The following is a 230,686-nucleotide window of genomic DNA, read 5'->3' as shown; positions in this document are numbered from 1 at the left end:
GCCTCGTCCCTGGTCGAGGCGCTGCCGTAGGACACCAGGGTGCCGCCGGGGGCCAGCAGCCGCCAGGAGTCCACGATGCCGGGGCCGCCGATGTGGTCGAACACCGCGTCGACGCCGGCCGGGGCGAGGGCGCGAACCCTCGCGTTGAGGTCGGGGTCGCGGTAGTCCACGGGTTCGGCGCCCAGCGCCCGTACCGCCTCGGCGTGCCGGGGTGAGCAGGTGCCGATGACCCGGACGCCGGCGTGCCGGGCGAGTTGGACCAGGGTGCTGCCCACGCCGCCGTTCGCCCCGTGCACCAGGATCGTCTGGCCGGGACGGATGGCGGCCCGGCGGTGCAGCATCGACCAGGCGGTGATGCCGTTCACCACCAGGGTCTCGGCCTCGGCCGGGTCGACGCCCTCGGGTACGGGCACCAGGTCGGCGGCGTCCAGCAGCAGGGCCTCGGTCCAGGCGCCGACCTTGGTCAGCGCGGCGACCCGGCGGCCGACCAGGGAGGGGTCCGCGCCCTCACCCACGGCGGCGACCACTCCCACGCAGTCGTAGCCGGGCACGAAGGGGAACGGCGGCTGGTCGAAGTACTTGCCCCGACGCATCTGTTGTTCGGCGAACGAGACGCCGCTGGCCTCCACGCGTACCAGCGCCTGCCCCGGTCCGGGCGGGCCGACCGTCCGTCGGCGGGTACGCAGGCCGGAGGGCTCCACCACTCCGGGCAGGACGATCTCGGTGGCCGTCACGTCAGCGGCGCGGCCGGCGCGGTCGAGCGAGGGGGTGTGGTTCCTCATGACGGATCTCCTTCGTAACTGACTGGTCAATCACTTGTCGGGGCCGAAGAGAACGGGCCCTGTCCGGGCCCGCTCGAAAGGGCTCCCACCCGGTGCGACCTCGACGCACCGGGGCGGTTCCTACGGCGCGGTGTCCTCCGGGTCCACCGGTTCCACGTGGCGTATGCCGGCGGTGAGCACCCCCACCCACGGCTCGTCCAGCCGCTCCAGACCGGTGGTGACGATCAGATGGCACAACTGGCCGGTGGCCATGAACCGTTGGACCTCGACGTCCTCGGCCCCCGACCTGCTCCGCACCGCCTCCACCATGCCGCCCAGCCCCCGCTGCACGGCCTGCCGAATCTCCGGCACCTCGCAGGCGCTCTGGGCGTGCACCTGGAGCATCATCAGGTCCCGGTCGGCGATGAGTTCGGCGTACGCCTGCCCCATCGCCGACAGCACCTCCTCGGGGGAGTCCCCCTCGGCGCGGTCGGCACCCTCCAGTACGGCCGTACGGACCCTCTCGTGGCAGTGCTCCAGGGCGGCGACGAACAGCCCCAACTTGTCGCGGAACAGCCGGAACACATAGGCCGGGGAGATGCCCGCCGCCGAGGCCACCTCGGTCACCGGAGTGGCGTGGTACCCGGTCCTCGCGAACGCGCCCACGGCCGCCCGCACCACCCGCGCCCGTTGCGCCTCCGCGGTCGAGCGCGCGCCCGACGTCTGCCTCACCTGGTCCGTACTCATGTGAGTGATTGAACACTCACAACCGTCGCCTGTCAACGCCAGACCCCGGAGACCTGAACCACCGGGGCCCCAACCACCCGCTCCACCAGGGAAGTCGAGCCCGTCCCGGCCGAGGGACAAGGCCGGGCGCCCCCACCTGGTGAGGGCTCCCTACATCGCGCCCCTGCCGGTGGAGGGAGCACGGGTGGACGGCGGGCCCTGCCGCCGAAGGGCGGGCCGTGGCGGGTACGGGGACGGTCACGCGCGGGAGGCGACCAGCCTGAGCGCGGCCTCCCGTGCCCGGTCGGCCGCCGCCGGCCCGCGTACCGGGTCCGGCGCCTCGGAGAGGAAGACCAGCGCCAGCATCAGGGCGGCGTCCAGCCGGGCCACCCACAGGCGGGGGTCACCCTCCGACGGCACCTCCGCCCACCGCCCGTAGCCCCTGCGGACCGCCTCCGGGTCGAGACCGTTCTCCGGGTGGCGGGCGTACTCGGCCAGCCGCCCGAACTCCAACGGGGCGGGCCCCAGCAGGGCGTTCGACCAGTCCAGCAGGGCGTCGACCCGCCCCTGCCGGGACCGGAGGTTGTCGGCGCGGACGTCGAGGTGGAGGAGGCCGCCCGCCGGGAGGTCGCCGAGGCGGCCGGCGACGAGGGACGCGTCCGGTGGGCCGGGCCAGTCGTCCACCCACCGGCCGACCTCGGCCCAACGGCGCCCGATACGCGCGGTGACCGCCCTCGCGGTGGACACCCCCTCCGCCGCGACGGGAACCAGGCGCGGCGGCGGCACCCGGTGGAGGCGCGCCAGCAGCTCCCCGAGCGCGACGGGGTCGGGGGGCGAACCGTCGTCGGGGACGTACTCGGACAGCAGCACGTCCGGGCCGACCCCCTCCGCCAGCACCAGTTCCCTCGGTCGGGCGACGGGCAGACCGTGGGCGGCCAGGTGTCGCGCGATCCGGTACTCCTGCGTCAGGAGCGCCCGGGTGTCGACGTGGGGGTCGTTGGCGTTCGCCTCGTACCGCCCCCGCGCGACCCGTACGGCGACGGGGCGACCGTCGCGCCCCCGGGCACGGTAGACGGAGAACTCCAGCCCCCTGCCCACCAGTTGCGGGTCACTCAGACCCCGCCGTTCGGCGAGGTCCTCCCATCCGGCGAAACACCCAGCGGTCACGCGCGCCCCCGAGGTCGTGTGGTCGTCGACACCACTCTGCCCGGCGCCGAGGAGAACGCGGGGTGACCTGTCCCGGCGAAAGCCGAACCACGAGAAGCGATCGACCCGGGTGGTGCGGACGGTGGGTGAGGGGACGGGTGGAGACGGCCAACGTCCGGCCCCTCCACCCGTCCGAGAGATCCACCGGGCAGCGTGCTCTGAGGGCATCACTGGCGGGGGCCGGGCCGGCACGCCGGGGTGGCCACCCCGCCCGGCCGCTTCCGCCGTACCCGCGCTCACGCGGTGGCGACGGTCGGCGGACGTCCTCGCAGTCCGGGAGCGAGCGCCAGGGTGACGGTGACGGAGGCGACGGCCATGGCCGTCATCGCGAGCGCGGGGGTGGTGAGTTCGGCGACGGCACCCGCGAGGAGGGCGCCGACTCCCTGAAGGGTGAGCATCCCGGAGGAGTGCAGGCCGAGGGCCTGGCCGCTCAGTTCGTCGGGCGTCAGCAGCATCAGGCGTTCCTGGAGCAGCAGGCTCGCCGCGAAGCCGACGGAGGACAGGGTGACAGCGGCCAACGCGAGGGGAAGCCCCGGTTCCGTGAAGAACAACAGATACGGCACGGCGAGCAGCAACCGCAGGGGGGCGCCGAGGCGTTCCCGCCAGCGCAGCGGGAGGAAACGCCCGGCGAGCACGTCGCCGACGAACATACCGAGCGCGGCACACGCGAAGAGCGTTCCCGCGTGTGCGGGGGCATAGGAGACGTAGAGGGATTCGCAGCCCACGACGAGTCCGTTGGGCACCCACAGCGCCAGGTAGACGTAGCGCCGGGGCACGGAGGACCACAGCCGTACGTTGACCCGCCAGGTGGCGGCGGCCGACGGGCGACCGACGGCCCGGGGCGGGCGGTCGGTGAGGCCGAGGCGGGCGACGGCCACGGCGGCCACGTACAGCGACGCGCCGACGAGCAGCGCGCCACGTGGCGACAGCCAGACGACGAGGACGCCGCCGAGGGCGTAGCCGGAGACCTGAAGGATGCCGGCGGCCATGTTGAACACCGAACGCCCCAGCAGGTAGCCGTCCCTGGTGAGGATTTCGTTGAGCAGTCCGTAGCGGAGCCCGCCTCCGACGGAGGCGATCAGCCCCTGGACCGCCAGGACCGCGAAGACCGCCCACACCGGCAGCCCCGGAACGGCCTGGACGGCGACGGCCACCGCGAAAGCCAGGGTGATCCTGGTCATCGCGGTGCGTGGGCGGAGCCGGTCGGCGGCCGACAGCAGGGTGGCCGCGCCGACGACCTGCGCGAGGGAGGGCCCGAACATGGCGAGGGCGGAGAGCAGTGGGGAGCCGGTGGTGGAGTGGACCAGGGTGCCGAGGGCCAGTCCGCTCACCGTGGAGGCGGCTACCGACAGTGCGCTGGTGGCGAAGAGCGGTACGAACTCCGGGGTGCGGAACAGTTCTCGGTAGGTGCGCATGACGGGGAGTGTCCGAGGGGTCGCCGGGGCGGGGTTAGTGTTTCGCGCGGAGGCGAAACGATGGGACTGTGGCTGCTGGACGCGGACACCCTGGCGCGCGGCCGGTTCGTGATCTCGCCCTTGTCCGAGACCGTGGCCGCCCTGATCGACCTGGAGGAGGCCGTCGCCTCCCACCCGGCGCGGCGGAAGTGGTTGGCGGCCCATCTGCCCGCCTACCGCGAGCGGTTGGCCCGCGACCCGGTCGCGGCGGCCGTGGTGCGAGCCGGGCTCCGGTACGGCTGGATCGCCGACTTCCTCACCCCGGTCCCGGTGGGCGACGGCGTACCGCACGTCGACGAGGAACTGCGGCGCGTGAGAACCACGCCGCCCGCGACCGCCCGCGCCGACCTGGTGACCGCGCTGGGGGGCGGCTCCCTCGCCGGCGCGCTGCGCCGCGACGACCTCCCCGAACGCTCAGCCGCCCTGCTGGAGTGGGTGTGGACCCGGACCGTGCTGCCCGACTGGGAGCGGCGCCGCCGCGTCCTGGAGGCCGATGTCGTCTCCCGCACCCGGCAGTTGAGCGACGGCGGCTGGGCCACGGCCCTCGACGGTCTACGCCCCCGCACCCGCTGGCTGGGCGAGGGCCGACTGCGGATCAACGCGCACGACCTCCCACCCCGCGACATCGCCGGCGCGCAGCTCCTGTTCGTCCCCGTCACCCCGAGCCGTGGCTGGGTGACCTGGGACGAGCCCCACCGGTACGCCCTGGTGTACCCCTGCTCGGGCGTACTGTCCGGGGAGGAGGACCGTTCGACGCCCCAGGCACTGGGCGCCCTGCTCGGGGCGGGGCGGGCGCGGATCCTCGCCCTCCTGGGCACACCGATGAGCACCACCCAGCTGGTGGCCCTGACCGGGCTGTCCCTGGGCTCGGTGGGACGGCATCTGAGGATCCTGCTGGACGCGGGCCTCCTCCGACGTCGCCGCGCGGGGCGGTCGGTGCTGTACTACCGGACCGAGGCGGGCGATGTGCTGGTCGAGACGGTCCGGCACGACCGGTCACCGCCCGATGGCGCGGCGCCCTCTCCCCAGCCACGGTCACCGTAGGCCCGTGACCTGGTGGTTCGGGCGGGCAACCCGGCCGGGCGCGGTCGCGGGTCGGCTGGGAACGGGGCCGCGCGGCGGGTCGGCCGAGGGCGGCCGGCACGCACGGCCGGGCCCCACTCCGTGACCTCAGACACTCCTGCAAGCGAAGCGCTTGCAATTGTTAGCAGGCGGGTGCACCCTTGCGGACATGGCCTCACTGAACGGACTGGGCGAGTTCCTGCGGGAGCAGCGGCGGACGGCGAAGTTGTCGTTGCGGCAACTCGCTGACGCCGCCGGGGTGTCCAATCCGTACCTGAGCCAGATCGAGCGGGGGCTGCGCAAGCCCAGCGCGGAGATCCTGCAACAGCTGGCGAAGGCGTTGCGGATCTCGGCCGAGACGCTCTATGTGCAGGCCGGGATTCTGGACGAACGGGAGCGGGAGGAACTCGCGGTGCCGGCGGCGGTGCTCGCCGACCCGACGATCACCGAGCAGCAGAAGCAGGCGCTGCTCCAGATCTACACCTCCTTCCGGGAGCAGAACGGCCACAACCCGGCGCAGCGGGAGGGGAGTTCGGCGAAGGCGGCGAACCCCGGGGAGCCCTCGGACGGCGACCTCGACCCGGCCGGCCCCTCGAACGGGAGTCGGGGCCCTGACAACGCCACGGGGACCGAGATGCGGCGCGAGGGCGGATGAGCGCGGTAGAACGCGTACATCGCCAACTCGGAACGTAAGCAAGCGAACACAGACAGACGTAGAGCCACAGGGAGGGTTCCCATGCCCATCGCCAACGACATCCGCAAGTCCCTCAGCGACCCGACCCCGCTGTACTTCGCGGCCGGGGTGATCGACAAGATCCGCGAGGAGGCTCCCGGGCGCATCGCCGCCGTGCGGGCCACCGACACCAAGGAACTCCAGGACAAGTTCAACCAGCAGGCCAAGGCCACCCAGGCGCGGGTCTCCGGGGTGCTGGACGACCTGGACGCGGACCTGAAGAAGCTGCGTGAGCAGGCGCAGACCCTCGCTCTGCAGAGCGTCGGGGTGGCGGCGGAGTACGCGGTGAAGGCCCGGGAGGCCTACGACGACCTGGCCCAGCGCGGCCGGGGCGCGGTGCGTACCTGGCGGGGCGAGGAGGAGGCCCCGTCGGTGACCGTGGAGCGTGAGCCGGTCACCGTGGTGGAGCCCCGGGTGGCCCAGGAGCCCACCGGTGCCGGCACCAAGAGCGGGAGCGCCACCGCCTCGGGTGCCACCAAGCCGGCGAACGGCACCAAGGCCGGGTCGACCACCGGTTCCAGTGGTGGGGCGACCACCCGGAAGGCCACCGCCAAGAAGGCCACCGGCACCCGGAAGACCACCCCGAAGTCGACCGGTACCACCAACAAGGCCGGTGCCACCGACAAGGCGACGACGGCCAAGGCCACCAAGAAGACCGGCGGTCAGAACACCTCCTCCTGACCCTCACCCACTGGTCCCCGTACCGGGACCGGTGGTGACGCCGGGCCGCCCCCGCACTCCGGTGCCGGGCGGTCCGGCGTCACCGTTTCCGGGCCGTTTCCGCGCCCCGTCCGCCGCCGCCTCCGTGCCGTGTTCGCGCCGTGTTCGCGCCGTGTTCGCGGTATGTCGGCGGTATGTCGGTGGCGGCCCCGGTACGGGCGGCGTGCCCGGCGGTCGGGGCGGGTACGGTGGCAGAAGCCAGATGGAGCCGGAGGTGCCTCGCACGATGGAAAGCCCGCTGATTCAGAACGTCTACAGCCTGTTCGGCTGGCTGGTGCTGGCCATGTTCCTGTTCGCCGTCTTCTGCTTCGTGGACGCGCTGATCCGGCGGGAGGACGCCTTCCGGGCCACGGACAAGCAGACCAAGGTCTTCTGGCTGATCATGCTGGGCGTGGTGATGGTGGTCCATCTGCTGCCCCTCGGGCTGTTCTTCCTCCAGATCGCCGGGTTGATCGCCAACATCGTCTACATGGTGGACGTACGTCCCGCCGTGCGGGAGGTCAGCCGGGGACGGGGCAGCGGCGGCTGGGGCCGGCGCGGCGGTTCCAGCAGTGACGGACCGTACGGGCCCTTCAACGGGCGCTGACCCGGGCCGGACGGCCCCTGGCGCGAGGCGCCCCGGCTTCCCGGAGGCCGCTTCAGCTCTCCAGCAGCAGGGCGGCCATGTCGTCGGTGAGTTCGCCCCCGTTCAGCTGGTGCACCTCCGACAGCACGGCGTCCAGCAGCCGTTCGCCCCTGGTGCCCTCGGCCATGGTGCCGGCCACCAGTTCCACCAGGCCCTCCTGCCCCAGTCGGGCGCGGCCCTCGCCGACGTGCCCCTCGATGAGGCCGTCGGTGTACATCAGCAGCGCCCAGTCGTGGTCCAGGGTGACCGGTTCGCAGGTCCACTCGTACGCCGGCAGCAGGCCCAGCGCCGGACCGCTGTTGCGGTAGCTCAGCGCGCGCACCCCGCCCCGGCCGTCGGCCAGCAGGGGTGAGGGGTGGCCGGCCAGGCAGACCTGGGCGGCGCCCTGGTCCGGGTCGATGTCCACGGTGCACAGGGTCGCGAAGATCTCCTCGCTGGACCGCTCGTGTTCCAGCACCTGCTGGAGGGTGCCGAGCAGGTGTTCCCCGCTGAGTCCGGCGAAGGTCAGGGTCCGCCAGGCGATGCGCAGTTCGACCCCGAGGGCGGCCTCGTCCGGGCCGTGGCCGCACACGTCACCGATCATGGCGTGCACGGTGCCGTCCGGGGTACGCACGGTGTCGTAGAAGTCGCCGCCGAGCAGGGCTCTCTCCCGCCCGGGGCGGTACCGGGAGGCGAACCTCAGCCGGGAGCCGTCCAGCAGGGGGGTGGGCAGCAGTCCCCGTTCCAGTCGGGCGTTCTCCTGGGCGTGCAGCCGTGACTCGGTCAGTTGCCGTTGGGCGAGGTCGGCCCGCTTGCGTTCCACCGCGTAGCGGATCACCCGGTTCAGCAGCCGGCCGTCCAACTCGTCGCGGAACAGGTAGTCCTGGGCGCCCACCCGTACGGCCTCGGCGGCCAGTTCGGCGTCGCTGCCGTCGGCGAGGGCCAGCACCGCGTGCCGGGGTGCCATCCGCAGCACCCTGCGCAGGGTCGCCAACTCGTCGGTGTCCGGCTCCTGTTGGGCGGCGGGCGCCTCGGCGGACTCGGGCGTACCGGCGGCCTGCGCCCCGTGTTCCGGCAGCGCCAGGTCCAGCAGGATGCAGTGCACGTCGTCGGTCAGCAGCCGCTCGACCTCGGTGAGGTTGCGGGCGGTACGGACACGGGCCGGCTTGCCGGTCGGGTCCAGCATCTCCGGCAGGTCGAGGGTGCGCTCCGGGTCGTCCTCCACCACCAGCAGGGTCAACGGTGAGGGGAGGGCGGACGGCGCGTGGGGCGCGGCCTCGGGATCGGTGGACTGCCGGGGTATGGCCCGTAGGGGCTTGGCCGTGGTCTCACCTCGCCGCACAGGCATACGCATCGCTCCGTTCCTCTTCCTTCCCCGAGCCCCTCCCCCGAGCGGCACCGTTCCGGTCGCCGTGCGTCGGTGGCGCGGCTCGTCCCTGGATCGGGGAAGCACAGGTGTGACGCGCACCGTCTTTCGCGGGTGACCATAACGGCACCGGGGCTTCGGAGGGAATGCCCCCTCACAGGCCGTGGGCATATGCCCCTGGTCAACGGGCAGTTGAGGCCCGAACATGACCAAGGTCACCTTCACCAAGCACCCACAGGGTGCCCACCGAACCTCTCACACCCCCCGATCGGTGACCGAGCCAGGGCACCGGCAACGAGGACCCCACGACTCCCCCACGAGGACGGGCCCGCGTCGCGGGGGAGGACCTCGGCGTACCGGCCCGGGCGTCAACCAGCCCTGGGGCGACCGGTTCAAAGTCCCCCTCGGAGGAGGGGAGTTGCTCGATGTGAGGGCCACACGAAGGGCGGCGTACGCGGGTTGACCGGCGTGAGAAGTGCGGCGGCGCGGTGGTTTCCGTGTTCATCGCGCCGGGTGGAGCTGCTGAACGGGGGCGCCGCGGTGTTGCATGAGGTCCCGGAGTTCGGAGAGCGGACGCCGCGCCGTGTAGGTGAACGGGCGGTGCGGCTCGCTTCCCGACGCTTCCGCCCACCCCCCCCCTGGGCCCGCCCCAGGGCGGATGTGCGGGGCGGCCCCAGCCCGGATCGGGACCGGAGTCGCGAGACCACACCGAACAGTTCCTGGAAGGCGCCATGAGCATGACCTTGAGGAGCCGTCCGCAGGCAACGGCTCCAGCGGCCCCCGTGAGTTCCGTGCGGCGGAGCCGAGGTGGTCGGCACACAGGCGGAAGGAGCGGCCCCGTCCGCACCGTGCACGGGCGGGTTCTCCCCTGGGACACGGGGGTGCTCCGCTCCGTGGTGTCCTCCTCACGTGGGTGGACGGTCGTACTGGCCGCGGTGCTCACGACGGTGGGCTGTTCGAGCTCCCCGGAGTACCGACCGCCGAAGTCCACCCCGACGCCGTCCAGTTCTCCGAGTGCCACCAAGGCCTCGGCTTTCTGCCTCGGCCTCTCCACCTACGAGGTGCACGTCGTCTTCTTCCGGGCCGAGGTGGCCAAAGCCCTCCACGGAAATCCGCTGGACATGAAGGACCTGCGGCGCAGGGCCACGATGATCTCTTACCTAGCCAAGCCGATGAAGGCCAGCACACCACCGGAGGTCGCCGACGACTTCCGTGTGGTGAACAAGGCGGTCGACACCACGGCGGGCAGGCTGAAGGCGGGTGCGCGGGTCAAGGACATCGTCGACCCGGTGTACAACGAGCGCGTCAAGGCCGCCACTGACGCGCTGAACCGGTACGAGTGCGAAGGACAGGCCCGTTGACGGCCAAGCACGGCCCCACCACCCCCGGACGCCGGGGCACCGACTGCGGAAGGGCGTGGCACTTGGCGGTGCCACCGGCGAACTTGACGTGCGCTGCTTGGACTTGGGATGAGACTCCGTGGGAGTCCGTACCGTCCGGGCGCGGGGCAGCGCGGCCGTCGCCGCGCTGGAGAACGGCAGCGCCAGCGCCGAGCGAGTCGCCGTCACGCGCGCCGAGTGGGAAGTCACTCACGGGCCGGCTCCCACCACAGCGCGGACAGCTCTTCGGCTGATGGTCGACACGGTCCGCCGGATGACCGCCGCCCTCCAGCACGTACAGGCGTCACCCGCGACGACTACGAACTCGCCACCGGGACGAGGTGCCGTGATGTCCCCGGACCGCCCTGACGGGCGCACACCGCCCGACGGCGGCTCGCGGTCCTGCCGTCTGGATCGGGCCCGGACGAGGGGCGGTGACGGTCAGCCCACCACCATCCACGTCGCCCGCACCGGTGGCGCGCACGTCACCGCGGCCGACGTCCGGTGGATGCACGACCGTCTCGACCCCCGGGAGGACCAGTGACCGGCATCGTCATCATCGCCTCCGTCGTCGCGGTCGCCGTCGGCTGGTCCCTGTGGAGAGTGGCAACGGACCCAACGCTGACCATCTGGCCCGTTGTCTTCGCCGAGCTCGGCTTCATCCAGATTCCCGTCAGCGGTGTGATCTGGCACGACCACCCAGCTCTGGCCGTGTTCACCTGGGCTATGGGCGTCTTCCACTGCGGGCTCTCCGTTCACCTCTACCGGCGTCCGCCTCCCAGCCCCCCAACAGACGACCAGACCCGATGAAGGGTCCCAGGGTGTGTCGTTCGGATGTTGGGAGATCAGGGAGCGCGTTCTGGTGTGGTGGGCCGTGGGGCACAGCAGGGCGGAGGAGGAGTCGATGCAGCGCATCGGCGGCAGCGGCCCACGGCGACCTACAGCGACAACGCGGCGAGGTGCGGCACGCTCGGTGACACCGCACGCGAGCCTCGCGGTGATCCGAACGACACACCCTAGTCCGGGCGTACCACGCCCAGGATCGGCAGCGAACCGGCTCCGGCGAGGGTGATCTGCCGGCCGGTGCGCGGGGCGTGGACCATGGAGCCCTTGCCCACGTACATCCCGACATGGCTGGCGTCGCTCTTGTAGATGATCAGGTCCCCGGGGCGCATCTCGGCGATCGGTACCCGTTCCAGCAGCCGCCACTGTTCCTGGGAGGTACGCGGAATCCGTACCCCGGCGGACTCCCAGGCGCGCAGCATCAGTCCCGAGCAGTCGTAGGTGAGCGGGCCCTCGGCGCCCCACTCGTAGTCCTTGCCGATCTGGTCGGTGGCGAAGCCGATGGCCTTGGCGCCCTTCTTGGACGCGCGGTCGCTGATCTCGTCCAGGATCCCGGACTCCAGCCACTTGGCCTGGCGGGCCTTGGCGGTCTTGTCCTCCAGCCGGAGCAGCTTCTTCAACTCGTCGGCGGCCAGCTGGGATTCCAGCTTCCTGGCCTCCTTGAGCCGGCTGTTGATCTTCTTCTTGGCGGACGCCTTCCGTTTGCGGTTGGCCTCCAGCTGCTTCCACTTGCCGCTGGCCTTCTTGGCGTTGGCGTCCAACTGCTTCTTGATGCCGCCGAGTTCGGTGATCACACCCCGGGTGGCGCGCTGTCCCTTGCGGAGCAGTCCGGCGTCCCGCAGGAAGGTGACCGGGTCGTCCTCCAGCATCAGCTGGGCCTCGGCCGGCATCCCGCCGTTGCGGTACTGGGCACGGGCCATGGCCCCGGCCGACAGGTTCAGGCGGGACAGTTCGCCCTCGGCCGTACGTACCTTCTTCCGCAGCCGGTCGTAGGCCTTCCGCTGCTTCTTGGCCTTCTCCTCGGCCTTGTTGTACGCCTCGGTGGCGGAGCCGGCCTCGTCGTGCAGCCGTTCCACCTGGGCGCGGATGCGCTCCAGGCGCTGCTCGCCGGGTGAGGGCTGAGGCTGCCCGCCGGGGGTCAGCCCCTCGGGGGACTCGGGGGACGGGCTGGGCGGGGGCTTCACGGGGGCGGCCTGGGCAGCCACCGGGGTGGCCAGCAGCAGACCCATGGCACAGGCGACCACCAGGGTCGTGTTCCGGCGACCGGCCCGATCCGCGCGCTGTCCCATCCGATCCGCCCCCTTCAGTTCCGACTCTCGCGGATATTGCCACGTTACGGCCGGCCATGACAGAGGCGTTGGGTGGTTCCGGGGCGTCAACTACCCCCACGAACGGGGAAGATGGGGACGGAACACCCCGACCGAGGGGTCCCGGACACCGCCTCGGCCCGACGCTCGTACGGTGCCGCCCCTCCCCCACGGGCGGGAACCAGCCAGCCCCGTCACCTCCGCCGCGAGGCCCCCCGGGGTACGGTCCGGGCGGCTCCGGGACCCCCCGGGGCAAGGCCAGGGGAGGCCGGGGGACACCCTCGGGCCGGGCACCAGGAGCCGGGCGTACCCGGGAGGCGGGGCGGCCGGGAGGGGCCCGGGAGCGGGGCGGTAACCGGACCGAGACCAGGGCCACGGGGTTGACGGTTGAGGTTCACCTCGCGTTCACCCGGCCCCGTTGGCCACTTCACTTGATCTGCTTAATTTCGGCAGCGTGAAGAGCGCGTCGCCCACCCGGGCACGCCACAGCCAGTGGGCTGGACCCAGCGGTCCGACCGCCACCCCGTCGAGGGGCCGGTGGGCCGAGGACAGCGCACGACCCGTGCACAACCCACCGTCCCCACGCCGACCTGGCCGGCGACCTGGAAGGAACTGAACGAAGTGAAGCTTCAGCGCACCAACCGGCTTCGCGGGATCGCCGTGGGCGCTCTCGCGGTCACCGGAGCCTTGGTACTCACCGCCTGCGGTTCGGACGACAACTCCGGCGGCGGCGAGAAGAGCCCGGCGGCCAGCAACATCAAGTGCGAGGGCAAGGGCAAGCTTCTGGCCTCGGGTTCCAGCGCCCAGAAGAACGCGGTGGACCTGTGGACCAAGAACTACATGGCCGCCTGCGGCGACACCCAGATCAACTACAAGGACATCGGTTCCGGCGGCGGAATCCAGGAGTGGCTCCAGGGCACCACCGCCTTCGCCGGCTCCGACTCCGCGCTGAAGCCGGACGAGGTGGCCAACTCCAAGAAGGTCTGCAAGACCGGTCAGGGCGTCAACATCCCGATGCTGGGCGGGCCCGTGGCCATCGCCTACAACCTGCCCGGCGTGAAGGACCTGGTGCTGGACGCTCCCACCATCGCCAAGATCTTCGACTCCAAGATCAAGAAGTGGGATGACGCGGCGATCAAGAAGCTCAACCCCGACGCCAAGCTCCCCTCCTCCGACATCCAGGCCTTCCACCGCTCGGACGAGTCCGGCACCACCCAGAACCTCGGCAAGTACCTGGGCACCACCGCCAAGTCCGACTGGGGCTACGAGGACGAGAAGTCCTGGCCCGCCAAGGGCGGCCAGTCCGCGTCCGGCTCCTCCGGTGTGGCCCAGCAGGTGAAGCAGACCGAGGGCGCCATCGGCTACTTCGAGCTGTCGTACGCCACCAGCAACAAGCTGAGCACCGTCAAGGTCGACACCGGTGCCGCCGACCCGGTGGAGGCCACCACCGACAACGCGTCCAAGGCCATCGCGGACGCCAAGGTCGTCGGCAAGGGCAAGGACCTGGCACTGGAGCTGAACTACGGCACCAAGGCCGACGGCGCGTACCCGATCATCCTGGTCACCTACGAGATCGCCTGCGACAAGGGCAACAAGAAGGAGACCCTGGACGCCACCAAGAGCTTCCTGACCTACACCGCCAGCGAGGACGGTCAGTCCACCCTCAGCGACAACGGCTACGCCCCGCTGCCGCCGGAGATCGCCGAGAAGGTGCGGAAGCTGATCCCGACCCTCTCCTGACCCAGCCCGCCGGGTCCGGCACACCACCGGACCCGGCGCAGGCGACCAGTCCGAGGCAGCGCCACGGACCCCGCGGCCTCCTCGCCGACGGCCCGCCGGCCCGGGCCGGTCGCCCCCCCCATCCGGTGCACCGCCTCCTCGGGGACGGAAGTCCCCACCCAGACCGGAGAAGAGATGGAAATCCCCTCCCCCAGCGCACCCCCCGAGACGGGGCGGGCGCCCGACTCGCCACAGCGCCCGGACGCGGACGCCAAGCCCCCGACCGACCAGCGACCCCCCTCGTCCGGCAGGTCCTCCATACGCGTGGGTGACCGGGTCTTCCGTGGACTGTCCCGAGGCTCCGGGATCGCCCTGCTGGTGATCATGGCGGCCATCGCCGTCTTCCTCGGCTACCGGGCCGCGATCGCCCTGTCCGACAACACCGTCAACTTCCTCACCGCCTTCGAGTGGAACCCGCAGGCCCCCGAACCGGCCTTCGGCATCGGGGTACTGGCCTTCGGCACCCTGGTCAGCTCACTGATCGCGATGATCGTCGCGGTTCCGGTCGCGGTGGGGATCGCCCTGTTCATCTCCCACTACGCGCCCCGCCGCGTCGCCGCGCCCCTGGCGTACGTGATCGACCTGCTGGCCGCCGTGCCCTCGATCATCTACGGGCTGTGGGGCGCCCTGTTCCTGGTGCCGTACCTGGACGGGCTGTGCCGCTGGCTGGACGAGTACTTCGGCTGGACCGTGCTGTTCGACATGGAGAACCCCGGCAGCCCGGCCCGGTCCATCTTCACCGTCGGCGTACTGCTGGCGATCATGATCCTGCCAATCATCACCAACGTCACCCGCGAGGTGTTCCTCCAGGCGCCGAAGATGATCGAGGAGGCCGCCCTGGCCCTGGGCGCCACCCGCTGGGAGGTCATCCGCATGTCGGTGCTGCCCTTCGGCCGCTCCGGCATCATCTCCGCCTCGATGCTCGGCCTGGGCCGCGCCCTGGGCGAGACCATGGCGGTGGCCACCGTGCTGTCGCCCAGCTTCCTGTTCTCCTGGCACCTGCTGGACCCCGGCAGCGGCACCTTCGCCCAGAACATCGCCGCCAAGTTCAACGAGGCCAACGACTTCGGCCGGGACGCGCTGATCGCCTCCGGCCTGGTCCTCTTCGTCATCACCCTGCTGGTCAACGGAGCCGCGCGCATGATCATCGCCCGCCGCAAGGAGTACTCGGGGGCCAACGCATGAGCCAGCTGACCGCGTCCACGCCCAGCCTCACCCGCCGCCGGGTGCCCCGCTGGGGCCCGGCCGCCCTGGCCGCCGTCGCCGTACTGCTCGGCGCGGCCCTCGGCCTGGGCCTCGGACTCGAAAGCCGCGTCCAGTGGGGCCTGATCGCCGGCCTGCTGTTCGTCGGCGGCACCTACCTGGTCACCTCGGTGCTGGAGAACTCCCGCCAGGCCAAGGACCGGGTCGCCACCAGCCTGGTGTGGCTGTGCTTCGTGATCGCCGTGGTGCCCCTGGTGTCCCTCGGGTGGACCACCGTCTCGCACGGCGCGAAGACCCTGGACGGCTACTTCCTCAGCCACTCCATGAACGGCATCCCCAGCATCCAGCCCGGCGGCGGCATCTACCACGCCCTGCTCGGCACCCTGGAGCAGGTCGCCCTCGCCACCCTGATCGCCGCCCCCATCGGACTGCTCACCGCCATCTACCTGGTGGAGTACGGGCGGGGCAAGCTCGCCCAGGCCGTCACCTTCTTCGTGGACGTGATGACCGGCATCCCCTCGATCGTGGCCGGACTGTTCGTGCTGTCCTTCTGGAACCTGGGCCTCGGCCTGGGCCCCTCCGGCTTCGCCGGCTCGCTGGCCCTGGCCATCCTGATGATGCCCATCGTGGTGCGCTCCACCGAGGAGATGCTCAAACTGGTGCCCAACGAGCTGCGGGAAGCCTCCCTCGCCCTCGGGGTACCGAAGTGGAAGACCATCCTCAAGGTGGTGCTGCCGACCTCGCTGGGCGGGATCACCACCGGCGTGATGCTGGCCGTGGCCCGCGTCACCGGGGAGACGGCGCCGGTGATGCTGCTGGTGTTCGGCAACCCGCAGATCAACCCCAACCCCTTCGAGGGTGCGCAGGAGTCACTCCCGCTGTACGTGTGGAACCAGTACAAGATCGGCAACGACGCGGCCATCGACCGTGCCTGGGCCGGAGCGCTGACGCTGATCATCTTCGTGATGGTGCTCAACCTGGCCGCCCGGGGCATCGCCCGCTGGAAGGCGCCCCAGCGCTGACCCCGCACCCGCCCTCAGGCCCCCGCCAGGGCCCCGACCGCCAGCTCACACCCGAAGCAGAAAAGACGTGATCCCATGGCCAAGCGCATCGACGTCAGCGGCCTCTCCGCCTACTACGGCAAGCACCGCGCCATCGACGACATCTCCATGACCGTGGAGCCCCGCTCGGTGACCGCCTTCATCGGCCCCTCCGGCTGCGGCAAGTCCACCTTCCTGCGCACCCTGAACCGGATGCACGAGGTCACCCCCGGCGGCCGGGTCGAGGGCAAGGTGCTGCTGGACGGCGAGGACCTGTACGGCGCGGACGTGGACCCGGTGGGGGTGCGCGCCACCATCGGCATGGTCTTCCAGCGCCCCAACCCCTTCCCCACCATGTCCATCTGGGAGAACGTGGCGGCCGGTCTGCGGCTGGCCGGGAAGTACCGCAAGGCCCAGCTGGACGAGGTCGTGGAGCGTTCACTGCGCGGCGCCAACCTGTGGGACGAGGTCAAGGACCGCCTCAACCGGCCGGGTTCGGGGCTCTCCGGCGGCCAGCAACAGCGGCTGTGCATCGCCCGGGCCATCGCCGTGGAGCCGCAGGTGCTGCTGATGGACGAGCCCTGCTCCGCCCTGGACCCGATCTCCACCCTGGCCATCGAGGACCTGGTCGGCGAGCTGAAGAACCAGTTCACCATCGTGATCGTCACCCACAACATGCAGCAGGCGGCGCGGGTGTCGGACCGTACCGCGTTCTTCAACCTGGCGGCGGTGGGCCAGCCGGGGAAGCTGATCGAGATCGACGAGACCGAACGGATCTTCTCCAACCCGTCCGTCCAGGCCACCGAGGACTACATCTCCGGCCGCTTCGGCTGATCCCACCACCCCACACAGGCTCTCCGCCGCCCCCGCTCACACCCGTGGCACGGGGAGCGCCGGAGTGGTCCGTCCCACGGAGCTGCATGGCGGTGCCTCCGTGGGACGGCGGGCCCGCCCCCGGGAGCCAGGGGGCGGGCCACCCCACGTCCGTACGGTGCCGCGCGGGCCGGTGCTCCGAGGGGCCCCCGCCCAACCCCTGAAGGGTTCCGGCCCGGGCCCGGTCAGCCCATGAACAGAGCCACGGCCGCGTAGCTGAGGGCGGCCATGCCGGCGGCGGCGGGCATGGTGATGAACCAGCCCATGATGATGTTCTTGGCCACGCCCCAACGGACCGCCGAGACCCGCTTGGTGGCGCCCACGCCCATGATCGCGGAGGTGATCACGTGGGTGGTGGAGATGGGCGCGTGGAACATGAACGACGCGGAGTACATCACCGAGGCCGCGGTGGTCTCGGCCGCGAACCCCTGCGGCGGGTCGAGTTCGATGATCCGCCGACCGAGGGTGCGCATGATGCGCCAGCCGCCGGCGTAGGTGCCCAGCGACAGCATCAGCGCACAGGCGATCTTGACCCACACCGGGATGCCCTGGCCCTGCTGGACGTCCGCGATGGTGAGGGCCATCACCACCACGCCCATGGTCTTCTGGGCGTCCTGGAGCCCGTGCCCCAGCGCCATCGCGGCGGCCGAGACGGTCTGGGCTATGCGGAAACCCCTCTTGGCCCGGTGGGGGTTGGCCCGACGGAAGATCCACATGATGATCAGCATCGCCACGTAGCCGAACAGCAGGCCCACGATGGGCGACAGGAACATCGGCAGCACGATCTTCTCGATCACGCCCGACCAGTAGACCCCGATGCCCCCGATCAGGGCGGCCCCGACCATCCCGCCGAACAGCGCGTGGCTGGAGGAGGAGGGCAGCCCGAAGTACCAGGTGATCAGGTTCCAGACGATGGCGCCCACCAGGGCGGCGAACAGGATCGCCATCCCCCGGGAGCCGGTCGGGGTCTCGATGAGCCCCTCGCTGACGGTCTTGGCGACCCCGCTGCCCAGGAAGGCCCCGGCCAGGTTCATCACCGCCGCCATCAGCAGGGCTGCCCTGGGGGTCAGCGCCCGGGTGGAGACGGAGGTGGCGATGGCGTTCGCCGAGTCATGGAATCCGTTGGTGTACGTGAAGAACAGCGCGACCCCGATGGTCACGACCAGCGCGAACGTTTCCACCGCGGCTCAGGACTCCTTGACCGCGATGGTCTCGACGGTGTTGGCCACATGCTCGAAGGCGTCCGCGGCCTCCTCCAGAACGTCCACGATCTGCTTGAGCTTCATGACCTCTATGGCGTCGTACTTGCCGTTGAACAGATGGGCGAGCAGCTTGCGGTGGATCTGGTCGGCCTGGTTCTCCAGCCGGTTCACCTCGATCCAGTACTCGGTGAGGTTGTCCATGGTCCGCAGGTGGGGCATGGCCTCGGCGGTGAGTACGGCGGCGCGGGAGAGCACCTCGATCTGCTGCTCGATGCCCTTGGGCAGTTCCTCGATCTGGTAGAGGACGACCAGGTCGACCGCCTCTTCCATGAAGTCCATGATGTCGTCGAGGGACGAGGCCAGCTTGTAGATGTCCTCGCGGTCGAACGGGGTGATGAAGGAGGAGTTGAGCTGGTGGAAGATGGCGTGGGTGGCGTCATCTCCGGCGTGCTCGGCCGCCCGCATCCGTTCGGCGATCTCGGCCCGCCCGGAGGACTCGGCCCCGAGCAGTTCCATCAGGAGCTTCGAACCGGTGACGATGTTGTCGGCGGAGGCCGCGAACATGTCGTAGAAGCTCGTCTCCCTGGGGGTCAGACGAAAGCGCACTGGGGATCCTCGGGTGCTTCGGCGTCGGTCTGGCTGTGCAGTGCAAGGACTGTCCCACAACCCTCGGCGGGATCACCGCAGATTACGGGTCGGCCCCAAGAGGCGTCTTCCGGCCACTGCGAACCGGCTGCACCAGTGTTACCCATGGCGGAGGAAGCCCGGCCACCACCCTCCGACCTGTTCGCCTAACCTATACGGGGCGGGGGTATATACCGGACGAACCGTATGCCGTAGAACCTGCCAGACAGCCATCCGTCCGGCCGCCCAAGTGGCCGTCGCCGCCCGCGACTTCGCGAATCCGACAGGGAGCACCGATGCCCACCGCCGACAGCCCAGCGAAAGGCTCCGCCGACCCCGTGGAGGCCACGGAGACCTCGGTCACGGAGACCGGGGCCGCCCGGCCGGAAGTGTGCTCGGCCCACGCCGCCACCGGCGAGCACGGCTACACCAAGGACAAGGACGCCCACCTGAAGCGGCTGCGCCGGATCGAGGGTCAGGTCAGGGGGCTCCAGCGAATGCTGGAGGAGGACGTCTACTGCATCGACGTACTCACCCAGGTGTCCGCCTCCACCAAGGCGCTCCAGTCCTTCGCCCTCCAACTGCTGGAGGAGCACCTGCGGCACTGCGTGGCGCACGCGGCCACCGAGGGGGGCGAGGAGATCGACGCCAAGGTGGCCGAGGCCACGGCCGCCATCGCCCGGCTGTTGCGCACCTGAGCCCCGACCCACGGGCCCGGGACGGCCACCCACGGCCCTCCGGTACGACGGTGAAGGCGGCCGACCCACGGGGCGGAGGACGGTAGGTCCGGTACGACTCCCCACCGAGCCCCGCGTCGGCTGACGGTCGGGCCCGGGCCCCCGTCGCCACCCCAGCCCGCACGGGCGAACCGGGGCCGCCCACCTCGGGAAGACCGTGAGGTCACGAGACCGTGAGGTCCGGGGCCGAAAAGCCGCGTATCGGCGGCCGGTTCAGGCCATGGCGACCCCACGCCGACTGGCCGAAAGTGGCGGGCCACCGGACCGGCCACGCCCACGCACCGGCCCCAGCCCGGAACCGGCACCCACCCGTCTCCCGCTCCCGACCTCACCAGGAGGCGGCCCTTCCGACACACGTCACACAGGCCGTACGGGCGCTGTCCACCGCCCCGGGAGCGGGAGCGGCAGAACGCCGGTACGGGCCGGCCCATCCCTTCGTGTGGTGGCTGATTCCTCCTCTGCTTCCGGCGGCGTCCCGGCCGGTACGGTGGCCGGGTGCACACCTCTTCGGCGCACCACTGCCGCACCACCATCCGCTGGGAGGAGCGCTCCGCCTCCCCCTGGGACGAGCCGGCCACCCAGGCGCTGGCCCGGCTGGGACGGTGGGTCCCCACCCCCGGTAGCGGACGTTCGGCACCCCGGGACAACGAGGCCGAACCCGGGGCGGAGGCACGGCCCCCACGGCGGGCGGCGCCGACCGAGGAGCGGCGCGAACCGGACCCCGACCAGCCGGACGAGGACGGGCACCACACCAGCACCCACGAGCAGGGGTCGTTCTCCCTGGCGCGCTGCACCTGTGGCTGGCACGGGCCGGCCCGCCGAGCACGCGACCGGGCCCGGGCGGACGCGTTGGAGCACCGGGCCAGCGCCTGAGGCGCGGCGCCCCCGAGAACCTCACCGCACACCCCCACAGGGCGCCCCGCCCCCAGCCCCCGCCGCCCGTACGGCCGTTGGGGCCGGCCGGCCACCCCGACAGTGAACGGCAGGGCTCCGGCCCCACCCCGTCACCCCGCGTCCTGTACGTGGGCCACTCCCCCCCCCAGCTCCGAGGCCGCCCCGACAGTGGCGGGAGCCCCGAAGGTCACGCCCAGCGGCCGGTGCCGGCGCGCAGGGGTGGGCGGCACGTGCACAGGTGCACGGGTGCACAGGTCACCGAACCACGAGGCCGGCGCCCAGGGCGCCCACCCACCGGGACCCGCACCCGCACCCGCCCGGCGTGAGGTTCGGCCCGGCGAACCCGCACCCGACCAGGACGACCCCAGGGCCAGGACGAGACCGGCCAGGGCGGCCCCTCAGGGCGAGCGCGGAGGTCACACCGGCAGCCGGGCCCGGGATGGCGGACCGCTCGGCTGCGGTGGGGAGTTGGCGGGCCGCCCAGGGGGCCGACCCGGGCACGGGAGGTCGCTCAGGCGGCCAGGTCGCGGTCGTAGGGGGGTGGCGGGGTGCTCCCACCGGTGGAGGCGAGCCCGGCCTGTTCGGCGCGGTCGGACTCGCTGGAGGGGGCCGGTGCGGGAACGGGCGCCGGCACCCCGGGCTCCGGCCGGGAGGAGGGGCCACGCTCCAGCCGGGCCACCACCGGAGTCAGCGCCCAGATACCCAGCGGGGCCAGCAGCAGGGTCACCGTGGCGCCGAGGGCCATGCCCCCCAACACGTCGGTGGGGTAGTGCACCCCGGCGTAGAGCCGGCAGAAGGCCTCGGCCAGGGCGAGCGCGAACCCGACCAGGCCCAGCCGGCGGTGAGCGAGCAGCAGAGCCACCGCGACCGCCATGGCCAGGGCGGTGTGGTCGCTGACGAACGAGTAGTCGGTGTGGCCGCCGCCCAGTACGGCCAGGTCGTGGTCCGTGAAGGGTCGGGGTCTCTCCACGAAGGCTCTTATCGGGACGTTGACCACCAGCGCGAGCAGCGCGGCGACGGGGGCCCACAGCACGGCGGCCCGGGCCGCCCGCACCCCCCGGTCGGAGGTCACCCGCCCCACCCGCCACCAGGTGAGGCCGCACAGCAGGACGAGGGCGGCCAGCAGGCCGTACTCACCCACGTGTTCCAGGGTGGTCCGCAGCCAGTCGGGGCTGTGCCGCGTCAGGCTGTTGACGCCCTTGAGCAGGTCGACGTCGGGGTTCTCCCAGCCATCCATCGAAGTGGCCTCACCCTTCTCCTCGGCCCCGTGCAGTCGGTTTCCCCGTGACGCCCTTCGGCGTCTCCGAACAGGAAACGCCCTGAAGTGGCCGGCCCGTTCCGCCCTCACCAGACGATCACCAGGACGTTATCGAAGGGTGATCACCCGGTGTCGTCATGAGGAAACTCGTCCGGCACATCGTTCAGTACCCCACGGAGGGGCTGTCTACTTCCGGCCAACCGCACCGATCCACCCGGGCGGCTCCCGCACGGTTGCCTCCGGGCGGGTTACTTGGCGGTGGGGCGGGAGGCGCCGATGTAGTCGGGGGTGTCGATCCGGTCGAAGCGGATCTTGGCTCCGGTGTACGGGGCGTTGATCATGAACCCTCCGCCGACGTAGATCCCCACGTGGTGGATGCTGCGCGGATCGTCCAGGTTGTGGGCGAAGAACACCAGGTCACCGGGGAGCAGTTCGTTCCTCTTGGGGTGGGGGCCGGAGTTCCACTGGTCGTTGGCCACCCGGGGCAGGGAGATCCCGACACTGGCGTAGGCGGCCTTGCTCAGCCCCGAGCAGTCGAAGCGCCCGCCGTCCTCGGGGGTGCCGTCACCGCCCCACAGGTAGGGGGTGCCCAGTTTCTTCTGGGCGTAGTGGATCGCGCCGGCGGACTGCCGGGAGGGCTCCACCCGCCCCTTGGTCTCGGCGAAGCTCTTCTCCATCTTGCGGATGGTGGCGACGTAGTTCTTGGTCTCGCGGTACGGGGGGACGCCGCCGTGCTTGATGACCGCGTAGGAGCCGGCGTTGTAGGCGGCCAGCATGTTGTCGGTGCTGCTGCCGGGGGCGTCCTTGACGTACTTGGCCAGGGTGCAGTCGTACTTGGCGGCCGAGGGGATGGCGTCCTGGGGGTCCCACACGTCCCGCTTGCCGTCCTTGTTGGCGTCGATGCCGTGGGCCGCCCAGGTGCCGGGCATGAACTGGGCGATGCCCTGGGCGTTGACCGGACTGGTGGCGCGGGGCTTCCAGCCGCTCTCCTGGTAGAGCTGGGCGGCCAGCAACGCGGGGTTGATCGCGTCGCACAGGTTGCCCCACTTCTGCACCAGGCTCTGGTACGCGGAGGGCACCGACCCCTTGGCCAGCCCGACGGTGCGCCCTCCGCTGACCCCGCCCATCTTGGCGGCCACCAGCATGGTCCCGATCAGCAGCAACACCAGGAAGCCGGAGGTCCCCGCGACTCCGGCTGCGGCTATCCACCACCACTTCCTGTTCCCGCCCACCCCCCAACCATGGCCCATCGGGGGCCTGTTGGGCACCCACACCGGCGAAAAGCCGTCACGGGTGGGTCGGTTGCGACACAGGTCACCGGCACGATGACCGAATCCGGCCAGCTTTCACCACCGATCACTGCCCGGCCATGACACAATCCGTAGAGTCAGCCAGCATCAACCACGTCCGTGGGGCGGTGAGTTCACCATGTTCCTGGCAGCCGAAAAGGGCGACATCACCACCATCATCGGCGGGATCGCCCCGGACTGGGGTCCGTTTGGTTCGCTGGGCCAGGAGGCCCGCGTGATGATCGAGGTCATCATGGCGGTGGCCATCCTGCTCTGCCTCGGCATCGCCGTGTGGGGCGCCGCCAAGCAGCGGATCGGCGCCACCGCGCTGCGCGACACCTTCAGCGCGGAGCAGGGCAAGGGCCTGATCGTCGCCGGGTTGACCGGCGTGTTCATCATCGGGTCGTTGGGCACCCTGTTCACCATCGTCTACGGCATGGCCGTCTGACGCGTTCCGTACGCCCGCGCCGGCCGCCCCGAGGGGCGCCGGCCCTGTGGCGTACCCCCGCATAATGGCGCGCATGGACATCATCGACCCGGCCGTCAGCGCCTACCTGCTGGAGCACTGCACCCCTCCCGACCCGATCCAGTCGGAGTTGCGCGAGGAGACCCTGAGCCGTACCGGCGACCGCTCCGGTATGCAGACCTCGCAGGACGAGGCGGAGTTGCTGGCGATGCTGGTGCGTCTGACCGGCGCCCGGTTCGTGGTCGAGGTGGGGGTGTTCACCGGGTACAGCTCGCTGGCGATGGCCCGCGCCCTGCCCGAGGGCGGCCGGCTGCTGGCCTGTGACGTGTCCGAGGAGTGGACCTCGATCGCCCGCCGCTACTGGGAGCGGGCCGGGGTGGCGGACCGTATCGACCTACGCGTCGCCCCGGCCGTGGAGACGCTGCGGACCCTGCCGTCGGAGCCCTCGGTGGACCTGGCGTTCATCGACGCGGACAAGACGGGCTACCCGGCGTACTGGGAGGAGATCGTGCCCCGCGTCCGCCCGGGAGGGCTGATCCTGCTGGACAACGTGCTGTGGTCCGGGCGGGTGACCGACCCCTCGAACCAGGAGGACAACACCCTGGCGATCCGTCAGGTCAACGACCTGGTCACCGCCGACGAGCGGGTGGACTCGCTCATCCTGCCGGTACGGGACGGGCTGACCCTGGCCCGCAAGCGCGGCTAGGTGCGGCGCGCGAGGTGACGCCGCACGCGAGCCTCACGGTGATCCGAACGACGCACCCCGGGACCGGTCCGTACGCGAGCCCCTCGGCGGGGTGGCGGGGCGGTCTCACGGTTCCGTGCCGGCCGGGTGGCCGCACCACCCGGCCCGGCTCGGGGCTCTGACTCCCCCGCGCCTCCGCCTGGTGCGCCCCGGCACGGCGTGGGCGCCCGATCGCCGGCGAACGGACGACGTCCCCGCCCCGGATGCGCGCGTCCGGGGCGGGGACGTGAGGTCCGACCACGGGAGACGGTCCCCTTCTCAGGGGGCTCCCGGTGACGGTACGGGTCAGGCGACCTCGGCGATCATCTCGCGGGCCTTGCCCTCGGACTGGTCGTACCGCTCGGGGTAGGCGGAGCGCTGCACGCTCTGGGCCAGCTCACCGGCGGTGTAGCCCGGGTTGTTGGCGTCGTTGGGGATGGCCTGGTCCAGGAACGCGTTGGTGGCGTGAACCGGGTCCATGCACTGCTCGGGGGTGCCCCAGCCCTGGCTGGGACGCTGCTGGAAGACGCCCAGGGAGTCACGGTCGCCACAGTTGAGGTTGTTCATGTGGGACTCGACCCAGCCGGCCTCGAAGGCGGCCAGCATGACCTTCTCGGTGACCCCGCGCTCGCTCGCGATCTGGTGGACGGTCTGGGTGATCGCGAGGTCACGGTCCGCCGGAACCGCACAGCGGCTGTCGAGGATCTCCGCGTTCGCGCGGTGGTTGCTTCCGCTCTCACCCGCGAAGGCGGCGGAGGCGGTGCCCGTGAGGAGAACACCGGCAGCCGCGACGGAAACGGCGATCTTACCGAAACGCTTGCTCGACCTGTATCTGGACATTGAGTTGGCTCCTTCCAGCCACTCGCCGCAATAACGGTCTATTACGGGAGTCCACAGTGGGGGTTGGGGTCGTGCGAATTTCAGCCGGGACGGTATAAGCGCTACAGATGCGCGTCAACGGTTACCCACTTGGGGCAGCGCGCGGGAGATTTCGACCAATCCCATGGAAGTCCCGGACATCTCAGACCGCGCGGTTTTGAAGGGCCGGGCGGGAACCAACCGCCGTCCCGCGCCGTCTGAACAGTACGGACGGGAGGGTCTGAAAAACGCTCCACTTGTCACACCACTGAAAAAAGCGATTCCCGGTGGCCCGGAAACTGATTCTTCGCAAATTCCGAGACCGGCTCCGAAATCCGACATGACGCTCCGAGTCGGACCGGGCCCGTTCCGTGGGTCGTCAACTCCCTCTCCACACCCCCGCGTTGACTATTCGGGGGCTGTCGGCGCGCCCTTTCGTGGACGTTTCGGCGCGTCCCGGGCCAACGGTGGCTCAGGAGCGAAGTCGGGCACGGTGGCCCGCCGGTGCGCGGCCTTGGGCGTACGGACCGAGGGGCGGGAGGCGGGCGCCGGAGAAGGGGCGGGGCCAGGACAGGGCCCGCGCCCGCGACCGGAACCGGGGTCAGCCGGCCTTGACCAGACGTGCCACGTAGAAGCCCTCGAACAGTTCCGAGGGCATGACCCGGGTGGTGTGGGCCAGCCGGCGGTCGTACCGCTCCCCCATCCAGGAGGTGAGCCCGGGCAGGAACTCCGGCTCCTGGAAGCCGAGTGGCTCCACGGTCAGGTCCGGGTACCGGCCGAGGACCTTGTTGACCGGGAACTCGTTCTCCTCGGGGCTGAGGGTGCAGGTGGAGTACACCATCGTGCCGCCGGGACGCAGCAGCTTGTACCCGCAGCTGAGCATCTTGGTCTGGAGGAACTTGTACTTGTTCAGGCGCTCCTCGGACCAGTGCCGCAGCGCGTCCGGGCGCCGCAGGTTCACCCGGCCCTCGCCGGAGCACTGGACGTCCAGCAGGACGCGGTCGAAGGACTCCGGGGGCAGCTCCTTGTCGATGTACTGGGCGTTGTGGGTGGTCAGTTCGGCGTACCGCACCCCGTACAGCTCGGCCAGTTCCGCCAGCTTGCGGGCCCGGGGCGGGGCCGAGTCGTTCAGCCACAGCCGCCCCTGGTTGCCGGTGCGGGCCGCCAGGTGGAAGGCCTTGCCCCCGGGGGCGGCGGCCACGTCCAGCACCGCGTCCCCGGGCTGGGGGTCCAGCGCCACCGGGGGGATCAGGCTGGCCGCGTTCTGCGCGTACACCCGGCCGGCGTGGGCCAGTTCCATCACCGGGTCGAACCCGTCCTGATCGGGCCAGAACCACCCGTGCTCGCACCAGTCGACCTCGGTCACACTGGGCGCGCGCTGCCGCAGCTGCTCCACGGTCTCGGCGTACCGCTGGTCGTCCAGGAGCCGGTTGACCCGCAGCGAGGTGGGGCGGGCGCCCTGGAAGACCTCGGCCACCCGGGTCGGGCGGATGTCCAGCACCTGGGCCATCCGCTTCTCGAACTGGCGGGTCTTCCGGTCACTGCCCACCGTTCGTACTCCCTTGGCTGTCGACCCCGGCGCACGGCGCCCCCGTGCCCGGGCCATTAAACACGCGGCCCTCGGTCTCCAACCAACCGCGCCGACCGGCCCCCGGACCAGGGTCGGCGGGTGCTCGGAAGGTACGGGTGGGACGGGGGCCCGCGCGGTCACCCGATCGGGGACCGTCCTCCACGGCTGGACCGCCCGGCCTCGTACGGGGGACCCGTCACGCCGTGGGCGGCGCCCGGGCCGGGCGGGCGACCACCAGCCGGAACACCGTGGACCGGGAACCGGGCGGTGTGGTGCGATGACGGGGGCCGTCCCCGTGGGGCGGGGCGGAGGAGAGGGAGCGATGAGTACGGTCTCAGCCGTCAGCGGCCACCCGGAGTACGCGTTCAGCAAGCCCACCCTGGACCAGGTGACCCTCGTCGAGGGGTGGGGCGTGGAGGGCGACGTCCACGGCGGGGTGACCGTGAGGCACCGCTCCCGGATGGCCCGCGACCCCCACCAACCCAACCTGCGCCAGGTGCACCTGATCCACCGCGAACTGTTCGAGGAACTGGCCGAGCAGGGCCACCGGGTGGCGCCCGGCGACCTCGGGGAGAACATCACCACCCGGGGCGTGGACCTGCTGGGGCTGCCGGAGGGCACCCTGCTGCGGCTCGGCGAGGAGGCGGTGGTGCGGGTGACCGGCCTGCGCAACCCCTGCCGGCAGATCGAGGACTTCCAACCGGGCCTGTTGAAGAGGGTGTTGCCGCGCGGGCCGGACGGTGAGGTGGTGCGTCTGGCGGGGGTGATGAGCGTGGTCCGGCGCGGAGGGGTGGTACGCCCCGGTGACCCCGTCGTGGTGGAGCCGCCCCGGGGCGCGCACCACCCGCTGCGGCCGGTGTGACCGGAGGTCGGCCGGGGCGGTGCGGTCCCCCGAGGGGCTCGCGTTTCGTGGTGCCGGGGCACGGTGCGCCCTTCACGCCGTGACCGTCCACCGTCGCCACCACGGCCACGGGCACGCCACACGACGCGCGGTTCACGCCACACGACGCGCGGTTCACGGCTCACGGCTCACGGCTCACGGCTCACGGCGCCGGAACGGGTTCACCGGCCCCTCGGGGTCCACACGACGCCCCCGGCTCAACCGGGGGCGGTGGTGGGTCAGTTGACGGGTTCCTCCCAGCCCTGTTCGGCCTCCCGCTGGTACTCCTCGGGAGTGAGGGCGGTGAGGTAGTCCGGGGTGGTGGTCCACTCCCGTCCGCCGCCCAGGGGCCGGATGAACGCCAGCCGGCGGGCGGTCGCGCCGATCCTGGACGGCTCGTGGTAGTCACAGATGGCCTGCAGCTCGCCCACCCGGCCGGTCGCCTCGTCGCGGACCAGACGGCGGTCCTTGCGCGGGAGTCGGTAGCTTCTGCTGCTCACTGGCTCGCCCTTTCCTGATGACTGTGATGGCTGGGGTGACCCGGGTCGACCGGAACGACCGGAGTGCCGCGAGCGCCGGGCCGCCCCGTGACGGCGAGGGCCGTGCGACCCGGTGGCCGCCGTGGTACGGGGCCGCGCCGGCGCCCTGACCAGGGCACTCGGCCGTGGTGGTGTCCGGGGTGACCGTACGCGATCTTGGACGGGGACGGCGGAACACGGGGCTGTGGTCGACCTTGGCTGGTTCACTTCCCTCGCTGCCCGCCCTGTCCGTGGGTTCGCCGTCCGTCCTCGTCCCACCGGCCGCCCGGGCGCCCCGGTCGACCGTTCTCCGCTGACACCGTGCGGCTCCGGTGTTCACGGTGGGTATCAATAACGTTGCCCTACGCGCGGGTTGGGGCAACATGCCCGTACGTGCCAATCGGTATCTGTCACAGGGGGAACCGTGGGCCGACGCAACGGAACGGCGGGCACGGCGGCCACCACCGCCTCGGTGTTCGGCGAGGTGGCGCGCCATCTGAGGGAGTCGGCGGGCCTCACCCAGGGGGAGTTGGCCGGCCGGCTGCACTGTGACCGCTCCTGGGTGGCCCGGATCGAGGCCGGCACCCGGGTGCCACAGAACGGGTTCGCCGAGGTCTGCGACCAACTCTTCGACACCGGCGGGCTGTTGACCCGGTTGTGGGAGCGCATCGACTGGTACGCGGAGGCCGGGCCGGCCGACCGGTTCCGCCGTCGGGCCGTGCTGGACGAGGAGGCGGTGGCGCTCCGGGAGTACCAGGCGCTGACGGTGCCCGGACTGTTGCAGACCGAGGAGTACGCCCGCGCCCTGCTGGGGCGGGACTTCTCCGGGGAGGAGCTGGAACAGCGGGTGCGCGCCCGCCTGGACCGGCAACGGCGGCTGCTGGGGCCGGGCGGGCCCCTGCTGTTGTGGGTGCTGGACGAGAGCGTGATCCGGGGCGTGGTCAGGGGCCCGGAGGTGATGCGGGACCAGTGTGACCGTCTGCTGTCCGTGGCCCGACGGGACGCCGTACGCCTCCAGTTGGCCCCGTTCGACGCCCGTGGCCTGACGCGTCCGCACACCTCGGTGACCCTGATCAGCCTGGCCGAGGGAGGGGGGTGGGTGTACTCGGAGTCCCTGGACCGGGGCCACTTCACCGACGACCCCACGGTGTTCGCCCGCCATCTGCGCACCCTCGACCTGTTGCGGGCGGACGCGCTCTCCCCCGAGGACACGGCCGCCGTGATCCGGGAGGCGAGGGCGGGCTACGCGCGGGACGGACGGCCACCGCACCGGCTGGGCCGACCGCCCGGCACGGCGACGGCACTTCGGGGCCGGCCCCGGACGCGGCACCCCCGGGTGCGGCACCCTCGGACACGGCGCCGGGACTGAGGCGCCGGACGGGGGCGTGGGACAGGGGTGTGGGCCGCCGGGGGGCGCGGAACACCGCTCACCCCCGAGGGGCGAAAAGCGCCTTCAGTGAACTCCGTACCGCTACACCCGATTTACTCTCCCGCTTTCCGCACGGGCCGGACACGGCGGGGATTTCACCGTTTCTTTCCCGCCTCTTTCAGCGGTGCGAACACCGCACCCCCTTCCCCAACTGGACCGTTCGCCCCTTCCGTACGCTTCGCCGGCCACGAGCTGGTCTCCACCACTGTTGTGGAACACCCCGCTGTCACGGTCATTCCAGGCCCCGGAATGGCAGTTAGGTGTCAATACACTCGCGTATCGACCGGGCGAATGGCTTCCTTTGACATGCTCCGGCCAGTGCGCCGCTGCGATCAGTCGGCGCCTCCCACGGCAAAGCGATACGCGGCCCGTACCCACGGCGCGCGAGCGTGTTTCACACACCCCCGATCCATGAAGTAGGTGACATGCGCAAGAGGGCACTCATAGGTGCGATCTCCTTGACCACGGTGATCGCGGGCGCAGGAGTCGGTGTCGCCACGGCGTCCGAGGACACCAAGGCGAACTGCGCGGAGAAGATGATTTTCGAGGTCGGCGGACACCGCGACCCCACGGGTAAGGCCTACGACAAGGGCAACGCCGCCCTCCCCGCCGGCGTGAGCTTCACCAAGGTCAAGTACCCGGCTGAGATCTCCCCGTTCCCCGGGGACAAGAAGACCCTCGACGAGTCCGTCGAGATCGGCCTCACCAACATCCGCAAGGCCGTCAAGGACTACCGCGCGAACTGCGCCAACAGCCACATCACCATTGCCGGTTACTCGGAAGGCGCCATCGTCGCCGGCGACTACCTGCTGGAGCTGTCGAAGGCCAACGAGGTCCCGCACAACCAGGTCAACGGTGTCCTCTACGGCGACCCCCGTCGTCCGGGCAACGGCGGCGCGGGCGGCATCATGGGCAACATCCCCTCCGTGCTGGAGGGTCTGACCATGAAGGGGCAGCGTCCCGACTTCGGCGACATCCCCGTCAAGGAGATCTGCAACAAGAACGACGGCATCTGCCACTCGGAGAACCCGATCACCAACCTGCTGGCCTTCGCCAACGGTGTGGCCGGCTACTTCCAGGGCGACCACGGCTACGACATCAAGCCGCACGCCGTCTCCGGCGACGGTGACCAGCTGATCGACCAGCCCCCGCGCGTGCAGTACGGCGCCCCGCTGCCGATCCCCTCGCCCACCCCGTACGAGCTGCTTGAGGGCAAGCTGCCGGCCGAGGTGAAGAAGGAAGTCACCAAGTTCGTCTACGCCATCAAGAACGTCCTGCCGCAGGAGGTCTGGGACAAGATCCGCGAGATCATCGACGCGATCCAGGGTCAGGGCGTCAAGTAAGCCGGCTCCCTCCCGGGCGCGGCCCCCGCATCGGCGGGGGCCGCGCCTCCCGCGTTCCCGACCCTCCCCACACCGGCGCTTGACCTCAAGCTCACTTGAACTTCTACCGTCGCTGACACCGCGCCACACCCGCGGCCGTCGACCAGGAGTCCCCACATGAGCATGGAAGTCACCGCGTGGAACGCCCTGTACAACAACGCCCACGCACGGCAGGACGAGCGCCCCTTCGATCCGGCGACCCTCCGACGCGTCCTGCGCTTCGCCCGGCCCCACCGACGACGACTGCTGGGCTTCGTCCTGGCCAGCGTCCTGACCGCCTTCCTCACCATCGCCACCCCGCTGCTGGCCGGACAGGTCGTCAACGCCATCAACCAGCACCGGCCCACCGAGGTGGTGGTCCACCTCGCGCTGCTGATCGCGCTGATCGCCCTGGCCGAGGCGGCCGTGGGGCTGGTCACCCGCTGGCTGTCCGCCCGGGTCGGCGAGGGCCTGATCCTCGACCTGCGGACCGCCGTGTACGACCACGTACAGCGGATGCCGGTGGCCTTCTTCACCCGCACCCGTACCGGAGCCCTGGTCAGCCGGCTGAACAACGACGTGATCGGCGCCCAGCGGGCGTTCAGCGACACCTTCTCCGGGGTGATCAGCAACCTGGTGACCGTCCTGCTGACCCTGGCCATGATGCTGCGGCTCTCCTGGCAGGTGACCGTGGTGGTGCTGGTGCTGCTCCCGCTGTTCGTGGTGCCGGCCCGGCGGATGGGCGGCCGGCTGGCGCGGCTGTCCCGGGAGGCGGCCAACCACAACGCGGTGATGTCGACCCAGATGACCGAGCGGTTCTCCGCCCCGGGCGCCACCCTGGTGAAGCTGTTCGGCCGGCCGGAAGCCGAGTCGGCCGCCTTCGCCGAACGGGCCGACCGGGTACGGGACATCGGGGTACGCCGGGCCATGGTCCAGCACGTGTTCGTCACCGCCCTGACCCTGTCCTCCTCGCTGGCCCTGGCCCTGGTGTACGGGGTGGGCGGCTGGATGGCGCTGCGCGGCTCCCTCGACGCCGGCGCCCTGGTGGCCCTGGCGCTGCTGCTGACCCGGCTGTACGCGCCGCTGACCTCGCTGGCCGGTGCCCGGGTGGAGGTGATGAGCGCGCTGGTCAGCTTCCAGCGGGTGTTCGAGGTGCTGGACCTCCAGCCCCTGATCCAGGAGAGCCCGCGAGCCCGGGACCTGCCCGAGGGCCCGCTGTCGGTGGAGTTCGAGGGCGTGGACTTCGGCTACCCGGCGCCGGACAAGGTGTCCCTGGCCTCCCTGGAGGAGGTCGCCACCCTGGACACCCGGGGCGGTGAACGGGTGCTGCACCAGGTGTCGTTCCACGCCGAACCGGGCCGGATGGTGGCCCTGGTCGGCTCCTCCGGCGCCGGCAAGTCCACGCTGGCCTCCCTGGTACCCCGGCTGTACGACGTGGACGCCGGAGCGGTACGGCTCGGCGGGGTGGACGTACGGGACCTCAGCGCGGCCTCCCTGCGGCGGGGCCTGGGGATGGTCACCCAGGACGGGCACCTGTTCCACGAGACGATCCGCGCCAACCTGCTGCTGGCCGCGCCCGAGGCCGAGGAGGAACAGCTGTGGGACGCCCTGCGCCGGGCCCGGCTGGAGGAACTCGTACGGTCGCTGCCGGACGGGCTGGACACCCTCGTCGGCGAACGGGGCTACCGGCTCTCGGGCGGTGAGCGGCAGCGGCTGACCATCGCCCGGCTGCTGCTGGCCCAGCCCCGGGTGGTGATCCTGGACGAGGCGACCGCCCACCTGGACTCCACCTCGGAGGCCGCCGTACAGGAGGCGCTGTCCGAGGCCCTGGCCGGCCGGACCTCGGTGGTGATCGCCCACCGGCTGTCGACCGTGCGGGAGGCCGACCTGATCCTGGTGGTGGAGGACGGCCGGGTGGTCGAGCGCGGTACCCACGAGGCGCTGCTGGCCGCCGGCGGACGCTACGAGGAGCTGTACCGCACCCAGTTCCAGCCGGTGGAGTCGCCCTGCCCCGCCCCGCTGGGCGCCGGGGTGTAGGGGCGAGGGCCCGGGCTCCGGCGCCGTACGTCGCGGAAGCTGACGCGGCGTCGGCGCCGGACGTACGCCGCCCGGACGCTCTCCCGCGCCCCGTGCTCCGGGCGGCGACCACGGGCGGAGCAGTCCGACGGGCGGCCGGCCGGTGACCGTAAGAACCTGAGGGAGGGTCGGCACCAGGACCGGCCCTCCACTCGTTCCCCAGGGGAGGAAGCCGCCGTGAGCCACGAGCCCCAGAGCCTCACCCAGGTCCGCCGTTGCAGTCTGGCCGTCGACCTGGGCGCCGCCCGTACCCGGGTGTACCTCAAGAGCGGAGGCCTGATCGTGGACGCCCCCTCGGTGGTGGCCGTCGACGCCCGTACCGGGGGCCTCATCGCGGCCGGTACCCGCGCCGCCCGGATGGAGGGCCGCACCCCCGACTACATCCGGGTACAGCACCCGGTGGTGGGCGGCACCGTCACCGACGTGGCGACCGCGCAGCGGATGCTGCGGGCGCTGATCGGCACCAAGCTGCGCCGTGCGTGGCACCGCCGCCCCCTGCTGCGGGCGGCGGTCTGCGTACCCAACGAGGCCGAGCCGGTGGCCCGCCGCGCGGCGGTGGACACCCTCGCCGGAATCGGAGCCCGGCACGTGGAGTTGGTGGAGACGCCGATCGCCGCCGGCGTGGGCTGCGGCCTCCCGGTGGAACAGCCGGAAGCGACCATGATCCTGGTCTGCGGGGCCACCAGCACCCAGGTCGCGGTGGTCGCCCTGGGCGCCGTGGTGGCCGCCGAGCGGGTGCCCATGGGCGGCGACACCGTGCACGCGGCGGTACGCCAACACCTTCGCAACCGCTACGAGTTGGTGCTGCCCAGCCAGTCGGTGATGCCGCTGGAGCTGTCCCTCTACGGGTCGGCCGGGGACCACCTCACCGACATGGAGATCGACGGCCGGGACGTGGTCACCGGACGGGTCCGCCGGGTGCGGGTGGACGCCGAGGAGATGCGCCAGGCCGCCCGGGCGCCACTGACCGCGCTGATGGACGCGGTGCGCGCGGTACTGCTGCGCTGCCCCCCGGACCTGGTGGCCGACCTGGCCGAGAGGGGCATGAACCTGGTCGGCGGCAGCGCCCAACTGGCCGGCCTGGAGAGCGGGTTGCGCCAGCACACCGGGATGCCGGTACGGGTGGCCGAGGAGCCCTCGCTGTGCCCGGTACGGGGACTGGCCGCCCTGATCGAGGGCCAGGTCCGCCCCATGGGCCTGGAACCGGTCCCCTCCTAGGAACGCCGGCAACTCCCGGGGACTCCGGCGATTCCCGGAGACCCAGTGAGGCGGAGGAGGGTCCGGCGCGGCACACGTCGGCACCCCGACCCCCGGACCGCTAAAAGCGACGGCGCCTGTGGCGGCGACAGGGGACGACGTACGGCGCCATGAGGCGCGGCGCGGTACGTCGCAGGGACACGGGCGGCGCGGAGGGCCTCGTGGTGAGGGCCGTACGGCGTGGCCCGGCACGGTTGGGGCCCGGGGAGAGTCGGCGAGCGCGTACCGGTGCCATGCGCCCGGGGACGCCGGCAACTCCCGGGGCCCGGCGAGGCGGAGGAGGGGTCCGGCGCGGCACACGTCGGCACCCCCGACCCCCGGACCGCTAAAAGCGACGGCGCCTGTGGCGGGGCCTCTGGCTGTCCCCCCGCAACAGCGCGGACGCGTGCGGCGCCAGAGCACCCGAGCCGTGCGGTGATCCGAGCCACGCGCCCCGGGGAAGGCGTGGGGGGCCGAGGAAGGCGGCGGAGCCCGACGCGGCGGGTCCGTGCCTGTGGCCGTGGCTCCGCCCGGCACAGCGACAGCGGGGGTACCGGTGGCCGTGCCCGCGTCAGCCCCCACGGCAGCGGGGCGCGGTCTTGGCGCGCGGACGGCCTCCCGGTGATCCGTACAGCGTCCTTACGGCGTGCTGTACGGCGTGGCCCGTACCCGGGGCCCTGCCGGGCGCGGTCCCCACCTGGCCGTTCCCCCCGGGGGTGAACCGCCGCCCGCCCTGGCTGGTTTCCCTCTTGACATGAGCGAGGGTCACCGCGCTCCCGGGGGAGCCCCCCGGGGCGTGGGTACCCGCCGGCCCGGGTCCCGCCGGCCGGTCAGCAGGCGTCGCCGTGGGCCGAGCGCATCCAGGCGATCACCGTGTCGACGGTGCCCTGGTCCAGAGTGGACAGCTGGCGCAGGGCGTGCAGGTCACCGGCCCGGGGCGGTACCGCGCAGGCGGTGAGCACCGCGTGCAGCTCCAACCGGTTGCGGTCCTCCCGTGCCTTGGGTTCCGCCCGGCGGGTCGAGCCCATCGGCGGGGCGAGCAGGTAGTCCTCGGCCCAGTTGGGCGTGCGATAGGTCGAGGGGGCGGGGGTGGGGTCCTGGCACAGCGACGTCGGCGGCATGGGCTCTCCCGGGGTGGGTTGGCTGGAACTCCTCCTCGGAGTGTGGACCAGTCAGGGCGCGGGTTCGGGGAGTGGCCCGCCCGACATGACGCGAACACTCGGACGAGGTCACGTCCCCGCGACAGTGCGGCTCCCACCCGTGACCTCCGCTCCCATCCCGGGTCCGCCCCGGGGACACGGACACGGTCAGGGCCCGCACCCCCGGGGTGGGAGCGGCGGGCCCTGACACGGTGCCGTCGGTGGCGAACCCTCAGACGTGGTCGACCAGTTCGGCGTGCCCCTGCTGGCGGGCGCAGTGCGCGCAGCAGAAGAAGCGGCCGTCGGACTGGAGACCGTGGCCGAGGATGCGGCACGAGCAGTTGTCACAGATCGGCGCCATCCGCTGGGCGGCGCACTCCAGGCTGTCGAAGACGTGGACCGCGCCGGCGGCCCGCACCTCGAAAGCCATGTCGTAGTCGTTGTTGCAGACCTCGCATACGGCCATGGTGGCTCTCTCCTCGCTGCGTGTGGCTGCCCGTGGGGCCGCCCTTCGCGGTGCGCCGCACGGGCCGCGGGTGCGGCACCCGACACGGACCCGCGCCGGGGTCCGCGTCAAGGGCGGTGTGGGGGGAACGTAAGCCAGGTCGGCGGCCCCGAGGCGGCGGGCACGGGCGGCGCCCGGGGGGAATCACTCAGCCGGGCGTCGGGGACGCCGGCTCCGCCGGACCCGGGTCGTGGCGTCTGACGGGTCGTCCGCCCCGGCGTCTCGTACCGCGTCTCCGTCCCGTCTCCCCGGGGCTTCCCCTGCGCGGTCCCGGTGCGTTCCCGGTGCTTCCCCGGCGCGTCCGGCCACGGCACCCGCGCCCCGCGCCACCGGGCGCCGGGCACCCCTCGGGTTCCCGTACCGCGCACCGGAGGCGGAGGCTACGTTGCCGGGATACGGCAGTGTGGACCGATCGTTGCTGTGCGAACATAGGTGGCGGCACACTCGGGGGAAGCGCCTCTCCGTCGGACACGACAGAGGTGTTCGGGGTCCTTCACCACGTCACGGCGTCCTCGCCGACGTCCAGGACCCAGGTCGTCCACGGACCGACGAACGGCGCGCCCCCGACGAGGACCAGATCGACGAACGGGGGAAGCCGATGGCCGAGTTCTTCGCTGCCACACTCGACTTCCCCGCCGTGCTGTTCACCTTCGCCCTGGTCGTGGTCATCGCCTACTGGCTGATCGTGATCTTCGGCGGGATCAGTTTCGACGAGCTCAGCGAGTCCTCCGACGCCGGCTCCGGCGCGGCCCTCGCCACCGCCCTGGGACTCCGTGGGGTCCCGTTGAGCGTGGTGCTCTCGTTGCTCATCCTCTTCTCCTGGTTCCTGTCGCTGGCCGGCAAGGCCCTTCTGCCGAAGGTCACCTGGCTCGACGGGCGGGTGGAGGACTACCGGGACTGGGCGCTGCTGGGCTGCGCGCTGGTCGGTGCCTGGATCCTGACCTGGGCGCTGGCCACCCCGTTGCGGAGGGCCTTCCCCGACGAGGTGCCGCCCTCGCGGCTGGACTTCGTCGGGCAGGTGTGTGTGATCCGTACCGGCCGGGTGGACGACCGGTTCGGGCAGGCGGAGGTCACCTCGCAGGACGGTTCGTCGGCGATCGTGCAGGTGCGCACTGACGAGACCGGGCTCACCGCCGGCAGTTCCGCGTTGATCTTCGACTACGACCCGGAGGGCGAGTTCTTCCGGGTCGGTGCCTTCGAGATTCCCCCTGATATGGGCTTGCCCCGGGTGTAACGCCCCTGCTGGGCCGCCCGGTTGGCGCGGCCTGGAGCCAAAACGGCTCCGCTGGCGTCTGTCAGTGCGGGCCACCACCATCGACCGAAGTGCGACCGCTCCACCGGTCCGTCCGCCGGCGGCGCACATATCCAGCTTTATCCAGCATCGAGGTGTTGTCATGGAAACCACCGCAACGGGGATCGGCGTGCTCATCGCCGTTCTACTGCTCGTCGGTCTGGGGTTGTTGTTCGTCCTCAGCCGAATGTTCCGCAAGGTCGAGCAGGGCAAGGCCCTGATCGTCTCCAAGGCCCGCAAGGTGGACGTCACCTTCACCGGCGCCGTGGTGCTGCCGGTGCTGCACAAGGCCGAGGTCATGGACATCTCGGTGAAGACCATCGACGTGGGCCGCACCGGTCACGACGGGCTGATCTGCCAGGACAACATCCGCGCCGACATCCGCATCACCTTCTTCGTACGGGTCAACAAGACCCGCGAGGACGTGGTGAAGGTGGCGCAGGCCATCGGCACCGCCCGGGCGAGCGACCCGGAGACCCTGCGGGAGCTGTTCGCGGCGAAGTTCTCCGAGGCGCTGAAGACCGTCGGCAAGCAGATGGACTTCCAGGACCTGTACACCAAGCGAGACGAGCTGCGGGACCGGATCATCGCCCTGATCGGCACCGACCTCAACGGCTACAGCCTGGAGGACGCGGCGATCGACTACCTGGAGCAGACGCCGCTCGCCCAGCTGGACAACAACAACATCCTCGACGCGCAGGGCATCCGCAAGATCACCGAGCTGACCGCCATCGAGCACGTGCGGACCAACGAGTACCAGCGCACCGAGGAGAAGGAGATCACCCGGCAGAACGTCGAGGCCCGGGAGGCGGTGCTGGAATTGGAGCGCCGCCAGGCCGACGCGGAGATCAAGCAGCACCGGGAGATCGAGACCGTACGCGCCAAGGAGGAGGCCGAGACCGCCCGGGTGCAGGCCGAGGAGCGGTTGCGGGCACAGGCCGCGCACCTGCGTACCGAGGAGTCCCTGGGCATCCAGGACGAGAACCGCGAGCGTGAGGTCGCCGTCGCCCGCAAGAACCGCGAGCGGGTCATCGCCATCGAGAACGAGCGGATCGAGAAGGACCGCCAGCTGGAGGTCATCGCCCGCGAGCGGGAGACCCAACTGACCCGGATCGCCGCCGACAAGGAGGTCGAGGCCGAGAAGCGGGAGATCGCGGACGTCATCCGGGAGCGGGTGGCCGTGGAGAAGACGGTCGCCGCCCAGGAGGAGGAGATCAAGAAGCTCCGTACGGTCGAGGAGGCCGAACGGGAGCGCCAGGCCCTGATCATCCGCGCCGAGGCGGAGGCCCAGGAGCGGCTGGTTAAGGACATCAAGGCCGCCGAGGCCAGCGAGCAGGCCGCCGAGCACGAGGCCGCCCGCGAGCTGACCATGGCCGAGGCCCGTCGCAAGGCGGCCGACCTGGACGCCCAGTCGGCGATCCGGCTGGCCGAGGGCCAGCGGGCGGAGGCCGCCGCCTCCGGTCTGGCCGAGGCCGAGGTGCAGGAGCGGATGGCGGACGCCATCGAGAAGTCCGGCCACGCCGAGGCGCTGGTGGTCAAGGAGAAGGAACTGGCCCGGGCCGAGGGGCTGAAGGTCAAGCTCAAGGCCGAGGCCGAGGGCCTGACCGACAAGGCCGCGGCGATGGCGGCGCTGGACGCGGCGAGCCGGGAGCACGAGGAGTACCGGCTGCGGCTGGAGGCCGAGAAGGACGTGCGGCTGGCCGGTATCGACGTGCAGCGGCAGGTCGCCGAGGCGCAGGCCGAGGTGCTATCCAAGGGGCTGGAGAACGCCAAGATCGACATCGTCGGCGGGGACGGGGTCTTCTTCGACAAGCTGGTCAACTCCATCGCCCTGGGCAAGGGCATCGACGCCACCGTCGGCCGCTCGGAGACGGTGCAGGCCCTGGCCGGCGACTGGCTGGACAAGGACAACTCCACGTTCACCCGGGACCTGGGCGCCCTGGCGTCCGGGCTGGGCGCCGGTGGGCTGCGGGACGTGACCCTGGCCGGGGCGCTGACCCGGCTGATCGCCTCCGGTGGGCCCCAGTCCGGTGCCCTGGAGGGGCTGTTGGAGACCGCGCGCTCCAAGGGGTTGGCCGACCTCCGGCTGGCGGACGGCGCGTTGCCGGCCCAGCTGAACGGCAAGGAGTGACCGGACGCCGCCTCCGGCGGCGGATGGACCGGCTGTGCGGGGCCGCTCGGGCCACCGCACGGCCGGAGGCCGTCGGCCCGGCGGCGCGGGGGGCGCGGCGGGCCGTCGGGCCGGTCAGGTCGGGAAGGCCGCGGATTCGCAGAGAGTTGAGGACCAGGTGAGCACCCAAGAGCACGACGAGGAACAGCGGCCGGCCCCCGGCGACGGCTCGCCGCAGGGCCTGGACGCCGGGACCTACGAGCTGCTGCGGGACCGACTGGCCGCCCGGTCCCGGGAGTTGGCGCGCCGTGCCGAGGCGCTGAACGAGCGGCGTACCGAGACCTTCGGCTCCACCCGGCTACGGCTGGCCGGCACCGCCCGGATGCACACCCCGCAGCCCTGTGTGCCGCGCGACGTGGCGGCGGTCGGCGGCCGGTTGCTGTTCGGCTACCAGACCCCGGCGGGGCTGACCGACGGCACCGGCGTGGGCGACGTGTTCGCCCTGCACGAGCTGCGCACCGAGGGCTCGGCGCCGGAGTTGGTGGCCGCCGAGGAGGGCACCCTGCCCTCGTTGTTGGAGGACTCGGCGTTCGTCCGGGAGTTCGGGGAGCTGCACCGGTACTTCGCCGGCACCACCCTGCTGAGGCTGCGCACCGTGGACGGCAGGCTGCTGGCGGTCTTCCGCACCGGGCAGCAGGCGCACGAACTGCGGGTGCTGCGCTGGCAGTTGACCACCGACGGCACCCCGCGCTACCTGGACGCCCGAGGCGAGCGGGACCACGTGTACCCGCCCTCGCAGCAGGTGGAGTGGACCGCCGCCACCCGGGACGACCACGTGCTGGGCCGGCACCCCCACGTGGCGGTCGGCGGGGAGCTGTACGTGTCCACCGTGGGGGGCGCGTTGACCGTCAAGACGGTCAACGACACCGAGACGGCCGAGGGCGTCCACAGCGAGCCGGTGGACGAGCCCCTCCAGTCCCTGGCCGACGCGGCCATCGAGCACTCCCGTATCGGGCCGCTGCTGTTGCTGCGGGTGCGCCCGTACAACGAGGAGCGTTGGCGGCACCTGGTGTTCCACACCCGTACCCGCCAGGTGCTGCGGCTGGACGGCATCGGGCAGGCGTGCCTGCGGCTGCCGGACGACCAGGGCATCCTCTTCCCCGGCGGCTACTGCCTGGCCAGCGGGGCGTCCAAGACCTTCGACGCCCCCGGCGAGGAGCTGGAGTTCGAGGGGATGGTGCGCTCGCCCAACGGCGAGGACCTGCTGTACGCCTTCCACGACCGGGCGCGCGGCGGCAGCGTGCTGCTGTCGTACAACGTGATCCGCAAGGACGTCGCCAACCCCATCAGCTGCCAGGGCTACGCGCTGTTCGAGGACGGCGCCCTGGTGGCGCTGCGCGCCACCCCGGACGGCGAGCCCAGCCGGGTGCACACCGCCCAGGTGTGGCAGACGCCGTACGTGTCGGACACCTACGCCGCCGCCCAGCCGCTGGGCACCGGCCCGCTGGAGCGGGTGGGCAACCAGGACCTGGTGCGCGGCATCTCCGACTGCCTGGCCGTCACCCGCACCGTGGTGGAGGCGCGGCCGGCCAGCGAGGTGTTCCAGGCACTCGTCGACTCCTGCGCCCGGATCACCGACCGTTTCCACTGGCTGTCGGACGCCGAACTGGGGGATCTGGCCGAGCCGTTGCACGGGGTGCGGGACACCGCCGCGCAGATGGTGGACGAGTTCACCGCCTACGCCGAGCTGACCCGGCAGGCCGCCGAGGCCCTGGAGACGGCGGATGCGGACCTGACCGCGCTGGTACGGCGCATCCGGGGCGAGTCCCCGCGCAGCGCCGACACCTGGGTGGCCCAGCTGACCGAACTGCGCCGGGCGCAGGGGCACCTGGTGACCCTGCGGGAGATGCGGCACGCGGACACCGACCGTATCGACGAGCTGGCCGAACGCGCCCAGGCGGACCTGGACTCCACCGCGCAGCGGGCGGTGGAGTTCCTCCAGCGGCCGGACGCGTTCCGCGACTACCACCGGGACGTGGAGCGACTGACCGGCCAGGCCGAGGAGTTGGGCACCGCCGTGGAGGCGGAGCCGCTGGCCGAGCGGCTGGACACCCACACCGAGGGCCTCCAGGTGCTGACCGAGATCGTCACCGGGCTGGACATCTCGGACGCCACGGTCCGTACCGCGATCCTGGAGCGGATCGCGGAGGTGTTGGGCGGGGTCAACCGGGCCCGGGCCACCCTGGCCGCCCGACGCCGCGAACTGCTGGACTCCGAGGGCCGGGCGGAGTTCACCGCCGAGATGGCGCTGCTGAGCCAGTCGGTGACCGGCGCCCTGGCGGCGGCCGACACCCCCGAGGCGTGCGAGGAGCGGCTGGCCCGGCTGCTGCTGCAACTGGAGTCACTGGAGTCGCGGTTCTCCGACTCGGACGAGTTCCTGGCCGAACTGGCCGACCAGCGGGCCGACATCCACGAGGCGTTCTCCTCGCGCCAGCAGACCCTGGAGGACGGGCGGGCCCGGCACGCGGAGCGGCTGGCCGCCTCGGCCGGGCGGGTGCTGGAGACCATCCACCGTCGGGCGGCCGGCCTGCCGGACGTGGACGCGGTGCACACCTACTTCGCCTCCGACCCCATGGTGGGCAAGGTCCGGCGTACCGCCGAGGAACTGCGGGGGCTCGGCGACACCGTACGGGCCGAGGAGCTGGAGGGGCGGATCAAGGCCGCCCGGCAGGAGGCCGGCCGGGCGCTGCGCGACCGGAGCGACCTGTACGGCGAGGGCGGCGCCACCCTGCGGCTGGGCCGGCACCGGTTCGCGGTCACCACCCAGTCGCTGGACCTGACCCTGGTGCCGTACGAGGACCGGCTGGCGTTCGCCCTGACCGGTACCGACTACCGCTCGCCGGTCGACGACCCGGAGTTCGAGGGCACCCGGGAGTACTGGGACCGTCACCTGCCCTCCGAGTCCCCGGCGGTGTACCGGGCCGAGCACCTGGCGGCCCGGCTGCTGGACGAGCACGGGGCGCGGGCGCTGCGCGAGGCCGACCTGCCGGAACTGGTGCGCCGAGCCGCCGAGGCCGCCTACGACGAGGGCTACGAGCGCGGGGTGCACGACCAGGACACCGTGGCCGTGCTGGAGGCGCTGCTGCGGCTGCACCAGGACGCCGGGCTGCTCCGGCACCCCCCGGCCGTACGGGCCGCCGCCCAGCTGCTGTGGTCCTACGGCGTACCGGAGGCGGAGCGGGACCACTGGGCCCGCCGGGCCCGTTCGCTCAGCCAGGCCGGGCGGGCCTTCGGGCACGGTCCGGCCCTGGACGGGCCACGGTCCGAACTGGCCGCGCTGGCCCGCGAGTTCGGCACGGATGCGGAGCTGGCGGACCCGGTGGCGGCCTATCTGGTGCGGGAACTGGCCGAGGAGCCGGAGGGCTTCGTGCTGTCGGCCGGGGCGCGCGGGCTGCTGGACAAGTTCCACCAGGCCGTGGCCGACACCGGCTACCGCGAGGACCTGGCGGCCACCGAGGGGCTGGCGGCCCGCCGTCAGCTGGCCGAGGGCTGGCTGGGCGCCTACCGGGAGGCCAGCGGCGAGCAGGGGCCCCCCGGTGACCTGGCGGAGGCGGTGGCGGTGGAGCTGTGCCCCGAGCTGCCCCGCTACGAGGTCGACGCCCCGCTGTCCACCACGGTCCGGGGGCTGCTGGGCACCCATCCCCGGGTGCGGGAGCGGCAGTTGACGGTACGGCTGGACGAGCTGCTGGCCCGCACCGAGCGGTTCCGGTCGGTCGAGGTGCCGGGGTTCCGGGCGTACCAGAAGCGGCGCAACGCGCTGGTGGCGGCGGAGCGGGACCGGCTGCGGCTGTCGGAGTACCGGCCCCGGGTGATGGGTTCCTTCGTCCGCAACCGGCTGCTGGACGAGGTGTACCTGCCGCTGGTGGGCGACAACCTGGCCAAGCAGCTGGGCGCCGCCGGGGACGGCAAGCGGGTGGACAGCAACGGCCTGCTGCTGCTGATCTCCCCGCCCGGCTACGGCAAGACCACGTTGATGGAGTACGTCGCCGACCGGCTGGGCCTGCTGTTCGTCAAGGTCAACGGCCCGGCGCTGGGCCACCAGGTCACCTCCCTGGACCCGGCCGAGGCGCCCAACGCCACGGCACGCCAGGAGGTGGAGAAGATCAACTTCGCCCTGGAGGCCGGCAACAACGTGCTGCTGCACCTGGACGACATCCAGCACACCTCCCCCGAGCTGCTCCAGCGCTTCATCTCGCTGTGCGACGCGCAGCGTCGGATGGAGGGGGTGTGGAACGGCCGTACCCGCACCTACGACCTGCGGGGCAAGCGGTTCGCGGTGTCCATGGGCGGCAACCCCTACACCGAGTCCGGGCAGCGCTTCCGCATCCCGGACATGCTGGCCAACCGTGCGGACGTGTGGAACCTGGGCGACGTGCTCACCGGCAAGGAGGACGCGTTCGCGCTGAGCTTCGTGGAGAACGCGCTGACCTCGCACCCGGTGCTCGCCCCCCTGGCGTCCCGGGAACGGGCGGACCTGGAGCTGCTGTTGCGGATGGCGGAGGGGGACGAGTCGGCCCGCTCCGAGGAGTTGTCGCACCCCTACGGTCAGGCGGAACTGGACAAGGTGCTGGCGGTGCTGCGGCACCTGCGGACCGCCCGGGACACCGTGCTGACCGTCAACCGCGCCTACATCGCCTCGGCCGCCCAGAGCGCCGGCAGCCGTACCGAGCCGCCGTTCCAACTCCAGGGCTCCTACCGGGACATGAACAAGATCACCGAGCGGATCTCGCCGGCCATGAACGAGGCCGAGCTGTCCGCCGCGATCGACGACCACTACACCAGCGAGGCCCAGACGCTGACCACCGGCGCCGAGGCCAACCTGCTGAAGCTGGCCGAACTGCGGGGCCGGCTGCACGGGGCGGACGCCGAACGCTGGGCGGAGGTCAAACGGGCGTACGTGCGCACCCAGACCCTGGGCGGCGCCGAGGACGACCCGGCCACCCGGGCGGTGGCGGCCCTGGGACTGCTGGCCGACCGGATCGCCGCGATCGAGACGGCCATCAACCGGGTCACCCGGACGCCGGCGCACGGCAACGGCCGGCACGCCTCACGGTCGGCGCCCGGAGGGGAACCCGAGCCGGACGGGCACCACGGTTCCTGGTCGAACTCCGCTGACCACCAGGGGAGTTGAGCCCCCGGGCTCCGCACACGAAGTGGTGGGCACCCACCCCCCTGAGGGGTGGGTGCCCACCACTTCGTGAGCCCGGTCCGTTCCGCCCCGTCAGGGGGCGAGCTGGTCCAGGATGGCGTAGAGGTCGTCGATGGACCCCAGGGACGCGGCCTTGTCCGGCGCGTACCTGGCGGTGGTGTCCCATCCGGTGCCGTAGCACCAGCTGAGGCTGTCATCGATGCACTCGGCCTTCACCTGGGGCGACTGCAGGGTGAAGCCCACCCCGTGGTTGCGCAGCAGCCACGAGTTGCGGAAGTCCCCGGTGGCGTTGGTGATCACCTCGTACCCGTCGGTGCCGGCCGGGTAGCCGGCGTAGCTGGCGGTGTGCTCCAGCACCTGTTGGGCGGTCTGCCCCGGGTAGAGGCGTTCGGCGACCTCCTCGACCCGGGCGTGGTCGTAGTTGGGTTCCTGGACGGCGGAGACCCCGACCTGCCAGCAGCACTGGGGCGCGCAGGAGGCCAGCGGGTCCAGCCTCTCGTTGTCGCAGTGCGAGTAGGAGTGCGGGTTCTCCAGTCCGAGCACGCCCTCCTTGAGCGTCCACCAGGTGACCCGGGCGGCGGCCGTCAGCCGGCTGTCCCGGTCACCCTCCAGCCGGGGCACCGTGTTGTCGGCGATCCAGCGGACGTTGGCCTCCTCGGTCTGGGTGAGCTGGTGGCCGTTGACCACCAGTCCCTCCCGGGGTGCGGCCGAGGCGGCCGGCGCCAGCGCGGTCAGCACCGCCAGTGCGGCGGCCACCACGGCGACCACCAGGGCGGCCAGCGGTCCGGCCGTGGGGCGGGTGCGCATCGTCATCCCTCCAACCCCGGTCACGGTCAGTCGCCGGGCGGGGAGACGTGCGCGTACACGTTCTCCGGCTCGTGGGTGGTGGCGTTGTCCGGGAAGTACGGGCCGACCCGGGTCACGGCGTCGCTGTAGTTGCCGTCGATGGACTCGACGCTGCCGTCCTCGTGCACGGCGACCACGATGCCCACGTGGCGGCCGGTGTCGGAGTTCTCCGGTCCGGTGCCGAACAGGATGCCGTCGCCGACCTTGATGTTGGAGCTGCCGTCCTGGGTGAGCCCGCGCTCCTTGCCCCAGTAGTAGAAGTCCCCGGTGAAGTGGGTGTCGTTCATGTCCTCGACACCGGCGTTACGCCAGACCCAGTTCACGAAGTACTGGCACCAGTCGTGGTCGACCGGGGCCCCGTACTTGCTCTTGTCGGTCAGCCCGACCTCGCCCTTGGCGATCTGGACGATCCGCTCCCGCATGGTGCCGTCCGGCGGCGGGGTGTCCTCGCACAGCGGCAGGTCGGGGTGGCGGCCGTCGTGGCCGGGGGTGGCCAGGTAGTAGTCGGAGGCGTAGCCCCCGTGGGCCGGGATGTAGTCCCAGTACTTGTTGCCCGACACGTCGTCGCTGGCGACCTGGCACTCGATCTGCACGCTGGTGCCCTCGGCCAACCGCTTGACCTCGGGGCCGGACTTGCCGGCCTTGCTGCGCACGATCAGGTTCTCGCCGCCGGTGTTGGCGACGGTGGCGGTCACGCTGGCCTTGGCCTTGGACGCGCTCGTGGAGGGGGCCTTGGTGGGGGTGGCGGCGTGGGCCGGGCTGGTGAGGCCCAGGGCGCAGGCCCCGGTCAGCAGCACGGTGACCGAGGCGGTGCCCAGCCGTCTCGCCCTGTTTTTCGCGTTCATGACAATCCCTTCGCCATGAGGGGCGCGTGAAGTGGCGCCTCGTTGGGGGGAGTTACGTTAAGGGATTATCCGAACTCGTATCAAGTACTGCGAGCTGGTACTATCCCAAACCGGCCAAGGGGAGGGTGAGAGTGCGCGAAGGGGACCAGGGCGAGGACACCGCCGGGGGCACCGCCAGGAGCACCGCCCCACACCAGCGAGCCACCCACACCGCCGACGACACCGACGAGTTGGTCCGCCACTGGTCCGAGGCGGTCCCCGAGATCGACCCCCGAGTGGAGCGCGTCGTGGACCGGCTGATGATCAGCGCCAAGTACCTGGAACAGCTCGCCGCCCGCCTGTCGGCGCCCCACGAACTCCAGTACGCCGACTACGAGATACTCGCCCGGCTCTACTGGATCGGCCCCCCGCACCGGCTGCGCCCCTCCCAACTGGCCGCCGGCACCCTGGCCCCGCCCACCAGCATCACCAGCCGGCTGGACCGGCTCCAGCGACGCGGAATGCTGCGACGGGTGTCCGACCCCAAGGACCGCCGGGTCCTGGCCGCCGAACTCACCGACGAGGGCCGCGCCCTCTTCGAGCGGATCGTCGCCGAACAGGCCACCGAGGAACGCGCCCTGTTCGAGCAGCTGGACGACGACCAACTCCACGCCCTGGACACCGGGTTGCGCGCCCTGATGGGCGTCCTCCACGAACGGCTGGGCCCCGCCCCGCGCCGCATCAACCTGGCGCTGTCCCAGACCAGCTCGCGCGAGAGCTGACCTCCGGGCTCCCACCCCCGCTCCCCCCTCCTCACCCGCCGCCCGGCCGGCCTCCCCACCTCGGGAAACCCGCCTCCGGGAAACCGCCGTGAACCCCCTCGCCGTCTCGTGCGGAGTACGGGGTGACCGGACGGCGATGAGCCGCCCGGCGGCGATGAGGAAACGGAGCCCGATGTGACAGCGCCCTCCCCGGCGGAGAGTCGACTGGAACCAGACCGGACACTGGTCCACGCGTCACTGACCGACCCGGAACGCTTCGCCGAGCTGTACGACCGCCACGCGTCCGACATCCACCGGTACATCGCCCGGCGGCTGGGAGCCGAGGTGGCCGACGACCTGGTGGCCGAGACCTTCCTGGCCGCCTTCCGCCGTCGGGACCGCTTCGACCCCCGCCGTGGGGAGGCCCGCCCGTGGCTGTACGGCATCGCCAGCAAGCTGGTCGCCGGCCACCGTCGCTTCGAGGTACGGCAGTACCGGCTCCTGGCCAGGACCGCCCACGACCCGGTCGCCGAGGACCACCGCGACCGTGCCGACGACCGGGTCGCCGCGGCGGCGGTCACCCGCCAACTGGCGGCGGCCCTGGCCCGGTTGTCCAAGGGAGACCGGGACGTACTGCTGCTGATCGCCTGGGAGTCCCTCACCTACGAGGAAGTGGCCCAGGCCCTGGACATCCCGGTGGGCACCGTGCGTTCACGACTGAACCGGGCACGCAAGAAGGTTCGGAAGGCGCTCGGTGGGGTCGACCCGACCGACGCGGGCGAGGAGTTGCCACGTGGATGAGATGGAACAGCTCGCACGGATGCGTTCCGGGGTGCCACGTCCCGGCGCCCAGCGTCTGGCCGCCGGCAGGGAACGGCTTCGGGCCGCGATCGACGAGGAGGGCGACCAGGCGACGACCTCGGCGTTCTCCCGCCAGACCCCGAAGGGAAACCCGATGTACCGCACCGACGACCCCACCCCCGAACGGCGCCCTGGACTGTTCGCCCGCCACCCGGCCCTGACCGTGGTGCTCGCCACGGCCGCCACCGTCGCGGTGGTCACCACCGGGGTGGTGGCCCTGGACCAGGGCGCCGGAGACGGGGACGGCAAGCGGAACGACCGCTCCCTCGGAGACGTCAGCCCCGAGAAGGTGCTCAACGAGGCCGCCCGCCAGGAACGCGAGGCGAACAGGACGGTGGCCCCCCGCAACGACCAGTTCATCTACACCCGCGAGTACATCAAGGAGATCGAGCGGGAAAGCGGGCGCGAGAAGGTCTACAAGGACGAGAACTGGATCTCGGTGGACGGGTCCCGGCGCTCCTGGGTGATGGAGATCGGCCACGGCTGGTGGGCGGGCCCCGACAAGGACAAGGAGAACGAGGAGTCCTGGCCCCCCAGGGACTGGCCCACCCTCAGGAAGCTCCCCACCGACCCGGAGAAACTGATCTTCGAGGTCCGCCTCCCCACCTCCCGCCCGGGCAAGAACGAGACCCTGAAGGACATCACCCGCCACGAGTGGTCGATGGTCTACTTCAAGCTGGCCGGCCTCCTCCACCGCGTCCCGGTACTGCCCGAGGGACTGCGGTCGGCGGCCTTCGAGGCCCTCAGCCTGGTCCCCGGCATCGCCCTGAAGAAGAACGTCAAGGACGCCAAGGGGCGGGCCGGCGTCGCCATCTCGAACCAGGCCAAGGGCACCTTCCAACGGAGCCAGTGGCTGATCTTCGACCGGAAGACCCACCGCTTCCTGGGCTTCCGCGACACCCGCACCTCCCTCAAGGGCAAGAAGACCTACACCCAACTGTCCTCCCTGGACAGTTACGCCGTGGTCGACGAGGCCAAGCAACGCCCCTCCTCGTCCTCCCCCTCGCCCACCACCACCTCCGACCCGGCGCCGCCGTCCCCCACCTCGAAGCGGTAGCCCCCCGGACCCGGCGGTGACCACAGCACACGGGGGCTGTGGTCACCGCCGTACCCTCCCACCCCCACGACCAGGGCCACGGCCAGCCACCCCGGCGCCCCCGAGAACCCCCACCCGAACCCCCCACCCCCACAGGGCGGTTACGGCAACGTCCCCGGGCCCCACAGGCGACTCCGCCCCGGGCCAGCTGGCGTTGACCATGAGCAGGCCCACCCCCACCCACCGACGTGACCCCCGACCCGGAGACGACCCACGCCAAGCCCCCTCCCCCGGCCCAACACATCCACCCGGCACCCGGCCCACCCCCACAACGGCATCAACTCCCCCACCCCACACGCGAGTCCGCCCCCGAACGGTCGCCGGACAGCGCCCGGACCGACGGGCCGCACAGCAACGCCACCCCCTGGGCGCCCGCCGCGCACCACAGCGCGCCCCACGGTGACCAGCCGCCCAACGGTCCACCCACGGCCACCCCCAGGGCGAACCCACTGACCTTCACACTGGCTCCGGTGGTGAAGATCTGACCCCGCAACCGTTCCGGCGCCTCCCGATGGCGTACCGCGAACAGCGCGGTCAACTGGGCCCCCTCGCCCACCCCCAGCAGCACCCCGGCACACCACAGCCCCGGCACCCACCCCATCGCCGCCAGCCCGCAGGCCAGGCCCATCAGAGCGGTACCCCGGCACAGCAACGCCTCGGGCCCCCACACCCCCGGCCAACGGGACAACGCCGCCCCCACCGCCAGGGCCCCCACCGAGGCGGCGACCAGCAGGAAGGGACCACGGTCCGCCCGGCCCCACACGGCCAACCCCAGCAGCGGCACCACACTCACCAGCACCCCCAGGCCCACATGGGAGACGGCCGTCATCACCGTCGCCCGCCACAGCGGACGGCTCCGCCCGATGGCCCGGAACCCCTCCCCCAACTCCCGCCGGAGCGACGGACGATGCGGTGCCCGGAGGGGCAGCGGCACCCCGACGCCCCCGCCGTCCCCCACACCGACCGACGGCACGGCGGACGGCAGGGACCACGCCAGCGGTACGGCCACCCCCAGCAGTACGACGGCCACCACCACCCCGGCCGAGGCACCCGCCACACCCGCCACCAGCCCCGCCAACCCCGGCCCCACCAGGGTGGCCAACTGGAAGGTCATCGCGTCCCAGGCGTTGGCCCGGGACAGCCAGCGCCCCGCCACCCGGGGCAGCTGGGAGGTCCAGCCCCCGGTGAGCGCCGGCCCCAGCAACCCCGCCACCACCGCGACCGCCACCACACAGGGCAGCGGCACCCGGGACAGCGACAGCAACACCACCACCAGCCCGCACCCGTAGAGGGCCAGCGCCACGGCCAACAGCCGCCCCGGGCGGGCGGACCGGTCCAACAGCGCGCCGAACAGCGGCCCCCCGACGGCCGCCGAGGCGGTCAGCCCCGCCAGCAAGGCCGACCCCGAGGCGGCCGAGCCCGTCCACGCCAGCCCGGTGAGCAGCAACGCCGGCCCGGACAGCTCGTCCCCGACCCGTGCGACGGCCGCGCCCGACAGATAGCGGGCCAGCCTTCCTCGTTCGCCCATCCCGGCACCGTAGAGAGGTAACCCAAAACCACGCCATGAGCGTTACAGTCGCCGCATGAGAGTCCCCCGTGGCCACGCCGAACTGTCCGTGGTCGCCATGGCACGCCGCACCGTCGACCTGCTCAACACCCTCCACCCCGGCGAACCGCCCGAACCCCCGGACACCGAGCGGCTGGAACGGGTGGTCGCGGTGCTCCGGGAGTACGGCGACCCCGACCCCGTCGACCTGGACCAGGCCGACCTGCGACGCCTCACCACGGTCGCCCCCACGGTCCGCCGGGTCTTCACCGCCACCGACCCCGACAGCGCCGCCGAGGCCGTCAACTCCCTGCTGGCCCAGGGCACCGGACCCCTGCGGCTCAGCTCCCACCACGGCCGCACCCCCTGGCACCCCCACCTGGACGGCGACGACGACGCCCCCTGGCACGAGTGGTTCCTCGCCTCCTCCGGGCTGGCCCTCGCCGTACTGCTGTGGGACCGGCAACGCCCACCGGGCGGCACCTGCTCCGCCCCCGGCTGCTCCCGGGTCTTCCTCGCCCAGGGCAGCGGGCCCACCCGCCGCTACTGCTCCCGACGCTGCGCCACCCGGGTACGGGTCGCCGCCCACCGGGCCCGGGCCCGCTGACCCCGCCCGGCTGGTCAGGCGGGTCCGCGACCAGCCCGCCGACCGGGGGCGGCCACATAGGGCTCCGACGCGGGGACCTGGCCGACGGTACGACGAGGGGCCCCGGTACGCGGATCTCGTACCGGGGCCCCTCGGTCGTCGTCACCCCGCCCGGCGGTCCCGGGTCGTGCCGGGCCGGTCAGGGGTGGGGGTTCAGCGGGCCATGATCAGGCTCATCGCCTCGGAACGGGTGGCCGCCCCCCTCAACTGCCCCCGTACGGCCGAGGTGAGGGTCTTGGCGCCCGGCTTCCGCACCCCGCGCATGGTCATGCACATGTGCTCGCACTCCACGACCACGATCACCCCGCGCGGTTCCAGTATCCGCATCAACGAGTCGGCGACCTGGGTGGTCAGCCGCTCCTGTACCTGCGGGCGACGGGCGTACACGTCCACCAGCCGGGCCAGCTTGGACAGTCCGGTGATCTTCCCACTGGAGGACGGGATGTAGCCGATGTGGGCCACCCCCACGAAGGGGACCAGGTGGTGTTCGCAGGAGGACATCACCTCGATGTCCTTCACCAGGACCATCTCGTCGTGTCCGAGGTCGAAGGTGGTGGTCAGTACGTCCTCGGGGCGTTGCCGCAGCCCGGCGAAGATCTCCCGGTAGGCACGGGCGACCCGGGCGGGCGTCTCGCGGAGGCCCTCCCGGTCCGGGTCCTCGCCGACGGCGATCAGGAGTTCCCGGATGGCGGACTCCGCCCGCTTCTCGTCGAACTCCCCCGGGGGTTCGGTGCCCTCCAGCGTTACCGGATCGATCATCAGTGCCTCGTTCCTCACCTGCGCGCTAGGCGCCCCTGCCCCTGCGCGCGGCGGTGGCGGCGGCCGGAGCCGGGGCTCGTGTCCGTGCGCACCCGGCCCCCGTGCCGGTGAGCTGCCGTCGCCGACCCGACGACGGGTGGTGCGCTGGGCAGGACGTACCGCCTGCCCATACGAAGGGGCCGTGCCCCACTGGCGAGTAAACCAGAGGGCCGCTGGCCGCATTCCGTGGGCCGGGGTGACGTTGGCCTCAACGCCTGGTCGCCGGTACCCGCCCCTTGCGGGGGGGGTACCGGCGACCAGGTGTGAGTCCGAACCGTTCCCGGCTGCTGTCGGTCAGCTCTCGGAGCGCGGCTCCTCGGGCAGCTGCACCGTCTCGGTCGGGCCGATCTCCTTGCCCGGGGCGGCCTCGACCGCCGGGGAGGACCCGTTGGTGAGGGTCAGCTCCTTGGGCGAGGAGACCGGGGGCCGGGTGGAGGGGGTGCGGCGGGCGGAGCCGGTCCAGGCGGGCCGGTTGGGGCGCTTGACGACGGGCCTGAAGACCTCGGCGATCTCCTCCTTGCCCAGCGTCTCCTTCTCCAGCAGGGCCAGCACCAGGTCGTCGAGGACGTCGCGGTTCTCCACCAGGATTTCCCAGGCTTCGTTGTGCGCCGTCTCGATCAGCTTCTTGACCTCCTCGTCCACCAGCCCGGCGACCTCCTCGGAGTAGTCGCGCTGGTGGCCCATCTCCTTGCCCAGGAAGGGCTCGGAGTTGTCGGAGCCGAACTTGATGGCACCCAGCCGCTCGGTCATGCCGTACTGGGTGACCATGGCCCGGGCGGTGGCGGTGGCCTTCTCGATGTCGTTGGCCGCGCCGGTGGTCGGGTCGTGGAAGACCAGTTCCTCCGCCGCGCGCCCGCCGAGCATGTAGGCGAGCTGGTCGAGCATCTCGTTGCGGGTGGTGGAGTACTTGTCCTCGTCCGGCAGCACCATGGTGTATCCGAGGGCGCGGCCCCGGGACAGGATGGTGATCTTGTGGACGGGGTCGGAGTTGGGTGAGGCCGCCGCGACCAGGGCGTGTCCGCCCTCGTGGTACGCGGTGATCTTCTTCTCCTTGTCGCTCATGATCCGGGTGCGCTTCTGCGGTCCGGCCACGACGCGGTCGATCGCCTCGTCCAGGAACTTGTTGTTGATCAGCTTCTCGTCGCTGCGGGCGGTGAGCAGGGCGGCCTCGTTGAGGACGTTGCTCAGGTCCGCGCCGGTGAAGCCGGGCGTACGGCGGGCCACCGCGCCGAGGTCGACGTCCGAGGCGACGGGCTTGCCCTTCTGGTGGACCTGGAGGATCTCCAGCCGGCCCTGCATGTCGGGGCGGTCGACGGCGATCTGCCGGTCGAAACGTCCCGGGCGCAGCAGCGCCGGGTCGAGGATGTCGGGGCGGTTGGTGGCGGCGATGAGGATGACGCCGCCCTTGACGTCGAAGCCGTCCATCTCGACCAGCAGCTGGTTCAGCGTCTGCTCGCGTTCGTCGTGGCCGCCGCCCATGCCGGCGCCACGGTGGCGGCCGACGGCGTCGATCTCGTCGACGAAGACGATGGCCGGGGCGTTGGCCTTGGCCTGCTCGAACAGGTCGCGCACCCGGCTGGCGCCGACACCGACGAACATCTCCACGAAGTCGGAACCGGAGATGGAGTAGAAGGGGACGCCGGCCTCGCCGGCCACCGCGCGGGCGAGCAGGGTCTTACCCGTACCGGGGGGGCCGTAGAGCAGGACGCCCTTGGGGATCTTGGCCCCGACCGCCTGGAACTTGGCGGGTTCCTGGAGGAACTCCTTGATCTCCTGGAGTTCCTCGACCGCCTCGTCGGAGCCGGCCACGTCGGTGAAGGTGGTCTTGGGGGTGTCCTTGGTGATGAGCTTGGCCTTGGACTTCCCGAAGTTCATCACTCGGGAGCCGCCGCCCTGCATCTGGTTCATCAGGAACAGGAACACCACGATGATCAGCAGGAACGGCAGCAGGGAGAGCAGCATCCCGACGAAGGGGTTCTGCTTCTGCGGCGCGACGGTGTACCCCTTGCTGATCTCCTTGGGGTACTTCTCCTGCAGCTTGTCGGCGAGCTTGGCGCCCTGGTTGCCGATGTAGCTGGCCTTGATCTTGTCGCTGTCCTCGACCTTGGCGCCGTCCTTGAGCTCGACCTTGATGGTCTGCTCGTCGCCGGTGGTCAGCTCCGCCGACTTGACCTTGTTCTGATCGATCGCCCTGATGACCTGACCGGTGTCCACCGTCTTGTAGCCGCCGGACTGACCGACGAACTGCATCAACACGACCACGGCGAGGACGGCCAGCATGATCCACATGACCGGCCCACGGAAGTATCGCTTCACGTCCATCCATACGGAGCGGTGTACGCCCCGTCCCTCCTGCCACAGTGAGGCACGTCAGCCGCCTTGCGGCCTCGGTGCGTAACGGTGTTCTTTCTCGGTCTTATCGAAGTCTGTCCGGGCTCCGCGCCCTCGGCGTCCCGAAGGAACACCCGCTCCCGGGGAGCGTGGTGTCCCGCTGTTCGGTCGGCCACGGCACGGCGGGAACCGCGCGCGGAACCCCTGACCTTCGGACGGTACCCCAGCATCGTTGCTCGGCGCGTACGAGGTCGAGGATCCGTTGCCACTCCCCCGCCCTTCGGTAGCACAACGCGAAGGCCACCCGATGCGTTCCCGGGCCCGGTGTGACGTCCCCCGGGCGGTGTGCTCCGTACGGGAACCGGGTGGGCCAGTGCGTCAGCCGCCGTAGACGTGGGGAGCGAGGGTACCGACGAAGGGGAGGTTGCGGTACTTCTCGGCGTAGTCCAGGCCGTAGCCCACGACGAACTCGTTGGGGATGTCGAAGCCGACCCAGGTGGTGTCGATGTCGACCTTGGCGGCGTCCGGCTTGCGCAGCAGGGTGCACACCTTCAGCGAGGCCGGGCCCCGGGAGCCGAGGTTCGACAGCAGCCAGGAGAGGGTGAGGCCGGAGTCGATGATGTCCTCGACGATCAGTACGTGCCGGTCCTGGATGTCGGTGTCCAGGTCCTTGAGGATGCGCACCACCCCGGAGGACTGGGTGCCCGCGCCGTAGGAGGAGACGGCCATCCAGTCCATGGTGACGGGGTTGGCCAGCACACGTGCCAGGTCGGCCATGACCATGACGGCGCCCTTGAGGACGCCGACCAGCAGCAGGTCCTGGCCCTCGTACTCGGCGTCGATCTTGGCGGCCAGCTCCGTGAGCCTCGCGTCGATCTGTTCCTTGGTGATGAGTACCGACGCGAGGTCGTTGCCCATGTCCTTCTCGTCCACCGGGAGCCGCTCTCTGTGGGGGGTCGGTCGGATGCGGTGCGGGTACCCACCGGCCGCGCCGAGGGGCGTGTTCAGGCCCGCCGGATGACCAGTCTGCCACCCCGCCGGCTGGCGGTGACCCGCCCGGGCAGGTTTAGCGGGCGCTGCCCGTGCCAGTGGGTGACCAGCCGGTCGACCTGCTGGATGTGGCGGGCGGACAGGGAACCGGCGGGGGCGCCGGCGTCGATGAGGGTGCGGCGCAGCACCCTGCGGCGTACCGCGCAGGGCAGGGAGGCGAGCCGTTCGATGTCGAGCTCCGGTGCGGGGGCCGGCTCGTCCCCGGCGGGGGCGTGGGTCGGGTCCGGGTCGAGGCGTGCGGTGGCGGCGGCCCGCCCCGCCCAGTCGTCGAGGGCGTCGGCGTCGTCGCGGGAGAGGTGCGCGGTACGGGCGAGGGCCTCGACCACGCCCTTGCCGAGGGCCTTCTCCAGGGCGGGCAGGGCCTCGTGGCGTACCCGGGAACGGGTGAAGCTGGGGTCCTGGTTGTGGGGGTCGTCCCAGATGGGGAGCGCCTGGGCGAGGCAGGCGGTGCGGGTGGTCTGCCGGTCGACGGTCAGGAAGGGGCGGCGGTAGCGGCCCGCAGCGCCGGAGACGGCGGCCATCCCGGACAGCGAGCGGATGCCGGAGCCCCGGGCCAGACCCAGGAGTACGGTCTCGGCCTGGTCGTCGCGGGTGTGGCCGAGGAGCACGGCGTCGGCGCCGAGGCGGGCGGCGGTGGCGTCGAGGGCGGCGTAGCGGGCGTCTCGGGCGGCGGCCTCGGGGCCTCCGGCCGCGCCGACGGTGACCGTGACGGATTCCACCGGGTCCAGGCCGAGCTGGCCGAGTCGGGTGACGACCTGGGCGGCGCGCTCGTCCGATCCGGCCTGGAGGCCGTGGTCGATGGTGACGCCGCCGGCGCGGACGCCGAGTCGGGGGGCTTCGAAGGCGAGGGCGGAGGCGAGGGCCATGGAGTCGGCCCCACCGGAGCAGGCCACCAGAACCAGCGGTCGGTGCCGCGTGGGGTGGTCTTGTGTGACGTCGTTGAGTGCGTGGCGTACCGCCAGGCGTATCGCCGCGACCGCGGGATGGGGACCCATGTCCGAACTCACTTCCTCGACAGGAGACTTGTCACGCAGGGTGCGTTGATGGTGACAGAGGCAGTGGGGGTTTCCCGAGCATCGCACGCGTATCGACGGTTCACGCTCCCTCAAAAGGGTGATTGCCGACGGGTTTGGTGGCGGCCACGCGGGGATGTGCCCTTGCCACTTTCAACGGCTGGCGGGCCCGTACGTCACTCCCCTCCTTCTCTCCCCTTCTTCCCCGCGCCTCCTCTTCTCCTGGTTCGCCTCCTCACCCGGCCCGGCGGTGTCCGCGCCCGGAGACCGGGTCAGCCGTGGACGCGGGCGATCCACTCCGACGGCTGGGCGATCTCCGCCTTGGTGGGGAGGGTGTTGGGCGAGGTCCACACCTTGTTGAAGCCCTCCATGCCCACCTCCTCGACCACGGCGCGGACGAAGCGCTCCCCGTCGCGGTACTGCCGCAGCTTGGCGTCCAGGCCCAGCAGCTTGCGCAGCGCCTGGTCCAGGCGACCGGCGCCACGGGCCCGGCGCTTCTGGAACTTCTCCCGGATCTCCTTGACCGACGGCACCACCTGGGGGCCGACACCGTCCATCACGTAGTCGGCGTGCCCCTCCAACAGGGACATCACCGCGGTCAACCGGGCGAGGATCTCCCGCTGGCCGGGGGTCTGCACCAGTTCGACCAGCCCCCCGGAGTCCCGCTCGGAGTCGGCGCCCTCCCCGGCACCCGCCTCGGGCTCCCCGGCTCCGTCGCCGTTGTGGGCGCCGTTGTGGGCGCCGTTGCTGCCGCCGAGGGTCTGGGCGGCCCGCCGCAGACGCTCCAGCAGGGCGGAGGGGTCCATGTCCGTCTCGTCGAGGAACGACTGGATCTCCCCGCGCAGGTGGTCCCGCAGCCAGGGAACAGCGGTGAACTGGGTCCGGTGGGTCTCCTCGTGCAGGCACACCCAGAGCCTGAAGTCGTGGGTGTTGACGTCCAGTTCACGTTCCACGTGGACGATGTTGGGCGCGACCAGCAGCAGCCGGCCCTGACCGTCGGCGGCCGGGAAGTCCCGGTCGCCCGGGGCGAAGGTCTCGAACTGGCCCAGCACCCGGGAGGCGAGGAAGGACAGCAACATGCCGACCTCGACCCCGGTCACCTTGCCCCCGACGGCGCCCAGCACGCTCCCCCCGGGACTGGAGGCACGGCGCTCACCCATCTTGATCAGCAGCGGGGACAGCAGCTCGCGGAAACCGGCCACGTTGGCCCGCACCCAGCCGATCCGGTCCACCACCAGCACCGGCGGCGGGGCCTTCTCGGGGTCGGACTCCAGGTGCGGCGGGTTCATCCCGGTGAAGGCCCGTACGTGCTCCTCGGAGACCCTGGCGTGCCGACGGAGTTCGGCGACCACCTCGCGGGCCTGCTCCCGGGTGACCTCCGGGCCGGGACGCATCAGCCGGGTCGCGGTTGATACGGCGAGATTCCAGTCGACCATGTCCACTCCACCGAGGCTCGTCATGGCTTCACGGTACGTGGCCCGGCTCGGGAGTGGGAACGCGTGGCCGGTTCGCCTCCTCAGTCGGTCGAGCCACCACCCTCGCGGCAGCCGCAGCCGGCCAGGGCGGACGCCGACCGGTCCAGGGCACTCTGGGCGGCCTGCGCGTCACGGGTGTCCTCGGCCATGAAGGCGAAGGTCAGCAGCCTGCCGTCGTCGTCGACCACGACGCCCGCGAGGGTGTTGACGCCGGTGAGGGTGCCGGTCTTGGCGCGTACCAGGCCGCGCCCCGGCTGGCCGTCGTAACGCTTGCCCAGGGTGCCGGTGAACCCGGCGACGGGCAGACCGGTGAGAACGGACCGCAGCTCGGGGTGACGGGGGTCCGCCGCCCGGGCCAGCAGGCGGGTCAGCAGTCCGGCGGACAGCCGGTCGTCACGGCTCAGCCCGCTGCCGTCGGCGAACCTGGCCTTCTCCAGGGGCAGTTGGAGTGCGGACAGCTGCGCCCTGGCGGCCTTGGAGGCGCCCTTGAAGCTGGCCTTCTCCCCTCGGGCGAGCGCGGTCTGCCGGGCCAGGGCCTCGGCGATGTCGTTGTCGCTGTGCGTCAGCATCCGTTCGACCAGTTCGGACAGGGGCGCGGAGTGGTGCGTGGCGAGGGTTCGGGCCTTGGCGGGCGCCGGCTTGTCCCGGGGCTCACCCTCGACCTTCGCCCCGTGCTTCTCCAACCGTTCGGCGAACTTCTCCGCCGCCTCCTTCGCCGGGTCCTCCGCGCGGGGCGCCGGCCCGTGCTCGCTGTCGTCCTGCCGGCCCTCGTTGACCATCAGCGGGGTGACCGGGGCGATGTTGTCGTTGAGGCCGATGGGGTGCCGCTCGGGCCCCCGGTAGAGGGAGGTGTCGTAGCGCAGCCGTACCTTCCCCGCGCCACGGTCGGCGGCACGACGGGCGAGGGCGTCCCACTGCCGGTCGGTGACGGTGGGGTCGCCGCCCCCGACCAGGGTGAGGGTGCGGCCCTCGTCGGCGCTCACCACCCGGGTGGCCAGCCGGTGTTGGGCACCGCGCGCCGACAGGGCGGCCAACGCGGTGGCCACCTTCACCGTGGAGGCGGGCGCCAGCATGGTGTCCGGGCGCTTGGCGTACAGCCGCTTCCCACTGGCGACGTCCACCACGGCCGCGGTGTGCCGTTTGGCCCCGCCCTCGTCGTCCAGGGCTTTCAGGGCGGGACGCAGGGCCTCGGCCACCGAGTCGCCGTCCGGCGGGGGCGCGTTGTCGTCCCCCTCACCGGCGCCGGACCGGTCGCCGAGTTCGGCCAGCACCCGGGGAGCCATCGGAACGTCAGGGTCCGTGTGCTTCTCGCCACTTCCGGCCCCCCACCGCGCCGCCCAACGTCGCTCGGCCGTACGCTGTCCGGCATCCCAGGGTCCGGTGGCGAGGACCAGTACCAGCGCGGTCAGCAGACCGAGGACCGAGGAACTGGTCGTCAGCCGCCACAGTTGGCGCCTGGACGGGGGAAGGGCACGCCAGTCCCGCACTCGTCGACGGCTCCAGCGGGCCACACGTGCCGACACCCGCCGGAAGAGGGGCGTGATCCTGCCACGCAGCCAGTCACCCCCACGTCCTCCCGCCCGACGGGCGGAGCGCAGGGCCCGCCTCAGCCAGAGCGGGACGTCCGACGCCTTGGACACTGGGACCAGCCCCTTTCGCGTGCACGGACCTGCGTGAGGGACACTTAACCACCACACACATGTGCTGATCACTCAAGGAGCCTCCCAGTGGAGTTCGACGTCGTCATCGAGATCCCGAAGGGTTCGCGCAACAAGTACGAGGTGGACCACGAGACCGGCCGGATCCGTCTGGACCGCCACCTGTTCACCTCGACCGTGTACCCGGCCGACTACGGCTTCGTTGACAACACCCTGGGCGAGGACGGCGACCCGCTGGACGCCCTGGTGCTGCTGGAGGAGCCGACCTTCCCCGGCTGCCTCATCAAGTGCCGCGCCATCGGCATGTTCCGCATGACGGACGAGGCCGGCGGTGACGACAAGCTGCTGTGCGTCCCCTCCTCCGACCCCCGGATGGAGCACCTGCGGGACATCCACCACGTCAGCGAGTTCGACCGGCTGGAGATCCAGCACTTCTTCGAGGTCTACAAGGACCTGGAGCCCGGCAAGTCCGTGGAGGGGGCCGACTGGGTCGGCCGCGTGGACGCCGAGGCCGAGGTCGAGGCCAGCATCAAGCGCCTGGAAGCCTCCGGGGGCAACCACTGAGCACCACCTGACGCTCACGACCGGGCGCGCACCCCCACGAGGGTGCGCGCCCGTCGCGTTTCGCGGGTCCGGCCCGCCCGGTCAGAAACCCCTGGTGCGCTTGGCGGCACGACGACCGGTGGGTGAGGTCTCCGTACCCGGGCTCTTGATCATCATCCGGGCCACCTCGCTCCCCAGGTTCACCCCGATGGCGATGGCCAGGGCCACCGCGGCGGCCGTGGTCAGATGCCCGGCACCGGTGTTGACGTGCCCCTGGGCGATGCCCAGCAGCCCGAAGTACGTGGAACTACCGGGAAGCAGCGGCCCGATCGCGGCCGTGATGTACGGCAGCGCGGAGGCGTACTGGTACCGGGCCGCCAACTGCCCGAACAGGCCCACCAGTCCGGCGGCACACACCGTCGCCATCACCGGCGACAGGTTCCCGGTGTGGGCCATCGCCCCGAAGATCAGCCAGGAGACGCCGCCGTTGAGCGTGGCCAACAGCAGGGTGCCACGCTCCTGCTGGAGCAGTACGCAGAAGGCCATCGACAACAGCATCGCCGCGCCCAGTTGCTCCAGGGGCCGGTTGATCCGCTCCAGCGCCTCCGGGTCGAGGGTGACGCCGAACTGCAACCCCACGTACAGCACCAGCAGCACGCCCAGCACGATCCCGACGATCAGGTAGCCGATCTCCAGCAGGCGGGCCGAGGCGGTGATGTAGTAACCGGTCAGCCCGTCCTGCACGCCGGCCACCAGGGCCCGCCCGGGGATCAGCGCGTACAGGCCACCGGTGATCACCGCCGCCGCCTGCAACTTGCCCTCGTCCTGCAGGTCCAGGGCGGCGATCAGCACACCTATCGCGGCCGGCGGTACGGCGGCGCCCACGAACTGGTAGAACTCCGGCAGTCCACGCCCCGCGCACAGCCAGGCCAGCCGGTCCCCGAGCATGGCGCCGAGCGCCGCCGCCAGGAACACCAGCCAGTTGCCGCCCACCAGCACCGAGGCCGCGCCCGACAGCAACCCACTGGCCAGGGTCAGCGCCCACCCCGGGTAGGGGTGACGGTTACGACGGATCTCCGCCAGCCGTCCGTACGCCTCCTCCAGACTGACCTCGTCGTGGTTGATGTCGGCGACCAGCCGGAACACCGCCGCCAGCCGGGTGTAGTCCGTACCCCTGCGACGCACCGTGCGGCTGAGCGTCACCGGGTCGTCCACCAGCGAGGGCTGGTGGGTGATGGACAGCAGGGTGAAGGTGACGGTGGGCTCGGTGCGGGCCAGGCCGTAGGCGTGGGCCACGCCCAACATGGCCGTCTCCACGTCCTCGGCCCCCTCACCCCCGGCCAACAGCAGTTCACCGATACGCAGGGTGAGGTCCAGTACGCGGGGAATGGCCGGCCCGGAGTCCTCAGCCGTCTCCGGCAGGACCCGCTCCGGCGGTGCCGGCCGCTCGGCCAACGGCATCCGCACCATGGTGCGCATCCGGTCCTGCCAGGGGGAGTTCGTCGAGGCCAGCGGCCCCACGGCGGGGACGCCGGCGGGCGGGGTGAAAGCGCTGCCCAGTTCGTACGGCCGCTTCTTCGACAGCCCCTTGGGCACCTCGAACTCGCTGGTGGGGTGCTCGTCCTCGGGAGGCGGCGGTACCTGGTACCCCCGGGGCGGGGTGAAGGCGCTACGTGCCTCGTCGGACTTCGGTTTACCGTCCTGAGGGCTGACGTCCTCCAGGTCCTCCGAGGGGGACAGGCGGGCGTTCCACGGAGACTCCCGGACCACTTTTTGCGACTCCCTTACCTGACGAATCCTTCCGTCTACGACGGTTGACCTGATAGAGCCACACCGGCTCCCTCAGCCATTGTCAGGCCCACAACCTCCCGCGACGCACGTCCACGGCCTTCGAACGGTGAGGCCTTCGTCTCACTTGACCATGGGAACGCATGAAGCGGCGAGCAACGGACAGGAGAAGGCCCCGCGAAGGCCTGGTGTACGCCCTTTCCGCCTCGAACAGGGCTCCCCTTCCGCTACCCCAACCCCCTTACCGGCCATGCCGGTTGAGACCACTTCCCTCTCCCGGTGGCGGCCGTGTGCCGACCTCGGGGGCGTGAGGGAGCGCACCACGGGGTCACGGCACCCCAGAGGGGGCGGTGGCGACAGCTCACGCCCCGCCGTGGTGGGGCGTGAGCCCGCTCAGAGAGGGGCTTGGGGGGCGGACGGGGAGAGGCCCCTGGGTCGGATGGGTGGGGTGGGGTGGGGTGGGGTGGGGGGCGAAGGGACGGGGGGGAGGGGGATGCGCGGGGAGAGGGGGATGCGCGGGTGCCGGTTGGGCGGCCGGAGGGGCGCGGGTTACCGGGGTGGGGTGGTGAGGGGCGACGCTGGGCGGGAGTCGGGGGGCGGGGGGCGGGTTCGGGAGGTTGGTGAGTGGGGTTCCGGTGGGGGGAACCGGGGGCTGGCGTGGGTGGGGTGCCGGTAGCTCCGCTACGGGTGGGCCGGCCACCGGAGGCGGGGCACTCCCGAGGTCAGGCCCCCAACCGCCGGAACCTGCGTACCGCCAACGGGAAGAACACCGCCAGCAGTACGGCCGGCCACAGCAGGGCGAGCAGCGAGGCGTGCTCGGTGGCCCAGCTGCCGTGTCCGCCCCAGGTGGGGTTGGCGAAGAGTTCCCGTACGGCCTGGGCGGTGGCGGACATGGGGTTCCACTCGGCGAGGGTGCCCATCCATCCGGGCATGGTGTCGGGTGAGGTGAAGGCGTTGGAGAGGAAGGCGACGGGCCAGACCAGGATCTGTACGGCCTGGACCATCTCGGGGCGGCCGGCGACCATGCCGAGGTAGATGCCGGCCCACAGCAGGGCGAACCGTAGCCACAGCAGGAGTCCGACGGCGGCCAGGGCGGGCAGGGGGCCCTCGTGCCAGCGCCAGCCCATGGCGAGGCCGGCGAGCAGCAGCACCAGGAGGCCGAGGGCGGATTCGAGCATGTCGACCAGGCTGCGTCCGACCAGTACGGCGGAGGGTGCCATGGGCAGGGAGCGGAGCCGGTCGACGAGGCCTCGGCCGAGGTCCCGGGTGAGCGCGACCATGGTGGCTTCCAGGCCGAAGGCCATGGTGAGGGCGAACATGCCGGGTACGAGGTACTCCCGGTAGTCGTCGACTCCCATGCCTCCGCCGAGGAAGTAGCCGAACATCACCAGCATCATCACCGGGAAGGCGAGTTGGACCAGGACCTGGAGGGGGTTGCGGGCCCAGTGGCGGAGTCCGCGCTGGGTGAGGGTCCAGGAGTCGGTGAGCAGGTAGCCGCTCATACGGTTGCCTCCGTGCCGTCCGGGGTGGGTGCGGTGGTGCTCGGGTGGTCGGTGAGGTGGAGGAAGACCTCGTCGAGGGTGGGTCGGCGTACCGAGATGTCCTCGACGGTGAGGTGGGCGTCCTCCAGTGCGCGGAGGGCGCGGGAGAGGGTGGCGATCCGGTCGGTGGTGGGGGCGCTGACCGTGCGGCGGTCGGGGTCGGTCTCGGTGGGGGCGTCGGCGGCCCGGGCGATCAGGGGTGCGGCCTCGTCCAGGCGGGAGGCGTCCCGGAGTACGACCTCGATCCGGTCCGCGCCCAGCCGGGACTTGAGTTGGTCGGGGGTGCCCTCGGCGGCGACCCGTCCGTGGGCCAACACCGCGATGTGGTCGGCGAGTTGGTCGGCCTCTTCGAGGTACTGGGTGGTGAGCAGCACGGTGGTGCCCTGGTGGACGAGGGAGCGTACGGCCTTCCAGACCTCGGCGCGGCCTCGGGGGTCGAGTCCGGTGGTGGGTTCGTCGAGGAACAGCACCTCAGGTGTCCGGTCATCGCCGCCGAGGAGGGAGGCGGCGAGGTCGAGGCGTCGGCGCATTCCTCCGCTGTACTGGGAGACGGGTTGGTGGCCGGTGTCGGCGAGGGCGAAGCGTTCCAGGAGTGCGGTGGCGCGGCGGGCGGCGTCGCGGCGGCCGAGGTGGTGGAGGCGGCCGAACATCTCCAGGTTCTGCCAGCCGCTCAACTCCTCGTCGACGGCGGCGTGTTGGCCGAGGAGGCCGATGCGGCGGCGTACCTGGGTGGGTTCTCGTACGACGTCGTGGCCGGCGACGAGTGCTCGGCCTCGGGTGGGGCGTAGCAGGGTGGTGAGGATGCGTACGGCGGTGGTCTTGCCGGCGCCGTTGGGGCCGAGGAGGCCGTGGACGGCGCCGTGGGGGACGGTGAGGTGGAGGCCGTTCAGGGCGTGGGTGGTTCGGTAGGTGCGGTAGAGGTCTTCGATCAGGATGGCTGGGGTGGGGTGCAAGGGGTCCTCCCAGGACAAGGTAGTCAAACTTGACTACACGTTTGCGAGGCTAGTTCGCGCGCCCATCATTGGTCAAACTTGAATAGCGACTACCCGGGCTTGCTCTCCTCCACCCGGGAAACCCCGCCGCGTTCCGCTCAGAGGCCCGGCGTCGAGGTGAACTCCCCTACTCCGCGTACGGGTTGACCTCTCCGTCGGCCAGTACGTCCCGGGGGCGCTCCCCCTCGCCGGCCATCACGTAGGCGCCCTTCTCCAGCCGTTCGATCAGTCCCCGGGCCCACTCGGCCCCGCTGACCGCGCTGTGCACCCACAGCCCCATGATCTCCCCGATGTGCCCCAGGTCCTGGGGGGTCGAGCCGTCCGGCACCCAGTGGCGGGTCACCTCACCCCGCCACTCCTCCAGGGCGTCCACCCGCTGACGGAGCAGGTCGATCGCCTCCTGACGGGGCAGGTCGACCACGAAGCCCACGCCCGAGGTGAGGACGTCGGGCTTCTCGTCGATGGCGGTCAGCGCGTGCCGCACCAGTCGGAGGAACTCCCTCTCGCCCTCCTCGGTCAGCTCGTACTCGGTACGCGGCGGACCGCCCACGGTGCTGGGGGCCGTCTCGTGGGCGACCAACAGGCCCTGTTTGGCGAGCTGTTTGAGCGCGTGGTAGATCGATCCCGGCTTGGCGTTGGACCACTCGTGGGCGCCCCAGAACTCCAGGTCGTGACGGACCTGGTAGCCGTGGGCGCGCCCGTGCTGGCGCACCGCGCCCAGCACCAGCAGCCGGATCGCCGACATCGCACCGTCTCCCCTCGCCTGTGCGATCAGCGTAGACGGGGCGCTCGACGGCTCGTTCCAAGGGGCGCTTCGGGGGCCGTTCCGTGGGCCGGCTCCCACCCCCTCGCGGTCAGGACTGTTGCAGCAGGGTCCAGTCGGGCTCGGGCAGCGCGCCGGACTCGATCTCCAGGTCGTGGGAGATCTTGCTGTCGATGGTCTCCCGGATCACGTCCGCGTGGCCGGCGTGCCGGGCGAACTCCTCCAGCAGGTGCAGCAGGCCCCAGCGCCAGGACCTCGGTCCGCCCTCGGGGTCCCAGGGCACGGCCGGGTTGTCGAAGGTGTCGTTGAGCGAGGGGACCGCGCGTACCGCCTCCTCGGTCTCCCTTCGCACCTCGTCCCAGAACTCCAGCACGGACGCGACCGTCTCGCCCTCTAGCAGGCGGAAGGAGTTCTCCCAGTCCTGCATCTGGTCCTGGAAGGAGCGCTGCCGCTCGCCCCTCATACGGACCACCCAGCCCTTCTCACCCCAGGCGGCGTGCTTGATGACTCCGGCGACCGACAGTTCGCTGGCGCTGGGGGTGCTGGTCGCCTGTTCCTCGGTGAGGCCGTGGGCCGCCAGCCTCAGCCCGGTGCGCTGGACCTCCAGGTACTCCAGGAGGGCCCACTTCTCGTCGCCGTGGGGTTCGGCCTTCGCGGGTACCGACATCGCGCTCACCTCTCGTCCGTTCGCTTCCTCGCCCGTGCTTCACGGACACGGGTGAGGGGTCGCCCCCGACTGCCCGGGGCTTCCATGACCAGTACGTTAGCCAGGCTCGCGGACAGTTTCGGTCCTCGTTGAGGGGACCGGATCCACGAGGGCGGAAAGAGGGTGGACGTACGCGTTCCGGTACCGTCACGGACGCGTGGGGCACTGGGGCCAACTCCCCTGCCCCGGGGGCACTTGGCCCCGTCGGGCTACCGGTTGCCGCCCCGGAAGCGGAGCACGAAGCGCCGTTGCCAGGGGGTCTCCACGGCCCGGGGGTGGTACTGGTTCCTCACGAAGGTCACCGCGTCCTCGGGGGGCACCCCGTCGAGGACGGCCATGCAGGCCAGGGCCGTGCCGGTGCGGCCTATCCCGCCGCCGCAGGCGATCTCCACCCGCTCACGGGCCGCGCGGGTGAGCGCCTCGCGCAGCAGGGCGCGGGCCTCCACGCGGTCACGGGGAATCCAGAAGTCCGGCCAGGGCAGCCAGCGGCTCTGCCACTCCACGGGCGGTGGCCGCCGACCCCGCAGGTAGACCCCGAAGGAGGGCAGAGGCCCCTCGGGCAGCGGGTGGCGCAACCCTCTGCCCCGTACGAGCACTCCTGAGGGGAACCGCAGAGTTCCCGGATCCGTTGGGCGCCAGCTCTCGGTCATTACGGCACCGTACCGGCCGTGCGCCGGGCGGGAACACGCTCGGGTACGCCCTGGTTCCGGGCTCCGGGGCCCGGGCGGGGCTTCCTGGTGGGCGACCGGCGGCCGGATCCACCGGCTCGGCGGCCCTCCAGAGTGGCCGGAAGTCGCCCTCCGGCCGGTCTGGATTGGCGCAGGTCAGACGGGTGGCGTGGAGGGGTGGGAGTTCAGAAGGGGAAGCCGCTGCGGCCGTACTGGATGGAGATCCACTTGGTGGTGGTGAAGGCGTCCACCATGGCGTCGCCGTTGAGACGACCGAGACCGGAACGTTTCTCGCCACCGAAGGCGACGATGGGTTCGTCGGCCACCGTGGAGTCGTTGACGTGCACCATGCCGCTGTCGATCTGCCGGGCCACCCGCACCCCCCGACCCAGGTCCCGGCTGTGCACGGCCCCGCTGAGGCCGTACGGGGAGTCGTTGGCGATACGTATCGCCTCCTCCTCGCCGTCGAAGGGCAGCAGCAGGACCACCGGCCCGAACAGTTCCTGGTGCAGGATGGGCGCGCCCTCGGGGATGTCGGTGAGGACCGTGGGGGACAGCAGGTTGCCGTTGGCCTCGCCGCGCAGCAGGGCGCGGGCGCCGTCCCGGAGGGTCTGGTCGACGAGGGTGAGCAGGGAGTCGGCGTGGCTGGAGTTGATCAGCGGGCCGATCTGGGTGGTGGGGTCCTTGGGGTCGCCGACCCGGAGTCCGGCGACCTTGGTGACGAACTTGTCGGTGAACTCCTCGCGCACCCGGTGGTCCACCAGTACGCGGTTGGCGGCCATGCAGACCTGGCCCTGGTCGATGAAGCGGCTGAAGACGGCGGCGTCCACCGCGTAGTCGACGTCGGCGTCGTCCAGGACGATCAGCGCGCTGTTGCCGCCGAGTTCGAGGATGGTGCGCTTGAAGTGGCCGGCGGCGACCGAGGCGACGTGGCGGCCGGTGCGGTCCGAGCCGGTGAAGGAGATGACCCGGGGCACGGGGTGTTCCAGGAGGGCGTCGCCGACCTCGGCGATGTCGGTGATGACGACGTTCAGCAGGCCGGGAGGGAGTCCGGCCTCCTCCATCAGCCAGGCGACCAGGGTGCCGCCGCAGACCGGGGCGGACTGGTGGGGCTTGAGGACGACGGCGTTGCCCAGGGCGAGGGCGGGGGCGGTCGGCTTCAGGGCGAGGAAGAAAGGGAAGTTGAACGGGGATATGACGCCGGCGACGCCGGCGGGCTCCCGGTAGACCCGGTTCTCCTTGGTCTCGGCCGGTGACGGAACGATACGCCCCTCGACGCGCATGGCCACGTGCATGGCCTCGCGGAGGAACTGCTTGGCGAGGTGGAGTTCGAAGGCGGCCTTGGCCCGGGTCCCGCCGAGTTCGGCGATGATCGCCTCGGTGAGTTCCTGCTCGCGGTCCTCGATGATGCGTACCGCGCGTTCGAAGACGAGTCTGCGGGTGTACGGGTTGGTGTTGGCCCACTCGCGCTGGGCGCGTTCGGCCGCGCGGTAGGCCTGGTCGATCTCGTCGACGGTGGCCACGGTGATGGCCGCGAGCTTCTCCCCGTCGTAGGGGTTGAAGTCGATGATGTCCCAGGAGCCACTGCCCGGGCGCCATTCGCCGTCGATGTACTGCAGCGCCAAGTCGGTGAAGAAGGACATGCCCGTTCCCGTCGCCTCGCAGAGCTACTAGGTCGTCATCGTACTGGGGTATTAGATCTTCCGCTTGAGTTCGCGGAGGAGATCCCGGGTGCTGGCGGCCGAGAGGCTGTGCTCGCGCAGTCGGTCCAACGCCCGCTGGTACTGGTCGACTTCGTCGGCCTTGTCGAGGTAGAGGGCGCTGGTGAGCTGTTCCAGGTAGACCACGTCGGACAGGTCGGGCTCGGGGAAGCGCAGCACGGTGAAGGGGCCGCTCTCCGCCGAGTGCCCGCCCAGGTCGAAGGGGGCCAGCTGCAGGGTGATCCGGGGGTGTTCGGACACCTGGATGAGGTGTTCCAGCTGGTCGCGCATCACCCGGGGGCCGCCGAAGGGGCGCCGCAGCGCCCCCTCCTCCAGTACGCACACCAGGTGGGTGCCGGATTCGGAGCCCGGGCCCTCGGTGTTCAGGACGCGTTGGCGTTGGAGGCGGAGGGCGACGCGGCGGTCCACCTCGTCGCGGGGCAGGTCGGTGCGGTGCCCGTGGGAGATGACGGCGCGGGCGTAGTCCTCGGTCTGGAGCAGGCCGTGGACGAACTGGACCTCGTAGGCACTGATACCGGAGGCGGCGCCCTCCAGTCCGACGTAGGTCTGGAACCAGCCGGGGAGTACGTCGCTGTAGCTGTGCCACCAGCCGGCGACGCTGGACTCCTTGGCGAGGCGGAGCAGGGGTTCGCGTTCGGACTCGTCGTTGACGCCGTAGAGGGTGAGGAGGTCGGCGACGTCCCGGGCCTTGAAGCTCACCCGCCCCAGTTCCATTCTGCTGATCTTGGATTCGGAGGCGCGGATCGAGTAGCCGGCCGCCTCCCTGGTGACACCGCGCGACTCGCGGAGTCTGCGAAGTTGGGAGCCCAGCAGGATCCGCCGCACCATCGATCCGCTGGATCCACCGGTCCCGCCGCTGCCTGTGCTCACCACGTCCCCCACGCCGCCCTGCCGATGTTGGTCGTCATCTCGTGTGGTCCTCCGCCGAGTTCGAAGAAGCAGTGTGCCACCTCCGGGTCTCGTTGCGTATGCGGGTGGTTACCCAGACGGGAAATTCCGCGTGCACGTGCATCTGCCCTTGCATCTGCCGTGAGCATTGGCAACCATGGGTGGGGCCCGAAGTGTGTTGCGGATCAAGGCACTTGGGGCGGATGTCATTCAAGGGAGCACCAACAGGGGCCTTCCGAGGCCGAACTGCCTACTCACGCCAGGAGTGGCTCACCATGGGGACCGAGGGATCGACCGTGCTTGAGCCGTTATGGCACAGCCTCCCCCCGCTCGGCCCCTTCTCCGTCTCCGGCTCCGCCTCGCGCGGACTGCCCGCTCGCTACGAGGCGGTCAAGTGCGCCCGGGACTTCACCAGACTGACCCTGTGCGACTGGAAGTTGGCGACCGAGTTCGACAGCGTCGCGCTGGTGGTGTCCGAACTGGTCACCAACGCGCTGCGGCACGGCCTCACCAGTGACGCCCGGGGAGACACCGAACCGGTGCGGCTGCACCTGATGCTGTGGGGCTCCCGCCTGGTGTGCGCGGTACGCGACCCCAGCGGCCAGGCGCCCCGCCTGGCCCCCGAGGTGGCGGACCCGGAGAACCCGTTCGACGTGATGACGGGGTTCGTGGACTTCGACGCCGAGTCGGGTCGGGGACTACAACTGGTCCGCTGCTTCGCCGACAGCTGGGGCTGGCAGCCGCTCCAGGGCTCGCACACCGGCAAAGTGGTGTGGGCCCTGTTCCACCTGCGGGACTGAGGCTCCCGCCAGCCGCCTCGCGGCTCCCCCTTGGACTTTCCGTACGGCCGTGTGATCGGGGGGACGGCCGTACGGAAAACCCTTTCCGCTCGGGCCCCGGCCGGCGGCCGGGCCCGGGCACTCAACCCCCCGCCCCCGCCGGGCGTCTGCCGGGGTGGGTCAGCCCACCAGGTGGTCGAACTCCCCGTCCTTGACGCCCAGCAGCAGGGCCTCGACCTCGGCCGGGGTGTACACCAGGGCCGGCCCGTCCGGGAATCTGCTGTTGCGTACGGCGACCTCGCCGCCGGGCAGCTTGGCGAACTCCACACAGGTGCCCTGCGAGTTGCTGTGGCGGCTCTTTTGCCATTTGACCCCGTGGAGGTCCCTGGCGGCCATGCCGTTGTACGTGTGAGGCACTGGAAACTCCCGGGAGCATGTTGGCGCTGAGTAGTCAACTGCCCGGGATCATAACGCCGTTGCACGACGAATGCATGTGCGGATGCACGTGCAAGACTGCGCGTTGTGACCTCATTACACCCGGTCAGGGCCCAGGTTGGCCCTCTTCGACGGGAGCCGGAACAACGCTTTGCACATACGCCCCAACAAAACCTGAAACAACGTCACCGTCGCACTACGTGACCTCGCGGCCTGAAGGAAGTCCACCACACCCCTCGCGCGGCAGCGGCTTCGGGGGTTGGACGCGAGCCGGCGCCCTTTGGATCCGCCGACCTTCGGGGGGCCGCCGTGACGTGGGGAGGAAAGCGGCGCCGGCTCCCCCCTCACGGCTCGCCGTCGCGGTGGCGAACCTCCGGACGGGCCCGATCCCCGGACGGGGGCGGGGCGGTCGGGGCGGCCGCGCAGGCGGGAGCGGGGCGGTCGGGGCTCGGCGGCGGCACCGCTCACGGTGGGAAGCCGGCGCCGGGTGGGGCCGGCGGGGACTCCGTACGAAAAGGGGCGGGACCGCTCTCCCGGCACCCGGACCCCCGGGCCAACTCGCGCCGACGGCGCGGGGGGCGGGGAGCTGGGCGCCCCGCCCCCCGGCAGGGGTTACTTGGAGGGGTAGGGCAGCAACGCCATCTCGCGGGCGTTCTTGATGGCACGGGTGACCTGTCGCTGCTGGGCGACGGTGACCCCGGTGAGCCGCCGCGCCCGGATCTTGCCCCGGTCGGACAGGAAACGGCGCAGCAGCGTCAGGTCCTTGTAGTCGATGGGCTCGTCCGGTCGCCGCGGTTCCTGGCCGTCCCGGGCCTCCAGCAGGGGGTTGCGGAGCCGTCGGGTGGGCTTGCGGGCGCGGGCGGGGGTGGTGGACACGGGGTTCGTCCTTCCGGTGTCGGGCCAGCGGCCGAACTCTTCGCCGGGGCTGGCGGGTGGGGTGGTGCGGGGATGGTGTGAGACGGGGTCAGGACACGTGGTCCAGCAGTACGTCGAAGGCGGGCGGCAGCCGTTTCCATGCGGTCGGGCCGCCCTCGTACTCCTCGTCGGTGAGCAGGCAGGCGTCCAGCAGCCCCCGCAGCCCGTCGACGTCCAGGTCGGGGGAGGTGAACACCAGGTGCTGGCCCCGGTCTCCGTGTTCCGGGTCCCAGTCGAGGGCGGCGGCGGCACGGCGTACCGGGGGCAGCAGGTCCCAGGCGGCGTCGGGCAGTGAGGCCAGCCAGGGGCCGGCGCCCTCCACGCAGAGGGCGCCGCCGGCGCAGTCCCAGGCCAGCAGGATGTCGGGGCGGTCCGCCAGCCAGAAGCGGCCCCGGCTGCGGATGGCCGCGCAGGCCAGCTCCTCCAGCGCGGCGTAGAGGCGGCCGGGGTGGAAGGGGCGCCGTCGTCGCCAGACCAGGGTGTGGACGCCGGACTGTTCCGCCTCCTGGGGCAGCAGGGCCAGCGCCGGGTGCTGTCGTTCGGCGGCGGCCTGGACGTCGAAGCCGGCGAGGGCGGCGCGGGCCAGCTCGGCGGAGTCCACCGGTACCTGGGTGGCGCCTGGGGTGAGTTGCCGCAGCAGGCTCTGGTCCTCCTGGTCGGCGGGGGTCTCCCCCTGGTGCACGCTGAGCACGGGGGCGTACTCCAGCTGCCGGGCGCAGGTGTCGGCGACGGTCCGCTGGTCGGAGCGGGCGGCGGCGAGGCCGGCCTCGGCCAGGTCGTCGCCGTTGGCGAGGGTGGGGATCAGCAGCGCGGGGTCCACGGCGGTGATGACCGAGGTCAGCTCCACCGTGTCGGCACCGCCCGAGGCGATCACCTCCGCCATGCCCCGGGGTTCCACCGAGTCCCACAGTTCCACCACGGCGAGGCGGTACAGCCCGCTGTCGGCCAGCCGTTCCAGTTCGGGCACCAGGTCCTCGCGGAGGGCGCAGCAGGCGCAGTCGTTGACCAGGGGGGTCTCGCCCTGGTCGGTGACCTCGGTGCGGTCGCGGCGGGTACGGCGGACGTGGCCGTCCGGGGCGGCGGCGAGGTCGTGGTGGAGGGCGACGCTGCCGGGGACGGTGGCCAACAGCTGGTCCACGGTGGCCCGTCGGGCCTCGCGGTGGAGTCCGGCGACCAGGGCCACGGGCAGTCGGGGGTGGCTGGGCGAGGTCACCGGGGGGCCTCCTCTCCGTCCGGTCCGGGGTGGGGGCGCCGGCCGTAGCGGCGCTCGAAGCGTTCGACGCGGCCGGCGGTGTCCATCACCCGGGCGGTGCCGGTGTAGAAGGGGTGGCTGGCCGAGGAGATCTCGACGTCGATCACCGGGTAGGTGGCGGTGCCGTTGCCGTCGTCCCACTCGATGGTGCGGTCACTGGTGGCGGTGGAGCGGGTGAGGAAGGCGAACCCACCGGCGCGGTCGCGGAAGACGACGGGCCGGTAGGGCGGGTGGATGCCGGGCTTCATGGACGGCAACTCCTTCGGGGTGGTGGGGCGTTGGGGTCAGCGCTGTTCGATGAAGATCACGTGTCGGCGTACCACCGGGTCGTACTTGCGCAGCTGGAGTCGGTCGGGGTGGTTCCGGCGGTTCTTGCGCGTCACATAGGTGAATCCGGTACCGGCGGTGGAGCGGAGTTTGATCACTGGGCGTATGTCGTCGCGTGCCATGGCGGGTACTATACAGAATTGGAAACCATTTTCATTAAGCGCGAGAAGGAGGACCATGTCCGCGCACTGCCAACTCACCGGCCGCCAGCCGACGTTCGGCAAGACCATCTCCCACTCCCACCGCCGCACCAGCCGCCGCTTCGACCCCAACATCCAGCGCCGGCGGTACTGGCTGCCCAGCGAGGGCCGCCACGTACGGCTGCGGCTGAGCACCAAGGGCCTGCGCACCGTCGACCGGATCGGCGTGGAGGCGGCCGTCGCCCGCATCCGCGCCCGGGGAGGCCGGGTCTGATGGCGAAGAAGAGCAAGATCGCGAAGAACGAGCAGCGCCGCGCCGTCGTCGCCCGCTACGCCGCCCGCAGAGGCGAACTCAAGGAGCTGATCCGCGACCCCGCCACCTCCGAGGAGCGCCGCGCGGAGGCGCAGCGGGAGCTGCGCCGTCAGCCCCGGGACGCCAGCCCCACCCGGGTACGGAACCGGGACAGCGTGGACGGACGGCCGCGCGGCCACCTGCGGGCCTTCGGCCTGTCCCGGATCAACCTGCGCCAGATGGCCCACGCCGGCCAACTACCCGGGGTCCGCAAGTCCAGTTGGTGACCCCGGCTCGGGGCCCGGGGGACTCCCGTCCCGGGCCCCGACCGTGCCCGCCGGGCCGGGCGCCCGGCGCACTGTCCCGGCGCCCGGCCCTCGCGGCCCTCCGAGGGGGGCGGCCCCGGGCAGGCGGTGGGTGGTCGACGCCGGTCGCCATGCTGGGGCCGGCCGGCGCGGTCGGGGCTCCGGCGAGTCAGCGTTGTCGGTGAGCCGGGATGGTCGGGGCACCCCTGGCGGGCCGCCTCCCCGCGCCGTCCACGCGGGCGCCCCTGCTGACGAAAGCCCAGCTCAGCCGCGACGTCCACGCGGGGCCAGGGCAGGTACGGCACGAGCCTGCCGACCACTCCGGGAAGGGCGCCGCCGGGCCGGCCGCGCTCAGCTGTCGCCGCCCTCGTCGATGAGCCTGCGCACCTCGCGGTCGATCAGCCCCAACCGGGCCTCCGCCACCAACGGCACCGCCCTGCGCTGCCGCCGGGCCTCGTGGACGTCGATGTCCACCGTCAGCAGCGCCGGCTCCCACTGGGGGGCCTGCGCGACGACGGTGCCCCGTGGGTCGATCACCCGGGAGCCGCCCCAGAAGGTGGCCCCGTGCTCGTTGCCGACCCGGTTGACGAAGACCACCCAGCACTGGAGCATCCGCGCGGTGTAGGACAGCAGGGTGTCCCAGTACAGGACGGTGTCCATGGACTCCGGGTCCAGACTGGCGGCGCTGTTGGTCGGTACGAAGATCACCTCCGCACCGTCCTGCACGGCGAGCCAGGGCAGCACCGGCTGCCAGGCGTCGTTGCAGATCAGGGTGGCGCCCCTGCCGCCGGTGGAACGTGGCAGCGGGTAGGCGCGCAGCGACTGGCCGGGGCTGACGTGCTTGCGTTCCTCCCAGGCCAGGTAGTTGGGGAGGTAGAGCTTGCGGTGGGCGTGGACGACCTCACCCTCCGTGCACAGCACCGCCGTGTTGTACGCCCGCATGGAGGTGTACTCGTGCAAACCCGCCAGCACCGAGGGTCCCTCCACGGACAGCGCCCGCAGCCGGGGGTCGGTACGTTCGATCGCGGTGTCCTGTTTCAGGGCGCCCAAGTGCTAGCCGTTCAGGCTCAGTTCGGGAAAGACCACCAGGTCGGCCCCTTGGTCGACCGACCGGTCCACCTGTTCCCGGGCGAGCGCCAGGTTGGCCTCGACCTCCCCCAGCGCGCAGTCCACCTGCGCCAGCGCCACCCGCATCCGGTCACCTCCGTCCGCCGGGTCCCGCCCTCTCATGCTGGCAGGGCCCACGGGGGCCGGCATGTGGACAGCGCGCCCACGGTCCCCCGTCGGGGGCGACCACCCGGGCCCGACGTACCGGTGGCCGGCCCAGGTGGTGCCCAACAGGGCGCGCAGGAAGGCCACTTGGGCCGGCCGGGCCGCTGACGCGACCTCCCCCACCGTGCCCCGCGCCCCCGCTCGCGGGCGTCGGCCCACGGTCCCGCCCCAGGTCACCCCCGAGGGGGAGACGCACCCCGCGCCTGGTCCGCCACGCGTACGGGACACCCCGGAGAAACCCCGGCCAGGACGCGGCCCACCGAGACCTCAGCGTCCCCCGGCCACCCGCAGTACCGCTCCGGTGGTGTACGAGGCGTCCGGGGACAGCAACCAGGACACCGCCGCGGCGACCTCGGCGGGCTGGCCGGCCCGACCCATCGGGATACCGGGCGCCTGCTTGGCCGGCCGTTCCGGGTCCGCGTGGAAACCGGTCCAGATCACCCCCGGGGCCACGCAGTTGACCCGGATCCCCTGGTCGGCGACCTCCTTGGACAGCCCCATGGTCATCGCGTCCACCGCCGCCTTGGCCGCCGCGTAGTGCACGTACTCCCCCGGGCTGCCCAGGGTCGCCGCGGCGGAGGAGATGTTGACGATCGCCCCTCCCCCACCGTCGGCCATCTCCCGCACCGCCCGACGGGCACACAGCAGGTAGCCCAGTACGTTCACGTCCAGGGCCCGGCGCATCCCCTGGGCGTCGGCCTCGGCGAGAGGTCCGACCGGTCCGCTGACCCCGGCGTTGTTCACCAGTCCGGTGAGCGGCCCCAGGGTGGCCGCGCGGTCGAAGAGGCGTTCCACCGCGGCCTCGTCGGCGGTGTCGACCTCCACCGGCAGGCATCGGCGCCCCACGTCCCGTACCCGCCGCGCCACCTCCTCCGCCGAGGCGGCGTCGGAGCGGTAGCCGAGCACCACGTCGTGGCCGTCCCGGGCCAGCCGTTCGCAGACGGCGGCACCGATCCCCCGGCCGCCACCCGTCACCACCGTCACGGGTTCCATCCCGCCACCACTCCCCTCGCCCGACGTACCGGCACCCTTTCGTCCAGGGGCCCGAGCCAAACCGTACGCAACGGAAAAGTCGCCCACCCAAGGGGTACGAAGCCCGGCGCCACCCCAAGCCCGTTCAGCCCCCGGCCGAACCAGACCACCACCCGGAAGTGGGCCGCCCGGCCGCGCGGTGGGGACAACGGCTCCCGCCGCGCCAGGAAAAGGCCAGGAAAGCGGAAGCCGCCGACGGACAGTTCCTTTTCTACGGTGTGGATCTGGCCGGAGTGGACCTCACCCCGGCCCGGCACCGGGGAGACGTGAGCATGGCCGAATACCGCGATGTCAGAGGACACCTGGACTGCGACTACGAGGACCTCAACCTGATCCGGGAGGTGGTCGCCACCTTCCGCGCCCGGGGCCCGGAGTTCGCCCTCAGCGAGGAACGCGTCCGCCACTACTCCGCCGGCTGGCTGTACCAGCACCACGCGGTCAACTGGGTCGCCCACGCCTTCTTCGGCGCGACCGTACGCCAGGACGGAGTCGAACTGATCCGAGGGCAGCTCACCGAGATCGCCCGCCAACTCCCCCACGTCACAGGGCTGTTCCTGGTCGACGACACCGACCGCGGCCCCTGGGACCACTGGGTGGTCGCCCATGGCCGGATACGCGCCCTGGGCCCCTGCACCGCCATGAGGGCCGAACCATGACCCACCCCCACACCGCCCTGGAAACCCTGGGCCTCAGTCCCGACCCCACCACCCTGGAACGTGTACTCCACCTGCTCGGCGGCCCGCTGAACCTCCCCGCCACCCAACGGCACGCCCCCGCGCGCCTGGACGCCCGCGACCTGCCCACCACCAGGGTGTCCGCCTGGCTACGACGTCAACTCCCCACCACCAGCACCTCCCTGTCGGTCGTGTGGCCCGCCAGCGATGTCGCCGCCACCCTGCCGACGGACACCCTGCTGGGACACCTGCACCTGCTGTGGCTCCCCGTGCTGGGCGACCTGCTCGCCGTCGACGCGGACCACCACCGCCTGGTCACGCTCAGCCGACAGGAGATCGTCACGGTGAGCCCGCTCAGAGGAGAGACCCCCGCCGGAGACGGTGACCCACCGGGAGAGGAGCGACCCGGCTGACGTCGCGTCACGGCTACTTCGTTGTGGGGTACGTGGGGACGGGGGTGCGCTGGGCTGGTCCGGGTGAGGTGGATACGGGTGGGGCCGGGGGTGGGTGAGCCCTGATCACGCCCAGGAGGCCGGAGCGGCTCGGGGAGCGTTCCCCCATGACCACGTCAGCCCTTCGCCCTACGCCCACCCCCTGGGGTACCGAGGGTGCGGTACCCCAGGGAGTGGGGGTGCCTGGCGAGGGCACCGATGGTGCGCTCACGCAACAGGTGGGGTGAGCGGTGGAGGCGGCGGGTGGTCGGGGGGTGTGCCGGGGGTTGTGGGTGATGTGGTTTGCTGCGGCACATGTTGTGACGTCAATTCACCATGAGGAAACGGCAGTTGGCTACGAACTGGCCAGTGACTAAGGTGTCACCGGCCGTCATGTAGTCGTACGCGGTGCCAGTCGAGGGGGAGGCCATGGGGCTGATCGAGGACGAGCGGGGCATCACTCCGCAGCCCATGACAGGGCGAGGACAGGACTACATCCACAAGGAGAGCGAGTCCCTCCAGTCCTTCAAGAAGCGCATCGACAAGATCATCGAGAACCTCTCCGGCAAGGCCCCGGCCAACCCCACCCAGCTCAAGCAGAACACCCTCAACCACGGCTCGTTCGGCTCAGCCCAGTTCCTGGAGGCCACCGACCTCGCCGGTCAGTACGAGAAGGTCCTCCAGCAACTCACCAAGCTCTCCACCGTGTTGGGCCAACAGATGGAAGCCATGGGCATCGCCGTGGACGGCGCCGACAAGGGCTTCAACACCATGGACGACGACACCCGCCGCCGCTTCTGGCAACTCCAGGGCAACCCCGAGCTCCACCGGCCCACCGATGGGGGCGAGGGCAACAAGAAGACATCCGAGGAATTCGGGATCTGAGCAGGGAGTAGGAATGGCAGGCAAGAGCGGCGGGTCCCGTACGAGCTTCGAGGACTACAGCCTCCACGAGCTGATCGAACTGATCGAGGGCGCCAACCACGAAAAGATCGCCACAGCCGCAGCGGCTCTCGCCAACGCCGGCACCCAGATCACCGAGATCGCCACGGAGATCAACACCTACATCGAGAAGGTGAACTGGGAGGGCGAGTCCGGCGACGCGTTCCGCAAGTGGGGCAAGGGGCTGAGTCACAGCACCGTCGCGGTCGGTACCTACGCCAAGCAGTCCGGCTCCATCATGCAGGAAGCTGCCGCGGCCCTCGCCGACCGCAAGGCCGCGATGCCCAAGCGCTCGACCAAGGACACCAAGAAGGGCGAGGAACACCAGGCCGCCCTGACCGAGATCCAGAAACTCTCCCAGGCCTACAACGCGTCCAACGACGGTCTGGCGAACATCGAAGAACCCCGCTTCAAGCCCATGCCCAACGTGGGGATTGAACAGCCCAACCAAAGCGCTGCACCTCCGCAGCCCGGGTCAGCCCAAGGCGTACACGCAACATCGCCTGCCTCGCCCTCGGGACTCGCAGAGCAAAGCGTAGGACCGGCGCAGAAGGAAACCGGGGGAGCTTTTGCCGCAGATCCTGTTAACCGACCTATCACCACGAACCTGGACTCCGTAAGCGCCCCTCCACGCCCCAACGAGGCTGGCCCAGCGCCCATCCCCGATACCGGGCAAGCCCCTCGCCCCAACCCTGGACAGTCGACGGGCTGGCCCGGTGGGTTGCCCACGCCCCCACCAGCGCAACCAGGAGGGACGCCTTCCCCCCGAGCAGCAGGTCGACCGCCGGCAGCGAGCCCGACGGGACGCCCTTCTCAACCCGCCGTGGGACGGCCGCCAACGGGTGGAACAGCCAACCCGGTGGGCCGCCCTCCCTCGAACCAGGGCATGACGGGACGACCGCCGGCAGGCATGTCGCCCTCCCGCCCTGGAGGGGCTGGCACTCCAGGCAGAAGCCCCGTCAACAACGGCATGGTGGGACGCCCGACGAACCCTCCCGGCTCTGCTGGAGGAAGAACACCGACAGGACTCCCGCGAACGGGACGTGACGGCGTGGCAGGAGGCACTCCTCAGCGCACGTCAAGCAGTTCACGAGGAAGTACCCGACTTCCCCAGGGCAACGTGATCGGCCGCTCCGCTCCCGTTTCCCGATCTCAGTTCGCTCCCGCTACACCGCGCCAGCAGGCTCAGCCGCCCGCCCCGCAAAGAGGAGCGCCCTCAGCCGACGGTGTTCTCGGACAACCGCGTGCGACGAATTCCAACCGCCCGTCACAAACCACCTTCACCCGTGGCGGCGCTGGCCTCTCCCGCAACAGTGACCGGGACAACCAAGCGGAGGACAACAAGCCTGCGCGCCCTGCCTACCTCACCGAAGACGAAGAGACCTGGTCACCTCGCACCCAGGGGACGACCCCTCCGGTCATCCAGTAACCGCCTTCGCCCCACACGCTGAAAGTCACCCATGACTCCTCCCCCACCTCGGCGAGTGCTCACCTTTGCCACCCTCGCTACCACTTCAGCACTAACACTGTCCCTTCAAACCTCCACAGCACACGCCGACACCCCACCCCCACAGCCCTACCTCACCACCATGCAGGCCCCCGCCATGTGGAAACACTCCACCGGGGAAGGCGCCACTATCGCTCTCATCGACTCGGGCGTAAGAAAGACAAAGAACCTGGCAGGAAAACTCCTCCCAGGCGGCGACTGGAACACCTCAGAATCAGGCGACGAGTTCGACGACTACAGCGGACACGGAACCTCGATGGCAGAAATAATCGCAGGATCAGGAACAAACGGAGAAATCCGAGGACTCTCCCCAAATGCGAATATCAAGTCCTACCGAGTCGAACTAACACAGAGCGAAGACGAGACGGTAAAAAACCCCGCACTCGACAAAGCAGTAACCGCAGCAGCAAAATCAGAAGCGAAAATCATCAACATCTCCATCGGAGGGCCCTACAACGACAAACTAGAAAAAGCAGTCCGATATGCGCGATCCAAAGGGAAACTCGTCTTTGCATCCGTCGGAAACACCGGTAAAAAAGACAACCCCTACGGCTTCCCCGCCAGACATCCCGAAGTCGTCGGCGTAGCCTCAACCGACGCCAACGGCAAACGATCCAAAACCTCCAGCTACGGCGACTCCGTCGACCTCGCCGCACCCGGAAAAGACGCCCCGATCTGGTGCGACGAAACCTTCACCCGATACTGCAACGGCGACGGCGGCACCAGCGCAGCCACCGCACTCGCCTCCGCATCCGCCGCACTCCTCTGGTCCAAACACCCCAACTGGACCGCCAACCAAGTCCTCCGCGTACTCATCAACACAGCAGGCAAGCCCAAGTGGGGCAAGGTACCGAGCATCTACGGTGGCTACGGCGTAGTGCGCCCCCGCATGAACCTACTGGACAACGAGGGTGACCCCGGTCCCGCCGACACAAGTCCGTGGCCAGGAAAAGCAAAAGCCCGCGGCAAATACGGCACCCCCGACGACAGCAAAACCACCGACAACGACAACCACAAGACCGACGACAAAGACATCGACACCAACCCCCACGACCAGAACCAAGCCACCCACCCCGACACCCCCCACAAAAACAGCAATAACATCCTCTACCTCACCCTCGGAACCACCACCGCCGTACTCCTCGGCGCAGCCGGCGGATACCTCCTTTACCAAAGGCGACGGAGCAGCCCCTGACCTCGGCTAAATGGGCAAGCGCACCTCCCCACCCGCCTTCACACGCCACCCCCGCGCCCCCACACGCTGAAAGTCACCCATGACTCCTCCCCCACCTCGGCGAGTGCTCACCTTTGCCTCCCTCGCTACCACTTCGGCTCTGGCATTGGCTGTTCAAACCTCCACAGCACACGCCGACACCCCACCCCCACAGCCCTACCTCACCACCATGCAAGCCCCCGCCATGTGGAAACACTCCACCGGCAAAGGCATCACCATCGCCCTCATCGACACAGGGGTAAGAAAAACAGCATCACTCAAGGGAAGGGTGCTACGGGGAAAAGATTGGACCAGGAAGCAGGGTAACGAGTTCAAAGACACAGACGGCCACGGAACAAGCATGGCCGAACTGATCGCCGGAAAAGCCAACGGGGTAAAGGGACTCGCGCCAGCGTCAAAAATAATCCCCCACAAGATCAGCCTTAAATCCAGCAAGAAAGAATTGGGAAAGGGGAGCGAAGCCGATCGAGCAATTCGTGCCGCCGCTAATTCCCCAGCAAAGATCATCAACATCTCGCTCGGCGGATATCACACACCCCAACTTGCCGAATCCGTCAAATATGCCCGATCAAAAGGCAAGCTACTCTTCGCCGCCACAGGAAACGACGGCGCAGGCAAAAACTCCTATGAATTCCCGGCCGGCTACCCCGAAGTCGTCGGCGTAGCCTCAACCGATGCCAACGGCAAACGATCCAAAACCTCCAGCTACGGCGACTCCGTCGACCTCGGCGCACCCGGAAAAGACGCTCCTTACTGGTGCGACGAAACCTTCACCCGATACTGCAACGGCGACGGCGGCACCAGCGCAGCCACCGCACTCGCCTCCGCATCCGCCGCACTCCTCTGGTCCAAACACCCCAACTGGACCGCCAACCAAGTCCTCCGCGTACTCATCAACACAGCAGGCAAGCCCAAGTGGGGCAAGGTACCGAGCATCTACGGTGGCTACGGCGTAGTGCGCCCCCGCATGAACCTACTGGACAACGAGGGTGACCCCGGTCCCGCCGACACAAGTCCGTGGCCAGGAAAAGCAAAAGCCCGCGGCAAATACGGAACCCCCGAACTCGCCAACCCCAACCCCGACGACAGCAAGGCCACGGACAACAAGGACAACAACCACCCCGACGACAAGGGCACCGACACCGACCCCCACGACCAGAACCAGGCCACCCACCCCGACAACTCCCACAAGAGCAGCGACAACGCCCTCTACCTCACCCTCGGAGCCACCGTCGCCGTGGTCCTGGGCGGGGCCGGGGTGTACGCGCTGCTCCGCAGGAGGCGGAACCCCTGACCTCGGGGTGCGGGGGGGTGCCTCTATGTCTTTCGTCAAGGTGTCTAGGTCTGGTGTGGGGTGGTTTGGTTTGTTGGGGTCAGGTGGCGGGTCTGACGTTTTTGGGGGTGCGGGGTTCGTAGAAGGTGCCGTCGCGGAGCATCGCGAATAGGACGCCGATTCGTTGTCGGGCGAGACGGAGGAGGGCCTGGGTGTGGGTTTTCCCCCGGTCGCGTTGTTTGTCGTAGTAGGCGCGGGAGGCGGGGTCGGCGTTCATGCAGGCGAAGGCGGATAGGAACATGGCGCGTTTGAGTTGCCGGTTTCCGCCGCGTGGGGCGTGTTCGCCGTGGATCGAGGTCCCGGAGGATTTCGTGGTCGGGGCTAGGCCGGCGTAGGAGGCGAGGTGGGCGGCGGTGGGGAAGCCGGTGCCGTCGCCGACGGTGGCTAGGAGGGTGGCGGCGGTCCTGACGCCGACGCCGGGCATCGACGTCAGGACCTTGGAAAGAGGGTGGGCCTCCGGCAGGGCGTCGATCTGGGCTTCCATCGTCCGGCGTTGGGTGTGGACGGCGGTGAGTGAGGCGGCCAGGGATGGGATCACGATGTCGAGGGTGCCGGTCCCGGGCACGACGACGGTCTGTTCGTCCAGGGCGTCGAAGACGTCGTCGATCAGCCGGGTGCCAATGCGGGGCGCTTTGGGACGGATCGCCTCGACCAGTCGGCGGCGTCCGGCCTTGCGCAGGGCGGCTGGGGAACCGTAGCGCTCCAGCAGCCAGGTGACGGCCTGGTGGTCCAGGCGAGGTCCCAGGACACGTTCGAGGCTGGGGTGGAACTGGGTGAGTAGGCCGCGTATCCGGTTGGAGGTGCGGGTGGCCTCGGCCGCGAGGTCTTGGTCGAAGCCGACCAGGACGGTGAGTTCGGCGGTGATCTCGTCGGTGAGTTCCAAGGAGCGCAGGGTGTGTGGCATGGTCCGCGCGGCGTCCGCGATGACTGCGGCGTCTTTGGCGTCGGTCTTGGCCTCGCCCGGATACAGGTCGGCGATGCGGCGCATCGCCAGGCCGGGTAGGTAGGTGACCTGGCAGCCTGCGTCGCGGGCCACGGTCAGCGGGAGGGCGCCGATGGAGGCGGGTTGGTCCACGATCACCAGGACGGTGCCGAACTTCGTGATCAGTTTGTCGAAGACGGCCCGTAGTTTCGGTTCGCTGTTGGGTATCGGCTTGTCGAAGACTTTCTTGCCGGCCGGAGTCAGGCCGTGGCCGTGGTGGGTGGACTTGCCCACGTCCATGCCGAGGAACACGCCCACGTCATCGGTGTCGAACATCGCACCCTTTCACGGGAGTTGAACGTGCCGGCCTCGGTGTCGGTGTCGTACTCGCGCATCCACGTTATGCAGACCTGCCGCCCGCGAACTGCCCGGCATTGCGCCGGACCGGACGGTGGCCGGACCTCTCATCAGCGTCTCCGACAACACCTCTCGGACCCGGTGACACCACCCCCCAGGTCATGCCTTCGACAGGGGGACACAGTCATGCCGGGCCCAGAGGCCAGCGGCCCTCTTGCAGGACCGCCGAAAACATAACGGGGGCTGGCCGGAATGGTCCGCTGGCCGCTCGGGGTGAGGGGGCCTAGCCTCGGGGGATGCATCTGATCCTGATCCCCGGGCTGTGGCTGGACGCTTCCTCGTGGGACCTGGTGGTGCCGCCCCTTCGGGAGGCGGGGCACCGTACCCACGCGTTGACGCTTCCGGGGATGGAGGGGCCGGCGGCGGACCGTACGGGGGTGACCCTTCGAGACCACGTGGACGCGGTGGTCGGGGTGATCGACTCGCTGGACCCCGGGGAGGGGCGGCCGGTGCTGGTCGGGCACTCCGGTGGGGGTGCGATCGCCCACGCGGCGGTGGACGCGCGGCCGGACCGGGTGGCCCGGGTGGTGTACGTCGCCAGTGAGCCCAAGGGTGAGGGGCAGTGCATCAACGACCAGCTACCGGTGGTGAACGGTGAGGTGCCCCTGCCGGAGTGGTCGTTCTTCGGTTCGGAGGAGTTGGACGGGTTGGACTCCGGGATGCGGGCCGACTTCCGTGCCCGCGCGGTTCCCGCTCCGGTGGGGGTGGTCCGGGACGGGCAGCGTCTGTCGGACGAGCGTCGTTACGAGGTCCCGGCCACGGTGGTGGCCTGTGAGTACCCGAGCGCGATGCTGAGGCAGTGGGTGGCCCAGGGGCATCCGGGGGCACGGGAGTTGGGGCGTATCCGGGACGTGGAGTACGTGGACCTGGCGACCGGGCACTGGCCGCAGTTCAGCAGGCCGGCCGAGTTGGCGCGGGTCATCCTGGCGAGTGTGGACGGCGGCTGATCCCAGGGATGAGCCCCTGTCCGGGGGCCGGGCACGCGGGGGCGGAACCGAACGCGACGGGCCCCGGCGGTGGGAGTCCGCCGGGGCCCGTCGGGGGTGGGTCAGGTCAGCCCACGGCCTTCCAGTGGTCGTACTGGTTGACCATCTCGTAGGTGCGTTCCGGGCACTTGAAGGCGTCGTCGGGCTGGTCGTAGCCGGTGTTGGAGTTGTCCGGGCTGGCCGCCGACCACTGGCCTCCGTTGCGGACGGTGATGTTGGTGGACTCGAAGGTCTGGCCGGCCATGGCGTCGCAGGAGTGGGCACGTCCCTGGTCGTTGGTGCTGGAGTACAGCTCGTAGATGTCCCAGCCGTCGTTGCGGCCCTGGGTGGTGCCGCTCTTGGTGTACAGCTCGTCCCACTGGCCGGTCTCGTGGTTGTACAGCTCGGCGGTCCAGGTGTTGGCGCCCTCGTCGGTGCGCACCACGCGGCCGGTGTAGGCGGGGCTGGAGCCGTCGGTGTACGACTTCACGAACGCGTCGTCGATGGGCACCGAGGCCTGGAAGGAGACGGTCTCGCACCAGTCCCAGGCGGAGACGGTGGCCTGTGACTGGGTGTAGACGGTGACCAGTTCGATGCAGGAGCCGCCCGCCGGGTAGAGGGTGGGGGTGTAGATGGTGGTGCTGCCCTCGGTGACGTTCACCTCGCGGGAGACGCTGTGGGTGGCGCAGGCGCCGTCGTTGCCGTCACGTTCCAGGAAGGCCGTGCCCTGGGCGGGGTGGAGGTCCTCGTTGACGCCGACGTCCTTGCCCGAGGGGCCGGACCGGCCCTTCTGCAGCGGGTGTCGGGGCGTCTTGCCCTGGCTCCAGCCTCGGGCCTCGCGGTGCTGGCGGGTCTGGGCGCCGAGGTCGTCGCTCACCCGCGAGCGGGAGAGCTGACCGGGCACCTCGTCGCCGGAGGAGGCGGCGCCCTCGGTGCACAGGTTGGCCGCCTTGGGGGCGCGGTCGGCGGTGTCGTTACCGGACGAAGCGTTGGCGGTGACGGCGCCGAAACCGCAGGCCACCGCGAGGGCGGTGCCGAAGGCTATGGCTGTCGCCCTGGACTTGAGCCTCTTCATGGCGTTCCTCTGGTCGTGGGGGGAGGTGAGAGGTACCTGAGCACTGTGCGGACACCGTTGCGCTCCGTCAAGGGAGCGGCCGTAACCGGGCAGAAGCGGTACGTTGCCCGGTGGTCGGCGGACCGGCCGGAGCGCGACGAGGAGGGAAGTGGGTTGCCGAACACGGACCGGGAGGCCGGGGCACGGGCGTGGGAACTGGGGCTGGTACGGGGCGGGTTGGCGCCCGGGCCGCTGAACGCGATCACCGACGTACCGGGGATCAGGGTGGGCCACAGTACGGTGCACCGGCCGCCGGAGGTGCACAGCGGGGTGACCGCGCTGGTGCCGGGCGAGGTTGCTCCCGGCCGGCCCGTGCCGGCGGGGTTCTTCTCCGGCAACGGCTACGGCAAGCTGATCGGCTCCACCCAGATCGCCGAACTGGGGGTGATCGAGACCCCGTTGCTGCTGACCTCGACCCTCTCGGCGTTCCGGGTGGCGGACGCCCTGGTCAGCTGGATGTTGGAACGGCCGGACTGCCGGGAGACGTTGAGCCTGAACCCGGTGGTGGGTGAGTGCAACGACGGTTTCCTGTCGGACATCAGGTCCCGACCGGTCGGCGAGCCGGAGGTGCGGGCCGCGCTGGAGGGCGCGCGGTGCGGGCCGGTGGCGGAGGGCTGTGTCGGGGGCGGTACGGGGCTGGGCGCCCTCGGCTTCAAGGCCGGCATGGGCACCGCCTCCCGTCAGGTCACCCTGGACGGTCAGCCGTCAACGGTGGGAGCGCTGGTTCAGGCCAACTTCGGTGGCGTACTGAGGGTGGGCGGCCGGTCGTTCACGCCCGCCGACCTCGGGGTCGGGCAGCGGCGGGAGCCACCCGCCACGGAGGACGGCTCCTGTGTGGTGGTCGTCGCCACCGACGCTCCCCTGGACGCGCGGCAACTGGCCCGGGTGGCGCGCCGTTCGGTGTTCGCGCTGGCCCGGGTGGGGGCGGGGTACGGGCACGGCAGCGGGGACTACGGCATCGCCCTGTCCACCGGTGACGGGCGTCCCGGCGTGGCGGACGGTTCGTTGAACCCGCTGTTCGAGGGGGTGTTGGACGCGGTGGAGGAGGCGGTGCTCAACTCCCTGCTGGCGGCCACCACGACGCTCGGGGTGCGCGGTCACGTCCTGCCCGGCCTGCCCGTGGACCGCCTGCTGGCCCGGGTGCGGGAGCGCGGCTGAGGGCGGGTCGTACCGAGGCTCCCGCCACGTCCCGCGACGGCACGGTGTTTTGACGTGTACCTGTTCGTGGCAGTGTCTTGGGGTGGGGTCGGCTCGCTCGGCGGGAGCCCACGGGAGGGTGGCGGGAACGGGCATGGCGGGAATGAGGCTCTCCGCGCTGGGTGACCGGGACCCCCGGACGCTCGGTCGGTACCAGCTGCACCGGAGAATCGCCTCCGGCGGTATGGGACGCGTCTACCTGGCCAGTTCACCCCGTGAGGATCACGCGCTGATCGCGGTCAAGACCCTCCGCGCCGAGGGGGAGGTCAGCCCGCACTCCCGTCGGCGGTTCGCCCGCGAGGTGGCGCTGGCCCGACGGCTGGACAGCGGCTACACCGCCCGGGTGCGGGACTCCGACGCGCGGGCGGCCCACCCGTGGATGGCCGTCGACTTCATCCCCGCGCCCTCCCTGGCCGAACTCGTACGCCGCACCGGCCCGTTGCCGCCCCGTTCGGTGTACTGGATCGCCGCGGGAGTGGCCCAGGCACTGGTGGCCCTGCACCGGGAGGGGGTGATCCACCGGGACGTCAAGCCGCAGAACGTGCTGCTGCCCCTGGACGGGCCGAGGGTCATCGACTTCGGCATCTCCCACGCCCGCGACCACACCCGTACCGCGACCACCCTGGGCACCATCGAGTACACCTCCCCCGAGCAGGCCAGAGGCGAGGGCTCCACCGCCGCCTCCGACGTCTACTCCCTCGGGGCCACCCTGTTCCACCTCGCGGTCGGTCACCCTCCCTACCCGGAGGCCGAGGACGCCTTCCAGCTGCTGGAACTGGTACGGCACGCCGAGACCCGACTGGACGCGCTGCCGGGCGAGTTGGACCGCCTGGTGCGCCCCTGCCTCCGCCCCGACCCCGAACGCCGCCCCACCCCGGCCGCCCTGCTGGAGCACTGCCTGGGCCGGTTGGGCGGCCCCGCGCCCGACCACCGGGGTCGTAGGTGGCTGCCCAGTCGCTGCACCGGGCTGATTCGCGAGTACGGGCGCCAAGGGCAGGAGTTGCGGCACGCCATCCGTCGCGAGGAGGCGCTCAGGGACGGTGCCGAACAGCCCGGTCCACGGCGCCCCCTGCTGCTGGCCGGGGTGGGCGGGGTGGACTCGGTCGTACGGAGCGAGGCGGCTCGGCTCACCACCCGGTTCCACGGCCTGCTCGACCCCCGGGGGCGGCGGCGCCGCGAACGGGAGGCCGAGGAGGCCGAACGGCGGCGCGGGGAACGGGAGCAGGAGCGGCAGCGGCTGGAGGCCGAGCGGCGACGTCAGCGGGAGGAGGCGGAACGTCGGCGGAAGGAGCGGGAGGCCCGGCGGAAGGCGGCGGGACAGCTCAAGATCGTGACGGCCGTGGTGGTGTTGGCCCTGGTCGTGGGCGGACTGGTACTGCTGGACCACAAGCCGTGGCAGGGCGGTACGCGGGAGCCGGCCGCCGTACCGGACAACCCCACCAACACCGCCCCGGCCGAGGTGTCCAGCGGGCTCACCCGGGGCAGCCCCGGCGGCCTCACCAAGGACTCCGACCCCTCCCCGGACGCCACCCACCGCGCGTTCCAGGCCATCCGGGCCGGTGACTGCCTGACCGCCCACAAGGACGGCTACGGCGAGTGGAACCACCCGGTGCCCACCAAGGTCACCTGCGGCGCCTCGCACGCCTACGTGCTGGTCACCTCCGCGCGGAACGGTTCCGCCGACTGCCCCTCGCAACGGGGCCGGACCTCGTGGCGCAACATCTCCCCCGAGGGCAGCGTCACCCTCTGTCTGACCCGGCAGTTCCGCGCCGGCCAGTGCTTCCTGGCCGGTGGGGAGAGCGGCCGGCCCGGTAGCGCCGACCTGCTGACGGTGTGGGACTGCCAGGCGTCCGAGATCCCGAGCGAGTACGCCTACGTCATGCGGATCACCGGGGTGGTCTCGGCCGACGCCCGGTCCTGCCCGGGCGACTCCGGTCGCACCCAGTACGTGTGGCGCGTCTACCAGAGCGGTTCCAAGCTGTGCGCGGAAGTGGCCTGAACTCGGCGCCCCCGCCCCTCGGTCGCCCCTCCCCGAGGGACGACGGCCCCGCCCCACCCCGAGGGGCGGCGCCCGCCACGGACCGTCAGCACCGAGGCGGGGCCACCGTCACGGCTGGCACCGACCTCGCCGAACAGCGGGGGAACAGCAGTCCGTTGACCCTGGGTCAGGGGCCGGTGTCAGCCCCGTGGAGGGCCACCTTCCGCCAGTTATCCACAGGGTCCCCACGGTGGGGTTCCTCCCGCTACCTTCATAGAGGGGACAATGCACCGACGAGGGCTGACAGTTGAGGGCGAGGGGACCAGCGGCATGAGCATGGGCGGCGACGGGTACGAAGGGCGCGCGAGCGGGGACTCGGGCGACACCCGCCACACGCGTACGCGCCTGCCCGAGGACGAGGACTACGGCACCCGTCCCCCGGTCCGACCCGGCCGCAGCCTGGTCACGGTCGTCGGGGTGGTGGTCCTGCTCATCGCCGCCATCGCCTTCGCCAACAGCTCCGACGGCGGGGGCGGCGAGGGCAAGAAGGGTTCGGACGCCAAACCCACCGACCCCAGCGGCCAGAAGCCGGTCAGCAACCCGCACACCAAGGTCGCCTCGGGTTTTCCCCGGTCCGAGAAGGGCGCGGAGAGCGCGGCCGTCAACTACTCGGTCGTCCTGGGCTCCGCCGACATGTTCGACGGGAAGAAGCGCCCGGGCATCATCGACTCGGTCTACACCCCGAGTGCGTTGCGGTCCCAGAAGAAGGAGATCGACGAGGTCTACTCCGACCCCGACTTCCTCAAGCGCATCGGGCTGGACGCGGACGGGAACCCACCGGCCGGCTCCGACTTCATCTCCCGGGTCAACCCGGTTGGCACCGATGTGGAGGAGTACAGCGGCGGTAGAGCCACCGTCGCCGTCTGGTACTCCTCGCTCTTCGGTATAGCCGGTGAGGACTCCAAGACTCCGGTGAGCGAGAGCTGGTACACGACCACCTACGAGATGCGCTGGTCCGGCGGCGCCTGGAAGGTCCACAAGTTCTCACAGAAGGACGGCCCCGCACCTGTCGGCCGAGACCAGAAGGCCTCGTCAGCGAAGGAGATGGCGGAAGCGGTCAAGAAGTTTGGAGGCTTCACCTATGCCCGGTAGTCGACGCCTGTCCGTGGCCTCCGTACTCACCGCCACGCCGGCTCTCTTAGTGTTCACGGCACCCAAGGCCGCGGCGGAGCCGGGCGACAGCCCCTGCGACCTGATCCGAGGCCCCGCCAAGCAGTACTGCGAGCAGAACGGCGAGGATTCCGGCGGGAGCAACGGAGGGGGGTCACCGGAGCCCAGTGACGCCCTGGACCCGGTGGCCGCCCTGTCCAAGCGGTTCGCGGAGGCGGCCTCCTGGCTGATCCGCAAGCTGTCCGACCTGGTGGAGTCCACCACCACGGTCGACTTCACCAACGCCGCCTTCCTCCGGCAGTACGCCGTGGTGTTCGCCGCGTCCACCATCCTCACCCTGGTGATCTGGCTGCTGGCGGTGACCAAGCGCGCCATCCGTGGTGTGCCACTGACCCAGGCCATCGGAGAGGCCGTCGGCTTCCTGTGGCTGACGGTGATCGCCTCCGCCTTCACCCCGCTGATCCTCTACACCGTGGTCGCGGCCACGGACGCGGTGACCAAGGCGATCGCCTCGGGCACCGGCGGAGAGACCGACTCCTTCTTCGGCACCTTCGCCGAGGCCCTGGAGAAGGGCAACAACATCGGTGGCGGCCCGATCATGCTGATCGTGGTCTCCCTGATCTCGATCATCGCCGCCGGAGTGCTCTACCTCGAACTGGTCATCCGCGCCGCCCTGTTGTACGTCGGCGCCCTGCTCGGCACCGCCGTCTACGCCGGCCTGGTCGACAAGAACCTCTGGGGCCACGTGCGCCGCTGGGCCGGCCTGATGATCGCGGTGATCCTGGTCAAGCCGGTGATCATGATCGTCCTCGGCCTGGCGGGTGCCCTCAACGGCGACGAAGAGGGACCAGGAGCCTTCTCCGCCGTGGTGTCGGGGCTGGCCATCATCCTGCTGGCGATCTTCGCCTCCGCCATGATCTACCGCTTCGTGCCCGGATTCGGTGACGACATCCAGGCCCACCGCTCCGCCAGCCAGTCCGCGGCCCGGGGCGCCACCGCCGCGGTGTCGTCACCGGCCGCCCTGGTGTCCGCCGGTATCAAGACCCACAGCGCCCGGGGCGGTGGCGGCGAGTCCAGTCCGGCCCGCTCCAGCGGGGGCGGCAACTCCCGCCCCTCCAACCCGGTTTCCGGTGGGGTGGCCGCACACAGTGGCCGCAACAGCGACCCCAACCGCCGCCCCCCGCAGCCCAGGCCCGCCGAACGTACGGGCGCCAGCCGAGGACGGGGTGAGCGGCGGTGACCATCCCTCACACGTCCGCCCCCCGGCGCACGTACATGATCGGCCGGGCCCGACCGAACGCCATCGTGGGCAAGAACCGGGAGACCGGCGAGATCGCGCTGATCGTCTTCGGGGCGTTCCTGGGGATGATGAGCGGGTTGCTGGTGCCCGTGCTGTCCGTCCGCATCCCCCTGCTGCTCGGCTTTCCCGTGCTGGCGCTGGCCGCCGTCTATGTCCCGTACAAGCAACGCACGTTCTATCGGTGGTTCGAGATCAGACGCTCCTACAAGCGCCTGCTGAAACGCGGCGCGACCTATCGTTCCTCCGCCGCTGAGGCGGGTACCCGTATCGACGGTGAGGAGGTCGAGATCGGCCCCCCTCCGGGTGTGGGTCGGATCAACTGGCTCTCCGCACCGTTCGGACCCGACGAGATCGCCGTGCTGCTGCACGCCGACCGCCGCACGGTCACCGCCGCCATCGAGATCGAGGGGCCGGGGGTGGGGCTGCGGGACAGCGAGGACCAGGAAGCCCTGGTCGACCGCTTCGGCACCCTGTTGAAGCACGTGGCCAACGGCGACGGCTTCGTGACCAGGATCCAGATGCTCGCCCGCACCCTGCCGGCGGACCCGGACGCCCACGCCAAGGACGTCGAGGCCCGAGGGGCCTCCGACGCCTCCCCCTGGCTGATGGAGTCCTACGACCAGTTGCAGTCCATGGTGTCCACCTCCAGCGAGCAGCACCGCGCCTACCTGGTGGCCTGTATGCACTACGGGCGTGAGCTGGCCGCGGAGGGCGCGACGATCGCCAAGGCGGCACGCACCCGGGGGCGCCGCAAGGTGACCAAGGACGAGGGCCTGGCGATCGTGATGGCCCGCGAACTGACCGACATCTGCGCCCGGTTGGCGGAGGCGGACATCAGGGTGCGCCAGCCACTGGGGCAGGCCCGGCTCTCCTCGCTGGTCCACTCCATGTACGACCCGGACCACCCCATCGACCACATCCAGGCGATGAGCAAGCGGAACGCCTGGCCGGCCGAACTGGACGCCACCGAGCCGACCTTCCTACGGGCCAAGACCCGGGAGTCCGACACCCGGTCGCCGTGGTGCCACTCCACCGCCTGGGTCAAGGAGTGGCCGATGACCCCGGTGGGCGTGAACTTCCTCGCCCCCCTGCTGGTGCACACCCCGGACGTGATCCGCACCGTCGCCGTCTGCATGGACCTGGAACCGACCGAGGTCGCCATCGAGCGGATGCTGACCGAGAAGACCAACGACGAGGCGGAGGCGAGCCGGGCCGCGAAGATGAACCGGACCGTCGACCCCCGGGACGTGGCCGCCCACGGCCGGGTGGACCAGCGAGGGGAGGACCTCGCCTCGGGAGCCGCCGGGGTCAACCTGGTCGGCTACATCACCGTCTCCTCCCGCAACCCGGAGGCGCTGGCACGGGACAAGCGCACCATCCGGGCCTCGGCCGGCAAGAGCTACCTCAAGCTGGAGTGGTGCGACCGGGAGCACCACCGGGCCTTCGTCAACACCCTGCCCTTCGCCACCGGCATCCGACGGTAGCGAACTTCGGCCCGACACCTGCTCCGCCCCCGCGACCACACCGGCCGGGGGCGGACCCGTATACGCCGCCCCCGAACCGACACCCGCTGGCTGCCCGCCCACGGGGCCGGGGACGAACCGACGGCTGGCCCACCACCAACAGGCGGGCGCCACCAGCCTGTTCACCCCGGGGGACGGGACCCGCACACCAGCCGCCAGCACTTCAGCGGTCGGCAACCGACCGTCAACGCACCCCCGCACCCCCGCACCCCCTCCGCCCCTCGCCAGAGCCCGCCGGCCCGAGGGCTGGCGTACAGGTGTCCCGCACGCCGGTCCACCCTCTCCCTCCACTCCCCTCCACTCCCCCAGCTCCTCGGGAACCCTTGGCCGGAACTCACCACGACCTGGCAGGAGTTGGCCTACGGTCAGGTGACGTTTTGCCACCCTCACCCACCGCGTACTCCGTGAACCAGTCGAGCGGGCCCGGCGGACAGGGAAGGACGGACCACGACAGGAGCGCACGATGCGGCGTAACCGGCACACCCCGGCGGAGATCAACACCGGCGAGGCCCACTCGGCCCGCGTCTACGACTACATCCTGGGCGGCAAGAGCAACTACGAGGCGGATCGGGCCGCCGGTGACGCCATGGTGCAGGCCTGGCCCTCGTTGCCCGTGCACATGCGCGCCAACCGTGCCTTCATGCACCGGGCCGGCGCCTACCTGGCCCGCGAGAAGGGGGTACGGCAGTTCCTCGACATCGGCACCGGACTGCCCACGCCACCCAACCTGCACGAGGTCGTCCAGGAGGTGGAGCCCACGGCGCGGATCGTCTACGTCGACAACGACCCCATTGTCCTCAACTACGCCGAGGCCCTGCTCACCAGCGGACGGCAGGGCCAGACCGCCTATGTCGAGGCGGACATGCGGGAGCCGGAAGAGATCGTCAACTCACCCGAGTTCCAGGAGACGCTCACCCTCAACGAGCCGGTCGCCCTGATGATCATCGGCATCCTGCACTTCATCCACACCAGCGACGACGACCACGGACTGGTCCGTCGTCTCCTCGATCCGCTGCCCCCGGGCAGCTACCTGGCCGCCACCATCGGCACCGCCGACTTCGCCCCCAAGGAGGTGGGACAGGTCGCCGCCCTCTACGAGAGCGAGGGGATGCCCATGCAACTCAGGGACCACTCCGAGGCGTTGACCTTCTTCGACGGCCTCGAACTGATCGAGCCCGGAGTGGTACAGGCACACCACTGGCGACCGAACCCCGGGGATCAGCCGATCGACGACCGGGACGTGGCGATGTACGGCGGGGTGGCCCGGAAGCCGTAGCCCGAAGAGGACCCGGCCGGCCCCGGTCTCCCCGGCTTCCCGGCTTTCTGCACCGCCCGGATCACGGACCGCGCCGTGCGACCACCCCGACGACGCCCCCCCAAGGACGCGTCCCACAGAGGTGCCCGGCACCGTCTCTCTCCCCCTCCCGGGAGACGAACAGGCCGGAGGACAGGGGCCGTTGTGCCGTGATCGATCCCCCGGGTCCGGGCCAAGGGCACGGCCCCGGGGTGTGCCGTTCGGATCACCGCGAGGCTCAGGTGCGGCGTCACCTCGCGCCCCGCACCACGCCGCGTTGTCGCCGTAGGTCGTCGTAGGTCGCCGACGCACTGCATCGCCCCCTACGTCGTGCTCTGTCTCCTCGCGCACCACCCCGGGACACACCCACCGATCTCCCAAGACCCAGACGACACACCTCAGTTGAGCCAGCCCGTGGTGGGCCGGCCAGGGCACCGGCTGAAGGTGGGGCCGCACCGCCCGAGCGTCCCGACCACTCCGACCGCCTCCCCACGGCACCCGCCCACAGGTGGGCCCGGGCGTGCCCCCGGGCTTCCGCCACCCGGGCCCCGGGCCCGATTCCTCCCGACCCGACGCGGCCCCGAGGCGTCCCGGACACGGTTCGGGAGCCACGGGGAGGCGCGGTGGGGCCAGGGGGCGGGTGGCCGCGCGCCGGGTGTACGCGCCCACACACCGTCCGTGCGCCGTGAAGCCGTGGGCTCAGCTTGGGCTGGAGCCCCGAATGCTGCGATCCTTGGGGAATGCCGCACCGACCAGTGAGGGGCCACTCCCGGACTGGGCGGTGCGCGGTGAACCGTCCGCTGCGATGGGGCGCCCACCACGCGGAGCCCGTACACCCGCCTCCGCCCCTGACGGGGCAACGAGGGCGCGAGGGTGCCGAGTTCGGCCGGGCCAGGCACACTCTAGGCAGGCATCAGACAGGCGCGCACACAGGCATCCCGGAGGTAGCCGCGCATGGCCGCACTTGATCCGCTGACCGCGATCACGGACGCCTTCACCAGCTTGGTCTTCGGAAAAGCCGAGACCACCCGGCTCCCGGTACGCACCTCGACCGGGCAGGCGCAGGCGGTCTACCTACCCACCGCCGCCCCGGGACTGGGCGACTCCGGGGTGATCATCGGGCGCGAGGTCTACAGCGGCAAGGGCTACATCTACGACCCCTTCCAGCTCTACGGCCAGCAACTCCCGGCCCCCCACTGGCTGGTGCTCGGGGAGTCGGGCAACGGCAAGTCGGCGTTGGAGAAGACCTACGTACTGCGCCAGCTGAGGTTCCGCGACCGACAGGTGGTGGTGCTGGACGCCCAGGGCGAGGACGGCGTCGGCGAGTGGAACCTGATCGCCGAGGAGATGGGCATCACCCCCATCCGGCTGGACCCCACCGCCGCCCTGGACCAGGGCATACGCCTGAACCCGCTGGACCCGTCGATCACCACCACCGGCCAGTTGGCCCTGCTGCGCACCATCATCGAGGTCGCCCTGGGCCACGGCCTGGACGAACGTTCCGGCTTCGCCCTGAAGGTGGCCCACTCCTACGTCAACTCCACCCTGACCGACCGGCAGCCGGTGCTCACCGACATCGTGGAGCAACTGCGCCACCCCAAGCCGGAGTCGGCCGAGGCGATGAACGTGGCCCTGGACGACGTACGGGCCTGGGGTCTGGACGTGGCCCTGGTCCTGGACCGGCTGGTGGACGGTGACCTGCGGGGCATGTTCGACGGCCCCACCACGGTGGGCATCGACCTGGACGCTCCGCTGATCGTCTTCGACCTCTCCCACATCGACCGCAACTCCATCGCCATGCCGATCCTGATGGCCATCGTCGGCGTCTGGCTGGAGCACACCTGGATCCGCCCGGACCGCAGGAAGCGGATCTTCCTGGTGGAAGAGGCCTGGCACATCATCAACAGCCCGTTCGTGGCGCAGCTGTTCCAACGGCTGCTGAAGTTCGGCCGACGGCTGGGGCTCTCCTTCGTGGCCGTGGTGCACCACCTGTCCGACGTGGTGGACGGCGCCGCCGCACGGGAGGCCGCCGCGATCCTTAAGATGGCCTCCACCCGCACCATCTACGCCCAGAAGGCGGACGAGGCCCGGGCCACCGGAAAGGTGCTCGGGCTGCCGCGTTGGGCCGTGGAGATCATTCCCACCCTCTCCCCCGGTATCGCCGTGTGGGACGTCAACGGCAACGTCCAGGTGGTCAAGCACCTGGTGACCGAGGCCGAACGTCCCCTGGTGTTCACCGACCGCGCCATGACCGAGTCGGCGGAGTCGGACCTGAACGTCGAACAGGACCTGGACGCCGAGTTGGAGGCGGAGGCCGAAGAACGCGCGCTGGCCGCCGAAGGGGCCCGGGGGCCATGGGGGATGGGCTCGCCGCCCCCCGGCCCGGCCGGCCCCCGGGCGGGGCTGGCCTCCGGTGGCCCGCGTCCCGGTGCCCCCGGTGCGGGCGGTGCCGGGAGCCGGCGCTCGGCGCCGGGGCTGCGACGTGCCCCCGGTGCCTCGGGTTCGGCGACCCGAACCGGAGCCGGACCACGGGGAGTCGGCCCCGAGGGCGGCGGGCGGGGGTTGCGGCCGGTGCGCCCCTCGCAGGCGGTGCCGCCCGGCCACCCGAAGCGGTACGGTCCACGGCGCGGTGAGGGCACGCCCCCGCTGGCGCCCGGCGCCGCCTACGAGTCCCCGGCCCCCGAGGAGCCGTACGGGGGCGATCACGGCGGTCCCGGCGACCATCCGCCCCGTCCGGCGACCCCGCTGCCTGGTGCCCCCGTCGCGGACCCCGGTCCCCGGGGTGGGCGACCGCCGGTGGGGCCCGAGGGGTGGGGCAACCTGGACCCGGAGGCCTCGGTGGACGACTGGGTGTACGGGGAGCCGGAGCCGGGGGCCGCCGAACGGGAGGGGGACGGTACCGAGGTTGACCTGGGCCACGACCTCGACAGTGGCCGGTACGATGCCTCCCACCTGCGACGACACCCGTACCGGGACGACGGGTACGACGGCCCGTCTGGCGGCTCCTCACCAACTCCCTGAACAATGCCGTGATATGGCGCACGACAAAGATCCCTCCTCCCCAGGACGCCCCGCGCGCGGGCCCGCCCGGCGCTCCGAGGGCGGGATTCCCGACGGTCTGCTGCTCGCGCTGCTCGGCTTCCTGCTCGGGCTGACCCTGATGACCTGGACGGCCGCGGGGCTGTCCGGTCTGTTCGCCCACGGGTCCTGGCCCTCGGGCCTGTCCTTCACCCGGACCCCGCTGGCGCTGCGGGAGTTGATGTCCGAGCCCCATGACCTGGCCGGCGCCTGGCCGGACGTGCCTCCGAGCGAGCTGTCCGGGTACGGGCTGTTCTGGGGCATCCTGGTCAGCCAGATCATGGTGCTGATCGTGCTGACGGTCTTCGTGCTGGGCACCGTGGCGAGGGCCCGGGAGGTGCGGGCCCGTCGTCGCCGGCAGGAGGCCGAGCGGGAGCGCGGGGCCGCCTCCCCGCGTACGGGGGACCCGGGCGAGGGCGGCAAGGGCGCGGCGGTGGAGCGGGACGGCGCACCGGGCATCCACTGGGACCCCCAGCCTCCGGTGGGCCTGGGTGGTCCGCTGAACGAGGAGGAGTTGCGGGAGCTGCGGCGTCGGCGCGCCGAGGAGGACCCGACGGGGGTCGAGGACCAGCGGCGCGCGGGCGCACCGGAGGGGTCCGCGACCGACCGTGGGCCGGCCCGGCCCGCTGACCTGGACGACCTCCGCTCCCCGGCCACCGGTACCGCCTACCGTTCCGAGGCCGGCCCGGGCGGCGAGTCGGGCGACGGCGCCCCGGCGGCCGGTGGGACGGCCGGTGAGGGTGGCCCGCCCGAGGGGGCCGGCGGTACGGGCGGGGGCGCGCCGGTCGCGGGCCGGCCCCTGCCCTGGGGGCGGCGGGCCCATCTGCCCGGTCAGCGGCGCGGCAGCAGTGACGGCATGTCAGCCGCCGCGGTACCGGCTCCCCGTACGCCGCCCGAGGAGTGGGGCGCGGGCGTGGTCGCCGGGGAGGGGGCTCGGGCCCCGGGTGGCGAGCGGGAGCCGGGCCCGGTCGAGCGGATCCTGGACGCCCCCGGTCCGGTGCTGGTGCTCAGTGGCGACCCGGAGGTGTGGGCGGAGACCAAGGGTGCCCGGGCCAAGTTGGGGCCGGTGCACGTGTTCGACCCGGGGCACCTGTGTGACACCCCGGCCCGGCTGCGTTGGTCGCCCGGCAGGGGCTGCCAGGACATGGACGTCGCCTGTGCTCGGGCCAAGTCGCTGCTGGCGCCGGTGCGTTCGTCCCGTCCCGTCGACGAGGCGCTGACCAACACCGCCGAGACCCTGCTGCGCTGTTGGCTGCACGCGACCGGTCTGGCCAACCGCCCCTTCCGTGACCTGCACCGCTGGGCGGCCCAGCTCGACAATCCGCCGACCGACCCGGTACGGCTGCTGCGTACCCACTCCCGCGCGGCCTTCGGTGCCGCCGGCGAGTTGGAGGCCACCATGGCCGCCCACCCGGAACGTCGGCGGGAGGCACAGGAGGTGATCCAGCGGGCCCTGTCCCCGCTGTCCCAGCTCCACGTCCGCAACGCCTGCAACGCGGGGCGGGCGGACCGTATCGCTCTGGACTCCTTCGCCGGTGAGGGCGGCACCCTCTACGCCATGGCCGGCCCGGAGGTGCCCGGGGTGCTGCCGCTGGTCCTGGCTCTGGCGCAGGCGGCGGTGACCGAGGACCGTGCCCAACGGCCCGGCGGCACCGGGCCGTTCGACCTGCCGTTGACTCCGGTACTGGACCTGGGGTCGCTGCCCCAGTTGGAGGGCCTGACCAGCAACCCGGTCCACGGGCTGGGGACGCTGCGTCAGCGCGCCAGCGGGGGCTGAGCCGGGGCCCGGCCGGCTCCGCCGGCTCGGCCCGGGCGGGGCTACCGGGTGACCACTCCGGCCCGTCGGGCCTCGGCGAGCCAGTCGGGGAACTCGGACACCAGCCGCTGGAAGAAGTCCGCGTCGGTGAAGGCGCGGGGGTTCTGGCCGACGGGGAAGAAGCCGGCGTTGTCCAGGACCCGCTTGTGGGGAACGGGCAGTTCGTCGAGCTTCCGCAGGAAGTCGAACTGCCGGTTGTCGGTGTCGCCGAAGCCCACGAACTGCCAGAAGATCGGCAGGGTGGCGGCCTCGCAGAGGACCCGTTCGGCCTCCTTCCGCGAGGAGGGCCCGCCGTCGGTCTGGAAGATCACCAGGGCGGGGTCGGTGGAGTCGGAGGCGGTGTAGTGGTCGATGACCGCGCGCATGGCGATGTGGTAGTTGGTGCGGCCCATGTGGCCCATGGAGTCGTGGAGTTGGCCGATACGGCCCCGGTAGGCGTCCACGCTGACCTCGTCCACCCCGTCCACCTCGGTGGAGAAGAACACCACCGGCACCACCCCGTCGTCGTCCAGGTGGGCCGACAGCCCGAGGGCCTGCTCGGCCAGGTGCTGCACGGAGCCGTCGCGGAAGTACGGGCGCATACTGCCGGAGCGGTCCAACACCAGGTAGACGGCGGCCCGTTGGCCCTGGAGGCCCAGGTGTTCCAGGGAGGCGCCGGCGGCCTTGTAGAGGTTGACCAGTCCGGGTGCCCGGGCGGTGAGCTTCTCCAGGCTCACCGCCGGCCCGCGAGGGGTGGTCCGGGGACGCTTGGTGTAGTCGATGGCCATCGGTACCTCCCAGGGGCGGGCTCGTGGGGACACCGTACGCCGACGTGACCCCAACCCCCGGCTGGCCAGCGGAAGTTGGCCAACCGGGGGCGACCAGCCAGGGGCCAGCCGGGCTCAGCGGGGTGCCGGCCTACCGGGAGGCGGTGGGCGCCGGGGCGCTCAGCCCTCCACCCGGTCGCCGCGCCTCAGTTCGGAACCGGGGGGTACCCGGGCCGGGTCGTCGCCGAGTTCGACCACCGCGTTGCGCTCGTCCACGAACACCACCCGGGGGGTGAGGGTCTTGACGTCGTCGTTGTGCACCTGGGCGTAGGCGATGACGATGACCAGGTCGCCGGGGCTGATCAGCCGGGCGGCGGCGCCGTTGATGCCGATCACCCCGGAGTCGCGGGGCCCCTCGATCACGTAGGTGGACAGCCGGGCGCCGTTGTCGATGTCGACGATGTCGACCTTCTCGCCGGGGAGCAGGTCCGCCGCCTCCATCAGGTCCGCGCTGATCGTCAGCGAACCCACGTAGTGCAGGTCAGCCTGGGTCACCGTGGCTCGATGGATCTTGGACTTCATCATCGTCCGGTACATCACTCACTCCTCCTGGGCCGTCCGGGCGTGGGGATCCTATGCGCGCGGGACGCCGCCCGGCCGTGAGCGGGACCACCCCGACCCCGCCGGTGGCCGCCGGGTCAGGGCGCGTCGGCCGGGGGTACGCGGGAGGGGGCGCCCGACCGGGTCAGGGCCCGTTGTCCTCCTCGGCGGCCTCGGTCGGTGGCCCTCACACCCCCGGCCGGCCGGCTTCGGCGGTCTCCCTGGCTTCCCGGATCTCCCTGGCGTCCTCGGCCCGGGTACGGCGGCGCAGCAGCGCCCACATCAGTTCCAGGGCGAGGCCCGCCGCCACCGCGACGCCCACGGCCGACCAGGGGGCGGTGACCCCGGCCAGTTCCAGTTGGAAGAAGTCCTGGAGGAAGGGCACCACCAGTACCAGGGCGAAGCCCGCGCCCATGGCCAGTACCAGCAGGACGCGCCACCAGGTGTAGGGGCGGGCGATGACGGCCAGCGCCCACAGGGCGACCAGGAACAGGGTGAGGGTGGCGGTGGAGGTCTCGGCCTCCAGGTTGCCGCCGTAGATGTGGCGGGCCAGCAGGTACGAGACGAAGGTGGCCGCCGAGGCCAGTGCCCCGGCCGGCACGGCGAACCGCAGCACCCGGTTGACGAAGCCGGTGCGGGCTCGTTCCCGGTTGGGGGCCAGGGCCAGGAAGAAGGCGGGTACGCCGATGGTCAGCGAGCCGATCAGGGTCAGGTGGCGGGGCAGGAAGGGGTAGGGCACCTGGGCGATCACGACCATGACGGCCAGCAGTACCGAGTACATGGTCTTGGTCAGGAACAGGTTGGCGACCCGCTCGATGTTGCCGATCACCCGGCGGCCCTCGGCCACCACCGAGGGCAGTGCGGAGAAGTTGTTCTTGAGCAGCACGATCTGGGCGACCGCGCGGGAGGCGGGGCTGCCGGAGCCCATGGCGACGGCGATGTCGGCGTCCTTGAGGGCGAGTACGTCGTTGACCCCGTCGCCGGTCATCGCCACGGTGTGGCCGCGCGACTGGAGGGCGCCCACCAGGGCCCGCTTCTGCTGGGGGCCGACCCGGCCGAACACCGAGTTGCCCTCCGCGCGGTCGGCCAGTTCCTCCGGCTCCTCGGGCAACTGGCGGGCGTCCACCGGGTGTTCGGCGCCGGGGAACTCCAGGCCCCGGGCGACGGCGCCCACCGACAGGGCGTTGTCGCCGGAGATGACCTTGGCCCGTACGTCTTGGTCGGCGAAGTACTGGAGGGTGGCCGGGGCCTCCTCGCGGACGCGCTGCTGGATGATCACCAGCGCGGCGGGCTGGGCGGCGCCGGAGACCCGACGGGGTTCGGCGAGGGCGTCCCGCAGGGACAGTTCGGTGCGGGCCAGCAGCAGGACGCGCAGTCCCCGGGCGCCGAAGGCGTCGACCTCGGCCAGTACCTCGTGGCCGGCGGGGAGCAGCACGTCGGGGGCGCCGAGCAGCCAGGTGGCGTTCTCGCCCTCGGGCGGGTCCAGGGTCACCCCGCTCCAGCGCCGGGCGGAGGAGAAGGGGGCGCTGTCGGAGGTGGTCCAGCCCTCGGGGGCGGGGTAGGCGTCGATGACGGCCTGCATACTCGCGTTCGGCCGCTCGTCGGCGGCGCCGAGGGCCCCGAGCACCTGGTCCACGGGGGCGTCGGGGTCCAGGTGGCGCACCTCGCCGATGTCCATGGACGCCTCGGTGAGGGTGCCGGTCTTGTCCAGGCACACCACGTCGACCCGGGCCAGCCCCTCGATGGCCGGCAGCTCCTGCACCAGGCAGTGCTTCTGCCCGAGTCGTACGACGCCCACGGCGAAGGCGACCGAGGTGAGCAGCACCAGGCCCTCGGGGACCATCGGCACCAGGCCGGCGACCATCCGGCGGACGGCCTCGGCGGTGTCGTCGCCGGCGACGGTGAGCTGGCTGATGATCAGGGCGATGCCGGCGGGGATGATGGCGTAGGTGACGTACTTGAGGATGGTGTTGATGCCGTTCCGCAGCTCGGAGTTCACCAGGGTGAACTTGCGGGCCTCGGCGGCGAGTTGGGCGGCGTAGGCGTCCTTGCCGACCCGGGTGGCGGCGAAGGCTCCGGTGCCGGCGACCACGAAGCTGCCGGACATCACCTGGTCGCCGGGGGTCTTGAGGACCGAGTCGGCCTCACCGGTCAGCAGCGACTCGTCGATCTCCAGGTCGGCGGCCTCGACGATCACCCCGTCCACCGGGATCTTGTCGCCGGGGCCGAGTTCGACCACGTCGTCCAGGACGACGTCGGAGGGGGCGACCTCCCGGGCGGTGCCGTCCCGGCGTACCAGGGGGCGGCTCTCGCCGACGATCGCCAGCCGGTCCAGGGTCCGCTTGGCGCGGATCTCCTGGAAGATGCCGATCACGGTGTTGGCGAGGATGACGCCGCCGAACAGCCCGTCCTGGACGGGGCCCACGATCATGATGATCACGAACAGGGCGCCGATCAGGGCGTTGATGCGGGTGAACAGGTTGGCGCGGACGATCTCCCGGACGCTGCGGCTGGGGCTGACCGGTACGTCGTTGACCTGGCCGGCCTCCACCCGCTGCCGCACCTCGGCGCTGGTGAGCCCCTGGGGGGACGGGGGCGGTCCCGGTGTCCGGTCCGACGTCTGGGCCCCGGGTCCGGCGGCCTCCCCGACCGCCCCCAACTGCTCCGTCATCTGCCTGCTTCCTCCAAGCCGGGTCGGCCACCCGACCCGTCCCGGGGGTGACCTGCCGGCTCTCCTGTGACGGGTGGGCCGGCCGATGTGCTGGTGCCCTCCTGACCGTACGGTCTGCGGGCGAACGCGACCACATCCTGCGGTATCGGGTGCCCCGTACTTTCGTCAGGGTCCCCCTGCCGTGGCGCGCCGGGCCGGGAAGCCGTACGCCCCGGGGTCGCCGGGGCGTACGGGGGGCGTGCGGTACCGGCCGGGCGGGCCGTGGGGGCGCCGCCCGGCCGTGGGTCAGCTCCGCTCGGGGGCGGCGCCTTCGGCGGCTTCGGATGCCAGCAGTCGCCGCAGCTCGGAGACGACGCCGCGCAGCTGGTCGGCGAAGGTGTGCATCTGCTCGGCCACCGGGGTGGGGGTGCTCAGATAGAGGTGGAACCGCTCGGGCAGCAGGACGTAGGCGACGCCGATGCAGCGGCTGCTGGTGGAGCCGAAGCCGAAGTACTGGATGTGGCGGGAGGGGGCGGAGCTGGTGCTGAGGTAGTCGTCCCGCATCACCAGCCAGCCGGGGCTGTCGAACAGGGCGGGCGGCTCGGTGAGGCCCAGTTCGGCGCCCCGGCGCCGCTGGATCAGCTGGAGTTCCCACAGGTGCTGTTCCGGCGCCTCACCGCGCTGGCACTCCCTCGCCCGGGTCACGTGCTTGTCGGCGGCGGCCCGGAAGGCGGCCAGCCGGGTCGCGGTGTCGGTCCGGGGGTCCTCCATGGCGGCGACGAAACGCTGGATCTCAGGGGTGACCACCCGCATCGCCTCGGTGCGGCCGGCCAGGAACTGGCGGGTGGCGATGGACTCGTAGGTGGCGCCCAGGTGGCCCTTGGAGCGCTGGTGGGCCAGCTGGTAGGCGAGCTGGACGAAGGCGTCCGGGGAGGTGCGCAGGGCCTTGGCGGCTTCGGTGCCGAAGTCGTCGAAGGAGAGGGTGGTGGTGGCGGTGCCGGCGGCGTAGTCGGCGAAGGCCCGGGCGGCCGACCGCACCTGGGCCCGCTGCTCCGCGTCGAGCCGGAACTCCAGCGGGGCGAGGGCGGGCAGCCCCTGGGAGCGGGCGCCGGAGAGCCGGGACTGCTCCTCGGCGGGGCTGCCGAGGACCGCGTCGACCAGGGCGAGGATCGTGGTGCCGTCCAGTTCGCAGTGCTCGCAGTTGATGCCGGCGCGGCCGTCGGCGAACACCACGAAGGACAGCCCCTTGTCGAACCAGCGGTTGGCGCTGTTCCCGTGCAGCAGCTGGTCGCAGGCCTGCTGGACGTCGCTGGGCGCGAGGTCCTCCAGGCAGACGCAGAACAGCGCGGTCTCCAGGGTCTCCAGGGACTCGGCGTTGGTGGGGTCGGTCAGCAGCCGCCGCCGGGCGGTGGCCCACTCGGCGCGGGCCATGGTGGTGAGGTGGCCGACCGAGGTGTCGGGTTCGGCTGGCTCCTTGGCCGCGCGGGTCACCGCCTCCAGTCCGGCGCGCAGCTCGTCGAGGGTGTACGGGTCGCCCTCGGGGCCGAGGACGTCCATGCGGAACATCCGGCCGTGGCACAGCACCACGATGTGCCGGGCCTGGGAGGGGCCGGGCCACTGGTCGCTGTAGGGGGTGCGGACGGTGTCCAGTTCCTCGCCGGGGATGCGGGTGGAGGAGAAGACGTAGCGGTGCTGGTCCATGGACTGCGGCTGGCCGCGCAGGACGACCGGGGGCAGGGTCTCCTCGTCCAGCCGGCGCTTGTGGTGCAGGGCGCCGGCGATCAGGTCGGCGGCCCGACCGCACTGGTCGCCGGAGGGTTCGCCCTGGGGGTCGCCGGGCCGGCCGTCCTCGAAGAGGAAGAAGAAGTTGGCGTTCAGCGCGATGCGGTCGCGGCGGCCCAGGTAGCGGTAGGGCCAGAAGGTGTCGAGCCAGCTGCGGACCTCGGGGCGGGCGTCGTACTCCTCCAGCGCCGACTGGAGGAGCGGGCCGGGACCGTCGGGGGCGCGGAAGGCCTCCACCTGGCGCCGGGTCTCGGCCAGTTGCTCCTCGGTCAGCAGGGGGGCGCACCACTCCAGGAACAGCCGGCAGCTGTCCTCCAGGGTGGGCAGGGGGACGCGGGGCAGCTGGTCCTCGTGGGCGAAGGTGCTGGGCTGTGGGCTGTTCACGGTTCTTCTTTCCGGTGGTGGGTCGCGACGGGTCGGTCGGGTGCCTGGTGGGGCACAGGTCAGGGGCGGGGGGTGGAGACGTGGAGTCGGGCGTGGAGCCAGCCGGTGTCCTCCAGCCCCTCGGTGGGGACGCCGGCCTCGGCCATGGTGGCGAGCACCTGGGAGCGCTCCCGGGTGGAGGCGAAACGCCGCTGGCGGTGGACGCCGGGGACGGTCTCGGTGCGGTACCCGTGGGACTCCAGCAGTCTCTCGACCGGGCGGAAGGGGAACATCCGCAGCACGAAGTGGGCCATCCAGGGGCGGCGACCGTCCTGTGCCGCGAGCACACGTTCCAGGGTGCGTTCGGTGACGTAGCCCAGGCAGCCGGTGGAGACGACCAGGTCGGCGCCGAGGGCGGCCCGCTGCTCGGGGGTGGGGTCGTGGTGTTCCAGGTCGGCGTGGACGGTGGCGTCGAGGTATCCGGCCCGCCGGCCGTAGTCGAGGGCGGGCCCGGAGGTGTCCAGGCCGGTGTAGTGGGCCGGGTCGGGGCGGGGCCGGCTGTCGACCAGGGCGCGGTCCCGGCGCAGCAGTTGTTCCCGGGTGAGGGGGCCGGTGTGGCTTCCGTAGCGCTCGTACAGCTCGTCCATGGTCAGTTCGCAGCGTTGGAGGGCGGCGTTGACGCCGTAGGAGCTGCCGATGTCCAGGACGCGGGGGCGATCCACCCCACGGGCTTCGCGGTAGGCGCGCAGCAGGTGGGCGAAGTGGGGCTTGGCGCGTTGGGGGACCTGGTAGTCCAGGTGGCGGAGGGTCTGGAAGTAGGCGCGGGGGTCGGGCTGGGTGTAGATCTCGTGGAGCGAGACCTTGCCGGTCCGGTCGAATCGCACGGGACACACTCCTGGGAACGCGGGCGGATACGGCGTTCGGGCGCGGTCGGGGCATGGCCTGACGCGCCCTGGGGATGCGGGGTGTCGGGGTGGCGGACGGTTTCGAGCGGGTCAGAGCTGGTCGGAGCAGGGTGGGGCGGGGTGGGGCGGGGTGGGGCGGGCGGCTCGGCGTACGGGGCCCGGGTGCCGGTGGTGGGGCCCGGGGCACCCCCGGGCGGGCTCAGTCCAGCAGGGGGTCCACCCGGTCGGAGGCGGCGCCGTCGGCGGCGAGGTGTTCGGGCAGCACCCGGCCGAAGAGTTGCTGGGTGCGGGCGAGCTTGCCGATCACTCCGGGGCGCTCGCTGTAGGCGAAGATGGCCGAGTGGCGGGCCCGGTCCCCGTGGACCCGGCTGACCCGGTGCAGGGCGTAACGGCCCTTGAACAGCTGGAGGTCACCGGGGCGGAGCGTCAGCCGGTGGACCAGTTCCTCGCCCTCGCCGGTGATGACCCGGCGTACCGCGTCGAGGTTCTCCCGCTGGGCGTCGCGGATGCCCGGGCAGAACTCGAAGATCCCGCCGGACTCGGGGTCCGGCTCCTGGGTGAGCATGGTGACGGTGAACTCGTTGGTGTCGAAGTGCCACGGGTGTTCCATGCCCGGCTCCACCACGTTGAGAACCAACCCCGCCAGCGGGTCGGCGAGTTGGTGCAGTTCGGGCAGGCCGAAGCAGCGGGCGACGAAGGCCTGGAACGCGGGGCTGGTGTAGAGCTGGGTGAGGGGGGAGTCGCTGGGGATACGGTCCCGGGCGACGAAGGCGTTGCCCCGGGTGAAGGGGATGCGCCCGGGGTGGTCGGCGGGCAGCTGGGCGTCGACCGGGATGTTGTAGACGTTGACGGTCTCCTCGTCGTAGTACGCGTGGGGGGCCAACGCCGCGCAGCGGCTGCCGAGTTCCTCCTGCCGCTCGGGGCGCACGAAGTCCCGCAGCACGGTGCACCCGAGGGCGGCCAGCTCCGTTCGGGCCCGCTCCACCAACTCCCTGCCCCGGGGGCCGTCCAGGTCGTGCAGGGGGTAACGGTCGGTGTCGACCAGGTGGTCGGCGCCGGTGGCGGGGTCGGCCGTCGGGGCGGGGGACGGGTTCATGGCGGACTCTCTCCGGGTGGACGCCGGGCACGGGGCCGGGCGGGGCGGACGGGGTCCGCGTGCCGTGCGGCCCCGGCGGCCGGGCGGACGGGGCCAGGGGTCGGGCTGCGCTGAGGGAACGCTGAGGATGCGCGGGGATGCGCGGGGGAGGTGTCGGGAATGCGGTCAACTCCCCTGGGGTTTAGCACAGTTGGGGCTCCGGCTACATCGGGTTGGCACCCGCTGTGACGCGTGACACTACCAACCCGTAGAGCTACCGAACGGTGATCGCCGCTGGTCGGCCGGCCACCGTCCGGGGACCCACCCACGACCCGACCCCCGGGGGCGTACCGGAAAGGGGCGTCGGATCGGAGGGGTGCTGGAGGGCCGGACGGGCGGCCTGGGGGCGCCTCGCCGGCCACCGCCCGGGCGCGCCCCGGAGGGGTGAAGGTGTGACCCTCCGTCCCCTTACGTGGGGACGTCGTCCCAGGTAGCGTTCGCTTGTCCCCCTGACTGGCCGGTCCCTGACGTGCTAGGAGTTCCGACTAAAACTGCAGGTCAGAGACTTCCGCGATAACGTTCGCACTCCTGGAGTGTGCGCGTTCTCGCGGGCCGCCCCACAGGGACGACTCTCACACCCGACGCGGTGGCCGCGCCACACCCCTCGCGCTGTGCCGTTTCGGGTGGACCGCTTCCCCCGCCCCCGGGCTGGGGACCGAAGGCGTCGGCGGACCCCGATGGCCGGAAGGACGAAGGAGCAGTAGTGAGCGTAAAAAGCACGCCCGGCAAACCCCGCAAGGCCACCAGTGCCAGGCGCCGCAAGACGGGGCGTGACGGGGAGCAGGAGCTGGTTCAGTTGCTCACCCCGGAGGGCAAGCGGGTCGACCACCCGGACTACCCCCTGGACCTGAGCGACGACGAACTGCGCGGGCTGTACCGCGACATGGTGCTGACCCGGCGCTTCGACACCGAGGCGGTCACCCTCCAGCGCCAGGGCGAGCTGGGCCTGTGGGCCTCGCTGCTCGGCCAGGAGGCGGCACAGATCGGCTCGGGGCGCGCCACCCAGCACGACGACTACGTCTTCCCCTGCTACCGGGAACACGGTGTGGCCTGGACCCGGGGCGTGGACCCGCTGAACCTGCTGGGCATGTACCGCGGGGTCAACAACGGCGGCTGGGACCCCAACGAGAACAACTTCCACCTCTACACCATCGTCATCGGCCCCCCGCTGCTGCACGCGGTCGGCTACGCCCAGGGCGTGCAGGCCGAGGGCGCCGGCTCGGCGGTGCTGTCGTACTTCGGTGACGGCGCCTCCAGTCAGGGCGACGTGGCGGAGGCGTTCACCTTCGCCACGGTGAGCAAGGCCCCGGTGGTCTTCTTCTGCCAGAACAACCAGTGGGCCATCTCCACCCCCACCACCAAGCAGACCCGCTCCCCCATCCACCGTCGGGCTGCCGGCTGGGACTTCCCCGGCGTGCTGGTGGACGGCAACGACGTGCTGGCCTGTCTGGCCGTGACCCAGCAGGCGCTGCGCCGGGCCCGGGCGGGCGAGGGCCCGACCCTGGTCGAGGCGCTCACCTACCGGATGGGCGCGCACGCCACCTCCGACGACCCCACCCGCTACCGCGAGGACTCCGAGCGTCAGGCCTGGGAGGCCAAGGACCCGATCCTGCGGATGAAGACCTACCTGGACCAGGCCGGGCTGGCCGACGAGGACTTCCACGCCCGCCTGGACAAGGAGGACGAGGAGCTGGCCAAGCGGGTGCGCGAGGGTGTGCGCAACATGCCCAACCCGTCGACCTCGGAGCTGTTCGACCACGTGTACGCCGAGGAGCACACCCAGGTCACCGAGGAACGTGAGCAGTTCGCCGCCTACCAGGCGTCGTTCGTCGAGGAAGGCAAGTGAGCATGGGCACCGAGAAGATGGCGCTCGCCAAGGCGCTCAACCAGTCCCTGCGGGACGCCCTGACCAACGACCCCAAGGTGGTGGTGCAGGGTGAGGACGTAGGCAAGCTCGGCGGCGTCTTCCGGGTCACCGAGGACCTCCAGCAGGAGTTCGGCGAGGACCGGGTGAAGGACTCCCCGCTCGCCGAGTCCGGGATCGTCGGCACCGCGATCGGTCTGGCCCTGCGCGGCTGGCGTCCGGTGGCGGAGATCCAGTTCGACGGCTTCGTCTTCCCCGCGTTCAACCAGATCGTCTCCCAGCTGGCCAAGATGCACGCCCGCTCCCTGGGCAAGGTCCGGGTGCCGGTCGTCATCCGCATCCCCTACGGCGGGGGCATCGGCGCGGTGGAGCACCACAGCGAGTCCCCCGAGGCGTACTTCATGCACACCGCCGGCCTGCGGGTGATGGCCCCGGCCAACGCCGAGGACGGCTACTGGATGTTGCAGCAGGCCATCGCCTGCGACGACCCGGTGATCTTCTTCGAGCCCAAGCGCCGGTACTGGGACAAGTGCGAGGTGGACCTCAGCGGCCCGCCCGCCCCCATGGACAAGGCCCGGGTGGCCAAGTCCGGCACCGACCTGACGCTGGTCGGGTACGGCCCGACCGTCAAGCTCTGCCTGGAGGTCGCCGAGGCCGCCGCCGCCGAGGGGCACTCGCTGGAGGTCGTGGACCTGCGCAGCCTGTCCCCGATGGACGTGGACACCGTGACCGCCTCGGTCGAGCGCACCGGCCGCCTGGTGGTCGTGCACGAGGCCCCGGTGTTCCTGGGCTCCGGCGCCGAGATCGCCAGCCGCGTCCAGGAGCGCTGCTTCTACCACCTGGAGGCTCCGGTGCTGCGCGTCGGCGGCTTCCACGCCCCCTATCCGCCCTCGCGGCTGGAGGACGAGTACCTCCCCGGCCTGGACCGGGTGCTGGACGCGGTCGACCGGTCGCTGGCGTACTGAGAGAGGGCACGACGGAGAGCTGTGACGATGATGACGAACACGGACCGCTTCCGTGAGTTCAAGATGCCCGACGTGGGCGAGGGGCTGACCGAGGCGGAGATCCTCAAGTGGTACGTGAAGCCCGGTGACACGGTCACCGACGGACAGGTCGCCCTGGAGGTGGAGACCGCCAAGGCCGCCGTGGAGCTGCCGATCCCCTTCGACGGTGTGGTGCAGGAACTGCACTTCGCGGAGGGGACCATGGTGGACGTGGGCACCGCGATCATCTCGGTGGACACCCGTCCCGGCGAGGAGCCGGAGGAGCCGGCCGCCGAGGAGGCACCGGCCCAGGGCGCCGAGGGGACGACCGGGGGCCGACAGCCGGTGCTGGTCGGTTACGGGGTGGCCGCCTCCACCACCAAGCGGCGCCCCCGCAAGCCCCAGCCCGGTGCCGCCACCGAGGCTCCGGCCGCCCCGGCGGTGAACGGCGACGCCGCCGCACCGCCCGTGGAGCCGGCACCCGCGGCCACCCCCACCGGGGCCCGCCCGCTGGCCAAGCCGCCGGTGCGGAAGCTGGCCAAGGACCTGGGTGTCGACCTGACCACGGTCACCCCCACCGGCCCGCAGGGCACCATCACCCGGGAGGACGTGCACGCGGCGGTCGAGGCCGCCCGTACTCCGGCCGAGCCGGCCCCGACGGCGGCGCCCTCCGAGGCGGCCCCGGAGGCGGTCGAGACCACGGCCCGGGAGACCCGGGAGCCGATCCGTGGGGTGCGCAAGGCCACCGCGCAGGCGATGGTGGACAGCGCCTTCACCGCCCCCCACGTCACGGAGTTCGTGACCGTGGACGTCACCCGGACCATGAAGCTGGTGCGGGAGCTGAAGGAGGACCGGGAGTTCGCCGGTCTGCGGGTCAACCCGCTGCTGCTGGTGGCCAAGGCCCTGCTGGTGGCCATCAAGCGGCACCCGGAGGTGAACGCCGCCTGGGACGCCGAGCGCCAGGAGATCGTGCGCAAGCACTACGTCAACCTGGGGATCGCCGCCGCCACACCGCGCGGGCTGATCGTGCCGAACATCAAGGACGCGCACAGCCTCACGCTGCCCCAACTGGCCCAGGCTCTGGGGGAGTTGGTGTCCACCGCACGGGAGGGCAAGACCAGCCCGGCGGACATGGCCCAGGGCACGGTGACCATCACCAACGTGGGCGTCTTCGGAGTGGACACCGGCACCCCGATCCTCAACCCGGGGGAGTCGGCCATCCTGGCCTTCGGCGCCGTCAAGGAGCAGCCGTGGGTGCACAAGGGCAAGGTGAAGCCCCGGCAGGTCACCACGCTGGCGCTGTCCTTCGACCACCGGCTGGTGGACGGGGAGTTGGGCTCGAAGGTGCTGGCGGACGTGGGGGCGATCCTGGAGCAGCCCAAGCGTCTGATCACCTGGGCCTGAAGTCCGGGCGGTCGGCGGGGCGGACGGTAACCGCTCGCCCCGGCACCGGTGACGGACCTCGCGGAGTACGGCCCCGGGCGGGACATCCCCCCGGGGTCGTACCCGTGGGCGCGGTCGCCCGTTCCGCGCCGGCCGGCGCGTGCGAGGGAGCGACCGGCGGAGGGTGCGCCTCCCCTTGTCGCCGGGACACCGTCTCCCTCGCGGGCCCGGCGATCACCCTCGCGAACCTCCGCCCGGGTACGCGGGGCACACGTCCGTCGCCGTACCGGAAACCGCACGTCAGTGCCTGGAGTTCGGGCCAAGCTCCCGTGCCGGCAGGGCAGTTGGGCAGGTAGCCGCCGCGAAGAGGGCGGTGCGCCGAGTCGGCGTTGTGCGAACCATTGACATTCTTATTGGTCTGGACCAGATTGGACGGCGACCCGAGGGGCCCCGGGTCACGTTCCGTCCCACCTCCCCATGTCCCCCCACGTCGGAGGCAGTTGTGGCACGCGTCAAGACCCCCTCACGTATCCGCACCGGCACCCTCGCCGGGCTCACCGCCGGAGCGCTGGCCGTGAGCGGCCTGCTCGCGCTGGGCGCCGGCAGCGCCAGCGCCGAAACCCCCGCGCCGACCCCCCGGGTGGGCGCCTCCCAGGTGCCCGACCACGCGGTCACCGGCTACTGGCAGAACTTCGACAACGGCGCGACCGTACAGACCATCGCCGATGTCCAGGACGAGTACGACATCATCGCCGTCGCCTTCGCGGACGCCACCGACACCGCGGGCCAGGTGGACTTCAACCTGGACCCCGACCTCAACTACGACGAGCAGCAGTTCAAGGACGACGTGGCCGCCAAGCAGGCGGACGGCAAGTCGGTGATCGTCTCGGTCGGCGGCGAGAAGGGCTCGGTCCAGGTCAGCGACGACGCCTCGGCCGACGCCTTCGCGGACAGCATCCTGTCCCTGATGGAGGAGTACGGGTTCGACGGGGTCGACATCGACCTGGAGAACGGGCTCAACTCCACGTACATGACCAAGGCCCTGGAGAAGATCCACTCCTCCGCCTCCGACGTGGTGGTGACCATGGCTCCGCAGACGGTGGACATGCAGTCGCCGGAGAACGAGTACTTCAAGACGGCCCTGAACATCAAGGACTTCCTCACGGTCGTCAACATGCAGTACTACAACAGCGGTTCGATGAACGGCTGTGACGGCCAGGTGTACTCCGCCGGCACCGTCGACTTCCTCACCTCGCTGGCCTGCGTCCAGATCAAGGGCGGCCTCGACCCCTCCCAGGTCGGCATCGGCACCCCCGCCTCCACCAACGCGGCCGGCTCCGGCTACGTCGAGCCGCAGGTGGTGAACGACGCGCTGGACTGCCTGGCCAAGGGCGAGAACTGCGGCTCGTTCACCCCGGACGAGAAGTGGCCCGGCATCCGGGGCGCCATGACCTGGTCCACCGCCTGGGACGCCTCCGACGGCGACAAGTGGTCCAGCACCGTCGGCCCGCACGTCCACGGACTGTAAGCCGACCGCAGACCCCATCCGAGAGGGCCGCCCGGGACCACCGGGCGGCCCTCTCGGGCGTGGACGCCGTACGCCGGACCGCGCGCCCGGGGCTCCGACTCGCCTTGCGCCTCCCGCCCGCGCCCGGGACAGTCGGCAGGGACCCATGTGCCCGCACAGGAGGAGATACGGCGATGAGCGACCACACCTACCGCGTCACCGAGATCGTCGGCACCTCGCCCGAGGGGGTGGACGCCGCGATCCGCAACGGCATCTCCCGCGCCTCCCAGACCCTGCGCGGCCTCGACTGGTTCGAGGTCACCCAGGTCCGGGGCCACATCGAGGACGGCGAGATCGCCCACTTCCAGGTGGGCATGAAGGTCGGCTTCCGGCTGGAGGACGCCGACGAGTAGGTCGACGAGGAGACCGGCGCCCCGCGCCGGGGGTCACCGCCGGGCGGCGCCCAGCACCTGGCGGGCCGACTCCAGGGCGGCGGCGCGGTCTTCGGGCACCAGCCCCACCCGGGTACGGCGGTCCAGCAGGTCGGACTCGTCCAACGCGCCCTCGTGGCGGGCCGCCCAGAGCAGTTCGGCCCGGGTGACCGGCTGGCCCGGCGCCACCGGTTCCCGCAACCAGGGGTCCTCGGCGCCCAGCGCGTGGACGGCCGGCGCCTCGGTGCCGTAACGGGCCACCAGGCGTCGGGGGGCGGGCAGCCGGGCCAGCCGGTCCCGCCGGTCGGCGCCCACCAGGGGCAGCCGGGCGGTACGGCACGGACCGGCGGTCAGCCCCCGGGCGGCGAGCGCGGTGTCCACCGCGTCCTGGGCCATCCTGCGGTAGGTGGTCAGCTTGCCGCCCACCACGGTCACCACCCCCTCCGGGGAGGTCAGCACCGCGTGCCGACGCGAGATGTCGGCCGTACGGTCCTGCCCGGAGGGGCGCAGCAGGGGGCGCAGTCCGGCGAAGGCGCCGACCACGTCCGCGCGGCGTACCGGCACCTCCAGCACGGTGGCCAGGACGTCCAGCAGGAAGCCGACGTCGGACTCGGGCACCTCGGGTACGTCCGGCAGCGGGCCCTCGACCGGTTCGTCGGTCAGCCCCACGTAGACCCGCCCCTCCCCGTGCGGCAGCACCAGGACGAACCGGTTGCTCTCGCCGGGCACCGGGATGTGCAGCCCTGGCCCCTGGTCGAGGCCGGCCAGGGACTCCGAGCGCAGCACCAGGTGGGTGCCGCGCGAGGGGGTGAGCCGGATGTCGCCGACCAGTTCGCCGGCCCACACCCCGCTGGCGTTGATCACGGTGCGGGCCCGTACCCGGAACTCGCGGCCACCCCGCTCGTCCCGCAGCAGGGCGCCGTCGCCGTCCAGCGACAGGGCGCGCACCCGGGTCAGGACGCGGGCACCGTGGCGGGCGGCGGTACGGGCCACGGCGGTCACCAGGCGGGCGTCGTCGGAGAGTTGGCCGTCCCAGGACAGCAGGCCGCCGCGTATACCGTGCGGGCGTAGCAGGGGGGCGGCGCGCAGGGTCTCCACGGCGGACAGGGAGCGGGTGGCCGGCAGGGTGTCCCGGGCGGTGCCGGCGGTGACCCGCAGCAGGTCGCCGGCGCGCAGTCCGGCCCGGGCCAGGGCGGCGCCCCGTCGGGAGACCAGCGGGGTGAGGGGGAGGACGAAGGGCTGGGGGCGCACCAGGTGGGGTGCGGTGCGTTCCATCAGCACCCGGCGTTCCACGGCGGACTCCCGGGCCACCCCGACCTGGCCGGAGGCGAGGTAACGCAGGCCGCCGTGCACGAGTTTGGAGCTCCACCGGGAGGTGCCGAACGCCAGGTCGTGGGCGTCGACGGCGGCCACCGACAGTCCCCGGGAGGCGGCGTCGAGGGCCACCCCGGCGCCGGTGACCCCGAGTCCGACCACCAGGACGTCCACGGTGTGGCCCCGGGCGAGTTCGTCCAGTTCCCTCTGCCTGCGGTCGGCGTGCAGGGAGGCGGTGGTGGTGGTCGTACCGGGGGTGCCGTGGGTGCCAGGGGTGCCGGTCATGGGGTGAGCGTCCTGTCCAGGATGTGCCGTAGCTCGTCCTCGTAGGTGGTGTCGGTGAGTTCGGGGTCGTCGTCCTCGGTCATGGTCTGGAGGGAGAGCGCGTAGGACTGGATGACCAGCAGCAGCGAACGGGCCTGCCGTCGGGGGTGGTCGGGGCGTACCGAGCCGTCCTGGTGTCCGCGCGCCAACCCCTCCTCCAGCAGTTCCAGCAGTACGTCCTGGCTGGCGCCCCGGCGGTCGAAGAGGTACGGCAGCAGCATCTCCGGGTCGACCTCCAGGATCTTGCGCAGCAGGGGGTGGCTCCGCAGCGTGCGCAGTCCGCCGACCAGGCCCTCGACCAGTTGCTCGCGGACCGGCCGGGGGTCGTCGGGTGCGGGGCTGGCGCCGACGGCGACGGCGGTCCACTCGCGGGTGATGAGGTCCGCGACCAGGGCGCGCACGTCGGGCCAGCGGCGGTAGAGGGTCATCCGGGACAGGCCGGCCTTGCGGGCGACGTCGGTGAAGGTGGTGCGGCGCACCCCGACGGCGAGCACACAGCTGAGGGCCGCGTCCAGGACCGGGTCGTCGCTGGCACTGTGACGTTTGGACTCCATGTGTCATAGTGTATCGGCCTCGGCCGGGGGAGCACAGCCCACCGACCGGAGCCGAAACGGCACCCCAAGAACACGACACGGCGAAGGGCCAGGTGAGCCGGGTGGACATGCGGTGGAACGGCTGGGGCGACCCCGGTCAGGCCAAGCCCCTGCCCGAGGAGGCCACACGGCTGCTGCGGGACCTGCTCGGCGTACGGCCGGCCGAGACCCCCGCCGTACCCCTGGACCAACTCACCCCGCCCCCCGGCCGGTTGGCCCCCGAAGCACGTACCGCACTCGTCGAGGCCGTCGGGGAGGAGCACCTCCGCGAGGACGACGAGACCCGCGTCCGCCACACCGGAGGCAAGTCCACCCCCGACCTGCTGCGGATGCGCTCCGGCTCCACCGCCGACGCCCCGGACGCGGTGGTGTTGCCCGCCGACCACGACCAGGTGCTGGCCGTCCTGCGGATCTGCTCCGCGCACCGGGTCGCCGTCGTCCCGTTCGGCGGCGGCACCTCCGTGGTGGGCGGACTCAGTCCGCTGACCGGGCGGACCAGCGCCGACGGCGCCGACGGCACCGACGGCGGGGACGCCCTCACCGCGACCGTCGCCCTGGACCTGCGGCGCCTCGACCGGCTGACCGAGGTCGACCCCGTCTCCCGTACCGCCGAACTGGGCGCCGGGCTGCGCGGCCCCCGGGCCGAGGCCCTGCTGGCCGAACACGGCCTCACCCTGGGCCACTTCCCCCAGTCCTTCGAGTGGGCCACCGTCGGCGGCTTTGCCGCCGCCCGCTCCAGCGGTCAGTCCTCCGCCGGGTACGGCCGCTTCGACGAGATGGTCATGGCGCTACGGGTCGCCACCCCGCGCGGCACGCTCACCCTGGGCCGGGCCCCCCGCTCGGCGGCCGGCCCCGACCTGCGCCAGCTCCTGCTCGGCTCCGAGGGCACGCTGGGCGTCATCACCTCGGTGACGGTGCGGGTGCACCCGGTGCCCGAGCGGACCCACTACGAGGGCTGGCGGTTCCCCAGCTTCGAGGCCGGCCAGGACGCCCTGCGCCAACTGGTCCAGGACGGCCCCCTGCCCACGGTGCTGCGGCTGTCCGACGAGACCGAGACCATGGTGGGCCTCGCCGACCCCTCAGCGATCGGCGAGGCCCTCAACTCCCCCGAGCAGTCCGGTGGTTGCCTGGTCATCACCGGGTACGAGGGCACCGGGGCCGAGGTGGAGCAGCGCCGCGCCGGCGCCCACCACGTACTGGAACAGGCCGGGGGGCGGGCCCTGGGCGAGGGGCCCGGACAGGACTGGGCGCGCGGCCGGTACTCCGGCCCCTACCTGCGGGACGCCCTGCTGGACGTGGGCGCCTTCGCCGAGACCCTGGAGACAGCCGCCTTCTGGTCCCGGCTGCCCCAGCTCTACCAGGCCGTACGGACCGCGCTCACCGACACCCTCACCGCCGCCGGCACCCCGCCCCTGGTGCTGTGCCACATCTCCCACGTCTACCCGACCGGCGCCTCCCTGTACTTCACGGTGGTCTCCGCCCAGGGCCCCACCGACCCGGTGGCCCACTGGGCGGTGGCCAAGGAGGCCGCGAACCGGGCCATCCTGGACGCCGGCGGCACCATCAGCCACCACCACGGCGTGGGCGTCGACCACCGCGAGAGCTACCGGGAGGAGATCGGCCCCCTGGGCGTCGAGCTGCTGCACGCGGTCAAGGAACGGCTCGACCCGACCGGCGTCCTCAACCCCGGCGTCCTGCTGCCCCCGGTCCGGTGACCGTCCGCCGAGCCCGGCGCCCGTCGAACGGAGCCCCGTCATGAGACAGTTCACCGCCATCGTCAACCCCACGGCGGGCGGCGCACGGGGCGCGGCGGCACTGGTGCCCCTGGGCCGGACCCTGCGCGAGGGCGGCGCCACCCTGGAGGTCGCCTACAGCGACGACCTCGACCACGCCCGCGCCCTGGCCCGACAGGCCGCCGAAGCGGGCCGGATCGTCCTGGCCGTGGGCGGTGACGGCATGGTCGGCGGAGTGGTCGGCGCGCTGGCCGGGACCGAGGCGGTCGCCGGCCTCGTACCGGTGGGCCGGGGCAACGACTTCGCCCGCGCCCTGTCCCTGCCCTCCGAACCGGACGCCCTCGCCGCGCTGTTGCTGCACGGGCGGCCCCGCTCCGTGGACGCCATCGAGGTCGAGGCCGCCGACGGGCGCGCGGTCACCGTGCTGGGCAGCGTCTACGCCGGGGTGGACGCCCTGGCCAACCGGCACGCCAACGCCTCCCGGCTCCCGGGCTCGGCCGCCTACTACATGGGCAGCCTCCGCGCGGTGGCGGCCTGGCGCCCGGCGACCTACCGCCTCACCCTCGACGGCGCCTCGCACCAGCGCACCGGCTACACCGTGGTCGCCGCCAACTCCGGCTACTACGGCTTCGGCCGGCACGTCGCCCCGGGCGCCGCCCTGGACGACGGGCTGCTGGACGTGGTCGTCATCCACCACGCCCCCCGACGGCTGTTCTTCACGGTGATGAACGAGCTGAAGGACGGCCGGCAGGTCGGGCGCCCGCAGTACGAGGTGCTGCGGGGGCGTGAGGTCCGTATCGAGGCCGACCGCCGGCTGGACTACGGAGGGGACGGGGAGCTGATCGCCGAACTGCCGGTCACCGCCCGGATACTCCCCGGTGCCCTGACCCTGCTGGCCTGAGCCCGCTGCCTCGGCGCCGCCCGTCGGGAGCCGGGAGGACCCACTCTCCTGCCCCGGGCAAGTCTGGCTCAAGACCTAAAAAAGAACCGGACGGAATCATGGATTCCGAGGTTAGTCTGCGCAGATGACCGGTGATCCCGCCATCCGAGCCGAGGAGCTGCGCAAGCGCTACGGCGACGTACAGGCCGTGGACGGCGTCAACCTCGAAGTACGACGGGGCGAGTTCTACGGAATCCTCGGCCCCAACGGCGCGGGCAAGACGACCACCCTGGAACTGATCGAGGGCCTGCGCGAACCCGACTCGGGCAAGGCCCTGCTGCTCGGCGAACCCTCCTGGCCGCGTAACCCCGAACTCCTGCGACGCCTGGGCGTACAGCTCCAGGCCTCCGCGTTCTTCGAGAAGCTCACCGCCCGGGAGCAGATCCGCACCTTCGCCTCCCTCTACCACGTCGGCCACGCCACGGCCGACGCCATGCTGGACAAGGTCGGCCTCACCGAGAAGGCGAACGTCCGGGACGACAAGCTCTCCGGCGGCCAGGCCCAACGCCTGTCCCTGGCCTGCGCCCTGGTGCACGACCCGGAGCTGGTGTTCCTGGACGAGCCCACCACCGGCCTGGACCCCCAGGCCCGGCGCAACCTGTGGGACCTGCTGCGGCAGATCAACGCCGAGGGGCGGACGGTGGTCCTCACCACGCACTACATGGACGAGGCGCAGATCCTCTGCGACCGGGTGGCCGTCATGGACGCCGGCCGGATCCTGCGGGTCGGCCCACCGACGGAACTGATCGCCGAGTTCGGCGTAGAGACCCTGGAGGACGTGTTCCTCCAGCTGACGGGGCGGGAGTACCGGGAGTGAGTCGGCGCGCGAACAGGGAGGCCAGCCCCTTCCTCCAGCTGTCCAAGGCGATGGTGCTGGGCCTGGCCAGGGACCGGGCGGCGGTCTTCTTCATGCTGGTCTTCCCCCTGATGTTCCTGGTGCTGTTCGGGGCCCTGTTCAAGAACGACGCCACCCCGCACGCCAAGGTGGTGCAGGTCGGCCAGGTCGCCGTGCTGGACAAGATGCCGGCGGAGACCAAGAAGCAGATCGAGAAGTCCCTGACGATCACCAAGTCCAGCGACCGCGAGGACGCGCTGCGCCAGGTCCGTGGCGGCGACCAGGACGCGATGATCACCCAGCGGGACGGCGAGGTCCGGCTCCAGTACTCCGCGGCCGACCAGGCGCGCGCCGGCAACGTACGCGGGGTCATCAACGCCATGGTGCAGCAGGCCAACGTGGCCGCCACCGGCAAGCCCCCGGCCTACACCCTCAAGACCGCCACCGTCGAGGACGACTCCCTCCAGGCGATCCAGTTCCTCGCCCCGGGCCTGCTGGGCTGGGCCATCGCCATGGGCGGGGCCTTCTCGGCGGCGTTCGTCCTGGTCAACTGGCGGAAGAAGCGCATCCTGCGCCGACTGTGGCTGGCCCCCATCGGCGCCGGTACGGTCATCGGTGCCCGGATCGGGGTCAGCCTCGCCCTGGCCTTCGCCCAGACCGCGATCTTCCTGGGCGTGGCCACCCTGCCGTACTACGGCCTCCAACTGACCGGCATGTGGTGGCTGTCCATCCCCCTGGTGGTCTGCGGCACCCTCGCGTTCATGTCGGTCGGGCTGCTGGTGGGTTCCTGGGCCAAGACCGAGGAGGCCGCCAACGGGCTGATGCAGATCATCATCCTCCCGATGGCCTTCCTCTCCGGCTCCTTCTTCCCCCTCGACGCCACCCCGGACTGGGTGCAGTCCATCTCCCAGGTGCTGCCCCTGAAGCACCTCAACACGGCGATGCAGCAGGTGCTCAGCCGGGGCGGCGGCTGGGGCGACGTCCTGCCCACCATGGGCGGCCTGCTGCTGTTCACCGTGGTGCTCACCGCGCTGGCGGCCCGCCTGTTCAAGTGGGACGACGCCTGACCGACCCCGGGGGCCTCAGCTTCCGGGCGCCCTGAGGAACGCCAGCACCGCCAGCACCCGCCGGTGGCCGTCGGTGTCCACCGGCAGGTCCAGCTTGTCGAAGATGTTGCCGACGTGCTTGTGGACGGCGGCCTCGCTGACGAACAGCCGCGCGGCCATGTTGGCGTTGCTGCGCCCCTCCGCCATCAGGGCCAGCACCTCCCGCTCCCGGGGGCTGAGCCGCTCCAGCGGGTCCGGTCGGAGCCGGACCAGTTGCTGCACCACCTCCGGGTCCACCACCGTGCCGCCCGCCGCGACCCGGTCCACGGCGGCCATGAAGTCCTCGACGGCGCCCACCCGTTCCTTCAGCAGGTACCCCACCCCGACGCCGCCCCCGGAGTCCAGCAGCCGTACCGCGTACGACCGTTCCACGTACTGGCTGAGCACCAGCACCGGCAGCCCCGGGTACCGCTCCCGCAGGGCGAGCGCCTCCCGCAGCCCGTCGTCCCCCTCCCCCGGCGGCATCCGCACGTCGGTGAGCAGCAGGTCGGGGCGCTCGGCCTCGACGGCCCGCCGCAGCGCCCGGGCGTCCCCGACGGCGGCCAGCGTCCGGTGGCCGAAGCGGTCCAGCAGGCCGATCAGCCCCTCCCGCAGCAGTACCGCGTCCTCGGCCAGGGTCACCCGAAGTGGCACGGGACCTCCACGTGCAACAGGGTCGGGCCCGACGGCGGACTGGACACCCGCATCCGCCCGTCCAGGGCGGTGACCCGGTCGGCGAGGCCGGTCAGACCACTGCCGGCCTCCGGGTCGGCCCCGCCCCGTCCGTCGTCGCTGATCTCCAGCACCAGCAGGTCGGAGTGGTAGCGGCCGTACACCCGGGCGCTGCGGGCCCCGCTGTGGCGGGCGATGTTGGTCATGGCCTCGTTGATGACGTAGTAGAGGTGGGTCTCGGTCTTGGCCGGCAGCCTGCCCGGCAGCTGGAGGTCGACGGTGACCGGCACCGGGAAGCGGCTGGCGTGGTCCTCGACGGCGGCCACCAGCCCGTGGTCGGCCAGTACCGGCGGGCTCAGCCCCCGCACCAGCCGCCGCAACTCCCGCTGGGCGTCGGCGAGTTGCCCCTCCGCCTCGGTGAGCCGCCCGGCCAGCGGGGAACCGGGAGCCACGTCCAGCCGCATCAGCCCCAACGTCATCCCGAGCGACACCAGCCGCTGCTGGGCGCCGTCGTGCAGGTCCCGCTCGATCCGTCGGCGCTCGGCGTCGAAGGAGTCCAGCAACCGCGCCCGCGAGGCCCGCACCTGGGTCAGCGACTCCCCCAACTCCCCGTCACGCGGGGCGAGCAGCGTACGCACCAGGGCGCCCCGGGCCCCGGCCCAGGAGGTCACGGTGTACGGCGAGGCCAGCAGCACGACCACCCCGAAGGCCGCCCACGGCCAGGTCGTCCGGTCCACCCACAGGGCCTCGAAGGTCAGCGCGGGCACACCGAAGGAGAAGGCCAGCACCAACAGGTCCAGCCAGCACAGCGCGGCGGCCGACACCAGGGTGAACAGCAGCTCCCGCCAGGTGACCTGTTCGGTCAGCCGGGTGGTCGCCCAGGCCCTGAAACCGCCCCCACCGGCCGGCCGGTGGGGGTCGGGCAGCCCGTCCCGGTCGACCAGCAACAGCCGGCGCCGCTCCAGCCTCGCCACGGCCACCGCGAACAGCACCACCCCGACCAGCACGACCAGACCCACCAGCACCGGCAGCAGCGCCAACCCCACCGTGAGCCCGGCGGCGAACACCGCCAGCGCCACCGAACCGACCAGCACCCCGGTGGCCAGATAGGTCACCGCACGCCAGGGCCAGGACGAGGTCAGAAACCGCAGGGGCCGCCGGGCCATCGCCTGCCATGCCGTTCTCGGGCTCATGCGCCGACGCTAGCCCAGCGGCCCGGCCACCGGAGTAGAGCCAGCTCTACCCCCGAAGTAGCGCCCGGGCCCGTGTGCCGACCTGCCCCGACGGCTGGAATCGACCCATGTCCACCACCACCGACGTACCGTCCTCCGAGGCGGTACGACTCGACTCCCTGAGCAAGGAGTACGGCAGCGGCCCCCGCTCCGTCACCGCCCTGGACCGGGTCTCCCTCACCTTCCCCCGAGGCACCTTCACCGCCGTCATGGGACCGTCCGGCTCCGGCAAGTCCACCCTCCTGCGGTGCGCGGCCGGCCTGGAACGCCCCACCGACGGCCGGGTCACCGTCGCCGGCGTCGACCTCGGCCCGCTCGACGAGCGCCGGCGTACCGCGCTGCGCCGCGACCAGATCGGCTTCGTCTTCCAGTCCCTCAACCTGGTCGCCTCCCTCACCGCCGCCGGCAACGTCGAACTGCCCTCCCGGTTCGCCGGACGCCGGGTCAGCCGGGACCGGGTCGAGGCCGCACTCGCCTCGGTGGGGCTGGCCGACCGGGCCCACCACCGCCCCGGCGAACTGTCCGGCGGACAACAGCAACGCGTCGCCCTGGCCCGGGCCCTGGTGACCCGGCCGGAGACCCTGTTCGCCGACGAACCCACCGGAGCCCTGGACACCACCGCCTCCCGCCAGGTCCTCCGGCTGATGCGCCGACTGGTCGACGACCACGGGCAGACCGTACTGATGGTCACCCACGACCCGGCCGCCGCCGCCTTCACCGACCTGGTGGTCTTCCTCAAGGACGGCCGGGTCGCCGGCCGCCTCCCGCTGGAGACCGCCTCCCCCGGCGAACCCGGTCAGGCCGCCACCGTCGCGGCCCACATGGCCCGGCTGGAGGACTGATGCTGGTCCTGGCGAACATCCGGGAACGCTGGACCGGGTTCCTGGCCTCCTTCGTGGCCGTCCTGGTGGGCGTCGCCCTGATCACCACCACCCTGGTACTGCACGACTCGGCCCGACCGAAGACGCAGCCCCGGTTGACGTCCACCACCGCCCTGGCCCTCGCCCCGAAGGCCCCGGACCAGGACGGCACCTCCCGGGACCGGGTGCCCTGGAGCCCGGGCGAGGCCCGGTCCCTGGTCGAGCGGCTGGCCGCCCTGCCCGGCGTGACCTCGGCGGTCGCCGACCGCGCCTTCTACGCCCAGGCGTTCCGGCACGGTGAACCGGTGGCGGACGAGGGGGCCCTGGAAGCGGGGCACGGCTGGTCCAGCGTCCGGCTCGGACCGGAACACCTGGTCACCGGGCGGGCGCCGACCTCGGCCGGCGAGGTCGTGGTGGACCGCGCCCTGGGCGTACCGGTGGGCGGCCGGCTCACCGTCAACCTCAGCGCCGGGCGTACCCCGTTCCGGGTGGTCGGCACCCTGGACGGGCCCGGCTACTGGTTCACCGACGCCTTCGCCGCACGGCAGCAACCCGGCGTACGGGCCATCGCGCTGCGCACCGACGACGGCACCCTCACCCCCGGGGCGGAGCGGCGGGCGCGGCACCTGCTCGGCGACCGGGGCGAGCTAACCACCGGGGACCAACGGGCCGCGCTCCAGCCGGAGTTCGTGGACCACAAACGGTTCCTGGGCACCCAACTGCTCGGCGCCATGGCCCTGCTCAGCCTGTTCACCACCCTGTTCGCGGTCGCCTCCATGCTGGCGCTGTCCACCACCCTGCGCCGGCGGGAGATCGGGCTGCTGCGCACCGTCGGCGCGGCCCCCCACCAGATCCGCCGCATGATCCTGGGCGAGGCCGCGGTGGTGGGCCTGCTGGGCTCCCTCGCCGGCTGCCTGGCGGGGGTGGCCGCCGCCCCGGCACTGCGGAACCTGCTGCGCGGCCTGGACGTCACCCCACCCGACCTCACCCTGCGGGTGTCCGCCTGGCCGCTGCTGACGGCGGCCGGTGTCGGCGTGGGGATCAGTGTGCTGGGCGCCTGGTCGGCCAGCCGCCGGGCGGCCCGGATCGCACCCGTCGAGGCGCTGTCCCAGGAGGGCGCGGCGGGCCGGCCTCTCGGTCGGGGCCGTGCGGTGGGCGGGTTGGCCACGCTGGGTGTGGGCGGGCTGCTGGCGGTGGTGACCGCCACGGCCAGCGCCGACGACCGGGTCAACTCCGCGATCCTCGCCACCATGGCGCTGATCGTGGCGGCCACCCTGCTCGCCCCGGTGGTGGTGGCCCCCGCCGCCCGGATGCTCACCGCGCCGTTCCACCGGCTGGGCTCGGCCAGTCCCCTGCTGGTACGGGCCGAACTGCGGGCCCACCCCGGGCGGGCGGCGGCCCTCGCGGCCCCGGTGATCGCGGCGGTGGGGTTCGCCGTACTGCTGACCGGCATGGTGGAGACGATGCGGGTGGCCTACCCGGCCGGGGACGCGCACCGGCTACGGGGCCAGGTGATCGTGGCCCCCGACGGCACCCCCGGTCACAGCGCGGAGGTGGTCGGCGCCCATCCGGTGGGCAAGGCGGTGGTGCCCACCCGGGCCTTCGTACCGGACCGGGAGGGGCGGCGTACCGTCGTCGACGCCCTGGGGTCCCGCGACCCGCGCTGGGACCGGCCCGGCCAGGCGGTGTTGGGCCGGCGGATGGCCGAGCACCTCGGGGTACGGGCCGGGGACCACCGGCCGGTGCGGTTCGCCGACGGAACCACGGTGCGGCTGCGGATCGCCCGGGTGCTCCCGGACGACCCGGCGCGGGGCGACTTCGTGGTCTCCCGCCGACTGGTGCGGGACCACGACCCGGCCGCGCTCACCGACGACCTGTTCGTACCGGCCGCCTCCCGCCCGACCTCGGCCTATCCCGGTACGACGATGCGCGAGGCGGTGCGGTACGCCCTGGAGGACTACGCCACCGACGCCCGGCTCACGGACAGCCTCGCGGTGATGCTCGTCGTCATCGCCGTCGGCTACAGCGGTATCGCCCTGACCAACGGTATGGCGATGGCCGCCCACCAACGGCGCCGCGAGCTGGCGGTACTGCGAACCGCCGGCGGCACCAGGGGCCAACTGCTGCTGTTCTCCCTCGCGGAGACCTCGCTGGTGGTCACCGTCGGCGCGGCACTGGGCGCCCTGGTCCCCCTGGGCCCCCTCACCGGCATGGCCTCGGGCCTGTCCCAGGTGACCTCCACCCCCGTCCGGCTCCGACTGGACCCGACGGTGCTGGCCGGGGTGACCCTCAGCACCCTGCTGCTGGCGGCCACCGCCAACCTGCTCGTCACCCGGTGGGCCCTCCGAGGGGAAGCCACCGGCACCGAGGACCGGGGAACGTGAGCCACACCCGCCCGGCCCGGACCCCGCTCAGCCCGGGGCCCGGGCCGCACCACCCCGGCGTACCCGCTCCAGCACGCGGGAGTGCAGCTCCGCCAGCCCGCCGGCGGGGACGGCGACCGGACACCCGGTGAGGGTGTACGACTCCTCGGCCCCGGTGTACCGCACGTCCACCGTCGCCCCGCCCTCCCCGTCCGCGACAAGGGCGCGGGTGACCACCGTCAACTCCCCGGTCACCACACCGACCTCGTCGGTCATCACCCCGCCCGAACCGGCCCGCACCCGGTCCTCGTACCGCTCGCCGGTCATCGGCAGGTGTCCAACATCCCGCCCAGCCTGTCCTTCTCCCCGGCGGTGACCGTCAACCGGTACGTCGACTTCACCGCCGTCCAGGCCCGGGCGTAGGAGCACCAGTACTCTTTGGCAGGAGGCTGCCACTCCTCTGGCCCCTGGTCCCCCTTGGTCCGGTTGGTGGTGGCGGTCACCGCCAACAACTGGGGGCGGCGCAGGTCGTTGGCGAACTCCTCACGCCGCTCCTGGGTCCAGCGGGCGGCCCCGGAGCGCCAGGCGGCGGCCAACGGCACCATGTGGTCGATGTCCAACTCCGAGGCGTCGGTGACCTTCTCGCCGTCGTAGACGCTGGTCCAGCGGCCGGAGACCGCCCGGCACTGCTGGTCGCGGCGGACATCCTCGCCGGCGCGCTGGAGGACCTTCTCCCTGGTGTCGCAGTTCTCCCCGTGCGAGGACCAGTGTGGGAACTTCTCCCGCGAGTAGCCGTCCATCGACCCGTGCGCGGCCACCTTCAACCCCGCCAACCGGTCCCGGGCCTCCTTCTCGGTCGGCATCCCCGGCAGCCCGTCGTCGCCCGAACCCCCCTTGCCCTCCGGTTCGTCGGACGACCCGGAGGACGGCCGGCCCTCGTCGGCCGCCGTCCCCTCACCGTCCAGGGGCCCACACCCGGCCACCACCAGCACCGCCAGTGACGCCGCCCCGTACCTCCACCACCGACCAGCCCGCATCCACCCCGCCCCTTCCGGTTCCGACCAGCACGTTCCGTCTCCGGGACCCTACCCATCCCCAACCCCCCACCATCCCGCGCCAGTTGGGCCGGCCCGCGACACGGGGGCGGCCCCCGCACCACCCCAGCGGGCCCCGCGGTTCCGGTCATACGGTCCGCGCCGGAGGGGCGCTTATCAGCCATCCGCCCACCCCTCACCAGAGGCCACGGCCACCCCACCAGGCGCCCGAACGGTCACGGACCGCAAGGGGCGGGCACCCTCCAGCCGACGGCCCGTAAGCACCTCCGACTCCCACCCCGGAGGGAGGACCGCAGGTGGGGCGGGTGCGAGACGGCAAGACCCTCGGTATCGGACGTGACCGCGCTGTCGCGTATTTCCGAACCTTCCCTCCCCATAACGCTGTTGTTATGGCATGCTCATGCCGCCCCTCACAGTGAAGGAAGCTCACATGCGAAGAAGAGTTTTCGCCAGCGCCCTCGCACTCGGCGCCGCCGGCACCCTCCTGTCCACCGGCACCTCCCAGGCGAAGCCGCGCCCCCGCCAGGGCGTCGCTCCGATCCCCCCGAGCCCCGCCAACTCCAACGGTGTCCAGGTCGCCACCGAGGTCGTCCGTGGCCACCGCAGCAAGTTCCCGGTGCTGCGCACCAAGGAGGTGCACGCCAAGGGCGAGCACGTCCTGTCGGTGGAGTACCAGGTCCAGGAGACCGGCTACTGGTGCGGCCCCGCCGCCACCCGCTGCGCCCTCTCCGCCCGGGTCGCCGCCCCCAGCCAGGCCACCCTGGCCGCCGAACTCGGCACCCACACCGGCGGCACCGACCACATCAGCCAGGTCACGACCGTGCTGAACTCCCGCATCGACGCCGGTGAGTACTACACCCGCGAGATGCCCAACGACCCGCCCACCCAGGCCCAGAAGGACCTGCTGTGGTCCGACGTCACCGCCGACATCGACAACAACTACGCGATCGTCGCCAACATCGTCGCGCCCCCCGGTAACCAGCCCCCCGGTTACCCCTCCGACCAGACCGTGTACCACTACTTCGCGGTCATCGGCTACGACACCGACTACAACACGGTGCTGATCGCCGACTCCGCCTCCTTCAACGGCTACCAGATCTACTGGCTGGACTTCTCTCAGCTGGCCAGCCTGATCCCGCCGAAGGGCTACTCGGCCTGAGCCACGGCCTCGCGCCGAGCCACGGCCTCGCGCCGACCCCCCACCCCCACGCCCCGGCCGCTGTACGGCGTCCCCTCATCCCCCGGGGCGTGAAAGCGCCCGCCCTCGAAGTACCCGGTCACCGGGGAAGGCCGAGGGCGGGCGCTCCACATCCCGCACCGTCCCCCGGCCACGAGCACCACCGGCCCAGGCCCTCGGCGGACCACTCGTACGGCCACGACCGGCGGGCCCACGCCCCTCGTCGACGCCCGCCCACGGTGTGGCTCCCCCTCCGTACGCCTCCGCCCGCATCGCCCGCCTCAGTGGTGGAAGCTCGGCTGGGCCTCGACATGTCCGGTGGCCCGCCCCCGCGACAGCCCCTCCGCCGCCGCCCGGATGTCCTCCACCAGCAGGGCGACCCGGTCGTACCCCATACCGTGCCGCACCAGCCCCCGCTGGACGACCGTCTCCTGGCGGGACGGAGGCAGCGGGTACGCGGGAAGCTGCCAGCCCCCTCGACGTAGCTCGTCCGAGAGGTCGTACAACGTGAATCCGGCGCGCTCGGGATCGCTCAACCGCCAGACGGCCGCCGGCAGCGCGCCCTCACCGTCGTACAGAACGGTGAAGGGCCCCATCTCCGCGACCTTCTCCGCCAACATGGCGGCGCTCTTCGCGCAGGACTGGTGCACCCGGCGGTATCCGGCACGCCCCAGGCGGAGAAAGTTGTAGTACTGCGCGACGATCTCCCCCGCCGGACGGGAGAAATTGAGCGCGAAGGTCGGCAGTTGCCCACCGAGGTAGTCCACGTTGAACACGAGGTCCTTGGGCAGCAGTTCCGGCGTACTCCACACCACCCACCCGACCCCCAGCGGCGCCAGTCCGTACTTGTGCCCCGAGGAGTTGATCGACGCCACCCGGGGCAGCCGGAAATCCCAGACCACGTCGGGCTGGAGGAAAGGGGCGACGAATCCCCCACTGGCCGCGTCCACGTGCACGGGAACGTCCAGACCCGTCTCCTCATGAATACGGTCGAGTTCCGCCGCGATACTCTCCACCGGCTCGTAGACACAGGTGAACGTCACACCGAGAATGGCGACCACTCCCATGGTGTTCTCGTCCACGTAGTCCCGCAGTTGGTGCGCCTGGATTCCCACCCCCTCGGCCTCCAGGGGAACCTGCCGCAGCTCGACGTCGAAATACCTCGCGAACTTCTCCCAGCACACCTGTACCGGCCCGCACACCAGATTGGGCCGCCCCACGGGCTTCCCCTGGGCCTCACGCCTCTGCCGCCACCGCCACTTGAGGGCCAGCCCAGCCAACATGCACGCCTCGCTGGAACCGGTGGTGGAACATCCGACGGTCGTCGCGTGGTCCGGCGAGTTCCACAGATCGGCCAGGATGTGCACGCAGCGCTTTTCGATCTCCGCCGTCTGCGGATACTCGTCCTTGTCGATCATGTTCTTTTCCAGGCAGAGGTTCATGAGTTCATGCACCTCCGGTTCGACCCAGGTCGTACAGAAGGTCGCCAGGTTCTGCGAGGCGTTTCCGTCAAGCGTCAGCTCGCCGGCGACAACCTCCAGCACGGACCGGGGATTCGACACCTCCTCGGGCATACGGCGCTTGGGAAGTTCGGCCTGGCTGATCGGCAGGGCGTAGACGTCGTCCTCCGACGAGGCGGGGTCGTGCGTCTGGTGCAGGGACATGGGCCACCGTCTTCTCGCGGACGAACATGACCTCCCCTCCCTATCCGAATTCCCACCCGCCACCACCGGTCCCCTCCACCTGTGTCGCCCCCTCGCACCCGAATGTGCCAAGCCAACGCCAACGTCGGCGCTGGTTCGTCGGCGCCGGCGCCGGTTCGTCGGGTGGGTGGGGTGGCTGGGTTTGGGGGGCTGGGTCTGCGGAGCTGGGAACGGTGGGCTGGGCCTGGGCCCCGTCCCGGGCGTCCGCTCCCACTCCGCGAGTCACCCGTACCGGGCGAGTGGCTGCCCATCACCTCCGTGCCGATGACCAGGTCGGGCTCTTCTCCGCGTGGGGCGGGGCAGGTCGAGGTCGATGGCGGCGGGCAGGGTCCATCCCCGCGTGCACGGGGAGCAGATGAACGGCGGATCCGTGCGACGCCGCCCGGAGGGTCCATCCCCGCGGGCGCGGGGAGCAGGGCATGAAGGTCAAGGAGAAGAGTGAGGGTCAGGGTCCATCCCCGCGGGCGCGGGGAGCAGGCGAGCGTTCCGGCCGTGTGGCCCTTGCCGGCGGGTCCATCCCCGCGGGCGCGGGGAGCAGTCGGATGCAGAGGTAGGCCGCACGGGGCCGGTGGGTCCATCCCCGCGGGCGCGGGGAGCAGCCGGCGAAGGTGAGCGCGCGGGCGACCGCTTGGGGTCCATCCCCGCGGGCGCGGGGAGCAGGTGATCCGCAGACCCTTAGCCAAAGCAGTCTGGGGTCCATCCCCGCGGGCGCGGGGAGCAGCCAACACCACCCGAGGCGTTGCACCCCGGGCAGGGTCCATCCCCGCGGGCGCGGGGAGCAGAGTAGGGCCACCCCTACGCGGACGCGTGTCGGGGGTCCATCCCCGCGGGCGCGGGGAGCAGTCGGCGTCGGTCTTCCCGTGCACGGTCTCGAGGGGTCCATCCCCGCGGGCGCGGGGAGCAGTTTGTTCACCCACCCGACGATTTCCCGAAGGTGGGTCCATCCCCGCGGGCGCGGGGAGCAGGTTCCGCTTCGGGATGCGACCGTATGGCAGTCGGGTCCATCCCCGCGGGCGCGGGGAGCAGAGCTCGTACTCGCTGGGAAGCATCCGGCGGCAGGGTCCATCCCCGCGGGCGCGGGGAGCAGGAAGCTGCAGCCCTTGGCGTGCTCCTGGACCTGGGTCCATCCCCGCGGGCGCGGGGAGCAGTGCCGCTGGTCCTCGATCGAGGCGACGCGGTTGGGTCCATCCCCGCGGGCGCGGGGAGCAGTTGGGACGGGCCTCCACCGGCGGCCACGGAGGGGGTCCATCCCCGCGGGCGCGGGGAGCAGATCGAGGTCGACGACCTGAAGGTGGGCGACAGGGGTCCATCCCCGCGGGCGCGGGGAGCAGACCGGATTAACTCCGAGATCCTTGACCGACTCGGGTCCATCCCCGCGGGCGCGGGGAGCAGTGGGTGCACTTGGCATCTCTCTGACGGGCTTCGGGTCCATCCCCGCGGGCGCGGGGAGCAGGGGGGTGTGTCTTTAGCTGCGTCCGGTGGCCCGGGTCCATCCCCGCGGGCGCGGGGAGCAGTTCCGGTAAGCCCAAGGGGCTGGACACCTGGCGGGTCCATCCCCGCGGGCGCGGGGAGCAGTGAGTCGGCCGCAACCCGGCGTTCTTCTTCCAGGGTCCATCCCCGCGGGCGCGGGGAGCAGCCACCATTCGTGGCGGGCTCCCACGCCCATGCGGGTCCATCCCCGCGGGCGCGGGGAGCAGCGTATCGGGCCCATCCAGTCCCCGGGCGCCGTGGGTCCATCCCCGCGGGCGCGGGGAGCAGCGGTACAGCCCACCCGAGCGCGGCCGCCGCCAGGGTCCATCCCCGCGGGCGCGGGGAGCAGGAGGATGAGTTTGGGGCGCCGTGCCGCGAGCGGGGTCCATCCCCGCGGGCGCGGGGAGCAGGTCCGGTGATGCGCTGAGAGTCCGTCACGTGTGGGTCCATCCCCGCGGGCGCGGGGAGCAGGAGGATGAGTTTGGGGCGCCGTGCCGCGAGCGGGGTCCATCCCCGCGGGCGCGGGGAGCAGCGTGTCCGGGACGGACTCGGCCTGCTGGACCTGGGTCCATCCCCGCGGGCGCGGGGAGCAGTGGAGCGCGGTGAGACCGCCGCGCAGGGGCCGGGGTCCATCCCCGCGGGCGCGGGGAGCAGTACCGGGGGCGGGACCCCATCAACTTCGAGGCGGGTCCATCCCCGCGGGCGCGGGGAGCAGTCTCGCTGACCTGGGGTTTCAGGGAGAGGGGAGACCGTTCTGAGCAACTATTCGAGAAACGGACATTTCTCACCTCCGTCGAAGCGAAGCACTGACGCGCCTCGCTGCCGGCCAGCCTACGTATATGGCGGACCCACTCGTACGAGTGACCCGAGGACATGCGAGGAGTCCAACGGGCGCGAGGGAGTCAGAATCAGCCAGGCAGGGTGCCGCTGACCTCAACTCACCGACGAGTAACGGCAGTTACCCGCCAAAGTCACCCTTGAAGATGACACTTCGTCGCATCACGGGTTCTAATCCCTGCCATGAGTGACAGGGGGCCGGACCCAGCGCGGCTGGGGGAGGGGTTGTCGCAGCCCGCCCGGATGGTGTGGGCGAAGTCCGACCAGCGGGAAGGCGGCCGGAGCGGCGCGTGGTTGCCGTTGTGGCGGCACATGGCGGACAGCGGTGCGGTGGCCGGTCGGCTGTGGGACCACTGGTTGCCGTGGCAGGTACGGAGGCTGGTGGCTGAGGCACTGCCTGGCGGGGAGTCGGATGCGCGCCTGTTGGTGGTGTGGCTGGCGACGGTGCATGACATCGGGAAGGCGACGCCCGCCTTCGCCTGCCAGGTCGAGGACCTCGCCGGAGTGATGCAGGACCACGGGTTGGTGATGTCCACCCGCCGGCTGCTCACCGAACGGAGCGTGGCACCGCACGGGCTGGCCGGGCAGCTCCTCCTGGAGGAGTGGTTGGAGCGGGGAGAGAAACTCCCGAAGGGTGCGCGGGGGCAGTTCACCGTGCCGGTCGGGGGGCATCACGGTGTACCGCCGAGCGGCGAACAGGTCAGGGTCTTGCGTCGCCGGCCTGAGTTGTTGCGTACGAGAGGAGCCAGCGGCGAGTTGTGGCGGAGCGTCCAGACGGAGTTGCTGGACGCGGCCGGCAAAGCCTGTGGGGTGACGGAGCGGCTGCCGGAGTGGAGCGGTGTGCGACTCCCCCAACCGGCACAGGTGTTGGTTTCGGCGACGATGATCGTGGCCGACTGGATCGCGAGTAACCCCGACCTGTTCCCGTACTACCCCGATGCCCAGGGCCAGACTTCCGCCGAGCGGGTCGAGGCGGCCTGGTGCGGCCTCGAACTTCCCGCGCCCTGGCGGGCGGTGGATCCACCCCGGGAGGTGGACATCCACTACCGGGAGCGGTTCACCCTTCCGGCTGGTGCCCGGGTGCGCCCGGTGCAGGCCGCTGCGGTGGAACTGGCGCGCGAGCTGTCCGAACCGGGACTTCTGATCGTCGAGGCGCCCATGGGGGAGGGGAAGACCGAGGCGGCGCTGGCCGTTGCCGAGGTGTTCGCCGCGCGGTCCGGCGCGGGCGGTTGCTTCTTCGCGCTCCCCACACGGGCGACCGGGGACGCGATGTTCCCCCGGTTGAAGAACTGGCTCGGCCGGCTACCGGACGAGGACAACGAGCGCGGCGTGCACTCGGTCCACCTGGCACACGCCAAGTCGGCGCTTAACCCGCACTACACCGCGCTGATGGGCACTGCCTCCCGGTTGATGGCCGTAGAGGCGGACGATCGGAAGAGGAAGGGCTCGCAGCGCAGGAACGGGGAGGTTACTCACACCGCCGAGCTGGTGGCGCACCAGTGGTTGCGGGGCCGTAAGAAGGGGATGCTCTCCTCCTTCGCGGCGGGCACGATCGACCAGCTTCTTTTCGGGGCGTTGAAGACCCGCCACCTGGCTCTGCGGCACCTCGCGCTGGCGGGCAAGGTGGTGGTGATCGACGAGGCACACGCGTACGACGCGTACATGAACACCTACCTGGACGGGGCGCTGGCCTGGCTGGGCGCCTACCGGGTGCCGGTGGTGGTGCTCTCGGCGACCCTGCCTGCCGCGCGGCGGAGGGAGTTGGTCCGCGCTTACGCGGGGGCGGGGGCTTACCCGGAGACGACCGGGACCGACCCTGACGCGTACCCGCTGCTCACGGCGGTGGCACCCGGTGGCACGGCGGTCGAGCGGGCCCCGGCGGCTTCCGGGCGGGCAACCGAGGTGCACGTCGAAACGCTGGCGGACGAACCGGAGGCGCTGGCGGACCGGCTGGCCACCGAACTCGCCGACGGTGGTTGTGCGTTGGTGTTCCGCAACACCGTGGACCGGGTACGGCAGACCGCGACCGTCCTGCGCGAACGCTTCGGGGCGGACGCGGTGACCGTGGCACATGCCCGCTTCGTCGATCTCGACCGCGCGGCCAAGGACACCGACCTGCGGGTGCGGTTCGGCCCCTCGGAGAGCTGCGCGGAGCGGCGGCCACGGCAGGCGCACATCGTGGTGGCCAGTCAGGTCGCCGAACAGTCGCTGGACGTGGACTTCGACCTGTTGGTGACCGACCTCGCCCCGGTGGACCTGGTGCTCCAGCGAATGGGCCGCCTCCACCGTCACCAGCGGGAACGTCCAACACGGCTGCGGACCGCGCGGTGTCTGGTGACCGGTACCGAGCCGGTCGACGGTGGTGGCGCGTGGACCACCGACGACGGGCCGCCTCCGGTGCCGGTGCGCGGTTCGAAGGCGGTGTACGGAGCGTGGCCGCTGTTGCGGTCGGCAGCGGTACTCCGACCACACCTGGCCGAGGGCGGACCATCGGTCCGGCTCCCCGCCGACATCAGTCCACTGGTTCAGGACGCGTACGGCACGTCTCCCCAGGGGCCGGCGAGTTGGCAGGACGCCATGGCGACGGCGGAGAAGGCCGACGAGGCGGAGCGGAACGGGCAGAGGTCCAAGGCCGGGAAGTACCGGCTCGCCGAACCGGGGCCTCACGGACGGTCGTTGCTGGGGTGGACCGAGGCCGGAGTCGGCGACGCGGACGACACCACAGCCGGGCGGCAGCAGGTGCGGGACGGGGTGGACAACGTAGAGGTGCTCGTCGTCCAACGCACCGGCGAAGGTGTCCTGCGGACCCTCCCCCACCTGCCGCCGGACGAAGGCGGCCGGGCCCGTGGCGGACTGGAGTTGTCCACGGAGGTTCCCCCGAGTCCTCACCGTGCCCGAGCGGTGGCGGCCAGCGCGCTGAGGCTGCCGCACCAGTTCCAGTACGGGACGGCGGACCAGGCCGTGCGGGAACTGGAGGAGTTCTACGTCGACGCGTGGCAGGGACGTGACTGTCACTGGTTGGCCGGGGAGTTGATTCTCGTACTCGACGAGGACTGTCAGTGCTCTCTGGCAGGGTTCGATCTGCACTATTCGCCCGACGACGGCCTTGAGGTGACCCGTGCCCCCTGACGTCCTGGAAGCGGCCCCTGATCCGGTGTCCTCCTTCGACCTCACCACGCAGCCCTGGCTCCCGGTGCTGCTGCACGACGGTGTGGAGAAGGAGTTGTCCCTGACCGAGGTGTTCGAGCGTGCGGAGGAGATCCGGCGGTTGCCGGGCGATCTGCCCACCCAGGAGTTCGCGCTGACAAGGCTGCTCTTGGCGGTGCTGTACGACGCGCTGGACGGGGGCCCGGGCACCAGGGAGGAGTGGGAGCGGCTGTGGCGGGACGGCGGTTTTCCCACCGAGCGGGTCGCCGCCTATCTGGCCGAGCACCGCGAGGGCTTCGACCTGCTGCACCCTCGTCGCCCCTTCTTCCAGGTGGCCGACCTGCGGACGGGTAAGGACGAGGTCTTCTCCCTGGATCGCATCGTCGCGGACGTCCCCAACAACGACCGCTTCCTCACCATGAGGGCCCGAGGCGCCCGGCGGTTGTCCTTCGCGGAGGCCGCGCGTTGGGTGGTGCACGCGCACGCCTGGGACATCTCGGGCATCAAGTCCGGTGCGGTGGGCGACCCAAGGGTCAAGGCGGGCAAGGTCTACCCACAGGGTGTCGGTTCGGTCGGGATGCTCGGCGGCGTACTCGTTGAGGGACGCGACCTGCGCGAGACGCTGCTGCTGAACCTCATCCCCCGCGAGGACCGCGCCCTGCTGCGGCACGAGGACGCGGACATGCCCGTCTGGCGGCGCCCGGAGCCGCCTGGGGCCGGGCCACTGCCGGAAGCGGAGGCAGCGGCCCGGCCGCACGGGCCGCGTGACCTGTACACCTGGCAGGCCCGACGGGTGCGGCTGCACCACGACGGCCGGGAGGCGTACGGCGTGGTGCTGGCGTACGGAGATCCGCTCCCCTACCGCGACATGCACGGGCGCGAGCCGATGAGCGGCTGGCGGCGCAGCGAGCAGCAGGAGAAGAAGCTGCGCAGGAGCCCGGTCTACCTCCCGCGCACCCACGATCCAGCCCGTACCGCCTGGCGGGGTCTGGCCGCTTTGATCACCGGCTCCCCGCCCGAGGCCGCGCAGGGGGGCCGGGGCAACGGGTCCCCTGGCATCACTCCCCGTGTGCTGGAGTGGCTGGGCCGCATGGCCGAGGAGAGCGAGGCCTTCCCCTATGACTACCTGGTGCGGGCGCGGCTGCTGGGCTGTGAGTACGGCACCCGGCAGTCGGTGGTGGCCGACGTGGTGGACGACAGCCTGAGCATGTCGGTGGTGCTGCTCTCCCCACACGACCCCACCCTGCGAAACCAGGCGGTGCGTGCCGTCCAACTCGCCGAGACCGCGGTGTGGCTGCTGGGCAACCTCGCCGCCGGGCTCGCCCGGGCGGCGGGCGCCGATGAGCCGACGCCACGGGCGGAGGCCCGTGATCGAGGCTTCGGCGCCTTGGACGCCCCGTTCCGCCAGTGGTTGGCCGGGCTGACGCCCGAGGTGGCCCCGGAAGAGTGGTTGGAGGAGTGGCGGCGTACCACCTACGACCAGGTGCTGGCCCTCGGCGGGGATCTGGTTCAGTCCTCCAGCGAGGCCGCTTGGGAGGGGCGTGTGGTGCCGACCGCGAAGGGCGGTACGTACTGGCTCAACTCCGCGAGTGTGGAGCGTGGTTTCCGCTCCGAGTTGCGCCGCCGTGTCCTGGCGCCGGAGGACGACGACTCAGCCGGCCGGCCCGAGGACCACCCACCATCGAACCCGACCGAGGAGCCCACCTCATGACCACCAGCAGTCCGGCGCCCACCTCCTCCCGGCGGGACGCGTACGAGCCGGGGCTCGTGGAGCGCACGGTGCACGAGTTCCTGTCCTCCCTCCAGCGGGGCTATCTGGCGGACGAGGCTTCGGCCGTCTCCCGTCTGGCACAGCTGAGGAGGGGAGCGGGCAAGGCACCGGAGGAGGTGCCGGAGTTGTTCGGCCTGACCGGCACCGAACGGCTCTACACCGAGGGCGGCCGGGGCAGGAGCAGCAAGCACGCTCCGGTGGCTGTTCATCTCGCGGTGACCCTGTACGCCTTGCACCAGCAGTCCCAGCGTTCCCATCGGATGCACGTCCCCGGTCGACGACTGGGTGGCGCTGTCCGCGCGTTGATGCCACCCGGGGAGATCGACGAGGCGCTGCGCCGGCGCTTCGTGCGGGTAGCCGGGGCCGACTCGGCGAACGTCCTGGCCTACCGGCTGCGCGACGTGGTGCTGCTGCTGCGCCGGGCGGGTGAGCCCCTGGACTACGCGCGGCTCGCCGACCAGCTTGAGCGGGCCCTCGACTCTGGCAAGCGCCTCCAGGTCCGCCAGGAGTGGGGGCGGGAGTTCCACTCCTGGCGTCCGCCCAAGGACACCGAAGCCGCCGAGGGCACCGGTGCCACCAACGCCTCCGACGACGGCGGTACGCCCGCCACCGACCAGCCCACCGAGTGAGGAACCCCCGTGAGCCGTACGATCGTTGACATCCACGTCCTGCAGACCGTTCCGCCGAGCAACCTCAACCGGGACGACACGGGAACGCCCAAGACCGCCGTGTACGGCGGGGTGCGCCGTTCCCGGGTCTCCAGCCAGGCCTGGAAGCGCGCCACCCGTACCGCGTTCCAGCAGTTGCTGGACCCCACCGAGCTGGGGGTGCGTACGAAGAAGGTCGCCCAGCTCATCGGTGACACGATCCGGGAGCTCCAGCCGGAGATCGCTACCGAGGAGTCCTGGGAGCTGGCCCGGGCGGTGGTGGAGGCGGGGACCGGTTCCAAGCTGGCCGTTCCCGAGCGCAAGAAGCCCAAGAAGGGCAAGGACACCGACGCCGCGGAGGAGGAGGCGAAGCCTCTGCCACCGGAGTCCTCCTACCTGATGTTCCTCAGCGCTCAACAGCGGCGCGGACTGGCGGAGTTGGCGGTCGAGGGCCGTGACGACATCGCCGCTTTCCTGAAGGTCAAGGAGAACAAGGAACGGGTCCGGGAGATCGCCGACACCCGCCACTCGGTCGACATCGCGCTGTTCGGCCGGATGGTCGCCGACGGGGCCGACATCAACGTGGATGCCTCCGCGCAGGTCGCACACGCCATCAGTGTGCACGCGGTGGAGAACGAGTCCGACTACTACACGGCGGTGGACGACGAGAACACCGAGGAGGAGACGGGTGCCGGAATGATCGGCACCGTGGAGTTCAACTCCGCGACGCTGTACCGGTACGCCGCGTTGGACGTGGACCGGCTGGCCGACAACCTCGGCCAGGGGCTGGACGAGGAGGCTGACTCGACGGCTCCGGTCCGCCGTGCGGTGGAGGCGTTCGTCCGTGGGTTCGTCTCCTCGCTGCCCACCGGAAAGATCAACACCTTCGCGCACCACACCCCGCCGGACGCGATCGTCGTCAAGCTGCGTGAGAGCCGGCCGGTCAACTTCGTGGGGGCCTTCGAGGAACCGACCATGGCCGAGTCCGGTAGCGGGCACGTCCGCCAGGCCAGCGAACGACTGGCGGAACAGATCGCTGACGTCGAGGAGAAGTTCGGCGAGACGGCCCTGGCCACCTGGGTGGTGCAGGCGGGGCGCAACACCGCCAAGCTCGCCGCGGTCGGCGAGTCGGTCACCCTGGACGCGTTGGTGGAGGGCGTCGGTACTGCGGTCGCGGAGCGGCGGGGCGGCACGCGGTGAGTGTGCTCCTCCTCCAGCTGGCCGGGCCGCTCCAGTCCTGGGGCGCGGCTTCCCGCTTCCCCCGCCGCTCCACGGAGTCCGCACCGACCAAGAGCGGGGTGATCGGCCTGCTGGCCGCAGCCCTGGGTCGCCCCCGTACGGCTGACCTGACCGACCTCGCCGCCCTGCGGTTCGGCGTGCGGCTGGACCAACCAGGGGAGCGCGTACGGGACTTCCACACCGCCCACCACCAGGTCAGCGGCAAGTCCATGCCCGTCACCGAGCGGTTCTACCTCGCCGACGCGGTGTTCCTGGCCGCCGTCGAAGGTGAGCGAGCCCTGGTTGAGGAACTGCACGCGGCCGTACGCGCACCGCACTTCCTGCCGTTTCTCGGCCGGCGCGCCTGCCCGCCCTCCCAACCACTCGACCTGGGGGTGCGCCACGACATCGAGCTGGAGCAGGCGCTGCGGGAGCATCCGTGGCTCGCCTCCTCCTGGTACCAGCGGCGCAGGGGCCGTACCGCCCCCACCCAGCTGCCGGTGCTCGTGGACTCCGGGCCGGACGACCCTCCCGGCGACATCGTCGCCGACCAGCCCCTCAGCTTCGCCCCGAGCCACCGCCGGTACGCCCACCGGTCGGTCCGTCGCGACACCGTGCCCCGGCCAGGTGCACAGGCCGCACCAGCACATGAGCCGCTGACGTTGTTGGAGGACGACTGATGTACCTCACCCGCTTCCGGGTCAACATCGCGCGCTCCGGGGCCCGTTACCTCCTTTCCTCACCCCAGCGGCTCCACGCGGGAGTGCTCGCCAGCTTTCCCGGCCTGCCCTCCGACCCCGCCGTTCGGCCCCGGATCCTCTGGCGGCTGGACCACGGGGCCCGCGCCGACGTCCGGCTGTACGTCGTCAGCCCGGACCGCCCCGACCTCACACACCTGGTGGAGCAGGCGGGTTGGCCCACGCTGGCCGAACCGGACGCTCCCGGTTGGGAGAGCAGGCACTACCAACCCTTCCTGAGTCGCCTGGCCAAGGGGGATCACTGGTCGTTCCGGCTCACCGCCAACCCGGTGCACTCGATCCGCCGCAAGGACGGAGAACCCACCAAACGCACCGCGCACGTCTCCCCCCGCCACCAGCTCGGTTGGTTGCTGAAACAGCGGGAACGTCACGGCTTCGACCTGCTGCCGGGGGTGGCACCGGACGACCAGGATCCGCTGCAACGCTATGCCGTGGTCGTCCACGACCGCCGTGACCTCGCCTTCCGCAAGCGTCCCGAGGACCCGGCGCCCGCCACGGAGGAGAAGAGCAAGGACCGACCGAACAAGCCGGTCACCCTGACCACCACCGTGTTCAGCGGACGCCTGGAGGTCACCGACCCGGACGCCCTGCGGAACGCCCTCACCCAGGGCATCGGCCGGGGCAAGGCGTACGGCTGCGGACTCCTCACCCTGGCACCCGAGGGGCAGGCCGGATGACCACAGTCGGCAGACGGGGTGCCCCTTCCCCACGCGAACTGACCCGGGTCAGCGACCGGTTGTCCTTCGTCTACCTGGAGCGCGCGGTCATCCACTGCGCCGACAACGCGATCACCGCGGCCGACGGCGACGGTGTACGGCATCTGCCTTCCGCGACCATCGGCACACTGCTGCTGGGCCCGGGTACGAAGATCTCCCAGCAGGCGATCCGCCTCCTGGGAGAGAGCGGCGTGGGCGTGGTCTGGGTCGGTGAGCACGGCGTGCGCTACTACGCGGGTGGCCGGGCGCTCTCCCGTTCCGCGGCTCTCGCCGAGGCCCAGGCCAGGCTGTGGGCGAATCCCCGGAGCCGGCTGGACGTCGCCCGGTCGATGTACCTGCGGCGGTTCCCCGACGAGGATCCGGCCGGGTGCAGCCGCCGGAAGCTGCTCGGCATGGAGGGCGACCGGGTCAAGACGTGCTACCGGCGAGAAGCGGCCCGTACGGGTATTCGCTGGCGCGGACGCCAGTACGTACCAGGTGACTTCGCGTCCGGCGACGCCCCCAACCAGGCCGTCACCGCAGCCGGGCAGTGCATGTACGGCATCGCGCAGAGCGTGGTGGCGGCGCTCGGCTGCGTCCCCGGCCTGGGCTTCGTCCACTCCGGGCACGAGCTGTCCTTCGCTCTGGACATCGCCGACCTGTACAAGACGGAGATCGGCATCCCCGTCGCCTTCGAGGTGGCGGCGGAGAGCGAGGAGGACGTAGGCGCTCGGGTACGCCGCGCCCTACGCGACCGGGTACACGCCACGGGGTTGCTGGAACGCTGCGTGGACGACGTGAAGGCCCTGCTCGCGCCCGGGTTGGCCGCAGGCGCGGCCGAGGAGGTCGACGATCCCTTGCGGGACCGGGTGGCTCTCCAGTCCGACCGTGGCGAGCAGCTGGAGTCCGGTCACAACCTCGGCGAGGGGTTGATCTGGTGACCGTCATCGTCCTCACCAACTGCCCAGCGGGACTGAGGGGGTACCTCACACGCTGGCTGCTGGAGATCTCCCCCGGGGTCTTCGTCGGAAGCCCTTCCGCCCGCATCCGGGACTCGCTGTGGGCGGAGGTCCGCGAGTACGCCCGCGAGGGCCGTGCCCTGCTGACGTACAGCACCGACAACGAGCAGGGTTACACCTTCGAGACGCACGACCACCACTGGTACCCGGTGGACCACGAGGGTGTCACCCTCATCCACCGCCCCACCGAACAACCCACCGGCCCCACCGCCCGCCCACCCCGACAGGGCTGGAGCACCACCGCCAAACGCCGCCGCTACGCCCGCTGAACGGCCCAACGCATCCAGCGTGATCACATTGGCACGGGCCACTCCTGTCCTGCCGACCAGGCCCGTGCCAAGTACACGGAGCTACCCAGCGTCATGCGGCTCGCCACTCTACGGCGCACACTCGTCGGCACTCCTCCGGTCCCGACAAGGGCGCCGGCGTATCAACCACCGTGCGCACCGCTCGGGCCGCTCCTCCGCCACCGCCCTGGCGCCTCGACAGCGTCAGGAACAGGAAGCCGCACTCGGGACCGCCTGCGCACCGGGTGGTGGGGGTAATGCGTCCAGATGTCCAGGGCCCGCCCCAACCAGCTTGCGAACGCCTTGAGTTCGGTGACGCGGCGCCCTGTCTGTGCGGTCTGGCCGCAGCACGCGGACGCAACTTAGCCTTCGCCTCCATGCGGGCTCCCCGACTCCCACACGTAGGGCAAGTCCGCGCGCGCTCACCCCGCTCGCCCGACTGACTTCACGCGAGCGCAGCGTGCTCGAAGTGCTGGCTCAGGGGGTTCACCAACGCGGCCATCACGGAGAAGCACCACATCTCTTTGAGCTCGGTGGAGAAGAACCTCAACACCATCTTCGACAAGCTCAAGCTCTCCCACACCAACGGCTACAGCAGACGGGTGCTGGCGGTGCTCCGCCACCTGGAGTCGAACGGTTGGTCGAAAACGGTCAACGAGCCGATGATGATCGGGAGTTGGTATTGCGCTGGGTTGTAGGAGGAGTGTGGACCATCGTCTTGATCTCGGCCTCGGTGCCCGACTGGCGGTGCGGCATCCACTCGATGATGGCGCTGTCGCCCGGACCGCGTAGGAGCCCGTCTCTCGTGGGCATCACCCCCTGACCCCCGGTGGCGGTGATCGCCCCCCCGATTCAGCCTGCATGGGTGGGTTCCAACAAATGACAATCGCCCAGCCGCGCGACGCGGCTGGGCGAAACCGGAGGGTAGGGTGCCCAGCTCGGGCGCCCCGCGCTCTGGCCCCGTACGCGCCCCTCGGACCTGAGGGCACCAGCGGGGCGGTGCCGACTCCTGCCCCCGACCCCCGTTCAACGAGAAGGGCCCAGGTCAGACGTTGTCTGACCTGGGCCCTTCCTCATGAGCCGCCTAAGGGAATCGAACTCTTGGCCTACGCATTACGAGACCGAGAAGGCTTGTGCCAACCGCTGCCAGACTGTGCTGCGAAGTAGCGTTTGAGCTGGTCAGAGCATGTGAAGCCGATTGCCCCGCACCACCTCGTGTTGCACTGTCCAAAGGCGTCTGTCCACCGGCCGTCCACCGGCAAAGCTGACTCCGGCCACTGGGCGGCCCGCCACAAGCGTCTCGGTTACGAGTGGTGCTACCTTCCCCTGTTCGCCGCACTGGCTGTTGCAAGCCTACAAGGCAACACTGAGGGCGTGGCCCCCTACGCATCCCGCAGGGAACAGCAACTGCAGTGACAGCAGCAACGTCGTGCTCTTGTTTCATGCCCGCTGGCGGCGTTCCCCCGGTCCGACGGCGGTGCCTCGAGCGCCGGTTCCTGCGGTGTGTCTTCGACCCCCACCAAACGCTGGAGGTCGGCGGTCACTACCCGGTAGGCGTTGCCGAGTTTCAGCACCTTGCACGGATACTCGCCCCGCTTCGCCAGACCGTAGCCGGTAGACTTCCCTATTGAGAGGACTCTGTTCGCTGTCTGTAGATCCACCGTGGGTGGCAAGGCCACCAGGTCCTCACGGGTGAGGGCCACATCACCGATCGCCCCGAGTCGCTCTGTCACCGCACCCTCCCCATGACACGGATCGACACCGCAGCCTCTTACGCCCCTTGGCCGATCACCAGCGTCATCTATAGGCACTCGGAAAGAACCTCCCAGAACAAGAGATTCACCCGTACGAGTGGTCGAGACCGATGGTGATCGTCTGCCGCGAAGCAGACCCAGCGACGCCGGGGCCCCAAGGCTCGGAGGTTCCCGGCTGGACGCGCAGGCCACCGGGGGTGCTTGGCCGGAACGCGCAGTTGAATCCGGGTGGGCCCTGATCGCTGCGGGGGAGGAAGCACGGAACCCTGCCGCACGCGCGCCCTCCGAGTCCGGGCCCAGAAGTGATGTCGACAGACCTCGAACTGCGCGTGGACGCCGTCACCCGGACCTGATCCACCCCGTACGCCAGGAACAGCCGATGGCCGAATCTACCGACACCGGCCAGCATCTGAGCCAGAACGGCCCAATCGAAGTCTGTGTCCCGTCGGCGGCAAGTCCGATCAGCCGATCCCGCGAGTACCCGGCGCTGTCGGCGGTCACTGGGACCAAGAGTCGTACGGGTGGCCCGCCCTTCTCTCGCAGGATGGGCGAGCAGCACGACGATGCACCCACAAGTCATCTCACTGCCCCGGACCCTATGAGGGCCCTCGTGACATGATCTCCGTACGAATCAACGTGGTTGCGAATCTCCCGGGGAATGTCCTTGCAGTTTCCGCCCGGCGACGTAGTCGCCTCACTCGGCATGTACTTGAAGTTCAGGAGCCTGGCCGACCTCCTCAGAACGCGACACCCTGACCTCGCGTCGACGGTCTCGGTCCCGGATATCCCACCTCATTACGTCAAGATCGACCTGGGCGACGCTCAAGGCGCTCTCCTCGCCATCACGAAGATCGGAGGGATCCACGTCTGGGCCGTGACAGCCCCGGGCATCAGCAGTCGGCCGATCATCCTGCCCCTCAACGGGATGTCTGACGAAAACCTGGTGGATACCCTGCACGCCGCCGCATCTGCGCACGTCCAGATACGCTCTGTCGCGTCCCCCTGGAGGTGGGGAGAATCGGAGGTCACGCCGATCGTCCAGCTGGCCGACCAGTTGACCGCCAACGGCGCGGTGGTGCACAACGTTGTGGGCAAGAATCACTATTTCCTCTACCACCACGCCGATGGATGGTGGGATCCGAGAGTAGGGATCGCCAGGACCGTGACACGGTCCTACCTCGACGCCACCTACGGCGACTTCGCCTACCGCGCCTCCCACCACAAGACCCTCGGCTGGCAGGCTGACATCTACGATCCGCGTGAACGGCAGTGGGCTCGGCTCGCAGATCCTCTGGGCGCCGGCGATCCTCAGGGTATCGGCAAGCTTCCCGATATCGCCGACCTCGTCGACGTATCGCCCGAGGCGATCGCCTACTTGGCGTGTGAGCTCACCACGGAGTCGCGGTGGGAGTGCCACGACCCGTGGAGTCCGTTGGACGCTGCTCCGTTCCGCGCTGCTCCTGATGGCGTGCGCACCCCTGACCTGCTGGAAGAACTCCTGCCAACCAGCCATTCCGCGGTCGAGCGGGGCGCCCCGCAGGAACTTCCTCCAGACCTCCTCGTACGCCGGGTTGAGAGCCAGCTCCGGGCATTCGGCCTCGCTGACGTCGAATGGGGCGATGCCAGTTCTCCGCTTGTCTCACAGTCGCGCCACATCGCCTGGCACAACTCCGCCCGAAGCATGTCTACTTCGGAGGTGCAACGGCTGAACGGCGTCGCCGCGGCCGAGGAGAAGCAGCTCCTCGTCCTGACTCGTAGTGGACTGACGCGGCCAGCGGGCCAGTTCGCGGACAAGGCCAAGGCGCTCGCATTCCAGTGGGATGCAAAGACCGGCTTGTTGTTCAACGGCAACGCGCGTGGCACTGACCTACTCTTCCCGTGCCTGGAGGACTTCGAGATGTCGATCGGTCAGCGATCGCGGGACATGGCTCGCGACTGATTGCGATCCGTGCCCAGCCGCTCAGCGTCCCTCACACGAGCGGACGCCGGGATCAGGGGCCGGACCCGCTTCGGGCGGCGTGGACCGTACGCTTCAGCCCGTGGTTGCGCAGGCCATCCCAGTCTCTGCCGTCCGCGAGATCGAGACGACTTCGAGGCGGGCTCCCATCCCCTCGAGCGCCGTCGCCGTATGCAGGAGGGAGATCTTGGCGAAGGCGAACAACGAGTCCGGAGTCAGTTCTGCCCCATTCTTGATCAGGATCCCGAAGACGAGCGTCGGTGAACTGAACGACCTGTCCAGCGCATGCCTGGGCGAGATCTTGTCCACCTTGGAGAGAAAGTCCTTCCGGGCTTCAAGGTCGAAGCGCACCGTCTCGATCCCGGTGCGCCCCTGAGCGAAGAGGTGGTTCAACGGCGCGGTACTGGATGCTGCCTTCTTGACGCAGATGAACTGACCCTGCGGCCCGAGAGCATCAGCGATCTCCAGGCCGCCGCCCCGCAGGCGCTCTGTGTGTACGTTGTTCTTGTCGAGCAGTACATACCGATCCTGCGCGGCGACCTCCTTGTTGTACCAGTCCTCGTCATGCACGTTGTGCCTCTTGTGCCCCTGGGGAACCCCACACCTTTCGCCCGACTCGCACATCTCGACGGTCCAGGGCGGCAGGGTGACGCTGGCAGGCTGGGCGAGGAGGTCGGCGACCCGCTTCTCGACAACGGTGAGGTACTCGGCTCCGATCTCGTACCACTTCCCCTGCCAGTAGAAGTAGTGCGCGACCCCGTCGGGGACTTCTGCAGTGAACCAGTGGTCGACAGGGACCTTGCCGCTGTTCGCTTCGGAGTCGTCGGTGCTGGAGAACATCTGGATTCGGCCCTCGCGCAGCGCACGCAGGCGACCTCCCTCCGGGCGACGCTGGACAGCGGCAACGAGCTGGTCGACGTCAAGCTCGGCGTGCTGCCCGGCATGACCGGCGAGCGTCACCTTGAAGGACTCGGCGAACTCGAAGTGTTCCCTGCACACGCTGGGCACAGCAAGCGCCATGCGGCTCGTCTGCCCCTCGCCAAGCATGGCGTCGAGGCGCACGTCGAGCTTCTGCGCCTGCTCGCTCTTCGGGCTGAGCGGTCGGACCTGGGCGATGAACTCGAACTCGGGCAGCGGGTTGGGCCTCGCGCACACCTCTTCGATCTTCTGGAGGTCATGGAGGAGAGCGGCGGGCGAGTTGCCAAGATGTATCTTGATCGACCTGTCGTTGCCAGTAACGTGAGCCGGCCGCTTGCTCCCCGTGGTGAAGGTGAGGGGGACGTTCTCGATCTGTCCGGAGATCTGGCTGACGATCTCGCCGAACTGATCGATGCCGAAGCCTCGGATGTGCTCACCGCTGGTGGCGGAGTTCTCGTCGGTGCGGCCACGGGCATCCATGACCTGTCGGCGGACCTTGGTGATGCGGTCCTCCTTCAGGCAGCGGACGGCGAATTCGATGCCGAACCCGGGGTCGATCCGGACCGGGTCGATCATCAGGTGCCCCATGCCGTAGGTGATGCCATACACCGAGTTCTCGGTCCGGACCAGGAAGAGGGCGAGTGAGGTCCGGTTCTCCTCCGCGACGGGGTGCCCCGTCAGGATGCTGAGCGGGTCACACCAGTCGGCCCGGCCCGGGGCGATCGTGCCGGTGACGAGCAGGCCGACGAGGCCGTCCTTGTTGACCGGACGGCTCATGAAGCCTTCGCGGCCCAGGTAGCGCGGAAGCACGAAGGCACTGAGGTCCTCGCCTCGATCGGGCCCCTTGGCGCGCAGCCGGTGCAGCGAGCTCTTCCGGGTGGTCGGTGCCTTCTTCGCCGCAGGAGGGCGGGTCACGGTGCGGGAGTCTTCAAGGGTCACGGGGGTCCTCGTCTTCGATGGTTGTGGCAGGGAGACGTTTAGGTGCACATACAGCTCGCTCGGCCAGAGAAGCGGCCTGACTGCTTGCGGCAGGTGCCGACGGTTCGGTTGTGCCCTTCGAAGCGTCGGCACCTGGTTCCGGCCGGTTAGTGACGGCGGGTCGTCATCTGGGGCCCGCCGTGTACACGGCGGGCCGGGGCCGAGGTCAGGTGCCAGCCGTGGCACCTCGGGCAGAGGTACGAGCGGATGGGGGTCCTTCCCCCTGGCACGGCCGCGGGCGCGGATCCCGGCGAGCGTGAGGTCGGCCGCAATGCGGTCGACAAACCTGGTCTTGCCGCAGGAGGTCTGCCGCTTGGGGCGGCAGGGACGGGGTTCCCGCCTGCTCGTGCGGACCTTGCGCTGATGGTGCACCGGGATTCCTCCGTGTTCTGGGCGGGGGACCTGCTCGATCTATGGAGCGTCGGTTCCGTTAGCGGGCATGCCACGTCCGGCACCAGGAGGCCAAGGGACGACTGGGGCGTGCGGGGCTGTGATGGCGTGACGGATGCAGGCAGCGGACCAAGGGGGTCTCACCGGAAGGAACCGTAGCCACACCGGACGACGGAAGGCAAGCATGTTGACGAAAGTCATCGATGTTCACAGACGCTCGTTGACGGAGAGCCTTGGTGTACACAAGGGCTTGCCGGGGGTGAGATCTGCCCGATATGGTCACTGTCATGACCCCAGTCGAGTCCGAGGAGATGACCGCCGCCGCGATCGCCAGGCTGGCGGGTGTCGGCCGTGCCGCTGTGTCCAACTGGCGCCGCCGCTACCCCGCGTTCCCGCAGCCTGTGGGCGGTGACGAGCGCAGGCCGACGTTCTCCCGGACCGAGGTCGAGGCGTGGCTGGAAGCCACCGGCAAGGGCGATCAGCTGTCGACGGCCGGCCGCACTGAAACCGGCACCCACCGCGTGGACCAGGAAGCGCTGTACCCTGTTCCGCACGGCGACCAACTGGCTGCGGCAGAAGCGGGGCTGGGAATCGCGAATCTGGACTCCGGGCAGTTGCTGGCCAGGGTGATGGCAGCGCTGCTGCCACGCACGACCGCAACGCCACGACCGATCGAGGTCGGTTTCACGGACGAACCTGCGGTACTCGACCCAGCCTGTTCCGACGCCACTTTGCTGCTGGCCGTCGCGGACCGCTTCGAGGATGCCGTCAAACTTGTCGGCCAGGAAATCGAGGAGCCAGCCGCCTCCGCCGCCGCCCGCAATCTGCGCAACAACGCACACGGGGCACCGTACGAGATCCGCACCGGCGACTCCTTTCTGGACAATCAACTCGACGCCTACCTGGGCAAGGCGGCTGCAGTGGTCTGCGAGCCTCCCTTCGACCTCCCCAGGTGGCCGGCCGACGAACTGGCCCATGATCCGCGCTGGGAATTCGGTGTCCCTGCTCCTCGTGACGGCGAACTGGCCTGGGTCCAGCATTGCTACGCCCATCTACGGCCTCGCGGTCTGGCCGTGGTCGCCGTAACGCCCCGAACTAGCCTTCAGCCCTCCGGGGAACACATTCGTGCTGAACTGACGCGTTCCGGAGCCCTGCGCGATGTGATCGCGCTGCCGAAGGGAATGGGATCGGCATCCGACACCGAGCTCTGTCTCTGGGTGCTGCAACGCCCTTACGACGCTGTCGCCACGGAGACAGTGCGCATGGTCGATCTCTCGGGACTTGGCGACGCGGCCGATGTGCCTCAGGAGTTCACCGCCTGGCAACGTCTCTTCGCTAATGTCCACCCGACGATGTTCCGTGCCGTTCCACGCCGAGAGATCCTCGACGGCGACGCCAGCCTGCTGCCCTCCCGGTACATCAGTTCTCCTACCGAGGCGAGCCCGGAGGACTTCCGCCGAGTCACCGACCGGCTACGGATCATGTATACGAGCCTCGGCCAAGGTCTTCCGCGCTTCGCCGCGCCGCCGAAACCGGCGCACCACGTGTACGTGACCTTCGGCGAGCTGGAACGTGTAGGTGCCCTGAGAATCCGTTCCCGCGAGACCACCCCGCACGCGGGTGATCTGCTTCTTCGGATGCACGGCCGCCCGCCAGTTGTCGCTACCGGCAGCGTCGAGGACGAAATCGGCATCGCCCAGGTCGTCGAGATCGACGACACCCGGCTGGACGCACATTTCCTCGCCACGTTCCTGCGCATCGACGCCAACGCACTGCCGGTGTCCAACACCCTCGGCGTACTCAGCCGTGAGGACCTGCGCCGCTGCCGCGTTCCTCGGATGCCCCTCTTCGACCAACGCCGTTACGGAGATGCGTTCCGCCACCTCCAACAGCTCCAAGACGTACTCACCACGCTCGCGAAGACGAGCACGCACGTCATCGAGCAGACCGTTCATGGACTGACCACCGGTGTTCTGGCACCGGAGTTCACCACCTCACAGCACACTGATGAAGCCGAGCCGGCTGACGACGAGACGAGAGTTCTGTGACCTCAGCACCCACGCACACCAAGATGGCGAACGACGTCTGGTCAGTCGCCGACTTGCTGCGCGGCGACTACAAGCGCCACGAGTACGGGCAGGTGATCCTGCCGTTCACGTTGCTACGTCGCCTCGACGCGGTGATGGCGCCAACCCGCGACGCGGTGCGAGCCCGCAACGCGTCGCTGGAGGTTCAGAACAAGGACCGGCTGCTTGAGCTCGCGGCCAAGCTGCCCTTCTACAACACCTCCGATCAAGACTTCGCCTCGATCGCCTCGGACGCCCCGAACGTCGCGAAGAACCTCCGCGACTACATCAACGGCTTCTCCCCGAACGTTCGGAAGATCCTGTCCCGCTTTGACTTGGACAACGAAATCACCAGGCTCGCGGGCGCGAAGATCCTGTACAAAGTCGTCGGCAAGTTCAATACGATGCGCGACCTCGACAAGCTCTCCAACCACGACATGGGCTACGTCTTCGAGCACTTGATCCGCAAGTTCGCCGAAGACTCCAACGAGACCGCCGGTGAGCATTTCACTCCGCGCGAAGTCATCAAGCTGATGGTCAACCTACTCATCGCCCCGGACGCCGAGACCATCGCCGGCGAGGGTCAGGTCATCAACATCCTCGACCCGGCATGCGGCACCGGCGGCATGCTCACCGCGGCCGAGGACCACATCAAGTCGATCAACCCGAAGACCAAGGTCTACCTCTTCGGGCAGGAACTCAACGCGGAGTCCTGGGCCATCTGCCAGGCAGACATGCTCATGCGCAACCAGCCCGGCCGCATCTACTTCGGGAACTCCTTCAGCGACGACGGCTACCCTGACCAGAAGTTCGACTACATGCTGGCCAACCCGCCGTTCGGTGTGGAGTGGAAGAAGGTCAAGGACGAGGTCGAGGCCGAGACCGAGATCGGCCACGCGGGTCGCTTCGGTGCGGGTACACCGCGCATCAACGACGGGTCATTCCTTTTCCTCCAACACTTGCTGTCGAAGATGGAACCTATCGAGGGCAAGGGAACCCGCCTGGGCATCGTCTTCAACGGCTCACCGCTCTTCACGGGAGCGGCCGAGTCCGGCGAATCGAAGATCCGGCAATGGATTCTGGAGAACGACTGGCTTGAGGGCATCGTGGCCCTCCCCGACCAACTCTTCTACAACACTGGCATTTCGACCTATTTCTGGATCCTCTCCAACCGCAAGCCCGAGAAGCTGCGCGGCAAGGTGGCCCTGGTTGATGCCCGTGACCAATGGGAGAAGATGCGCAAGTCCTTCGGCGACAAGCGCAAACAGATCAACGACGAGCAGATCAAGCACATCACCGAGCTATATGTCAACGCGCTCAAGGGCGTAGTGGATGAGAACCACGCGGACCACGCCAAGGTCAAGGTCTTCAATAACCGCGACTTCGGCTACCACCGTATTACCGTCGAACGTCCCCTGAAATTGCGCTTCGAGATCACCGAGGACACCCTCTCAGCGCTGGAGAACGCGAAATCCCTGGCCAAGTGGGACGGCCGCGAGGCGATGGTCCAGGCGCTGCGCGGACTGGTCGGTTCGGTGTGGTGGACGAAGCAAGAGGCGCGGGACGTCATGCACGCAGCCATCGCAGCAAACGGAGCGCAGTGGCCAGGCACAGCAGCACTCCTCAAGGGGCTTTGGGGTGCGGTCTCCATCTCAGATGCCCAGGGCGAGGTCCAGAAAGCCAAGAAGGCTGGCATCGAAACGGTCCTCCCGGACCCGGACCTTCGCGACTACGAAAACATCCCGCTCGACGAAGACATCGAGACCTATTTCGCCCGCGAAGTCACCCCGCACGTCCCGGACGCCTGGATCGACGAAGAGAAAACGAAGGTCGGCTACGAGATCCCCTTCACCCGGCACTTCTACGTGTACGCACCACCAAGGCCGCTGGCGGAGATCGATGCGGAACTGCGTGAACTTGAGACGCAGATCCAGAAGCTTTTGGGAGAGGTGACCGCGTGACTTCGACCGAGTGGAATGATATCCGACTCAAGAATCTCTTCACCTCCGTCCGTAATGGTACCTGGGGTGACGAACCTGATGGTCAGAGTGATGTATTTTGCGCCAGGGGAACAGATTTCAATCGCACGACCAGCCGCATCACTGCCGTGAGGATGCCACGCAGGAGTGTTGCACCCGCCGCCCGTCGAGATCATCAGCTATCGCGCGGAGACCTGGTGATCGAAAAATCCGGAGGAAGCGCAGATCAGCCAGTCGGTAGCGTCGCTCTATTCGATCTGGACGTTCCCACGGTTTGCTCAAACTTCAACGCACGGATGCAGGTTTCCTCCTCTATTGACTCTCGATTTGCCTGCTACTTGCTGAACGGCCTCTACTGGTCAGGGTTCACGCGACGGTTCATCAAGCAAACAACTGGTATCCAGAACCTCGACGCCGAGGCCCTGCTGGCCGTGCATTGCATCATCCCACCCCTGGACGAGCAGCGCCGCATCGCCGACTTCCTCGACGCCGAGACGGCCCGGATCGACCAGACTGCTGCTCTTCACGAGACTGCGAGGGCGGCGCTCCTCGAACGGCGGGCCACAGCTGTCTTCGGCGCCGTACTGGGTGTGTCTTTTCAAGATCGCATCCCGTCGACGCTGGCGTGGGCGAAAACTCTTCCAGCCCATTGGCATGGCATCAAGCTAGGGCACGTCGCTCGGATGGGCAGTGGACACACGCCAAGCAGGAGCAAGCCGGAGTGGTGGGAAGACTGCACCATTCCGTGGATTACTACGGGTGAGGTCAGTCAGGTTCGCGATGACCGTCGTGAGTTTTTGACTAAGACTCGAGAACGCATCAGTGAGCTCGGCATGGCAAACAGTTCCGCCGAGTTGCATCCCAAAGGCACGGTCGTACTGTGCCGGACGGCATCCGCCGGATATTCGGCGGTAATGGGGGATGACATGGCGACTAGCCAGGACTTCGTGACCTGGACCTGTGGGTCCCGCCTCGATCCCCTCTACTTGCTCTGGTGCCTACGCGCAATGCGCTCGGACCTGCTGGGGCGATTGGCAATGGGCTCGACCCACAAAACCATCTACGTGCCCGACCTTCAGATGCTTCGGATTCCGCTGCCGCCAGTCCAGGAACAGAAACAGATCGTCGAGTCAATCCGCACCGCTAACAAGGCAATCGACGCAGCGGTCGATGTCATCGACCGTCAGCTCTCTCTCCTCACCGAGCGTCGAAACGCCCTGATTACCGCCGCAGTCACCGGCCAGTTCGACGTCACGACCGCCGGCCGCGCGCCTCTTTCCGGAGGTACTGAATGAGCACCCGAGCTCACTCCGAGAATGCCTTCGAGTCCAACGTCCAAGCCGAGCTACTCACGCGCGGCTGGTCCCGCGCCCAAGGCACGTTCAACATCGAGCTCGGTATCGACACCGGTGAGATGTACCGCTTCATCAGTGCGACGCAGACGAAGGCTTGGAACCGGCTCATCGGTTTCTACGGTGGCGACCAGAACACGGCCCAGCGTCAGTTCGCGGAGCGCGTCGCCGCCGAGATCGATGCACGGGGCGTGCTAAACGTCCTCCGCCAAGGCGTACGAGATCGGGGAGTACAGATCGACCTGGTCTACTTCCGCCCCGGCCACACGCTCGCCGTGGACGCACTCGCCGAGTACGACGCGAATGTGCTGACAGTCGCGCGGCAACTGCCCTACAGCACCCGTCACCCCCGCCGAACCCTCGACATGGCGCTCTTCGTCAACGGACTGCCGGTCGCCACCGTCGAGTTGAAAAACCCGAACACCCGCCAGAACGCCGACCATGCCGTCGCGCAGTACCGCCGCGACCGCGACCCGAACGACGTGTTCTTCGCCAAGCGAGCCCTGGTTCACTTCGCCGTGGACCCCGACCGCGCATTCATCACCACGCGGCTACGTGGTGCCGATACACAGTTCCTGCCGTTCAACGTCGGCTCGAACGGCCCCGGTGTGTCGGGCGGAGCGGGAAACCCGGCCGCCGCCCCCGGCTCGTACAGCGTCGCCTATCTATGGGAGCAGATCTGGCAGCGCGACAACTGGCTGGAGATCCTGCACCGCTTCATTCACGTCAAAGCCCCAGACAAGAAGGGCGCGAAGGTGAACCCGCACACCTCGCCCCGTATCTTCCCGCGCTACCACCAGTGGGACGCCGTACAGAAGATGGTCACCCACGCACGGGAGCACGGGGCCGGGCACAACTATCTGATCCAGCACTCGGCCGGCTCCGGCAAGTCGAACACGATCGCGTGGCTGGCGCACCGCCTCTCCACCCTGTTCGACGCCGCCAATCAGCCGGTCTTCAACAAGATCATCGTAATCACCGACCGGGTGGTCCTCGACCGGCAACTCCAGAAGACCATCTTCCAGTTCGACCACACCCCTGGTGTTGTCAAGAAGATCGACGAGGACTCGACTCAACTCGCCAGCTCCCTGGACGACTCCACATCGAAGATTGTCATCAGCACGCTGCAGATGTACCCGTTCGTGCTGAAGAAGATCACCAACATGGGCTTGTCCGGCAAGCGCTACGCGGTCATCATCGACGAGGCTCACTCCTCACAGGGCAGCGAATCGGCAATCAAGATCAAGCAAGCACTCGGTTCGAATGTTCCCCCTCGCGAGGAGAACGAGGACCCCGTGGAGTACATGACACGGGTACGCGGCAAGCAGCCAAACCTGTCCTACTTCGCCTTCACCGCCACCCCGAAGTCGCCCACCCTTAAGCTTTTCGGCACCTTCGACCCGGACCGGGTGAATCAACGCACCGGCGAGCAGGGCATGTACGTGCCGTTCCACATCTACTCGATGCGACAGGCGATCGACGAGGGCTACATCCTCGACGTGCTCGCCAACTACATCACCTACAACACAAAGTGGCGCCTGCGTAACGCTGCCGTCGAGCAGGCCGAGTCGGCCATCTCGAATCCTGATGTCGATGAGAGGAAAGCCACGGCCAAACTCGTCCGCTACGCAGAGCAGCACCCCAAGTCCCTGGAACAGAAGGCGCGACTGATCGTCGACGACTTCCGGGAGAACATCACTGGGCGGCTCGGTGGCCGGGCCAAGGCCATGGTCGTCACCAGCAGCCGTCAGCATGCGCTCGATCTCTACCAGGCGATCCGCGCATACGTCACCCTGCGCGGGTACAAGGACTGCGGTGCTCTCGTCGCGTTCTCCGGGCAGCTCAAAGACGACGCGGGCCTTGAGTTCACTGAGACCCAACTCAATGGCTTCCCCGAGGGACAGTTGCCGGACAGGTTCGGCTACACCAAGGCGGACGATCCGCAGGCAGTCGCGCGCGCCCAGGAGGAGTACCGGCTTCTGGTCGTCGCAGAGAAGTACCAGACCGGCTTCGACCAGCCGCTGTTGTGCGCAATGTACGTCGACAAGCCGCTGACCGGTGTCGCGGCCGTGCAGACACTGTCCCGGCTCAACCGCATCCAACCGCTCAAGTCGCAGGATGACGTGCATATCCTCGACTTCGTCAACGAGGCCGCCGACATCCAGGCCGCCTTTGAGGACTGGTTCGAGACGACCATCACCGAGCCGAGTGACCCGAACCTCCTTTACACCAAGCAGCACGAGGTTATGGGGTACGGCCTCCTCGCCGCATCGGAGATGGAAGCCTTCATCCGCGTATTGTCCGCAGCAGGCCCCGGCCGAATGCCGGACGCCGCCGAGCGCAAGCTCCACGCCGAACTCCACGAGTACCTCAAGCCCGCCTTGGACCGCTTTAACGCCCTGGAAACAGACGACGAACGCGAAGGCTTCCGGGGAGCGCTGCAGGACTACGTACGCGCCTATAGCCTCATCGCCCAGATCGTCGACTGGGGCGACCGGGATCTTGAACGCCTGTACCAGTACGGCAGGATCCTGCTCATCCGCCTGCCGGGTCGCCCTTCTACGTCGGTCGACATAGGTGACGCCGACCTGAGCCACTTCCGCCTGGAGTTCACCGGACGGCACAACGTGTCACTCTCCACCGTTGGCGACCGCGACGTCCGGGGGCACGCCTCCGACGGCGGAGGCTATCGGGAACCGGAGGTGAAGCCCCTCTCTGAGGTCATCGAGCAGCTCAACGAACGATTTGGACTCGACCTGAGCACCTCCGACCAGATCCTGGTCTACCAGCAGGTCGTCGGCCTAGTCGAGGACACCTCGATGCAGCAGATCGCGCTAATGAACGATGAGGCCCGCTTCGGACAGGTCGCCGACGACCGCCTCGACGACATCGTCGCGGAGAACGCAGAACGCAACACCGACTTCATGAAGTTGTACTTCGACAACAACGAGTTCCAAAAGGCAATCAAGGAAGCGGCGCGCAAGCGCGCCTACCGGATCATCACCGAACCGGCGCGGGATGAAGCCCTCGCGAAACTTCGCAGTGAGATGCGTCGTGAAACCGGAGGCCAGGCGATCGAGCAGTAATCGCTGTAACAGACAGGCAGCGGGGCAGGCTGAGCCGTAAGCTCCGAACTCTCTGGCAGGAGTGGTGGGGCGTGACGGACAGTACAGAACATCCAGCCGAAAGACCTCTGCTCGCAGGACGCTACCGCGTGGACGGTTCGATCGGCCGCGGTGGCATGAGCGAGGTCTTCCACGGCTATGACGAACGGTTGGACCGACGCGTCGCCATCAAGGTGCTTCGCCCGTCGCCGGCAGCTGCGATCCCGGCTTCGCCCGACAGTCCAGAAGCAGCGGAGATCCTTGACGGTCTGGAACGCGACCGTAAGCGGTTCCTACGCGAGATCCGTACCACGGCGCAGCTGGAGCATCCCGGGATTCCTGCGGTCTACGACACGGGAGTTGAAACCGCCCCCGATGGCAGCGCGCAGCTGTGGCTCGTCATGCAGTTGTTGCGCGGCTCGACACTGGAATCGGTGCTCGACCGTGCGGATTACGACACCGCAGCGCCGAACGTGGCATGGGCAGCGTCAATCGCGGCTCAGACTGCAGCAGTACTAGCCGATGTGCACCGAGTTGACATCGTTCACCGCGACATCAAGCCCTCCAACGTGATCCTCGTCAACGGGGGCTTGGTCAAGGTCCTAGACTTCGGCATTGCTATCCTGCGCGGCGCCGGCGCGCTGCCACGCCTGACTCAGATCGACAAGACCGTCGGGACCCCGCCCTATATGTCGCCTGAGCAGTGTCTCGGCAAGGCGGTGACCTTCGCCTCGGACATCTACTCGCTCGGCTGCTTGCTCTACGAGCTGCTCACTGGCGACGTGCCCTTTCACGGGACCGACAGCATGCCGCTGCGGGCCCATCACCTGCAGACACCCGCCCCCTCCGTCCAGATCCGACGGGCCGACATACCAGGTGCTCTTAGCGCGCTCCTGTCGTCAATGCTCGCGAAGGAACCACGGGAGAGGCCCTCCGCGGAGGCGGTCTACGAGGCCCTGCTGCCCCTGGCATCGACTTCAAGCGATTCCACTGCAGGCGGCGACGAGAACCGGGACCCGACGCGTCCATTCCGTCGCCCTCTCCTTGCCCCGGCCAGGCAGCGGGAGCAGCCCACGAGCCGTGGAAGGCTCACCGACGCCGAAGCCGAGGAACTGCAGGCGAACGTAAGGGTACTGCTGGACAACGATCATCCCTCCGAGGCTATCCGGCTGCTCGAGGACGGTGTCGCCCGCGCCGCCCACGATCCGTTCCTGGACCTGCGCCTGCGGCACTTCCTCGCCGCCGCACTTTTCTACGCCGGCGAGTACACCCGTGCCGCCACGCTTTTCGAGGTCGTCGGTCGTGCCTACCGCAAGCATCTGGCCTCGACCGACTCGTACGTCCTTGACTGCGCCTACCATGCAGGCCACGCATATGCGGAGGTCGACAAACCGGATAAGTCGCTGCCCCAACTCCGCTTCTACGTGCAGAACGCCGACGCCTCAGCGAGCCGCGATGCCGCAGACCAAATCCGCGAGTCGCGCTTCGTCATCGCCCAGATGCTCGCCGCCTCGGAACACCTAGACGAAGCTCTTGCGGAACTCGAAGCCGTTCGCCCACTTCTGACCGCCGCCTTCGGTAGCGACTCGACCCAGGTACGTAACCTGGACAAACAAATCCAACGGCTGTCGGAGCACATGCGGAGGGAACACTGAACCGCCCCTAACAGTGAGCCGTTTCCAAACTGACCTGGCGGGCCGAGAGTTGGACAGTCCTGTATAAGGACAAAACGCCTGGTAGACAGGCTCTCAACCGAGATCGCCCGTGTCCACCAAGAGCGCGACTGAACGTGAGGCTGCAGGAGATCGGGACGCAGTGGCGACACGTTGCCGCCGCACCTCGGACATGGTCGCTCTAGTTCATCTACGGTGCGGTGACACCTACGCCCAGCTCGCCGCCGGGTATCGCAACCTCTCGCGCTGAATAACCGCCTCCGAGGCAGGCCAGCTCTTGAGGTTTGTGGGAACTGGCCAGTCTCGACGCCGCCGATTCCCCAGCGGAGGAGGGGCGCACTTCACCATCATTAGGACGGCAGCGGTAGACCTAGGCGGAGCGCCAAGCGCGCCTGTCCTCCGGTTGTCCACCGCGACCCTCTGCACGACCCGACCAACTGTCCTAGACAGAGAAACAGCAGGTCAGAGGCCACTTCATCCGCAGGGTCGAGAAAGCGTCACCTGCGACCTACGCATTGAAATGCGTAGGTCGCAGGTGACCGATTAGCCCGGTTTTCAAGACTCACGAATACAAGAACCCCAGGTCAGAAGCCTGACCTGGGGTTCTTCTGAGCCGCCTAAGGGAATCGAACCCTTGACCTACGCATTACGAGTGCGTCGCTCTGGCCGACTGAGCTAAGGCGGCGTGCTGGGTGCACCCGAGGGTGGCAGCAACAGCGGCGCTCAGTCTACAGGTTTCCCACCGGTGCTCAGGACGGTGGTCGGGGCGGGGCCAGCCCGGCCTACGGCGGCCCGCTCGGCGGAGGAGTCGGGGTCAGGAGGAGCAGCGTTTGCCGTCCTCGGGGGCCTTGCCCTCCAGCAAGTAGCTGTTGATCGCGGAGTCGATGCAGGAGCTGCCCCGGCCGTAGGCGGTGTGGCCGTCTCCCTCGTAGGTGAGCAGGCTGGCGGAGTCGAGTTGGCCGGCGAGGCCCTCGGCCCAGTTGTAGGGAGTGGCCGGGTCCCGGGTGGTACCGACGACCACGATGGGGTCAGCGCCCTTGGCCTGGATGCGGTGGGCCTTGCCCGTGGGCTCGGCCTTCCAGTAGGTGCAGTTCAGGGCGGCCCAGGCGAAGGACTCCCCGAAGACGGGGGACGCCTTCTTGAAGGAGGGGAGGGACTTCCGCAGGTCCCTGGGGTCGGAGAAACTGGCCGGCAGGTCAAGGCAGTTGACGGCCGGGTTGGCGAACAGCAGGTTGCTGTAGGAGCCGTCCGGGTCGCGCTCGGAGTAGTCATCGGCGAGGCGGAGCAGGGCGGCGCCGTCGCCCTTGCGGGCGTCGGTCAGGGCCTCGCGGAGCATCGACCAGGAGCTCTCGTCGTACATGGCGCGGATGACGCCCGTCGTGGCCAGGGACTCGGTCAGGGGGCGGCGGTCACCGGTGGGCAGGGGGTCGGCGTCCACCTTGCGGAACAACTGGGCCAGTCGCGCGCCGGCGTCCTTGACGTCCTTCGTTCCCAGCGGGCAGTCCCGGTGTTTCACGCAGTCCTTGGCGAAGGCGGTGAAGGCGGTGTTGAAGCCGGCGGTCTGGTCGCGGTTGAGGCGCTCGGCGGACAGGGAGGGGTCCATGGCGCCGTCGAGCACCAGGCGGCCGGACCGCTGGGGGAACAGGCCGGCGTAGGTGGCGCCGAGGAGGGTGCCGTAGGAGGCGCCGACGTAGTTCAGTTCGCGGTCGCCCAGGGCGGAGCGGAGGACGTCCATGTCGCGGGCCGCCTCGGTGGTGGAGACGTGGTCGAGGCGGTCTCCGGTGCGCTGGCGGCAGCCCTGGGCGAACTGGCGGTAGGCCTTCTCCAGCCGGGAGACCTCCTTGTCGTCGTCCGGGGTCTGGTCGACCTGGGTGAAGTCGTCCATCTTCCGGTCGCTGAGGCACTCCACGGGTTCGCTGCGGGCGACGCCCCGGGGGTCCATGCCGACGAGGTCGAACCGGGCGCGGATCTCGTCCGGGTAACCGGGGGCCGCGGCGGTCTGTACGTAGTCCACGGCCGAGCCGCCGGGGCCGCCGGGGTTGATCTGGAGCGAGCCGATCCTGCGGTCGGAGTCCTCCGCGCGCTTGCGCACCACCGACAGCCGGAGGTCCTCGCCACCCGGTTTCTCGTAGTCGAGGGGGACCCTGAGCTTGGCGCACTGGAACCCACCGCTGCCGCAGGAGCGCCAGCGCAGCTTCTGGGAGTAGTACGGGCGCAGGTCGCCGGGGACCTTCGCCGGCAGCGGTTTCAGCAGGGGGGCGTCGGGGTCGCCGGGCTTGGTCGAGGTGGGTGACCGTGACTCGGAGGTGTCGTCGTCTCCCGTACTACAGCTGGTCAGCAGCAGGGTCGCGGAGGCGAGCAGTGCGGCCGAGGCGCGAAGCAGGCGCCTGGTGTCCATGAACCCATCCCTTGGTGTGCGGAGGTGACCCACTCTCGGGAACCGTCCGTCGGCCCGGTGGGTTGGTGGTCGGTGTCGGGAGCGTATCGAGAGGTGGCGGTGTCGCGGGGGTGGCGTCACGCGTGGCGAGCCCGGGGCGGGTCCGGGCACGGGGGCGTCAGCCGTCCCGCAGCGCCATGGCCATGGCCTCGACCGCGAGCAGGGGGGCGACGTTGCCGTCCAGGGCCTCCCGGCAGTGGAGCACCGCCTCTATCCGGCGCAGCGTGCGTTCCGGTGGGCCACTGCGGGCGTCGCGTTCCACGGCGTCGGCCACCTCGCTGTTGGCCAGGGGCAGTGGGGCGCCCAACTGCCGTACCAGGACGTCACGGTAGAAGCTGGTGAGGTCGCTCAGGGCGAGGTCCAGGGAGTCGCGCTGGGTGCGGGTGGCGCGCCGTTTCTGGCGGTCCTCCAGGTCCTTCATCACCCCGGCCGTCCCCCGGGGGAGCCGTTTGCCGTCCGCCGCGCCGAGGGCGGCCCGCATCTCCTCGGTCTCCCGGCCGTCGTGCTCCTCCGCGATCTGCTTGGCGTCCTCGGCAGCCGCGTCGATCAGCTCCTGTGCCGACTTCAGCGCGCCCCCGACGTCGGCCACCCGCTCGGGCATACGCAGCACCGCCTGGCGCCGGGCCCTGGCACGCTCGTCGGTGGCCAGTCGGCGGGCGCGGCCGATGTGGCCCTGGGTGGCCTGGGCGGCGGTGGCCGCGACCTCGCGGGGGATGCCGTCCCGGCGCACCAGCAGTTCGGTGACCGCCTCGACCGGCGGGGTGCGGAGGGTGAGCAGGCGGCACCGGGAGCGGATGGTGGGGAGCACGTCCTCGATGGAGGGGGCGCACAGCAGCCACACCGTACGCTCCGCCGGTTCCTCGACGGCCTTGAGGAGTACGTTGCCCGCGCCCTCGGTGAGCCGGTCGGCGTCCTCCAGGACGATGACCTGCCAGCGTCCGACGGCGGGGGCGAGTTGGGCGCGGCGGACCAGTTCGCGGGTCTCCTTGACGCCGATGGACAGCTGGTCGGTGCGTACCACCTCGACGTCGGCGTGGCTGCCGACCAGGGCGGTGTGACAGCCGTCGCAGAAGCCGCAGCCGGGGGCGCCGCCCAGGGCGCGGTCGGGGCTGACGCACTGCAGGGCGGCGGCGAAGGCGCGGGCGGCGGTGGCACGGCCGGACCCCGGAGGGCCGGTGAACAGCCAGGCGTGGGTCATGGAGGAGCCGGTGCCCGCTTCCCGGGCGCGCCCGGGGTCCTCCAGGGCGAGGGTGACGTAGCGGTCGGCGTCCCGGGCGGCGGAGTCGAGTTGGGTCACGACCCGGTCCTGCCCCACCACGTCGTCCCAGACCGGCATGTCCACTCCCTGATCGCTCGTGCCACGGCGGCGCCCTCACCCGGCGGGCCGCGCGCCGACCGGTCCATTGTGCGTCACCGCGCTGACAGCGCCGTCCCGGTACGTGCCGAGCCGTGGTCGCACACGTGAGGGGGGCCACCGGCGTGTGCCGGTGGCCCCCCTCACGGTGACGCTGGGGTCGGCCCGGTCAGCGGCGGCCCCAACGGCGGCCTTCACGGCCGGAGTCGTCCTCGCCCCGCTCCGAAGCGTCCTCGTCACGCGAGCCGAGCAACTCGTCGGCCAGCGTGGGCAGGTCGTCCATCGGGGTCTCCTCGGCCCAGTCGGGTCGGGGACGTCCGGTCTCCGGGTCGATCTGCGGCATCTCCCGGGTGCGGTCGTCCCCCTCCGCCGCGGGGCGCTCCTCCCTGCTGGAGGGCACCTGGGGCATCACGGTGGTCTCCTCGGCGTCCGGGGAGGAGACCACGCGGGGGATGGCGGTGGTCAGCTCGGTGTCCGGGTCCCCCTGGATCTGGGGCATGACCGTGGTCTCGTCCTCCGCCGAGGGGCCCTCCCCCGAGGGGGAAGCCTGCCGGCCGGGGGCCGGGACCTGCTGGGTCGCCGCGTTGTCGGGGTGCTCCGTCGTGGGCAGCGGGTTCTGCTCGGTGTCCTCGTCCAGGTCCTTGGCGGGCGGCCGGGCCGACTCGGCAGCCGCCTCGGCGGCCGACTCGGCCTCCAGGCGGGCCTGTTCGGCGCGCAGCAGGGCCTCCTCGGCCTTGCGCTGCTTCTCCAGCCGGCGTTCCTCGGCCTGGGCGCGGAGTCGTTCCTCCTCCTCGGCCAGGCGGCGCTGCCGTTCCAACTCCTCGCGGCGGGCGCGCTCTTCGGCCTCGCGGCGTTCCCGCTCCTCCTCGGCGAGTCGGCGGGCCTCCTCCGCCCGCTGGCGTGCCTCCTCGGCGCGCTTGGCCTCCTCCAGGCGGCGGGCCTCCTCCAGCTCCCGGCGCTTGCGCTCCTCCTCCTCGGCGCGGAGTTTGGCCAGCTGCTCCTGGCGTTCGCGTTCCTTGCGCTCCTCCTCGGCCTTGCGGGCGGCCTCCTCCTCGGCGCGACGCCTGCGCTCCTCCTCGGCGGCCCGGCGGGCCTCCTCCCGTGCCGTGATCTCGGCCTCGGACAGCGGGAGCACCTGGTCCAGCCGGTGCCGTACGACGGTGGTGACGGCCTCGGGCTCCTGGGCGCCGTCCACCACCAGGTACCGGGCGGGGTCGGCGGCGGCGAGGGTGAGGAAGCCGGACCGTACCCGCTGGTGGAACTCGGCGGGCTCGGACTCCAGCCGGTCGGGGGCCTCGGTGAACCGCTCGCGGGCCAGCTCGGGGGAGACGTCCAGCAGTACGGTCAGGTGCGGGACGAGTCCCTCGGTGGCCCAGCGGGAGATACGGGCGATCTCGGTGGGGGTCAGCTCCCGGCCGGCGCCCTGGTAGGCGACGGAGGAGTCGATGTAGCGGTCGGAGATGACCACGGCGCCGCGCTCCAGGGCGGGGCGCACCAGGGTCTCCACGTGTTCGGCGCGGTCGGCCGCGTACAGCAGTGCCTCGGCGCGGGAGGACAGGCCGCCGCTGGAGACGTCCAGCAGTATCGAGCGGAGGCGCTTGCCGATGGGGGTGGCCCCCGGTTCCCGAGTCACGACCACCTCGTGGCCCTTGCCGCGGATCCACTCCGCGAGGGCCTCGACCTGGGTCGACTTGCCGGAGCCGTCGCCGCCCTCGACGGCCAGGAAGAAGCCGGTGCGGGCGGGTGCCTGGGCGGGCGGGGGGCCGTGCAGGGCGTCGCGCAGGTCCTGGCGTACCGGGACCCCGTGGCGGTCGTCCAGCCGGCCCAGCACCAGGGCGGCCACCGGCAGCAGCAGGGCGCCGACCAGCATCAGGGTGAACGCGGCGCCCCCGTAGGCGAAGACGAAGTCACCGCTGCCCATCCGGTGCGGCCCGATCAGGGCGGCCAGCGCCGGGGCGGCCAGCACGCTGAGGCCGACGGCGATCCGCACCAGGGCGTGCAGGTGCTCGGTGGTGCGGGCCTGGCGGTAGGCCTCGGTCTCCTGGTCCAGCAGGGTGTGGCTGACGTTGGCCGCGACGCCGGCGCTGAAGCCGGCGAGCAGGATCAGCAACAGCGCGGTGGTGGTGTCGGTGACCAGTCCGGCGGCCAGCAGGGCGATACCGGTCGACGCCAGGGAGACGGCGAGGAGCCGGCGCCGGGAGAAGGTGGGCCACAGCCCGCCCGCCCGGCGTACGCCGGCGGCCACACCGCCGGTGAGGGCGAGGACGATCAGGCCGAAGTAGATCGGGCCGCGACCGAGGTACTTGGCGTCCAACACCGGTACGCCCCGGCCGAGGTCGACGGCGTGCAGCAGCGCCAGCGCGAAGGTGGCGGCGACGGCGGCCCCGACAGCGGCGCCGGAGAGGACCAGCAGCGGGATGGCGCCGGTACGGCCCCGGTCGCCGTCCCCTCCGGTCTTGGGGCGGCGCAGCCCCTCCAGCGGGGAGCGCGGACGCGGGGTGTCGGCGCTGGGCAGCTCCAGGAAGTACAGCAACGACAGGGAGGCGGCGAACAGTCCGGCCGCGACATAGGAGGGCAGGGCCGCCTGGTGGCTGTCGAACCAGGAGAAGGCGGTGCCCAGCAGCCGGCCGAGGAGGGTGAGCACCACCAGGGCGAGGCCGGCGAGGGGCAGCGCGACGAAGCCGGTGCGCAACCACAGCCGGCGCAGTGCCTCCTGATGGTCCGGCAGCGGGCGGACTGCGGCGCCCTCCGGGGGCGGTGCCGGCAGCAGGGCCGGGGCGGCGCCGTCCTTGGACACCTTCCAGAACCGTTCGGCGACGGAGGTGACGAAGGCGGTGACCAGCACCAGGGCGAAGGCGTTGTCGGGCGTCCAGTCGATCCACAGGGGGGCCAGGATCAGCGCCACGGCGCGGAAGGCGTCGGCGCCGAACATGGTCCAGCGGCGGTCCAGCGGCCCCGAGGGCGCGGTCAGTGCGGACAGCGGGCCCAGCAGCACCGCGCCGAACAACAGGGTGGCCAGCAGTCGGGCCCCGAAGACCGAGGCCAGGGCGAAGGCCACACCTTGGTATCCACCGCCGAAGACGGCTTCCCCTCCGTTGCCGGGCACCACCCGCGCGGCCTGGAACGCGAGCAACAGCAGCACCAGCATGGCCAGTGCGTCGCCGATGCCGCTGATGAACTGCGCGCTCCACAGCCGGCGTAGCGGCGGGAAGCGCAGCAGCGCACGTACGGCACGCTCGCGCGAGTCCACGGCGAGGGCGTCGTCGGCATGGGGCTGCGTCGTCGACGTGGGGGGTCCCTGCTCTGCACGCGTCATTCCGCCAGCCTATCGGCAGCCGCCCACGGAGTGGGCCCCAGCCCGGGGGCTCGGGCCCGATTCACCGCGCCTCCCCGGCCCCTGTCGGGCCAACGCCCTGGTGGGGCCGGGGAGTTGGCGGGTCAGGAGTTGCTGGGTTCGGTGGCGGTGCTGTGCTGGGCGGAGCCGTTGCTGGCGCTGGTCTTCTTGGCCGCCGACTTGGTCGCCGTCTTCTTGGCGGCCTTCTTGGCCGGAGCCTTCTTGGCGGCTGTCTTGGTCGCCGTCTTCTTGGCCGCTGTCTTGGTGGCGGTCTTCTTGGCCGGAGCCTTCTTGGTGGTGGCCTTCTTCGCGGCCTTCTTGGCGGGGCCCTTGGCCCGCTTCTCCGCCAGCAGCTCGAAGCCCCGCTCGGGGGTGATGGTCTCCGGGTCGTCGTCCCGGCGCAGGGTGGCGTTGACCTCGCCGTCGGTGACGTAGGGACCGAAGCGGCCGTCCTTGACGACGACCGGCTTGCCGGTCTGCGGGTCGGTGCCCAGCTCCTTGAGCGGGGGCTTGGCCGCCGCGCGGCCCCGCTGCTTGGGCTGGGCGTAGATGGCGAGCGCCTCGTCCAGGGTGATCGTGAAGATCTGCTCCTCGGTCTCCAGGGAGCGGGAGTCGGTGCCCTTGCGCATGTACGGGCCGTAGCGGCCGTTCTGCGCGGTGATCTCGTGACCGCTCTCGGGGTCGACACCCACCACCCGGGGCAGGGACAGCAGCTTGAGGGCCTGCTCCAGAGTGACGGTGTCCAGGGACATCGACTTCAGCAACGAGGCGGTGCGGGGCTTGACGGCGTTCTTGCCGGTCTTGGGGGTGCCCTCGGGCAGCACCTCGGTGACGTAGGGGCCGTAGCGGCCGTCCTTGGCCACGATGGGCCGGCCGGTCTCCGGGTCGGTGCCCAGTTCGAAGTCGCCGCTGGGCTTGGCCAGCAGCTCCTCGGCGAGTTCCACGGTCAGCTCGTCCGGCGGCAGGTCGTCGGGTACGTCGGCCCGCTTGCCGGGTTCGCCCTCCACCGGGGACAGCTTCTCCACGTACGGTCCGTACCGGCCGACGCGCAGCATGATGTCCTCGCCGACCGGGAACGAGGAGATGCCCTTGGCGTCGATCGCGCCCAGGTCGCTGACCAGTTCCTTGAGCCCGCCCAGGTGGTCGCCGTCGCCGTTGCCGGCCTCGGCGGCGGACGCGTCGGCGGCGCCACCCGTGACGCCGTCGTGGTGCTCGCCGTAGTAGAAGCGGCGCAGCCAGGGCACCGACTCGGCGTCGCCGGCGGCGATGCGGTCGAGGTCGTCCTCCATGCGGGCGGTGAAGTCGTAGTCGACCAGCCGTCCGAAGTGCTTCTCCAGCAGTCCGACCACGGCGAAGCTGAGGAAGGAGGGCACCAGGGCGGTGCCCTTTTTGAAGACGTAGCCGCGGTCGAGGATGGTGCTGATGATCGAGGCGTAGGTCGAGGGGCGGCCGATCTCCCGCTCCTCCAGCTCCTTGACCAGGGTGGCCTCGGTGTACCGGGCGGGGGGCTTGGTGGCGTGCCCGTCCACCGACAGTTCCCGGGCGGTCAGCGGGTCGCCCTCGGTGACCTGGGGCAGCCGTCGCTCACGGTCGTCCAGGTCGGCAGCGGGGTCGTCGGAGCCCTCGACGTAGGCCTTGAGGAAGCCGTGGAAGGTGATGACCTTCCCGCTGGCGCTGAACTCGGCGTCCCGCCCGTCGGCGCTGCGTCCGCCGACCTTCACGGTCACCGACTGGCCGGTGGCGTCCTTCATCTGGGAGGCGACGGTGCGCTTCCAGATCAGCTCGTACAGCCGGAACTGGTCGCCGGTCAGTCCGGTCTCGGCCGGGGTGCGGAAGCGGTCGCCGGAGGGGCGGATCGCCTCGTGCGCCTCCTGGGCGTTCTTGACCTTGCCGGCGTAGGTGCGCGGCTTGTCCGGCAGGTAGTCGGAGCCGTAGAGCTGGGTGACCTGGGAGCGGGCGGCGGCGACGGCGGTGTCGGAGAGCGTGGTGGAGTCGGTACGCATGTAGGTGATGAAGCCGTTCTCGTACAGCTTCTGCGCCACCTGCATGGTCGCCTTGGCGCCCAGGCCCAGCTTGCGGGAGGCCTCCTGCTGGAGGGTCGTGGTGCGGAACGGGGCGTACGGGGAGCGGCGGTAGGGCTTGGACTCCACCGAGCGCACCGCGAAGGCGGTGTCGGCCAGGGCGGCGGCCAGCGAGCGGGCGTTCTGCTCGTCCAGGTGCAGCACCTGGGCACCGCTCTTGAGCTGGCCGTCGGGGCCGAAGTCGCGGCCCTGGGCGACCCGTCGTCCGTCGACGGCGGTGAGTCGGGCGCCGAAGGTGCCCGGGTCGGAGGCGTCGCCCTCACGTCCGGTGGAGAAGGTGCCGGTCAGGTCCCAGTACTCGGCGGAGCGGAAGGCCATCCGCTCCCGCTCCCGCTCCACCACCAGGCGGGTCGCCACCGACTGCACCCGGCCCGCCGAGAGCCTCGGCATGACCTTCTTCCACAGCACCGGGGAGACCTCGTAGCCGTAGAGCCGGTCCAGGATGCGGCGGGTCTCCTGGGCGTCCACCAGGCGCTGGTTGAGGTCGCGGGGGTTGGCCACCGCGTCCCGGATGGCGTCCTTGGTGATCTCGTGGAAGACCATGCGCCGTACCGGGACCTTGGGCTTGAGCACCTCCCGCAGGTGCCAGGCGATGGCCTCGCCCTCGCGGTCCTCGTCCGTGGCGAGGAAGAGTTCGTCGGAGTCGGCCAGCAGTTCCTTGAGCTTCTTGACCTGGTCCTTCTTGTCGCTGTTGACGACGTACAGCGGCTCGAAGTCGTGGTCGACGTTCACCCCGAGGCGGGCCCAGGGTTCGCCCTTGTACTTGGCGGGGACCTCTGCGGCTCCGTTGGGGAGGTCACGGATGTGCCCGACGCTCGCCTCGACCACGTACCCCGGGCCCAGGTAGCCCTTGATCGTCTTGGCCTTGGCGGGTGACTCGACGATGACGAGCCGGCGCCCGCCTTGTGCGGTCTCGCTGGTCGGGGACAACTTCTCGCTCTTCTCTCCGGTTGGCGCTCGTGCGGGACTCGAAACTGCTGGTGCTCAGGTGCCGCTGGCCGCGCGGCCACGGCCGTGGCGGACGGCCTCGCCACGGAGTGCGACGGTACAGCCCACCCCGGGGTCGTACGGGCAAACCCCACCACGTCCCTCGAACGGTAACCCGAGAGCGGGCATTCCTGCCGCCCGGTCTTCCGAGCCGGTCGGTCGCCCTACGACACCGGGTGCACCGCGACGGGGGAACCGGAGCGTACCGGCTCAGTCGGCCGGCAGCAGAAACCCCTGCTCCACCAGCAGTCGGATCGCGGCCGGCGTACGATCCCGCAACCCGACCGGGTCCTCCCCCAGCAACTGGGCGATGGCGTCCAGGATCCGGCCCGCGGACAGTGAGCCGTCGCACACCCCGGCGAAGCCGGCGGCCACCGTGTCCACCGAGGTCGCCCGGCGCATCCCGCGCTGCTGCCGCAGCACCACGTGCTCGGGGTCCTCCGCGCCAGGCGGCCCCACCTGCTCCTGGAGCACGCCCTCGGCCAGCCGGAAGTGCTGGGCGAGCAGGGCCGCGTCGTCGGTGTCCCGCAGGAAGTCCCGCCGTTCGAAGTGGGCCCGCGCTTCCTGGCCGAGGGGCTGCTCCACCGGGTGCGGCCAGTCCTCGGCCACCACCGAGGGGCGCGCCGAACCGGTTCGGCGCAGGGTGATCCAGCCGAAGCCCACCGCCCGGGTACCGCTGGCCTCGAAGTCGCGCAGCCAGGCGTCGTAGCGCTCGGCGTACCGTTCGGGGCCGGACCAGTGGTCGCCGCCGTCGCGGAGCCAGAGTTCCACGTACTGGGTGACGTCCTGCACCTCGCGCTGCACGATCCAGGCGTCGCAGCCGGCCGGGACCCAGGAGGCGACGCGTTCCCGCCAGTCCTGGCCGTCCTGGTGCTGCCAGTTGGCGAGCAGTTGGCACCAGCCGCCCTCGGCCAGGTGGTCCACCGAGCGGCTGACCAGGGTGCGGCACACCTCGTCGCCGCCCAACCCGCCGTCGCGGTAGACCAGTTGGGACGGGTCACCGGACCGGGCGGGAGAGATCACGAACGGCGGGTTGGAGACGATCAGGTCGTACGGGCCCTCCCCGGAGACCGGCTCGTACAGCGCGCCCTGCCGAAGGGTGGCCGCCGGCGCACCGGACAGCGCGAGGGTCAGCTCGGTGAAGCGCAGGGCCCGGGGGTTGAGGTCGGTCGCGGTGACCCGGGAGGCGTGCTGGGCGGCGTGCAGGGCCTGGAGGCCGGAGCCGCAGCCCACGTCCAGGGCGGAGTCCACCGGGGTGCGCACGGTGATCCCGGCCAGCGTGGTGGAGGCCCCACCCACGCCCAGTACCAGCGAGGAGGGGTCCTCCTCGCCGTCCGCCCAGCGGCGGGTACGGACACCACCGGAGCCGCCCACCGCGCACCCCAGGTCGGAGACGATCCACCAGTTCTGGCCGTCCTCCGGGCCGGCGTAGGGGCGCACGTCCACACTGGCCCGCACCCCCTCCCCCACCGGGGCGCCGACCGGCAGCAGCCACCCGTCGGCCAGCGCCTCCGTCAGGGGGAGCACCTCGGCCGCCCGGGCGCGGGGTACGGGCTCCTGGAGCAGGAACAGCCGCACCAGGGTGGCCAGCGGCCCGCCCTCGGCGGTGGCCCTCAGCGCGGGCACGGTCTCGTTGCGGGCGAGGGCGGCGTAGGCGGGGGCGCCCAGCAGGTCCAGCAGCCCGTCGGAGGTGAACCCGGCGGCGAGCAGGGCGTCACGGAGACGGGGGGTGTCGGGGGAGACGGAGGGCAGCTTGGCAGTCACCCGCCCATTGTGAGGGTCCCCGGGGCACGCGCGCAGCGGCCCGGCGGTGTGGGAGGATCCGGCGCGCCGGTCCGGGTGCGGGCGGCCGGGCTCGGGCCGGTCCGCCGGTGTTCGGGGGGCGGCTGACCGGCCGTCGAGGGGCTCCCTCCACGGCCGGCGCCGGGTGCCCGGGGCCTCCCGACGGCCCCAACGGCCCCAACGGCCCCGCGTCCGGGCGGCCTTGGTGGGCGCGGGGCGGGATCGGTCAGGAGCTGGTGTCCTCGCCGCCGGGCGCCCGCTGGCAGCCCTTCTGCTTGCCCATGGCCTCGCCCACCTCGCCGGACTGCAACTTGCTCAGCGACTTGTCGCCGCTCTTGCCCAGCTTCTCCAGCTCGCTGGCGATGCCCTTGAGCCCCTCGGCGAACTTGCCCTGGTCCTTGGTCTCCAGCTTGTCGACGCGCTTCTTGAGGTCGCCGTACTGGGTGGAGAGGGCGTTGAGTTCCTTGACGGCGTCCTTCTGGAGCTTCTCCCCGTCGTCGACGGGCGGGGCGCCCGCGTTGTCGACCGCCTTGGAGAGCGAGCCGTAGGCGTCGCTGATGTCCGAGAACGCCTTGGAGTCGGTCTCCTTGACGTCCTTGGAGGAGGTGTCCCCCTTGGAGGCCTGGTCGATGGAGTCGTTGGCGTCCTCGATCTTCTTCACCTGGGGCTGGACCCGGTCGCAGACCTTCTTCGACCAGGACTCCAGTTCCTTGTTGCCGTCGTCTCCACAGCCGGTCAGTGCGAGTGCCAGAACCGCACCACCTGCCAGTGCCGTCGCGAGCTTGTTGTTCACCGGTTCGGTCCCCTTCCATGGCCGCTCGGCCCGGAACTTACCTGCCGCGCGGGTGTCGGCGGCGGGTCGGGCGAACCATCTGTTCCTGATTGCAGCCATTCGCACCATAGATCGCCCGGTACGGAATTCCGGGTTCCGAAGCGGTGGGCGGGCGGACGGGACGTCAACACGCCCCGTCCGCCCGCCCGTTGAGCTGCGAACCCTTCGCCGGAGGTGGCCTCAGGTGGCCGTCACCGGATTCGTCGGCTGCGTCTCGCTCTGGCCCCTGTTGCCTTCCTCACCGTCGTCCTCCCCGCCCACGGTGATCCCGCGTCGTTTGGAGATCACCACCGCGCCGACGACGACGGCCAGGGCCAGGACGGCGATCAGGACCCGCATCCCGACGCTGGCCTGGTCGCCGTAGCTGAACTTCACCACCGCGGGGGCGATCAGCAGGGCCACCAGATTCATGACCTTCAGCAGCGGGTTGATCGCCGGGCCGGCGGTGTCCTTGAAGGGGTCGCCCACGGTGTCGCCGATGACCGTGGCCTCGTGCGCCTCGCTGCCCTTGCCTCCGTGGTGGCCGTCCTCCACCAGCTTCTTGGCGTTGTCCCAGGCGCCCCCGGAGTTGGCGAGGAACACCGCCATCAGGGTGCCGGCCCCGATGGCTCCGGCGAGGAACGAGCCCAGCGCGCCGACCCCCATGGTGAAGCCCACCGCGATCGGGGCCATCACCGCCAGCAGGCCCGGTGTGGCCAGCTCCCGCAGCGCGTCCTTGGTGCAGATGTCCACCACCCGCCCGTACTCCGGGGTCTCGGTGTTGTCCATGATCCCGGGCTTCTCCCGGAACTGTCGCCGCACCTCGAAGACGACCGCACCGGCCGAGCGGGACACCGCGTTGATGGCCAGCCCCGAGAACAGGAACACCACGGCCGCGCCCAGCATCAGGCCCACCAGGTTGTTGGGCTGGGAGATGTCCAGGCTCAGCCCCATGGCGCCGGCGTTGGCCTCCACCTCGTCCACCGCCTTGGCGATGGCGTCGCGGTACGAGCCGAAGAGGGCCGCCGCCGCCAGTACGGCCGTGGCGATCGCGATGCCCTTGGTGATGGCCTTGGTGGTGTTGCCCACCGCGTCCAGGTCGGTGAGCACCTGGGCGCCCTCGCCCCGTACGTCCCCGGACATCTCGGCGATGCCCTGGGCGTTGTCGGACACCGGCCCGAAGGTGTCCATGGCGACGATCACCCCGACCGTGGTCAGCAGACCGGTACCGGCCAGGGCCACCGCGAAGAGGGCCAGCATGATCGAGCTGCCGCCCAGCAGGAAGGCGCCGTAGACGCCCAGGCCGATCAGCAACGCGGTGTAGACGGCGGACTCCAGACCGAGGGATACCCCGGACAGCACCACGGTGGCCGGGCCGGTCAGCGAGGTCTTGCCCACGTCGCGTACCGGCTTGCGGTTGGTCTCCGTGAAGTAGCCGGTCAGCTGCTGGATCAGGGCCGCCAGCACGATGCCGATGGCCACCGCGACCAGGGCGAACACCCGTGGGTCGCCGCTGTGGGCGGCCAGGTCCTCGTCGCCGATGCCCTTCAGGTCGCCGAAGCTGGAGGGCAGGTAGGCGAAGGCGGCGACGGCGACCAGCACCAGGGAGACCACCGCCGAGATGAAGAACCCCCGGTTGATGGCGGACATCCCGCTGCGGTCACTGCGCCGGGGCGCCACCGCGAACACCCCGATCATCGCGGTGATCACGCCGATGGCCGGGACCATCAGCGGGAAGGCCAGACCGGCGTCGCCGAAGGCGACCGTGCCCAGGATCAGCGCGGCGACCAGGGTGACCGCGTAGGACTCGAACAGGTCGGCCGCCATCCCGGCGCAGTCCCCCACGTTGTCGCCGACGTTGTCCGCGATGGTGGCCGCGTTACGGGGGTCGTCCTCGGGGATGCCCTGCTCCACCTTGCCGACCAGGTCGGCGCCGACGTCGGCGGCCTTGGTGAAGATGCCGCCGCCGACCCTCATGAACATGGCGATCAGCGCGGCCCCGAGTCCGAAGCCCTCCAGCACCTTGGGCGCGTCCGCCGCGTAGACCAGCACCACGCAGGCCGCTCCCAGCAGGCCCAGGCCCACGGTGAACATCCCGACCACCCCACCGGTACGGAACGCGATCTTCATCGCCCGATGGGAGACGTCCGTCAGGTCCTTGGCGGGTTCGCCCTCCGCCGAGGCCGCCTCACGGGCCGCCGCGGCCACTCGAACATTGCTGCGTACCGCCAACCACATTCCGATATACCCGGTGGCCGCCGAGAATGCCGCACCCACCAGGAAGAACAGCGAACGTCCAATCCGCTGTTTCATGTCGTCCGCGGGCAGCAGCATCAGGAGGAAGAACACCACGCCGGCGAATACGCCGAGCGTCCTCAACTGCCGTGCCAGATAGGCGTTCGCGCCCTCCTGGACGGCGGCGGCGATCTTCTTCATGCTCTCGGTTCCCTCACCGGCCTCGAGAACCTGTCGCAGCAGCACCACGGCCACCGCCAGAGCGGCCAGGGCAACGACCGCGACCACCAGGACGATGCCCCGGTTGCCGCTGGTGAGCGTGGCGTCAGCGAGATACTGCTGATGATGGAGTGGGGAGAGTTGCCCCGCCATTCGTCCTCCTTGACGTTTGGCACGTGGGCGCGCGCAAGCACGCGCTCAGGCGTCCTGCTGCAAAAGGTGTGGACGGATTGTAGGTTTCGCCGACAGATCAAAATAAGGCGCCGTCACCATAATTCCCCCGCAGCACCGAAGATCGGAAGGACGGGGGCGAAGGAAAATCCCCCGGAAGGAGGACGAGGTCAATTCCGCTGACGGCGGGAAAACACCCTTACCGCTCTTCACCAAGATCTGAAATTCCAGGTTCCGCTCCTGGTCACGGCATTGTTCACCCCCAGGTCCCCGCCAAACCCCCACCCACCGCCGGCCGTCTCAGCCGTACGAGGGACCTCGCGCCCCCCGCCAGCCACCGGGGCCGGCCGGGGGCACCGGACCGACCGGCAGCGCCCCGGAAAGCCCCGAGGCGACCCCTGGAGGCCCGGCCCAGGCGGGGCAACGGCCAGGGCGGGTGGGGCAGTTGAGGAAGCGATGGGGCCGGTGTTCAGCCGTCAGAAGGGGCGCACCCACGGGCTGGCACCCGGAAGGGGGCGGGCATCGAGCGCTGACCGATGTGTGGTCGCGCCCGCACGAGATCGAGGCTCTCGGCGTACGGAAGCAGCCCGCCGCACCCGTGGGACGGGGATCAGCGCCGTGGCCCGGTCAGGAGGGGCGGCGCGGTGAACGCACCGGGGGGCTCAGGGAACCAGCGGCTCGGGAAGGGTCGGCCAGGTCATACGGATCAGACCACCCGCCTCGTCGGCGGTGACCTCCACGTCGTCGACCAGGCCGCTGATCACGGCCAGCCCCATCTCCCCGTCGGCGCCCTCGTCACCCGCGGGCTCGGGGATCTCGTCTCGGGCGCCGGGCACCAGGCCCGCGTTCCGCCCGGGAGCCTCGTCCCCCACCTCGATGGAGAAGGACTTCTCCTCCTCGATCAGGGCCACCCGCACCGGGCTGTCGACCCCGTTGCTCATATGGAGTCCCACCGCGCGGGTGCAGGCCTCACCCACCGCGAGCCTCACCTCGTCCAACGCAGCCTCGTCCACTCCGGCGCGGCGGGCCATCGCCGCCGCCACCAGGCGGGCCGTCCTCACATGCTCCGGTAGGGCGCTGAAACGGAGCTCGACGGTGGCCATGCCATCCCCCTTGTCAGGACTGGACTTGCTCAGCCGGGCGGAGCCGCCATCGGGCCTGTCTCCACCGGGGCTTCTCAGCTGGGGATACCCCGATCATGTTGGGGAACACCCCAGGGCCGGGACTGTCCGGCGACGTGGATGCGGTTCGTCGAAGTACCTCGGGTGCGCGCCGAGGCAGGCGCGGGCCTGGTTCGGCGCACACGGTTGATCGGCCTTGACCACCTGACCGTGCCAGGTAGTCAGGGCCGATCCCCGCTTCGTTCAGTCCGTCGCGGCGACAGCCGCGTCGACGGAGTCGTGAATCGGGAACACCTTGGTCAGGCCGGTGATACGGAAGATCTTGAGAATGCGCTCCTGGTTGCACACCAGGCGCAGCGAACCCTCGTGGGCTCGTACCCTCTTGAGTCCGCCGACGAGCACACCCAGACCGGTGGAGTCCAGGAAGTCGACGCCTTCCATGTCCACGACGAGGTGGTAGCTGCCGTCGTTCACAAGCTCGACCAGCTGCTCCCGCAGCTTGGGCGCGGTGTATACATCAATCTCGCCACCGACCTCGACGATCGTGCGATCGCCTACGGTACGAGTCGACAGGGACAGGTCCACGGATCCTCCAGCACCTTGCTATCGAGCGGTCCGCCCCCCTCTGGGGCCTCCCCCACGAACGTAGGGGACGGTCTCCTACCAGCAGAGCAGACAGGCTATTCCTTCCTAGTGGGGTTCGATCTTCCCCCAGCGAGGTTGGAGCCTGCCACCCGCGGTAGGGACGGATCGGCAGCCGCAGTGGCATTCAATCACTTACCAGTGTGCGTGCACGACGGCTTCGGCCCATTCTCCGTCACGCCAGTGACACACTCGGTGCCGATGGCGAGGAAAGAGTACGAACCCTCCAAGGGGCCTGACCCGACTCCCCGGTCGGTTCTGGAACGACTGGTCACGGGGACGGATCGCGCTGCGCGCATCACTCATACGGAGCATGTGCCCCCTCGGCGGGGCCGCAATGCGAACTGGCCGGACGAGATCCGGCCAGAAGTGATCGAGGCGATCCGAGCCGGTGGGATCGACCGGCCGTGGGAGCACCAGACCCGCATGGCCGAACTGGCCCTGCGCGGGGAGTCGACCGTGGTGGCGACCGGGACCGCTTCGGGCAAGTCCCTCGCCTACCTCGCGCCGACCCTCAGCGCGTTGCTGGACGGAGCGGAGCGTCCCGGGGGCCGGGGGGCGACGGCCCTGTACCTGGCGCCCACCAAGGCCTTGGCCGCCGACCAACTCCGGGCCACCAAGGCCCTGGCCAAGCCGTTGGGCGACGCGGTCCGGCCGGCGGTCTACGACGGTGACACCCCGGTCGAGGAACGGGAGTGGGTACGCGCCTACGCCAACCACGTCCTCACCAACCCCGACATGCTCCACCGCGCGATACTCCCCTCCCACCCGCGCTGGGCCTCCTTCCTGCGGGCGCTGCGCTTCGTGGTCGTCGACGAGTGCCACAGCTACCGGGGCGTCTTCGGCTCCCACGTGGCGCAGGTGCTGCGTCGGCTGCGGCGGTTGTGCGCACGTTACGGCTCCCACCCGACGTTCCTCCTGGCCTCCGCCACGGTGGCCGAGCCCGGTGCCTCGGCCGAGCGTCTGACCGGGCTGCCGGTGCGGGAGATCACCGAGGATGCCTCTCCGCGTGGGGAGTTGGTCTTCGCCCTCTGGGAACCTCCGCTGACCGAGATGGAGGGTGAGCAGGGCGCTCCGGTGCGTCGTACGGCCACCGCCGAGGCCGCCGACCTGCTCACCGACCTGGTGCTGCACCAGGTTCGTACGGTGGCCTTCGTACGGTCCCGACGTGGCGCCGAACTGGTGTCGCTGATCGCCCAGGACCGGCTGGCCGCCGTGGACCGGGGCCTGTCCGGCCGGGTCGCCGCCTATCGCGGCGGCTACCTGCCGGAGGAACGGCGGGCCCTCGAACGTGCCCTGCACTCCGGGGAGTTGCTGGGGCTGTCGGCCACCAACGCCCTGGAGCTGGGCATGGACGTGGCCGGGTTGGAGGCGGTGCTGATCACCGGGTATCCCGGTACCCGGGCCTCCATCTGGCAGCAGGCCGGCCGGGCCGGGCGTCAGGGGCAGCAGGCACTGGCGGTGCTGGTCGCCCGGGACGATCCGCTGGACACCTATCTGGTCCACCACCCCGAGGCGATCTTCTCCCGCCCGGTGGAGAGCACGGTGCTGGACCCGGACAACCCCTATGTGCTCGCGCCCCACCTGTGTGCGGCGGCCTCCGAGATCCCGCTGTCCGAGGAGGACCTGTCGTTGTTCGGGCGCACCGCCTCCGAGCTGATGCCCCAGTTGGAGCGACGGAGGTTGCTGCGTCGTCGCGGTGCCAACTGGTACTGGACCAGCCGGCAACGGGCCGTCGACCTCACCGACATCAGAGGTGGCGAGGGCGGGCAGATACAGGTCGTCGAGGAGGGCACCGGACGGCTGCTGGGCACGGTGGACGCCGAGTCCGCGCACCGCAGCGTCCACCAGGGCGCCGTACACCTGCACCAGGGCCGCACCTATGTGGTCAGCGAACTGGACCTGGAGGACTCCGCCGCGCTGGTACGTCAGGAGAGCCCGCCGTGGACCACCATGGCCCGCGAGACGACGGCCGTCAGCATCCTGGAGACCGACACCACGGTGCCCTGGGGCGAGGCCCAACTGTGCTTCGGTTCGGTCGAGGTCACCCACCAGGTGGTCTCCTATCTACGGCGCAGACTGGTCAGCGGTGAGGTGTTGGGCGAGACCAAGCTGGACCTCCCTCCAAGGTCCCTGCGGACCCGGGCGGTCTGGTGGACGGTCAGCGAGGACCAGTTGGAGGAGGCGGGGATCGACCACCGCACCCTGCCCGGAGCCCTGCACGCCGCCGAGCACGCCTCCATCGGCATCCTGCCGCTGTACGCCACCTGCGACCGCTGGGACATCGGCGGAGTCTCGGTGCCCCTGCACGGGGACACCCTGCTGCCGACCGTGTTCGTGTACGACGGGCACCCCGGTGGCGCCGGCTTCGCCGAACGCGCCTTCCACTCGGCCCGGGCCTGGCTCGACGCGACCCGCGAGGCCATCGCCTCCTGTGAATGTGACAGCGGCTGTCCTTCCTGTGTGCAGTCCCCCAAGTGCGGCAACGGCAACGAACCGCTCCACAAGCGGGGTGCCCTTCGCCTTCTGGGGCACCTGTTGCGGGGAGCGCCCCGGTAAGGCCCCGGGGGACCCACGAGCAGGGGCGACCGAGGCCAACGGTTCGGTCATGGGGGTGGGGTGGCCGGTGAGCACCTGGAGTGTCCGAGCGCCGTGTCCCTTCGCCTGTGGGTGACTGGTCCTGGACGGGCAGGGGCGACCGGGGGCAGGGCGTCTCCGTGGTCACCGTGTTCCGTCCGGTACCTCGCACCCCGCACCCGGGGGCGAGTGGTCGTACCGGGCGCGGCAACACCGGGGTGGGCGGCCCCCGTTCGGGACCGCAGGGGCTCCCCGGTGCTGCGGAGCCCGGGATCGTGCCGGGCCGGGTGGTCACCGCTGCCCCGGTGGGGGTTCAGGAGGTGGTGCCGGGACGGCGGCCTCGGGCGGGCCGGCCCGGGAGCGCACCCGCACCGTGCGGGGACCGGCCCGTACCGTCGTGGTGAGGTCGGCGACCATGCCCCGCACCACACAGGTGGTGAGCCTCGCGTCATTACGGCGGGCCACCCGGTCGGCGAGCCGACAGGACCTGCCCGGCCCCTCCCAGGCCCGTTCGGCTGCGGCCAGGGCGGCGAGGTCGGCCGCGACGGCCGCCCGGTGGCGGGCCACCCACAGTTGGCTCAGCTCCACCACCAACGCGAACACCAGACACAGCGCGACCGACACCACGGCGGCCCAGACCGTGATCGCTCCCCGGTCCCGTGCGGGGCCGCGAGCCGACCTGGTTGGTCCGACACCCGCCGCACCCGGGGAACGAGTACGTCGCCCTTCCGAACTCCGGTACGTGGCCTCCCCGTTGCCCGTCACCGCGCCGCCCCTTCCTCGTGGGCCACGGCCTCCGCACGCAACCTCAGAGGCAGGGGCCCCGGAACCGTGGCGGTGACCTGGACCCGTACGAACGTCCCCTCGGACGACTGGCGCACCCCCGCCTTCCGGGGAGCGACCTTCCGTACCGTCGACACCACGGCCGACGGCGACTCGCCCCGCGCGGCGGCACGTGCCCCGGCACCGGCGGCGTCCACACAGCGCAGTTGGGAGGTCATCGCCGCGATCCCCCACAGCAGCGACAGGGCCAGCCCCACCAGGACGGTGGAACAGACGGCTGTCTCGGCGGTGACCATGCCCCGGTCCCCCTGGATGCGAGGGGTGGCGTCAGAAGGAGCCATGGAGCGCTCGCATCAGCATGGAGCGCAACGCCGAACTCACCGCGTCGCTCTTCACCATCACGGCCAGTACGCCGGCGAAGGCCACGGCGGTGAGCGTGCCCACCGCGTACTCGGAGGTGACCATTCCTCGGTCTCCCGGCCGTCGCCACTGCTTCCTCAGGTTGCGCATGTCGGGGTCGTCCTGCCTCTCGTGTGGTGGTGGTTTTCTGGTCGTTCGGGGTCCAGCTGCCGGGGGCTCGGGACTTCGGGCGGGGCCGGCCGGTGTGCCGTGCCCGAGGGAGCGGGGCGTGGTGAAGTCGGTGGGCCTTCACAGGACCTGCCCCAGCAGGGCGATGACGCCGGGCGCGATGCCCAGGACGAGGAAGGCCGGCAGGAAGCAGACGCCCAGGGGCACCGTGATCCGTACCGCCGCCCTGCGTGCCCGAGCGGTGGCCTCCCGCGTCTGACGTGCCCGGCTCTCCCTGGCCAACCGGGCCAGGGGCTCGGCGCCGGGGCTGCCGGAGTGCTGGCAACGTTCCAGGCACTGGGCCAGCTCCCGTGTCACCGGTGACGCGCCCAACCGGCGCCAGACCACACCGGGTTCACCGCCCAGGCGCAGCTCTCCGGCCGCCCTTCGCAGCCGGTCCGCCAACGGGCCGTCCAGGGACCTGCCCACCGCGTCCGCCGCCCGGACCGGCCCGAAGCCAGCGGCCATGCAGGCGGCCAGCAACTCGACCACCAGAGGCAGCTGTCGGGCGGCCCGCCGTTCCTCGGGAGTCGGCGTACGACTGAGGTGCTCCCTGTGGCGGGCCCGCGACCACCGCCAGGTCACCCAGCCCAGGGGCACCCCGCACAGCGCACCGACCAGGGGCTCCAGCCACAGCAGCGGAAGGATGCCCGTACCGAGGGCCATCAGGCCGTGGCGTACCCCGTCCGGCCCCGGGGACCGTCGGTCCGCTGGGCGATCCCGGGCCGACGAGGTGTCAGGGGCTGGGGTCACCGGCCGTTCTCCGGCGGATCGGCGCAGTTGTCGAAGTCGCCGCAGCGGTACGCGAGTCGGGGTGAGCACACGGGGGCCGGTCAGCAGACAGCAGAGGGAAACCGCCGTCCACAGGCTGAGGACAAGCATCGCTTCAGCCCCCGCCCTGTTCGGCGTCCCGGATGATGCGACCGGCCCAGGCCAGCCCCAGGCACTCCAGTAGTCCGCCCAGCAGGAGGCAGCCGAGCCCGAGCGGTGTGTGCAGCAGCGCGCCCAGGGGGTCCCAGCCGCACAGGACACCCCAGCCGATGGCGGCCACCGGGAGGGCGGCCAGAGTGCGGATGGTGGACCTCGGGCCCTCCAACTGGGCCCGCAGGTCCAGGTGTTGGTCCCGTTCGGCGCGCAGCGCCTCGGCCAGCCGGTCAAGGGTGTCGGCCAGTCCCCCGCCCCCGTGCACCGCGACCTGCCAGCAGGCGGCGACGCCGCGGAGTCCCTCAGCGCCGGGTTCCTGGGCCGCCTCCCGCAGGGCGCGGACCAGGTCGCCGCCGTATCCGGCCGCGGCCCGCAGCAGGGTCCCGCCGTCGCCCAGGCCGCTGGTGTCGACCCGGAGTACCGCCGCCTGGGGTGGCTGCCCCGAGCGGAGTTCACCCGCGAGCGCGGAGCACAGGGCGATGACCTCGTCCCGCCCCCGGTCCTCGGCGAACCTGGTACGCCTCCGACGCAGCACCCGCCCCACGAGGGGGACGGCGAGAGCCCCGAACAGCAGGGGCAGAGGGGATCGGGTCATCAGAGCGACCAGGGCCCCGACCGCCAGCGTCCACCACTGGGGTCCGACCTTCCTTCGGAGGCCCGTCTTTCGCCAGGCCCGTGCCAGACGTAGCCGAACGGTGGCCGAGGCGGACGGGGAGCCCTCGCCGGCCAACAGGAGCCGGGCTCGCTGACCGCCTCCGGCTCTCCCTCGTGGCAGCACGGGGCCTCCGGCGAGCGTGCCGGTGCGCGAGGAGCTTGTGGTCCATGGCGTCACAGCCGCACCCCCCGTTGGGCGCAGAGGCGTTCCAACTGGGGCCAGCCGACCTCCGGGACGAATCCGTCGCAGCCCCAGGAGACGGCGGGAGTGGTGTGGACGAGCCCCTCCGCGTCCCGTTCCAGGACGTGTACCTGGGCGATGCGCCGCGTGCCCGACCGGTCCCGCTCCAGGTGGATCAACAGGTCGAGGCTGGCGGCCACCTGGCTGTGCACGGCGGCCCGGTCGAGACCGGCGGTGACCCCCAGGGCCTCCAGACGGGCCGGCACGTCACCGGCGGTGTTGGCGTGCACGGTGCCGCAACCGGCATGACCGGTGTTGAGGGCGGCCAGCAGATCCGTGACCTCGGCTCCGCGCACCTCGCCGACGACCAGCCGGTCGGGGCGCATCCGCAGGGCCTGGCGCACCAGGTCGCGCAGGAGGACCAGTCCGGCACCCTCCTGGTTGGCGGGCCTGGTTTCGAGGCGCACCACGTGGGGGTGGTCCGGGCGGAGTTCGGCGCAGTCCTCGGCCAGCACCAGGCGCTCACGGTGCCCCGCGAGGCCCAGCAGGGTGCTGAGCAGGGTGGTCTTGCCGGACCCCGTACCCCCGGAGACCAGGAAGGACAGCCGCGAGTCCATCACGGCCCGCAGCAGACGGTCACCGCTCGGGGGCAGGGTGCCCATCCGGGTCAACTCGGCCAGCCCGTACGCCACTTGCCGCATCACGCGCAGGGACACACAGGTGCCCTCGGAGGCGACGGGCGGCAGTACGGCGTGCATACGGGTGCCGTCGGGCAACCGGGCGTCCGCCCAGGGGTGGGCGTCGTCCAGGCGGCGCCCAGCGGAGATGGCCAGGCGCTGCGCGAGTTGCCGCACGGCCGTCTCGGAGGGGAAGCCCACTCCGGCGCGCTCCAGGCCGCGTCCCCGGTCGACCCACACCCGCTGGGGCCCCTCGACCAGCACGTCCGTCACCTCGGGGTCGGACAGCAGGGGTTCCAGGGGGCCGGCGCCCACCATCTGGGCGCGCAGGGCCTCGACGACGGCGAGCACGGCACCGTCCCCGAGCAGCCTGCCCTGGGTGCGCAGGGCCGCGGCCACCTGTGCGGGGGTGGGCTCCACTCCCCACTCGGTGAGCCGGAGTCGTACCTCGTCCAGCAGTTCCTCGCTCACTCCCGTGGAAGTGGCGTACGGCGGGCGGGAGTTCACGCGGCGGCCCCTCCCTCGGTGCGCGTCGGGGACGCCCTGGACCAGAACTCCTCGCAGAAGCCGGCCAGTGGCCCCCGCGTCCGGGAACCGGGTGGACGTCCACGGTTGATGTGGTCCAACAGCCCGTCCTCATAGGGGAGTTCGCCGGCCAGGGGGAGGCGCAGCAGTTGGGTGATCTCCTCGGTGGACAGTCCCCGGTGGCCGGGGTCGTGGGCGGGGCAGATCACCAGCCGCAGGTCACGCAGCACCATGCGCACCCGTGCCGAGACCCGGTGGGCGGCGGCCACCGCGCGCAGTTCGGTGGGTACGGCGAGCAGGGCGAGGTCCAGCTGTGCGCACGCCTCCACCGCTCCCTCGTCCAACCCCCGGGGAAGGTCGACGACCACCACCTCGGCACGCCGTCGGGCGGCGGCCAGCACGGAGCGCATGGCGTCGGGAGGGATGGTGACCGTCTGCTCGCGGTCCCAACTGAGCAGTCGCAGTTCGCGGTGCCGGGGCAGGGCCTCCTCAAGGTCGTCCCCGCTGACCCGGCCACGTGACTCGGCGAACGCCGGCCATCTCATTCCCTTGACCTGGTCGGCGCCGAGCATCACGTCCAGTCCCCCACCGAGGGGGTCGGCGTCGATCAGCATGGTGCGGTGCCCCAGGCGGGCGGCCGTCACGGCCAGGGCGCAGGCCAGGGTGGAGGCGCCGGCACCGCCCCGTCCGCCGAGTACGCCGACGGTCAGCGCCGCCTCGACGTGGCCTTCGGCCGCGTCGGCGATACGGCCGGCCAACCAGCTCTCGCCGTCCGGGAGCATCACCACGCCCTCGGCTCCGATACCGGCGCCTCGGGCCCACACACCGGGGTCGTCCTGGTCCCTGCCGACCAGGAGCAGCCCCGGTCGGCGTGGCAGACCGGTGAGGTGGGCCGCCCGGTCGTCGCCCACCAGCACCAGGGGGCTGCGGTCCCAGGACCGGGGCGCGGTGGTGCCCTCCCGGGTGCCGGGGCCGGGTTCCCGTCCGTTTCCGACCTCGGTGTCGGCGCCCACGGCCGCGCACAGCCGCAGGAGGTCGTCCAGGAGTCGCTCGTCCTCGGTGACGATCAGGATGGTCCCCGTCATGCTCTGAATCCCCATTCGTGGTGGCGCCAACTCGCTCCGACAGGGCCCCGTCAGGGCTCTGTGGAATCACCATGGAGGGAGCAGGGGAATTTCGATGATCATGGTCAGGATCTGTGGATAACCCTGGGATTGTGGATAACTTGTTCAGCCCCGGTGATGAGCGGTGGGAACGGGCTTTGACGAGGAGGGTCAACCGCTCCACCGAGAAGCCCGACAGTGACGGAGAGTGAGCGATCTTCGGGAGCGCGAGCCGCGCTCAACCGAAGATCGAGAAGAGGCTGGAGAGCGGTCCACACCGGCCGACAGCCCCTGGACATGCGACGACCCCCGCCGGGGGGGAGAGCGGGGGTCGTCTCCACGGTCGACTCGGGGGGGGAGGAGTCGAACCGGGATAGCACGGTCGCGAACGATCCGTGACTTCCATGGTGTACCCGACGGCCTTCTCAGGCAAACCCACGCGCCCGCCTTACGCCCGAATGGTTGCGCCTATGCTCAGTGCCGTGGAAAACCAGTCGTTGCCTCGCACCGCGGCCTTCTTTGACCTCGACAAGACGGTCATCGCAAAGTCGAGCACGCTCACCTTCAGCAAGTCCTTCTACCAGGGCGGGCTGATCAATCGTCGTGCCGTTCTCCGTACCGCCTACGCGCAGTTCGTGTTCCTCGCGGGCGGCGCCGACCACGAGCAGATGGAACGGATGCGGCAGTACCTGTCCGCCCTCTGCCGGGGCTGGAACGTCCAGCTGGTCCGGGAGATCGTCGCCGAGACCATCCATGAGCTGATCGACCCGATCATCTACGACGAGGCCGCCGCCCTGATCGAACAACACCACCTGGCCGGCCGTGACGTGGTGATCGTCAGCAGCTCCGGCTCCGAAGTCGTCGAGCCCATCGGGGAGTTGATCGGCGCCGACCGTGTGGTGGCCACCCGGATGGTGGTCGAGGACGGCCGCTACACCGGCGAGATCGACTACTACGCCTACGGCCCCACCAAGGCCGAGGCGATCACCGAACTCGCCGAGTCCGAGGGCTACGACCTCGAACGCTGCTACGCCTACAGCGACTCGATCACCGACCTGCCGATGCTGGAGGCGGTCGGGAACCCCCACGCCGTCAACCCCGACCGGGCGTTGCGCAAGGAGGCCACGGGTCGCGAGTGGCCCGTACTCGCCTTCTCCCGTCCGGTACCGGCCAAGCAGCGGTTGCCGCGCATCCCGATGCCCTCCCGCACGACGGTGGCGGCGGCGGCCGTGACCGCGGCGGCGATCACGGGAGGGCTGGTGTGGTACGTCAACCGGCAGCGTGCCAGGGCCAGTTGAGCCCTCGGGGCGCCCTTACCGGGGAAGCACGCCTCACGCGTCCCGGACGGGCGGGCAAAGGATCAATGCACACCGCTTTCGCATATGGGGATCCAGTAGTACAAAGGACTTAGCGGCCCGCGAGACCTGCAGCTATCCGAAAGGATCTGGTGTACGCACAACGGCCCCACGGACCGTACGCATGAATACCGGGAACCCACGCGCAGCCGACCCGCGATACGGGCCAGTCACACCAGGCGGGCAAAGTCCCCGACCTGATGGACACCACAGGAAGCACGCACTGGTACCCCGGTGGCCATGCCAGCGGCGACACCGCCTCGGTGGTGTCGCCGCATTTCGTGTTCCGGTGCCCGGCGGGTCACACGTCGCCGGACGCCCCGCCGCGTCTCCGCCGACGCTCCCGGCTCCCGCCGCTCAGGCGGCGCCCCGCTGAAGCGCCTCGCACACGGCCGTACTCTCCCGGGCGCCCAGTTCGACCGCCGCGCCGCAGTGGGCGATCCACCGGGCCATGCCCTCCGGGGTACCGGAGGCGTAGTTCTCCAGCGCGCGCACATAGGCGGCGCGGCCCTCCTCCGCGTGGCCGACCTCGGCCGGGCAGACGGCCTTGGGGTCCAGGCCACTGCCGATCAGGACGATCCGTTCGGCCGCCCGCGCCACCGGACCGTTGAGGGAGACGAAGGGGCGCAGGGCCATCAACTCGCCGTGCACCACGGCAGCCCGTACCAGCGCCGGAGCCGAGGAGTCACCGACGATCAGCTGGTTCAGCGCGTCCAGCCGGGCGGCCACCTCCGAGGCGCCCGGCAGGGGCAGTTCCACCAGGGGCTCGTCCACCAGTTCCCCGGTCTGCCGGGGTCGGCCGATCACGTCGTCGACCGGGGGCGTGTCGCCGGGGGCTCCGCCGCAGGCGACCAGGTGGAGCCGGGCCAGTACACGCAACGGCGACTGGGCCCAGATGTCCAGGAGTTGCCCCGCCTCCGCGGTCACCCGCAACGCCGCCCCGACGGTACGGCCCTCGCCCGCCGCGCTGAAGTCGCTACGGCGGCGCAGCTCCTCCAGCGCCCAGTCGGCGCCCTGGAGCGCGGCCGTTCCTCGGGCGGCGCGCAGCGCGGCCTCGGCGCTGACCTCACTGCTTCTCCGGCGCATCACCCGGTGGCCGTAGACACGGTCCACGGAGGTGCGGACCGAGGCGACGGAGTCAGCGACTCCGGGCAGTTCGCCGAGCGCGGCCAGGGGGTCGGTGGTCTGCGGTGCCATGGGATGACCCTACGCACGCTTCTCGGGCGAGGCCCCCCACGGACGAGTGGTCTTCTTCACGCGGGTTCACGCGGGTGTCCGTTCGGGGTCCGCTCAGGCATTAGCCTGTTGAACATGAAGATCGCTTTCGTGGGCAAAGGCGGCAGCGGCAAGACCACGCTGTCCTCGCTGTTCATCCGCCAACTCGCCACCCAGGGGCTCCCGGTGATCGCCGTGGACGCCGACATCAACCAGCACCTCGGAGTGGCCCTCGGACTGACGGACGAGGAGTCCGCCGACCTTCCGGCGATGGGTGAACGGCTCCCCCTGATCAAGGAGTACCTGCGCGGCGACAACCCGCGCATCCCCAGCGCGGACCAGATGATCAAGACCACTCCCCCGGGCAACGGCTCCCGGCTGCTGCGCGTGGTCGAGGACAACCCGGTCTACGACGCCTGCGCGCGCCCGGTGGAGCTGGAGGGCGGGCCCGTACGGCTGATGGTGACCGGCCCCTTCCAGGAGTCGGACCTCGGGGTGGCCTGCTACCACTCCAAGGTCGGCGCGGTGGAGCTGTGCCTGAACCACCTCGGTGACGGCCCCGGGGAGTACGTGGTGGTCGACATGACCGCCGGCAGCGACTCCTTCGCCTCCGGGATGTTCACCCGCTTCGACATGACCTTCCTGGTCGTCGAGCCCACCCGCAAGGGCGTCTCCGTCTACCGCCAGTACCGCGAGTACGCCCGGGACTTCGGCGTCGCGCTACGGGTGGTGGGCAACAAGGTGCAGGGCCAGGACGACCTGGACTACCTGCGCGAGGAGGTGGGCGAGGACCTCCTGGTGACCGTCGGCCACTCCGACTGGGTGCGCGCCATGGAGAAGGGCCGGCCGCGTCCCCTGGCGGACCTGGAGGCGGCCAACCTCCGGGCGCTGGAGACGGTGTTCCAGGCGGCCGAGGGCTCGTACCAGCTCCGCGACTGGGAGCGCTACACCCGTCAGATGGTCCACTTCCACCTGCGGAACGCCCGCAGTTGGGGCAGCGAACGCGTCGGGGTCGACCTGGCGAACCAGGTCGACCCCGACTTCGTCCTGCGGGAGCCGGACCCGAGGGTCACCACTCCCGCGTAGACATCAGGAGTCGCCGTCCTCCGTGGACGGCTTCGAGCCGGACGGTTGGCCCTCGCCACCGAACGAGGACCAGCCGCCGGTCGGGGCCTGACCCACGGGCAGCTTCCGCAGCTTGGCGAGCACCTTCGGGTCCTGCACGTCCAGCCAGTCGACCAACTGCCGGAAGGAGACGCAGCGGACCTCCTTCTTGGGGCAGGTGTTCTTCATGACCTCCTCGACGGCCTTCATGTAGACGCCGCCGTTCCAGCTCTCGAAGTGGTTGCCGATGATCATCGGGGCACGGTTGCCCTGGTAGGCGCGGTTGAAGCCCTGGAGCAGGCCGTCCCGCATCTCCCGCTGGTACTTCGGGTACTCCGAGCTGGGTCCGTTGGTGGTCTTGGACTGGTTGGCCAGGAAGTTGTAGTCCATGGAGAGGGTCTCGAACTTCCGGCCGGGCAGCGGCACCGCCTGGAGGGGTACGTCCCACAGGCCGCCCTCCTTGTCCGGCCACACCTGAGTGCCGTTGCCGCTGGAGTCGTAGCGGAAGCCCATCTCCTTGGCGGCGGGCAGCAGGTTGGCGCGCCCCTCCAGACAGGGGGTACGGCCGCCGATCAACTCCTTGTCGTAGTCGAAGGGCAGGGACTTCTCGCCCTTCCAGCCAGTGGTCGTCTTCCAGTTGGACACGAACCACTTGGCCTGCTTGATCTCGCTCTTCCAGTCCGCCGGCGTCCAGGAGTTGACACCGGTGGGCCCGCAGAAGTGCCCGTTGTAATGGGTGCCGATCTCGTGGCCCTCCCCCCAGGCTTCCCGGATCTGCTTCAGGGTCGCCTTGACGTTGACGTCCTTGAGGTAGCCGATATCGGAGGCACCGGGCTTGTGTCCCGGCGGTTTGTAGCGCTTTGCCTCGGATTCGGGCAGCAGGTAGATCCCGCTGAGGAAGAAGGTCTGGGTCGCCCCGTACTTCTTGCCCACCTCGCGGAAATGCGAGAACAGCTTCTTGGAGTCCTCGCCCGCGCCGTCCCAGGAGAAGACCACGAACTGGGGTGGTTTTTCACCGGGTTTGAGCTTCGCGGGCTTGGGCTGGTGCGGTTGGGCGCCGGTGTCCATCGTGGACCCGTCACCGATGGGGCGCGACTGCCGTCCCGGCTTGTCCTCGGGAGCGCTGGACTTCTCACGTCCCGGACGTTCGGCATCCGTGCCGGAGCATCCCGCGACTATGGCGGACACCGCCGTCATGATCACGATCCCCCCGGTCAACCTCCGATTGACCGCCATCGGCTCACCTCATCCTCGACCTGTGCGCATACGACGCTGTTCGCGCCTGCAGAGAAAGTTGCACTGCAAGGTTAGAGAGTGTTTGTACGACAAGCGGTTCCCATGACTTTTCACCCGGACGCCGGAACAGCGGTGACGGCAGCTCAGATCCGGCGCCCGGTTTTGCCGACGGATACCCTCGCTTTGTCAGAGCTTTGCCGTAGTCAATCCGTCACCGAATGCAGCCCTCCATGCGTATGGCGATATAACTCGCCCTTTTCGCAATGCAGTTGAACGCCAATACCGGCGGAACCCGCATCGCATTTCGACCAGCCCTGGCATTTGACGCGCCGGCGCCGCGAGGCCCAAACGGGCGCAAAAGCGACCCGGCCCATCCCGGAGTCGCCAGCCGACATCGAAGACCAACGGAACGAACCTCGCGAAAAGACCCCAACCCCCGCCAGACGTAAGGGTTTTCCGAGACCCCCACCCCAGAACGCGAGAGAGAACCGGGACTGACACGGCATAACCTGGCAATACGGACTGGCGACGGGTGGCGCGACCCGGTCGAGCCTGCCCACCCTCCACGGGCTGGTGGGCGCATGATCGAACCCGTGGACCGGCAAGCACGACCGGACCACCCGAGAGGTCTAAACCAATATTCTCGTGACCCTTGTCATAGCCCCCACGTGCTGATGAGCTAGGGCCAGGGACACATCGGACGCCCTGGGAAAGGGAGATGCCGTGAGCAACGAAAGCCTGGCCAACCTCCTCAAGGAAGAACGGAGGTTCGCCCCGCCCGCCGAACTGGCGGCGAACGCCAATGTGACAGCGGAGGCGTATGAACGGGCCAGCGCTGACCGCCTGAAGTTCTGGGCCGAGCAGGCCCGCCGCCTCAGCTGGGGCACCGAGCCGACCGAGACCCTGGACTGGTCGAACCCCCCGTTCGCCAAGTGGTTCCAGGACGGGAAGCTCAACGTCGCCTACAACTGCGTGGACCGCCACGTGGAAGCCGGCAACGGCGAGCGGGTGGCCATCCACTTCGAGGGCGAGCCGGGCGACACCCGTACCCTCACCTACGCCGAGCTACAGCGCGAGGTGTCCAAGGCCGCGCACGCGCTGACCGAGTTGGGAGTCGCCACCGGGGACCGGGTGGCGATCTACCTGCCGATGATCCCCGAAGCGGTCATCGCCATGCTGGCCTGCGCCCGGATCGGCGCCCCGCACTCGGTGGTCTTCGGCGGCTTCTCCGCCGACGCGCTGGCCACCCGTATCCAGGACGCCGACGCGCGGGTCGTCATCACCGCCGACGGCGGCTACCGCAAGGGCTCGGCCAGCGCGCTGAAGCCGGCCGTGGACGAGGCCCTGACCCGGCCGGGCACCGAGAACGTACGCAACGTGCTGGTGGTACGCCGTACCGGACAGGACACCGCGTGGACCGAGGGCCGGGACGTGTGGTGGCACGAGGTCGTCGACCGCCAGTCCGAGGAGCACACCCCGGAGAGCTTCCCGGCCGAGCACCCGCTGTTCATCCTCTACACCTCGGGAACGACCGGTAAGCCCAAGGGCATCCTGCACACCTCGGGCGGCTACCTGACCCAGGTCGCCTACACCCACCACGCGGTCTTCGACCTCAAGCCGGAGTCCGACGTCTTCTGGTGCACCGCCGACGTCGGCTGGGTGACCGGCCACTCGTACATCGTGTACGGCCCCCTCGCCAACGGGGCGACCGAGGTGCTCTACGAGGGCACCCCGGACTCCCCCCACAAGGGCCGCTGGTGGGAGGTCGTCGAGAAGTACGGCGTGACCATCCTCTACACCGCCCCCACCGCGATCCGGGCCTGCATGAAGTGGGGCGACGACATCCCCGCCCAGTTCAACCTCAGCTCCCTCCGGGTGCTGGGCTCGGTGGGCGAGCCGATCAACCCCGAGGCCTGGATCTGGTACCGGCACCACATCGGCGGCGACCGCACCCCGGTCGTCGACACCTGGTGGCAGACCGAGACCGGCGGCATCATGATCAGCCCCCTGCCCGGGGTCACCGAGGCCAAGCCGGGCTCGGCCCAGGTGCCCCTGCCCGGCATCGCCGCCACCGTGGTGGACGACGAGGCCCGCGAGGTGCCCGACGGAGCCGGCGGCTACCTGGTCCTCACCGAACCGTGGCCGTCGATGCTCCGCACCATCTGGGGCGACGACGAGCGGTACCTGGACACCTACTGGTCCCGGTTCGAGGACCGCTACTTCGCCGGTGACGGCGCCAAGAAGGACGAGGACGGCGACATCTGGCTGCTCGGCCGGGTGGACGACGTGATGCTGGTCTCCGGCCACAACATCTCGACCACCGAGGTGGAGTCCGCGCTGGTCGCCCACCCCAAGATCGCCGAGGCGGCCGTGGTGGGCGCCACCGACCCGCAGACCACCCAGGCCATCTGCGCCTTCGTGATCCTGCGGGGCGGAGCGGCCGAGGCACCCGAACTCGTCGAGGAACTGCGGGCCCACGTGGCCAAGCAGCTGGGACCGATCGCCAAGCCCAAGCGGATCCTGCCGGTGGCCGAGCTGCCCAAGACCCGTTCGGGCAAGATCATGCGACGGCTGCTGCGGGACGTGGCCGAGAACCGCGAGCTGGGTGACGTCACCACGCTCACCGACTCCACGGTGATGGAGCTGATCCAGACCAAGCTGCCCTCGGCGGCCAGCGAGGACTGACCCCGACCGGCACGGATGACGACGAGGGGGTACGGGCCCAGCCCGTACCCCCTCCGCCATGCGCGCCCGACGGCGGGGGACCGGACACCGGCGCCCACCCTCGCGGTGACCTCGAACGTCTGGTTAGGGTGAGGGGGACCGCCCTGGCGGTGGTCACACAGGTGTGCCGGGAAGTCTGGTCGGCGTCGGACCGCAGTCTGCCCGCACCCCGGAGGTCACCGTGCCCACCCCCACCCCGCCCCGCAAGGTCCTGGACCGGCTGCCCCTGGGGGAACGGAACCGGGTGACCGCGGCCCTGCGTACCGAGACCGTGGGCGGGACCGTGCTGCTGGTGGCGGCCGTGGTGGCCCTGGTGCTGGCCAACACCCCGCTGCGGGACGGGTACTTCGCGGTACGGGACCACGTACTCGGCCCGCACGCCCTCCACCTGGACCTGTCGGTGGCCACCTGGGCCAAGGACGGGCTGCTGACCCTCTTCTTCTTCGTCGCCGGCATCGAGCTGAAGCGCGAACTGGTCGTCGGGGAACTGCGCGACCCCCGCGCCGCCGCGCTGCCGGTGGTCGCCGCCCTGTGCGGGATGGCCGCACCCGCCCTGGTCTACGTGGGCGTCAACCTCGCCGGAGGTGGAGCCCTGGCCGGCTGGGCGGTACCCACCGCCACCGACATCGCCTTCGCCCTGGCCGTGCTGGCCGTACTGGGCTCCGCGCTCCCCCCGGCGCTGCGCGCCTTCCTGCTCACCCTCGCCGTGGTGGACGACCTGGGAGCCATCCTGGTCATCGCGGTGTTCTTCACCACCGGCCTCAACCTCTGGGCCCTGCTCGGCGCCGCGCTCGGACTGCTGCTGTTCTGGCTGGGCCCGCGCCTGGGCGTACGTGGCTGGTACGTCTACCTCCCCCTGGCCCTGGTGATCTGGGGGCTGACCCACGCCAGCGGCATCCACGCCACGGTCGCCGGGGTGGCGATGGGGCTGATGCTGCGCTCCCGCCCGCACGAGGGGGAGGACGAGTCCCCCGCCGACCGGATCGAGCACCTGGCCCGACCCCTGTCCACCGGGGTGGCGGTGCCGGTGTTCGCCCTGTTCGCGGCCGGGGTGGCGGTGGACGGCTCCGCCCTGCGCGAGGTGTTCACCCGGCCCGAGACCCTGGGAGTGGTGCTGGGCCTGCTGCTCGGCAAGGTCGTCGGCGTACTCGGCGGCTCCTGGCTGACCGCCCGGTTCACCAGGGCACAACTGGCTGAAGGCGTGTCCTGGTGGGACGTACTGGCCCTGTCCACCCTGGCCGGCATCGGGTTCACGGTCTCGCTGCTGATCGGTGAACTGGCCTTCCCCACCGACCCGGTGACCACCGAGGAGGTCAAGGCGGCGGTACTGGTCGGATCGGTGCTGGCCGCCCTCTGCGCCACGGTGCTGCTCCGGTTCCGCAACGCCCACTACCGGCAGATGGACGAACGGGAACGGCGGGACGAGGACGGCGACGGCGTACCGGACATCGACCAGCAGGACGATCCGGCCTTCCACCTGCGCATGGCCCGGCAACTGGAGGAGCGGGCGGCCCACCATCGACGGCTGGCTGAGGCCGCGTCACCACGCGAGGATCCTCCGGGTCCGGCATGATCGGTGCCCTGGCCGGTTCCGTGTTACCCGATAGTCCGTAACCTCAGGGGACCGAGTCACCATCACCGTCCGCCGAGAGGAAGAACCACATGAGCACCGCCGAAGAGGGGCGCAGCCTGGGGCAGTTGGTGTCGGAGGTCACCACCAAGCTGAGCGAGCTGGTGCACGACGAGATCGCCCTGCTGAAGCAGGAGATCCGACAGGACGTCAAGCGTGGCGTCCTGGGCAGCGGGTTCATCGCCGTGGCCGCCGTACTGCTGCTGCTGTCGCTGCCGCTGTTCAGCTTCGCCCTCGCCTACGGCATCCACGACTGGACGAACCTGGGGCTGCCCAGCTGCTTCGCCATCGTCGGGGCCGGCTACGTGCTGATCGCCGGGGTGCTGGGGCTGATCGCCATGGCCAAGTTCAAGAAGATCAAGCCCCCGCAGTCCTCCATCGACCAGGCCCAGCTGACCGCCGAGACCCTCAAGTCCTTCAAGCCCCACCCGAACGGGGACATCGAGCAGGCCGGACCCGCCAAGGAGCTGCCGAGCGTGTCACGCTCGAAGGCATGACCCTCCCACACAGCCCCTGGGCGGCGGTACGGCTGCCCGGCCCCTGGACGCATCGCGATGTGTCGGCCAACGGTGCCCGATTCCACATCGTCGAGCGGGGGGAGGGGCCGCTGGTGCTGTTGCTGCACGGCTGGCCGCAGTACTGGTGGGCCTGGCGACACCAGCTCACGGCGCTGGCGGAGGCCGGGTTCCGCGCCGTGGCGATGGACCTGCGGGGGGTGGGCGGCAGCGACCGTACGCCCCGGGGGTACGACCCGGCGAACCTCGCCCTGGACGTGACCGGGGTGATCCGCTCCCTCGGCGAGCCGGACGCGGCGCTGGTCGGCCACGGGCTGGGCGGGTACCTGTCGTGGACGGCGGCGGTGATGCGCCCCAAGCTGGTGCGGCGCCTGGTGGTCTCCTCGATGCCGCACCCCCGGGTGTGGCGGCGGGCGATGCTCACCGACCCCCGCCAGACCTCGGCCGCCGCCCATGTGTGGGGCTTCCAGGTGCCGTTCGTGCCGGAACGTCAACTGGCCGCGAACGGCGGGGCCCTGGTGGGCCAGGTGCTGCGGGACTGGTGGGGGCCGAGGGAGCCGGAGCGGGAGGTGGTCGCGCAGTACCAGCGGGCCATGTGCATCCCGTCCACCACCCACTGCTCCATCGAGCCCTACCGCTGGCTGGTGCGCTCCCTGGTACGGCCGGACGGCCTCCAGTTCAACCGACGGATGCGCACCCCGGTGCGGGTGCCCACCCTGCACCTGCACGGCTCCCTGGACCCGGTGATCCGGGTGCCCAGCGCCGGGGGGTCGGCCCGCTACGTGGAGGCCCCGTACCGGTGGCGGGTGTTCGAGGGGCTGGGGCACTTCCCCCACGAGGAGGACCCCGAACTGTTCACCGGCGAGCTGGTGCACTGGCTCCAGGACCCCGAGCCGGACCGCTGAGCCCAACTCCCTCCCGGGCGCCCGGAGTTGGCCTCCGGCCGGTCCGGGACCGAGCGGGCTGGCCGTCCCGGCACCGGTCGATTCCGGCGGGTGTCGGAGGGTTACCGACCATGGAGCACGGGCAGTCGTGACTGCATGGGCTGGACGTATGACTTCGGTGTGGCTCGTCATCGTGGCAAGTGGTCAAGGCGGAGAACGAGAAACCTGGGCGTACGACGTCCGGGGCGCTCCCCGATGTCGTCCCGTCCCGCGCATGACGATGTGGAGCTGGGCATCCCCCACATCCTGCGGCGCCGAGCCCGGTGGCTCGGGGCACGCCTGCGGCACACCAGAGGCTGATCCCGCACCCCTGAGCACCCGTCCGTGAGGGTCCTCCCCCGCGGGGGCGGGTCAGTTGGCGCAGCCCTGGGTGTCCACCTGCCGGTTGGCCGACGGGCTGCGCTTGATGTCCTCGCGCACCTCGTCCACGGTGAGGGCGTATCCGGTACGTGAGTCGTCCAGGGACTTGGCGAAGATCACCCCGACCACCTGGCCGTCCGGGCTGAGCAGCGGGCCGCCGGAGTTGCCCTGGCGCACGTGGGCGTACAGGGAGTACACGTCGCGGTTGACCATGCCCTTGCGGTAGATGTCGGGGCCGTTGGCCTGGATGCGTCCCCGCACCCGGGCCGAGCGCACGTCGTAACCGCCGTTCTCCGGGAAGCCGGCGACGATGGCGTCGTCCCCGCTCTTGGCGTCGTCCTGGGCGAACCGCAGCGAGGGGGCGTTGAGCGAGGGCACGTCCAGGACGGCGATGTCCCGCTCCCAGTCGTAGATGACCACCTTGGCGTCGTAGAGCCGGCCCTCGCCGCCGATCTGCACGGTCGGTTCGCGGACGCCGCCCACGACATGGGCGTTGGTCATGACCCGGTGGTCGTCGAACACGAAGCCGGTGCCCTCCAGCACCTTGTTGCAGCCGGAGGCGGTGCCCACGACCTTCACGATGCTGCGCTTGGCCTGCTGGGCGACCTTGCTGCCGGCCAACTCCGGGTCCGGCGGCGGCACCGAGGTGATGGGCTCGTTGGAGAAGGGCGAGAAGACCTGGGGGAAGCCGTTCTGCGCCAGCACCGAGGAGAAGTCGGCGAACCAGGAGTTGGCCCGCTCCGGCATCACCCGGGACACCCCGGTGAGGACCTGGGAGCCGCGCACCTCCTTGCTGAGCGTCGGCAGTGAGGTCACCGCCAGCGCCGAACCGATCAGCCAGGCGACCACCAGCATGGCCAGTACGTTGACCACGGCGCCGCCCCCGGCGTCCACCGCGCGGGCCGGGGACCAGGTGATGTGCTGGCGCAGCTTGCTTCCCAACTGGGTGGTCAACGCCTGCCCCACGGAGGCCAGCACGATGACCACGACCACTGCCAGCAGGGCGCCCGAACCGCCGGGCTCGGCGTCCTCGGCCACCGTCTTCCACAGCACCGGCAGCAGCAGTACGGCCAGGAGCCCGCCACCGAGGAAGCCGATCACCGACAGCACCCCGACCACGAACCCCTGGCGGTAACCCACGAGGGCGAACCACACGGCCGCCAGCAGCAGAAGTATGTCCAGCACGTTCACCGCATCAGCCTCGCACGTGTCGGTACCGTTCAGGGCCCTCGGGCCCCCATCCACAGTCAACCCACAGCCGGGGAAGGGGCCCTGACCACGTCACGGTGCTCCCCCGTCCGTCCACGGCGACCCGGTTCACCGCCAGCCCAACCGGACCGTACGGTCCCGGTCCCAGGGCAGCTCCCAGCCCGCGTGGTGCAGGATGCGGTCGATGACACCGGCGGTGAACCCCCACACCAGCGCCTCCGCCACGTCGAAGGCCGGCCCCTGGTATCCGCTGGGGTGCACACAGGTCACCCGGTTCTCCGGGGCGGCCAACTCGGCGACGGGCACCGGGAACACCCGGGCCGTCTCGGCCGGGTCCACCGGGGCCACCGCGACCGGCTCCCGCCACCAGCCCAGCACCGGGGTCACCACGAAGTGGCTGACCGGGATGTAGAGCCGGGGCAGCACCCCGAAGACCTGCACCCCCTCCGGGTCCAGGCCGGTCTCCTCCTCCGCCTCCCGCAGCGCGGCCCGCAACGGACCGTCGCCCAGGGGGTCGCCGTCCTCCGGGTCGAGGGCGCCACCGGGGAACGAGGGCTGGCCGGCGTGGGAGCGCAGACTGTGCGCCCGCTCGATCAGCAGCAGCTCGGGCCCGCGCTCCCCCTGCCCGAACAACACCAGCACCGCCGAGGGGCGCCCCCCTCCGTCCGAGGGCGGCAGGAACCGGCTCAGCTGGGAGCCCCGGACCGTGCGGGCCGCCTCGGACACCGGGCGGAGCCAGTCCGGCAACCCGCTGTCACTGACCGGGACCGGCGCGGGGTCCCCCACCGAGGTACAGCCCTGTTCCGGTCGGTGGGGTGACCCGCTCACCGGGCCCCCAGCGGGGGCGCCGGCTGGCCCGGGTAGTCGGCGGGGGGCCTCAGTCGCTGCCCGGGCTGGCCGCCCATCTCGTACTTCAGCAGCTTCCGGGCCTTGTCGGGGTCGGTCTCCCCCTCGCCGTACGAGGGGCAGAGCGGGGCGATCGGGCAGGCGCCGCAGGCCGGCTTGCGGGCGTGGCAGATCCGTCGGCCGTGGAAGATCAGCCGGTGGGAGAGCATCGTCCACTCACTGCGGGGGAACAGCGCCGCGACGTCCGCCTCCACCCGCTCCGGGTCCTGCTGGGTGGTCCAGCCGAAGCGGCGGGCCAGCCTGCCGAAGTGGGTGTCCACGGTGAGGCCCGGCTGTCCGAAGGCGTTGCCCAGCACCACGTGGGCGGTCTTGCGCCCCACCCCGGGCAGGGTCACCAGGTCCTCCAGCCGTCCGGGCACCTCGCCGCCGAACCGGTCGCGCAGCGCGGCGGAGAGTCCGATCAGCGAGCGGGTCTTGGCCCGGAAGAAGCCGGTGGGCCGGATCAGCTCCTCCACCTCCTCGGGGTTGGCCTCGGCCAGGTCCTCGGGGGTGGGGTACGCGGCGAACAGCGCCGGAGTGGTCTGGTTGACCCGCAGGTCGGTGGTCTGCGCCGACAGCACCGTGGCCACCAGCAGCTGGAAGGGGCCCTCGAAGTCGAGTTCGGGGTGGGCGTAGGAGTAGACCTCGGCCAGCTCGCGGTTGATGCGGCGGGCGCGGCGCACCAGTGCCAGACGGGACTCGGGCTTGCCCGAGGGGCCCCGGCCGCCCTGGGGCCCGGTCGACGAGGACGCCGTCGGGGTCGTCGAGGGCCCAGACCGCCTCCCGCCCTTGCCGGTCGCCCGGGCGGAGCCGCCCTGACCTCGTCCTGCCGTCGCCTTTCCGGGCCGTTCGCCCAGAGCGGAATGCCTCGTCTGCGCCACCCTCGTGCTTCCCCTTCTCCTCGGCCCGCCGTCCGGTCCGCCCTCGTGCTCTTTCCGACCTTCGGACACTCGGCCAGACTAAGGGGGGCAGCCGACAATCGCCCCGTACAAGCCCACACTGAGGCCGCCCCACGAGGGCGGTACCGGCGAATACTCCGGCCGACCTGCCCCCTGCCGTAGGGTTGGCGGCCTGAGTGCGTCAAACTTGTGACTGATCGCACTGCTTTACACGTCCGGCATCATGGGGGCGACAGAGCCCCCTGAGGCAGGTCGACAAGGAGAGAACTCGTGGACGACGTTTTGCGGCGTGCTCCGCTCTTCGCGGCGCTCGACGAGGAGCAAGCAGCCGAGCTGCGCGCCTCCATGTCGGAGACGACGCTCGCCCGTGGCGAGGCCCTGTTCCACGAAGGGGACCCAGGCGACCGGCTGTACGTGGTCACGGAGGGCAAGGTGAAGCTCCACCGCACCTCGCCCGACGGTCGGGAGAACATGCTGGCCGTCCTCGGCCCGGGAGAGCTGATCGGGGAACTGTCCCTGTTCGACCCCGGCCCCCGTACGGCGACCGCCTCCGCTCTCACCGAGGTCAAGCTGCTCGGGCTGGGACACGGCGACCTCCAGCCCTGGCTGAACGTCCGCCCCGAGGTGGCCTCCGCACTGCTGCGGGCCATCGCCCGGCGGCTCCGGCGGACCAACGACTCCATGTCCGACCTGGTCTTCTCCGACGTTCCGGGCCGGGTCGCCAAGCAGCTCCTGGACCTCTCCCGCCGGTTCGGGGTGCAGTCCGAGGAGGGCATCCACGTGGTGCACGACCTGACCCAGGAGGAGCTGGCCCAGCTGGTGGGCGCCTCCCGGGAGACGGTCAACAAGGCGCTGGCGGACTTCGCCGGCCGGGGCTGGCTGCGCCTGGAGGCCCGCGCGGTGATCCTGCTGGACATCGAGCGGCTGGCCAAGCGCTCCCGCTGACCGTCGGACCCCGGCGGCCACGGCAGGCCTCATGCGACCTCGTGGGGGTCGGTACGGATCATCCGTACCGACCCCCACCGCACGTTCGGGCCCGGTCAGATCAGCCCGTGTTCCTCCAGGTACTCCAGCTGGGCGCGGACCGACAGTTCGGCCGCCGGCCACAGGGCGCGGTCCACCTCGGAGTAGACGTGGGCCACCACCTCGGGGGCGGTGCGGTAGCCGTTCTCCACCGCCGTCTCGACCTGGGCCAGCCGGTTGGCGCGGTGGGCGAGGTAGTAGTCGACGGCTCCCTGGGCGTCGTCCAGCACCGGGCCGTGACCGGGCAGCACCACCCGTACCCCGTCCTCCACGGTGATCCGGCGCAGCCTGCGCAGCGTGTCCAGGTAGTCCCCCAGCCGGCCGTCGGGGTGGGCGACCATGGTGGTGCCCCGGCCCAGCACGGTGTCCCCGGTCAACACCGAGTGGTCGTCGGGGAGTTGGAAGCACACCGAGTCGGCGGTGTGCCCGGAGGCCTCCAGCACCCGCAGCCGCAGCCCGTCCACGGCGAGCGTCTCCCCGGGGGCGAGCCCCTGGTCACCGACGCGGTACGCCGGGTCCACCGCGCGTACCGGGGCCCCGGCCAGCTCGGCGAAACGGGTCACCGCCTCCGAGTGGTCGGGGTGGCCGTGGGTGAGGAGCACCGCCGCGACCCGACGGTCCCCCACCTCCTCCAGCACCGCGCGCAGGTGTCCCTCGTCCAGGGGGCCGGGGTCCACCACCACGACCTCGGAGGCGCCCGGCTCGGACAGTACCCAGGTGTTGGTGCCGTCCAGGGTCATCGGCCCCGGGTTCGGTGCCAGCACGCACACGGCCCGCTCGGTGGCACGGCCTCCGAGGCCGCCGCGCGGGGCTCCGGGGGGAGCGGCTTCAGTCATGGTGATCGATCCTCTTGGTGAACTCGTCGTGCCCGGGCCAGGTCAGCACGACCTCGTCCCCCTCCAGACGCGCCCGGGCGAGTACCGGGGTCAGGTCCCGCCCCTCGGCCCCGGCGAGGACCTCGGCGGCCGAACCGTAGGGCTGGATCTGTCGGAGGGTGGCGATGGTCGGCGGCATCATCAACAACTCCCCCCGGTCGTAACCTTCCGCCGCCCGCCCGGGGCGGGTCCACACCGTACGGTCCGCCTCGGTGGAGGCGTTGCGGGTGCGCTGACCGGCCGGCAGCGCGGCCACGAAGAACCAGGTGTCGAAGCGGCGGGACTCGAACTCGGGGGTGATCCAGCGGGTCCAGGGCCGCAACAGGTCGGCGCGGAGCACCAGTTGACGTCGGGCCAGGAACTCGGCCAGCGACTGGTCACGGTCGACCAGGGCCGCCCGGTCCCGCTCCCAGTCGTCACCGGTGGTGTCGGCGACCACCGAGCCGCCGTCCGGGCCGGCCAGCAGGACGCCGGCCTCCTCGAAGGTCTCCCGCACCGCCGCGCACACCAGGGACTGGGCCACCGCCCTGTCGGTGCCCAACAGCCGCGCCCACTCGGCCGGGGACGGGCCCGCCCAGCCGACCTCCCCCTCGTCCCGGGGGTCCACCGAACCGCCGGGGTAGGCGTAGGCCCCGCCGGCGAAGGCCATGGAGGCCCGCCGGCGCAGCATGTGCACCTCCGGGCCGGCTCCCGGGGTGTCACCGTCCCGCAGCAGCATCACGGTGGCCGCGCGCCGGGGCGTGACCGGGGTCAGTTCCCCCCGGGTCAGCGCCCGGATGCGTTCCGGCCACTCCGGCGGATACCACTGACCGTTGCTCGGGGCCTGCGGGGAGGGTTCGGGAGAGGTGGACGACATGCCCGGATGCTACGGGTCCGGGCAGCACCGTACGAGTGCGCCCCAGCGTCGGGAGCGCACTCGTACGGGTCACCGGGGTCGGTCGGGGCTCAGTCCGCCAGCTCGACCTGGATCTCCACCTCAACCGGGGCGTCCAGCGGCAGGACGGCCACGCCCACCGCGCTGCGGGCGTGCACCCCCTTGTCACCCAGCACCTCGCCGAGCAGTTCGCTGGCCCCGTTGATGACGCCGGGCTGGCCGGTGAAGTCGGGGGCGGAGGCGACGAAGCCCAGCACCTTCACCACCTGCTTCACCCGGTCCAGGTCGCCGGCCACCGACTTCACGGCGGCCAGGGCGTTCAGGGCACAGGTGCGGGCCAGGTCCTTGGCCTCCTCGGGGGTGACCTCCGCGCCGACCTTGCCGGTGAGCGGCAGGCTGCCGTCCACCAGGGGCACCTGGCCGGCGGTGTAGACGTAGGGGCCGCTGCGCAGCGCCGGTACGTAGGCGCCGGCGGGGGTGGCCACCCTCGGCAGCTGGAGCCCCAGTTCGGCGAGCTTCGCCTCGACGGCGCTCACTGCTTCTCCCGCTTGAGGTAGGCCACCAGCTGCTCGGGGTTGGGCCCGGGCACGACCTGGACCAGCTCCCAGCCGTCCTCGCCCCAGGTGTCCAGGATCTGCTTCGTCGCGTGCACAAGAAGCGGCACGGTCGCGTATTCCCACTTGGTCATGGGGCGACCCTAACGTCTGGCGCCGCTCCGTCCTGACGGACTCCGCCCGGTAAGCGGGGGCACAACCCTTAGTCTCGAAAGGGTGAACAGACTGCATGTGGTCACCGGTAAGGGCGGTACCGGGAAGACGACGGTCGCCGCCGCGTTGGCGCTGTCCCTGGCGGACCAGGGGCGCCGGGTCCTGCTGGCCGAGGTCGAGGGGCGCCAGGGCCTGGCGCAGCTGTTCGACACCGAGCCGCTGCCGTACGAGGAACGGAAGATCGCCATAGGTCCGGGCGGCGGCGAGGTGTACGGGCTGGCCGTCGACGCCGAGAAGGCGCTGCTGGACTACCTCCAGATGTTCTACAAGCTCGGCAGCGCCGGCCGGGCCCTGAAACGCATGGGCGCCGTGGACTTCGCGACCACCATCGCCCCCGGTCTGCGGGACGTGCTGCTGACCGGCAAGGTCTGCGAGGCGGTACGCCGGCAGGACCGCTCGGGGCGCCGGGTGTACGACGCGGTGGTGCTGGACGCCCCGCCGACCGGACGGATCACCCGCTTCCTGTCGGTCACCCAGGAGGTCGCCGGACTGGCCAGGATGGGCCCGATACACCATCAGGCCCAGGCGGTGACCCGGGTGCTGAAGTCCACCGAGACGGCTGTGCACCTGGTGACCCTGCTGGAGGAGATGCCGGTGCAGGAGACCGTGGACGGGGTCACCGAACTACGCGGCGCCGACCTGCCGGTGGGGGCCGTGGTGGTCAACATGACCCGTCCTCCCCTGCTGGACACCGAGCTGCTGGAGTCCCTGGACCACCAGCCCGAGGTCCCCCAGCGGGAGTTGGCCCACGCCCTGTCCCGCGCCGGACTGGGCGGCGCCCGTCGGGGTCAGCTGGCCGAACGGCTGGTGGAACCGCTGGTGCACCAGGCACGGCAACACGGCCGACGGGTGCGCCTGGAGGTCGAGCAGCGGGCGGAGCTGTCCCGACTGGGCGTCCCCCTGCGGGAGTTGCCCCTGCTGGGCGAGGGCGTCGACCTGGCCGGGCTGTACCAGATGGCCCGGCAACTGCGCGGACAGGGGATGTGAGGGCGAGCATGAGCGAGGCGTACGACGACCTGGGACCCGCCGTTCCCCTGGAGGTCGACCCACTGCTGGACGACCCGGACACCCGCATCGTGGTCTGCTGCGGCGCCGGCGGGGTCGGCAAGACGACCACCGCCGCCGCCCTGGGCGTACGGGCCGCGGAACGGGGTCGGCGAGCGGTGGTGCTGACCATCGACCCGGCCCGCAGGCTCGCCCAGTCGATGGGCCTGGAGGAGCTGGACAACACCCCCCGCCGGGTGCCCGACATCGGAGCCGACGGCGGCGAACTGCACGCCATGATGCTGGACATGAAGCGCACCTTCGACGAGATCGTTGAGGCGCACGCCGACCCGGAGCGAGCCCGGGCGATCCTGGACAACCCCTTCTACCAGTCGCTGTCGGCCGGCTTCGCCGGCACCCAGGAGTACATGGCGATGGAGAAGCTGGGCCAGCTGCGGTCCCGCGACGAGTGGGACCTGATCGTGGTGGACACCCCGCCCAGCCGCTCCGCCCTGGACTTCCTGGACGCGCCCAGCCGCCTCAGCTCCTTCCTGGACGGCCGGTTCATCCGGGTGCTCTCCGCCCCCGCCAAGGCCGGGGGGCGCGCCGGGATGAAGTTCGTCAACCTGGGGATGGCCGGGCTGTCGATGTTCACCGGGGTGCTCAACAAGCTGCTGGGCGCCGGGCTGTTGCGGGACGTGCAGACCTTCGTGGCGGCCATGGACACCATGTTCGGCGGTTTCCGCACCCGGGCGGACGCCACGTACCAGCTGCTCCAGGCACCGGGGACGGCCTTCCTGGTGGTGGCCGCGCCGGAACGGGACGCGCTACGGGAGGCCACCTACTTCGTGGACCGACTGAAGGAGGACCGGATGCCCCTGGCGGGACTGGTCCTCAACCGGGTGCACGGCAGCGAGGTGGACCTGACCGCCGAACGCGCGCTGGCGGCGGCCCAGGCACTGGAGGAACTGACGCCCGAAGGGGAGGGGTCCGAGGACCCGGAGGAGCTGACGACGCCCCAGGAGGACGCCCAGGAGCGGGCGAACACCCTGGCGGCCGGACTGCTGCGCGTCCACGCGGAACGGATGCGGGTGGTCGCGAGGGAACGCCGCACCTGGGACCGCTTCGGCGCGCTGCACCCCGAGGTGCCGGTCGTCGAGGTGGCCGCGCTGGCGGAGGACGTACACGACCTGGCCGCGCTCCGCTCCATCGGGGAACGACTGGCGGGTCAGGAACCCAAGGCCACCGAGGGGTCGGGGTGGGAGGGCGACTGAGCCCACGTCACCTCGCACTCCCCGACGCGGACGTCCACGTCGACGTCCACGGAGCCGCCCACCGGGCGTCCGCCGGTGGGGCGGACGGTCGGGTCGTGCGGAACTCGCGGGCGGACACCGGGTGTCCGCCTCGGGCGGCCCGTGTCGGAGGGGGTACGCGGGAGGCCGGTCAGCCGGCCGCCGCGTAGCTCTCGTACTCGCTCATCCCCAGGGCGGCCGGGAGGACGTCCGACTCCTGCTCGTATTCCGAGCGGGCGGTCTCCAGCAGCCGTCTCCAGGAGGTGACCGTGGGGCGGCGACGCAGCAGGGCGCGACGCTCGCGCTCGGTCATTCCTCCCCACACGCCGAACTCCACTCTGTTGTCCAGCGCGTCAGCCAGGCACTCCGTACGCACCGGACAGCCGGTGCACACGGCCTTCGCACGATTCTGGGCCGCTCCCTGCACGAATAGTTCGTCTGGATCAGTCGTGCGGCAGGCGGCCTGCGCACTCCAGTCGGTTACCCAGCCCATTGCCGGTGCCGTCCTCTCCCGTCTCTAAGGCTCCCCCACGGCGTTGAGCAGCGTCTTCGCCGTTGCCAGTTGGTGACGTTACGGAATGTGGGCAAGCGACAACACCCCCAGCGGGCCCAATCTTGAATGGCCCGATCGGACTATGGGTGCGCGTGAGATCACCCACGGGAGTGAGTCGGCCGACAAACAAGGAGCAAAACGACCAAGCCACCCCCTGCTCACGGGAGTTGAGAACCCACGGACGGGAACCAAAGCGCCGCTTCCACTCCAACCAGGCCCTTGCCCCAGGGCACCCCAAAAGGAGTGGATCGACAAGCGGCGCGCGGCGGCACCCCACCACAAGGACTATGCGCCGCGGGGAATCGCGAGCACCGCCCGAGCGCCCGTCACGCCCGGCGTACGCCCCCGCCACGGCCCGGCCCGCGCTCCCCGGGGAGCACACCACCGCGCCCACGACGGCGACCTGACACCCCGCCGCACCACCCACGCGCCCCAGCCCGCCGAAACCGTGCCGAACGGCACCTCCGAAGCCCGGGAGGGAGAACGTAGGCTGCCCTCATGGCAAACAGGCGTTCCGGTGGCGGGCGGTCCACCTTCCAGCAGGCCGCCAAGTTCGTTGGCGTCAGCGTGCTGGCGGGCGCGGTGATGGCGGGCATCGCCCTGCCCGCGGCAGGCGGCCTGGGACTGGCCACAAAGGGCTCGGTGGAGGGCTTCGACGAACTCCCCGTCAACCTCAAGCGGCCACCGCTCAGTCAGCGGACCACCATCCTGGACTCCAAGGGCGGCGAGATCGCCAAGGTCTACTCCCGCGACCGCACCGTGGTCCCCCTGAAGTCCATCTCCCCCTACATGCGGGACGCCATCGTCTCCATCGAGGACTCCCGCTTCTTCCAGCACGGCGCCGTCGACCTCAAGGGCGTACTCCGCGCCGTCAACGAGAACGCCCAGGAGGGCGGCGTCTCCCAGGGCGCCTCCACCCTCACCCAGCAGTACGTGAAGAACGTCTTCGTCGAGGAGGCCGGCAACGACCCCGACAAGGTCGCGCAGGCCACCCAGCAGACCATCGGCCGCAAGATCCGCGAGTTGAAGTACGCGATCCAGGTCGAGGAGGAACTCGGCAAGAACCGCATCCTGGAGAACTACCTCAACATCACCTTCTTCGGGCAGCAGGCCTACGGCGTCGAGGCCGCAGCCCAGCGGTACTTCTCCAAGTCCGCCAAGGACCTCCAGATCGAGGAGGCCGCGCTGCTCGCCGGTGTCGTGCAGTCCCCGACCCGGTACGACCCCCTCAGCAACAAGGACGAGGCCACCAAGCGACGCAACACCGTCATCTCCCGGATGGCCGCCCTCAAGCACATCACGCCCCAACAGGCCCGCGAGGCCCGGGAGAAGCCCATCGAGCTGAAGATCAGCAAGCCCAGGAACGGCTGCATCACCGCCGTGGACGGAGCGGGCTTCTTCTGCGACTACGTACGCGAGGTCTTCCTCAACTCCGAGAGCTTCGGCAAGACCCAGCGGGCACGGGTCAAGCGGTGGAACCAGGGCGGCCTCACCATCCGCACCACCCTCGACCCGGACGCCCAGAAGTCCGTCCAGGAGTCCGTCCGTTCCCACGTCTACGAGGAGGACGACGTGGCGACCGCGACCACCCTGGTCGAGCCCGGCTCCGGCCGCATCCTGGGCATGGGTCAGTCACGGCCGTACGGCTTCAAGAAGAACCAGACCCAGATCAACCTCTCGGTCGACCAGAACATGGGAGGCGGCGCCGGCTACCAGCCCGGCTCCACCTTCAAGCCGGTGATCGCCGCCGCGGCCCTGGAGAAGGGCACCAGCCCCTACAAGTCCTACCCCTCGCCGTACCGCATGGAGTACCCCTCCCCGGTGCAGACCTGCAAGGGCCGCTGGTCCGGCAAGGCACCGGTGGAGAACGAGAACCGCAAGGAGGTCGGCCCCTACAAGATGAAGGAGGCCACCGCCAAGTCGGTCAACACCTACTTCGTCTCCCTGATCAGCGACACCGGCATCTGCCCGGTCACCAAGATGGCCGCCAGCATGGGCATCGAGCGCGCGGACGGCAAGGAGATCGACCAGGTCCCCTCCATCAGCCTCGGCACCCAGGAGATGTCCCCGCTGACCATGGCCGAGGGGTACGCCACCTTCGCCAACCGAGGCGTCCACTGCACCCCGGTCGCCATCGAGGAGATCACCGACGCCCAGGGCAAGAAGCTGGACGTCCCCAAGACCCGCTGCTCCCGCGCCATGTCGCCCAAGACCGCCGACACCATCAACTCCCTGCTGCGCGGGGTGGTCGAGGACGGTACGGGCAAGAAGGCCGGCCTCAACGGACGGGACAGCGCCGGCAAGACCGGTACCACCGACCAGCGGTACGCGGCCTGGTTCGTGGGCTACACCCCCAACATGGCCGGCGCCGTCTGGGTCGGTGACCCCACCCACAAGCGCCGGATGACCAACATCAGCATCGGCGGCCGGAGTTACGACAAGGTCTTCGGTGGCGAGGTCCCCGGCCCCATCTGGCGGGACGCCATGGCCGGCGCGCTGGAGAACAAGCCCGCCCCCAAGTTCCAGGGCGACCCGATAAAGGACGAGAAGAAGAAGCCGCGCGCCCGGTCCCGCAGCACCCCCGACAAGCCCAACCGGGGTACCCCCCTGCCCGACATCACCATCCCGCCGATCATCGGTGGCGGTGAGAACGGCGGCAACGACGGTGGGGGCGGCGACGACGGAGACAACGGCGGCGGCTTCTGGAACGGCGGCACCAACGACGGAGGACGCTGGGGAGGCAACGACTCCGGCGGCTGGCCCCAGTAACCCCAAGCCGCGAACGGGGCGTTGTCCCGACCTCGCGGCCCTCCGCCGGTGGACGGTGCGGCTTTGACCGTGGACGGTGTCCTGGCCGTACGTACCTCGCCGAGCGGTCTGACGCGGCCGTAGCAACGACCGACGGGCCGGTGGCGCTCCCCTTCCAGGGTGGCGCCACCGGCCCGTCGGCCTACCGCGATACGTCTCCGGCCGCGTACGGCCCTTCCCCGCCGGCCCAACCCGGCGACCAGCGGCGGACGCAAGGGAGGTCCCGACTCGACTCCACGCCGAGCCATGGATCGACTCGCGACCGAACGCGGCCTTCTTCGCCACGTCAGCCCCACGCCTGAGCCCAGTCACCCACCCGCGAGGATGGGACAACGCCCGGAGAGGGGACGGACTCAGCCGGCCAACTGCTGCTTCACCAGGGCCGCGACCCGGCCGCCCTCGGCCCGACCGGCCACCTTCGGGTTCACGAGCTTCATCACCGCGCCCATGGCCTTCGGCCCCTCCGCCCCGTTGGCCCTCGCCTCGGCGACCGCCTCCGACACCAGCCGGGACAGTTCCTCGTCGGTCAGCTGCTGGGGCAGGTAGTCGGCCAGTACGGCGCCCTCGGCCCGCTCCCGGTCGGCCTGCTCGGTCCGGCCCGCGTCCGCGAAGGCCTCCGCGGCCTCCCGGCGCTTCTTCGCCTCACGGGTGATCACCTTGAGCACCTCGTCGTCGGAGAGTTCGCGCGCCGTCGTACCGGCGACCTCCTCCTTGGTGAGCGCGGCGAGCGTCATCCGCAGGGTCGCCGTACGAAGCTCGTCCCGCTCCTTGATCGCGGCGGTCAGGTCGTCCCTCAGCTTGGCCTTCAGCGTGGTCATGCCCGGAAGTCTGCCAGGTCCCCGCGTCACCGCCCAGCGCTTTCCCACCCAGGCTCCCGCCCTCCGCCCGGGGGGTCACCGTCCCGCCCAGGTCGGCGCGCGCAGGCGAGCCAGGCGACAAACCCGCGCGCAACGGCAGGCCCGCCCGCCGGCTCGCGACCAGGACGGACACCAGGGGTTCGTGACGACACCAGCCACGGCGGGGCCTGGGCACCCGCCGAAAGGTCGCGGCCCCGGCTCGGCGACGCCTGACCAGTGCCCGGCCAGCGCCCTCGACCAGCGTCGGTATCCGCACCCCCGTACGGTCTGCGACTATGAGGCCCATGCGTGCGCGATACGGAGTTTCACTGGGCGTTCCCCTCGGCCTCACCGCGCTGGGCGCCGCCGGCCTCGGCTACGCCGCCCTGGAGGCGCGGGCCTACCGCCTCCGGCGGGTCACCATCCCCGTGCTCCCGGAGGGAATGCGCCCGCTGCGCGTCCTCCAGATCGCCGACATCCACATGGTCAGCGGCCAGGACAAGAAACGGCGCTGGCTCCAGACTCTCGCCGGGCTGCGCCCCGACTTCGTGGTGAACACCGGGGACAACCTCTCCGACCCTCTGGCCGTACCCGAGTTGCTCGACGCCCTCGGGCCGCTGATGGAGTTCCCCGGCACCTACGTGTTCGGCTCCAACGACTACTACGGCCCCAAGCTCCGCAACCCCGCCCGATACCTGTTGGAGAAGGCCAACGGACGCCACGGCCTCAACGGCAACCCTCCCGCCGTCGGCGCGATCCACAACCCCTGGGAGGACATCCGCGACGCCTTCGAGAGCGCGGGCTGGGTCGGCCTGTCCAACAGCCGTGGCCGCCTCAAGCTGGAGGGCCTCGAACTGGCCCTCACCGGCCTGGACGACCCGCACATCAAGCGGGACCGCTACGACGAGGTCGCCGGCGGCCCCGAGGAGGCCGACTTCTCCCTGGCCCTGGTCCACGCCCCCTACCTCCGGGTGCTGGACGCCTTCGCCGCCGACCGGTACCCCCTGATCCTCGCCGGCCACACCCACGGCGGCCAGCTCCGCGTCCCCTTCCGGGGCGCCCTGGTCACCAACTGCGACCTCGACACCGACCGAGCCCGAGGCCTGTCCGGCCACCGAGCCGCCGGTCACGAGTCCGCCCTCTACGTCTCCGCTGGTTGCGGCACCAACAGGTACACCCCCTTCCGGTTCGCCTGCCCCCCCGAGGCCAACCTCCTCACCCTCACCCCCCGGGCCTGACCCACCCCGACCCCGGCCCGGGCACCCACCCCGGGGAATCGGATTTCTCCTGCCAAGGGCAGTGGGCTACAGTGTTCCTCGTTGCATCGGGGTGTGGCGCAGCTTGGCAGCGCGCTTCGTTCGGGACGAAGAGGTCGTGGGTTCAAATCCCGCCACCCCGACAGATGAAACACCAGGTCAAAGGCCTGATCCTCCCTGAGGATCGGGCCTTTCCTGTGTCCCCGGACCTCTCGTGGGAGCCGTTTGGGAGCCAACTCCAGAATCCGGCTCCCTGCAACGGCCGAAACACCCCGTGTCCGTGCGCCGTGATACTGCTGATCTGCTGACGTTGTCGATCTCGTGCGGGATACTTCGAGGGGTTCCGAACATGACGATCATGGACCGAACTGGGGGAAGCCGTGGCGGGCGGGAACGATCCCTACGCGCGTGAGCTCGCGCGGCAGGCCAGGGAGCGGGAGAGGGCCAAGAAGGCCGCTGAGGCGGAGGCCAAGCGGAAGGCCCGCGAGGAGAAGCTCGCCTACGAAGCGGCCCGCGCCCAGGAAGCCGTCGACCGCACCAGTGTGGTCGAGAATGACGTCGAGCAGCTCTCCGGTCTACTGCGAGCAGCAGTAACAACGGGCGCCCCGCTCACGTTTGACCGGCTGAGGCAGGCGTTCACCCCCTCCGTGTTCGTGCCGCCGAAGGGGCGTGCCAAATCCGCTCCGTTGCCTCGTCGGGAGGAGTATGAGCCGGAGGCGCCTCGAGGGCTCCTTGGTGCGCTGGGATTCGGGCGGCGGCAGTACGAGCTGGAGGTCGAGGCGGCCAGTAAGCGGTTCGACAGGGCGCTCCGGGATCACGCACGCGAGGAGGAGGCGCGCGGCGAGCAGCTGAAGAAGGCCCGCGCGCTTCACGACAAGCGGAACCAGGAACAGGCCACCTGGGTTGAGACCTGGAACGCCCAGCTCGAAGCCCGGCTGAGTGCCTACCGCGATCGAGATGTTGACGCGGTCGAGTGGTTCGCCGACCAGGTCCTGGCAGCTGCCGAATACCCGCACGGTTTCCCGAAGAACCATCAGGTCGCGTACCAGGCAGACACCGGTGACCTCCTGGTACAGATCGACCTGCCCCTGGAACAAGTGGTCCCGACAGCGCGGGCGTACCGGTACGTGAAGTCACGTGATGAGCTCACGCCCGTCCCTCGTCCGGAGAAGGAACGCAAGGATCTCTACTCGTCGGTGCTGGCACAGACCGCCTTGCGCACAGTGCACGAGATTCTTGCAGCCGACACCGAGCGCGTGATCAAGTCCGTCGCCCTGAATGGGCACGTGGCCACCATCGACCGCGCTACCGGGCGTGACGTCCACCCCTGCTTGATCACCCTTCAGGCTGACCGGGAGGAGTTCGGCCACCTGGTTCTGACCCAGGTGGATCCGCGTGCCTGCCTAAAACGATTGCGGTCCTTGATTTCGCCCAACCCGTACGAACTCGAACCGGTGCGTCCCCTGGTTACCTTCGACCTCTCCAAGTTCCGCCTCATGGACAGCCTGGACGTAGTGGCGGGCCTGGACAGCCGGCCGGTGCTGATGGACCTGACACCTACGGAGTTCGAGCATCTGATCCGGCAGCTCTTCGAGGCCATCGGATTGGACAGCGTGAACACCCAGCCGTCGAAAGACGAGGGCGTAGACGCGATTGCCATGAACACCGACCCGGTCATGAGGGGGCTCTGCGTGATCCAGGCCAAACGCACCAAGAACGTGGTGCCGTTCGAGACGGTCTCCGCGCTCGCCGGCGTAGTGGAACACAAGCGTGCCGCCAAGGGCATCCTTGTGACGACCTCCTGGTTCGGCCGAGCTAGTGAGGCATTCGCCAGTGAGCACGGACGACTGGAACTCCTCGACGGAGCAAACCTGGTGCACCTGTTCAAGGAGCACATGAACCTGGACGTCATTCCCGGGCCAGTGCCACCGAAGCGCCGCCCGCAGTAACCCTCGCCCTACGTACAGAGCGCGAGGGCTTCGCGCTACTTGCGGAGTACAGCCCGCATGTGGAGAAGCCCGTTCAGCACGGACGCCGACGAACGCGACATCGTGAGCAGGTGTCTCTGGCCGCCTCCTCTTGCCTGGCCAAGCCGAGCACGAGGCGCTCGCGTGTGCCGGCGATGACGCGGGTACAACCGCCCTGCGCCAACCACCAGCCGAACTGGCGCACCAGCAGTTACACCGGCTCGGGCGACAACAACTGCGTCGAGGTCGCCGACAACCTCCCGCAGATCATGATCCGCGACACCAAGTACCACGACACCGGCCCCATACTCACCATCCCACCAGCCAGCTGGCAGCAGTTCACTTCGGCGGTAGTGGACGCCCGACTCGGAGAGTGAAGGATCGAGCGCATCTCCGTTTGAAGGGGCTCAACATACCCCTCGCGCTCACGACCGTTCACACGGCCAGCGCGGCCTTTCAGGCCGGTTTGGCCTGAATCGACCTCTTGTCGCCACTGAGCCTTTTCCAACCTGGTTTTGGCGTACGGCCGTTGGCCTGACAACGGGGTGAAGCCCTGGTAGATCGGTTTTCGACCAAGAGAACCGTCTCCACCACAGGCTTCACGTGCTTGTCTACCCGTCCGGGCTGGACGTGTCCAGCTCCGCCCTCCGCTTCCTCACGCAGCACCTGCGGCACCACCGCCGCGCGATCGGCTCCCGGTGGCGGCGCCTGAGCGCCAGCCGTCAGGGCCCTGCTCACCCTCGCCCATCTACGGATGGGCCACACCTACGCCCAGCTCGCCGCCGGATTCGGCATCGGCACCACGCCCGCCCGCCGTCACGTCACGTCATGTCACGTCACCGAGGCTGCCGAGCTTCTGGCCGTTCTACTCCGGCAAACACAAGCGGCACGCGATGAACGTGCAGATCCTCGCCGACCCCTTCGGCTGGCTGCGGTGAGCCTCACCAGCCCTGCCCAGCGCCGTCCACGACATCCGCGAACACGGCATCATCAAGGCAGACATCCCGTGCTGAGCCGACAAGGGATACCGAGGCGCCGGCGGCACCCCGCACTGGGAACGATGGGAGAACCTCTCCGCAGGCCAGCAGGCGGTCGACCGGCCCCACGCGAAGATCCGGGCCCTCGTCGAACAGGTCGTCGCCGCTCTCAGGACCTGGCGACTCCTCCGCAAACTGCGGTGCTCGACCACCCGCATCACCAGCCTCGTCCAAGCCTTCCTCACCCTGTACCTGACCAGCTCAGGGTGAGGATGGAAAAGGCTCAGTCTGGCCGGATAACGTCAGCCCATGGACCAGCTCAAGACCCCTGGATGCCAGCGACTGGGCGGTTGTCGTTGCTGTTATCGCTGCCGTCATCAGCGCCTGGCAGGCGCACATCGCCCGCAGATCAGCGGCCCAACAACTCGCCCTGGCAGAACGCATCCACCGGGAGCAAAACGAGCCGTACGTCATCGTCGACATCCAACCCGAGCTCAGCAGCGGCGGAATCCTGCTCATCATCGAGAACGTCGGCCCGACCATTGCCCGCAACGTCCGCATCTCCTGTGACCCTCCACTGGAGTCGGGCTGGACCCCTGAGGAAGGACAGCCCGACCTGACGCGGGTCATTCAGGAAGTGCTGGCCCGGACTATGCCCATGCTGCCGCCAGGGCGACGCCTCACCTTCCTTCTGGACAACCAGAAGAGATTTCAGAACATCAGCCTGCCTCGCGTGTACACCTTCACGGTGAACGCCGATGGCCCTGCCGGGACCGTGGAGACGATGGAGTACACCGTCGACCTCGACGCGATGGCATGGGTCTTGCTGGAGACCCGACCCACGAGCAGTTGGAGGTGAAGCTGGCAGGCATCGAGCGGGCGGTACGTGGCCTCTCTACAGGTGGCGCTGCGCTGTCACCAACCGGCGTGCGCTCCCCACGGATGGGGCGGCAGCGGCCGAGTCTCGCTGGCGAAGAGTGAGAACGGGCCTGCTTGCCTAAAGGTGAGAGATGTGCAGCCCGAGCTTGAGAGGCGGCAGCGTTTCCCAGGTCGGTGCAGGGATCGCAAGGTGCTTCGCCGCTTTGGCTGCTGTGAGCCGAACGATGGCACTGAAGAAGCCGAGGCAGTCGATCGTGTCGGTGAGTCTTAGAGCGGGCGCGGCCTTGGCCCGGGCTGAAGACCTGGGATCGCGTACGGCTGTCAGGATCGGCAGTGAATGGATCGTCGTGTGACCGTGCGCGATGTCATGCCGAACTCGGAGCCACTGCTTGATCACCTCATCCACATGCTTGGGCTGTACGGTCACTGACTGGTTTCCTCGACCGCCAGCCTGGACCCAGGTCCAGCTGGGGCGCGGGTCGAAGTCGACACGCTTGAGCAAGGCCCGCGACTTTTCCGCGTCAGGCGTGGAGAACTTCTCCAGTGCTGAATTGAAGTCTCGCTGCCACTGATCCATGGCATCCGTAAGGAGCCGTGCCCCCGCTACTTTGCCCAGTTCAACCAGGGCCTCGTCGCGCAGGGCCTGCGCAACGTCCTGTACAAAGGCCTGCCAGGCCGCGACGGTAAGGACGATCGTCCCGCGGCTTATTGAGGTCTCGGTCGTCCTGCGCCCCACACCACCGTTACCCGCCGATCGGTGGACCAGTATCAAGTTATCGCAGTGCTCAATGGCACGCACGTGGTTGTCGACCGCATCCTGAATGTCCAACCGGCACCTCAACGTTGGCGAGAGTGGAAGTGACAGGATTATCACCCAGGCTCAGCAAGTTGGACTCGATCTACTGAGCCTTTTCCAGGGTCTGATGCAGGTTCGGGTGACAGGTTGAGTCACGCGGCCTGGAGGGCCGGTGTGGTCATGACGGTCTCGTATTCGACGAGTGTGAGCTGGCCGAGGGCGGCTTGTCTGCGGCGTCGGTGGTAGGTCCGTTCGATCCAGGTCACGCCCGGATCGTGGTTCCTGGCGACTCGCACGACGTCCTGGCGGAACTTTTCCGGATAAGGCTTGGGCACAGCGACATCCTTCCCACCCGCCCCACAGGGCAAGCCAGTTCAGACGTCACCCGATCGTGCGGCAGACCCTAGTGAACCGGACCACGACCCTCGTGCCAGACCCCAAAACGCACCGCCGAAGCCAGCGCGAGAGTTGATCGGTGTAATGAGGGACGAGTCAGGAGCGTGCTGAAAATGGGGCAGCAGCAAATCCCGTACGCATCGGGGGGATCGCTCCTCGGTGATCGAGGCTGACGACCCAGGCGTACAGAGCGTCTGGGAAGTATCGGTCTTCCAGGGCGGAGGCAAGAGGTGTTCCGGCCAGACCTTCAAGTGTACGGAGTACCTCGGGGAAATCTGACCGGCGCAATCTTACGGCTGTGCGTGTGGCCGCCTCGGCCTTCCCGCGCCGCACCTGGTCATGCCATCGGACGAGTCCGGAGATGAACATATCGCACGCGTCCGCACGTCCTTTCCGTAGCTCATCGCGGTTTAGCCCAAAAACCTTGATGCTGTGTTGTCCTTTAGCCGTGCGCCATTTCAGCTCTCCTGTTTTCGGCAGCAACTTCAGATGGTCCGCTGGGTCGTCCACGGTTGGGTCGATCAGCATACAGGCGCCGGTTTCGGGGTCGCAGGGGAAGAGGTCGCGCTTCTCATTGCTGTTGCAGTGGGAGCAGGCCAGCAGGTGGTTGTCCCAGCAGAAGGTGCGCAGCGGGGTGCGAGTCTTCGGCTCGAAGTGGTCGATGTCGGTGCCCCGGCTGTCCAGGCAGTACATGCAGCGGATGCGGCCGGGTGCCATCTGCTCGAGCAGACCTTTGATGTGTCTTCGGGCAGGCTTCGCGGCCTTCCACTGTTCGCAGGCGGCATTGCTGGTGGCTCCGGCCTCCCGGACCTTCTCTGTACGGAAGTCGCACAACTTGGTCATGGTGTCCGTGGCAGGCAGCCGCTGTACAGGGATCACTCCTCACCCGCCAGGTGTGCCGCCATCTCATAGACCCGTGCGGTACGGGAACTCGTCAGCTCGGCCGCCAGCTTCTTGTACTCCGCGACCTCGCTGTCGCTCGCTTCGCCGTCGAAGACCTTCTCTTCCAGGTGCACGAGCAGCCTTCGCAGCTTGTCCGCGCGCTCGGAGTACGGAGTCTCCAGGCCGAAGAGCTCGGAGAGCACGGCGTCCTCGCCGCTTCCGTACACGATGCGCTGGTACAGATCCGGCGCCACGACCTCCGGCGCTCGCTGCTCCTCCGGTCCCGACAGCCGGATCAGTCCGCCCGGGTCGGCGGCCTGGCAGATGTACGGGCTATGGCTGGTCACGATGAACTGGATCCTCGGGAAGTGACTCTTCAGCCAGTCACCGATCCGCCGCTGCCAAGTGACGTGCAGATGCGCGTCCACCTCATCGACGATGACCACACCTGGCATCCGTACGAGTGGATGGCCAGCGTCGTCAGTTCCGGCATCGAGGGTCCCATAAGTGGTCTGGAGTTGTCGGACCAGATCAAGGACCAGTGCCACGACAGTACGGAAGCCGTCGCTCATCTCCCGCAGTGGATAAGCCCGGTCCAGTGCGTCGACCGGGGCCACCCATAGACCTTCGGACGACACCCGCAGTGCCCGATAGCCGTCAGGCAGCAGGCCATCGGAGAGCAATTCCTTGACGATATCCAGGAGCTCGGTGGCTTCCTCGCGGCCTTCCAGGCTGCGCAGCCGCAGCTCCTTGAGCCAGCTGACGCCCTCGGCAAGCGAAGCATCCTCGTGGAAGAGCGAGGCCATCCGCCCGGCAGGCCCCGGCGATACCATCATGCGTTGGGCTTGCCCACTGCCGCCCGCTAGGCGCCGGAACGGGCCGTATGCGGCGCAGAACCAGCCCTGTGGATGGTCGGACCAAGGGCCGCGGGCGGATGGTGAAGGGGAACCGTAGCGGACGTCGTCGAACGGTGACAGTGAAGGCTGCACGGGGCTGTCGAAGGGGTTGCCGGACGGGACGTCACCGCAGTCCGGCAGCTTCCAGTGCAGACCGAGCATCATGAGGCCATCCGGTCCTGGACCGCGACCGGTGAGTTGGTCGACCGTGTAGTCGGGCGAGACGGCTACTCGGGACCAGGCGGCCGTCTCGCCAGTAGTGATCCAGCTGCTGAAATCTTGAGAGAGAGTGCGGGCCACATGAGGGCCCGCGAGTGCGAGGGCCAGGGCGCGCAGGACCGTGGACTTTCCGGAGCCGTTACGTCCCGCGATCACTGTCCAGCTGCCGCCATCCTCGGGCTGGGGCAGCGCGAGCGCCTCCACCGCACGGGCCCCGGTAAAGCCCCGGATGTTGGAGAGGCCGAACTCTGTGACGTACACCCCGCCCCCCGGTCGATCATCTGGGTTCCCCGTGCGGGGATGGCGGGATCAGCCTCTCACGGTGTACTGAGCAGGGGGAGGGGTGAAGAGTTGATCAGACGAATGCCATGGCGCAGGAGGCGAGAGCGCTGTCCACGCGGGTGTCGGTGAGGATGAGCGCAGCGCTGACCTGCCTGCGCTCGCTCGCACTCCGGTGTTGCCCGGCCGCTAGGCCAGATCGTCCGCGATGACCTCAGTCTGCTTCAGGACACGTTCGACCGCGCCCGGCTCCTCGTCCGGCGGGTAACCGAAGTAGTTGAGCAGTAGCTTGACTTTGGCGCGGATCCGGTCCTGAGCCTGGCTCTTGATCCGCCAGTCGATGGTGACGTCTACGGCGACTTGTTCATACAGCTTGCGTGCGATCTTGGACAGGACGTCCTGTCCCATCTCCAGGGCGGACGGGTTGGCGGCGATGGCGTCGTAGAAAGCCATCTCGTGTTCGGTAAGGCCAAGTTCGGCGGCGCGCTCGCGAGAGGCGGACAGCGTCCGGGCGAGGTCGACGAGGAGGTCCGCGACCTCAGCGGAGGTGATGAGACCGTTGTGGTACCGATTCATCACCGACTTCATCTTCTCGGTGAACTCCTTCTGCCTGACGATGTTACTGGGGTGAGCCTCCTGGATCTCCTTGGCGATCGCTTCGCGGAGCGCCTTGAGCGCCAGGTTGGGGTGGCGGCTTTCCTTGAGTTGCCGTACGAAGCCTTCGTCGAGGTGGGAGAGGTCGGGCTTGGTGAGACCGGCGGCGTCGTAGATGTCCACGACGCCGTCGGCGGCCACCGTCTCAGCGTTTAGCTGCTCGATCATTCTGCGCACGTCGGCCTCGGTGGCAAGCCCGAGCTCCTGGCGGTGCTCGGCGGCGTGCTTGCGGCGTGAGGTGCGCACGGCCGCGAAGAAGTGGATGTCCGGGAGGAGGTCCTGGACGTCGGGGTGGGTGGAGCAGAGTGAGAACGCCTGGGAGAGCAGTCGTGAGAAGTGTCCGAAACGCTGGCTCCTAGTGGGCTGCCCAGGTTCCAGGCTGGGCTCCGCCGTCTCCAGGAGTTCGAGGACGTCCGCCAGCGCGTCACGGAAGCCGGTTGCCACCATCGTGCGCCGCCAGGGGCAGGCGTTCAGAACCTCGGACACCTTGCGGTGCATCTCGTGAACCGACTTCACGGCCTCCGAGATGTCCGCGCCAATTGTCTCGCGCTCCTGGTCCTCCTCGGAGTACTCGGCCAGCGCGTACTTGAGTTCCTTGGCCACGCCCAGGAAGTCCACGACCAGGCCGGATGGCTTCTCATCCCAGGTGCGGTTGACGCGCGCGATGGCCTGCATGAGGGCGGCGCCGCGCATTCGGCGGTCCAGGTACATGGTGTGCAGGGGCGGGGCGTCGAAGCCGGTCAGCCACAGGGACTGGACGATGATCAGCTCCAGCTCGTTATCGGCGTCGCCGACACGCTTCTGGATCTTTTTCAGCTGGTCGGGGGTACGGACGAAGTCCGCGATGTCGTCCGCGTCCCGCCCCGGGTTACCGGTGAAGACCACGCGGATCTTGCCGGTGTCGTCCGGGTAGAGACCGGAGTCCGGGTCTGGAGTGCCCGTCCACGCACGTCGGCGCTCGGCGAGGGCGCGGAAGAGCCGAGCGGCGTTGCGGCGCGAGGAACAGACGATCATTGCCTTGCCGGCCCGGCCGGTCAGTTTGGTCATTTCCCGGCGTCTGGTGTCCCAGTGGCCGAGGATCGTGTCGGCCATAGCTCCGATGCGTTCAGGGGCACCGATCAGGTCCTCGAACCGGGCGAAATGCGTCTGGGCCCGCGCCTTCTCCTCCTCGCTCAGACCCTCCACGAGGCCCTCGGCTCTGGCATTGAGCTCGTCCAGGTCAACGCCGTCGGGCAGGGCGACCTTGTGCAGGATCGGCTCGTAGAAGACAGGCACGGTGGCGCCGTCGTCGACGGCCTGGGTCAGGTCGTACGTGTGGATCGTCGGGCCGAAGACCTGACGGGTGGACCCGGTCTGGTTGTCGATGGGAGTGCCGGTGAAGGCGATGAAGGTGGCCCCGGGGAGTGCGTCCCGGAGGTTGCGTGCGAAGCCGTCCTCCAGGTCATAGTGGCTTCGGTGCGCTTCGTCGACGATGACGACGAGGTCGCGGCGGTCGGTGATCAGGGCATGCCGGGCACCTGCGTCCCGTTCAGCCTTGCTCAGCCGGAACTTCTGCAGGGTGCTGAAGATGATGCCGCCGCCCGACTCGCGGCGGGTGAGAAGTTCGCGCAGCTGGGAAGCTGTGGTGGCCTTCGTCGGGGTGCCGCCGATCATCGCCAGGCTCTTGCTCTTCACGAAGGTGTCGAAGAGCTGGGTGTCCAGGTCGATGCGGTCGGTAAGGAGCAGGATGGTGGGGTTGGGGAGCTCGGGGATCTGGGCGGTGAGACCGGTGTAGAAGAGCATCTCCTCGCTCTTGCCGGCGCCTTGGGTGTGCCAGACGACACCGGCTCTGCCGTCCGTGGCCACCGCGGAGGCGGTGGCGGCGATCGCCTGGCGGACGGCGACGTACTGGTGGACCTTGGCGAGCTTCACAGTGTCGGGTTCGCCGCCGGTTCCTTCAGCGGAGTACGAGAGGAAGTTGCCGACCAGGTCGAGGAAACGGTCGGGCTCGAGCGCGCCGTGAATCATGCGGTCGAGGGCGCGGTCATCCTGCCGTTCGTGCGAGCGGAGCAGGGTTCCGTCTTCCTCGGCATGCCAAGGGGCCATGTGCTGCCACGGCGTGAAGGGAGTTCCGAGGCGAGCGGATATGCCATCGCTGGCGAGGGCGAGGAGGACGGTGCGGAAGATGCCGTCGGGTTTGAGTTCGCGCCGGTAGTTCTGGATCTGTTCGAAGGCGGCGCGGGAGTCATCTGGGCCGCTCGCCTTCTTGAGCTCGATGGCAGCTAGGGGAAGCCCGTTGACGTACAGAACAATGTCGAAGATTAAGGTGCGATCACGGATGCCCTTGACCCGGACCTGGTTCGCTGCGATGAGATCGTTGCCGTGGGGGTTTGCGAAGTCGATGGGGCGGACGGTGAGGTGCCGCTCATCCTGGGAGCCTGGTGACGTGTAGGACACCTTCACACCGGCTTTGAGTCGCTGATAAAAGGCCCAGTTCAGCCGCACCTCGTTCGCCGGAAACTTGGCCAGCAACTTCTCGATCGCGTCCTCGACGGCGATCGAGGGCAGCGATGGATAGCGGGTGGCGATGGCCGTCCGCAGCCTTGGATAGAGGACGAGGTCATCCCACCCCTGCCTCTGGCCGTCACGCGGTCGGAGAGCGGCACCCGGGATGTATCGCCAGCCGCGCTCGCCGAGCTCATCGAGCGCGTAAAACTCCCACTCCTGCTCGGACATGGGACGATCGGCGACCCCGTCCGTCCCCCCGTCGCTGGTCATGTGGCGTCCTCCACCATGCGTTCGGCGACCTTGACACGGATCTTTCCAGCGACGAGCTGGGGGAGCAAGGTGTCACGGAGCTCGGCGAGTGTGCGGTTCTCTTCCTTGGCGTGAACCGAAATAGCCAGGAGTTCGCGGGAGTGGTAATTGAAGCGACGCATATTCTCTGGGCCTGGAATTCGAGTTCGTAGTGCCAGGGCGTGGTTTCTGTTCACTCCGGGAACGGCAGAATCCCCGAGTAGCGACTTGAGCCCTGCGGCATCAAGGATGAAGTACAATGCATCCGCACTGATATCTGGATTGGTTGCACATGCATAATATGCAGTATCGATAATCCAGCCGCCTTCCGGCATCCATGACACGTGGCCGGCGTTTGCGCCCTTACGGCCAACGACTGGGCATGGTTTTTCGATCAGTGAGGCGTTGTGCCAACCCACTTGTCCAGTGCAGCCGAATACGGGAACGGCGCCTGCGTGGCGTTTCGGCTCAGGGAGCGATTTTCCGTAGACGAGGATGGCAAAGTCGCCAACCCTGGCTTCTTCATGTTCGGCTTGCGTGGAGTTCTTAAGTAGAGTCCGACCGAGCTCGATCGAATTGGTGGCGAGCTTCTCGTTGGCCGAGAGCTTGTCATCCAGGGCACCGAGGACTTCAGCGATGGCCCGCTGTGTTGCGTGAGATGGAATGCGGACCGGAACGTCCTTGATGTAGTTCCGGTTGAGCATGGGCTGCACTCCCCCCGAGTTATAGGGGGTGAAGTCGAAATACTTGAGGAAGTAATAAACGAAACCGGGGTCATTTCCGTAAAAATCGGTTACAAAAAGTGTCGTGTTCAGAGGCCAGAAGGACTCACGTACGCGAGTTACAACACCCATCGCGCCGGCACGGCCGATGGTGATACCGCCGCCTCTTACCATCGCTTGGTTGTGTCGGCCGATGATGCCCGATGCTCCTACTACGGGGACTGGCCCAGGGGATCGCTGATCACTCGACAAGTCGAAACCACGTTGCAGCGCAACTACCTTCCCGAGCGGGACTGTCCGCCAGTCGGCGCTCATTCGATCCTCCCCAACTGCTCCTCCACGACCTTGGCGAGGCGCTCCGACTCGGCGAACTGCTCCCGCAGCAGCGTCGTCAGGCGCTCGATCTTGGCCTCGATCGGTTCTGTTTCAGGGTCCTCGGCGGCCTCCACGGCGCCTACGTAGCGACCCGGCGTGAGCACGAAGTCGTGCTCACGCAACTCGTCAAGGGCGACGCTGCGGCAGAAGCCCGGCAGATCGACGTACTCGGTCTTCTGATCGGCACCCCGCCAGGACCGGAACGTTCCGGTGATCCGCTCCAGTTCTTCCGCGCTCAGGTCTCGCATCGTGCGCGTCTTCATATAGCCGAGCTCGCGCGCGTCGATGAACAGGATCTGTCCCTTCCGCTCCGGTGAGATCCACGGCTCCTGACCACGCCGCTTACCCTTGCTCTCCGCGAGAAACCACAGACATGCTGGGATCTGCGTCGAGCGGAACAGCTGTCCCGGCAGCGCCACCATGCAGGCGACCAGGTCGTCCTCCACCATCGCCCGCCGGATATCGCCCTCCCCACCCGACTTGCTGCTCATTGCCCCGTTGGCCAGGACGATTCCGGCCCGTCCGCCCACCGCGAGCTTGCTGACCATGTGCTGGATCCACGCGAAGTTTGCGTTGCCGACCGGCGGAGCCCCGTACTTCCAGCGGTCGTCCATTCCGAGCCGCTCGCCACCCCAGTCGGAGATATTGAACGGTGGGTTGGCGAGGACTACATCGGCCTTCACGTCGCCATGCTGGTCGTTATGGAAGGAGTCGGCCGGCTCCTCACCCAGATTCACCTCTATTCCGTGGATGGCAAGGTTCATCTTGGCGAGCCGCCAGGTGGTCTGGTTCCGCTCCTGGCCGAAGACCGAGACGTTGAAGCGGTTGCCCTCATGCAGTTCCACGAACTTCTCGCACTGCACGAACATGCCGCCCGAACCGCACGCCGGGTCGAGTACCCGCTCGCGCTCCTTCGGCTCCAGCATCGCCACCAACAGCTGCACCACCGACGGCGGCGTGTAGTACTCGCCGCCCTTGCGCCCCTCGGCGAGTGCGAACTGTTCCAAGAAGTACTCGTACACCTCCCCCATAAGGTCGCGCGCCCCGGCCCGCTTGCCGTCCAGCGCGATCTGCGACTGGAAGGTCAATTGGTCGAGTAGCTTCACAAGCTCGGCCAGGGTGGTCTCGTCGACCCGGCCGCTGTTGTAGATCTTCGGAAGGGTCTCCTTCAGCGGCAGGTTGAACTTCTCGATGGTCTTCATGGCTGAGTCGATGACCTCACCGACGCTCGGCCCGTCCGTGCTGACCTTGGCCCGCTTGAGAACCTCTCCCCACCTGGCGGTCGGCGGAACGTAGAAGATCCCCGATCCGGTGTACTGCTTCGGGTCCTCCACCGTCTTGAGGATCAGTTTCTCCGAGGCCCCGCCCTCCAGCCCCATCTCGGCGAGCAGGCTGCCGCCGCGCAACGCCTTCTCCAGTTGCTCCCGCTTCTCCTCCATAGCGTCCGAGACGTACTTGAGGAATACCAGGCCCAGGACGAAGTGCTTGTACTCAGCTGCATCCAGGCTGCCGCGTAGCTTGTCGGCGGACTTCCAGAGGATGGACTTCATGTCCTCCGGCTTGGCTTGCTTCTTCTTGCGGGGCGGCACGGGAGCTCGTCTCTTCTCGCAGCGGGCACTGACGGGAGTGTGTCGCAGTCCAGTCTTATACAGATTCACCTCACGTACCGTCGCGTCAGCGCAACTCTCAGGCCACGATCTGTCTGCCAGGCCCTTCAAGGGCCGTGCACCTCCTCGCGGTGTCGTTCCGCCTCGTCCAAGGAACGCCGACTGGGCCCTCTCCGCAGGTGGTAGGCGAGCCGATGCCGCCAGCGGATGTCGGTGGTCGATGATCCCAGGCCTGAGTCGACACCGATCAAGGTCATCTCGCCCGGCGGCGTACGAGGCGCCGGCTTCGCGGGCCGCGGTGCTGGGAGGGCAGGTCGATCGGGACGTCATGGAGCCGGGCGGTCGCGGCGCCAGAAGGTGGGGAGCCACCAGCAGAGCACTGAGCGGTCGTCGGGCCACGGGGCACGGTCCTTGGCCTCCCGTTGCTCGAAGATGTCGCGCGTCAGGTCGATCGGGCGCAAGCCGGACCGAGGGGCTCGTCCGCTGCCGAGGGCCGGATTTACTTACGCCATGGTCAGCTCTGTCATGCTGAGACCGTCAGTGCCGTCGCTGCTGGAGGAGTGCATGACCGCTCACCTCGGTCCCCTTGTCGTCAACCGTCGAAGCGGCGACGAGCCGATACGGTTGGTGGCGCGGTCGTGGGCTCCCTGGGTGACTTCTGGAGCTGGGCGTGCTCTGATCTGGCGAACAACGTCATGCGTGGCGTACTGGCCGAGTACCTCGTCGCCATGGCGCTGGGCGAAGTCGACGGTACTCGGTCCGAATGGGACTCAGTCGACATCCGGACGGCCGAGCAGTGGCGGATCGAGGTGAAGTCGGCGGCGTACTTGCAGTCGTGGGCTCAGCTGAGGCCGTCGGAGATCTCGTTCTCCATCGCGCCGGCCACGGGCTGGGATGCCCAGACAGGTTTGACATCGAACGACGTGCTTCGCCGCTCGGACGTGTACGTCTTCTGCCTGCTGCACCACGAGGAAAAGCAGAACCTTGATCCCCTCGACCTCAGCCAGTGGACCTTCTTACGTGCTGTCCACTCGAGTGCTGGACGAACGATGTCCCGGACAGAAGACAATCAGGCTCTCCAGCCTCCAGCGACTGGAGGCGGAGCGGGTTACCTTCTCCGGCCTGCGCAGGGCGGTGGCCGCATGCGCTGGTGGTAGCGGGTAGAGAACCGGGGGGCCGTCTGTACGCTGCCACGTCTTGGGAGCCGTCTGGGAGCCGACTGGCTCCCAGAGACCCTTACAGGCCACGCGAGACCGACCGGGGCCATGCCCGTAACCAGGGGGAATGTGATTCGGGCAGGTGGGATCGGGGGGCGGGCCTCGTTCGGGACGAAGAGGTCGTGGGTTCAAATCCCGCCACCCCGACAGATGAAACACCAGGTCAGGCCCCTGACTTCTGCTCATGGCCTCTCTGGCGATATTTGGCGAAGATCACGAATCCTTCGTCGTGGGCTGTCCCGCCCTCCGGGGACGGAGCAGGCGGTCCAACACCCCAACCGGGGAGCGCCCGTCCATCGCCGCGCGAACCGCCAGGGCCGCCAGCCACACCCCGTTGAGGTCGTCACAAAGCTGCCGGCGCATCAGAGACGTGACGTGCGAGTAGCGCGCGGCCACAGATCCGTCTTCGTGCCCCATCCGCTCATCCTTCAGCTTCGCGGGCGTGCCCCGCTCGTCCATCATCGCCTTGCCGGGACGGCTCCCCCGCGGGCCGCCCGGGGCGTCCGGCCGGGCCGGAACACCCCGTCGCCGGCCCCCTCCCGCGCCCGTCCCCGCTGTCTCAATCATCCCGTGGAGGGCCGAAGAGGCCAGGCTTTTGCCCTCAGCCAAAACGGACTCGGTATTTCAACCCACCGTGGGGGCGGGCGGTCGGACGCCGCGAGGTCACCGGAGGGCACCCCCGCCAACGCGTGCGGCGGGGGTGCCCTCCGGCCCCTGGCGCCGGGCGGCACGGGTCCGGGCGCCGGAGGCGAGAAGGGGCCGGCCGACACCAGCGGGTCCGGGGGATCACGTCGCCGGGGTCGGGACTGGCCGAGGGGCCGCCGTCCCGGGCGGTCAACGGCGAGCCGACTTGGGTGCTATGTCCATTCTCGCCCGTTTGTCGAACCTCCGACGTCGGTCGAACGTCCGATGTCAGGCCGGCCCTTTGGTTGTTACTTTCAGCGCCCCCCATATTCCTCGACTCTGGGAGCCGAGTTGATAACAAGAAAGAGAGTCAGTCGAGCGTTGGTCGCGGTGACCGCGATATGCGCGACACTGCTGGTCTCGCTCGGCCTCGCGCAACCGGCAACCGCCGCGCCGGCGTGGCCGGTCATCAGTAACGGTTCGACGGGCGCCGACGTCGGCGCCGCCCAGTACCTGCTCCGCAGCCACGGTCACGACATCGCCGCCGACAACCAGTTCGGGGCCGCGACCGAGAGCGCCACCGTAGCCTTCCAGAAGTCCAAGGGGTACGAGGCGGACGGCGTCATCGGCGTGGAGACCTGGCCCGGCCTGGTCGTCACCGTGCGCGAGGGCGAGAGCGGCGACGCGGTGGCCGCCGCCCAGACGGCCCTGAACAAGCACGGCTACGGACTGGCCGTGGACGGACAGTTCGGCTCGGGGACCGCCTCCGCGGTCACCAAGTTCCAGAACGACAACGGCCTGACCGCTGACGGCATCGTCGGCCCGGAGACCTGGCAGAACCTGCTCGGTCAGGGCGGCGGCGGTGGCGGCGGCAGCTACTCCCTGCCCATCGCCCGCGACGCCCTCTCCCGCGACCACTACAACGCGCCGCACCACGACTACCCGGCCCTCGACCTGCCGGTGGGCACCGGAACCCCGGTGTACGCGGTGCACTCCGGTGTGGCGAACCAGATCAACAACGACCGGTGTGGCATCGGGTACGAGGTCGTCGGCAACGACGGCGCCACGTACTACTACTGCCACTTCTCCGCCCACGGCGTCGGCTCCGGCGCCCAGGTCGACGCCGGCACCCAGCTCGGCCTGTCGGGCAACACCGGCAACTCCACCGGCCCGCACCTGCACCTTGAGGTCATCGCCGGCGGGGCCAACCGGTGCCCGCAGAACGCCATGTTGGCCATCTACGACGGCAACAGCCCGCCCGCTCCGGGTGACCTGCCGACCAGCGGCTGCATCGAGTAACGCGTCACCAGCCCAGTCCAGGGCCCCGGCAGGTCCCCACGACCTGCCGGGGCCCTGGTGTCGTACCCGCTCCCCCGGTCCTCGACGAGCCGTGAACGGCGCCCGGGCCGAGGCCCCTCCCGAGAGGCCGGGGGCTTCCGAAGAGGAGCGCGCCCCCGACAGGGCGCCCCCACAGGCGAGTTCCGCCCCCGCCCCCTTCTTCTCGGCCCCTTTCCGAGCCCCCGCGTCAGGGGCCGCGGCACCCCCGAGCGACGCCCCGGCGGGCGGACGTCGGAACCGTCACGGACCGGGGCGGCCACCGGGCGGAGCACCCCGGCACGGACACCCTTGAGCACCCTCAGGGGCACAGCCGCTCAGAGGCCCTGAAGCACCCCGGCCGCGCCCTGCGGCGGCGTGGATCAGGGCGCCACCAGGCCAGCGCGCAGGCCAGTGCTCAGGACAACGGGGTGGGACCACGCTGGGTCGGTATGCGGTGGAGCAGTTCCCACAGGGGGCGGGAGCCGGACGCCCACTCGCCCAGCAACCACCGGTCGACCAGGTGGATACGGTGCTGCCGACCCCAGGGGACTGCCTTGGAGGTGAAGCGGCCGTTGGTGAGGACCACCGCGACGTCCGCCCCGTGCACCTGTCGAGCCGTACCGTTGACCTGCTGCAACACCCCGACGCCCACCGCTGAGCCACGCTCGCCGTCACGACGGTGCTTGCACTGGATGGCCCACACCCGGCCCTGGGGGTCGGTGGCCCGTACGTCGCAGGCGTCGTCCCCGGCACCGCCCAGCCGCTCGGCCCGGCAACCGTCCCGGCGCATCAGGTCCCGTATCGCGAACTCGAACTCCCGGTGGTCCAGGCGGTCCAACTCGTGCAACCGCAGACGCAGCGCCCGTTCCCGGGCCCGCTGCCACTCGGCCTCCCGTTGCGCCCGCCGATGACGCATGAGGGCCACCGCCCCCACCAGGAGCACGGCCAGCAACGGGACCCACCAGTGGTCGAGCAGCCAGCGCAGCAACGCGAACCCGAGGACCACCAACAGCACCAGCCCGACCGGCCCTCCGACCTTCGCCAGCGCCCGGTCCTGCCGTCGGGCCGGTCGACGGGCGGGGCGCCGCCTCGGCCGGCGACTCATCCGCCCGCCCCCGGACCGTCCGCGCCCGGCCCGGGGCACCCCCTCCGTACCCTCACCAAGGAACTCACCTTCCACCGACTGTGGTTGACCTCACCCTGGGGGATGACAGCACAGCCCTCTGACAGCGGGTCAGGCGTCGGTCACCACAGGTGAGCGGTTTCGGCCAGGCGTAGGACCCCGAGGCCACCCCCGGCATCCCGTGTGACCTGGGCAACGGGCCCCTCACGCGCAGGAGTTCGGCCAATCTCGATCACGGTGCCTCCCCGCTCCCACGGGACGAGGGGCAACGCCCGGACGGAGCGTGACGAGGTACCGGTGACGGCGGGCGGCCCGGGGCGGTGACGGCTCCGGGCCACCGGCCGTCCTAGCCCTTCACCCGCTCACGGATCCACACCCCGGCCTCCTTCAACACCTCGGTGCCGCTCCACTGGTCGCCGTCGCAGGTGCCCGGCTTGAAGACGGCGCCGGAACGCTCGTCGTCGGAGTAGTTCCAGTTGGTCCAGGAGATGCCCTTCTCCGCCATCAGGTCCAGGTACCGCTGCGCGGCGTCGAAGTCGTTCTCCCCCTCGCCGGCCGCGTCCTGGGTGCCGAACTCGGTGACAAACACAGGGAGTTGGTCCGCCGCCCGGGAGAGGGCCTCCAGGTACCGCTCGTCGTGGGAGGCCGCGTAGAAGTGGAAGGTGTACATGACGTTGTCGGCGTCGACGGGGTCGTCGACCACCTCCTGCTCGTCCGCGCCCTCGGACACCCCCAGCGAGGACCAGGCGCGCGTACCGACCAAGGCGACGCCGTCCGGGTCGTGCTCCCTGATGACCGGGATGACCTCTTCCGCGTAGGACTTGATGTCCGCCCACTCGACACCGCTGGGTTCGTTGGCGATCTCGTAGAAGACGTTGGGCTGGTCCGCGTACCGGCTCGCCATGTCGGTGAAGAACCGCTTGGCCAACTCGGTGTTCTCGTTGGGGTCCCCGGGGTCCAGCTGGTGCCAGTCGATGACGGCGTACATGCCGCGTTCCACGGCCTGGTCCACCACCCGTTGCGCGATCCGGGTGAACCGTTCCGGGTCGGACTCGTACCCACCCTCCTGCACATAGGTCGAGACCCGCAGTACGTCCGCGCCCCAGTCCTGGGCCAGGGCGTCCAGCGAACCGTCGGTGAGGCACCGCTCGTACCACTGGGTGCCGTGCGAACTCATGCCCCTCAGCTGCACCGCTCTGCCCCGCTCGTTGCACAACCGCTCGCCGCAGACGGCGAGTTGGCCGTTCCGTGCCACCGCGGAGCCGGCGGGCGCCTCCACCGCTCCCCTCGACGGCGGGCCCTCGTTCGCCTGGGCACCGGCCAGGGGTTGGAGGCTCACCGCCGCGCCCAGGAGTCCGCCGAGCACGAGAACCACGGACCGTCGGGGCCCCTTGCGAGTGGGGGAAACGTACGAAGCCATGGTGCCTCCGGGGAGGGGAAGGGAGGTTGCCGGTCTGGTGGGGGAGGTGGCGTCCACCATCAGTAACCTTTCCTAACCGTCCGCCAGAGGAAAGTAAACCTTCCTAACAGACTCCTCCGTGCCCGATCACGCCCGTCTGACCCCACACCCCTCACCCTCCACCAGCGCCCCAACCCTCCTTCACCAACGGCTGGTTGACCAGGCACAACGCCTAGGTCAGCCACCCTCACCGCATCGGCCAGCACCCCGGGCCAGGGGGCGTTCGCCAGCCGCGCACGCGCACCCGGGGGGCGCTTCGCCCCGCCCTCCGCCCCTCTGGGACTACTCCACGCACCCGTGGGGGGTGTTGTTAGGCCCACCCCCAACTCGCCACATGGGGCCAGTGATCCGCCGTTCCGATCTCCGTAGCGTCTTCACCGTGGCGCAGAGGGCGCCGTACGAGAGCAGGAGGCAGAGATGTTGGCTCACGCGAACGCAAGTGCCCCCGTCAGTGCCGAAGCGCTGCGCCTGGTGGAGGTCAGCAAGGTCTACGGCGGACAGGGAGGCGGCAACGCCGACACCGCTCACCACTCGGTACGGGCCCTGGACCAGGTGAGCCTCAGCCTGCCGACCGGCAGCTTCACCGCCATCATGGGACCGTCCGGTTCCGGCAAGTCCACGCTGCTCCAGTGCGCGGCCGGTCTGGGCCGCCCGGACAGCGGCCTGGTCATGGTGGACGGCGAGGTGACGGGGCAGGGCAGCGAGACCGAGCTGCCGAGGTTCCCGAGCCAGCGGGTCGGCTTCGTCTTCCAGCAGTACAACCTGCTGCCCACGCTGACCGTGGCGCAGAACACCGTCCTGCCCCTGCAGTTGGCGGGTCAGCCGGTGAACTGGACGCGGGTCGAGGAGATCCTCACCCAGGTCGGCCTGGGTGACCGGATGGACCAGATGCCGGTGTCGCTCTCCCGTGGGGAGCGTCAACGCGTGGCGATCGCGCGGGCGTTGGTGACCGAACCCCAGGTGATCATCGCTGACGAGCCGACCGACACCCTGGACAGCCAGGGCGCCCGCGAGGTCATGGAGCTGCTGCGGGAGGCCGTGGACCTGCACGGTCGTACCGTGGTGATGGTGACCAACGACCCGGTGGCCGCCTCGTACGCGGACCAGGTGCGGTTCCTGTCGAAGGGCCGGCTGGCCGGACAGCTCCCCTCCCCCACGGTGGAGACGGTCAGCGAGTGGATGACGCGCCTCGGCGGGACCGTCCGCCCGAGCCAGCGGGCCCTGGCGGCGGTGTGACCTTCGGCCGGTAGCGGCCGGTGGCGGGGCGCCGTGGCCGTCAGGCCCGGCCCCTCGGAACCGCCCGCCCGGTGGGCGCCCCTCACCGGAGGTCGGACCGCGAGCGGTACCGCCGCTCAGACGGTCCGTGCCCGGTGTCCGGTACGCCCTCGGCGCGTCGGGGCGGCCCGCCCCGACTCCCGCGTCAGCCTGTACGACGATGCCGGATCGCCCCCGAGCGCACCTGGAGCCGTCGTGCGGAAGATGACCGAACAGCAGTGGCGGGTCTTCGCCCTGGAGGGAACCCGTACCGGGAAGGTGGCCACGACACGGAGGGACGGGCGACCCCATCTGACGCCGATCTGGTTCCTGCTGGACGAGGTGGAGGGGCGGGCCCCCGAGGTGGTGTTCACCACCTGGCACGAGTCGGTGAAGTTCCGCACCCTGCGGCGTGAGCCCCGGTTCAGCCTCTGTGTGGACGACCAGGCGCCCCCGTTCAGCTACGTGGTCCTGGAGTGTGTCGCCCGACTCGTGGACGACCAGGACGAGTTGGCCCACTGGGCCACCCGTATCGCCGGCCGGTACATGGGACCCCGGCTGGCCGAGTCCTACGGCGCGCGGAACTCGGTGCCCGGGGAGTGGCTGGTGCGCGGACGGGTGGAGAAGGTGATGGCGGTCAGCGGGGTGGCCGACGAGGGCTAGGGTGCGTCGCTCGCGTCACCGCGAGGCTCAGGTGCGGTGTCACCCCGCGCGCCGCAGCCCGTCGCGTTGTCGCTGTCGCTCTCGTTGTCGCGGTCACACTCGACGTCAGCGCGGGTGGTCCGGTCGCCGTCCAGCCCACGGCCGCCGACGCTCCGCACCGGCCTTCCCCACCGCCCCGCTCCGTCTCACGGGACCCGGGCCCGGGGCTCAGGGGTGTTCAGGGGCGCTGGAGCGCGTGCACGATCACCGGGATGTCGTCCACCCGGTCCGGGCGGAGCGGCGTGAAGCCCAGGCGTCGGGCGACGGCGGCGGAGGGCTCGTTGTCCGACCGGATCATGGACGTGACATAGGGGACCGTGAGGGTGCGCCAGCCCTGGTCGAGAAAGGCCCGGGCCGCCTCGGTGGCCAGGCCCCGGCCCCAGTGGTCGGGGTGAAGGGACCAGCCGGCCTCCACCTCGTCGAACCGTTCCCAGTACACCAGCCCACAGCGTCCGACGAAGGCGCCGTCGTCCGCCAGTTCCACGGCGTACAGCCCGTGTCCGCGTTCCTTCCACTGCCGCTCGTTGCGGCGCAGTCGGTCGGTGGCCTCCTCACGGGTGTACGGCCGTCCCACGGTGGGGCCGTACACCCGGGGGTCGTCGTGCAGGGCGAGGTAGTCCGGCAGGTCGGCCGTGGTGAGGGGCCTCAGTCGCAGGCGCGGCGTGGTGAGCGTGACGGTCATCGGCCCAGCACCACCTGGGAGGACAGCGGTGCCGGGCGGGGGGCGAGGCGGTCGGCGCGGTACTCGCGGGGGCTGACGCCCCGGACCCGTTTGAAGGCGGTGCTCAGGGCGAAGGGGCTGCCGTAGCCGACCTGGCGGGCGACGGTGGCCACCGTGGTGTCGGGGTCGGACAGCAGGTCGGCGGCGAGGGAGAGCCGCCAACCGGCGAGGTAGGTCATCGGGGGTTCTCCGATCAGTCGGCTGAAACGTCGGGACAGCGCCGCGCGGGAGACCCCGACCCGGTGGGCCAGCCCCTCCACCGTCCAGTGTGCGGAGGGGTGGCGGTGCATCAGGTCGAGGGCGGGGCCGACCACCGGATCGGCCTGGGCCTGGTACCAGCCGGGAGCGTCGGCGCCGGCCTCCGCCAGCCAGTCGCGCAGCACGCTGACCAGCAACAGGTCCAACAGCCGGTCCAGGAACAGCTGTTGGCCCGGTCGGGCGGTGACGATCTCGGCGCCCAGCAGGTCCAGCAGGGCGCGCCCCTCGGGGCCGGCGGTGCGCACCAGGGTGGGTGGTACGGCGTCCAGCAGACGTCCGGCGACGGCGCTGCGGCCCTGGTAGGTGCCGCTGAGCAGCACCGTGGAGTGGTCCTGGGGGGTGGTGCCCCAGGTGCGGACGCCCAGGTGCAGGGTCTCGGTGACGTCCTGGCCGTCCTCGGTGCGGCAGTTCTGGTCGGGGTCGATCCAGATCCGGGGTCGGGTGTCGGGGTGGTCGGCGAGGGTGTACGGCTCGGGCCCCCGGAGTACGGCGACCTGCCCGGGGCGCAGGGGGCTGGGCGGGCTCCGGTCGGGTACCACCCAGGCCTCACCCCGGGCGACGGTCACCAGGGACAGGGGCGCGCGGTCCTCGACGCGCAGCGCCCAGGGCGGGGTGAAGACCGACTTGATCAGGAAGGCCCCTCTGGCAGAGAACGTCAGGGGGCCGTCCAGCAGGGCGGAGAGTACGTCCACGGGGACGAACCTAGGCCCCGTCTGTGGACCGTGTCGGGCCGGGAGCGGGTGCGGGTGCCGTGAGGCGTCGGGTGGGGGCGCCCGTGGGGCACCGGCCCGGTGTCGTACGGCGGTTCCGGCTGTGGGTCGGGGCGGGTCGGGGGCGCCCCGGGGGGTGGTCCGACGCGGCTCCGGGGCGGGGGGCCGGCCGCTCGCGGGCGGACCGGGTCACGCCCTCGAAGGAGGCCGCCCCCCACGGGACGGCGCCCGGTGGTGCCGTCCCGTGGGGGGGAGCGGTGGGGTCAACCCGCCGCGTGGTGGGGGCGGTTGGCGGGTCGTGGGCGTGGCCCGGGGGCGGGGGGTCGGTTCTCGGGAAGCGGTTGTCGGTGGCTGGTGCCACAGTGAGAACTGTCACGCCCTGGTGTGCCCGTACGTCGGCGGGCCGTGAGCCGCTGGAGCTTCCGAGGTCGTCGCGGCCCCGGGTTTCCCGGCCTGTCACGGCTTCCGCACTCCCCGAAACCGCGAACCCCCCGAGAAGAGGTCGTCATGATCAATACCGAG

185 protein-coding genes, 2 tRNA genes, 4 pseudogenes and 1 CRISPR repeat array (2 of these 192 running past the window's edge) are annotated in these 230,686 nt (G+C 70.6%); of the genes and pseudogenes, 95 read left to right on the top strand and 96 right to left on the bottom strand.

What is annotated here, in order from left to right; genetic code table 11:
• From ABZT14_RS13750 to ABZT14_RS13735, 4 genes are all read right to left on the bottom strand, one after another.
• Window positions 1-782, bottom strand: partial view of a medium chain dehydrogenase/reductase family protein gene (locus ABZT14_RS13750; RefSeq protein WP_356300942.1) — the 5' portion only. Its footprint begins 301 nt before the window's first position; 782 of the gene's 1,083 nt are visible here — the first part of the coding sequence; it begins with the start codon at window positions 780-782; its stop codon lies beyond the left edge, outside the window.
• Window positions 783-902: 120 nt separating this feature from the next.
• Complete coding sequence (locus ABZT14_RS13745; protein WP_356300941.1) at window positions 903-1,508, bottom strand: TetR/AcrR family transcriptional regulator; 606 nt, start codon at window positions 1,506-1,508, stop codon at window positions 903-905.
• Window positions 1,509-1,745: 237 nt separating this feature from the next.
• Window positions 1,746-2,654: an aminoglycoside phosphotransferase family protein gene (locus ABZT14_RS13740; RefSeq protein ID WP_356300938.1), complete on the bottom strand. Its 909-nt coding sequence runs from the start codon at window positions 2,652-2,654 to the stop codon at window positions 1,746-1,748.
• A gap of 275 nt (window positions 2,655-2,929) precedes the next feature.
• Window positions 2,930-4,108, bottom strand: a complete 1,179-nt coding sequence (locus ABZT14_RS13735; RefSeq protein WP_356300936.1) for an MFS transporter — start codon at window positions 4,106-4,108, stop codon at window positions 2,930-2,932.
• 60 nt (window positions 4,109-4,168) lie between these two features.
• On the opposite strand from ABZT14_RS13735, the gene ABZT14_RS13730 reads away from it, so the two are divergent.
• From ABZT14_RS13730 to ABZT14_RS13715, 4 genes are all read left to right on the top strand, one after another.
• Window positions 4,169-5,191, top strand: a complete 1,023-nt coding sequence (locus tag ABZT14_RS13730) for a helix-turn-helix domain-containing protein (RefSeq protein WP_356300933.1) — start codon at window positions 4,169-4,171, stop codon at window positions 5,189-5,191.
• A gap of 187 nt (window positions 5,192-5,378) precedes the next feature.
• Window positions 5,379-5,864, top strand: a complete 486-nt coding sequence (locus tag ABZT14_RS13725) for a helix-turn-helix transcriptional regulator (RefSeq protein ID WP_356300930.1) — start codon at window positions 5,379-5,381, stop codon at window positions 5,862-5,864.
• An 81-nt stretch (window positions 5,865-5,945) separates the two neighbouring features.
• Window positions 5,946-6,623, top strand: coding sequence for a hypothetical protein (locus ABZT14_RS13720; RefSeq protein WP_356300927.1), 678 nt, complete (start codon window positions 5,946-5,948; stop codon window positions 6,621-6,623).
• Window positions 6,624-6,888: 265 nt separating this feature from the next.
• A complete protein-coding gene (locus ABZT14_RS13715) occupies window positions 6,889-7,248 on the top strand; it encodes a DUF2516 family protein (RefSeq protein ID WP_356300924.1) in 360 nt (119 codons plus the stop codon).
• 52 nt (window positions 7,249-7,300) lie between these two features.
• Here ABZT14_RS13715 and ABZT14_RS13710 read toward each other — a convergent pair whose 3' ends face one another.
• On the bottom strand, window positions 7,301-8,620 hold the full coding sequence (locus ABZT14_RS13710; protein WP_356300921.1) for a SpoIIE family protein phosphatase: 1,320 nt from the start codon (window positions 8,618-8,620) through the stop codon (window positions 7,301-7,303).
• A 947-nt stretch (window positions 8,621-9,567) separates the two neighbouring features.
• On the opposite strand from ABZT14_RS13710, the gene ABZT14_RS13705 reads away from it, so the two are divergent.
• The 3 genes from ABZT14_RS13705 to ABZT14_RS13695 all read left to right on the top strand — a co-directional run bounded on the left by ABZT14_RS13705 (window position 9,568) and on the right by ABZT14_RS13695 (window position 10,821).
• Window positions 9,568-9,993, top strand: coding sequence for a hypothetical protein (locus ABZT14_RS13705; protein ID WP_356300918.1), 426 nt, complete (start codon window positions 9,568-9,570; stop codon window positions 9,991-9,993).
• A gap of 367 nt (window positions 9,994-10,360) precedes the next feature.
• Window positions 10,361-10,555, top strand: a complete 195-nt coding sequence (locus ABZT14_RS13700; RefSeq protein ID WP_356300915.1) for a hypothetical protein — start codon at window positions 10,361-10,363, stop codon at window positions 10,553-10,555.
• Window positions 10,552-10,821, top strand: coding sequence for a hypothetical protein (locus ABZT14_RS13695; protein ID WP_356300913.1), 270 nt, complete (start codon window positions 10,552-10,554; stop codon window positions 10,819-10,821). The genes ABZT14_RS13700 and ABZT14_RS13695 overlap by 4 nt, the downstream gene beginning before the upstream one ends.
• Window positions 10,822-11,027: 206 nt before the next feature.
• On the opposite strand, the gene ABZT14_RS13690 is transcribed toward ABZT14_RS13695, so the two are convergent.
• On the bottom strand, window positions 11,028-12,143 hold the full coding sequence (locus ABZT14_RS13690; RefSeq protein WP_356300910.1) for an NlpC/P60 family protein: 1,116 nt from the start codon (window positions 12,141-12,143) through the stop codon (window positions 11,028-11,030).
• 639 nt (window positions 12,144-12,782) lie between these two features.
• Here ABZT14_RS13690 and pstS point away from each other — a divergent pair.
• From pstS to pstB, 4 genes are all read left to right on the top strand, one after another.
• On the top strand, window positions 12,783-13,901 hold the full coding sequence (gene pstS, locus ABZT14_RS13685) for a phosphate ABC transporter substrate-binding protein PstS (protein WP_356300907.1): 1,119 nt from the start codon (window positions 12,783-12,785) through the stop codon (window positions 13,899-13,901).
• A 174-nt stretch (window positions 13,902-14,075) separates the two neighbouring features.
• Window positions 14,076-15,125: a phosphate ABC transporter permease subunit PstC gene (gene pstC, locus ABZT14_RS13680; protein ID WP_356300905.1), complete on the top strand. Its 1,050-nt coding sequence runs from the start codon at window positions 14,076-14,078 to the stop codon at window positions 15,123-15,125.
• Window positions 15,122-16,165 (top strand): phosphate ABC transporter permease PstA, encoded by a 1,044-nt coding sequence (gene pstA, locus ABZT14_RS13675; protein ID WP_356300902.1) that lies wholly within the window; start codon window positions 15,122-15,124, stop codon window positions 16,163-16,165. Before pstC ends, pstA begins: the two co-directional genes overlap by 4 nt.
• A 75-nt stretch (window positions 16,166-16,240) precedes the next feature.
• On the top strand, window positions 16,241-17,017 hold the full coding sequence (pstB, locus tag ABZT14_RS13670) for a phosphate ABC transporter ATP-binding protein PstB (RefSeq protein WP_356300899.1): 777 nt from the start codon (window positions 16,241-16,243) through the stop codon (window positions 17,015-17,017).
• A 224-nt stretch (window positions 17,018-17,241) separates the two neighbouring features.
• Here pstB and ABZT14_RS13665 read toward each other — a convergent pair whose 3' ends face one another.
• Window positions 17,242-18,237 carry an inorganic phosphate transporter gene (locus ABZT14_RS13665; RefSeq protein ID WP_356300897.1) on the bottom strand — a complete coding sequence of 332 codons (996 nt, stop codon included), beginning with the start codon at window positions 18,235-18,237 and terminating at the stop codon, window positions 17,242-17,244.
• Window positions 18,238-18,243: 6 nt separating this feature from the next.
• Window positions 18,244-18,864, bottom strand: a complete 621-nt coding sequence (locus tag ABZT14_RS13660; RefSeq protein WP_356300895.1) for a DUF47 family protein — start codon at window positions 18,862-18,864, stop codon at window positions 18,244-18,246.
• 314 nt (window positions 18,865-19,178) lie between these two features.
• Here ABZT14_RS13660 and ABZT14_RS13655 point away from each other — a divergent pair, with 314 nt between their 5' ends.
• Together ABZT14_RS13655 and ABZT14_RS13650 are read left to right on the top strand one after the other, a co-directional pair.
• Window positions 19,179-19,580, top strand: coding sequence for a metal-sensitive transcriptional regulator (locus tag ABZT14_RS13655; RefSeq protein ID WP_356300892.1), 402 nt, complete (start codon window positions 19,179-19,181; stop codon window positions 19,578-19,580).
• A gap of 534 nt (window positions 19,581-20,114) precedes the next feature.
• Entirely contained in the window at window positions 20,115-20,492 is a 378-nt protein-coding gene (locus tag ABZT14_RS13650) for a hypothetical protein (RefSeq protein ID WP_356301290.1), read from the top strand.
• A 532-nt stretch (window positions 20,493-21,024) separates the two neighbouring features.
• On the opposite strand, the gene ABZT14_RS13645 is transcribed toward ABZT14_RS13650, so the two are convergent.
• Both ABZT14_RS13645 and ABZT14_RS13640 read right to left on the bottom strand, forming a co-directional pair.
• Window positions 21,025-21,750, bottom strand: coding sequence for a phosphatase PAP2 family protein (locus ABZT14_RS13645; RefSeq protein WP_356300889.1), 726 nt, complete (start codon window positions 21,748-21,750; stop codon window positions 21,025-21,027).
• A gap of 269 nt (window positions 21,751-22,019) precedes the next feature.
• Window positions 22,020-23,003 (bottom strand): bifunctional lytic transglycosylase/C40 family peptidase, encoded by a 984-nt coding sequence (locus tag ABZT14_RS13640; protein WP_356300886.1) that lies wholly within the window; start codon window positions 23,001-23,003, stop codon window positions 22,020-22,022.
• 196 nt (window positions 23,004-23,199) lie between these two features.
• Between ABZT14_RS13640 and ABZT14_RS13635 the strand changes: the two genes are divergently transcribed.
• Window positions 23,200-23,508, top strand: a complete 309-nt coding sequence (locus tag ABZT14_RS13635) for a hypothetical protein (protein ID WP_356300883.1) — start codon at window positions 23,200-23,202, stop codon at window positions 23,506-23,508.
• Between the two features lie 73 nt (window positions 23,509-23,581).
• Window positions 23,582-24,232, top strand: coding sequence for a class I SAM-dependent methyltransferase (locus tag ABZT14_RS13630; RefSeq protein ID WP_356300881.1), 651 nt, complete (start codon window positions 23,582-23,584; stop codon window positions 24,230-24,232).
• 324 nt (window positions 24,233-24,556) lie between these two features.
• On the opposite strand, the gene ABZT14_RS13625 is transcribed toward ABZT14_RS13630, so the two are convergent.
• Together ABZT14_RS13625 and ABZT14_RS13620 are read right to left on the bottom strand one after the other, a co-directional pair.
• A complete protein-coding gene (locus ABZT14_RS13625) occupies window positions 24,557-25,090 on the bottom strand; it encodes a hypothetical protein (protein WP_356300878.1) in 534 nt (177 codons plus the stop codon).
• A 619-nt stretch (window positions 25,091-25,709) separates the two neighbouring features.
• Window positions 25,710-26,657 (bottom strand): RsmB/NOP family class I SAM-dependent RNA methyltransferase, encoded by a 948-nt coding sequence (locus ABZT14_RS13620; RefSeq protein ID WP_356300875.1) that lies wholly within the window; start codon window positions 26,655-26,657, stop codon window positions 25,710-25,712.
• Window positions 26,658-27,000: 343 nt separating this feature from the next.
• Between ABZT14_RS13620 and ABZT14_RS13615 the strand changes: the two genes are divergently transcribed.
• Window positions 27,001-27,540, top strand: coding sequence for an MOSC domain-containing protein (locus ABZT14_RS13615; RefSeq protein WP_356300872.1), 540 nt, complete (start codon window positions 27,001-27,003; stop codon window positions 27,538-27,540).
• A gap of 257 nt (window positions 27,541-27,797) precedes the next feature.
• On the opposite strand, the gene ABZT14_RS13610 is transcribed toward ABZT14_RS13615, so the two are convergent.
• Window positions 27,798-28,058, bottom strand: a complete 261-nt coding sequence (locus ABZT14_RS13610) for a hypothetical protein (RefSeq protein WP_356300869.1) — start codon at window positions 28,056-28,058, stop codon at window positions 27,798-27,800.
• A gap of 442 nt (window positions 28,059-28,500) precedes the next feature.
• Between ABZT14_RS13610 and ABZT14_RS13605 the strand changes: the two genes are divergently transcribed.
• The 4 genes from ABZT14_RS13605 (at window position 28,501) to ABZT14_RS13590 (ending at window position 34,160) form a co-directional block, all read left to right on the top strand.
• Window positions 28,501-29,445, top strand: a complete 945-nt coding sequence (locus ABZT14_RS13605) for a helix-turn-helix transcriptional regulator (protein WP_356300866.1) — start codon at window positions 28,501-28,503, stop codon at window positions 29,443-29,445.
• Window positions 29,446-29,972: 527 nt separating this feature from the next.
• A complete protein-coding gene (locus ABZT14_RS13600) occupies window positions 29,973-30,848 on the top strand; it encodes a PE-PPE domain-containing protein (protein ID WP_356301266.1) in 876 nt (291 codons plus the stop codon).
• A gap of 156 nt (window positions 30,849-31,004) precedes the next feature.
• Entirely contained in the window at window positions 31,005-32,903 is a 1,899-nt protein-coding gene (locus ABZT14_RS13595) for an ABC transporter ATP-binding protein (protein WP_356300864.1), read from the top strand.
• 216 nt (window positions 32,904-33,119) lie between these two features.
• Window positions 33,120-34,160 (top strand): rod shape-determining protein, encoded by a 1,041-nt coding sequence (locus tag ABZT14_RS13590; protein ID WP_356300861.1) that lies wholly within the window; start codon window positions 33,120-33,122, stop codon window positions 34,158-34,160.
• 848 nt (window positions 34,161-35,008) lie between these two features.
• On the opposite strand, the gene ABZT14_RS13585 is transcribed toward ABZT14_RS13590, so the two are convergent.
• Entirely contained in the window at window positions 35,009-35,299 is a 291-nt protein-coding gene (locus tag ABZT14_RS13585; protein WP_356300858.1) for a hypothetical protein, read from the bottom strand.
• Window positions 35,300-35,549: 250 nt separating this feature from the next.
• Window positions 35,550-35,783, bottom strand: a complete 234-nt coding sequence (locus tag ABZT14_RS13580; protein ID WP_356300856.1) for a hypothetical protein — start codon at window positions 35,781-35,783, stop codon at window positions 35,550-35,552.
• Between the two features lie 637 nt (window positions 35,784-36,420).
• Here ABZT14_RS13580 and ABZT14_RS13575 point away from each other — a divergent pair.
• From ABZT14_RS13575 to ABZT14_RS13565, 3 genes are all read left to right on the top strand, one after another.
• Window positions 36,421-37,056 (top strand): hypothetical protein, encoded by a 636-nt coding sequence (locus tag ABZT14_RS13575; protein WP_356300854.1) that lies wholly within the window; start codon window positions 36,421-36,423, stop codon window positions 37,054-37,056.
• 160 nt (window positions 37,057-37,216) lie between these two features.
• A complete protein-coding gene (locus ABZT14_RS13570) occupies window positions 37,217-39,244 on the top strand; it encodes a flotillin family protein (protein ID WP_356300852.1) in 2,028 nt (675 codons plus the stop codon).
• 220 nt (window positions 39,245-39,464) lie between these two features.
• The gene (locus ABZT14_RS13565; protein ID WP_356301264.1) at window positions 39,465-44,414 is read left to right on the top strand and encodes a DNA repair ATPase; all 4,950 of its coding nucleotides are present in this window, start codon (window positions 39,465-39,467) and stop codon (window positions 44,412-44,414) included.
• 90 nt (window positions 44,415-44,504) lie between these two features.
• Here ABZT14_RS13565 and ABZT14_RS13560 read toward each other — a convergent pair whose 3' ends face one another.
• Window positions 44,505-45,245, bottom strand: coding sequence for a hypothetical protein (locus ABZT14_RS13560; RefSeq protein WP_356300849.1), 741 nt, complete (start codon window positions 45,243-45,245; stop codon window positions 44,505-44,507).
• Window positions 45,246-45,265: 20 nt separating this feature from the next.
• Window positions 45,266-46,123, bottom strand: a complete 858-nt coding sequence (locus tag ABZT14_RS13555; RefSeq protein WP_356300846.1) for a CHAP domain-containing protein — start codon at window positions 46,121-46,123, stop codon at window positions 45,266-45,268.
• A 131-nt stretch (window positions 46,124-46,254) separates the two neighbouring features.
• Between ABZT14_RS13555 and ABZT14_RS13550 the strand changes: the two genes are divergently transcribed.
• The 3 genes from ABZT14_RS13550 to ABZT14_RS13540 all read left to right on the top strand — a co-directional run bounded on the left by ABZT14_RS13550 (window position 46,255) and on the right by ABZT14_RS13540 (window position 48,781).
• Window positions 46,255-46,884, top strand: a complete 630-nt coding sequence (locus ABZT14_RS13550; protein ID WP_356300843.1) for a MarR family transcriptional regulator — start codon at window positions 46,255-46,257, stop codon at window positions 46,882-46,884.
• 174 nt (window positions 46,885-47,058) lie between these two features.
• Window positions 47,059-47,664, top strand: a complete 606-nt coding sequence (locus ABZT14_RS13545) for an RNA polymerase sigma factor (RefSeq protein WP_356300841.1) — start codon at window positions 47,059-47,061, stop codon at window positions 47,662-47,664.
• 1 nt (window position 47,665) lies between these two features.
• On the top strand, window positions 47,666-48,781 hold the full coding sequence (locus ABZT14_RS13540; RefSeq protein WP_356301261.1) for a CU044_5270 family protein: 1,116 nt from the start codon (window positions 47,666-47,668) through the stop codon (window positions 48,779-48,781).
• Window positions 48,782-49,097: 316 nt separating this feature from the next.
• Here ABZT14_RS13540 and ABZT14_RS13535 read toward each other — a convergent pair whose 3' ends face one another.
• Window positions 49,098-50,348, bottom strand: a complete 1,251-nt coding sequence (locus ABZT14_RS13535) for an MFS transporter (protein ID WP_356300839.1) — start codon at window positions 50,346-50,348, stop codon at window positions 49,098-49,100.
• A 55-nt stretch (window positions 50,349-50,403) separates the two neighbouring features.
• Between ABZT14_RS13535 and ABZT14_RS13530 the strand changes: the two genes are divergently transcribed.
• A complete protein-coding gene (locus ABZT14_RS13530; RefSeq protein WP_356300836.1) occupies window positions 50,404-50,973 on the top strand; it encodes a CGNR zinc finger domain-containing protein in 570 nt (189 codons plus the stop codon).
• A gap of 192 nt (window positions 50,974-51,165) precedes the next feature.
• Here the strand turns inward: ABZT14_RS13530 and folE are convergent, their stop codons facing one another.
• The 6 genes from folE to dacB all read right to left on the bottom strand — a co-directional run bounded on the left by folE (window position 51,166) and on the right by dacB (window position 59,319).
• The gene (gene folE / locus ABZT14_RS13525; protein WP_356300834.1) at window positions 51,166-51,771 is read right to left on the bottom strand and encodes a GTP cyclohydrolase I FolE; all 606 of its coding nucleotides are present in this window, start codon (window positions 51,769-51,771) and stop codon (window positions 51,166-51,168) included.
• Window positions 51,772-52,104: 333 nt separating this feature from the next.
• Window positions 52,105-54,132, bottom strand: a complete 2,028-nt coding sequence (ftsH, locus tag ABZT14_RS13520; RefSeq protein ID WP_356300832.1) for an ATP-dependent zinc metalloprotease FtsH — start codon at window positions 54,130-54,132, stop codon at window positions 52,105-52,107.
• 387 nt (window positions 54,133-54,519) lie between these two features.
• Window positions 54,520-55,074 carry a hypoxanthine phosphoribosyltransferase gene (gene hpt / locus ABZT14_RS13515; RefSeq protein WP_356300829.1) on the bottom strand — a complete coding sequence of 185 codons (555 nt, stop codon included), beginning with the start codon at window positions 55,072-55,074 and terminating at the stop codon, window positions 54,520-54,522.
• A 71-nt stretch (window positions 55,075-55,145) separates the two neighbouring features.
• Complete coding sequence (tilS, locus tag ABZT14_RS13510) at window positions 55,146-56,186, bottom strand: tRNA lysidine(34) synthetase TilS (RefSeq protein WP_356300827.1); 1,041 nt, start codon at window positions 56,184-56,186, stop codon at window positions 55,146-55,148.
• A gap of 290 nt (window positions 56,187-56,476) precedes the next feature.
• Window positions 56,477-57,664: a zinc-dependent metalloprotease gene (locus ABZT14_RS13505; protein ID WP_356300824.1), complete on the bottom strand. Its 1,188-nt coding sequence runs from the start codon at window positions 57,662-57,664 to the stop codon at window positions 56,477-56,479.
• 56 nt (window positions 57,665-57,720) lie between these two features.
• Window positions 57,721-59,319 carry a D-alanyl-D-alanine carboxypeptidase/D-alanyl-D-alanine-endopeptidase gene (dacB, locus tag ABZT14_RS13500; protein ID WP_356300821.1) on the bottom strand — a complete coding sequence of 533 codons (1,599 nt, stop codon included), beginning with the start codon at window positions 59,317-59,319 and terminating at the stop codon, window positions 57,721-57,723.
• A gap of 87 nt (window positions 59,320-59,406) precedes the next feature.
• On the opposite strand from dacB, the gene ABZT14_RS13495 reads away from it, so the two are divergent.
• Window positions 59,407-59,901, top strand: coding sequence for an inorganic diphosphatase (locus ABZT14_RS13495; RefSeq protein ID WP_356300818.1), 495 nt, complete (start codon window positions 59,407-59,409; stop codon window positions 59,899-59,901).
• A gap of 81 nt (window positions 59,902-59,982) precedes the next feature.
• Here ABZT14_RS13495 and ABZT14_RS13490 read toward each other — a convergent pair whose 3' ends face one another.
• The 8 genes from ABZT14_RS13490 to ABZT14_RS13455 form a co-directional block, all read right to left on the bottom strand.
• Window positions 59,983-61,620, bottom strand: a complete 1,638-nt coding sequence (locus ABZT14_RS13490; RefSeq protein ID WP_356301259.1) for a threonine/serine exporter family protein — start codon at window positions 61,618-61,620, stop codon at window positions 59,983-59,985.
• 770 nt (window positions 61,621-62,390) lie between these two features.
• A complete protein-coding gene (locus ABZT14_RS13485; protein WP_356300816.1) occupies window positions 62,391-63,170 on the bottom strand; it encodes an ABC transporter permease in 780 nt (259 codons plus the stop codon).
• Entirely contained in the window at window positions 63,167-64,162 is a 996-nt protein-coding gene (locus ABZT14_RS13480; protein ID WP_356300813.1) for an ATP-binding cassette domain-containing protein, read from the bottom strand. The genes ABZT14_RS13485 and ABZT14_RS13480 overlap by 4 nt, the downstream gene beginning before the upstream one ends.
• A 166-nt stretch (window positions 64,163-64,328) precedes the next feature.
• Window positions 64,329-64,946 (bottom strand): PadR family transcriptional regulator, encoded by a 618-nt coding sequence (locus ABZT14_RS13475; RefSeq protein ID WP_356300811.1) that lies wholly within the window; start codon window positions 64,944-64,946, stop codon window positions 64,329-64,331.
• A 109-nt stretch (window positions 64,947-65,055) separates the two neighbouring features.
• The gene (locus ABZT14_RS13470) at window positions 65,056-65,631 is read right to left on the bottom strand and encodes a DinB family protein (protein WP_356300809.1); all 576 of its coding nucleotides are present in this window, start codon (window positions 65,629-65,631) and stop codon (window positions 65,056-65,058) included.
• A 248-nt stretch (window positions 65,632-65,879) separates the two neighbouring features.
• The gene (locus ABZT14_RS13465; RefSeq protein WP_356300807.1) at window positions 65,880-66,320 is read right to left on the bottom strand and encodes a protein-tyrosine phosphatase family protein; all 441 of its coding nucleotides are present in this window, start codon (window positions 66,318-66,320) and stop codon (window positions 65,880-65,882) included.
• Window positions 66,321-66,523: 203 nt separating this feature from the next.
• A complete protein-coding gene (locus ABZT14_RS13460; protein ID WP_356300804.1) occupies window positions 66,524-67,981 on the bottom strand; it encodes an aldehyde dehydrogenase family protein in 1,458 nt (485 codons plus the stop codon).
• Window positions 67,982-68,032: 51 nt separating this feature from the next.
• A complete protein-coding gene (locus ABZT14_RS13455; protein ID WP_356301256.1) occupies window positions 68,033-68,887 on the bottom strand; it encodes a helix-turn-helix transcriptional regulator in 855 nt (284 codons plus the stop codon).
• A 335-nt stretch (window positions 68,888-69,222) separates the two neighbouring features.
• On the opposite strand from ABZT14_RS13455, the gene ABZT14_RS13450 reads away from it, so the two are divergent.
• The gene (locus tag ABZT14_RS13450) at window positions 69,223-69,747 is read left to right on the top strand and encodes an ATP-binding protein (RefSeq protein ID WP_356300801.1); all 525 of its coding nucleotides are present in this window, start codon (window positions 69,223-69,225) and stop codon (window positions 69,745-69,747) included.
• A gap of 159 nt (window positions 69,748-69,906) precedes the next feature.
• On the opposite strand, the gene ABZT14_RS13445 is transcribed toward ABZT14_RS13450, so the two are convergent.
• The 5 genes from ABZT14_RS13445 to rpmG form a co-directional block, all read right to left on the bottom strand.
• On the bottom strand, window positions 69,907-70,143 hold the full coding sequence (locus ABZT14_RS13445) for a DUF397 domain-containing protein (protein WP_356300798.1): 237 nt from the start codon (window positions 70,141-70,143) through the stop codon (window positions 69,907-69,909).
• 630 nt (window positions 70,144-70,773) lie between these two features.
• The gene (rpsR, locus tag ABZT14_RS13440; protein ID WP_356301253.1) at window positions 70,774-70,983 is read right to left on the bottom strand and encodes a 30S ribosomal protein S18; all 210 of its coding nucleotides are present in this window, start codon (window positions 70,981-70,983) and stop codon (window positions 70,774-70,776) included.
• Window positions 70,984-71,125: 142 nt separating this feature from the next.
• Window positions 71,126-72,289 (bottom strand): GTP-binding protein, encoded by a 1,164-nt coding sequence (locus ABZT14_RS13435; RefSeq protein ID WP_356300795.1) that lies wholly within the window; start codon window positions 72,287-72,289, stop codon window positions 71,126-71,128.
• Window positions 72,286-72,576: a type B 50S ribosomal protein L31 gene (locus ABZT14_RS13430; protein WP_356300792.1), complete on the bottom strand. Its 291-nt coding sequence runs from the start codon at window positions 72,574-72,576 to the stop codon at window positions 72,286-72,288. Before ABZT14_RS13430 ends, ABZT14_RS13435 begins: the two co-directional genes overlap by 4 nt.
• Before the next feature lie 36 nt (window positions 72,577-72,612).
• Window positions 72,613-72,777 (bottom strand): 50S ribosomal protein L33, encoded by a 165-nt coding sequence (rpmG, locus tag ABZT14_RS13425; RefSeq protein ID WP_356300789.1) that lies wholly within the window; start codon window positions 72,775-72,777, stop codon window positions 72,613-72,615.
• Window positions 72,778-72,832: 55 nt separating this feature from the next.
• Here rpmG and rpmB point away from each other — a divergent pair, with 55 nt between their 5' ends.
• Together rpmB and rpsN are read left to right on the top strand one after the other, a co-directional pair.
• Window positions 72,833-73,069, top strand: a complete 237-nt coding sequence (gene rpmB, locus ABZT14_RS13420) for a 50S ribosomal protein L28 (RefSeq protein WP_356300786.1) — start codon at window positions 72,833-72,835, stop codon at window positions 73,067-73,069.
• The gene (gene rpsN / locus ABZT14_RS13415; protein ID WP_356300783.1) at window positions 73,069-73,374 is read left to right on the top strand and encodes a 30S ribosomal protein S14; all 306 of its coding nucleotides are present in this window, start codon (window positions 73,069-73,071) and stop codon (window positions 73,372-73,374) included. Before rpmB ends, rpsN begins: the two co-directional genes overlap by 1 nt.
• A 369-nt stretch (window positions 73,375-73,743) precedes the next feature.
• Here rpsN and ABZT14_RS13410 read toward each other — a convergent pair whose 3' ends face one another.
• The 3 genes from ABZT14_RS13410 to ABZT14_RS13400 form a co-directional block, all read right to left on the bottom strand.
• Window positions 73,744-74,442, bottom strand: a complete 699-nt coding sequence (locus ABZT14_RS13410; RefSeq protein ID WP_356300780.1) for a nitrilase-related carbon-nitrogen hydrolase — start codon at window positions 74,440-74,442, stop codon at window positions 73,744-73,746.
• Between the two features lie 3 nt (window positions 74,443-74,445).
• Window positions 74,446-74,586, bottom strand: coding sequence for a nitrilase-related carbon-nitrogen hydrolase (locus ABZT14_RS13405; protein ID WP_356300777.1), 141 nt, complete (start codon window positions 74,584-74,586; stop codon window positions 74,446-74,448).
• A 345-nt stretch (window positions 74,587-74,931) separates the two neighbouring features.
• Window positions 74,932-75,657, bottom strand: coding sequence for an SDR family oxidoreductase (locus tag ABZT14_RS13400; protein WP_356300774.1), 726 nt, complete (start codon window positions 75,655-75,657; stop codon window positions 74,932-74,934).
• 305 nt (window positions 75,658-75,962) lie between these two features.
• On the opposite strand from ABZT14_RS13400, the gene ABZT14_RS13395 reads away from it, so the two are divergent.
• The 5 genes from ABZT14_RS13395 (at window position 75,963) to ABZT14_RS13375 (ending at window position 81,778) form a co-directional block, all read left to right on the top strand.
• Window positions 75,963-76,352 carry a hypothetical protein gene (locus ABZT14_RS13395; RefSeq protein WP_356300771.1) on the top strand — a complete coding sequence of 130 codons (390 nt, stop codon included), beginning with the start codon at window positions 75,963-75,965 and terminating at the stop codon, window positions 76,350-76,352.
• Window positions 76,349-76,783: a hypothetical protein gene (locus ABZT14_RS13390; RefSeq protein ID WP_356300768.1), complete on the top strand. Its 435-nt coding sequence runs from the start codon at window positions 76,349-76,351 to the stop codon at window positions 76,781-76,783. The genes ABZT14_RS13395 and ABZT14_RS13390 overlap by 4 nt, the downstream gene beginning before the upstream one ends.
• Window positions 76,784-77,209: 426 nt before the next feature.
• A complete protein-coding gene (locus ABZT14_RS13385) occupies window positions 77,210-77,686 on the top strand; it encodes a hypothetical protein (protein ID WP_356300765.1) in 477 nt (158 codons plus the stop codon).
• Window positions 77,687-79,347: 1,661 nt separating this feature from the next.
• The gene (locus ABZT14_RS13380; RefSeq protein ID WP_356300762.1) at window positions 79,348-80,445 is read left to right on the top strand and encodes a S8 family serine peptidase; all 1,098 of its coding nucleotides are present in this window, start codon (window positions 79,348-79,350) and stop codon (window positions 80,443-80,445) included.
• A 223-nt stretch (window positions 80,446-80,668) separates the two neighbouring features.
• Window positions 80,669-81,778, top strand: a complete 1,110-nt coding sequence (locus tag ABZT14_RS13375; protein WP_356300760.1) for a S8 family serine peptidase — start codon at window positions 80,669-80,671, stop codon at window positions 81,776-81,778.
• A gap of 79 nt (window positions 81,779-81,857) precedes the next feature.
• On the opposite strand, the gene ABZT14_RS13370 is transcribed toward ABZT14_RS13375, so the two are convergent.
• Window positions 81,858-83,075: an IS110 family transposase gene (locus ABZT14_RS13370; protein ID WP_356300757.1), complete on the bottom strand. Its 1,218-nt coding sequence runs from the start codon at window positions 83,073-83,075 to the stop codon at window positions 81,858-81,860.
• Window positions 83,076-83,392: 317 nt separating this feature from the next.
• Between ABZT14_RS13370 and ABZT14_RS13365 the strand changes: the two genes are divergently transcribed.
• Window positions 83,393-84,103, top strand: a complete 711-nt coding sequence (locus ABZT14_RS13365; RefSeq protein ID WP_356300754.1) for an alpha/beta hydrolase — start codon at window positions 83,393-83,395, stop codon at window positions 84,101-84,103.
• Between the two features lie 106 nt (window positions 84,104-84,209).
• Here ABZT14_RS13365 and ABZT14_RS13360 read toward each other — a convergent pair whose 3' ends face one another.
• Entirely contained in the window at window positions 84,210-85,196 is a 987-nt protein-coding gene (locus ABZT14_RS13360) for a hypothetical protein (protein WP_356300751.1), read from the bottom strand.
• A 153-nt stretch (window positions 85,197-85,349) separates the two neighbouring features.
• Here ABZT14_RS13360 and ABZT14_RS13355 point away from each other — a divergent pair, with 153 nt between their 5' ends.
• From ABZT14_RS13355 to ABZT14_RS13320, 8 genes and pseudogenes are all read left to right on the top strand, one after another.
• Window positions 85,350-86,393, top strand: coding sequence for a P1 family peptidase (locus ABZT14_RS13355; protein WP_356300748.1), 1,044 nt, complete (start codon window positions 85,350-85,352; stop codon window positions 86,391-86,393).
• A gap of 133 nt (window positions 86,394-86,526) precedes the next feature.
• On the top strand, window positions 86,527-88,431 hold the full coding sequence (locus ABZT14_RS13350) for a serine/threonine-protein kinase (RefSeq protein WP_356300745.1): 1,905 nt from the start codon (window positions 86,527-86,529) through the stop codon (window positions 88,429-88,431).
• Between the two features lie 309 nt (window positions 88,432-88,740).
• On the top strand, window positions 88,741-89,562 hold the full coding sequence (locus tag ABZT14_RS13345; RefSeq protein WP_356300742.1) for a hypothetical protein: 822 nt from the start codon (window positions 88,741-88,743) through the stop codon (window positions 89,560-89,562).
• On the top strand, window positions 89,552-90,820 hold the full coding sequence (locus tag ABZT14_RS13340) for a hypothetical protein (protein WP_356300739.1): 1,269 nt from the start codon (window positions 89,552-89,554) through the stop codon (window positions 90,818-90,820). Before ABZT14_RS13345 ends, ABZT14_RS13340 begins: the two co-directional genes overlap by 11 nt.
• Before the next feature lie 35 nt (window positions 90,821-90,855).
• On the top strand, window positions 90,856-92,364 hold the full coding sequence (locus ABZT14_RS13335; RefSeq protein WP_356301250.1) for an SCO6880 family protein: 1,509 nt from the start codon (window positions 90,856-90,858) through the stop codon (window positions 92,362-92,364).
• Window positions 92,365-92,866: 502 nt separating this feature from the next.
• Window positions 92,867-93,679 carry an SAM-dependent methyltransferase gene (locus tag ABZT14_RS13330; protein ID WP_356300736.1) on the top strand — a complete coding sequence of 271 codons (813 nt, stop codon included), beginning with the start codon at window positions 92,867-92,869 and terminating at the stop codon, window positions 93,677-93,679.
• A gap of 972 nt (window positions 93,680-94,651) precedes the next feature.
• Window positions 94,652-96,025 (top strand): annotated as a pseudogene (locus ABZT14_RS13325) (ATP-binding protein); the annotation flags it as partial.
• A gap of 706 nt (window positions 96,026-96,731) precedes the next feature.
• Window positions 96,732-98,552, top strand: coding sequence for a hypothetical protein (locus tag ABZT14_RS13320; RefSeq protein WP_356300733.1), 1,821 nt, complete (start codon window positions 96,732-96,734; stop codon window positions 98,550-98,552).
• A gap of 41 nt (window positions 98,553-98,593) precedes the next feature.
• Here ABZT14_RS13320 and ABZT14_RS13315 read toward each other — a convergent pair whose 3' ends face one another.
• The 6 genes from ABZT14_RS13315 to ABZT14_RS13290 form a co-directional block, all read right to left on the bottom strand.
• The gene (locus ABZT14_RS13315; RefSeq protein ID WP_356300730.1) at window positions 98,594-99,358 is read right to left on the bottom strand and encodes a VWA domain-containing protein; all 765 of its coding nucleotides are present in this window, start codon (window positions 99,356-99,358) and stop codon (window positions 98,594-98,596) included.
• A 159-nt stretch (window positions 99,359-99,517) separates the two neighbouring features.
• Entirely contained in the window at window positions 99,518-99,934 is a 417-nt protein-coding gene (gene panD, locus ABZT14_RS13310; protein WP_356300727.1) for an aspartate 1-decarboxylase, read from the bottom strand.
• 190 nt (window positions 99,935-100,124) lie between these two features.
• The gene (locus ABZT14_RS13305; protein ID WP_356300724.1) at window positions 100,125-102,608 is read right to left on the bottom strand and encodes a cation-translocating P-type ATPase; all 2,484 of its coding nucleotides are present in this window, start codon (window positions 102,606-102,608) and stop codon (window positions 100,125-100,127) included.
• Window positions 102,609-102,893: 285 nt separating this feature from the next.
• Window positions 102,894-104,753 carry a choline/carnitine O-acyltransferase gene (locus ABZT14_RS13300; protein WP_356300722.1) on the bottom strand — a complete coding sequence of 620 codons (1,860 nt, stop codon included), beginning with the start codon at window positions 104,751-104,753 and terminating at the stop codon, window positions 102,894-102,896.
• A 59-nt stretch (window positions 104,754-104,812) separates the two neighbouring features.
• The gene (locus ABZT14_RS13295; protein ID WP_356300719.1) at window positions 104,813-105,616 is read right to left on the bottom strand and encodes a class I SAM-dependent methyltransferase; all 804 of its coding nucleotides are present in this window, start codon (window positions 105,614-105,616) and stop codon (window positions 104,813-104,815) included.
• 220 nt (window positions 105,617-105,836) lie between these two features.
• Window positions 105,837-106,733, bottom strand: coding sequence for an arpA protein (locus tag ABZT14_RS13290; RefSeq protein ID WP_356300716.1), 897 nt, complete (start codon window positions 106,731-106,733; stop codon window positions 105,837-105,839).
• Between the two features lie 742 nt (window positions 106,734-107,475).
• Here ABZT14_RS13290 and pdhA point away from each other — a divergent pair.
• The 5 genes from pdhA (at window position 107,476) to ABZT14_RS13265 (ending at window position 112,922) form a co-directional block, all read left to right on the top strand.
• Window positions 107,476-108,618, top strand: a complete 1,143-nt coding sequence (gene pdhA, locus ABZT14_RS13285) for a pyruvate dehydrogenase (acetyl-transferring) E1 component subunit alpha (RefSeq protein WP_356300713.1) — start codon at window positions 107,476-107,478, stop codon at window positions 108,616-108,618.
• Window positions 108,619-108,620: 2 nt separating this feature from the next.
• Window positions 108,621-109,601, top strand: a complete 981-nt coding sequence (locus ABZT14_RS13280; RefSeq protein WP_356301248.1) for an alpha-ketoacid dehydrogenase subunit beta — start codon at window positions 108,621-108,623, stop codon at window positions 109,599-109,601.
• Window positions 109,602-109,631: 30 nt separating this feature from the next.
• Window positions 109,632-111,023 carry a dihydrolipoamide acetyltransferase family protein gene (locus ABZT14_RS13275; protein WP_356300710.1) on the top strand — a complete coding sequence of 464 codons (1,392 nt, stop codon included), beginning with the start codon at window positions 109,632-109,634 and terminating at the stop codon, window positions 111,021-111,023.
• Window positions 111,024-111,504: 481 nt separating this feature from the next.
• Window positions 111,505-112,530 (top strand): chitinase, encoded by a 1,026-nt coding sequence (locus tag ABZT14_RS13270; RefSeq protein ID WP_356300707.1) that lies wholly within the window; start codon window positions 111,505-111,507, stop codon window positions 112,528-112,530.
• A 173-nt stretch (window positions 112,531-112,703) separates the two neighbouring features.
• Window positions 112,704-112,922, top strand: a complete 219-nt coding sequence (locus tag ABZT14_RS13265; protein ID WP_356300704.1) for a dodecin — start codon at window positions 112,704-112,706, stop codon at window positions 112,920-112,922.
• Window positions 112,923-112,955: 33 nt separating this feature from the next.
• Here ABZT14_RS13265 and ABZT14_RS13260 read toward each other — a convergent pair whose 3' ends face one another.
• Window positions 112,956-114,539 (bottom strand): glycerol-3-phosphate dehydrogenase/oxidase, encoded by a 1,584-nt coding sequence (locus tag ABZT14_RS13260; protein WP_356300701.1) that lies wholly within the window; start codon window positions 114,537-114,539, stop codon window positions 112,956-112,958.
• Window positions 114,536-115,132 (bottom strand): TetR/AcrR family transcriptional regulator, encoded by a 597-nt coding sequence (locus ABZT14_RS13255; RefSeq protein WP_356300698.1) that lies wholly within the window; start codon window positions 115,130-115,132, stop codon window positions 114,536-114,538. The genes ABZT14_RS13260 and ABZT14_RS13255 overlap by 4 nt, the downstream gene beginning before the upstream one ends.
• A gap of 101 nt (window positions 115,133-115,233) precedes the next feature.
• Here ABZT14_RS13255 and ABZT14_RS13250 point away from each other — a divergent pair, with 101 nt between their 5' ends.
• From ABZT14_RS13250 to ABZT14_RS13235, 4 genes are all read left to right on the top strand, one after another.
• Entirely contained in the window at window positions 115,234-116,886 is a 1,653-nt protein-coding gene (locus ABZT14_RS13250) for an FAD-binding oxidoreductase (protein WP_356300695.1), read from the top strand.
• Between the two features lie 40 nt (window positions 116,887-116,926).
• Window positions 116,927-117,805: a diacylglycerol kinase family protein gene (locus ABZT14_RS13245; RefSeq protein ID WP_356300692.1), complete on the top strand. Its 879-nt coding sequence runs from the start codon at window positions 116,927-116,929 to the stop codon at window positions 117,803-117,805.
• A gap of 124 nt (window positions 117,806-117,929) precedes the next feature.
• Complete coding sequence (locus tag ABZT14_RS13240) at window positions 117,930-118,661, top strand: ABC transporter ATP-binding protein (protein ID WP_356300689.1); 732 nt, start codon at window positions 117,930-117,932, stop codon at window positions 118,659-118,661.
• Window positions 118,658-119,746 (top strand): ABC transporter permease, encoded by a 1,089-nt coding sequence (locus ABZT14_RS13235; protein ID WP_356300686.1) that lies wholly within the window; start codon window positions 118,658-118,660, stop codon window positions 119,744-119,746. The genes ABZT14_RS13240 and ABZT14_RS13235 overlap by 4 nt, the downstream gene beginning before the upstream one ends.
• A 15-nt stretch (window positions 119,747-119,761) precedes the next feature.
• On the opposite strand, the gene ABZT14_RS13230 is transcribed toward ABZT14_RS13235, so the two are convergent.
• The gene (locus tag ABZT14_RS13230; RefSeq protein ID WP_356300683.1) at window positions 119,762-120,418 is read right to left on the bottom strand and encodes a response regulator transcription factor; all 657 of its coding nucleotides are present in this window, start codon (window positions 120,416-120,418) and stop codon (window positions 119,762-119,764) included.
• Window positions 120,403-121,629, bottom strand: coding sequence for a sensor histidine kinase (locus tag ABZT14_RS13225; RefSeq protein ID WP_356300680.1), 1,227 nt, complete (start codon window positions 121,627-121,629; stop codon window positions 120,403-120,405). Before ABZT14_RS13225 ends, ABZT14_RS13230 begins: the two co-directional genes overlap by 16 nt.
• A 107-nt stretch (window positions 121,630-121,736) precedes the next feature.
• Between ABZT14_RS13225 and ABZT14_RS13220 the strand changes: the two genes are divergently transcribed.
• Window positions 121,737-122,510: an ABC transporter ATP-binding protein gene (locus ABZT14_RS13220; RefSeq protein WP_356300677.1), complete on the top strand. Its 774-nt coding sequence runs from the start codon at window positions 121,737-121,739 to the stop codon at window positions 122,508-122,510.
• Window positions 122,510-124,912, top strand: coding sequence for an ABC transporter permease (locus tag ABZT14_RS13215; protein ID WP_356300674.1), 2,403 nt, complete (start codon window positions 122,510-122,512; stop codon window positions 124,910-124,912). Before ABZT14_RS13220 ends, ABZT14_RS13215 begins: the two co-directional genes overlap by 1 nt.
• Before the next feature lie 27 nt (window positions 124,913-124,939).
• Here ABZT14_RS13215 and ABZT14_RS13210 read toward each other — a convergent pair whose 3' ends face one another.
• Both ABZT14_RS13210 and ABZT14_RS13205 read right to left on the bottom strand, forming a co-directional pair.
• Window positions 124,940-125,218 carry a hypothetical protein gene (locus ABZT14_RS13210; RefSeq protein ID WP_356300671.1) on the bottom strand — a complete coding sequence of 93 codons (279 nt, stop codon included), beginning with the start codon at window positions 125,216-125,218 and terminating at the stop codon, window positions 124,940-124,942.
• The gene (locus tag ABZT14_RS13205) at window positions 125,215-125,928 is read right to left on the bottom strand and encodes an HNH endonuclease family protein (protein ID WP_356300668.1); all 714 of its coding nucleotides are present in this window, start codon (window positions 125,926-125,928) and stop codon (window positions 125,215-125,217) included. The genes ABZT14_RS13210 and ABZT14_RS13205 overlap by 4 nt, the downstream gene beginning before the upstream one ends.
• 448 nt (window positions 125,929-126,376) lie before the next feature.
• Between ABZT14_RS13205 and ABZT14_RS13200 the strand changes: the two genes are divergently transcribed.
• Window positions 126,377-127,105, top strand: a complete 729-nt coding sequence (locus ABZT14_RS13200) for a C39 family peptidase (RefSeq protein ID WP_356300665.1) — start codon at window positions 126,377-126,379, stop codon at window positions 127,103-127,105.
• A 299-nt stretch (window positions 127,106-127,404) separates the two neighbouring features.
• On the opposite strand, the gene ABZT14_RS13195 is transcribed toward ABZT14_RS13200, so the two are convergent.
• Window positions 127,405-128,787, bottom strand: coding sequence for a glutamate decarboxylase (locus ABZT14_RS13195; protein ID WP_356300662.1), 1,383 nt, complete (start codon window positions 128,785-128,787; stop codon window positions 127,405-127,407).
• Between the two features lie 365 nt (window positions 128,788-129,152).
• Window positions 129,153-131,011: a CRISPR direct-repeat array (repeat unit 29 nt; unit sequence GGGTCCATCCCCGCGGGCGCGGGGAGCAG).
• A gap of 365 nt (window positions 131,012-131,376) precedes the next feature.
• Here ABZT14_RS13195 and cas3 point away from each other — a divergent pair.
• From cas3 to ABZT14_RS13150, 9 genes and pseudogenes are all read left to right on the top strand, one after another.
• A complete protein-coding gene (gene cas3 / locus ABZT14_RS13190) occupies window positions 131,377-134,262 on the top strand; it encodes a CRISPR-associated helicase Cas3' (RefSeq protein WP_356301245.1) in 2,886 nt (961 codons plus the stop codon).
• Window positions 134,252-135,991, top strand: coding sequence for a type I-E CRISPR-associated protein Cse1/CasA (gene casA / locus ABZT14_RS13185; protein ID WP_356300659.1), 1,740 nt, complete (start codon window positions 134,252-134,254; stop codon window positions 135,989-135,991). Before cas3 ends, casA begins: the two co-directional genes overlap by 11 nt.
• On the top strand, window positions 135,988-136,680 hold the full coding sequence (casB, locus tag ABZT14_RS13180; RefSeq protein ID WP_356300656.1) for a type I-E CRISPR-associated protein Cse2/CasB: 693 nt from the start codon (window positions 135,988-135,990) through the stop codon (window positions 136,678-136,680). The genes casA and casB overlap by 4 nt, the downstream gene beginning before the upstream one ends.
• Before the next feature lie 9 nt (window positions 136,681-136,689).
• Window positions 136,690-137,898 carry a type I-E CRISPR-associated protein Cas7/Cse4/CasC gene (gene cas7e / locus ABZT14_RS13175; protein ID WP_356300653.1) on the top strand — a complete coding sequence of 403 codons (1,209 nt, stop codon included), beginning with the start codon at window positions 136,690-136,692 and terminating at the stop codon, window positions 137,896-137,898.
• On the top strand, window positions 137,895-138,596 hold the full coding sequence (gene cas5e / locus ABZT14_RS13170; RefSeq protein WP_356300650.1) for a type I-E CRISPR-associated protein Cas5/CasD: 702 nt from the start codon (window positions 137,895-137,897) through the stop codon (window positions 138,594-138,596). The genes cas7e and cas5e overlap by 4 nt, the downstream gene beginning before the upstream one ends.
• A complete protein-coding gene (cas6e, locus tag ABZT14_RS13165; RefSeq protein WP_356300647.1) occupies window positions 138,596-139,351 on the top strand; it encodes a type I-E CRISPR-associated protein Cas6/Cse3/CasE in 756 nt (251 codons plus the stop codon). The genes cas5e and cas6e overlap by 1 nt, the downstream gene beginning before the upstream one ends.
• Window positions 139,348-140,310, top strand: coding sequence for a type I-E CRISPR-associated endonuclease Cas1e (gene cas1e / locus ABZT14_RS13160; protein ID WP_356300644.1), 963 nt, complete (start codon window positions 139,348-139,350; stop codon window positions 140,308-140,310). Before cas6e ends, cas1e begins: the two co-directional genes overlap by 4 nt.
• On the top strand, window positions 140,307-140,657 hold the full coding sequence (gene cas2e, locus ABZT14_RS13155; protein WP_356300641.1) for a type I-E CRISPR-associated endoribonuclease Cas2e: 351 nt from the start codon (window positions 140,307-140,309) through the stop codon (window positions 140,655-140,657). The genes cas1e and cas2e overlap by 4 nt, the downstream gene beginning before the upstream one ends.
• Window positions 140,658-141,102: 445 nt before the next feature.
• Window positions 141,103-141,373: pseudogene (locus tag ABZT14_RS13150) on the top strand (LuxR C-terminal-related transcriptional regulator); the annotation flags it as partial.
• Between the two features lie 813 nt (window positions 141,374-142,186).
• Here ABZT14_RS13150 and ABZT14_RS13145 read toward each other — a convergent pair.
• A pseudogene (locus ABZT14_RS13145) lies at window positions 142,187-142,408 on the bottom strand (hypothetical protein); the annotation flags it as partial.
• 685 nt (window positions 142,409-143,093) lie between these two features.
• Between ABZT14_RS13145 and ABZT14_RS13140 the strand changes: the two are divergent.
• On the top strand, window positions 143,094-144,368 hold the full coding sequence (locus ABZT14_RS13140) for a hypothetical protein (protein WP_356300638.1): 1,275 nt from the start codon (window positions 143,094-143,096) through the stop codon (window positions 144,366-144,368).
• Window positions 144,369-144,461: 93 nt separating this feature from the next.
• On the opposite strand, the gene ABZT14_RS13135 is transcribed toward ABZT14_RS13140, so the two are convergent.
• Window positions 144,462-146,243 carry a DUF6119 family protein gene (locus ABZT14_RS13135; protein WP_356300635.1) on the bottom strand — a complete coding sequence of 594 codons (1,782 nt, stop codon included), beginning with the start codon at window positions 146,241-146,243 and terminating at the stop codon, window positions 144,462-144,464.
• A gap of 716 nt (window positions 146,244-146,959) precedes the next feature.
• On the opposite strand from ABZT14_RS13135, the gene ABZT14_RS13130 reads away from it, so the two are divergent.
• The 5 genes from ABZT14_RS13130 to ABZT14_RS13110 all read left to right on the top strand — a co-directional run bounded on the left by ABZT14_RS13130 (window position 146,960) and on the right by ABZT14_RS13110 (window position 156,828).
• Entirely contained in the window at window positions 146,960-148,720 is a 1,761-nt protein-coding gene (locus ABZT14_RS13130) for an N-6 DNA methylase (RefSeq protein ID WP_356300632.1), read from the top strand.
• 23 nt (window positions 148,721-148,743) lie between these two features.
• A complete protein-coding gene (locus ABZT14_RS13125; RefSeq protein WP_356300630.1) occupies window positions 148,744-150,699 on the top strand; it encodes a class I SAM-dependent DNA methyltransferase in 1,956 nt (651 codons plus the stop codon).
• On the top strand, window positions 150,696-152,012 hold the full coding sequence (locus ABZT14_RS13120) for a restriction endonuclease subunit S (RefSeq protein WP_356300627.1): 1,317 nt from the start codon (window positions 150,696-150,698) through the stop codon (window positions 152,010-152,012). The genes ABZT14_RS13125 and ABZT14_RS13120 overlap by 4 nt, the downstream gene beginning before the upstream one ends.
• Window positions 152,009-155,155, top strand: a complete 3,147-nt coding sequence (locus tag ABZT14_RS13115; protein ID WP_356300624.1) for a DEAD/DEAH box helicase family protein — start codon at window positions 152,009-152,011, stop codon at window positions 155,153-155,155. Before ABZT14_RS13120 ends, ABZT14_RS13115 begins: the two co-directional genes overlap by 4 nt.
• A 128-nt stretch (window positions 155,156-155,283) precedes the next feature.
• Complete coding sequence (locus ABZT14_RS13110) at window positions 155,284-156,828, top strand: serine/threonine-protein kinase (protein ID WP_356300621.1); 1,545 nt, start codon at window positions 155,284-155,286, stop codon at window positions 156,826-156,828.
• A gap of 629 nt (window positions 156,829-157,457) precedes the next feature.
• Here ABZT14_RS13110 and ABZT14_RS13105 read toward each other — a convergent pair.
• The 10 genes from ABZT14_RS13105 to bldG all read right to left on the bottom strand — a co-directional run bounded on the left by ABZT14_RS13105 (window position 157,458) and on the right by bldG (window position 173,963).
• Window positions 157,458-157,531: transfer RNA gene (locus tag ABZT14_RS13105), tRNA-Thr, on the bottom strand.
• Between the two features lie 129 nt (window positions 157,532-157,660).
• Complete coding sequence (locus ABZT14_RS13100) at window positions 157,661-159,244, bottom strand: alpha/beta hydrolase (RefSeq protein WP_356300618.1); 1,584 nt, start codon at window positions 159,242-159,244, stop codon at window positions 157,661-157,663.
• 157 nt (window positions 159,245-159,401) lie between these two features.
• Window positions 159,402-160,619, bottom strand: a complete 1,218-nt coding sequence (locus ABZT14_RS13095; protein WP_356300615.1) for a DNA polymerase III subunit delta' — start codon at window positions 160,617-160,619, stop codon at window positions 159,402-159,404.
• A gap of 187 nt (window positions 160,620-160,806) precedes the next feature.
• On the bottom strand, window positions 160,807-163,953 hold the full coding sequence (tmk, locus tag ABZT14_RS13090; protein WP_356300612.1) for a dTMP kinase: 3,147 nt from the start codon (window positions 163,951-163,953) through the stop codon (window positions 160,807-160,809).
• Between the two features lie 122 nt (window positions 163,954-164,075).
• Entirely contained in the window at window positions 164,076-166,982 is a 2,907-nt protein-coding gene (gene topA / locus ABZT14_RS13085) for a type I DNA topoisomerase (protein WP_356300608.1), read from the bottom strand.
• Between the two features lie 267 nt (window positions 166,983-167,249).
• A complete protein-coding gene (locus ABZT14_RS13080; protein WP_356300605.1) occupies window positions 167,250-168,803 on the bottom strand; it encodes a class I SAM-dependent methyltransferase in 1,554 nt (517 codons plus the stop codon).
• A gap of 244 nt (window positions 168,804-169,047) precedes the next feature.
• Entirely contained in the window at window positions 169,048-169,614 is a 567-nt protein-coding gene (locus tag ABZT14_RS13075; protein WP_356300602.1) for a small secreted protein, read from the bottom strand.
• A 219-nt stretch (window positions 169,615-169,833) separates the two neighbouring features.
• Window positions 169,834-172,239, bottom strand: a complete 2,406-nt coding sequence (locus ABZT14_RS13070) for a sodium-translocating pyrophosphatase (RefSeq protein WP_356300599.1) — start codon at window positions 172,237-172,239, stop codon at window positions 169,834-169,836.
• Between the two features lie 680 nt (window positions 172,240-172,919).
• Window positions 172,920-173,360, bottom strand: coding sequence for an ATP-binding protein (locus ABZT14_RS13065; RefSeq protein WP_356300596.1), 441 nt, complete (start codon window positions 173,358-173,360; stop codon window positions 172,920-172,922).
• Window positions 173,361-173,621: 261 nt separating this feature from the next.
• On the bottom strand, window positions 173,622-173,963 hold the full coding sequence (gene bldG / locus ABZT14_RS13060) for an anti-sigma factor antagonist BldG (RefSeq protein WP_356300593.1): 342 nt from the start codon (window positions 173,961-173,963) through the stop codon (window positions 173,622-173,624).
• Window positions 173,964-174,140: 177 nt separating this feature from the next.
• Between bldG and ABZT14_RS13055 the strand changes: the two genes are divergently transcribed.
• Window positions 174,141-176,579 carry a DEAD/DEAH box helicase gene (locus ABZT14_RS13055; RefSeq protein WP_356300591.1) on the top strand — a complete coding sequence of 813 codons (2,439 nt, stop codon included), beginning with the start codon at window positions 174,141-174,143 and terminating at the stop codon, window positions 176,577-176,579.
• 309 nt (window positions 176,580-176,888) lie between these two features.
• Here the strand turns inward: ABZT14_RS13055 and ABZT14_RS13050 are convergent, their stop codons facing one another.
• From ABZT14_RS13050 to ssd, 7 genes are all read right to left on the bottom strand, one after another.
• The gene (locus ABZT14_RS13050; protein ID WP_356301243.1) at window positions 176,889-177,242 is read right to left on the bottom strand and encodes an Rv3654c family TadE-like protein; all 354 of its coding nucleotides are present in this window, start codon (window positions 177,240-177,242) and stop codon (window positions 176,889-176,891) included.
• 116 nt (window positions 177,243-177,358) lie between these two features.
• Window positions 177,359-177,721 carry a TadE family type IV pilus minor pilin gene (locus ABZT14_RS13045; RefSeq protein WP_356300588.1) on the bottom strand — a complete coding sequence of 121 codons (363 nt, stop codon included), beginning with the start codon at window positions 177,719-177,721 and terminating at the stop codon, window positions 177,359-177,361.
• On the bottom strand, window positions 177,708-177,845 hold the full coding sequence (locus tag ABZT14_RS13040; RefSeq protein ID WP_356300585.1) for a DUF4244 domain-containing protein: 138 nt from the start codon (window positions 177,843-177,845) through the stop codon (window positions 177,708-177,710). Before ABZT14_RS13040 ends, ABZT14_RS13045 begins: the two co-directional genes overlap by 14 nt.
• A 183-nt stretch (window positions 177,846-178,028) precedes the next feature.
• Window positions 178,029-178,613, bottom strand: coding sequence for a type II secretion system F family protein (locus ABZT14_RS13035; RefSeq protein WP_356300583.1), 585 nt, complete (start codon window positions 178,611-178,613; stop codon window positions 178,029-178,031).
• A gap of 220 nt (window positions 178,614-178,833) precedes the next feature.
• Window positions 178,834-179,466, bottom strand: a complete 633-nt coding sequence (locus ABZT14_RS13030) for a type II secretion system F family protein (RefSeq protein ID WP_356300580.1) — start codon at window positions 179,464-179,466, stop codon at window positions 178,834-178,836.
• 233 nt (window positions 179,467-179,699) lie between these two features.
• Window positions 179,700-180,890, bottom strand: coding sequence for a TadA family conjugal transfer-associated ATPase (locus ABZT14_RS13025; RefSeq protein WP_356300577.1), 1,191 nt, complete (start codon window positions 180,888-180,890; stop codon window positions 179,700-179,702).
• Window positions 180,887-181,993 carry a septum site-determining protein Ssd gene (gene ssd, locus ABZT14_RS13020; RefSeq protein WP_356300574.1) on the bottom strand — a complete coding sequence of 369 codons (1,107 nt, stop codon included), beginning with the start codon at window positions 181,991-181,993 and terminating at the stop codon, window positions 180,887-180,889. Before ssd ends, ABZT14_RS13025 begins: the two co-directional genes overlap by 4 nt.
• Before the next feature lie 488 nt (window positions 181,994-182,481).
• Here ssd and ABZT14_RS13015 point away from each other — a divergent pair, with 488 nt between their 5' ends.
• Window positions 182,482-183,309 carry an HAD family hydrolase gene (locus ABZT14_RS13015; protein ID WP_356300571.1) on the top strand — a complete coding sequence of 276 codons (828 nt, stop codon included), beginning with the start codon at window positions 182,482-182,484 and terminating at the stop codon, window positions 183,307-183,309.
• A 414-nt stretch (window positions 183,310-183,723) separates the two neighbouring features.
• Here the strand turns inward: ABZT14_RS13015 and ABZT14_RS13010 are convergent, their stop codons facing one another.
• The gene (locus ABZT14_RS13010; RefSeq protein WP_356300568.1) at window positions 183,724-184,563 is read right to left on the bottom strand and encodes an oxidoreductase; all 840 of its coding nucleotides are present in this window, start codon (window positions 184,561-184,563) and stop codon (window positions 183,724-183,726) included.
• A 114-nt stretch (window positions 184,564-184,677) separates the two neighbouring features.
• Between ABZT14_RS13010 and ABZT14_RS13005 the strand changes: the two genes are divergently transcribed.
• Window positions 184,678-185,667: an ATP-binding protein gene (locus ABZT14_RS13005; protein WP_356300565.1), complete on the top strand. Its 990-nt coding sequence runs from the start codon at window positions 184,678-184,680 to the stop codon at window positions 185,665-185,667.
• A gap of 3 nt (window positions 185,668-185,670) precedes the next feature.
• Here ABZT14_RS13005 and ABZT14_RS13000 read toward each other — a convergent pair whose 3' ends face one another.
• Window positions 185,671-186,921, bottom strand: coding sequence for a hypothetical protein (locus ABZT14_RS13000; protein ID WP_356300562.1), 1,251 nt, complete (start codon window positions 186,919-186,921; stop codon window positions 185,671-185,673).
• Window positions 186,922-187,644: 723 nt separating this feature from the next.
• Here ABZT14_RS13000 and acs point away from each other — a divergent pair.
• From acs to ABZT14_RS12975, 5 genes are all read left to right on the top strand, one after another.
• A complete protein-coding gene (gene acs, locus ABZT14_RS12995) occupies window positions 187,645-189,606 on the top strand; it encodes an acetate--CoA ligase (protein WP_356300559.1) in 1,962 nt (653 codons plus the stop codon).
• A 220-nt stretch (window positions 189,607-189,826) separates the two neighbouring features.
• Window positions 189,827-191,218: a Na+/H+ antiporter NhaA gene (gene nhaA / locus ABZT14_RS12990; protein WP_356300556.1), complete on the top strand. Its 1,392-nt coding sequence runs from the start codon at window positions 189,827-189,829 to the stop codon at window positions 191,216-191,218.
• An 89-nt stretch (window positions 191,219-191,307) separates the two neighbouring features.
• Window positions 191,308-191,772 carry a phage holin family protein gene (locus ABZT14_RS12985; protein WP_356300553.1) on the top strand — a complete coding sequence of 155 codons (465 nt, stop codon included), beginning with the start codon at window positions 191,308-191,310 and terminating at the stop codon, window positions 191,770-191,772.
• Window positions 191,769-192,695, top strand: a complete 927-nt coding sequence (locus ABZT14_RS12980) for an alpha/beta hydrolase (protein WP_356300550.1) — start codon at window positions 191,769-191,771, stop codon at window positions 192,693-192,695. The genes ABZT14_RS12985 and ABZT14_RS12980 overlap by 4 nt, the downstream gene beginning before the upstream one ends.
• Before the next feature lie 135 nt (window positions 192,696-192,830).
• Window positions 192,831-193,034, top strand: a complete 204-nt coding sequence (locus tag ABZT14_RS12975; protein ID WP_356300547.1) for a hypothetical protein — start codon at window positions 192,831-192,833, stop codon at window positions 193,032-193,034.
• A 51-nt stretch (window positions 193,035-193,085) separates the two neighbouring features.
• Here ABZT14_RS12975 and ABZT14_RS12970 read toward each other — a convergent pair whose 3' ends face one another.
• The 3 genes from ABZT14_RS12970 to nth all read right to left on the bottom strand — a co-directional run bounded on the left by ABZT14_RS12970 (window position 193,086) and on the right by nth (window position 195,880).
• Window positions 193,086-194,285 carry a MarP family serine protease gene (locus ABZT14_RS12970; RefSeq protein WP_356300544.1) on the bottom strand — a complete coding sequence of 400 codons (1,200 nt, stop codon included), beginning with the start codon at window positions 194,283-194,285 and terminating at the stop codon, window positions 193,086-193,088.
• A 126-nt stretch (window positions 194,286-194,411) separates the two neighbouring features.
• Window positions 194,412-195,089, bottom strand: a complete 678-nt coding sequence (locus ABZT14_RS12965) for a CoA pyrophosphatase (RefSeq protein WP_356301240.1) — start codon at window positions 195,087-195,089, stop codon at window positions 194,412-194,414.
• Window positions 195,090-195,127: 38 nt separating this feature from the next.
• Window positions 195,128-195,880 carry an endonuclease III gene (gene nth / locus ABZT14_RS12960; RefSeq protein WP_356301237.1) on the bottom strand — a complete coding sequence of 251 codons (753 nt, stop codon included), beginning with the start codon at window positions 195,878-195,880 and terminating at the stop codon, window positions 195,128-195,130.
• 477 nt (window positions 195,881-196,357) lie between these two features.
• Here nth and ABZT14_RS12955 point away from each other — a divergent pair, with 477 nt between their 5' ends.
• Window positions 196,358-197,032, top strand: a complete 675-nt coding sequence (locus ABZT14_RS12955) for a Crp/Fnr family transcriptional regulator (protein ID WP_356300541.1) — start codon at window positions 196,358-196,360, stop codon at window positions 197,030-197,032.
• Window positions 197,033-197,127: 95 nt separating this feature from the next.
• Here ABZT14_RS12955 and ABZT14_RS12950 read toward each other — a convergent pair whose 3' ends face one another.
• The 4 genes from ABZT14_RS12950 to ABZT14_RS12935 all read right to left on the bottom strand — a co-directional run bounded on the left by ABZT14_RS12950 (window position 197,128) and on the right by ABZT14_RS12935 (window position 199,547).
• Window positions 197,128-197,946 carry an MBL fold metallo-hydrolase gene (locus ABZT14_RS12950; protein WP_356300539.1) on the bottom strand — a complete coding sequence of 273 codons (819 nt, stop codon included), beginning with the start codon at window positions 197,944-197,946 and terminating at the stop codon, window positions 197,128-197,130.
• On the bottom strand, window positions 197,939-198,841 hold the full coding sequence (locus ABZT14_RS12945) for an NUDIX hydrolase (protein ID WP_356300536.1): 903 nt from the start codon (window positions 198,839-198,841) through the stop codon (window positions 197,939-197,941). The genes ABZT14_RS12950 and ABZT14_RS12945 overlap by 8 nt, the downstream gene beginning before the upstream one ends.
• An 89-nt stretch (window positions 198,842-198,930) precedes the next feature.
• Window positions 198,931-199,395, bottom strand: a complete 465-nt coding sequence (locus ABZT14_RS12940; RefSeq protein ID WP_356300533.1) for a RidA family protein — start codon at window positions 199,393-199,395, stop codon at window positions 198,931-198,933.
• On the bottom strand, window positions 199,392-199,547 hold the full coding sequence (locus tag ABZT14_RS12935; protein WP_100202903.1) for a DUF4177 domain-containing protein: 156 nt from the start codon (window positions 199,545-199,547) through the stop codon (window positions 199,392-199,394). The genes ABZT14_RS12940 and ABZT14_RS12935 overlap by 4 nt, the downstream gene beginning before the upstream one ends.
• A gap of 16 nt (window positions 199,548-199,563) precedes the next feature.
• Between ABZT14_RS12935 and ABZT14_RS12930 the strand changes: the two genes are divergently transcribed.
• Together ABZT14_RS12930 and ABZT14_RS12925 are read left to right on the top strand one after the other, a co-directional pair.
• Window positions 199,564-200,613, top strand: a complete 1,050-nt coding sequence (locus ABZT14_RS12930) for a helicase HerA-like domain-containing protein (RefSeq protein ID WP_356301234.1) — start codon at window positions 199,564-199,566, stop codon at window positions 200,611-200,613.
• A gap of 8 nt (window positions 200,614-200,621) precedes the next feature.
• Entirely contained in the window at window positions 200,622-201,884 is a 1,263-nt protein-coding gene (locus ABZT14_RS12925) for an ArsA family ATPase (RefSeq protein WP_356300529.1), read from the top strand.
• Between the two features lie 169 nt (window positions 201,885-202,053).
• Here the strand turns inward: ABZT14_RS12925 and ABZT14_RS12920 are convergent, their stop codons facing one another.
• A complete protein-coding gene (locus ABZT14_RS12920) occupies window positions 202,054-202,395 on the bottom strand; it encodes a WhiB family transcriptional regulator (protein ID WP_356300526.1) in 342 nt (113 codons plus the stop codon).
• 558 nt (window positions 202,396-202,953) lie between these two features.
• Between ABZT14_RS12920 and ABZT14_RS12915 the strand changes: the two genes are divergently transcribed.
• Window positions 202,954-205,224: a transglycosylase domain-containing protein gene (locus ABZT14_RS12915; RefSeq protein WP_356300523.1), complete on the top strand. Its 2,271-nt coding sequence runs from the start codon at window positions 202,954-202,956 to the stop codon at window positions 205,222-205,224.
• A gap of 392 nt (window positions 205,225-205,616) precedes the next feature.
• Here the strand turns inward: ABZT14_RS12915 and ABZT14_RS12910 are convergent, their stop codons facing one another.
• Window positions 205,617-206,081: a GatB/YqeY domain-containing protein gene (locus tag ABZT14_RS12910; RefSeq protein ID WP_356300520.1), complete on the bottom strand. Its 465-nt coding sequence runs from the start codon at window positions 206,079-206,081 to the stop codon at window positions 205,617-205,619.
• Window positions 206,082-206,404: 323 nt separating this feature from the next.
• Between ABZT14_RS12910 and ABZT14_RS12905 the strand changes: the two genes are divergently transcribed.
• The 6 genes and pseudogenes from ABZT14_RS12905 (at window position 206,405) to ABZT14_RS12880 (ending at window position 211,158) form a co-directional block, all read left to right on the top strand.
• The gene (locus tag ABZT14_RS12905) at window positions 206,405-207,337 is read left to right on the top strand and encodes a metallophosphoesterase (RefSeq protein ID WP_356300518.1); all 933 of its coding nucleotides are present in this window, start codon (window positions 206,405-206,407) and stop codon (window positions 207,335-207,337) included.
• 87 nt (window positions 207,338-207,424) lie between these two features.
• Window positions 207,425-207,498 (top strand) — tRNA-Pro (locus tag ABZT14_RS12900).
• Between the two features lie 237 nt (window positions 207,499-207,735).
• Window positions 207,736-209,304 (top strand): restriction endonuclease, encoded by a 1,569-nt coding sequence (locus ABZT14_RS12895; RefSeq protein ID WP_356300515.1) that lies wholly within the window; start codon window positions 207,736-207,738, stop codon window positions 209,302-209,304.
• Between the two features lie 173 nt (window positions 209,305-209,477).
• Window positions 209,478-209,699 carry a DUF397 domain-containing protein gene (locus ABZT14_RS12890; protein WP_356300512.1) on the top strand — a complete coding sequence of 74 codons (222 nt, stop codon included), beginning with the start codon at window positions 209,478-209,480 and terminating at the stop codon, window positions 209,697-209,699.
• 226 nt (window positions 209,700-209,925) lie between these two features.
• Window positions 209,926-210,569 (top strand): annotated as a pseudogene (locus ABZT14_RS12885) (transposase family protein).
• 463 nt (window positions 210,570-211,032) lie between these two features.
• Window positions 211,033-211,158: a hypothetical protein gene (locus ABZT14_RS12880; protein WP_356300510.1), complete on the top strand. Its 126-nt coding sequence runs from the start codon at window positions 211,033-211,035 to the stop codon at window positions 211,156-211,158.
• 138 nt (window positions 211,159-211,296) lie between these two features.
• On the opposite strand, the gene ABZT14_RS12875 is transcribed toward ABZT14_RS12880, so the two are convergent.
• From ABZT14_RS12875 to ABZT14_RS12845, 7 genes are all read right to left on the bottom strand, one after another.
• Entirely contained in the window at window positions 211,297-212,007 is a 711-nt protein-coding gene (locus ABZT14_RS12875) for a hypothetical protein (protein ID WP_356300507.1), read from the bottom strand.
• Window positions 212,008-212,126: 119 nt separating this feature from the next.
• Window positions 212,127-212,309: a hypothetical protein gene (locus ABZT14_RS12870; protein WP_356301287.1), complete on the bottom strand. Its 183-nt coding sequence runs from the start codon at window positions 212,307-212,309 to the stop codon at window positions 212,127-212,129.
• A gap of 157 nt (window positions 212,310-212,466) precedes the next feature.
• Entirely contained in the window at window positions 212,467-213,213 is a 747-nt protein-coding gene (locus tag ABZT14_RS12865; RefSeq protein WP_356300504.1) for a hypothetical protein, read from the bottom strand.
• Between the two features lie 32 nt (window positions 213,214-213,245).
• On the bottom strand, window positions 213,246-214,628 hold the full coding sequence (locus ABZT14_RS12860; protein WP_356300501.1) for an AAA family ATPase: 1,383 nt from the start codon (window positions 214,626-214,628) through the stop codon (window positions 213,246-213,248).
• A gap of 207 nt (window positions 214,629-214,835) precedes the next feature.
• Window positions 214,836-218,057 carry a type I restriction endonuclease subunit R gene (locus ABZT14_RS12855; protein WP_356300498.1) on the bottom strand — a complete coding sequence of 1,074 codons (3,222 nt, stop codon included), beginning with the start codon at window positions 218,055-218,057 and terminating at the stop codon, window positions 214,836-214,838.
• On the bottom strand, window positions 218,054-219,112 hold the full coding sequence (locus ABZT14_RS12850) for a restriction endonuclease subunit S (RefSeq protein WP_356300495.1): 1,059 nt from the start codon (window positions 219,110-219,112) through the stop codon (window positions 218,054-218,056). Before ABZT14_RS12850 ends, ABZT14_RS12855 begins: the two co-directional genes overlap by 4 nt.
• Window positions 219,109-220,761: a class I SAM-dependent DNA methyltransferase gene (locus ABZT14_RS12845; RefSeq protein ID WP_356300492.1), complete on the bottom strand. Its 1,653-nt coding sequence runs from the start codon at window positions 220,759-220,761 to the stop codon at window positions 219,109-219,111. The genes ABZT14_RS12850 and ABZT14_RS12845 overlap by 4 nt, the downstream gene beginning before the upstream one ends.
• 656 nt (window positions 220,762-221,417) lie before the next feature.
• Between ABZT14_RS12845 and ABZT14_RS12840 the strand changes: the two genes are divergently transcribed.
• On the top strand, window positions 221,418-221,936 hold the full coding sequence (locus tag ABZT14_RS12840) for a hypothetical protein (protein ID WP_356300489.1): 519 nt from the start codon (window positions 221,418-221,420) through the stop codon (window positions 221,934-221,936).
• A 1,065-nt stretch (window positions 221,937-223,001) separates the two neighbouring features.
• Window positions 223,002-223,919: a peptidoglycan-binding protein gene (locus ABZT14_RS12835; RefSeq protein WP_356300486.1), complete on the top strand. Its 918-nt coding sequence runs from the start codon at window positions 223,002-223,004 to the stop codon at window positions 223,917-223,919.
• 433 nt (window positions 223,920-224,352) lie between these two features.
• Here ABZT14_RS12835 and ABZT14_RS12830 read toward each other — a convergent pair whose 3' ends face one another.
• Both ABZT14_RS12830 and ABZT14_RS12825 read right to left on the bottom strand, forming a co-directional pair.
• A complete protein-coding gene (locus tag ABZT14_RS12830; RefSeq protein ID WP_356300484.1) occupies window positions 224,353-225,042 on the bottom strand; it encodes a restriction endonuclease in 690 nt (229 codons plus the stop codon).
• A gap of 364 nt (window positions 225,043-225,406) precedes the next feature.
• Window positions 225,407-226,384, bottom strand: a complete 978-nt coding sequence (locus ABZT14_RS12825) for a glycoside hydrolase family 5 protein (protein WP_356301231.1) — start codon at window positions 226,382-226,384, stop codon at window positions 225,407-225,409.
• Between the two features lie 552 nt (window positions 226,385-226,936).
• Between ABZT14_RS12825 and ABZT14_RS12820 the strand changes: the two genes are divergently transcribed.
• Window positions 226,937-227,755, top strand: coding sequence for an ABC transporter ATP-binding protein (locus tag ABZT14_RS12820; RefSeq protein WP_356300481.1), 819 nt, complete (start codon window positions 226,937-226,939; stop codon window positions 227,753-227,755).
• A 243-nt stretch (window positions 227,756-227,998) separates the two neighbouring features.
• Complete coding sequence (locus ABZT14_RS12815; protein ID WP_356301228.1) at window positions 227,999-228,436, top strand: PPOX class F420-dependent oxidoreductase; 438 nt, start codon at window positions 227,999-228,001, stop codon at window positions 228,434-228,436.
• 217 nt (window positions 228,437-228,653) lie between these two features.
• Here ABZT14_RS12815 and ABZT14_RS12810 read toward each other — a convergent pair whose 3' ends face one another.
• Together ABZT14_RS12810 and ABZT14_RS12805 are read right to left on the bottom strand one after the other, a co-directional pair.
• On the bottom strand, window positions 228,654-229,157 hold the full coding sequence (locus ABZT14_RS12810; protein WP_356300478.1) for a GNAT family N-acetyltransferase: 504 nt from the start codon (window positions 229,155-229,157) through the stop codon (window positions 228,654-228,656).
• On the bottom strand, window positions 229,154-230,146 hold the full coding sequence (locus tag ABZT14_RS12805) for an AraC family transcriptional regulator (RefSeq protein WP_356300475.1): 993 nt from the start codon (window positions 230,144-230,146) through the stop codon (window positions 229,154-229,156). Before ABZT14_RS12805 ends, ABZT14_RS12810 begins: the two co-directional genes overlap by 4 nt.
• A gap of 525 nt (window positions 230,147-230,671) precedes the next feature.
• Between ABZT14_RS12805 and ABZT14_RS12800 the strand changes: the two genes are divergently transcribed.
• Window positions 230,672-230,686, top strand: the beginning of a protein-coding gene (locus tag ABZT14_RS12800; protein WP_356300472.1) for a VOC family protein. It continues 771 nt past the right edge of the window; only the first 15 of its 786 coding nucleotides appear in the window; the start codon lies at window positions 230,672-230,674; its stop codon lies off the right edge, out of view.

It is taken from the genome of Streptomyces sp. NPDC005438, assembly GCF_040606315.1.
Taxonomy (GTDB): Bacteria; Actinomycetota; Actinomycetes; order Streptomycetales; family Streptomycetaceae; genus Streptomyces.
Note: the sequence above shows the minus strand (reverse complement) of the source record. Positions and strands in the feature narration are given on the sequence as shown.

Coding starts and splice junctions, on each gene's coding strand:
- ABZT14_RS13745 (WP_356300941.1), bottom strand. CDS start 1,508: ATGAGTACGGACCAGGTGAGGCAGACGTCGGGCGCGCGCTCGACCGCG.
- ABZT14_RS13735 (WP_356300936.1), bottom strand. CDS start 4,108: ATGCGCACCTACCGAGAACTGTTCCGCACCCCGGAGTTCGTACCGCTC.
- ABZT14_RS13730 (WP_356300933.1), top strand. CDS start 4,169: ATGGGACTGTGGCTGCTGGACGCGGACACCCTGGCGCGCGGCCGGTTC.
- ABZT14_RS13725 (WP_356300930.1), top strand. CDS start 5,379: ATGGCCTCACTGAACGGACTGGGCGAGTTCCTGCGGGAGCAGCGGCGG.
- ABZT14_RS13720 (WP_356300927.1), top strand. CDS start 5,946: ATGCCCATCGCCAACGACATCCGCAAGTCCCTCAGCGACCCGACCCCG.
- ABZT14_RS13715 (WP_356300924.1), top strand. CDS start 6,889: ATGGAAAGCCCGCTGATTCAGAACGTCTACAGCCTGTTCGGCTGGCTG.
- ABZT14_RS13710 (WP_356300921.1), bottom strand. CDS start 8,620: ATGCGTATGCCTGTGCGGCGAGGTGAGACCACGGCCAAGCCCCTACGG.
- ABZT14_RS13700 (WP_356300915.1), top strand. CDS start 10,361: ATGTCCCCGGACCGCCCTGACGGGCGCACACCGCCCGACGGCGGCTCG.
- ABZT14_RS13690 (WP_356300910.1), bottom strand. CDS start 12,143: ATGGGACAGCGCGCGGATCGGGCCGGTCGCCGGAACACGACCCTGGTG.
- pstC (WP_356300905.1), top strand. CDS start 14,076: ATGGAAATCCCCTCCCCCAGCGCACCCCCCGAGACGGGGCGGGCGCCC.
- pstA (WP_356300902.1), top strand. CDS start 15,122: ATGAGCCAGCTGACCGCGTCCACGCCCAGCCTCACCCGCCGCCGGGTG.
- pstB (WP_356300899.1), top strand. CDS start 16,241: ATGGCCAAGCGCATCGACGTCAGCGGCCTCTCCGCCTACTACGGCAAG.
- ABZT14_RS13655 (WP_356300892.1), top strand. CDS start 19,179: ATGCCCACCGCCGACAGCCCAGCGAAAGGCTCCGCCGACCCCGTGGAG.
- ABZT14_RS13645 (WP_356300889.1), bottom strand. CDS start 21,750: ATGGATGGCTGGGAGAACCCCGACGTCGACCTGCTCAAGGGCGTCAAC.
- ABZT14_RS13635 (WP_356300883.1), top strand. CDS start 23,200: ATGTTCCTGGCAGCCGAAAAGGGCGACATCACCACCATCATCGGCGGG.
- ABZT14_RS13630 (WP_356300881.1), top strand. CDS start 23,582: ATGGACATCATCGACCCGGCCGTCAGCGCCTACCTGCTGGAGCACTGC.
- ABZT14_RS13625 (WP_356300878.1), bottom strand. CDS start 25,090: ATGTCCAGATACAGGTCGAGCAAGCGTTTCGGTAAGATCGCCGTTTCC.
- ABZT14_RS13615 (WP_356300872.1), top strand. CDS start 27,001: ATGAGTACGGTCTCAGCCGTCAGCGGCCACCCGGAGTACGCGTTCAGC.
- ABZT14_RS13595 (WP_356300864.1), top strand. CDS start 31,005: ATGAGCATGGAAGTCACCGCGTGGAACGCCCTGTACAACAACGCCCAC.
- ABZT14_RS13585 (WP_356300858.1), bottom strand. CDS start 35,299: ATGCCGCCGACGTCGCTGTGCCAGGACCCCACCCCCGCCCCCTCGACC.
- ABZT14_RS13580 (WP_356300856.1), bottom strand. CDS start 35,783: ATGGCCGTATGCGAGGTCTGCAACAACGACTACGACATGGCTTTCGAG.
- ABZT14_RS13575 (WP_356300854.1), top strand. CDS start 36,421: ATGGCCGAGTTCTTCGCTGCCACACTCGACTTCCCCGCCGTGCTGTTC.
- ABZT14_RS13570 (WP_356300852.1), top strand. CDS start 37,217: ATGGAAACCACCGCAACGGGGATCGGCGTGCTCATCGCCGTTCTACTG.
- ABZT14_RS13560 (WP_356300849.1), bottom strand. CDS start 45,245: ATGACGATGCGCACCCGCCCCACGGCCGGACCGCTGGCCGCCCTGGTG.
- ABZT14_RS13555 (WP_356300846.1), bottom strand. CDS start 46,123: ATGAACGCGAAAAACAGGGCGAGACGGCTGGGCACCGCCTCGGTCACC.
- ABZT14_RS13540 (WP_356301261.1), top strand. CDS start 47,666: ATGGAACAGCTCGCACGGATGCGTTCCGGGGTGCCACGTCCCGGCGCC.
- ABZT14_RS13535 (WP_356300839.1), bottom strand. CDS start 50,348: ATGGGCGAACGAGGAAGGCTGGCCCGCTATCTGTCGGGCGCGGCCGTC.
- ABZT14_RS13530 (WP_356300836.1), top strand. CDS start 50,404: ATGAGAGTCCCCCGTGGCCACGCCGAACTGTCCGTGGTCGCCATGGCA.
- folE (WP_356300834.1), bottom strand. CDS start 51,771: ATGATCGATCCGGTAACGCTGGAGGGCACCGAACCCCCGGGGGAGTTC.
- ftsH (WP_356300832.1), bottom strand. CDS start 54,132: ATGGACGTGAAGCGATACTTCCGTGGGCCGGTCATGTGGATCATGCTG.
- tilS (WP_356300827.1), bottom strand. CDS start 56,186: ATGGGTCCCCATCCCGCGGTCGCGGCGATACGCCTGGCGGTACGCCAC.
- ABZT14_RS13505 (WP_356300824.1), bottom strand. CDS start 57,664: ATGACGAGCCTCGGTGGAGTGGACATGGTCGACTGGAATCTCGCCGTA.
- ABZT14_RS13485 (WP_356300816.1), bottom strand. CDS start 63,170: ATGAGCGGCTACCTGCTCACCGACTCCTGGACCCTCACCCAGCGCGGA.
- ABZT14_RS13475 (WP_356300811.1), bottom strand. CDS start 64,946: ATGTCGGCGATCCGGCTGCTGGTGCTGGGCGCGGTGCGCCAGCACGGG.
- ABZT14_RS13470 (WP_356300809.1), bottom strand. CDS start 65,631: ATGTCGGTACCCGCGAAGGCCGAACCCCACGGCGACGAGAAGTGGGCC.
- ABZT14_RS13465 (WP_356300807.1), bottom strand. CDS start 66,320: ATGACCGAGAGCTGGCGCCCAACGGATCCGGGAACTCTGCGGTTCCCC.
- ABZT14_RS13460 (WP_356300804.1), bottom strand. CDS start 67,981: ATGTCCTTCTTCACCGACTTGGCGCTGCAGTACATCGACGGCGAATGG.
- ABZT14_RS13455 (WP_356301256.1), bottom strand. CDS start 68,887: ATGGTGCGGCGGATCCTGCTGGGCTCCCAACTTCGCAGACTCCGCGAG.
- ABZT14_RS13450 (WP_356300801.1), top strand. CDS start 69,223: ATGGGGACCGAGGGATCGACCGTGCTTGAGCCGTTATGGCACAGCCTC.
- ABZT14_RS13430 (WP_356300792.1), bottom strand. CDS start 72,576: ATGAAGCCCGGCATCCACCCGCCCTACCGGCCCGTCGTCTTCCGCGAC.
- rpmG (WP_356300789.1), bottom strand. CDS start 72,777: ATGGCACGCGACGACATACGCCCAGTGATCAAACTCCGCTCCACCGCC.
- rpmB (WP_356300786.1), top strand. CDS start 72,833: ATGTCCGCGCACTGCCAACTCACCGGCCGCCAGCCGACGTTCGGCAAG.
- rpsN (WP_356300783.1), top strand. CDS start 73,069: ATGGCGAAGAAGAGCAAGATCGCGAAGAACGAGCAGCGCCGCGCCGTC.
- ABZT14_RS13405 (WP_356300777.1), bottom strand. CDS start 74,586: ATGCGGGTGGCGCTGGCGCAGGTGGACTGCGCGCTGGGGGAGGTCGAG.
- ABZT14_RS13400 (WP_356300774.1), bottom strand. CDS start 75,657: ATGGAACCCGTGACGGTGGTGACGGGTGGCGGCCGGGGGATCGGTGCC.
- ABZT14_RS13390 (WP_356300768.1), top strand. CDS start 76,349: ATGACCCACCCCCACACCGCCCTGGAAACCCTGGGCCTCAGTCCCGAC.
- ABZT14_RS13380 (WP_356300762.1), top strand. CDS start 79,348: ATGTGGAAACACTCCACCGGGGAAGGCGCCACTATCGCTCTCATCGAC.
- ABZT14_RS13375 (WP_356300760.1), top strand. CDS start 80,669: ATGTGGAAACACTCCACCGGCAAAGGCATCACCATCGCCCTCATCGAC.
- ABZT14_RS13370 (WP_356300757.1), bottom strand. CDS start 83,075: ATGTTCGACACCGATGACGTGGGCGTGTTCCTCGGCATGGACGTGGGC.
- ABZT14_RS13365 (WP_356300754.1), top strand. CDS start 83,393: ATGCATCTGATCCTGATCCCCGGGCTGTGGCTGGACGCTTCCTCGTGG.
- ABZT14_RS13360 (WP_356300751.1), bottom strand. CDS start 85,196: ATGAAGAGGCTCAAGTCCAGGGCGACAGCCATAGCCTTCGGCACCGCC.
- ABZT14_RS13350 (WP_356300745.1), top strand. CDS start 86,527: ATGGCGGGAATGAGGCTCTCCGCGCTGGGTGACCGGGACCCCCGGACG.
- ABZT14_RS13345 (WP_356300742.1), top strand. CDS start 88,741: ATGAGCATGGGCGGCGACGGGTACGAAGGGCGCGCGAGCGGGGACTCG.
- ABZT14_RS13340 (WP_356300739.1), top strand. CDS start 89,552: ATGCCCGGTAGTCGACGCCTGTCCGTGGCCTCCGTACTCACCGCCACG.
- ABZT14_RS13335 (WP_356301250.1), top strand. CDS start 90,856: ATGATCGGCCGGGCCCGACCGAACGCCATCGTGGGCAAGAACCGGGAG.
- ABZT14_RS13330 (WP_356300736.1), top strand. CDS start 92,867: ATGCGGCGTAACCGGCACACCCCGGCGGAGATCAACACCGGCGAGGCC.
- ABZT14_RS13320 (WP_356300733.1), top strand. CDS start 96,732: ATGGCGCACGACAAAGATCCCTCCTCCCCAGGACGCCCCGCGCGCGGG.
- ABZT14_RS13315 (WP_356300730.1), bottom strand. CDS start 99,358: ATGGCCATCGACTACACCAAGCGTCCCCGGACCACCCCTCGCGGGCCG.
- panD (WP_356300727.1), bottom strand. CDS start 99,934: ATGTACCGGACGATGATGAAGTCCAAGATCCATCGAGCCACGGTGACC.
- ABZT14_RS13305 (WP_356300724.1), bottom strand. CDS start 102,608: ATGACGGAGCAGTTGGGGGCGGTCGGGGAGGCCGCCGGACCCGGGGCC.
- ABZT14_RS13290 (WP_356300716.1), bottom strand. CDS start 106,733: ATGAACCCGTCCCCCGCCCCGACGGCCGACCCCGCCACCGGCGCCGAC.
- ABZT14_RS13280 (WP_356301248.1), top strand. CDS start 108,621: ATGGGCACCGAGAAGATGGCGCTCGCCAAGGCGCTCAACCAGTCCCTG.
- ABZT14_RS13275 (WP_356300710.1), top strand. CDS start 109,632: ATGACGAACACGGACCGCTTCCGTGAGTTCAAGATGCCCGACGTGGGC.
- ABZT14_RS13265 (WP_356300704.1), top strand. CDS start 112,704: ATGAGCGACCACACCTACCGCGTCACCGAGATCGTCGGCACCTCGCCC.
- ABZT14_RS13260 (WP_356300701.1), bottom strand. CDS start 114,539: ATGACCGGCACCCCTGGCACCCACGGCACCCCCGGTACGACCACCACC.
- ABZT14_RS13255 (WP_356300698.1), bottom strand. CDS start 115,132: ATGGAGTCCAAACGTCACAGTGCCAGCGACGACCCGGTCCTGGACGCG.
- ABZT14_RS13245 (WP_356300692.1), top strand. CDS start 116,927: ATGAGACAGTTCACCGCCATCGTCAACCCCACGGCGGGCGGCGCACGG.
- ABZT14_RS13240 (WP_356300689.1), top strand. CDS start 117,930: ATGACCGGTGATCCCGCCATCCGAGCCGAGGAGCTGCGCAAGCGCTAC.
- ABZT14_RS13225 (WP_356300680.1), bottom strand. CDS start 121,629: ATGAGCCCGAGAACGGCATGGCAGGCGATGGCCCGGCGGCCCCTGCGG.
- ABZT14_RS13220 (WP_356300677.1), top strand. CDS start 121,737: ATGTCCACCACCACCGACGTACCGTCCTCCGAGGCGGTACGACTCGAC.
- ABZT14_RS13215 (WP_356300674.1), top strand. CDS start 122,510: ATGCTGGTCCTGGCGAACATCCGGGAACGCTGGACCGGGTTCCTGGCC.
- ABZT14_RS13210 (WP_356300671.1), bottom strand. CDS start 125,218: ATGACCGGCGAGCGGTACGAGGACCGGGTGCGGGCCGGTTCGGGCGGG.
- ABZT14_RS13205 (WP_356300668.1), bottom strand. CDS start 125,928: ATGCGGGCTGGTCGGTGGTGGAGGTACGGGGCGGCGTCACTGGCGGTG.
- ABZT14_RS13200 (WP_356300665.1), top strand. CDS start 126,377: ATGCGAAGAAGAGTTTTCGCCAGCGCCCTCGCACTCGGCGCCGCCGGC.
- ABZT14_RS13195 (WP_356300662.1), bottom strand. CDS start 128,787: ATGTCCCTGCACCAGACGCACGACCCCGCCTCGTCGGAGGACGACGTC.
- cas3 (WP_356301245.1), top strand. CDS start 131,377: ATGGTGTGGGCGAAGTCCGACCAGCGGGAAGGCGGCCGGAGCGGCGCG.
- casB (WP_356300656.1), top strand. CDS start 135,988: ATGACCACCAGCAGTCCGGCGCCCACCTCCTCCCGGCGGGACGCGTAC.
- cas6e (WP_356300647.1), top strand. CDS start 138,596: ATGTACCTCACCCGCTTCCGGGTCAACATCGCGCGCTCCGGGGCCCGT.
- cas1e (WP_356300644.1), top strand. CDS start 139,348: ATGACCACAGTCGGCAGACGGGGTGCCCCTTCCCCACGCGAACTGACC.
- ABZT14_RS13130 (WP_356300632.1), top strand. CDS start 146,960: ATGACCCCAGTCGAGTCCGAGGAGATGACCGCCGCCGCGATCGCCAGG.
- ABZT14_RS13125 (WP_356300630.1), top strand. CDS start 148,744: ATGGCGAACGACGTCTGGTCAGTCGCCGACTTGCTGCGCGGCGACTAC.
- ABZT14_RS13115 (WP_356300624.1), top strand. CDS start 152,009: ATGAGCACCCGAGCTCACTCCGAGAATGCCTTCGAGTCCAACGTCCAA.
- ABZT14_RS13100 (WP_356300618.1), bottom strand. CDS start 159,244: ATGGACACCAGGCGCCTGCTTCGCGCCTCGGCCGCACTGCTCGCCTCC.
- ABZT14_RS13095 (WP_356300615.1), bottom strand. CDS start 160,619: ATGCCGGTCTGGGACGACGTGGTGGGGCAGGACCGGGTCGTGACCCAA.
- tmk (WP_356300612.1), bottom strand. CDS start 163,953: ATGACGCGTGCAGAGCAGGGACCCCCCACGTCGACGACGCAGCCCCAT.
- ABZT14_RS13070 (WP_356300599.1), bottom strand. CDS start 172,239: ATGGCGGGGCAACTCTCCCCACTCCATCATCAGCAGTATCTCGCTGAC.
- ABZT14_RS13065 (WP_356300596.1), bottom strand. CDS start 173,360: ATGGCCACCGTCGAGCTCCGTTTCAGCGCCCTACCGGAGCATGTGAGG.
- ABZT14_RS13045 (WP_356300588.1), bottom strand. CDS start 177,721: ATGGCTCCTTCTGACGCCACCCCTCGCATCCAGGGGGACCGGGGCATG.
- ABZT14_RS13040 (WP_356300585.1), bottom strand. CDS start 177,845: ATGGTCACCTCCGAGTACGCGGTGGGCACGCTCACCGCCGTGGCCTTC.
- ABZT14_RS13035 (WP_356300583.1), bottom strand. CDS start 178,613: ATGGCCCTCGGTACGGGCATCCTTCCGCTGCTGTGGCTGGAGCCCCTG.
- ABZT14_RS13030 (WP_356300580.1), bottom strand. CDS start 179,466: ATGACCCGATCCCCTCTGCCCCTGCTGTTCGGGGCTCTCGCCGTCCCC.
- ssd (WP_356300574.1), bottom strand. CDS start 181,993: ATGACGGGGACCATCCTGATCGTCACCGAGGACGAGCGACTCCTGGAC.
- ABZT14_RS13015 (WP_356300571.1), top strand. CDS start 182,482: ATGCTCAGTGCCGTGGAAAACCAGTCGTTGCCTCGCACCGCGGCCTTC.
- ABZT14_RS13010 (WP_356300568.1), bottom strand. CDS start 184,563: ATGGCACCGCAGACCACCGACCCCCTGGCCGCGCTCGGCGAACTGCCC.
- ABZT14_RS13005 (WP_356300565.1), top strand. CDS start 184,678: ATGAAGATCGCTTTCGTGGGCAAAGGCGGCAGCGGCAAGACCACGCTG.
- ABZT14_RS13000 (WP_356300562.1), bottom strand. CDS start 186,921: ATGGCGGTCAATCGGAGGTTGACCGGGGGGATCGTGATCATGACGGCG.
- ABZT14_RS12985 (WP_356300553.1), top strand. CDS start 191,308: ATGAGCACCGCCGAAGAGGGGCGCAGCCTGGGGCAGTTGGTGTCGGAG.
- ABZT14_RS12980 (WP_356300550.1), top strand. CDS start 191,769: ATGACCCTCCCACACAGCCCCTGGGCGGCGGTACGGCTGCCCGGCCCC.
- ABZT14_RS12975 (WP_356300547.1), top strand. CDS start 192,831: ATGGGCTGGACGTATGACTTCGGTGTGGCTCGTCATCGTGGCAAGTGG.
- ABZT14_RS12950 (WP_356300539.1), bottom strand. CDS start 197,946: ATGACTGAAGCCGCTCCCCCCGGAGCCCCGCGCGGCGGCCTCGGAGGC.
- ABZT14_RS12945 (WP_356300536.1), bottom strand. CDS start 198,841: ATGTCGTCCACCTCTCCCGAACCCTCCCCGCAGGCCCCGAGCAACGGT.
- ABZT14_RS12935 (WP_100202903.1), bottom strand. CDS start 199,547: ATGACCAAGTGGGAATACGCGACCGTGCCGCTTCTTGTGCACGCGACG.
- ABZT14_RS12925 (WP_356300529.1), top strand. CDS start 200,622: ATGAGCGAGGCGTACGACGACCTGGGACCCGCCGTTCCCCTGGAGGTC.
- ABZT14_RS12920 (WP_356300526.1), bottom strand. CDS start 202,395: ATGGGCTGGGTAACCGACTGGAGTGCGCAGGCCGCCTGCCGCACGACT.
- ABZT14_RS12915 (WP_356300523.1), top strand. CDS start 202,954: ATGGCAAACAGGCGTTCCGGTGGCGGGCGGTCCACCTTCCAGCAGGCC.
- ABZT14_RS12910 (WP_356300520.1), bottom strand. CDS start 206,081: ATGACCACGCTGAAGGCCAAGCTGAGGGACGACCTGACCGCCGCGATC.
- ABZT14_RS12905 (WP_356300518.1), top strand. CDS start 206,405: ATGCGTGCGCGATACGGAGTTTCACTGGGCGTTCCCCTCGGCCTCACC.
- ABZT14_RS12890 (WP_356300512.1), top strand. CDS start 209,478: ATGACGCGGGTACAACCGCCCTGCGCCAACCACCAGCCGAACTGGCGC.
- ABZT14_RS12865 (WP_356300504.1), bottom strand. CDS start 213,213: ATGACCAAGTTGTGCGACTTCCGTACAGAGAAGGTCCGGGAGGCCGGA.
- ABZT14_RS12855 (WP_356300498.1), bottom strand. CDS start 218,057: ATGACCAGCGACGGGGGGACGGACGGGGTCGCCGATCGTCCCATGTCC.
- ABZT14_RS12850 (WP_356300495.1), bottom strand. CDS start 219,112: ATGAGCGCCGACTGGCGGACAGTCCCGCTCGGGAAGGTAGTTGCGCTG.
- ABZT14_RS12830 (WP_356300484.1), bottom strand. CDS start 225,042: ATGAGTCGCCGGCCGAGGCGGCGCCCCGCCCGTCGACCGGCCCGACGG.
- ABZT14_RS12820 (WP_356300481.1), top strand. CDS start 226,937: ATGTTGGCTCACGCGAACGCAAGTGCCCCCGTCAGTGCCGAAGCGCTG.
- ABZT14_RS12815 (WP_356301228.1), top strand. CDS start 227,999: ATGACCGAACAGCAGTGGCGGGTCTTCGCCCTGGAGGGAACCCGTACC.
- ABZT14_RS12810 (WP_356300478.1), bottom strand. CDS start 229,157: ATGACCGTCACGCTCACCACGCCGCGCCTGCGACTGAGGCCCCTCACC.